Here is a 182,056-nt window from a genome sequence, read left to right on the forward strand (position 1 = left end):
GGCCGCCAACAGCAGCAGCCCCACCGATAGCGGAGGCACCCTTCCGCTCCGGCGAGGCATCACCGGAGCGGAAGGGGGAATCAGGAGCGGAGCGCCCGGCGGAGGGTGCTGCAGCCGGGCGGGCAGGCGGCTTGGGCGGCACAACGGGAGCCGTGCGGTAAGGATCAACCTGGCTCCGGTGCGGATCGCCGTAGTTGATGTAGCCGGCGTCGACGTTGTCTTCCTCGTCGTACGGTTCGGGCTCATAGGACCGGGGCTGGCCAAAGATTTCACTGCCCAGGGTGTCCGTGAAGAACGGCTCCACGTAGGGCGGGTTGGACGCTACTACAAGGTCCAGCAGGTCCGCCGCGGATGTGTGGTTGGTGATCAGGTACGTGGCGGCATCACTCACACCGAGGTCCAGCACCTGGACGGTGCCGGGCCGTTCCCCGGTGGCAACCTCGCGGGCGCTCTGGGCAACCTGTTCGGTGTTTTGCGGTCCGGCCACCAGGATACTGACGGGCCGGTTGAGGACCTGGTCCACGCCGTCCAGCACCAGATCGTGGTCGTGCGAGGCCAATACGGTGGCTGTGACCTTGTAGCGGCCGCCCAGTACTGATCCGACATCGATCGGGTTGGACACGTGCTCCTCCTAGACTGTCCGGGGCCATGGCATTGGATATCCGGCCCCGTTCACGGACCTGCTGCCCAGCTTGCCCGTGAAGATAACTCCCCCTGTACCTTTTCGATCCTAGCTGATTGCGTCCGGTGCACTGCTGACAACGGCCTCGGGAAACGGCGATGCAATCACTTTTTCCGCGGCTTCCGGCGCTTGAAGTAGGGGTTCTCGCCGGCCTTCCCCTGGAAGGTGCGGCGTCCTGGAAGCGGGATCTGTTCGCGGAGCAGGCCTCCCCGTGCCGTACTCGGCTGGTCCTCGCCGGGCAGGTAGCCGCCACCGGACGTTCCATCCCCGCCCGTGGACGAACCGCCGTCGTAATAATACGAACGTTTATGTGACCGCTCCGGCTCGGGGCCGGCGCGGAAGGACACCGCATCAAACTCCCCGGAGATCCGCGGGATGAGGCCGGTGTCCACCGAGGTGGTGGCGCGTTCGGGGCGGCGGTCACTTGCCTCGGCCGTGGCGCCTTCCACGGAAGGCGTCCCCTCAGGGGCGGACGACGGCGGGGTCCCCCCTGCCGCTGCAGGCGCAGCGGGGCCGCCGCGGCCCAGGCGGCCAAGCAGCGGTCCGATCAGGTCACGGAGTTCGGATACCCGGAACAGCTTGAGCAGCAGGAAGTACGCCACCAGCATGACCGGACCCACCACAATCACCGTTACCAGTGCGGTTACCCGGTCACGCCAGGCGAAGCCGTCCGGGCTGTAGCTGCCCATGAGCCACAGGGCACCCGCACCGGCGATGGCGGAGCCGAGCGCGGCGTACCCCATGCGGATGTACGAGCTGGCGATCCGGGGCCCGTCGAGGTGTCCCAGGATGCGGCGCAGGAACCAGGCGCTGATGACCACGGACAGGATATTGCCCACCATATAAAGGACCGCGATGGCGTAAATGATCTGGTTGACCGGCAGGAACTGGATGGCGAAGGCGCCCGCCACGTAGACCACGGCCAGCAGCAACTGGATGTAGAACGGCGTCCGGGCGTCCTCGTTGGCGTAAAACACCCGGGACATCATGAAGTTCGCGCTCATGAACGGTGTGCTGAGGGCAAGGATGGTGAGGGTCTGGGCCAGCATCACGCCGTCGTTCCGCAGGCCGCCCGAGAAGAACATCCCCAGCGGCCCGGCCAGCGCAAACAAGGCCAGGGCACCGAAAACCGTGGCCACCGCCATGGTGCGCAGCCCGTGCGACAGGGCATCCCGCAGCTCTGCCCGGTTGCCTTCCTGGGATGCCCGGGTCATGCGGTTGAACAGCACCGTGGCCAGGGAAAGGGCGATGATGGAGTGCGGCAGGAGGTACAGCTGGCTGGCCACCTCCAGCACCGCGTTGCCGGGCAGCATGTTGGCGGCGGGGTCGCCTGTTTCCTGCAGCCTCAGGCGTTCGGCGCCGGGGATGGTGGCGATGCGCATGACGTACAGGAACGCGAGCTGCCCGACGGCGGCGGTCAGCAGCGTCCACACGCTCAGCTTGGCTGCCTGGCCAAGTCCCACGCCCCGCCAGCCGAACCGTGGACGGAGGCCCAGGCGCAGGCGCATGACGGGAATCAGCAGGATGGCAGTCTGGGAGACGACGCCGATGGTGGAGAACCCTGCGACGAACACTGTTTGCGTATCGCCCCAGTTGTCCAGAGTGTGCGGGTTGAGTTCATTGCTGCCGAAAATCCAGATGAACATCCCCAGGCCGGCGATGGCCACCAGGTTGTTGAGGATGGGCGCCCACATGGCCGGCCCGAAGGCTCCGTTGGCGTTGAGGACCTGCGTGAGCAGGGCGTAGAGGCCGTAAAAGAAGATCTGCGGCAGGCACCAGAAGGCGAACGTCACTGCCAGGGCCTTCTGTTGCGGCGGGTAGCCCTGGGTGGTGGCGTCGATGACCAGCGGGGCCGCAAGCGTCACCAGCGCCGTAAGGCCCAGCAGGAGCAGGACAGCCAGCGTCAGCAGCCGGCTGATGTAGTCCGCTCCCCTGTCCGGGGCTTTGCTGGCTTTGATGATCTGCGGCACCAGTACGGCGTTGAATACCCCGCCCGCCACCAGGAGGAAGATCAGGTTGGGTAGGTTGTTTGCGTTGATGAAGGTGTCATTGACGGTGGAACCGAGCCCCAGGGCCGTGCCGAGCATCCAGGTTTTCCCGAAGCCCAGGAAACGCGACACAAGGGTTCCCGCCGCCATGATGGCACTGGAACGGGTTTCACTCGCACCCGACGTTGCTGGCGGCACTGCCTCTGCCGGTCCGGCAGCCTGGGCCGCGTCCGCCGGCGCCACCTGGGGGCTGCCTGCGTCCGGGCCGCCCGGCTTGGGGCGGTCCGCGTCCGGGGGCAGGCCGTTGGGGCGGGCGTCGCCAGGGCGGCCGGCGTTGTCGGAGGGAGAGTTGGTAGCTGACATCGAGTTCATCGTCTCACCCGCGGGGGCTTATCACCGCAACCCGGGATGCTGTGTGCAGGCCGGGTCCTACAGATGCCCGGGCAGGACCTCGCGCGCAAGATCGGCGATGCGCCGTTCATTGGGGAAGGACAACTTGCGTGCCAGTTCCTGGATGGGCACCCACGCCACGTCCACGGCTTCCTGGTCGGGATCATTATCGATGGTCAGTTCCCCGCCGGTTGCCCGCAGGAGGTAATGGTGGACCGTTTTGTGGACCCGGTGGCCGCTCACCGTGAACCAGTAATCGATACTTCCCAACGGGGCCAGGATGCTCCCTTCGATTCCCGTTTCCTCGGCAATCTCCCGGACCGCGGCCTCTTCGTTGTTTTCCTTGCCCTCCGGGTGGCCTTTCGGCAGGCACCACTCCAGGCGTCCGCCCCTGTTAAGGCGGGCAATAATCGCAACCCTCAGTTCGGCGTCGGAGGTATCCACCACCACGCCGCCGGCCGATACTTCCTCGACTGTGGGCAGTGAGGCCGGTGCCGAATGCTGGGCAGGGGCAACGTGCGCACCGATCGCCGACGGCAATGGTGCGTTTGTCCTCCTGCCTGGAGCGCTCGGTACTGGATGGGCCATGGAGTCCACTCTAACGACTGTTGCCCGTTCCTGATGACCGGAACATGACACCAAGATGGACGGCATATGACACGGTTTCCCGGCAGCCGGACGATTACCGGGGATCTTGACTCTTTTTTGGCCTGCCGTGCCTCCGCTTTCTGCCAAGCTTAAGTAACTATGGCGCACGCACATCACAAGACTGATTCCCACACCGTCGACTTCCAGGTGGACCCGGTGGTCCTGGAGCTTGGCCAGCGTTTTGTGGACGCCGGCCATGAACTGTCGCTGGTGGGCGGACCCGTGCGCGACCTGTTCCTGGGGCGGAACTCCCCCGACCTGGACTTCACCACGGACGCCACGCCGGACCAGACGGTGGCCCTCATTAGGAAGTGGGCGGACAACTTCTGGGAAATCGGCCGTGCCTTCGGAACGATCGGCATGCGCAAGGACGGGTTCCAGATCGAAATCACCACGTACCGGGCTGAGGCGTACGATCCCGAGTCCCGCAAGCCGGTGGTGGCGTTCGGGTCCTCGCTGACCGATGATCTGCTGCGCCGGGATTTCACCATCAACGCGATGGCCCTGAAACTGCCGTCCATGGAGCTTGTGGACCCCTTCGGCGGTGTCCGCGACCTCCACTCCTACGTGCTGGCCACCCCTGGCGCTCCGGAGGCTTCCTTCTCCGATGATCCTTTGAGGATGATGCGGGCCGCCAGGTTCGCCGCGCAGCTGGGCGTGTCCGTCCGTGACGACGTCCGGGACTCCATGACCCGGATGGCTGAACGGATCAGCATCATCTCCGCGGAGCGGGTGCGGGATGAGCTGGTCAAGCTCATTTGCGGTGCGCACCCCCGCACTGGCGTGGACTTGCTCGTGGACACCGGCCTTGCAGACTTTGTGCTGCCCGAAGTTTCAGCGCTCCGCCTCGAGTCTGACGAGCATCACCGGCACAAGGACGTCTACCAGCATTCCCTGCAGGTGCTGGAACAGGCAGCGGAGCTGGAAACGGACGCGGACGGCCCGGTGCCCGGGCCCGACTTCGTGCTGCGCTTCGCAGCGTTGATGCACGACATCGGCAAGCCGGCTACGCGGCGCTTCGAACCGGGCGGTGCGGTGAGCTTTCGCCACCATGACATGGTGGGTGCCAAACTCACCACGAAGCGCATGAAGGCCCTGCGCTTCGATAATGACACCACCAAGGCCGTTGCCCGCCTGGTGGAGCTGCACATGCGTTTCTATGGCTACGGCGACGCCGGCTGGACCGACTCCGCCGTCCGCCGGTATGTCACCGACGCCGGACCCTTGCTGGAACGCCTGCACCGCCTGACCCGCTCCGACGTGACCACCCGGAACCAGCGCAAGGCGGAACGGCTGGCCTTTGCCTATGACGACCTGGAAGCGCGCATCACCGCACTCAAGGAACAGGAATCCCTGGAGGCCGTTCGGCCGGACCTGGACGGAGCGCAAATCATGGCGCTGCTCGGCCTTAAGCCAGGCCCCGTCGTGGGCAGGGCGTACAAGTTCCTCCTCAATGAGCGGATGGAGAACGGGCCGCTGCCACGGGAAGAGGCAGAGGCGCGGCTGCTCGACTGGTGGGCCGGACAACCTGAATCCGCACCTGCCGCGGTGGAGCCTGAAGAGTCTCCCGACGCCGTCGAACCTTCCCCTGCCAAGGAGTCCAAGTGACCTACCCTGCACTCGCCCCCCGCCCCCAGCTCTGGATCCTGCGCCACGGTGAAACGGAATGGTCCAAGAGCGGTCAGTACACGGGCCTGACGGACCTGCCGCTGACAGTGGAGGGTGAGCAGCAGGCAGTGGAAGCGCGGAAGGTGCTCGACGGCGTCGACTTCGACCTGGTGCTTACCTCGCCGCTGCGGCGTGCCCGGCGGACGGCGGAACTGGCCGGCTTCCCGGACGCGCAGCACGAGCCCCTGGCGGTGGAGTGGAACTACGGTGACTACGAAGGCATCAGCTCGGACCTGATCCGCAAGGACAACCCGGACTACCTCATCTGGACGCACGGCGTTCCTAACGGGGAGACGCTGGACGAGGTGGCGGCCAGGGCCGACAAGATCATTGGCAGGGTCCTGGAGTCCGGGATGGACAATGTCCTGATCGTGGCGCATGGCCACTTTTCCCGCATCCTGACCGCCCGTTGGCTGGAAATGCCGCCTACCGAAGGTCGGCATTTCATCCTCGGGACAGCCAAGGTCTGCACCTTGGGCTGGGACAAAAGGACTCCCGCTATTGTCCGCTGGGGACTGTAAGAATTTTTTATTTTTGTTTCTTTTTGGTTTTTCTCCAGGATTAACTGGCCAGCCGGTAATTGTTGGTGCACCCGGCCTCGGCGCACAACGCGCCCCTGTCCTGGTGCCAGCTGGGCTGGCCGCTTTCCGCACATAAACTTGCAGCCCGCTGTGGGGAACTGTATCGCCCGGCCGTGCCGGATGTTCCTAAGCCCAGGCGTGCACGCATCCCGTTGATGGTCCGGAACCTGCTGGAGCAGCAGCGCGATGACGTCTACGTCCTGCTGCACCAGCAGCCGGGCGGCCTGCGGTGACCCGGACATGCGCTGCGGGACCACGGGCATCATCCATAAGGCACACCGGTAAGCTCGTCTGCATGGAGGAGACCCAGCCCCCGGGGCGCCGAGGCCGGTCCCGACTGGTGGTGCCGAGCCGCAGCGACGTGCTGCTGCGGAATTTCACGGAGGTCATCGGCGGACCCCTCGGCCGCCGGTCCGAGCCCGGCGTCGTCTCCCCGGGACTCTTCACCGTGGAACGGGTCCTGGTCCTCCTCACCGTCATCGCGGCATTCGTCGGGATCCTGGTAAAGGGCTATTGCCGTGTAAACGGCTGGGAGTCCCCCACGCAGTTCTACGCCACCTGCTATTCGGACTTTCCCGATCTCTTCCGCAACCGCGGGCTGGCGGAGGGCGTTTTTCCCGTCCTGGGCAGCCAGTTCGAATATCCGGTCGTCACAGCGCTGGTGGCCGGACTGACCGCCTGGCTGGTCCCGGGAAGCGGCGTGACGGAGGGTCGGGTGCTGGCGTACTTCGACGTCAACGCGGCACTGTTGGCCTGCGCCGTGATCGTGACCGTGCTCGCTACGGCCAGAACGTCGGCCCGCCGTCCCTGGGACGCCGCGATGGTGGCACTTGCACCGGGAATCATCTTTGCCGGGACCATCAACTGGGACCTCTGGACGGTCTGCCTTGTCGCCGTCGGCATGTACTTTTTCGCCCGGCAGCGGCTGGTGCCCGCCGGCGCCCTGATCGGCGTGGCCGCCGCAACGAATGTGTATCCACTGCTGGTGCTGGCGGGTATTGCGCTGCTGAGCGTGCGCACCGGCAGGATTCGCCCCCTGATGGTAACGGGAGGGTCAGCCGCTGCGGCCTGGATCGGAGTCAACCTGCCTTTTGCAGCCGCGAACTTCAGCGGATGGGCCTACTATTTCCAGTTCGCAGCCGGCCGGGATGCCGGCTACGGTTCGCCGTGGTTTGCCTACAACCTGGTGGCCGGAAGGCTTCGCCGGCCCGGGCTCAGTCCGGAAGCGGTGGACGTGCTGTCGCCGGCCCTTTTTGCGGTGCTGTGCGCGGCGATCGCTGTTATGGCGCTCAGTGCACCGCGGCGGCCGCGCCTGGCCCAGCTGGCTTTCCTTCTGGTGGCCGCATTCATCCTGACCGGCAAGGCGTATTCGCCCCAGTTCGTGGTGTGGCTGGTTCCTCTGCTGGCCCTGGCCCGGCCGCGGTGGCGGGACTTCCTCATCTGGCAGGGCGTGGAAAGCCTCCACTGGGCCGCAGTGTGGATGTACCTTGGTCAGGTGACGAGTTCCGGCTCATCCCAGCACAACCTTGACATGCCGTACTACGTCCTGGCCGTGGTTGCCCACATGTTCGCTGTGGCCTATCTGATGGCGCGAATCACCTGGGACATCTACGACCCCCGCTACGATCCCATCCGGCGCCACCACCTTGATGACCCCCACGGCGGGCCCTTCGACGGCGCCCCTGACAGGCTCGCGTGGAAACTTGGCAGCCCCGCATTTTTGAACCGACGACGGAAGGACCTTTTCCATGCCTGACGTAGCCGTGGTGGGGGCCGGTCCCAACGGGCTGGCCGCGGCAGCGGTCATGGCCCGTGCCGGCCTGTCCGTTGAGGTCTTCGAAGCGTCTCCCTCGATTGGTGGCGGGACACGGACCACCGAGCTGATGCAGCCCGGGCATTTCCACGACGTGTGCTCGGCGGTCCACCCCATGGCCCTGGCCTCGCCCTTCTTCCGGGCATTCGAGCTGGCCCGAAGGGTACAGCTGGTCAGCCCCGACATCTCGTACGCCTCGCCCCTGGATGGCGGACGGGCCGCCATCGCATACCGGTCGCTGGACCGCACTGCTTTCGAGCTCGGCCGGGACGGGGCAGCGTACCGGAAGCTTTTCGCGCCTCTCGTCAGACATATCGACGGCGTCATGGACTTCACGCAGAACCAGCTGTTCCGGATTCCCCGCAGCACGCTCGCCGCCGGAATCTTCGGACTGCGGACGGTGGAGCAGGGAACACCGGTGTGGAACGCAAGGTTCCGGGAGGATCTGGCCCCTGCCCTGCTGAGCGGGGTTACCTCCCACGCCATCTCCCACCAGCCCTCCCTCGCCGCTTCAGGTGCGGGATTGATGTTGGGCGCACTGGGCCATGCCCAGGGATGGCCCATCCCGATAGGCGGTTCGATTGCCATCTCCACAGCACTAGCGGAGGACATTCGCGCGCACGGAGGCGTCATCCACACCGACGCTCCCATAAACCGGCTCGAGGAACTTCCCCCGGTCCGCGCCACGCTGCTCAATGTGTCGCCCCGGGGCCTGGGCGCCATGGCGGGTGACTCGTTGCCTGCCCGCTACCGCTCGTCGCTGGAGTCGTTCCGCTACGGGAACGGTTCCTGCAAGGTGGACTTCATCCTGTCGGGTCCCGTTCCCTGGGCCGCTCCCGGATTGGCCGACGCCGGCACGGTCCACCTGGGCGGCACCCGGGAGGAGTTGGCGCATGCCGAAAATGAAGTACACGCCGGGCGGCACCCGGACAGGCCCTACGTCCTGGTGGCCCAGCCCTCACGCTTCGATCCCGGCCGGGCGCCGGCGGGACGGCATACCCTGTGGACCTACTGCCATGTCCCCGCCGGTTCGACGAGGGACATGACCGAGGCCATCACCGCCCAGTTGGAGCGCTTCGCGCCGGGCTTCCGCGACCTTATTGTCCAGTCGAATGTGGTCACCGCCGCCGGGCTGGCGGAGTACAACCGGAACTACATCGGCGGCGATTTCAGTGTGGGCACCATGGACCTGCGGGGCCTGGTGCAAAGGCCGGTGGTTTCCACCGTGCCGTGGCGGACTCCGCTGCCCGGGGTGTACCTGTGTTCGTCTGCCACACCTCCCGGGCCCGGCGTCACAGGGATGCCAGGGCTGCATGCGGCGACATATGCGCTAAAGGACATATTCAGGCTTCCGGTGCCTCCACTGGGAGCAACGGCCACCGGCGGAAGCTGACGTGCAGCAGGGGCCGCAACATGGCAAAAGGGCCAACAAAAGCGGGGCATAATGGCGCGATGGGGAAAATTACAAAAATTTCGGCTGCCCTAGCTGCACTCTCGCTCGGAACATCGCTTGCAGCCTGCGATGACGGCCGCAGCGGCGCAGAGGCCGCAGCCACGCAGCTCGCCGGCGCTGTCTCGGCCCTGGACATCGCGTCCGTGCCTTTTGACGGCAAGGACGCCGGTGCCGCGAACGAGCAGCTGAAGAACGTATTTGCCGCGCTTGAGCCCCAAAAGCCCGTTGTGGAAGCCGGTGATGTCAGCCTCGACGGCGACAGGGCCTCCGCACCCCTGAACTACACCTGGAAGTTCGGGGAGGCAGAGTGGAAGTACACCGTTTCAGCCAAGTTCAAGAAGTCCGGTGACAAATGGCTGACCGTCTGGGATCCCGCCACGCTGGCGCCGGGTCTGGCAGACTCCGAAATCCTGAGCATGGGATCCCAGTCACCGCCGCGTGCCGACATCCTCGGCGCCGGCGACGCTCCGCTGGTGACCTACCGGCCCGTGGTGAATGTCGGTATCGACAAGCCGCAGCTCGGTGGTGCCGATCCCGCTGATTCCGCCGGCAAGCTCGCAGCCCTGGTAGGAATTGATCCTGCCGCCTACACGGAACAGGTCAAGGCCTCGGGCGCACAGGCCTTCGTCCAGGCAATCACGCTGCGTGAGGAGGGCCGCACCATCACGGACGAGCAGATCTCGGCAATTCCGGGCGCGCGCGCCATCAAGGCAACCATGCCGCTGGCGCCCAGCCGCACCTTTGCCCGTGCTGTGCTCGGTTCGGTAGGCGAGGCCAGTGCGGAACAGATTAAAGCATCGGAAGGGGCCCTGTCCCCCGGTGACGTCACGGGCATCGGCGGGCTGCAGCAGCAGTACGATGAACAGCTCCGCGGCACGGACGCCGTCGTCATCCGTGCCCAGCGCGCAGACCTGACCCGCGAGCAGATCCAGTCCTCTGCCACTGATCCGCGCCGGGTGCTGTTCGAGGTGGCGCCCACTCCGGGCACCCCGCTCAAGACCACGCTGGACCCCAGATTGCAGACGTTGGCGGAGGCGACCCTCGCCGAGGTTGACCCCGCTTCTGCCATTGTCGCCCTGCGTCCCTCGACGGGAGCCGTCCTGGCTGTGGCATCCGGGCCCGGCAGCAACGGCTACAACACAGCAATGCTGGGCCAGTACGCGCCGGGGTCGATCTTCAAGATGGTCGACTCCCTGGCAATGTTCCGCAATGGCCTCACGCCGGACTCGAAGGTGGAATGCACACCGACGCTCACGGTGGACGGCAGGACCTTCAAGAACGCCGAAGGATATCCGGAAGGTTCCCTGGGATCGGTGACCCTCCGGGATGCCTTCGCACACTCCTGCAACACGGCCTTTATTGCTGCCCGGGATGACGTTTCACAGCAACAGCTTGAGTCTGCCGCCATGGCCATGGGCCTGGCTGTGGAGGCGCCAACGCTGGGAGCTGAAGCGTTCCTGGGTTCCGTTCCCGGCGAAGCCGCCGGCACGGAACACGCTGCCTCCATGATCGGCCAGGGCAAGGTCCTGCTTTCCCCGCTGGCGGCGGCCATGATGGCGGGTTCTGTTGCCAAGGGCGCACCCGTGTCTCCGCAGCTGGTCTTGAACCCCGACGGCGGTGCTGCCGCCGGGACCACCAGCGGTTCCACGGCGCCGGCCGCCCAGCCCTCCGCGACAGCCACCGCTGAAGCTCCCGCAGCTGCCTCGGACCAACCCATCACAGCGGAAGAAGCCGCCTCGCTCCGGGACATGATGCGCGCCGTCGTCACCTCAGGGCACGCCGGCTTCCTCTCGTCCGTACCGGGCGAACCCGTAGGTGCCAAGACCGGAACAGCAGAGTTCGGCAACGAGAATCCGCCCAAGACCCACGCCTGGATCGTTGCCGTGCACGGCGACCTTGCCGTGGCCGTGTTCGTCGAGGACGGCGGACTGGGAGCCACCACCTCCGGGCCGCTGCTAAAGGAGTTCCTCACCGCCGCCGGCTAGGGTTTTTGGGCAGATATGCGGACTTCCGGGCTATTTTGGACTGCATATCTGCCCAAAAACTCCAGGGGCGGGGCGTGGGAAGATGGAGCCCGTGGCCCATATTGATGTTTCCGGAATCGACTATTTCCTCTCTGACGGCACCCAGCTGCTGAACGGGGTGACCTTCAAGGTTCCGGACGGCACCAAAACCGCGCTGATCGGGCCCAACGGGACCGGCAAGACCACCCTCTTCCGAATCATCGCCGGCGATATCACCGCCGACGACGGCGTCATCGGCCGGTCAGGGAACATGGGAATCATGCGCCAGTTCGTGGGGCAGGTCCGGGATGAATCGACCGTGCGCGACCTGCTGGTGTCCGCGGCTCCGCCCGCCCTGGCTGCCGCTGCCCGCGAAGTGGACCAGGCGGAAATGGCCATGATGGAGCACGACGACGAGCCCACCCAGATGAGGTACGCCCAGTCCATCGTTGACTGGGGTGATGCCGGGGGATACGACGTCGAAACCGTCTGGGACGAAGTGTGCATGGCTGCGCTGGGACTCCCCTATGACCGCGCGCAGCACCGGGCGGCGTCAAGCCTTTCGGGCGGTGAGCAGAAGCGGCTGGTCCTTGAGGCACTCTTCGCCGGCCCGGACGACCTGCTGCTGCTCGATGAGCCGGACAACTATTTGGACGTGCCGGGCAAGCGCTGGCTCGAGGAGAAGCTCAACGGGTCCAGCAAGACCGTCTTCTTCATCAGCCACGACCGCGAATTATTGAACAACGCCGCCGGACGCATCGTGACGCTGGAACCGGGAATCAACGGTGCCTCCGCATGGATCCACGGCGGCGGCTTCGGTTCCTATGTGGAGGCCCGCGCCGACCGCAACGCCCGCTTCGAGGAACTCCGCAAGCGCTGGGACGAGGAGCACATCAAGCTCAAGGAACTCGTCAACATGTACAAGAACAAGGCCGCGTTCCGCTCCGACATGGCCAACCGCTACCATGCAGCCCAGACCAGGCTGGCGAAGTTCCTGGAAGCCGGGCCGCCAGAGGCACTGCCCATCGAACAGAACGTCCACATGAGGCTCAGGGGCGGCAGGACGGCAAAACGCGCCATTGTTGCCGAGCGGCTGGAACTGACCGGGCTCATGAAGCCGTTCTCCACCGAGGTGTGGTTCGGCGACAGGGTGGGAGTCCTCGGATCCAACGGTTCGGGAAAGTCACACTTCCTGCGGCTGCTGGCTACCGGCGGCACAGACCCTGAACGCGGGCACCTGCCGGTTTCCGATGTGCAGATCGCCGAGGTTCCGCACGAAGGGACGGTAAAGCTGGGTGCCCGCATCCGCCCGGGATTCTTCGCACAGACCCACGTACGGCCCGACCTCATGGGCAAGACGCTGCTGGAGATCCTGCACCGCGGTGACGAACACCGATCAGGGCTCGGCCGGGAAGCGGCTGCCGGGGCACTGGACGGCTACGGGCTGGCGGGGCAGTCGGAGCAAAAATACGAGTCCCTGTCTGGCGGCCAGCAGGCACGGTTCCAGATCCTGCTGCTCCAGCTCAGCGGAGCCACGCTGCTGTTGCTGGATGAGCCAACAGACAACCTGGACCTGCATTCAGCAGAGGCACTTGAGCGCGCCATCGACCACTTCGAGGGAACAGTCCTCGCGGTGACCCATGACCGCTGGTTTGCCCGCACGTTCGACCGTTTTTTCGTGTTCGGTTCCGACGGCCGGGTCTACGAGTCCCCCGAGCCGGTCTGGGATGAAAAGCGGGTGGAAAGGGCCCGGTGACCGTCAGAAGCAACTTTGATCAAATAATCAGGAGTCCGTTTCATTTGATCATTTGCTGTTAGTCTTGCCGTGTGAAAACGGAGGAACGGCACCGCGCCATCGCGAAAATCCTGCGGGAGCGCCCGGAGGTCAGCGTCGAGGAGTTGACGCTCGCCTGTGACGCCTCCGGAGCCACGATCCGCCGCGACCTGGAGGTGCTGGCGGCGAACGGTGTCCTCCGGCGTGTGCACGGCGGCGCCCGGAGCCTGATCGCACGCGGTGAAAATCCCGGCTACGGCCAGCGCGAACTGGAGGACCGGGACGTCAAGCGGCGGATCGCGGCCGCCGTTTCCGCTTTGCTCCGGGACCAGGAACACGTCTGGCTGGACAGCGGGAGCACGGCCACGGAAGTGGCGCGTACGCTGGCGGGCAGGGACCTGACGGTCATGCCCATGTCCTTGCGCTCCTTGAACGCGGCGGCCGGTCCTGAAGGTTTGGCAGGCATCCGACCCGGACTCCTGCTGCCCGGCGGAAGCCTCATCCCCGGGGAACTGTGCTTTCGTGGGCCCCTTGCCGAAGCGAACATCCGCTCCCTCCGCTTTGATACCGCCGTCGTCACGCCCTGTGCCGTCAGCACCCGTGACGGACTGCTGGCCCACGACCTTGAGGACGCCGCCGTGAAGCGCGCCGGCATTGAATCCGGGGCGCGGGTGGTGCTTGCGGCTGCGGCAGCAAAATGGCACGCACAGGCGCGGGTGCTGGTGGCCTCGCTGGAGCGGGTGGATGTGATGGTGACGGACAAGGAATTCAGCGCCGAAGAACGTGCGCAACTCGATGAATACTCAGTGGAAGTAGTAAACGTATGAGCACAAACACCGGCACAGCCCAGCACACAGGATTGACCGCTGCCGCTGCGGCCACATTCGTGGTCTTCGGCATTAATGGCCTGGTTTTCGCCAGCTGGGCTGCCCGGATCCCGGCAGTGACAGAGACCCTCAACATTACCTCTGGCCAGATGGGCACCCTGCTGCTGTGCACAGCCATCGGTTCGCTCCTGGCGCTGCCTACGGCAGGGCTGGTGGTCGGCAGGATCGGGACAGCCAACGCCGTCCGCTTCGGCGGCGTGCTCGCAGCCATGGCAGGCGTGGGCATCGCACTGTCCCTCTCGGCAGAATCGATACCGGGCACCGCCGTTTCCCTGTTCTTCTTCGGCATCGCCATCGGCTTGTGGGACGTGAGCCAGAATATTGAAGGAGCCGACGTCGAGCACAAGCTCCGGCGGACCATCATGCCGCAGTTCCACGCGGCCTTCAGTGGCGGAGCCTTTGTTGGTGCGCTCATCGGCGCCGTACTCTCGAACCTCGGCGTGGACCTGCCGCTGCACCTGGTGGTCATCGCCGGCATCGTGGTCCTGGTGACGTTGATCGCCCCCCGCTACTTCCTCCCCCATGTGTCCACAGCCACCGCCAAGGGCGAAGCGGCGGCCGAGAGGGGACCGTCTGCCTGGCGGGACAGCCGAACTGTCCTCATCGGCATTGTGGTGCTTGGCGCAACGCTCACCGAGGGCGCAGGCAATGACTGGATCGCCAAGGCCTCAGTGGACGGAATCGGCACCACGGAATCCACCGGTGCCCTGATGTTCGCCCTCTTTGTCCTCGCCATGACAGCCATGCGGTTCCTTGGCGGCCGCGTGATCGACAAGTATGGCCGCGTCGCCGTACTCCGTGCCAGCATGGCCGCCGCCGCCGCAGGTCTTGGGCTCTTTGTCCTTGCGGGAAACGTCTGGCTTGCGGCAGTGGGCGCGGCCCTTTGGGGAATCGGCGCTGCACTTGCGTTTCCCATGGGGATGTCCGCTGCCGCAGATGACCCGGAGCACGCACCCGCCAGGGTGTCTGTTGTATCAACGCTGGGCTACATATCGTTCCTCGCCGGTCCGCCGCTGCTGGGCTACCTGGGCGACCTCACCGGCATCCATCTGGCCCTGCTGGCCATCATGGCACCGATTGTGCTGGCACTGCTGCTGGCGGGCGCGGCGAAACCCCTTAACCGGCAGACGGACAACGCATAACACCCCGCCGAGGTAGGGTATGCACATGGGGAGCACTTGGGGCAAAAGCCATCGGTGGATTGGCCAGCTGGATAAATATCTGGTGAAGCATATTTCGGATCTTCCCGGCGGCAACCACGATGACTTCTTCCGCCGTCTTTCGGCATCTGCCAACCACGGGAAGCTTTGGATGGGAGTGGCAGCCGTCATGGTGGCCTTTCCCGGAAAGACGCGGCGGGCGGCCCTGCACGGCCTGATAGCCCAGGCAGTGGCCTCAGCTGTCACCAATGGCGTTTTCAAGACGCTCCTGCCCAGGAGCCGTCCGCTTCCTGAGCATCTACCTGTGTTCCGGTTCGTAAACCCGCAGCCCACCAGCTCGTCCATGCCCTCCGGGCACTCCGCATCGGCCCTCGCTTTTGCCACTGGAGTGGGTTTGGTCCGGCCCACGCTGGGCGCCGCCCTGGCACCGGCTGCTTTGGGAGTGGCGTACTCGCGCGTTCACACGGGTGCGCACTGGCCCTCGGATGTTGTCTTCGGTTCCGCTCTCGGTGCCGGGGCAGCGCTGGTCACGCGCAAGTGGTGGCCCGTCCGGCCGCCTTACCCAAAACCCGCCAGGACGTGGACATCGGCGCCTGAACTTCCGGAAGGCGAAGGACTCAGCGTCGTGGTGAACACACTGGGCGGGTCGTTCAGGGACAAGACAGCGGACGCCCTCCGAGAAGTATTCCCAAAAGCGTACATAACTACTGTCCTGCCGGAGGACGACTTGGTCGCGGACATCCAAGCCGCCGCTGACAGGCCGGGGACGGTCGCCCTCGGTGTATGGGGCGGTGACGGGACAGTCAATGCAGCGGCCGCCGCCGCCGTCGAACGGTCAATCCCGCTCCTCGTGCTGCCCGGAGGGACGCTGAACCACTTTGCCCGCGACGCGGGAACCGGAAGCCTTAAGGAAGCCCTGGCGGCGGCTTCGCGCGGCGAGGCGGCCCTGGCGGACGTTGGGCTGGTGACCGTGGAACGCGGCCTTGCCGGGAGCCCGGAAACCGCCGTATTGACCATGCTGAACACATCCAGCGTCGGCCTCTACCCGGACCTGGTGCGACGGCGGGAGCACCTCCAGCCGGCCCTCGGGAAGCCGCTGGCCGGTGTGGTGGCCATGTTCCGGACCTTCGCTGCCGGTACGCCGCTGACGCTCCACGTGGACGGTGTGCTGCACAAGGTATGGATCGCCTATGTGGGGCGCGGGCGGTACTACCCCCGGGACCATGCTCCGCTGCTGCGTCCGGTGATGGACGACGGCGTGCTGGACCTGCGGCTGATCACGGCCGATGAATCGTTCGCCAGGTTGCGGCTCCTGTGGTCCGTGCTCACCGGAACGGTGGCAAGCTCGACCATCACCCACCTTAGGGAGGCCACGGAGGTGCGCATCGACGCAGGCGGTGCTCCGATGGCGCTGGCCGTCGACGGCGAGGCGCTGGCGGGAGTGCGCAGTGTGAAGTACCAGGTACTCCCCCGGGCTTTAACCTACTACTCGCCCCGGCCCTAGGACCGCAGCACCTGCCCGGTCATCCAAGGGGACTACCCTCATTGCTCCCTGAATCATCCCTGACAGGCGAAAAGCGGCTGCGGCGTCGGTAGCGTAAGGGATACACCAGCCAGCTGAACCCATCTGCAGCCCTGCGCTGCCAGCCAGAAGGAACATTCCATGATTGAGGCACGCGACCTGGCCAAGGTCTATGGCGGCAAGACCGCCGTGGCAGGGGTCAGTTTCACCGTCAGGGCAGGCCAGGTCACCGGTTTCCTGGGGCCGAACGGTGCCGGCAAGTCCACCACCATGCGCATGATCATGGGACTCGACCGTCCGACGTCGGGCTCGGTCACCGTGAACGGCCGCCCTTACGCCGACCATAAAGCGCCTCTGCACGAGGTAGGCGCCCTGCTGGACGCCAAGGCCGTGCACACGAGCCGCAGCGCGTACAACCACCTCCTCGCGATGGCCGCCACGCACGGCATCCCGAAAGCACGCGTGCACGAGGTCATCGAAATGACCGGACTCGAAGCCGTGGCACGGAAGAAGGCGGGCGGCTTCTCCCTGGGCATGGGCCAGCGGCTGGGGATAGCCGCCGCGCTGCTGGGTGACCCGCAGACACTCATCCTGGACGAGCCGGTCAACGGCTTGGACCCCGAGGGCGTCCTGTGGGTCCGCAACCTGGTCCGGTACCTGGCAAACCAGGGCAAAACAATCTTCCTGTCCTCCCACCTCATGAGTGAAATGGCGCAGACCGCGGACCACCTGATCGTCATTGGCCGGGGCCGCATCATCGCCGATGCCCCGGTGAAGGGGATCATCGCCGGCACCCGCCAGGCCAGGACGCTGGTCCGCACCGACGCAGCGGCGCACCTGTCCCGCCTGCTCGCCAGGGATGGCGTCACCGTTGACCAGAGCGAACCGGAAGCACTCACGGTGACCGGCCTGGACCCGCGCGGGATAGCCCAGGTTGCGCTGGCCAACGGCGTCCTGGTCTACGAGCTCACCCCCCAAATGTCGTCCCTTGAGGACGCATACTTTGATCTCACCAAGGACGAAGTGGAATACCACTCGCACCTCACCGGCGGACCCGCTGCGGCTGCCCGGGAAACCGCTCCGGCAACGGCAGGAAAGTACGGACGATGAGCACCCGGACAACAACCCCTGCCGCACGCATTTCCTCCTCCGCCGGATCCCGTGGCGTCACCTTCGCCGGTGTCCTGCGGTCCGAATGGATCAAGCTCTGGTCCCTGATGTCGACCCGCATCCTGTTGCTGTTGACCCTCGCGGCCATCGTGGGCGTGGGCGCCCTGGCCGTCCTCATCAGGTACACCTACCTGGATGAGATCGCACGCAACGCCCGGGAACAGGGGCAAACCATGACTCCGGAGATGATGGAACAGTCCTTCCCGCCCGGATCCGGCTTCGAGCTCTACAATTTGCCCAACGCCGGGCTGCAGATTGGCATCCTGGTCCTGGGCTCCCTGGCGGTCCTGTTCATATCCTCCGAATACGCCACGGGCATGATCCGTTCCACCATGAACGCCGTTCCGCGCCGCACACCGGCGTTTGCGGCCAAGGCCATCATCCTGGTGGTGATCTCCTACGTCATCACCACCCTTGCGGGGGCAGCCACCTTCCTGATCGCCATGCCGGTGTTCCAGGGCATCGGCTTCGACCTGGACTGGTCCACGGACGGCGTGCTGTACAGCATCTCCACAGGCGGCCTCTACGTGGCAGGCGTGGCGCTGATCGGGCTCTCACTCGGAACCCTGCTGCGCAACTCCGCCGGCGGCATCACCGTCCTGGTGGGCATTTTCTTCGTCCTGTCCATCGCGGCAAGCTTCCTCACGCTCATCCCTGGCGAGTTCTGGAAGTACGTTCCGCAGTACATCCCCAGCGAGGCCGGCGGCCGGTTCCTGTCCATCGGACATACGGACGGCGTAATCGATCCGTGGCAGGGCGGCCTGCTCTTCCTAGGCTACGTGCTGCTGTTCCTGGTTCCGGCCATGATCCTGCTCAAGAAGCGGGACGTCTGACCAGCATCGCCACCGGCGCCACGATTACGCTGTCCAACATCATCGCCACCGGCATCGGCAATGGCGTCAAGCAGCGGCGGCAGCATGAACAGGAGGTGGCGGCCTGGACGGCCCGGACCAGCCGCCGGGCCCTAGCGAAGTTCCTTGCCGCGGGGCGTGGCCGTGATGCGCCGGAACACCCTGCAGTCGGACAGTGTGTTCCGGAACGACGGCGGCATTACCAGCTGGCCATGATGAGCGGATCTGCAGCGGAGGGTTACACGGCCAGGCTGAACGTCACCCTCTAGACTCGGGAGCATGCCTATCGAATCCTCCGCCGCAGACCACATCCGGGACCTCGGCGCGTACGTGACCGCGTCGCCGTCGAGCTTCCACGCGGTGCACGAAGCGGGCAGGCGGCTGGCGGAAGCGGGCTTTGTCCGCCTGGACGAGCAGGAGCCCTGGGAGGGCGGCGCAGGATCCTTTTTCATCATCCGGGACGGCGCGCTGATCGCCTGGGTGGTTCCGGAAGGCGCCGGGCCTGGGACCGGCTTCAACATTTTGGGCGCCCACACGGATTCGCCGTCCTTCAAGCTCAAGCCCAAGCCCACCACCGGCGCGCACGGCTGGCTGCAGGCCGGGGTGGAGGTGTACGGCGGCCCGCTGATCAACTCCTGGCTGGACCGGGAACTGCAGCTGGCGGGCCGGCTGGTGATGCTTGACGGGACGGAGCACCTGACGGCGACCGGCCCCCTGCTCCGGTTCCCCCAGCTGGCGATCCACCTGGACCGGTCCGTCAATGAGGGGCTCACCCTGGACAAGCAGCGGCACATGAATCCGGTGTGGGGGCTGGGGAATCCGGCTGACTTCGACCTGCTGGAGGTCCTGGCGGAGTCCGTCGCCGGCGCGTCCGTCGATCCTGCGCAGGTCGGCGGGTACGACGTCGTCGTTGCGGACACGCAGGCGCCCGCGGTTTTCGGGGGCAAGGGTGAGTTCTTCGCATCCGGGCGGCTGGACAACCTTTCGTCCACCCATGCGGGCCTGGTTGCACTGATAGCCCACGCTTCTTCCGGTGCCCCCGCCGGCCCCGTCGCAGTACTCGCGGCCTTCGACCACGAGGAGATCGGCTCCAACTCGCGCTCGGGTGCCTGCGGGCCCATCCTCGAGGACGTCCTGGTGCGCATCTCCGACGGGCTTGGGGCTTCGGAAAGCCAGCGACGGCAGGCGGTATCGGCGTCGTTCTGTGTTTCTGCCGACGCCGGCCACGCCGTCCACCCGAACTACCCCGAGCGGCACGATCCTGCCAACCACCCTGTGCTCAACGGCGGTCCGCTGCTTAAGATAAATGCGAACCAGCGCTACGCAACGGACGCCCATGGGGCCGCCCTGTGGGCGCGGCTGTGCGGTGAGGCCGGGGTGCCTTACCAGGAGTTCGTGTCCAACAATGCGATCCCCTGCGGGTCCACGATCGGTCCCCTCACCGCCACCCGCCTGGGAATCCGGACGGTGGACGTCGGCGTGCCGCTGCTGTCCATGCATTCGGCACGCGAACTGTGCGGCATGGAGGACCCGCGGCGGCTGGCTGCCGTGACCGAGGTGTTCTTCCGCACGCACGTGTAGGATCAGCGCCCTTGGCCGTTGGAACCCCCTACCTACCCGGGGTTCCCCCTGAGTTAATCCCCTATCCCTAACGATTTCACCCTCCGTTAACCCCGTTACTTACGCAACGACGCTATTGGTGCCGACGAAAAATCGAGTACCAACTACTGGTGATACCTGTCAGGAGCCCACATAGGCTCTTCGTCACGGACAAGTCGTTGGCTGTGTGTGGCTGGGGCCTAAGACCAGACCTTGACCGGAAAGAGCGCCTGGCGCAATCACCACAAGTGGACGCGCCACCGTCCCAATTCCGTCGATGTCAAGAAGTGGTGAAGTCTTTGTCTATCTCGACCCAGTTTTCGAGCATGTTTTCCGAGCCCTCGGTAGCAATCACGCAAGCCTCGGTGAGCGTTGTTATTCCGACCCTCAACGAAGAGAAGAACCTTCCATGGGTTCTGCGCCGGATGCCTTCCTACGTGGACGAGGTCATCATCGTGGATGGCCGCTCCCAGGACAACACAGTTGGTGTAGCGCGGGCGCTCCGTGACGATGTTGTGATCGTGGAGGAGAAACGCAAGGGCAAGGGCGTCGCCTTGCGCGCAGGTTTCGCCGCTGCTTCCGGCGACATCATCGTCATGCTGGATGCGGACGGCAGCATGGACCCCCAGGAAATTGGATGGTTCGTTTCCCCCCTCCAACACGATTATGACTTCGTCAAAGGGTCCCGTTACGTCACGGGAGGCGGTTCCGAGGACCTGACCTGGCTGCGGCGGACGGGCAACCGGGCGCTCACGGGACTGGCCAACACCATCCTGCGCAGTAACTACTCCGACCTTTGCTACGGCTACATCGCTTTCCGGCGCGAATGCCTCGAAGTCCTGGAGCTGGAATCCGACGGTTTCGAGATTGAGACGGAGCTGATTGTGCGCGCCGCCCGCGCCGGTCTCCGGATTGCGGAAGTGCCCAGTATCGAACTGGACCGGATTTCCGGGGCATCCAACCTGCAGACCTTCCGTGACGGCTGGCGGGTCCTCCGGACGATGGCGCGGGAGTGCGCACTGTGGGAGGCACCCACGGCCGGCGCCCGCCCCGAAGCGCTGCGCCGGGTCAAGTACGCCTACGCGAACGTCCGGTTCCCCAGGATCCCGGTTGATCCGCAAAGCCTCCTTTCCCTCCGGGAAGCGGCGTGACATGAAACATTTTCCAACCTGCACGGTCACTGTGGTGATCTGCGCCTACACCACCGACCGCTGGGCAAATCTGCTCGACGTCATTGAATCAGTGCGTGCACAAACCGTGAGTCCTGAGGAAATCGTGGTTGTTATCGACCACAACACCGAGCTGTACGAGCGGCTCGTTGCAGTGGTGGACGACGTGAGAGTCGTCGAAAACATGGGACCGAAGGGCCTCTCAGGCGCACGCAACACCGGCGTCAGCCTCTCAGACACGGACATTGTCGCCTTCCTGGATGACGATGCCGAGGCCGCTCCGGACTGGCTGCAGCACCTGGTGGCACTGTACGACGACCCCGACGTCCTGGGCGTCGGCGGCCGGGTGGTACCGGTCTGGGAAACGGGCCGGCCGAGCTACTTCGGTGAAGAACTCGACTGGATTGTGGGATGCAGCCATCGCGGCATGCCGCGGGTAGCCTCCGAGGTCAGGAACGTCATTGGTGCAAACATGTCGTTCCGACTGGAGGTCCTGCGCCAGGTGGGGGGGTTTAACCACTCCCTTGGACGCCGGGGGAGCATCCCGCTGGGTTGCGAGGAAACGGAAATCTGCATCCGCTCCAGGATGGGGTCGCCCGGCTCCCGTATCGTCTATGAGCCTGCGGCAGTGGTGCGGCACCACGTACCGGCCAGCAGGGCAACGCTCCGTTACATGCTCTCAAGGTCCTGGTCCGAGGGGCTTTCCAAGGCCCAGGTCAGCCAGATCGTCGGGCACAAGAGAGCACTGGGACCCGAACGGCGGTACGTGCGCAGTGTGCTGCCCCGTGCTGTGATGACCGGACTGTATGACTTCGGCCGGGCAGGCAATCCCGGCGGCCTCGGCCGCGCCGGCGCGGTGATGGCCGTCCTTACCTGTACCGCCGCCGGATATTTCCGCGGCCGCCGGCTGAACTTCCCGACGGCGGCGAAGACACCCAAGACCTCCCTGCAGCCAGCCTTGCCCTGGAGGAAAGTCCAGTGACAAAGGAGCCGGGGAGGGGACACCGTTGACCAGGCCAGCAGCATCAAGATCCGCAGCACCATCCGATCCACACAACAGCTCGACAAGGGGACAAAACATGCGTACCAGGCAGACCAAAGCGTTGAACTTCGACATCCACGGCCGCGTCACGATCAGCGTCGACGCAGAAGCACCGGCGGCTCATCAGCTCAAGACCATGTTGGCGTGCTTCGCCACCGACGCCGAACGGCCCGCCCAGATCGTGGTGGATGACCGGCCGGAGCCGATGCCGGATGCAGGCCTGCTGGAGCACGATCTTGCGTACACGGAGGCCAGCGTGCGCTTCAACGCCGACCGGGTCCAGGTGGTGAGGGACGCGGACCAGTGGCGTATTCATGGCCCAGGCGAGCTGTTGACCTCCGTGGTACCTGTCCTCGACGCGGCCATGGTGGAACGGGGCGCCGCAATGATTCATGCCGCAACCATGGCCTACAAGGGCCACGCCGTGGCACTGCCTGCTGCAGGCGGGACCGGCAAGACGAGCACCGCCGCCAAGCTGATGCGCCGCGAGGGGTGGTCATTCATGGGCGACGACTGGGCTTTCCTCGCCGAGGACGCCACCCTGCTGGGCTACGCAAAGCCGATGTTCATTAAGCCGCACCACCGCGCCATCTATCCCCACCTGTTCGAAGGTGTCCGCAAGCCCCTCGTCCCGTCCCGGCTCTCGCACAGCGTCGGCCGGCTCACCACGGTGGTGCACCCGTACGTCATCCGCTATCCCCGGCTGGCCGATTTCTCCCGCAAATGGTCGCCGGAGCACCGCATGGTTGACGCATCCGCCGCCTTCCCGGGACGGGCAGTGACCACCTCGGCTCCGCTCGCCGCCGCCGTCTACGTCGAACGCTACGAGGGCTCACGCACCCGGATCGTCGAAAAGACGAACGACTGGATGGTCGACCGCATGATCGGCAACTTCCATATCGAGATGGCGGGCTTCTCTCAGCGCGTTGTGACGGGCCTGGCGGCGACGTCCGTTGTGCCATGGCGCGAGCACTTCGCAGCCAAGGGGCTTGTGCTGGACAAAGCGCTGGACGGCCGTCCGTGCCACCTGCTCCAGGTTCCCTCCGCATACTCTGCGGACGAGGCGTCGGACGACATTGTCCGGCATCTTGAGGAACTGTTGCCGTCGATCCTTGACGACCAGGCCTGAGGGGTGAGGCACAGTGGGTTACAGCCCTGCCAACGTCACCGCCGTCGTTCCGGCCCGTAACGCCGAACACCTGCTCCCGGAGTGCCTGGATGCCCTGCGCCGGACCGGTGTTGCGGAAATCATCGTGGTGGACGGCTTGTCCACCGACCGTACAGTCGAGATCGCCCGATCCGCCGGTGCGCGGGTCCTGAGCGATGAGGGACGCGGCCTCCCGTGGGCCAGGACCCTGGGAGTGAAAAACAGCAACACCCCGTGGGTCCTGCTCGTCGACGCCGACGTCGTGTTCAGCCCCACCGGTGTGGCGGAACTGCTCGCTGAACTGGAGGAAGACGGCTACGACGCCCTCCAGGCCGGTCTCGAGAGCGTCGCCGGGCCGGGTTACTGGGGACAGGCACTTGCCCATCACCACCGCACCGGCCGGAGCCGCAACTGGTTCGGGCTGGTGGCCACAATCGTGGACCGCGAACTCATGCTGAGCCTGGGCTTCGACGACTCGTTCAAGTCGGGCGAGGACATCGAGCTGCGCTGGCGGATGCGGAACTCGGGGCTGCGGACAGGTGTGTCGCGGCGGGTGGCCGTCGAACACCGCTTCGCCGCAGATGACTTCGACTTTGCCCTCGACCAGTTCATGATGGACGGCACGGGACTGGGCAAAATGATCCGCAAGCACGGCTGGCGTGGCGCAAGACTTGCCTTGCTTCCGGCCGCTGCGGCAGTCCGGGGAAGTGCCCTGAGCCTGGTCAAGGGCCAACCCCGCTGGTTGCGTTACTACGCTGCCTTCTGCTGGTACAACTACGCGGGCGTGGTCAAGGGCATCTCCTCGTGAGCATCGTCAGAGGAAAACCCGATGTGGATGGCATGCCCGTCCGCCACTCTCCACTGCGGAGCTCCTTTGGCCTCATCCTGGCGAAAGGAGCGCAGACGGGCTCGGGTTTCGCCTTCTGGGTAGTGGCCGCACACGCGGCGTCGGACCGAGAGGTCGGGCTCACCACGGCCGCGGTTTCGGCGGTGTTGATCTGTGCCCAGCTTGCGGTGCTGGGCGCCGGGTCGGCAGTGATCGTTTCGGTGGGGCGGGGGGAACCTCCGGCGCGGGTGCTGGATGCTGCGATCGCCATCGTGGCGGTAGCCAGTACTGTTCTTGCCCTCGGCTATCTCCTGCTGGAGTTGGTCGTGGCTCCGGTCACGGCATCGGTCTCGGTGCTCTTCTGGCTGATGTTTGTCTTTGCCGCCGTCACCGGGACGCTGGGCACCGTACTGGACCAGGCGCTGGTGGCCCTGGGCCGCGGTGCCACTGCCACCCTGAGGTACACGCTGGGCGGTTTGGTGTCACTCGCGGCTGTGTCATTTGTGGCCTGGCAGTGGCACGGCGCCTCGGCCGACGTGCTGCTGGCCTGCTGGACCATCGGCAACGCCCTCACGTGCATCGTTGGTCTGGTCCAGTTGAGGAGGCTCGTGGGCTACCGGCCCCGGCCGTCACTGCACCCGGCGCGCGGACGTCCGCTGCTGGCAGTGGGCATTCCAAACCAGCTCCTCACCCTGACCGAGCGCGCCCCGGGCCTGCTGTTACCGCCCCTGCTTGCGCACATGGTGGCGCCCGAGGCCGCGGCCTACTGGTATCCGGCATGGATGATGGCATGGGCGGCTTACACCGCCCCAATGCTTATGGGCATAGTCCAGTTCTCGGAGGGTGTCCGCGAGCCTGGCCGCCTCGTGGCCACCACGTGGTCGACCCTTCGGTGGTCGCTCGCCATCGGAGGCCTCGCCGCCGTCGTCCTCATTGTCTTCGCCCGCCCGCTGCTCCACCTGTTGGGCCACCGTTACGCCGAAGCCTCCACCGGCGCCCTGCGGTGGTTGGCGGCCGGTGTGATTGCTTATGCCGTACTGCAGGCCTACAACGCCGTGTGCCGCGCGCGCCGCCGCTATGCGGAAGCCATCACGGTGGGCGTGGTCCTCGCAGTCGCCCTCTGCACCGCAGCGCTCTCGGCCGCCGAAAGGGGTGCCAGTGATATGGCGCTGACGTGGCTGGTTGTGCTCTCAACAGGAGCCCTGGCTGTGGGCATTCGGTTGCTCGCCATCCTCCGGCGCGTCAAAAAGGAGATGACATGACCAGTACGCTCGTTCCAACCACCCGCACTGATAAACGGCTGAAGCTACGCGATGTATGGTGCGCCCTTGCCGGCCTTGCGTCGCTGGTCCTCGCCGTCGGGGCCGCTGCCAGCGTGGTTCTGCCCGTTAACAGCGACCTGGGGCTCGTGGCAGTACTTCCCTACCCGTACTGGGTCGGGCTACTTCTTCTGAACGTCACCTTCGTTGTGGCGCTGCGGGGCGACGCCACGGGACCCGCGAGCCGGCCGGTGATGATGTGGCTCCTCGCGGTGCAGGTGCTCGTGCTCTTTGGAGCCGCAGCGTTCGTAACGGATGTTCCGCGCGGTGAGGTCGCATTCCGGCACCTTGGCATCGCAGACGCCCTCGGGGGCACGGGGGCAGTGGATCCGAACATCGACGCCTACTTCAACTGGCCCGGCTTCTTTGCCCTCCTGGCGACGGTGCTCCAGGCAACCGGCCTCGATCCCCTGACCGTTGCCCTTTGGGCACCTGTGTTCAACGTGGGTCTGTGGCTCGTAGCTGTGGCAGTGCTGATGCGCTACCTGACGCAGGACCCGCGACGACGCTGGCTCGTGTTGTGGATATTCTGCCTCGGAAACTGGCAGGACCAGGACTACCTGTCCCCCCAGGCCTTCGGCTTCTTCCTGTACCTCGTTGTGGCCGTGCTGTTGATCGGTCCGTTGGCTGCGCGGCCTTCGAGGTTCCGGGGATTCCGGCCATCGGATCTTGCGGCGTGGTGGCGGGAGCGCTCGCCTTCGGAACACCGGCCAGGGTTCCGCGTGGGCGCCCTCGCGGCAGTAATCCTGCTCGTCACGGTGATCTGCGCCAGCCACCAGCTGACGCCATTCATGTTGCTCATCACCATTACCGTGCTCACCCTCAGCGGACGGGTGTGGCCCGGCCGGCTGCCCCTGATCACCGCTATTTTGCTGGTACTTTGGCTGGTCTATCCCGCGAGCACGTACCTTATCGGGCACCCGCCGATGGAGGACGCAGGACTGTCGGCCGCAGTCGAGTCGAACGTCGCTGAGCGCGTGAGCGGAACCCCCGGGCACGTCTTTGTGGTACAGGTCCGGGTAGTGCTCACAGTCCTGCTGTGGCTCCTCGCCCTTGCGGGTGCCGTGCGGGACTGGCGCAGGAGGCGGCTCGACATCCGGGTAGTCCTCTTCGCCGTCAGCCCGATGCTGCTCTTCCCGTCGCAAATGTACGGAGGGGAGATGCTCATCCGCGTGTCGCTGTTCGCACTGCCTTTCATCGCGCTGCTCGCGTCTTCAGCCTTGCTTCCCAAACAGTGCAGCACCCGCCCCTCCTTCAAGACCGCAGGGGCCCTGGTGCTTATCTTTTGCCTGCTGGCTGCGATGACGGTGACGGGCCGGTTCGGGAACGCGCGGTATGACGTCTTCACGGACAATGAGATGGCAGCTATTGCCGCCGCGGAAAGCATGGCGCCACCTGGAGCGGCAATCCTCTCGGCTGCCCACCCGACGCCCTGGCGCACTGGGACTTACCTTGAGCACCAGCACCGGGCGATCGAAGACCTGTGCCGGCAGGACCTCACCGCGGCAACCTGCGGCCCGACCTTCTACAACTACGCACGAAATAACCCTGCGGGCGGGTTTGTAGTGCTCATGCGTTCAACAGAGGCAAGCCTGGTGCTCCAGGGTGACAGCACCACCAACAACATGCAGGAGATGGAACAGTGGTTCAAAGCCCAGGACGGCGTGGAACTGGTCTTGAGCAACGCCGACGCACGCGTATACCGGGTAGTGCCATGAGCGGCGCTCTCAAAAGCCAGACCCTGGCGATCGGGCTCGCTGCCGTTGCACTGTCGCTGGTGACAATTGCCGGGCTGCCCGCGCCGCTGCAGGCCGTTGCCGCACTGGGGGTCCTCATCCTGCTCCCGGGCGTGGCGCTGGCCCGGCTCCTGCCGGTGACCGACCCCGCACCCGCAGCGCTGCTGGCCTTGGCGCTCGGCCTCGCAACACTCACGGCGGTGTCGCTGGGAATGTTCTACCTGGCGGTGTGGTCCTGGCAGGCATGTGTCCTGGCCATGGGCCTGATCACAGTCCTCGCCTGTGTGGCGCGTGCCTGGCAGGATACGGCACGGACACGAAAGGAGGTTGCACAATGATCGAGTTGGCAGGACTGATCGCAGCTGGCATCCTGTTCTTCACCCTTGTTGCCCTCGAGGTCCAGTTTGTGGGACAGGACAGCACGCAGCCCGCACGCCCACGGCTCCTGGGTCTCACAATCAACCGCAAAGTTGTCGTCGTCCTGTGGGCAGTGTTCCTGCTCCTCTTCGTTCCACGCCTGCTGGATCTGCTCCTGTGAGCCCCGCAGTGCAGTGGTGGCTTGTCAGCGACCTCCACCTGGACAACTCAGACGAGGACCCCAGGTCCCCGGGCAAAGTCCTTCCCGGTTTCCTGCAGCGGAACGTGCCCGCCGCTTCCGGTCCCGGGCAGCACGTCGTCTTTGTCGGAGACTCTTTCGAACTCGCCGGGCTGGGCGAGGATGAGAGCCTGGCCCGGCTGGAGTCCATTCTCAATTTCCATCAGGAGGCGCTCCGGGCACTGAGGGAGTGTACGGCACGCGGCGTCCAGCTCCACTTCATGTGCGGCAACCACGACGTGGAGCTGGCACGCCCCTCCGTGGCGGACCGCCTGTCGGTGTCGCTGTCACCGGCCGACCCCGGCCGGGTCAGGGTGCACCCCTGGTTCCTGCACGTCCCCGGTGTGCTCGTGGCCGAACACGGGCATCAGCACCACGCGCTGCACCGGATACCCGAGGTGCTCCGCACCGCCGTCAACGGCACTGACGAGCTGGGCCTCGCGCCGCTTGCCGCCTGGCATGCCCACGCAACCAAGCCGGCCCTGAGCCGTGCCGGAGCCCTTGCCCGGGCGTGCCTTCTATCCGAGCAGGCCGAGCGCCGTATCCGGGGACTCGCGTACGACGAGTTGCTGCAACTGGAGTCCGAGCGGCTCGGGCTTGACGGGGAGGCAGTCCGGGACCTCGCGCGCCTGTCCCGGTTCCGGACCGTCTCGGCGCTCCCTGTTGCCGCGACCCGTATGGCGCTGGCGGCGGCAGGCCGCAGCATCGCCAGGGAACATGCGCCGGCTGCAGCTGGCCGGGTCGCAAGGACACTGCAGTCGCATGGTGTGGCAGTGCCCTGGTATATCTCGGCCCACACCCACCGCGCCCTCGAATCGCCCCTTGAGGACTGCCCCACCCGGTACATCAACACCGGTACGTGGAGCTCGGACGTGCGCGGCCACGGGCCCGACCAGGCGGACCAGCGGGCGTTCCCGTATGCCCTGGTGGAGGTCGCGGAGGACGGCAGCATCAGTGGCGGTCTGCGGTACTGGCGGCCGGACGCGTGGTGAACCTATAGCCTCCCGCGGTGCCACCGGAGCTGCCGCCGGGAGGTTTTCCACATAGCCGCGCGTGGGCACATGCCCGTCCCGAATAGCCGCTAGGCTCAAAGTCAAGCACAAATCGCCTAACCGGCCCAAATGCACTAAGATATTGAAGTCTGTGCTGCGTCCTGCCTCCATTCCGGCGGCGGGGCTTTGCACAGCATCGCAAATGAACCTCCTGTTACGGAAAGACCGTAACCGCTTAGCCCAAAGGAGGTGGGTTCACATATGCGTCCTTACGAATTGATGGTAATCATCGACCCCGAGGTCGAAGAGCGTACCGTTGAGCCGTCGCTTCAGAAGTTCCTGAACGTCATCACCAACGATGGTGGAACCATCGAAAAGGTTGACATCTGGGGCCGTCGCCGTCTGGCTTACGACATCAAGAAGAAGTCCGAAGGTATCTACGCCGTGGTTAACTTCACCGCCACGCCGGACACCGCCAAGGAACTTGACCGCCAGCTGTCTCTGAACGAGACCATCATGCGCACCAAGATCATCCGCCCCGAAGAGCAGAAGGTTGTTGCTGAGTAATCTCGGCGCCGAACTTCAATCTTTACCCCGCAGGAAACGCACTCTTCACCCATAAGGCTCGAACAAGGAGGCAGTAGATGGCAGGCGAAACCACCATTACGGTCATCGGTAACCTCACCAATGACCCGGAATTGCGGTTCACACCGTCCGGTTCGGCAGTAGCGAACTTCACCATCGCTTCCACTCCGCGCACCTTTGACCGACAGTCCAACGAGTGGAAGGACGGGGAAACCCTGTTCCTCCGCGCTGCAGTCTGGCGTGAAGCTGCCGAGAACGTCGCGGAATCCCTGACCAAGGGCACACGCGTCATCGTGACCGGCCGGTTGAAGAGCCGTTCCTACGAAACCAAAGAAGGCGAAAAGCGCACTGTCATTGAGCTTGAGGTCGAAGAAATCGGCCCCAGCCTGCGCTACGCCAATGCCAAGGTAAACCGCACCCAGCGCTCAGGCGGACAGGGCGGTTTTGGCGGCGGCAACAGCGGCGGTGGCTTCGGAGGCGGCAACCCTGGCGGAAACCAGGGCGGCAACTCCGGTGGGGGCTGGGGCGGCGGCAACCAGCAGGCTGCACAGGACGATCCCTGGGCTACGCCCGGCGTCTCCAGCGCAGGCGGCTGGGGCAACGGCCCCGATTCCGAACCTCCCTTCTAACAACCAATAACGGCCCGACGCCGGGACCGCAGCAGGCGCCTTACGGCACCTGGGCGGCTGCCGCCGTCGGACCACCACCATCCCGTGGATCACAATCCACGGGCTCCAAAGAATAGGAGCTCCACGATGGCTAAGGCTGAACTCCGTAAGCCCAAACCAAAGTCCAACCCCTTGAAGGCCGCTGACATCACTGTCATCGACTACAAGGACGTAGCATTGCTGCGCAAGTTCATCTCCGACCGCGGCAAGATCCGCGCCCGTCGCGTCACCGGCGTCACGGTCCAGGAACAGCGCAAGATCGCCCAGGCAATCAAGAACGCCCGCGAAGTTGCTCTGCTGCCTTACTCCGGCGCTGGCCGCGGCTAAGGAAGGGATTAACTAACATGGCAAAGCTCATTCTGACCCACGAAGTAACCGGTCTCGGTGCTGCTGGCGATGTTGTCGAGGTCAAGGACGGTTACGCACGTAACTACCTGCTGCCCCGCAACTTCGCCCTGACCTGGTCGAAGGGCGGCGAGAAGCAGGTTGAGTCCATCAAGGCTGCCCGCGCTGCCCGCGAGCACGCTTCCCTGGAAGACGCTCAGAAGCAGGCCGCCGCACTGCAGTCCAAGCCTGTCCAGCTGGTCGTCAAGGCCGGCGAGACCGGACGCCTCTTCGGCACCGTCAAGCAGGGCGACGTCGCTGACGCTGTTGAGGCCGCAGGCCTTGGCAAGATCGACAAGCGCAAGGTCGAGCTGCCTGCCCACATCAAGTCGGTTGGTACCTACCAGGCCAACGTCCGTCTGCACGAGGACGTCGCCGCGGTAATCGAGCTCGACGTGGTGGCTGGCAAGTAGTTTTTACTGCTGCTGCATAAGGAGACCCCCGCTGCCGGATTCCGGCGGCGGGGGTCTTTTGTGTCCGTGCCGTTGCCTTCGCGGCCGGTGGTAGCCTGCAGCGGTCCGAAAACACGTTCCTGCTGCCGCCTGCCGATTCCCGCGCCGACTACCGCGTACGCATCTTCACCGGGAGCGAGGAGTTCCCCTTCGCCGGACATCCTACGCTGGGTTCTGCGCATGCCTGGCTTGATTCCGGCGGTAATCCGAGGGAGGAGGGCTACGTGGTGCAGGAATGCGGCGCAGGTCTGGTGCGGATAAAGCACGACGGCGGTCGGCTGGCTTTCGCAGCACCCCCGCTCACGCGGTACGAACCGGTGGACGCTGTGCTGAAACGGCAGTTGGCTTAGGCGCTGTGCCTGTCCGAGGCGGATATCCTCGCTGCTTCATGGCTGGTGAACGGCCCCGAATGGATCGGTGTGCTGCTGCGGTCCGCAGGCCAGGTCCTCGCCCTTGATCCGGACTTGGCGGCGATGGGCAAACTGAAGGTGGGGGTCATTGGCGCACATGGGGCCGGGGGCGGACGCCGACTTTGAAGTGCGTGCGTTCATTCCCGGCGATGCAATGCTGGAGGACCCAGTGACCGGCAGCTTCAACGCCGGCAGGGCCCCGCGATTACGTGGCAGCGCAGGGATCTTTGCTTGGCCGGCCGGCCGGATCCACATCAAGGCCGACTCCGGCGGACTCAGGGTGGGCGGGAATTCCACCACCTGCATCAGGGGAACGTTGAGGCTCTAGGGCTGCCGCGGCTCCGCCCCTGGTGTGCCAGATCGGGGGCGGGAATACTTCCGCTGCACCCGCAGTTCAGAAGGTAGATGCAAATGCATGTACGATGATAAGCGAGCAATAGGAGAATGCCATGGAAACCCGCCGCGTCACAGTCCTGTCCGCCGGTCTCGGCGTCCCCTCGTCAAGCCGCCTGTTGGCTGATCAGCTCGCGGCCTCCGCGCGGCGGCAGCTGGCGGCAGCGGGGTATGACGTGACGGTCGACGTCGTCGAACTCCGTGACGTGGCCGTGGATATCGCCAACAACTTCGTAACCGGCTATGCCGCCCCCGGCCTCGCCGAGGTCATCGCCGGGGTGGAGGCCTCCGACGGCATCATCGCCGTCACGCCTGTCTTCAGCGCTTCCTACAGCGGCCTGTTCAAATCGTTCTTCGATGTCCTCGATCCCAAGTCCCTGGACGGCAAGGCAGTCCTGCTCGGCGCCACCGGCGGGACCGACCGCCACCAGATGGTCCTGGACTACGCCCTGAGGCCGCTCTTCAGCTACCTGCGCACACGCATCACAGCCACGGGTGTTTTCGCCGGTCCCCAGGATTGGGGCACGGCGGACGACGGCGGGTCCTTCCTTGCGGACCGCATCGAACGCGCGGCCGGCGAGTTCGCCGGGCTGCTCGACGGGCCGCAGCCCGGCCGCAAGCCCGCCCCCATGGAGTCCCTGCCCTTCGAACAGCTGCTGGCCGGGATTTCGGGCAACCGCTGACGGTCGGCCTTTGAACGAACCATCCGGACGCCCCGGTCGTTAGGCGGAACATGAAGTGTCCCGTGGATTCCGTGGACCTGCTCATGACCGAGCGCAGCGGGGTGGAAATCGACTACTGTCCGCAGTGCCGGGGTGTATGGCTGGACCGTGGCGAGCTGGACAAGATCCTGGACCGCGCCCAGGACATGATGCCTGGCCCCGCGCCCGCCCGGCCGGCAACGCCGGCCCCGGGCTCCACCCCGCCGCCGCTCTACCCCAACTTCGATCCCGGGCGGAGCCAGCCGCGCTATGACGACCGCAAGTACGGCAAGCAGGGGTACGACCGGGACCATGACCGCCGCCGGCGCAAAAAGAATGAAGGCTGGCTGGGCGAGCTGTTCGACTTCTAGGTGCGGCAGGCCGCCGGCGCACCTAGTCGTCCAGCAGCTCGATGAACTCCCGTGCCTGCTTCATTGAGATGTCCGAGTGCCTTGTCAGCGCCGTGGCTGCGGCTTCCCGGTCCCCGTTCCGGGCCAGGGTGCGGATCCTGCCGTAGATCTCGTCGTTGAGCATGTTGCTGCTGACCTCACGGGTCACGTCGCCCTTGCTGGCGATGGCCCGGTAGCGGTACGGGAACCGCTGGGGCTCGTCGTCGTCATCCTCCTCCGGCGCCGCAGGGGTCTCAGGGCTCCGGTAGGGCTGGGGATGGGCCGCCAGCGCCCCGATGGCGTCGCGGGAGGCGCGCAGGCCGTCGCCAGTGATCTCGTAGTACAGCTTGATTGCGGCCATCGCCTGTCCCTGCGCGATGAGCGCGTAGAGCCGCCGGTGCTCGTTTTCGGACAACTTGGCGGCTGCCGCCCGGGCCAGTTCCGCTGAGGTTGCCGCCGGCTGTACGGGTACGGCATCCCGCGTGGCCTTCCTTTTGCCCAGCACACGGACAGCCAGGGCGACGCCTGCAACCACGGCGAGGAGGATAAGGACAGGGACCACAAGCGATTCCATCGTTCTCAAACCGTTCTATCTATGTTCCGGCCGGGGCCAGACCTGGCTGCCCGTGTCATGTTGCGGGGCGTTGGGAGACCGGTGGGTCCTGGCCTCGATGCGGGCCCGTGCAGCCGTGGCGGCTTCGACCTGTGCTGCATAGTGCCTGGCCGACCGCTCGGCCAGGTCCCGCTGATACTTTTCCGCGTCGGACATGCCGGCGTCCCGCGGGCTCAAGGCCGTCATCAGACCCCAGATGAGCGCCACCAGGATAATTGCAGGCAACAGCACCAGCAGTAGTTCGCCCATACTTAGAGCTTATGCCACATCGACTTTATCCACAGCAATATTCGCCTGCCTGCATGCAGGTTTAGTGAAGGCGTGGGATGGAGTCAGCACGTGGAATATGAGAATCGCCACTTCACCTCTTCGCGAGGCCTTGAATGAGTGCGTCATGGTGTCCCCGCTCCTCACCGGATCACAAGCCTGTGGATGAAATTCCACAGAAGAAATATTTACTCCACAGGGTGGAGGCAACGTTTTCGCAGGTCAGTGGGGGGTAACAAGGGAAAGATTTTTTATATCCACAGGGTTCCGCACAGACTGTGCACAAGCTATGCCCTTTACTGCACAGGTTATCCACAAGCGCGCAGGTTTCCCGGCTTTGCGGCCGGGGCGTAGACAGTTAGCGTAGCGGGGTACCTGTTTTTGAGGCGGAAAAGGGAGCCCCGCCGGACGCGAAAACGCAACCGACGGCTGCCGGATAACTCCCAAAAAGGGCTCCTGTGGAAAACCTGTGGACATTGGGGATAACTTCCACAAAGGCCTTGCGGGAACCGTTGCGGCAATGTCGGACCCGGCAGGTAGACCTGATGGGAAGGCGGAGCACGGACTACCGGGCGAGCCCCCGACAGGACGAATAGTTTCCGGGCAACCCAGCCCGGTACAAGTGGAGGACGGCAGCATTGTCAATTGCGCATCTGGACCCGGTGGAGACTACCCGCGGATCAGACACAAGCCGGAAGCCACCCCAGGACATCGCTGCAGAGCAGTCAGTCCTCGGCGGCATGATGCTCTCTAAGGATGCCATTGCAGACGTAGTGGAAATTCTGCGCGGCCAGGACTTTTACCGGCCGGCGCACGAAACCATCTACGAAGCCGTCATTGACCTGTACGGCCGGGGTGAGCCCGCAGATGCCGTCACTGTCTCCGATGAACTGACCAAGCGCGGGGAAATCAACAGGATCGGCGGGCCCGCTTACCTCCACGAACTGATCCAGACAGTTCCCACCGCTGCCAACGCCGGGTACTACGCCGAAATCGTGGCCGAGCGCGCCGTCCTTCGGCGCCTTGTGAACGCCGGCACCAAAATCGTACAGCTGGGCTACGGCTCAGACGGCGAGGTGGAGGACCTGGTCAACCAGGCCCAGGCCGAGGTCTACGCGGTGGCGGAACGGCGCACAGCCGAGGATTACGTTGTCCTCAAGGACGTCATGGAATCCACCGTGGACGAGATCGAGGCTTCCGGCCACCGCGGTGAAGGCATGGTGGGCGTCCCTACCGGGTTCTACGAGCTCGATGAACTGACCCACGGCCTGCATCCCGGCCAGATGATCGTCATCGCGGCGCGCCCCGCCGTCGGCAAGTCCACGTTCGCCCTGGACTTTGCCCGTTCCGCTGCCATCAAGAACAACTTGGCCACTGTCATGTTTTCCCTCGAAATGGGCCGGAACGAGATTGCGATGCGCCTGCTGTCCGCGGAGGCCACCATCAGCCTCCAGGACCTCCGGAAGGGGACCATCAAGGACGAGCAATGGTCCAAGATCGCCACCACCATGGGGCGCATGAACGACGCTCCACTGTTCATTGACGACAGCCCCAACATGTCTCTCATGGAAATCCGGGCCAAATGCCGCCGCCTCAAGCAGCAGCATGACCTCAAGCTCGTGGTACTGGACTACCTGCAGCTGATGAGCTCCGGCAAGAAGGTAGAGTCCCGCCAGCAGGAAGTCTCCGAGTTTTCCCGTGCACTGAAGCTGCTGGCCAAGGAACTCCAGGTCCCGGTCATCGCCCTGTCCCAGCTGAACCGTGGCTCGGAGCAGCGCCAGGACAAGCGGCCCATGGTTTCGGACCTCCGCGAGTCCGGCTCCATCGAGCAGGACGCGGACATGGTGATCCTCCTCCACCGCGAGGACGTCTACGACAAGGAATCACCCCGCGCCGGGGAAGCCGACATCCTTGTGGCCAAGCACCGTAATGGCCCCACCAAGGACATTGTTGTCGCATTCCAGGGCCACTATTCGCGCTTTGCCAACATGGCCGGCGACACCGGCGGCGGCTTCTAGGAAACCTCGCCGGCCGCCGCCTGCTGAAGCAGATGGTTCGGTAGCCGGTTACCCGGCGCGGCCGCGCGGATTTCCAGCAGTTCGCGTGCATGCGCGTGCAGGCGCTTATCCTCGTCGCTGACCGGCACCCACGCGGGGATCGCCACCGACGTGCCCTCGTCGTCGCGCGCCACCATAACCGTGAGGCAGTACGTGGTGAGGTTCAGTTCGCGGCCCTTGGGGTCTCCTGAGCGGACGTGGACGGCGATGTGCATGCCCTTGGTGCCGGTATACACAAGCCTGGCCTCCACCTCCACCACGTGCCCGATCAGTAGCGGACGGTAGAAGCGGACGCCGCCGGAGAAGACTGCCACGGTGTCCCTGCCGCAATAGCGGGATGCGCAGACGTAGGCGGCCTCATCGATCCATTTCATGACGATCCCGCCGTGTACCTTGCCACCCCAGTTCACGTCCGTGGGCGCTGCCATGAACCGCAGCGTCACTCTTTCCGCCGTTCCCGCATCGGTATATTCCTGGCGGTTCATGGCTTCCACGATCTGTTCGCGAACCTTGATCCGGGCAAGGGCGTGGTCCCGCTGTTCAATCTCCGCCGGCGTGACGGGCTCGAACTGCGGCACGGGAATCGGCTTTCCGTCCTGCCCGACGGCCACGAAGATCACCATGCACTGGCTTCGCATAGTGGCTGGACCGCCCTTGGGATCTCCTGAGGACACCACCGTGTGGATATGCATGGAGGAACGGCCCGTGTACACGATGGTGGCCTCCACCTCCACCATGTCGCCGCTGTTGACGGGATCCGCGAAGTGGATGTTTCCCACGTAGGCGGTGACGCAGTAGGACTTGGCCCATCCCACGGCCGCGGCATAGGCGGCCTTGTCCACCCACTCCAGCACGGTGCCGGCGTCAACGGACCCGCTGTGGCCCACGTCGGTGGGGGCGGCCAGGAATCGGAGGGTCACAGAGTTCGGGGTGCCGGTCCGGGTCATGCTGCGATCATACTGGCGCTTTCGGTTACCGGCCGGTCGGGTTAAGCAGGCTGCCCTGCCCACCTGCAGGTGGACGGGAGCTCGGCCGGTGCGAATTAGCGGGTGTAGACGATATCCGGCTGGGACGGGATCTCCATGCCTTCCCCGATGAAGAAGCCCGGGTGCGGCGGCTGGTTGTAGGAGATGTCTCCCTTGCCAGGGACAGCCGGTACACCGGATCGTGCATGAGCGTGCGTAGCCGCACGTCGGTACCTGCGGCGGTGGTGTAGATCCACAGTTCCGTGCTGTCGGACGAGGGCCACGCGATTTCTTTGCGCCAGTCACCCAGGAGGGCGGCCAAAATCCGCCGAAAACGCCGGAAAGCTGCGGGATAGCTGTACCGGAACAGCGTCCCGGCACCGTTCCGGCGATTCGGGCGGTTGAAGCACGACGCGAAGACTCCCGCGGATGCGTGCACCAGGAACAGGGCGCCCAACATGTCGAGGGCGAGGAGTGCGGCCACCACGCGGGCCGCGACAGGCCGGCAGGACGGCGGACCGTTAAGCTGGCACGGTGCCCCAGCCTTCCACGTCCCTTCCCGTTGCGGGCGGCAAGAGCCACGCCCGGGAGATCCTCCGCCTCGCCGTCCCCGCTTTTGGTGCGCTCGTTGCCGAACCGCTGTTCCTGCTCGCGGATTCCGCCATCGTGGGGCACCTTGGGGTGGCGCAGCTCGCCGGCGTGGGGTTGGCATCGGCGGTGCTGCATACCGCCGTCGGGTTGATGGTTTTCCTGGCTTATTCCACCACCCCTGCCGTTGCACGGGCCATCGGGGACGGGCAGCTGGGCAAGGCCCTCGCGGCAGGGCGCGACGGCGTCTGGCTGGCGCTGCTGCTGGGTTTGGTTCTTGCAGTGGCCGGGTTCGCCGCCGCCGAGCCGCTGATCGGGCTGATGGGGGCGGAAGGCGAGGTGCGGGCCTTCGCCGTCGACTATTTGCGCTGGTCCATGCCCGGGCTGGTGGCCATGCTGCTCATCTTTGCCGGCACCGGTGTCCTCCGTGGCCTGCAGGACACCCGGACGCCGCTGGTGGTGGCAACCGCCGGTTTCGGACTCAACGTCGTCCTGAATTTCTGGCTGGTGTATGGCCTGGGCTGGTCCGTCACCGGTTCGGCCGTGGGAACCAGCGTGGCGCAGTGGGCCATGGCGGCTGTTTACCTGGTGATGGTCCGCCGCAACGCGGCCGCCCACGGAGTGAGCCTCCTGCCCAGCTGGCGGGGCATCCGCAGCATGACCAGGGTGGGTTCCTGGCTGATGCTGCGCACGCTGAGCCTGCGCGCCGCCATCCTGGTAACGGTGCTGGTGGTCACGGCGCAGGGCGCAGTCAACCTCGCGGCACACCAGCTGGCGATGACCATCTTTTCGTTCCTGGCCTTCGCCCTGGACGCCCTCGCGATTGCCGCGCAGGCCCTGATCGGCAAGGAACTGGGCGCGTCCAACGCTGCCAAAGCACGGGCATTGACCGGCACCATGATCCGCTGGGGGACCGGATTCGGCGTGATCACCGGAGTGCTCCTGGCCGTCGCCGCCCCCTGGGTGGGCGCGCTTTTCACCCCGGACCCCCAGGTGCAGGCTGTCCTGGCAGTGGCCCTGTGGGTCCTTGCCGCCGGGCAGCCGGTTGCCGGATATGTTTTTGTGCTCGACGGCGTCCTGATCGGCGCGGGGGATGCGAGGTACCTGGCCCTGGCAGGGCTGGTCAACCTGGCGGTCTACTTGCCGCTGCTGGCCGCGGTGGCCTGGTCGGGCGCCGCAGGTGCTGCCGGCCTGGGCTGGCTCTGGGCCGCTTTTGCCGTGGGCTACATGGCTGCTCGGGCGCTGACGCTGGGCATCCGTGCGCGGTCGGACAAATGGATGGTCCTCGGTTCCGCCTAGCCGCTGGAACAGCCGGGACTGTCCGGCACTAAACTGGACCGGTGACCCAACCGCTTAAGCCCGCAGGAGCCATGCCAGCAACCGCACCCCGCCCGGACCTTTGGAAGCCGGTTCTGCTTCGCTCGGCGGCTGCGCTTGTCTTTGGGGCGGTGACCATCTTCTGGCCGTCGCCCTCTATCCAGGTGATGGGCTGGGCGGGCGGACTGTACCTGCTCGCCACGGGCGTGGTGTTCCTTCGGGGTGTCCCCGCCACGGGTTTCCAGCGGGACTCGGCGCAGGGCAAGCTGCTTTCCGCGGCCGGTTCCGTTCTGGCCGGTGCCGGCTTCGCCCTGGTACTGCTGCACAGTGACCTGCTGTTCGCCGTCATCGCAGCGCTGGCTCTGGGCGCCGCCGGAGCCCTGGAACTGTGGTGCGGCCTGCGGAACCGCAGCCGCCACGTACTTGCCCGGGACTGGATCGCCTCGGGCATTATCGGCCTGGGAACCGCCGCGGTCCTGCCGTTCTTCGTCAGCCTGGGCGCCCACGCCCTTCTGGGCGTGGCAGGAGGCGGGGCGATCATTTCCGGTGTGCTGTGGATCCTCTCCGGCCTCACGCTAAGGCACGATGCCCGGAGCGGCGCCGAAAAGCCGTAAACTAGGAAGGCGCGGTTCTACCCAGTGTAGAAAATTTGGCCGGGCGTACCACCACCAACGCACACCAGGACGGCCGGCATGCCGCCCTGCAGGGAGGATCTACCGTGGCAGACCAGCATCCAGGAAAACCGCGCAAGCTGCGGACCTCGGTGAAGGGGCCGCTGATGTTCTCCGCGTTCTGGGCCGCGGTCACGTTCGTCGCCGTGCTCATCTTCGCATCCGGCGGCAGCGCCAAGGTGCCGCGCTTCGACCTTGCCTTCACCGGCGCCGGGATCGCGTTCATTGTCACCCTGGTGATCGCCGCCATGCTGTCCATGAGCTACAAGGAGAACGCCGAGCACCTGGGCAAGGGATCGGGCGTCAACCTGAGCTCGGCGAAGAGGCCGTCGCACGGCTTTGGTGCCCCCGGTTCCCAGAACCCGCCAGCGTCCGACGCCGGCCCTGAGGGTTCCGCGGACCGCTGACCCCGGGTGCCGTCCCCGTCCTAGTTCGCCGCCGCCTGCCGGGCTCGGTAGGCAGCCACGTGCGCCCGGTTGGCGCAGTTTCCGGTATCGCAGTAGCGCTTGGATCTGTTCCGCGTCAGGTCCAGGACCGCCGCATTGCAGTCCTCCGCCTCGCACGTCCGCAGCCGGTCCATCTCCTTGCTGCGGATCACGTCCGCCAGGGCCATTGCCGCCTCGGTGCTCATCCTGTCCGCAAGCGGGGCCTCGGGCGCGGTGGCGTGCAGGTGCCAGTCCCAGTTGTCGTGCTTAACCAGCTGGGGGAGGGCGTTCGCCTCCCGCAGCAGCCGGTTCACCGTGTCCACCGCCGCGTCCTCATTGGCCGTCCAAAGCTCGGCGAGCCGGCTCCGCAGGGCACGCACGCTGTCCAGCTCAGCCGCATTCCGGGTCCGTGAACCGGAGAAACCTTCGGCCGCGAGGAACGCGTCAAGATCAGCCTGCGTGGCCAGTTCCTCCCTGCCGTTCGCTGCGGAATTGATGAGATCCACCACGGACCGCAGCGCCACCTCAGTGTCAGGGGCAAAAACCATCTTGACTCCTTACAGCTCCCGGCGGTACTGTCATGACCATTACCCCACTTTACCCCTGACAGGAGGCGACGGTGCCTGCCGCCAAGAACAAGACACAGAGCCGTTCCGCACCGGCGTCCCCGCGGGGATTCATGGCGTCCGGCCTGGGCGTCGCGCTTCTTTCCACCGCGGTATTCGGGCTTTCCGGCTCGTTCGCCAAAGCACTGCTGGAAACCGGCTGGTCCACCGGAGCGGCCGTGACCATGCGGCTCACGGGCGCCGCCCTGATCCTCGCCATCCCCGCCCTGTTGGCATTGCGGGGGCGCTGGCACCAGCTCCGGGATAACTGGCTGACCATCGTACTTTTCGGCCTGATCGGCGTGGCCGCCTGCCAGCTGTTCTACTTCAACGCGGTGGCCCGCCTGTCCGTCGGCGTGGCACTCCTGCTCGAGTACCTGGCGCCTGTGCTCATCGTGCTGTGGCTTTGGGCCGCCAGCCGGAAGCGGCCGCGTGTGCTGACGCTCGGCGGAACCCTGCTCTCCCTGGCCGGGCTGGTGCTGGTCCTCGACCTCACCGGTGCGGTCAAGGTGGACCCTGTGGGAGTGCTCTGGGGCATCGCGGCGGCAGTCTGCCTTGCCATGTACTTCTTCATCACGGCCAGGGAGAACGACACCCTGCCGCCCATCGTGCTGGCCTCGGGAGGCCTGATGGTGGGCGCAGCGGTGATGTGGCTCGCCGCAGCCACCGGCCTGCTGCCCATGGCCTTCAGTACCGCGGACACCAGGCTGGGGCCCTGGGTCACCCCGTGGTGGGTTCCCCTCGCCGGACTCGTCATCCTGGCCACAGTCCTCGCTTACGTTTCGGGCATCATGGCCGCCCGCGCCCTCGGTTCCAAGGTGGCGTCCTTTGTGTCGCTGACCGAGGTCCTCTTCGCCGTCGTCTGGGCCTGGTTGCTGCTGGGCGAGCTGCCCGGCGCCATCCAACTGCTGGGCGGGGTGCTCATTGTGGGCGGTGTCATCCTGGTCCGGCTTGATGAACTCCGGGCCCCGGCCAGCCGGGCCGGTGCGTACGCCGGCGGCAGCGGGCAAGCCGCGGCGGCTCCCAGGGCGCCGTCACCGCTGGAGCACGCGAACGACGTCGAACCCGTCCCCTAAGTGCCCCGGCAGTTCCGGAAGTTCCTGAATCCGGCTGTGCGAGCCTGGTAGAACGTGGCAGGGCCCGGGCACCGCGTGGTGTCCGGGCCCTGCGGGCTTCATTAACCGGTGGTTAGCGGGAAGCCTGGGTCTGCTCTTCGGCGTTCCGCTTGGCCTGGTTGCCGGCTTCCTTCAGCGCTTCAGCAACCTTGGTCAGCATGGTGGAGTGGGTACCGGACCATTCCTGGCGGAACTTGTCCGCGTCCGGGCCCTTCCAGTCGGTGCTGCTCAAAACCTTGGTGAGAGTGGATTTCTGCGTCTCGATCTCGGACGCACCTGCCTGAAGCTTGCTGCCGAGCTGGCGAAGCTGCTCAACGTCTGCACCCCAAATAGCCATCAGTTTCTCCTTGTGTGGATCGTGGATCCGAACCTGGTCGGCTCCCCAGCGGCCCCCCGGCTCATCCGGAAGATCCATTGCCTAAAACCTACCCCGCCCTTAAAACAGCGTCGATGGGCACCCCTGCCCATGCCGGACTCCCCATCGACTAGTGTCCGCTAAGCTGCGCAGGAGGGGTCGATCCCAGGCGCTCCAGAGCCTAGCATGGCCATATGTGCCGGAATATCCGAACCCTCCACAACTTCGAGCCGCACGCCACCTCCGAGGAAGTGCACGCCGCCGCCCTGCAGTACGTGCGCAAGATCAGCGGCAGCACCAAGCCTTCGAAGGCCAACCAGGAAGCGTTCGATGAGGCGGTCCACGAGATCGCCCACATCACCCAGCACCTCCTGGACTCCCTGGTTAGCTCGGCGCCGCCCAAGGACCGGGAGGTCGAAGCGGCCAAGGCCAAGGCCCGCGCGGCTGTCCGGTACGGCGCGGCCTGACCGCCGCCTTCCCGGAGCAGGCTGCTACTTGCCGAAGGTCCGCAGCCGCAGCGAGTTCGCCACCACCAGGACAGAGCTGGCCGCCATCGCGGCGCCGGCAATCATGGGATTCAGCAGCCCCAGCGAGGCAACCGGAATGCCCACCGCATTGTAGAAGAAGGCCCAGAACAGATTGGTCTTGATGGTCGAGAGGGTCTTCCGGGACAGCTCGATGGCCTGTGCCACCTGGCCGAGGTCGTTGCCCATTACCGTCAGGTCGGCGGCTTCGATAGCCACGTCCGTGCCGGAGCCCATCGCGATGCCAAGATCCGCCTGCGCCAGGGCGGCGGCGTCATTGACGCCGTCGCCGGCCATGGCGACGGTGGCGCCGCCGGCCTGCAGCTTCCGCACCGCCTCGACTTTTCCTTCCGGCAGGACTCCGGCGTAGACATCCTGCGGATCAATCCCGACGGCGGCAGCCACCTGGGCGGCCACGGCTGCGTTGTCTCCGGTCAGCAGGATGGGACGGAGTCCCAGGTGCTTGAGCCGCGCCACGGCCGCGGCGGAGCCTTCCTTGATGGTGTCGCGCAGGCTGATGACACCGGCGGGAGTGCCGTCCACGGCAACCCAGACAGCGGTGGCGCCGGCCGCTTCCGCGGCCTCGAGCACAGCATGCTGCCCGCTGCCAGGCTGGATGCCGTTCTGCTGCAGCCAGCCGATGCGGCCCGCCACCACCAGCCGCCCCTCGACGGTGCCCCGGACTCCGCCGCCCGGAGCGGAACGGAAGCCTGTGACGGAAGGAAGGGCGCCGCCGTCGTACCGTGCTTCGGCTTCCCTTGCCGACGCCGCAATGGCGTGCGCCACCGGATGCTCGGAGGCCGCTTCCACCGCCCCGGCCAGCCGCAGGACATCACGGTCCGTGAAGCCGTCGAACGCGGTGGTGCCGTCCACGGCCAGGACGCCGGTGGTCACAGTGCCGGTCTTGTCCAGCAGGATGGTGTCCACGGTGCGGGTGTCCTCGAGGACCTGTGGCCCCTTGATGAGGATGCCCAGTTGGGCGCCCCGGCCGGTGCCGGTCAGCAGGCCCACCGGAGTGGCCAGGCCCAGTGCGCAGGGGCAGGCAATGACCAGGACGGCGACGGCGGCGGTAAAGGCCGCACGTAGCTCCCCGCTTGTTATGGACGGGCCCGCGAACAGGAGCCACAGGATGAACGTAGCCGCCGCAATGGCCAGGACCACCGGAACGAACACGGCGCTGATGCGGTCCGCCAGCCGGGCGATGGGGGCCTTGCCGGTCTGGGCCTGGGACACCAGGCGGGCCATCTGGGCCAGCGTGGTCCCGGACCCCACCCGGGTTGCTTTGACCAGGAGCCGGCCGGACGTATTGATGGTGGCACCCGTGACGGCCGTGCCGGGCCCGGCTTCCACCGGGACGGATTCGCCGGTGACCAGGGACGTGTCCACCGCGGAGTTTCCGTCCACAACCACGCCGTCGGTGGCGATTTTTTCACCAGGCCGGACGACAATGAGGTCACCCACCTGCAGCCGGTCCGCGGGGACGCGGTGCTCCACGCCGTCGCGCACCACCGTGGCGTCCTTGGCGCCGAGGTTGAGGAGGGCCTGCAGGGCGCTGCCGGCGCGCTGTTTGGCGCGGGCTTCGAGGTACCGGCCGAGGAGCAGGAACGTGGTGACAACGGCGGCCACCTCGAAGTAGAGGCCGCCGGTTCCCATGCCCTCCATGCCGGGGTGCTCCGTCATCCGGGGATCGGCCGCGAGCTGCCAGGCCGAGAACAGGTATGCCGCGGCCACCCCGAGGGACACCAGGGTGTCCATTGTGGAAGCAAGGTGGCGGGCGTTGACGGCTGCGGCGCGGTGGAACGGCCAGGCGGCCCACGTCACGACGGGCAGGGACAGGGCGGCCGCAACCCAGCCCCAGTTGGGAAACTGGAACCCGGGGAGCATGGAGATCAGGAACACGGGCACGGTGAGGACTGCGGCGACCATCAAGCGCGGACGGAGGCGCGCTGCGGCGTGGGCGTCCGCTTCTTCCAGGGATCCGGCCTCCGCCGGTGGCTGCGGTGCACGGACGGTTGCCTTGTAGCCCGCGGCGTTGACGGTGTCCACCAGTTGGTCATCGGTGATGCCGTCGGGGACCGTTACGTAGGCGGACTCGAGTGGCAGGTTGACCGAGGCGGCCACGCCTGCGAGCTTGCCGAGCTTCTTTTCCACCCGGTTCACGCAGGAGGCGCAGGTCATGCCCTCAATGTCCAGCTCCACCACCCGGGTGCCCGCAGGGTGGAGCAGTTCCTGATGACTCATGTCCTTGTCCCGGTTGCCTTTCTAGGCTTCGTTGGCGACGACCAGGTATCCGGCTTCTGCCACGGCTTCCCCGATTTCGGCAGGTGCGAGTTCCTTGGTGGAGGTGATGGTGACCGTGGAGATGCCGCCGGCGTTCAGTTCAACGTCAACGGCCTCCACTCCTGCGAGGGCCTCGAGTTCCTCGCTGACGGCGGAGACGCAGTGCCCGCAGGTCATGCCGGAGACGTTGACGGTAGTGGTGGTGGGGGAGGTGGTGCTCATGGCTGGCTCCTCGTGTTGTGCCGGCGGTAACCGGCGTGGATGGGTATTGTTCTAGCGCAGCAGCCGGCCGATGGCATCAGCGGCTTCCTTGACCTTGGCATCGATGGCTTCAGCGCGGGCGGCGGGGTCCGGCTCGGAGGCGGCTCCCACCACGCAGTGGCCGATATGCTCTTCCACCAGCCCCAGGCTCACCGCATGCAGCGCCTTGGTGACGGCGGAAACCTGGGTAAGGATGTCGATGCAGTACTTGTCCTCGTCCACCATCCGCGCGATGCCCCGCACCTGGCCTTCAATCCGCTTCAGACGGCGCAGGTAGGCGTCCTTGTTGCCGGTGTAGCCGTGGTCCGCAGCCTCTTCCCCTGCAGGCAGGGAGACCGCTTCTTCCATGGGGTTCATGGTTCTAAAGGTATACCCCCAAGGGGTATAGGCGCAACTACCCCCAGGGGGTATGGCAGTGCGCTGCGAAAGGGCACAAAAAAGCTCCGGAGTGCGTTATTGGGGGATACGCACTCCGGAGCGGCCTTTGGGCAGTCCAGCCTCCACGCGGCGTGGTGCCTGGCTTGCGTAAATCAGCTTACTGGCTGGTACTTGCCACCGCCAGCACCGCGAATAACTACTTTCACTTTATTTTCCGGGCTTCTTTCCGGCGTCCCGAAAAACGTGAGGACGGCGTCAGGGCCGGTCTTCGTGGGCCGGCATCCGGTAGGGGACCACCAGTACCGGCCTGCTCTGATGGTGGCTGAGCCAGGCCCCCACCGAGCCGTTGAGCGCTTCCGCAAGCCGGTGGGAAAAACCCCGTTCAGAGGTACCCACAATGATCATGGGTGCGTTGGCCTCGGCCGCCAAGCGGCCCAGTGCGCGTGCGGGGTCCCCGGAGAGGGTGCGCAGCGTCCACTCCACCCGTCCGCTTCCGGAAGGAAGCTCATCCACGGCAGCCTGCACGGCCGTTTTGAGTTCCGTGGTCAGGGTCCGGATTTCCGTGTCATCAGCATCCGGATGGAGTGACAGGCGGTGCGCCGAGCGGGCCGGGTCCCACTCCACCAGGTAGCTGGCTTCATCCACATACGCGCAGAGCAGGGGAGTGCCGAGCCGGGCAGCAAGGGACGTGGCAGTCTGCAGAACCTCGGGATGCTGCCTGGGCATGATCCCGACCAGCAGCGGGGCAGTCCCGCTGAAGCGTTCCGATGTCATAGCTCATTGTCCGCCCATGCAGGGGGCGATGAACAGGTAACCGGCGGTTGCCGGACTAAGAAACCGCAGGTGAGGCCGTGATAACCACGTTCTTGCCCCAGGGGTCCTCCGTGTAGCAGCTGATGAGGACCAGTCGGTTGGGCACGATGTCCCAGACGGGGCTGTCCTTTAAACCTGATTTCACATAGGTGGTCACGTTGTCCACCTGGTAGGCGATGGTCCCGGCCGTGGTATCCACTTCCAAGCGGTCTCCCACGCGCGACGACGAACTGAGGTGGTTGAACGGCGCCTCTGCCCCGTCCCAGCTGTGGCCGATGACGTAGGTGGTGTTGGCGGAGCCCCCGCCGGGTATCCCGAACGGGGTCAGCCAGTAACCGTCCCTGGTTTCCGGCGGCACGATGGTCTGGCTGGCCCGGGCTGCGCCGTCCAGCTCCAGCGGGTACACCGGCACATCGAAGCCGGCCGAGGGGTAGCGGATACGCACAGGTGCTGCGGCCGGCGGAAGCACAGCGGCTGGTGCCTGCCGGACAGCCGGGGTGGCTGGCGCCGTCGTCGTGTCCGGGGCCTTCCTCGAGCCGGTAACCGCGATGGGTTCCGGCACCACCAGGGAGGCAGCGGAGGGAACGGAGCCGGCGCTGCTTCCGACGGCGGCCGGCTGGGGCTGGGTGAGCAGGGGCACACCGAACGTGATGGCCAGGAAGGCCGCAACGCCGGCAAGCAGAATGGCAAGGTCTCCGCGGTTCCAGCGCCGCCGCGCGCGCTGTGGCTGCGCCGCGTGCCGGCTCCGTTCCTGGGACATGCTGCTCCTCGGCGGTTGCGGGTTGAAGTTAGGGAGGAAGGCGCCCTGCCGGGCACTGGCAGGACGCCTTCCTTGTCACGCGGCCGCTGGCTGCGGCGCAGGTTTCCGGGATCAGCCGGCCATGGAACCGGCGGACCGGCGGCGTACTGCAACGGCTGCTCCAGCCGCCACCAGCGCACCAAGGCCGCCAAGCCAGGCGGAGGAACCCTCGGCTCCACTGACGGCGGTCTGTGCGTTATATCCCTGGTTGGTACCTAGGCTGGCGGTGGCGGAAGCGGCGGTGCCGGTGCGGACCGGGGCCTGCGGTGCGGGTGCGGCGGTTTGTGCCTGCGGCGCCACGGCGCCTGCCGCCGGTGCCACCAACGGCTGCTGGACCACGGGCGCGGCTGGCGGTTCGACGACGGCGGCTGGCGGTTCGACGACGGGTGCTACCACCGGCGTTTCGACCGCCGGAGATTCACCCCCGGGCGGGTTGACGACGGGCGGGTTGACGACCGGCGGGTTCACCACCGGCTCTTCCGCTACCGGATCGTCCACGTCCACACATCCGGCGGCGTGGATAGCCGCGCCGCTGCCCCAGTTCTGCCCGTTGCTCAGGAACTCGTTGGGCGGAATGATGTCCTCCGGGTGGTGGTCGTGGCCGTGCAGCCCGTTGACATCAATCATGATCGGACTGTACGTTCCGGCATTCTTGCCGGAACCCGCGTGGCAGATCATGATTGCGTTGTCGTTGCCGCGGTCGGCTGATGCAGGAGCCGCTACCACCAAAGCGGCGAGTCCCACCACCCCCAACGTGGCGAAAGTACGTTTCATTTGTTGTCTCCCCAGTTCGTGTGAAACGGACCATGTGCAGGGAGGGCCAGCGTCTTGCCGTATGCCCCAGCAGCACGGTCAGCTTGCTTGAGGTTTCAGGCTAGGAGCGGTGGCAGGGGCAGGTCCTGAGTAGGAGGTACTCGACTTTTGAGGGCGGCCCGCCGACGGGTTACTTGTGGGTACGCGCCCGGCTGCCCCGGCTACTGGACCTGGCAATCCACCCTTGTCCGGCCAAGACGCCGCGCCTAACGTTGGAGCTGAACGAAAGGTGGGCGTCATGGAAATCTACATGTGGTGGCTGGACCTGGACCTCGACTCCAAGGAGTGGCTGCGCGAGAACCTCCGCGCGGAGGAGCTGCCGCTTCACGTTATCCAGGGCATCGCCGAAGCCGGCGGACCCCACCCTGAAAATCCGGCCGCCGTGCTCACCGACGCCGACTGGGACTTTATCGAAACCCAGTCCGAGTTCGTGGACTGACCCGGCGGTTCAGGGCCCCAAACCGTTGCGGGCTCCGGACCGCAGTGGTTGCATGGTGCGCATGGCATCCGCAGAGAGTTTTGTCTTGGCGATCGGGACCAAAAAAGGCCTTTGGCTGGCCACCAGCCAGGACAGGCGCGAATGGTCCTTCACCGGCCCCCACTTCCTGATGAGTGAGATCCCCAGCATCGGGATCGACACCAGGGACGGCCGCACCCGCATCATGGTCGGCGTGCGGAGCGAGCATTGGGGGCCCACTGTTGCGCACTCCGATGATCTCGGGGCCACCTGGTCGGAGCCCGAGCAGGGGGCAATCAAGTTCCCGGAAGATACCGGCGCGGCGGTTGAACGCGTCTGGCAGATCTACCCGGACGTGGCCTCCAGGCCGGGCGTCGTCTGGGCAGGAGCGGAACCCATTTCCCTGTGGAAGTCCACGGACGGCGGTGAGCACTTCGAGCTGAACCGCGGGCTTTGGGACCACCCGCACCGCAGCGAGTGGGGTGCGGGCTACGGTGGTGCAGCGGCGCACTCGATCGTGGTCCACCCGGCGGGGGAGACTGTCCATGTCGCCATGAGCACGGGCGGCGTTTACCGTTCGCTCGACGGCGGCAGCTCCTGGGAGCCGCGCAACAAGGGGATTTCGGCGTACTTCATGCCGGACCCCAACCCGGAATTCGGGCAGTGCGTGCACAAGATCGCCGCCGATCCCGCCGTCGAGGGACGCCTCTATGCGCAGAACCACCACGGTGTCTACCGCACAGATGACAACGCGGACACGTGGAAGTCCATCGCGGAGGGCCTGCCGGCAGATTTCGGCTTCGTGATGCTTACGCACCCCCGGCGGGAGGGGACTGCGTGGGTCATCCCGTTGAAGGCGGACGGGGAGCGTATTCCACCCAACGGCGAGCTGGCGGTCCACCGCACGGACGACGCCGGCTCCACCTGGAAACGGATGGCCTTCGGGCTGCCAAGGGGCGAGTACAACAGCGTCCTGCGCGATGCTGCCTCGGTGGATACGGCGGAACCGGCCGGGGTGTACTTCGGTACCCGGGGCGGCACGGTTTACGCCAGTGCCGACGAGGGTGAGACGTTCAGGGAAGTGGCAGCACACCTGCCGGACGTCCTGTGCGTGCGGGCGGCCGTGGTGGCCGGTGCCTGACATCGCCGTGGTGCTCCCCAGCGTGCTGCAGCCGCTGGCCGGCGGGCAGTCCGTGCTGACTGCGCCCGCCGACGGGCCGGTGACGGTGGGAAAGCTGCTGGACGCCGTCACGTCCGACTTTGCGGTGCTCGCCAGGCGGCTGCGGGATGAAACGGGCGCCCTGCGGCGGTTCGTGAACATTTACGTGGACGGCGACGAGGTGCGCCGGCTGCAGGGGCTGGAGACCGTGGTGGCACCCGGGCAGGAGGTTTTGGTCATCCAGTCGGTGGCCGGAGGCTGAACCCGCCGGTACCGCGGCCGCGGGCAGTCCTTACTGACTACGCCCGCCGCCGCGGCTGGTGATGCTGCAGGCCCCAGCCGAGGAGGATGCTCAGGCGACCCGCCAGACGCTGCATTCGTCCGTATTGATTGCTTTCCGGAGGCCCGTGATCCGGTCCATGATCCAGACGACGCCGATGCCCGGCGCTGTTTCCTGGACGCTGCCGCGGCGGATCACCACATCATCGTAGGAGGGCCCGACGGAGAGGCGGGCTTCAATTTCGTCACCCCGGTGGAGCTGGTCCAGGGCGCGGACTCTGGTTACATGCGGGGTCGCTTTCTTCATCACGGCGGGGCCTCCTGGCTGGAGCTGGTGCCGGCTCTTTGCCGGCAGTAACCAGTGTGGAGGGGCAATGTTGCAGGACGGTTTCCCGGCGGTTAGGTGCCGGTTAGTTGTTTGATCCCGCGCTGTTTCCGCCGGGCGTTGACGCTGCCGGGAACTGTGGGAGGCGGCACCTAAGGTAGGGGCATGGAGATCGTGCAGGGGATCTGGGCCGCGGTGGCCGGGGCGGCGGCCCTTGCGCCGCTGGCGACGTTCGGCGTCGTGCTTGTTGCTTACCTGGCGTACCGGCAGAAGGACCGCGCGGACCGCCGGGACCAGTGGTGGAAGCGCGCCGAATGGGCAATCGACTCGGCGCTCAACGACGCCGATCCGCAGCGCCGGCTGGCCGGACTGAAGGTGCTCGTGCAGCTGATCGGCAGCGACCTGGCCACGGCGGAGGACGCCGACCTGATGAGCGCCCTCGCGGTGGGCATCCTGCAGAAGGAAGGCGCAGCGGATGCCAGGCGCAGCGCAGCAGCCGCCGCCTCCAACGCTGACTGGATTGTGCGCGAGGCCCAGCGGCTGCTGGAGGCGGCTGCCGCCAGGAGCCGGTCCGCCTAGGCCGCGCCGCGGCTGCGGTAGCCGGCCAGGAACGTGGCGATCCGCTCTACTGCCTCCTCGATGTCCAGGACGGACGGGAGGATCACAAACCGGAAGTGGTCCGGTGTGGGCCAGTTGAACGCTGTGCCGTGGGAGACGAGGATCTTTTGCTCCTGCAGGAGGTCCAGCACGAACTTTTCATCGTTCGTGATGGGGTACAGGTCCGGGTCCAGGCGCGGGAACAGGTACATGGCGCCCGCCGCCGGCACGCAGGTGACTCCGGGAATGGCGGTGAGGAGCTTGTGGGCGAGGTCGCGCTGCTCGCGCAACCGTCCGCCTGGCTTCACCAGTGCCTCGATGCTCTGGTAGCCGCCCAGGCAGGTCTGGATGGCGTGCTGGGCGGGGACGTTGGCGCAGAGACGGAGCGAGGCGAGCAGCTCCAGGGCTTCGCGGTAGCCGGCAGTGGCGGCGAGGGGGCCGGTGACGGCCACCCAGCCGGCGCGGTAGCCGGGCATGCGGTAGGCCTTGGACAGGCCGCTGAAGGTGAGGCAGCAAATGTCCTCGGCCACGGATGCGGTATGGATGTGTTTGGCGTCCTCGTAAAGGACCTTTTCGTAGATCTCGTCGGAGAACAGGACCAGGTTGTGCTTGCGGGCCAGGGCGGCGAACTGCTCCAGGATGTGCCGGGGGTACACCGCGCCGGTGGGGTTGTTCGGGTTGATGATCACGATGCCTTTGGTGCGGCTGGTGATCTTGGCTTCAACGTCGGCCATGTCCGGCCACCAGTTCTCCGCCTCGTCGCAGAGGTAGTGGACTGGTTGGCCGCCGGTCAGGGTCACGGCGGCGGTCCAGAGCGGATAGTCCGGTGCGGGGACCAGGATCTCGTCACCGTTCTCCATGAATGCCTGCAGGCACATGGAGATCAGTTCGCTGACGCCGTTCCCGATGACGATGTCCTCGACGCCGATGTTCATCAGTCCGCGGGTCTGGTAGTACTGCGAGATGGCCGTGCGGGCGGTGAAGATGCCCTTGGAGTCGCTGTAGCCCTGGGCGCCGCGCAGGTGGTGGATCATGTCCACCACCACCGACTCCGGCGCCTCCAGCCCGAACGGTGCGGTGTCCCCGAGGTTCATCTTCAGGATTCGGTGCCCTTCGGCCTCCATGTTCTTGGCCGCCTGGAGGATGGGTCCCCGGAGTTCGTACCGGACGTTCTGGAGTTTGCTGGAAAATTGCATGGCGCGCATGGTTGATCTTTTCACAAAGCACGACGGCGGGAGGCCGGGTTGCGGGAGCCCCCCGTTGTCCACACTCCCAGGGGGAATGCGGTTCCGACGCCGAACCATGACGGCAGACCCACGCCCTTCCTGTTGCGGTTCTTCAGCCTGCGGACGCCAGCTGTGCATGGGATGACTCTGCTACAAACCAGACTGACTGGTCGGTTTTATCGGAACTTCGGGCAGGACCCTCTGCCGCCCTTGAATTCGAGTTCCGGTTCAATGGCCTTATAAGGGGATCATCCATTTCGCATTAGGTATAGGTGTTTTCACCAGTCCCAAAAATTTGGGTATAGGGGATCGATTGCCCGCGATTTTGCCCGGGTCTACGCTTTGAAGTAGCTCGCATTCAGCCGTCGTTGTTTCTGGGTCGGCGCTGGCTCAGGCAGCCGGACACATTACTTTCCCAGTAGGAACAGCGATAGACATGGAATCTACGAGCGTTCAGCCGTTGCCCACCCAGCGGAACCGACGCGGCATGATGTTCAGGCGCAGATACTTGGCCGTTGCGTCGACAATTCTGTTTCTGTGCGCAGTTATCACTCCGACAACCGCAGGTTCCGCCGCGACTACCTCTTTACTTATGGACACGTACGTGCAGGCGGACAGGGCGACTACGAATTTTGGATCCAGCGTCCGTTTGTCCACAGAAGGCCGTGCGTACATCTGGCGGAATTCGCTCCTGCGGTTCTCCGTGCAGGTTCCCCCGGGTGAACATGTTGTTTCAGCCAAACTTCGGGCGTATTCCGAGGCGTCTGCAACGTCCACTGAGTTTGTGGATGTCTTTACTACGTCTGGGGGCTGGACCGAGCGGGGCGTGACCTGGAATAACGCGCCGGCACGCGGGACATGGCTCGGTAAGGCTGGCGGGTTCGCCGCCGGCTCGTGGGTTGAATGGGATGTGACCAAGGGCGTCAACGCGAAGGGCGGCGAGCAAAACTTCAAGCTGGAAAGCAACGCGCAGAAGTGGATCGGGTTCAAGGCAAAGGAATCGTCGAACTCAGCCCTGCGCCCAAGGCTGGTGGTGACCACCGCGCCAGACACGGTTATTTCCACTGAGGCCGCCGTGGTTCATGGGTGGGGCACGCGGGTAGCTGGGGATGAGTTCAATTATGCTGGCGCGCCCGATGCCATGAAGTGGAATGTCTATAACAGTGCCGGCCACGCGGGCAACGGTATCCGGAGTCCCGGGCAAGTTACCGTAGACGGTTCCAAGATGGTCATCAATGGAACGCCGGATGGCACGACCGCCGGTATGGGCGCGAAGTTTGCAAACCAGAAGTATGGCCGGTGGGAAGTTCGGGCGGCCGGGTCTGGTGATGACGAATACCATATGGTGTCCATCTTGTGGCCCGATAGTGAAAATTGGCCGTGTGACGGTGAGATCGACTACGCGGAGACGACTGGCGACTGGAGCGTCATCAAGTTCTTCCACCACTATGGATGTTCGAACCTGCAGACGTCCGCGTACAAGCCCGTGGACGTGACCCAGTTCCACAACTATGCGCTTGACTGGTCCCCGCGCGGGATCGTGGGCTATGTCGATGGGGTGAAATGGTTTGAAGACACCGATCCCGCGCATCAGCCTCCCGGTCCGATGCACCAGACGTTACAACTGGACTGGTTCCCTGACAGCACTGCCAACGGCGCCGGCGAAATGCGGGTGGATTGGGTGCGGGTGTACGCGGCGGGTTGAACCCCATAAGAACCCGGACGGTTTCCTGACCTGCATCTGAATGGTGTAAACACCGCGTTGGTCGTCGAAGTTCTCGAATAGTTTTGCCGTCCCGGTGAGGAAAGCGGGAAACCACCGTTCCTGACGGGGGCGTAACACCCCGCCGACAAGATGCCTCAATCGGCGGACCCTGGACCTCTCGCCATGCCGGGCCTTCCTGTCACCGCTAGACGGCATAAAAGGTCGAAAAGAATAGGAATCCGGCGATGGTAATCAGAAGTTCCCGTAGGGGAGGCGAAGCCAGCGAAAGCAGGAGCCTTGATCCCGGCAAGGTCAGCATCACCACCGTGAATGCGACCTGAACGCCTAAGACGGTTATCAGCAAGTGGCTGCCCACAAAGGACAGAAACCTCTTCCAGTACGATTCCGGTATTTGTTTTCCCCCTAAACAAAGCTAAACGTTCCATAACCAACATTTTTAAGAAAGGGGATTTGGCATCCCTCAGTGATTCGCTCCAGCCATTGCACGCAGACATGCAGTCCCCGGCCAGGGATGCTGCACCCCTGCCCGCGACATGAAAGCTCAGCGGAACCTGTTGCTGTTCCTAGCACATCTCTTTCAGGCTTCCGGCATCACCGATGCTCCTATAGCGGTCAAATTGCTCTTGGCTTCCCCGCACCAGTCGAATAGGAGCTCAACCTCTCGGGCTCCTACGCAGTACTTGCTTTTGCCCTGACGCAGCACGGCTTGGAGGTCATCAACCAGGCGGGAACGCAATCACAATATTCCCGCTGTCGTCGAGAGACGCGTGGTAGGTCCGCAGCGGCCCGGCCCCTGTGCTCGAGCAGCCGCTGTCCAGCGAGAAGGCATGCTGATGGAGCGGACAGATGACCTCCTGTCGGTCGAGAGTGCCGTCGGCGATCGGCCCGCCCCGATGGGAGCAGACCGCGGACAGGGCCCGCAGGGAACCGTCACGGAGGCGGAACACCGCAACCTGGTCACCGTCCACCACGAACGCGCGCCCTTCGCCGACCGGAACCTGGTCCACCGGACCAAGCAGGTGGCCGCCCGTGGCCGCATGCGTGCTCATCGGGTGACCCTGAGGTCGCCGGCTTCCCTGCCTGCCTCAGTCTGAGGCATGGGCTGGCCGTCGGCCCTTACCGGTACTTGGGGGAGAACCTCGAGCGGCAGAGCCGTACGGAACTGTCCTGGAGTGAACGGATCCGCCCGCTCCCTCCAGGGATCCACGTAGTCCTCGATGGACGCCTGCATTGCCGCATCCAGCTGTTCGCCCAAGCCCTCTGCGTCGTCGACAATCACCGAGCGGAGGTGTTCTATGCCCACGCGCGGAACGAACGCATAGGTGCGCTCGAGCCAATTGGCGTTCTCACGGTAATACTGCATGAAGCGGCCCGTCAGCAGCTTGACGGTCTCCGGATCATCCACAGTGGCAAGCAGGTCCCCCTTGCGGATATGTGCTCCCGCCGCGCCGCCCACATAAATCTCCCAGCGGCCACCGTCGATCGCGACGACGCCGACGTCCTTGACCAGCGACTCGGCACAGTTACGCGGGCAACCGGAAACGGCAAGCTTCATCTTCGCGGGCGACTCGATGCCCTGAAACGTGGACTCGATTTCCACACCGAGCTTCGTCGAATCACCGGTGCCGAAACGGCAGAATTCCTGTCCCACGCAGGTCTTCACCGTGCGGAAGCTTTTGCCGTAGGCGTAGCCGGATGGCATATCGAGGTCCGCCCATACTTTGGGCAGGTCCTCCTTTGGAACACCCAACAGGTCGATGCGTTGCCCACCCGTCAGCTTCACCATTGGGATCCGGTATTTCTCCGCCACGTCGGCAATGCGCCGCAACTGCTGGGGAGAGGTAACCCCTCCCTTCATCTGCGGCACCACGGAGAACGTGCCGTCCCGCTGGATGTTGGCGTGCACCCGGTCGTTGACGAACCGTGCGTCACGCTCGTCGATGTACTCGCCGGCAAGCATCATCTTCATCAGGGAGGCAAGTCCCATCTTCGATCGTGCGTCCTCACGCCCTCCGGGTGCCAGCGCCGCGAATACCTGCGACACTGACCGCAAACCCTGATCCCGGATGGCCTTCATCAACGCGGGCTTGTCCAGGGGAATGCCGGGAACGTAGTAGGTTGCCGATGGTTCCTCTTCGACGGTACCGTCGGCAGCCCACTCCACGATCTGCTTCACCATGAGTTTGCAGGAGCCGCAGCCTTTGCCTGCACGGGTGGCGTCCATAACGCCGGAGACCGTCTTGAAGCCGCCTCTGACGGCGTCGACCAGTTTCCCTTTGCTCACTCCGTTGCAGTTGCAGACCTGCGCATCGTTGGCCAGTTCCGCAGCACCCGCCTCCTCAGAGGGCCCTCCGACGTCGAACATCAGCGAGATCCGCTCCTCCGGGAGCGGCAATCCCCGGTCGAATGCCTGCGTCAGGTAGGCCACCTTTCGGCTATCCCCGAGCAGCGTCGCACCTACCACCTTCTCGTTCCGGATCACGATCGACTTGAAGACGCCCCGACTCGGTTCCGAGAACACAATGTGCTCGTCCGTGTCCCGCTCCGGGCCCTGCAGGCCCATGGAGGCGACCTCCACCCCGGCCACCTTCAGTTTGGTGGCTGTGCGCGACCCGAGATACATGGAAGTGGGGTTGGCGCCGGTCACCTGATCCGCCAGCACGGCGGCCTGCTCCCACAGTGGTGCCACCAAGCCGTACACCTCGCCGCGATGCTGCACACACTCGCCGACCGCATAGATGTCCTCCTCGTCCTGGACGCGCATGTAGTCGTCCACCACTATCGCGCGTTCGACGGCCAGCCCGCTGGACACGGCGACGTCCACATTGGGTCTGATACCCGCGGCGACCACGACCATGTGGCACGCCAGATCAGGTTTGTCCCGCAGCCGTACGCCACGGACCTTATCCCGTCCCAGAATCGCCGTGGTACGGCTGCCGGTATGCACGCCGATACCCAGCGCTTCCACGCTGCGGCGCAGGACCGCACCGCCCTCCGGCCCCATCTGCGCATTCATCAGGTGTCCACCGGAATGAACGACGTCGACTCCCACTCCATGAGACTGCAGCCCGCGGGCCGCTTCCAGACCGAGCAGGCCCCCGCCGATCACGACGGCGTGGCGTGGTGCTCGTGCTGGGCATAGGTAACCATGTTGCGGGTGTCGTCGATGGTGCGGAAGGCGAATACACCGGGCAGCAGTGAACCGTCCTCCATATACAGCCCGTCCATCGTGGGCATGAACGAGCGGCTGCCGGTGGCAATGATGAGCACGTCGTACGGCGTCTGCCGGCCGTCGTCCGAGAACACCGCCTTGGCATACGGATCGATCTTCTCTACACGCACGCCGGCATGGAGGGTTATTCCGTTCTCCTCATACCAGGGCAGGGAATTGAGGAAGATGTCCGCATCGCTCTCCTCCCCGGAAAGCACATGGCTGAGCATGATCCGGTTGTAGTTGCCGTACGGTTCGTCGCCGAACATGATGACCTGAAACTGCTCGCCTCCGCCCCGGGCCAGAATCTCCTCGACGGCACGGGCCCCCGCCATCCCGTTGCCGATCACCACCAGGCGGCGCCGGCTGTCATTACCCGTGGCGGCACCGGAGCGGCTCACTTCGGGGGAACGTTCCAGTACGGAAGTCATCAGTGTTCCACCATCCCGAGATCGACCACGACGGACCCGTTGACACCGGCCTCCGCGAACAGCCGCAACTCGATCATCGAACCTCCTTCAATGTCCTCCACCACCCGCAGCGGCACATTCACATCGCCTTTGGCGCCCATGGGGAAATACCGCATCGGCACGCCGTCGCGTACCAGCACGACGGTGACCAGTTCCGCCGAGGTGTTGCCGCCGCGGAAGTACAGCGGCTGATTGATCGCCCCATCAGGAACCACCCGGGCGAGATCGGAGTGGATGGTCACCGGTGTGCTGAGGCCCGCCCCCTCGAACGGGAAGACGCCTTGCAGAAAGATATTCTTCGAGATCATGTGGGGATCCTTTCGCCGGGTGGTTGACGGAGCACACGCCTATCCTCCACGACGCGTGTTACGGGGGTGGGAAGTCAATGGTTACGTCGGGATAACCGGCTCCTCACCGTTGCCCACCGGAACCGTGAGCCGGTTCTAATGTGCGGCAGGCGCAAATTAGTTACACGACCGCAATGACCGGGAGACGATGCTGAAACCCCGCGACGTCAGGCTGAATCGACCAGGTTCTAATCCCAGTTCGAACACAAGGTGCCGCGCACATGCATTCCACCCAATCAGGCGGTTGCGGATTCCGCGCTGCTGAGCAATTCCCTTCCGCCGCGCCTCCTTCGGGCATTCGTGCCGTCGGATGCCGCCGGTGAGGGTGTCTCGCCGCTTCTCCTGACGGAACTGAAGATGTTGGCACGCACCCCAAGTCTGCTGGTTGCCTGCAACTACGGAGGAACTCTCTGCGCGGCGGAGGGAATTTCGACTGAAACCTTGCCCCTCGGCAGCGCCGCAGTGGCGCTCCGGGCTCTGGCTGCGCTGCCGAATACCCATGCGGCCGTGAATTCGGGGCGTTCCCTGCGGGGCCTTGCCGCCGTGTCACGGTTGCCGGCAGAGGTTCATCTGGTCGGTTCGCACGCGCCCGGCGGCACCTGACGTCGTCGCTTCTGTCACGAAGCGGGCGGAGAAAATCGCGCGCATGTACGGTCGAACCGGTCAAACAATCCCAGGTGTTGGGGCAACGGTAGGTGGAGAACACCATGATCGTTGAGACCTGATGGGCGGACGTCACGGTAACTGATTACCTGGAACCTTCCCCCGCCGGAATCACCAGCCTGGTTCGGGTCCTCACGGGCGCTGGCGCCGCGCGGATCACATTTGCACCCAGGCCGGATTACGCCAACGCGCCGTTCAGAATGGAGGTGCGCGGTCATGAAGTGCACGTTGTCGGCACCTCCGATCCCATCATTCTGACGGCTACCAATGTGACCTTCTCCGTCAGCACCGACGGCCGCCGCGCCACGGCCACAGCCGATGTGAATCTGCACAATGGTCCGGTAGTCCTGAATCTACGGTGCGGCGACACCGACCACAGGCCCGCGGACCCCCCATGGCGAGAGCGCCCGGCGTGCCGCGGTTGCCTCCAGTTCCCGCGAGTGGGTGCGAACGCTCGACATTCCGGGGGTGAAACCGTCATTGGTGCAGCGGTCTGCGTTGGTGCTGCGGTCGCTCGTTTACGAACCGACAGGCGCGGTATTGGCCGCGCCCACGACTTCCCTGCCTGGGGGAGGGGGTACCCGCAACTGGGACTACCGGTACTGCTGGTTGCGTGACGGCGCCATGACAGTTAGGTCACTGCTCGACCTTGGTTCCCGGATGAGGCCGAGGGATTTCTTTGCTGGCTGGCCAGGATCCTCGAGAGCACGCCGGGTCCGGAGTGGCTGCACCCGTTGTACTCAGTGTCCGGCGCACCCATGGCGACTGAAGCCACCATCGAAAATCTGCCAGGGTACGCCGGCTCCCGTCCAGTCCGCATCGGAAACGCGGCCGACCATCAGGTTCAGCTTGATGTGTTCGGACCGATAGCAGACCTGATCTACGGGTTGGGGGAACACCATGGGCTGCTGACCGACCTCCAATGGGATCTGCTCAGCAAGATGGCGTCCGCGGTAATTGCCCGCTGGCAGGAGCCCGACCACGGGATCTGGGAGGCCAGGCTGCCGCCGCGGCACCACGCCTACACCAAGGTCATGTGCTGGGTGACCCTCGACCGTGCCCTCCGTACAGCGCAACGGCATGGTCGCGCGCCGGAACCGGAATGGGAGCCGATCGCCACAGCAATCCGGGAGGAGGTGCTTGACCAGGGTTGGGATCATGGTGCATCCTCCTACACCGTCGCCTACGGCAGCCCGGACCTGGATGCTGCCCTGCTGCACATCGGCCTCTCGGGCCTGCTGGATGTTGCGGACCAGCGGTTCCTAAACACCGTCGACGCCGTCGAATGGGAACTGCGGGCGGGACCCGCGGTGTTCCGGTACCGGTACGACGACGGCCTCCCCGGTTTGGAGGGCGGGTTCCACATCTGCACCACATGGCTGATCGAGGCCTATATCGCGGTCGGCAGGTTCGATGACGCACGCACCCTGTTCGCGCAGCTCGTCACCCTCATCGGACCCACGGGCCTGCTGCCCGAGGAGTACGACCCAATGACCGAAACGCACCTGGGCAACCACCCGCAGGCTTACTCACATCTCGGGTTCATCCGGTGCGCCCAGCTGCTCGACCGCCATCGTGCGGTGCAGGAAGCGTAACGGCAGTGGGTGGCGGACCCTGGCCCCCAGTGCCGGCTGAGTGCGATAAACAGGATCCCGACGACAGGGTGGGTAGAAATTAACGCGGTGGTGCCCTAAGGAAACTTGGCCGAAATGTCTCACAGATACTGTGTTTCCCATGCTGGCCAGCCCAGACCGTATGAAAGCCGACCTGGAGTCTATCCCTATGTCCTATGTGAAGCCCAGTGATCTGATCACGACGATGATCGACGCTGGTGAGTCGAAGGTATTCATGTCCACCCGGGATACGGTGATACGCGCGGCGATGGCCGGTGCACTGCTCTCCCTGGCGGCCGCGTTCGCCGTCACGGTGAGCGTGACCACCGGGATCCCGCTGGCGGGGGCAATCCTTTTCCCGGTCGGGTTCATCCTGCTGTACCTGCTCGGCTACGACCTGCTGACCGGGGTGTTCGTCCTGACACCCCTGGCGCTGCTGGATAAGCGACCCGGCGTGACCGTCCGCGGCGTCCTGCGCAACTGGGGGCTGGTGTTCGTCGGAAACTTCATCGGAGCGTTCACGGTGGCCCTGCTGATGGCGGTCGTCGTGACCTACGGTTTCGCCCTCCCGCCGAATGAGGTTGGTGTCGCCATCGGTCACATCGGCGAGGGACGCACCCTCGGTTATGCCGAGCACGGCGCAGCCGGGATGCTGACGCTGTTCGTCCGCGGAATGTTGTGTAACTGGATGGTGTCGATCGGCGTGGCCGGCGCCATGATCGCCAAGGACGTCCCCGGGAAAGTGATCGTGATGTGGATGCCGATCATGCTGTTTTTCTTCATGGGCTTCGAGCACTCGATCGTTAACATGTTCCTGTTCCCGTCGGGCCTGCTGCTCGGCGGGCAGTTCACCATTCTGGACTACCTGGTCTGGAACGAAATCCCGACGGTGCTAGGTAACCTCGTCGGTGGCCTGCTGTTCACCGCGCTTCCCCTCTACGTCACCCACGCCCGGACTAAGGCGCCCTCCAACGCCCTCGGAAATTTCGAGCTCCCGGCGGGAGAAGACGTCGCACGCACCGAACCTGGAATCCGCCACTAGGGTTGTTGCTAAAGCTGGCTCCTAGCCAAGCGAGCGACGCTGCGAGCTGAGCAGCGGCCAGGAAATTACGGGCAGTCAACGATTGCCCACCACATCAGACAACCGCATCCGGACCTCAAAGGGGTTTAGCAACCACACCCTGGCACCAAAGTCACCTGCTGTGGGCGAGTCTTTCCACGGCGGCGGTCAGGGCAGCCATGGATTCGGGGCCGCCATGGCCTTCGTTTTCCATGATCACAAGCTGGCTCGTTTCCCAGCGCTGGTGGAGCTTCCAGGGGGTGATGACAGGGCCGCTGATATCCCTGCGGCCATGGATCAGGTATCCAGGAATGCCGTTCAGCTCGTGGATCCGGGCCAGGATTTCATGTCCGTCAGTGAGGAAACCATGATTCGACCAATAGTGGGTTACCAGGGTCGCGAACGTGATCCGCTCCCGTTCATCCGGAACCCTTGATCCGGGCTGCCACATCGGATCAAGGGATACATGGGTGGACTCCCACCGGTCCCATGCCAGTGCCGCAGCGCGGGCGTCTTCCCGGTCCGGACCCGCCAGTCTGCGGGCATACGCATCTACTACCCGCTCTCCCGGCCCGCAGCGGGCTGATACCGCGAAGTCAGCCCAGGCTTCCGGGAATATGCATCGGACACCTTCGGTGATCCACTCGACTTCCTCGCGGCTCGTGGTGGTTACCGCGACCAGCGCTATGCCCATGACCCGGTGGGGATGCTGCAACGCATAGGCGAGGGCAAGCGTGCTGCCCCAGGATCCGCCGGTCACAATCCACTTGTCGATCCCCAGGTGCCGGCGCAACTCTTCAATGTCCTGAATCAGGGTCGTCGTGTTGTTGAGCGCCAGCCGGGACAGATCATCCTGGACCAGGGGAGTGCTTTTGCCGCAGCCCCGCTGGTCGAGACCAATTGTCCAGAACTTGTCCGGATCATGCCGCTTCCGGTAGCCCCCGGAGCCGAGTGATCCTCCAGGTCCGCCGTGGAGGAACAGGACGGGCATCCCAGACGGATTGCCTGAAGCCTCCCAGTAGATCCGGGCGTGCGGAACATCCAGCCAACCGTGCGTCGTTCCGGCGTTATTTCCCATCCGTACAACACTAGTTGTCCCGAAAAAATCCAGTACCGGCATGATGCACGGCGGCATGGCAGATTCAGCCGGAGCAGTCCTGCGGAACCCGGGACTTTTCAGGTGCCAGGCCCATTCCGGAGAGCTGCGCCGGAATCCGCCACATCCCTCCGCCCACTGAATCCAGCCACCCCCGGGCCCGGCCCGGGTCATCGGCTGTTCCCCAGTCGGCGGCGAGATCCAGAGCCAGGCACACGTCGTCGAAGCAGGCAAGGGGCCAGACGTGCACGTCGATCCCGGCCCGGTGCAGCCGGTCCACCTGCAGGGCTGTCAGGTTGCGGAAGCCGCAGTAGAGCGTGGTGGCTCCGGTGGCCGCGAGGGTGGCCGTCACACCCTCCTGTCCCGTCGGAGTGGCCGGGAACTCGGCAAGGATCAGGCCCCGGGGGACATGGGGCAGGCTCCGCTGCAACTGGGTCAGCGCCTCGGGCAGGAAACTGCTGAACCGGATACACGGCAGCGGGCCCGGGTGGCTGTTGACCAAGGTTGCAACTGCAGGGACGGCAGCCGGGTCCTTAATCTCCGCCTGCACCGGAACTCCTATGGCGTCCAGTGCCTCGGCCAGCGTCAGGACCGGCTGACCGGAGGCAAGCGGCACGGCCTGCAGTTCCGCCAGGGGAAGTTCCCGGGCCGGCTTGTCCGCCAGCGGATGCGGTCCTGCCGCCAGACGCTCCAGCGTCGGGTCATGCAGGACAATGGGGACGCCGTCGGCGGTCACCCGCACGTCCAGCTCAACCTCATCGGCCGTGCGTGCCGCCAGATCGAAGGACAAGGCACTGTTCTCCGGTGCCAAGGCCATCGCACCACGGTGGCCGGTGATGGTGAAGACCCACGGCTTCGGGTCCCGGAAAGGACCTGCCGCCACCTGCTCCTGCGGGAAGGAAAGAACCTGGTTGCTGGTCACGCCATGACGCTAGGCCGCCAAAACCAACAGGAGGACCACGCTGCCTTAACCCGGGACGAACAGCCTCCTAAGTGCCGGCACGGCTCACGGCGCCAGCCGGTCACCCTTGCGCTGCAGCCGGAACCACCGGTGCCCGTACCGCCCCAGCTCAAGGGAGAAACCACCGTCGGGGTCCAAAGCTACGTTGTCGCCGTCGAACAGGTCCAGCAGCATCGCATCCTTGTAGGCCTGGGCCGGCCCGTCCCCGCCGCCCAGCCTGGCACCGACCTTCACCGGATCCTCGCCGAAGTTATGCAGCAAAACCATCGTGCCGCCGTCGGAACTGCAGGTGTGGGCCAGGACTGCGGGCTCGGGCTGGTCGAGGACCTCAAACCCGCCCCAGCCCAGCTCGGGCGCCTCCCGGTACCGTGCGATCAGTGCGGACATAAAGGCGAACAGGGACCCGGGGTCACGTTTCGCGGCCGCTGCATTAACGTGCTCCGGCCCGTATTCGCCGCGCACCAGGGGCGCCACCAGGTCCGCAGTGTTGGCCGTGGAGAACCCGCCGTTCTTCCCGCTGGCCCACTGCATGGGCGTGCGCACGGCGGCGCGGCTTTTCTGCCGGAGGTCCTCGCCCATGCCGATCTCCTCGCCGTAGAACAGCACCGGCGTGCCCGGCAGCGAGAACATCAGCGAGTAGACCATGCGCAGGCGCTCCTGATCCCCGCCCAGCATGGGCGGCAGCCGCCTGCGAAGGCCCCGGCCGTAGATCTGCATGTTCTTTTCCGGACCGAACGCGGCGAACACCTCCTGGCGCTCGCCGTCGGTGAGCTTGTCCAGCGTAAGCTCGTCGTGGTTCCGCACGAACATGGCCCACTGGTTGTCCGGATGGATCGGCGGCCGGTTCTTCAGCGTCTCCACCAGCGGCCGGGCATCCTGCCGCGCCAGCGAAAGATAGATGTGCTGCATCGACATAAAGTCGAACTGCATGTGCAGCTCATTGCCCTCCGGCCCGCCGAAATACTCCAGCTGCTCCTTGTACGGCAGGTTCACTTCACCCAGCAGCACCGCGCTGCCGTTGCGGCGGCTCACGAAGCTGCGCAGCGCGGCCAGGTAGCCGTGCGGGTCCAGGTTGGCTGCCTGGTCCTTGGGCTGGCCCCGCGTCTCCAGGAAAAACGGCACCGCGTCCAGCCGGAAACCGTCCAGTCCCAGCTCCAGCCACAGCCCCATCGCCTTGGCGATCTGGTCCCGGACCCTCGGGTTGGTAACGTTCAGGTCCGGCTGGTGCCCGGCGAACATGTGCAGGTACCACTCGCCGGTGGCTTCGTCCCGGGTCCACAGCGAGTCCTCCTCGCCGGGGAACACCACCTCCGAGGAGGTGTCCGGCGGAGTGTCCTGCCGCCACACGTAGAAGTCCCGGTACGGGTTGTCCTTGGACTTCCGCGCCTCCACAAACCAGGGGTGCTGGTCCGAAGTGTGGTTGACCACGAAGTCCGCGATCACCCGCATGCCCCGGTCACGGGCGGCCCGGATGAATTCCACCAGGTCCCCGAGCGTTCCCAGCCGTGAGCCCACGGTGAAAAAGTCGGTCACGTCGTAGCCGTCGTCCCGGTCCGGCGACGGGTAGAAAGGCATCAGCCAGATACAGGTCACGCCCAGCGAGGCGAGGTAGTCCACGCGCTGGGTGAGGCCGGTGAAATCACCGGTCCCGTCGCCGTCGTCGTCAAAAAACGTTTCTACGTCCAGGCAGTAGATGACGGCGTTTTTCCACCACAGGTCCGACGTCTCCGCGAGCCTCATGCTGACGCGTCCGACGCCGGCACGGCAGTTGCGCGGACAAGCTGCGGTTCAGCGGCGGTACCGGCAGCGGTGCCTCCAGGGGTGCGCAGCCGCGGCAGGACTTCCTCGGCGAACGTGTCGATGAAGGAGGACTGCCGCTGCCCCACGAAGTGCAGGTAGAGCTCGTCGAAGCCCAACTCAGCGTATTCGGACAGCCACTCGATGTGCTGCTGCAGGCTGGCCGAGATGTTGACCGTTGTGCGGACCTGCTCTTCGGTCACGTGCTCGCCCACGAGATCGAAGTGTTTGGCGGTGGGCAGGTCCCACGGGATGGGAGGCTGGTAGGTGTTGGTCCGCCACTGGTCCAGGGCGATTGCAACAGCCTCCTGCTCCGTTCCGGCCCAGGACAAGTGGACCTGCAGGACCGCCTTGCCGCGGCCGCCGGCGTCCCGGTAGGCGGCCAGCATCTCGCGCAGTTTTTCCGGCGGCTGGTTGACGGTGGCCAGGCCGTCAGCCCACGCACCGGCCCGCCGGGCGGTGTCCACGCTGACCGCCGGGGCGATCAGCGGCGGAGGGGTTTCCGGAGCGTCCCAAATTCGCGCCTGCTCCACGGTCACCAGGCCGCGGTGCGTGACTTCCTCGCCGCGGTGCAGGCGCCGGATGACATCCACGCACTCCTCCAGCCGGCGCTGGCGGATGTCCTTCGCCGGCCAGCCGTCCCCGGTAATGTGTTCATTCATGTTTTCCCCGCTGCCCGGGGCGAACCAGAACCTGCCCGGGAACATGGAGGCAAGCGTGGCGGAGGCATGCGCGATGATGGCCGGGTGGTAGCGCTGGCCGGGAGCTGTCACCACCCCGAACCGGAGCTTTGTGGTGGCCAGGGCGGCGCCCAGCCAGGACCAGGCAAACCCCGAATGCCCTTGGCGTGCGGACCAGGGTTCGATGTGGTCCGAGCACATGGCCGCGTCAAAGCCTGCACGTTCCGCGTGCTGGACGTCCTTGAGCAGCTGGCCGGGACTGATTTGTTCATGCGATGCGTGAAAGCCGACGGTAACCATCGTTAACCTCTATCGCCCCGGGCGGTGCCGTGTCGAGGGTTCGCGATCATCCGGTGCCGGCGCATGGTCACTTGTCAGATAAGTTAGGGACTTGTAATACCGCGTGCCGCCGAAGACGGTGGGGACGGGCGGGACGGGAAGGAAGTACCTCAATGGGTGGCGTGCTGATCGGGCTGGCGGTGATCGGCGTCGTTATTGCCGTGGGATATCTGGCCGCCCGTTGCGGGCTGGGCGGAGAGCCCACCGTTTCGGCGCTGACCCGCACCGCGTTCTTCATCACCAACCCTGTCCTGCTGTTCACCGTGGTGCTGGAATCGGACCTCACGGTGGTGTTCTCCGCCTACGTGCCGCTGGCCCTGATCACCGCTGCAGCCACAGCGCTGCTGTATGTCGCCATCAGCCGTCTATGGTTCCGCCGGCCGCTTGCGGAAACGGCTGTAGGCGCCATGGCCAGCTCCTACGTCAACGCCAACAACATCGGCATCCCCATCACGCTTTACGCGCTGGGGGATGCCACCCCCGTGGCGCCCGTGCTGCTGGTCCAGCTGCTCCTCCTGGCACCGCTGGTCCTTACCCTGCTGGACCTCTCGGCCGCGGGCAGGTTCGCGCCGAAGCTGCTGCTCACCCAGCCCTTCCGCAACCCGATGATCATTGCGTCCCTCCTGGGTGTGCTCCTCGCCGCGTTCCGCGTGCAGCTGCCGGAACCGGTGATGGCCCCGCTGACGCTGCTCGGCGGCGCAGCTGTGCCGGTGGTGCTGTTGGCCTTCGGCATGTCGCTGCGCGGCACCCGGATGCTCAGAAGCGGTGGGCACACGGCGGAAATCCTCACTGCCACGGCACTCAAGTCCGCGGTGATGCCTGCAGTGGCGTTCGTCGTCGGGCGTTTCCTCTTCAACCTGGACCAGCACATGCTCCTGGGCGTGGTGCTGATGGCGGCGCTGCCGTCCGCCCAAAACGTCTTCCTGTTTGCCGGCAAGTACGGGCGGGGAGTTGCCGTAGCCCGGGAAACCATCCTGCTCTCGACGGCGGCGGCGGCGCCGGTGCTGATCCTGATTGTCTGGCTGCTGGCCGGCTGAGCAGGCGCGCCGCTCTACCCCCGGAGCCGCCCGCCGGGCAAGAATGGGCACATGGAACTTCCCGTGATGCCGCCCGTCCCGCCCATGCTCGCCAAATCCGTCAGCGGCATTGACGGCATCCCGGCAGGAGGCGGCCTCAGCTACGAGCCCAAATGGGACGGCTTCCGCTCCATCATCTTCCGCGACGGTGATGACGTGGAGATCGGCAGCCGCAACGAAAAACCCATGACGCGCTACTTCCCCGAACTCGTGGCGGCGTTCAAGGAGAACCTGCCGCCGCGGTGCGTGATCGACGGCGAGATCGTCCTGGTGGGTGCCTCCGGCGACCGGCTGGACTTCGACGCCCTGCAGCAGCGCATCCACCCCGCCGCGAGCCGGGTCAAGCTCCTGGCCCAGCAGACCCCGGCGTCCTTCGTGGCGTTCGATCTCCTGGCGCTGGACGATGACGACTACACCGGCCGGCCCTTCTCGGAACGCCGGGCGGCGCTGGAAAAGGCGCTCGCAGCTTCCAAAGCCCCGATTCATTTGACGGCCGCCACCACGGATAAGGACACCGCCGGGCAGTGGTTCAACCAGTTCGAGGGCGCGGGGCTGGACGGCATCGTAGCCAAGCGCGTGGACGGCCGGTATGAGCCGGACAGGCGGGTGATGTTCAAGGTCAAGCATGAGCGCACCGCGGACTGCGTGGTGGCTGGTTACCGGCTGCACAAGAGCGGGCCGGACAGCATCGGTTCGCTGCTCCTGGGTTTGTACAAGGACGACGGCGGCCTGGCCAGCGTGGGAGTGATCGGCGCCTTCCCGATGAAGAAGCGCAAGGAATTGTTCGAGCAGCTGCAGCCGCTGGTGACCGACTTTGAGGGGCACCCGTGGGCGTGGGGCAAGCAGGAGGAGGGCGAACGGACGCCGCGGAACGCCGAAGGCAGCCGCTGGAGCGCCGGAAAGGATCTGTCCTTCGTGCCGCTGCGGCCGGAGCTGGTGGTGGAGGTCCGGTACGACCACATGGAGGGCGACCGGTTCCGGCATACCGCCCAGTTCAACCGCTGGCGGCCGGACCGGGAACCCGAATCCTGCACCTACGCCCAGCTCGAGGAGCCGGTCAACTTCGACCTGGCCGAGGTGCTGGAGACCGGGCGCCGCTAGCTGTTCCCGCGCGTCAGTTTCCCCGCAGGGCCGGGTTCCTGGCGTCCAGCAGGGTCCACAGCCCGTCCGCCCGGCAGGGAATGGACGCATCCACGAGGGCCCGGCTGTGCGGGTGTTGGGGCGCCGCGAAGAAGTCGCGGGTTTCGGCGACTTCCACCACCTTGCCGTGCAGCAGGACCGCCACCCTGTCGCACATGTACCGCACCACGTCCATGTCGTGGGAAATAACGATCAGGGACAGGTTGTGCTCGCGCTGCAGGCGCAGCAGCAGGTTCAGGATGGTCCGCTGCGTCAGGGCATCCAGGGCCGAGGTGGCTTCGTCGCAAATCAGGACCTGCGGTTCCAGCAGCAGGGCGCGGGCGATGGTGGCACGCTGGAGCTGGCCGCCCGAGCACTGGCCCGGCCGCTTGTCCAGCAATAACGGGTCCAGTTCCACCTCCTGCAGGGCGGCCGCGATGCGTTCGTCCCGCTGGTCTGGGCTGAGGTCCCGGCGCGGGCGGAGGGGTGCTTGCAGGCTGGCGCGCAGCGTCATCCTCGGGTCGAAGGCGTTGTGCGGCTCCTGGAACACGAGCTGCACGGCGGTGGGCTGCCGTGTCCCGCCGTCGAACTGCCGGTTGATGGTCCCGCTGCTGGCCGCATCCAGGCCCACGATGGCCTTGGCCAGGGTGCTTTTCCCGGAGCCGGACTGGCCCAGGACACCCAGGATTTCGCCGCGGCGGAGGGACAGCGAGACGTCCTCGAGCACGGTGCCGGTCCGCTTCCGGCCGAAGCGCTTGCCCACCCTGTCCAGGACAAGGACCTCACGTTCGGCGGGGGACGGACGACGCCGGGTCTCGGGGGCCAGCTGCGCAGCGGCGAGGAGGTCGCGGGCATAGCCGGTTTTGGGCCGGGTGAGCAGCTCACCGGCGGGTCCTTCTTCCACGATGCGGCCGGCGTTCATGACCAGGACCCGGTCCGCATACGCGGCCACGGACGCCAGGTTGTGCGTGATGTAGAGGATGCCCAGTCCGCGCTGCCGGCGTTCGCGGTCCAGCAGCTGCAGCACCTGGCGCTCCAGGACCTTGTCCAGGGCGGAGGTGGGCTCATCAGCGAGGAGCATCTCCGGCTGGCCGGCCAGGGCGAGGGCCGTCATGGCCCGCTGCGCCATGCCGCCGGACAGCTGGTGCGGGTAGGCGCGGATGCCTTTGGCCGGGTCGGCGAAGCCCACCTCCGCCAGCAGCTCCACGGCCTTGTCCCTGGCCTTCCGTCCGCGCAGGCCGGCGTGCAGGCGCAGCGGCTCCTTCAGGTGGCTGCCGATGGTCCGGTTCGGGTTGAACATCCGCTTGGGCTGCTGGAACAGCATGGCCAGCCGGCCCCCGCGGACTGTGTTCAATTCGGGTTCCGCGGCGCGCGTGAGATCCAGGTCGCCGAGCCGGATGGAGCCGCCGGTGATCTGCAGTTGCGGTGGCAGCAGGCGCAGGCAGGACCTGGAGGTCAGGGTCTTTCCGGATCCCGAAGAGCCCACCAGCGCAACAAACTCGCCCGGATCAACGGCGAGGGAAACTCCGGCGAGGAGCGGCTTTCCGCCGGGACCGCCGTCGTCGTCCTTCCGCCGTACCTCCAGGTCCTCCAAAACCAGCCGCGCACTCATGCGTCCGCAGCCTTTGGCAGGAGCAACGGTGCCGCTGCCATGCGTGCTGCGCGCTGGCCGAGCAGCGTGACGCACAGGGCGACGGTGAAGATGACCAGCCCAGGGGCCAGGATGCCCAGCGGTGCGCGGTCGGCGAAGGGCTGGGCGGCGGCGAGCATGGAACCCCAGTCGGACTGCGGCGGCTGGACGCCCAGGCCAAGGTAGGAGAGGGCGCCCACGCTGATCAGCAGGTGCCCGAACCGCAGGGTGGCCTGGCCCAGGATCGGCGCGGCCAGGTGGGGGAGGACATGCCGGAAGATGATGAAGCGCGGGGTACAGCCCAGTACGCGGGCAGCGTCCACAAAGCCGCGGGCCGAGACGTCGTACGCCAGCGTGCGTGCCAGCCGGGCGAAGGGCGTCCAGCCGGTGACGGTGAGTGCCAGCAGGAGCGGGCCGAACCCCGTCCCGAGTGCTGCCACGATGAACAGCGCCACCACCATTTCCGGCAGGGCGAGCAGGACGTCGTTGGTGCGGGTGAGGAACTCGTCCACCCAGCCGCGCCGGCGGGCGCTCAGGATGCCGATGCCGACGCCCAGCAGGCAGGTGAGCACGGTGGCCAGCGCTGCCACGGACATGGAGAACGCGCCGCCCTCGAGGATCCGGCTCAGGGTGTCGCGGCCCAGGTTGTCCGTGCCCAGCCAGTGTTCGGCCGACGGCGGCGCGAGGCGCTGCGCCAGGTTCTGTTCCGCGGGCGGATAGGGCGAGATCCAGGGCGCCAGCAGCACCGCCAGGATGATCAGTGCAAGTACTGCTCCGGCGACGGTGGTGACGGTGATCCGGCTACGCAAGGGAACCTCCCACGGTGGGGCTCAGGAAGCGGTGCACGAAGTCGGCCAGCGTGGTGACGCCGACGGCAAGCGCCACGACCAGCACTACGCCGCCCTGGGCGAGCGGAATGTCGCTGTTGACCAGCGAATCGAAGAGCAGCCTGCCCATGCCCGGAACGGCGAAGATCACCTCTACGATCACCGAGCCGCCCAGCAGTCCCGCGAACCAGACCGCGAAGAGCGTGGACAGCGGAACCAGTCCGTTGGGGATGACGTGCCGCAGGACGGACTGGGCGGAGCTCAGGCCGCGGGCCCGCGCCGCCGGGACGTGCTCCGCCGCAGCAGCGTCGATGATGCCCGCGCGGACCGCCGACGTAAAGAAGCTGATGGGGCGCAGGGCAAGGGTCAGGGCCGGCAGCACCGCGGACGAAAGATCGTTCCACCCTGCTGTGGGCAGCACGGACAGCTTGAGTGCGAACACCAGGACCAGCACCGGCGCCACCCAGTATTCCGGCATGGCGATGAAAGCCTGGGTGACCGCCGTGATGGCCTTGTCCGGGAGGCTGCCGGGCCGGAGTCCGGAGATAATCCCCAGCGGAAGCGCGACGGCGGCTGCCAGTCCCAGCGACATGGCCACCAGGCTGAGGGTGACGGCAAGCGCGGGCAGGACCTGCTCCGCAACCGGGGTGCGGCTGCTGTAGGACAGCCCCATGTCCCCGGTGAAGAAGTTGCCCAGCCAGCGGAAGTACTGGACGGCAAGGGGGTCGTCCAGGCCCAGGCTTTGCGCCACGGCGTGGACGGAGGACTCGTCGATGGCGTCCCCGGCCACCCGGGACCGGATGATTTTCCGGACCGGGTCGCCGGGGGTGACGTAGGGGATAAGGAACACCGCAAAGGAGGACACGGCGACGGCGGCCAGCAGCGTGGCCGTCCGCTTGGTGATGAACTGCAGCATGCGGTGTTGTTCCAGTGGCTGGGGCTAGGAGGCGGCCTTGGCCGTCTTCGCCGTCAGGACGTAGCGGGACAGCGGATCCTGGACGTAGTTCAGGACGTTGGTGCGGATGGCGTCGGTGGCCTGCTCATTGACCAGCCAGGCGTTGACCGCCTTGTCCTGGAGGATCCTGCCTGCCTCGGCGTACAGCTTGTAGCGTTCCTGGGTGTCCACTGTCCTGGCGGCGTCGGCGACGATCCGGTCATACTCGGGATCGCAGAAGTGGCTCAGGTTGTAGGTGCCCTTGCAGGTGTAGTCCGCGGTGAGGAAGCCGATGGGATCGGCGATGTCGATCAGGCGGTTCCGCTGGCTGAGCAGCATGTCGTAGTTGCCGGCCAGGACGTCAGGCTCGGCGGATGCGTATTCCTTGGCCTGGATTGACAGCGGGATGCCGATGTTTTTCAGGTTCTCCTGGATGACCGCGGCCACGTCGGCGAATTCCGCGCGTTCCACGATGGCGATGATTTCCAGCGGGCGGTCGGCCGTGTAGCCGGCGCTGGCCAGCAGCTTCTTGGCTTCCTCGACGTCCTGCTTCTGCTCCTCCGGGGTGTCACCGGCCCAGGGTTCGGACGGGGCAAACGGGCCCGTGGCGGGAAGGGCGGCGCCTTCGTAGACGCTGGCTGCGAGGGCATCCAGGTCCAGTGACTCGCGGATCGCCTTCCGGACGTCCACATTGTCCAGGGGAGCGCGGCCGTTGTTCATGTACAGGGTGGCGGTGCGGGGTGAATCGGCGCCGAGGACGGAGACGCCTGCAGCGCCCTTCAGGGTAGCCAGGCTGGCGACGGGGATGGACAGCGATATGTCGGCTTCACCGGTCTGCACCTGGGCTGCACGGGTTGCACCGTTGGTGATGAAGCGGATCTCGGCCCCCGCGAGCTGGACGTCGCCGCCCCAGTAGTTCTCGTTGCGGTCCAGGGTGAGGGACTGCTTGGCCTTTTCGGAGACGGGGGTGAACGGGCCGGTGCAGTGGCCGAACGGGTCCACCTCCGTGTCCTTGTACGCGGCCGGGGCCAGGATGCCGGTGTTGACGCTCGCCAGGCGGTAGGGGACCAGCGGGTTTTCGGCCGGCGTGCTGACCCGGACGGTGTTGGCGTCCACCGCGGTGACGCTGCTGACCATGGTGCGGTTGAAGGCGCGGGCCGGGACCTTGGCGTCGAGGACGTGGTTCAGGGCTGCAACCACGGACTCCGCCGTGAGCTGGTTGCCGTCCTGGAAAACCACGCCCTGCCGGATGGTGAAGTCCCAGTCCAGCGGGGAGGACTGCTTCCACTCGCTGGCCAGCATGGGAACCACCTTGCCCTCGGTATGGTCGTACTTCGTGAGGGTCTCCAGGCACCCGGAGAGGGAAAGGATGTACGCGGCGTCGGATTCCAGGGCCCAGTTGGCCACCGGTGCGCGGAAGTTGTCCACTACGATCCGCTGGCTGGTGTCCGCCGCGGCGGTACTCTGGACGGCCTGGGTCTGCGTGCCGCTGAAGCCGCAGCCGGTCAGGGTGAGGGTGGCCAGTGCTGCCACGAGGACGCGGGGCCGGAGGAACGAGCGCACAAAAAACCGCCTTGCAGGGCTGCCATGGGTAGGGCAAATCAAAATGGGGACTACTTAGGGTAGGCTCACCTTCCGCAAAAAATGGAATCGGTGCCGCAGGCAACTCGCAGATGACGCCCACTACCCTTGGTCCCGGCCGCTGCGCGCCAACTCCCGCCTGTGATGCGCACGGGCAGCCCCTGCACATTCAACCCCGGATTCATTGCGCGGGCCGCTGGAGCCTTGTCCCGGCATGACCTGCCAGGCAGACTGTGGTTCATGGCCACCGAGCACGACGTCCGCAGGATCTCCCTGGAGCTGCCCGGCGTGACCGAGCGGCCAAGCTGGGGGCAGCCGGCGTGGTTCGCGAAGACCCTCATGGCCCGGATATGGGAACCTGGCGTCGTGACGGTCAAGACAGAGGAGCGGGAGGCCCTGGCGGGAACAGATCCGGACACCTTTTACTGGACCCCCCATCATGAGCGCTCTTCCCAGCTCGTCCTGGTCCGGCTGGACCGGATCGACGAGGCACTCCTCGCTGAATTGCTGCTGGACTCCTACCGCATCGCCGGCGGGGCAGGCTTAAGCGGCAGCAGGTAACGTTTGCCCACCCAAGCCGTCCGCCCTACTCCCGCCGCGGCGGTACGGGCCATAGACTCTAGCCAGTTACGTGCAGCAGCGCCGCTCCGCGACCTCCGCCCTGATGAGGGCAAGGCAGAGAGCCGTTGCCGCACCCTTTTGCCAGGAAGGGGAGTCGGCGGGTGAAACTGGGCATACCGCGGGAGCGCCGGGAAGGCGAGCGGCGCGTCGCCGCGACGCCGGAGACGGTGAAGCAGCTCGCCGGCATGGGCCTTGACGTGCTGGTCGAAGCCGGGGCAGGGGAAGCCGCCGGCCACACCGACGAGGATTACCGCAAAGCCGGGGCCGCCGTCGTGGCCCTGCTGGAGCCGCCCCGCCTCGACATCCTGGCCCACGTCCGGCCGCTGGACCCGCACACCGCCCTGTCCCTGAAACCGGGGGCCGTCACAGTGGGTATGGCCTCGCCGTCCTCGGAACTGGATACCGTGCAGGCGCTCGCGGAGGCGGGCGCCACCTGCTTCGCGCTGGAACTGGTGCCCCGCATTTCCCGGGCCCAGTCCATGGACGCGCTGAGCTCGCAGGCCCTGGTGGCTGGCTACCGCTGCGTCCTGGAAGCCGCGATCCGGCTGCCCCGCTTCTTCCCGCTGTACATGACGGCGGCGGGAACGGTGCCGCCGGCGAAGGTCCTGGTGTTGGGCGCCGGCGTAGCGGGCCTGCAGGCGATCGGCACGGCCAAACGGCTCGGTGCCCGCGTCTTCGCCAATGACATCCGTCCCGCCTCGGCCGACGAGGTCGCCTCGATGGGCGGAACATTTATCCGGCTGGACCTGGAAACAGCGGAAGCGGCCGGCGGTTACGCCCGCCAGCTGAGCTCCGACGCCGGCACCCGGCAGCGCCAATTGCTGGCACCGCACGTGGCGCAGTCGGATGTATTGATTACGACGGCGGCTGTTCCCGGCCGGCCCGCACCCCTCCTGGTGACCCGCGAGATGGTGCAGGGCATGCGCCCCGGGTCCGTGGTCGTCGACCTCGCCGCCGAATCCGGCGGCAACGTGGAAGGGGTGGTTCCCGGCGCGGACATCGCCGTACCCACCGCGGACGGCGCGGGGCATGTCACCCTGGTGGGGCTGAAGGACCCCGCTTCGGCGATGGCCTCCGACGCGTCCCGGCTGTACGCCAAGAACGTGGCCAACCTGCTGGCGCTGATGGTCCGGGACGGCACAGTCAATGCCGATTTCGACGACGAGGTACTGGCGGGTGCCTGCCTGACGCATGGCGGCGGGGTGCGGCACCAGCCCACCGCGGAACTGCTGGCCCAAAGGATCCACGCACCGCAGGAAGGGGCGCTCTGATGGACGGAATGAGCCTGCTCACCATCACGGTCCTGGCCGTTTTTGTCGGGTTCGAAGTGGTCTCCAAAGTTTCCAGCACCCTGCACACGCCCCTGATGTCCGGCGCCAACGCCATCCACGGCATCATCCTGGTGGGCGCCATCATCGTGGCAGGGCAGGCGGCGGAAACCTGGGTCCTTGCGGTTGCGCTGCTTGCCGTTGTCCTGGCCACCATAAACCTTGTGGGTGGCTTCGTGGTCACGGACCGGATGCTCCATATGTTCCACGCCAGAAAAGAGGTGGCCCGGGCCGCGGCGCCGAAGGCGGACGGCAAATGAGCGTCCTGGACCCCGCCTGGACCGCGCTCCTCTACCTCGCCGCCGCGGTCTTCTTCATCCTGGCGCTGCGCGGGCTCAGTTCCCCGCGGACCGCACGGCGCGGCAACCTGGTGGGGGCGCTCGGCGCGCTGGTCGCCGTCGTTACCGTTTTCCTGTCCGCCCGGCTGGAAAACATCCCGTGGATCCTGGGCGCGATTGCCGTGGGCAGCGCCATTGCAGCCCCGGTGGCCCGCCGGGTGAAGATGACCCAGATGCCGCAGCTGGTGGCGCTGTTCAACGGGGTGGGCGGCGGCGCTGCAGCCCTGGTGGCCCTCCTCGAGCTCGGCCATACCGGTGATCCCTGGGTGCGCCTGGCCATCGTTTTCACGCTCCTGGTGGGTGCCGTCTCGTTCGCCGGCTCCGGCGTGACCTTTGCCAAACTCCAGGAACTGATGACCACGCGCCCCGTTGTGTTCCCCGGGCTCCCCGTGGTGATGGCAGCGGTGCTGCTCGCAGCGGTGGCCGCCGCCGTCGTCGTCATCCTCACCGGTTCGCCCGTGCCCGCGGTGCTGCTCCTGCTCCTGGGACTGGTAGCGGGCGTCCTGCTGGTGCTGCCGGTGGGCGGCGCGGACGTGCCGATCGTGATCTCGCTCCTGAACGCGTTCACCGGCCTGGCGGTGGCGGCGTCCGGCGTGGTGCTGGGGAACGTGCTCCTCGTTGTGGCCGGCACGCTGGTGGGCGCTTCCGGTACCATACTCACCCGGGCCATGGCCGCGGCGATGGGACGCAGCGTTGCCGGCATCTTGTTTGGCGCCTTCCGGGGAGGTTCGACGGCGGGATCCACCGCCGTGAGCGAACGTCCCGTCCGGTCGTCCAGCCCGGAGGACGTTGCGGTGCTGCTTGGCTACGCCCAGCGGGTAATCATTGTCCCGGGCTATGGCCTGGCCGTGGCGCAGGGGCAGCACACGGCGGCGGAACTCGCTGACGCCCTGGAAGCCCGCGGCATCGACGTGGACTTTGCCATCCATCCGGTGGCCGGCCGAATGCCGGGGCACATGAACGTGCTGCTGGCTGAGGCCAACGTGCCGTACGAATCGCTCAAGGAAATGGGCGAAATCAACCCGGAGTTCAAAACGGCTGATGTGGCCCTGGTGGTGGGCGCCAACGACGTTGTGAATCCCGCCGCGAAGACCTCCTCCGGCTCGCCGATCTACGGCATGCCCATCCTGGAGGTGGCGGAGGCGCGGCAAGTGGTGTTCCTTAAGCGGTCCATGCGCCCGGGCTTCGCGGGAATCGAGAACGACCTGCTGTACCAGCCGCAGACGTCCCTCTTGTTCGGCGACGCCAAGGATTCGCTTGCCCAGGTGCTGGGGGCTGTCAAGGCCCTGTAGCCAGGCCGTGCTTCTGACGAATCCGCAGGCACGCTAGTCTTCTCTCATCAGTAGCCTTTCCATTTGCCACCGAAGGACGCCATGACTGCCAACAGCTCCGCTGCCACCAAGCGCGCGGCTATCATCCTGAATCCTGCCAAGACGGTGGAGATCGACGTACGCGGGCTCGTCGCCAAGCACTGCGTCGAAAACGGCTGGGACCAGCCTCTCTGGTTCGAAACCACACTCGAGGACCCCGGCGTCGGCCAGGCCCAGGAGGCCTTGGCCCAGGGCGCAGACATACTCATCGCCGCGGGCGGCGACGGGACGGTCAGGTGCGTGGCGGAGGTGCTGGCCGGAAGCGACGTCCCGATGGGCCTGCTGCCGCTCGGGACGGGGAATCTGCTGGCGCGGAACCTCGGCATGGACATCACGGACTATGACGGGGCAATGGCCGGAGCCCTGGTGGGAACTGACCGCCGCATTGATGTGGTCCGCGCCCGCCGGATGAATCCGGCCGACGAGCAGCTGTTCCTGGTGATGGCCGGCGTGGGGTACGACGCCACGATCATGGCCGACACCAATCAGGAGCTGAAGCACAAGGTGGGCTGGCTGGCGTACGTGGACGCTGGCATCCGCAACCTGCCTGGTAAGCCGGTCAGGGCGACCATCGTGATCGACGGCAAGCGTGCCGTGCGCCGCGGGGTCCGCAGCGTCATGGTGGGCAACTGCGGCAAGGTGCAGGGCGGGCTGGAGATTTTCCCTGAGGCCAAGATGGACGACGGGTTGCTGGATGTGGCCGTACTGGCACCCCACCACGGGCGGTTGGGCTGGCTCTCGGTAATTGCCGGGATGATCGGCAAGGGCCGCGGAAAGGATACTGCGGTGGAGTATTTCCAGGGCAAGACGGTGGAAATACTTCTGGAGCACGATGACGATTACCAGCTGGACGGCGATCACGAGGGCAAGGGCAAGCACGTTGTGATGACTTTGGTCCCGTCCGCCCTTACCCTCCGGATGTAGCCACCCAGTTGGGCCGGGCCGGGGCGGGGCGGTAAGCCAGGATTTCGGCGAGCTCTGCGAGCCGGTGTGCGCGTGCTGACTCCGCCGGGGTGAACGGCTCCCCGGGCCGGACGAAGGTGATGGGTCCGTGCCAGGCGGTGGGAATCTTGAGCCGGGTGCCGGCGTCGTACTTTTCCAAGGCCCCCTCCGCCGGAGACAGGATCCGCGCCCGCAGCAATTCGGCAACGGCAAGCGGCAGCTCTTCCGGCGCCTGCGCGATCCGTGCCGCCAGGCTCAGCGCCCTGGTCTGGCCGTCGGCCATGGCCAGGCTGGTGGTGGGCCACACATGCGGGCTGGAACCGCCGGCACTCAGGAGCGCCTCCAGCAGTTCGCGCTCGCCGACGTCCCCCGGCGCCGCCAGGACAAACTCGTCCAGCACCCCTCCCGGCACCGGATGCACGTGGATACCGAGGATATTGATTTTCCGCCGAGCCAGCGCCTGGGTGACCCGCTGCAGGGAGCCCGGCTCATCCCGCACAACGGTCCGCGCCCGCCACAGGGCCGGCGCGGCGGCCAGCTTCCGCCGTTGCCGCAGCGCCGGGGCATGCAGCCAGCCACGCAGGATCCGCGCGGCGGAAGGCTCCGCCACCCAGATCACCAGGACCGTCGCGGTGACGGCCAGCACCATGACCTTTGCTACGTACGGAAGCTGCGTGTCCACCACCGCGGCATGGACCAGTAGTTCAATCGGAAGCATCACGGCCACGTTGGCCAGGGTCAGCCGGGTCTTGGTCGGTTCCGGCATCAGGCCGCAGACCTCGCAGCTTAAGTCGGCGGCAGGATGGCGCTGGGGTGGCTTCATGACATAAGCATCAGGCGAAGCTGTTTCACACGCGTTGCCCGCGGGTTCCATTCATGGGAACGCAGGCGGAGGGTTTCCCGGCCTGCATCATAGGATTTAGCTTGAACGTCAGCGTGGCCGCCCGAAACATTCCGCCCAGAGGAAGGCGCAGCCCCACGTGAAGATGCTCGCTGAAATGTTCAGCATGGCCCTAGCCAACAAGGACCACCATCCCGCCCTCCGGTGCGCCGTGGGGGTCTTCGTCCCGCTGCTTACCCTGGTGCTGCTCGGCCGTCTGGACCTGGCGATCTTCGCTTCCTTTGGCGCGTTCACCGGCATCTACGGCCGCGGCGAACAGCACGGAACCCGCTTTGCCCTGCAGTTGCGGGCCGGCCTCCTGATGCTGCTGGTGATCCTGCTGGCATCGCTTGCCGCCAGGATGGAAACTGCGTGGGGACTGGGCAGCGCCGCCGCCACCTGGTTCCAGGTCCTTGCCACTACGCTGGTTGCCGGTGCGTGTTCGGTGGCCATCGCCTGGCTGCGGTTGCGCCCCGCAGGCTCCCTCTTCCACATCTTCGCCTTCGCCGCCATCGCCTCGATCCCCGGACAGCCCCCGCTGTGGCAGGGGATGCTGGTCTCGGTTCTGACCACAGCCTTTTGCCTGCTGATCGGCTTCTCCTCCCGGGTCCTGCCCAGCCACCGCACCCCCTGGACCCGGCCGCCGCGGATCCGCAGGACCCCGGACGAGAAGCGTGCGGCCTGGCTGGAAGGTTTCGGCTACCTGGTGGCCGCCGGGCTGGCCGGGTCCCTGGCAACCTGGGCCGGGGAGCGCCTCGGGTTCGGCCACAACTATTGGGCCATGGTGGCCGCCGTGGTTCCCCTGGTGGGCCACACCACCCGGCACCGCGTGCGCCGCGGCATCCAAAGGATCATCGGCACCGTGCTGGGGCTGGTGCTTATGGCCGGCGTCGTCCTGTTGGAGCTGCAGCCCTGGCAGACCGTGCTGGTGATGGCGCTCTGCCAGTTCGGCGCGGAGCTGTTCATCATCAGGCAGTACCTGGTGGCGCAGGTCTTCGTGACGCCCCTCGCGCTGATATCCACGCTCCTGGTTGTCCCGTCCTCGCCCGAAATACTGCTTCGCGACCGCATCATCGAGACGTTGATCGGAGCCGCCGTCGGAATTGCCGTGGTGCTTGCCCCGGACGCATGGCGCCGGCCAGGGCAACGTACGACGGCGGGAACCTAGGGGGCGAGCAGCCGCCGGACCGCTGCGGCGACGGCAGCAAGGTCCGGCTCGTCGTCCCGCCTGACGGTCGGCAGGTGGAGCAGGAGTCCGTCGCCGTAGTCGGCCACGTCCCGGGCCGTCGCCGTAGTCGGCCACGTCCGGGGCTGTCAGCGCATGTTCCAGGTTGCCGACCAGCAGGTGATGGCCGGCGGTCACAGCTTCCTGACGGTCCAGTGAAAAGGCCAGCCTCGCACGACGGCGGAACGCGCGCGCCGCCGCCGGAAGCGGTTTAGCTGCCTGGCCAGTACGTCCGGGTCACCGCGCAGGCACAGCGGGAACCTTGCTGTCCTCGCCGAAGACGGAGGTTGCCGACGCCGGAGGAACCTCCCCGGCAAGCGTGCCGCCCGTGCCCGGAACCGCCGGCATGCGCTTCCGTCCGCTGCGGCGGCCGGCCCGCCCGTACACGAGGTACATGGTGATCCCGGTGATGAGCATCAGGAGCACGGTGTACACAAAGGTATTCGCGATGCCCTCTGTGCCTTCGGCCCCGTCCGTGTTCGCCTTGATCACCAGGCCCAGCGGCTGGACCAGCGGGTGGGCCAAAAAGATGGCGGTGTCGTAGTCGTCCAGCAGGCTGTTGAAGTTCAAGGCGGTGATGGCGGCCGCCGCGGGCAGCACCAGCGGCAGGAGGATCCGCCGGAACACGTACAGCGTTTTGGCGCCCATGATGGCGGCGGCTTCCTCAAGCGAGGAGTTCACCGATGCGAAGGACGCCTTCAGCATGCGGAGCGTGAACGGGATCTTCACCGTGACGAACGCGATCAACAGGATCACTGTGGTCCCGGTCAGCACCGCCCCGCCCACCAGCGGGTTGGGATGGTCGTAGCTGATGATCAGGCCCAACGCCAGCAGTGCCGACGGCAGGATCCACGGGATGTGCAGCAGGTACTCGAAAGCGGACGCTACCCAGTTCCGGTACTTCTGCAGCAGGCGGGCGACAAACAAAAGACCGCCGACGGCGATGAGCGCGGCGAGGGCGCTGTACACCACGCTGACGAGGAACGGCCGCAGCCCTGACTGTTCGGTCAGAACCCGTACGTAGTTGTCGAAGGTCAGGTTTGCCAGGGACAGCTGGCCGGTCTGGATGGCGGCGCCGTCCGCGAACGAGTACAGCACAATGAGCACCACTGGAAGGGTGTACACCGCGAACAGCAGGTAGGCCACCACATGGACGGCAACGTTCGCCACCGGGTTTTGAATGTCCTGCTTCTGCAGCTCCGAGGAGACTTTGGAGACTGAGAAGTAGGTGCCGCCCTTCTCCAGGCGGGTCATCACGGCGAGCATCAGCACGGTGGCAAGGCCCAGGATCACGGCCAGCAGGGCAGCCAGGTCCCGTGACGTGGGGCTGTTCGTGAAGGTCAGGATCATGGGCGTGATGGTCTGGAAATCCCGGCCGCCCAATACCTGTGGGGCGCTCAGGGCGCCCAGGCCGGTGAGGAAGGACAGGATGGTCACCGCGAACAGTGTGGGCTTGAGCATGGGCAGGACGATGCGGCGCAGGATGGTCCACGTGGAAGCGCCAAGGTTTTTGGCCGCCTCTATGGTCTGGTAGTCAACGCTTTTCAGAGCATTCGCCACGAACAGCATGTGGTTGGTGGTGGTGGCGAAGGTCATGACCACCAGCACCGCGAAAAACCCCGAGAACCATGCCGGGTTCATGCCGGGGAACACCTTGAGGAGCAGGGAGGTGGCAATCCCCTTGTCCCCGTAGATGAACTTGTAGCCGGCGGCCAGCACGATGCCGCCGTAAATGAACGTGGTGGCGTAGCCCAGAAACAGGATCCTGGAGCCGCGGATCCGGAAGTAGTGGGTCACCAGGACAATGAAGATGCCCACCGCGTTCACCGTGATGGACAGCGCCACAGCCAGCAGGAAGCTGTTGCCCAGCGCTTTCATGGCGCGTTGCGACGAGAAGAGCTTCTCCGCCGCCCGCCCCGAAAAGTTGCCGTCCGGGAAGAAGGTGGCAATCAGGACGTTCACATTCGGCCAGACCAGGAATGCCGCAATGAACCAGGTGAGCACCACGCCCACCACCAGCACGAATGGGGAACGGGCCATCGCGCGGACCGGTGTGGAGCTCATGGCAGGGCTACCGCCGGGTCCTGCTCCCGCAGGGCAGCACCTGTGCCAGGGTGGTACTGCAGGACGTGTCCCGGCTGGAGGTAGACGGTGGTTTCCGTGCCGGGCTCGGGGTGGTCCCCGCCGTCCTCCCGCACCAGCAGCCGGATGTCCGCGCCATGGGTGCGGACCACATACCGGCTGTGCAGGCCATGGTACGTGCGGGAAACTACTTTTCCGGAGAGTCCGACGGCGGCGCCTCCGTCGGCAGGCACGTCCAGGGACGCCTTTTCCACCCGCAGGTAGGATTTGGCGTCCGTGCTGAGCCCCGCCCCGGACTGTTTGTTCACCTCGGCGACGAATTCCGGTGTGAGGGTGGAGCTGTCACCGATGAAGTTGCAGACAAACTCCGTGGCGGCGTGGTCGTAGATCTCCTGCGGAGTGCCTACCTGCTCCACCACGCCCTTGTTGAATACGGCCACCCGGTCACTCATGGCCAGGGCCTCGTCCTGGTCATGAGTGACGTAGACGGTGGTGATGCCGAACATGGCCTGCAGGTCCTTGAGCTGTTGCCGAAGCTGGTGGCGGAGCTTGGCGTCCAGGTTGGACAACGGTTCGTCCAGCAGCAGGATCTTGGGCCGCAGCACAAGGGCCCGGGCCACCGCCACCCGCTGCTGCTGCCCGCCGGACAGCTCCGCCACGTTCTTGGCCAGCTGCTCGTCGCTGAGTTCCACCCGGCGGGCAATGTCCCGTACCAGGCGGTCACTCTCCGCCGGGTTTTCCTTCCGGACCCGCAGGCCGAAGGCGATGTTCTCCCACACACTCATGCTGGGGAACAAGGCGTAGTTCTGGAACACCATGCCCACCTGCCGCTTGTCGCTTGGCAGCCGGGTAACGTCCTTGCCGTCCACCCGGACGGTGCCCCTGGCCGGCTGGATGAAGCCGGCCAAGGTGCGCAACGCCGTCGTTTTCCCGCAGCCCGAAGGCCCCAGGAGGGTAAAGAACTCGCCCGGCCGGACATGGAGGTCCAGGTTCGGGATGGCAGTGAAATCGCCGAAGGAAACTTCGATGTTGTCCAAGCGGATCATGGCAAACCTGTCTGGTGGTGCGGAAGCGGCCGGTGGAACGCCGGATTACGTCATGTATTCCAGCTCGATCTTTTCCACCCAGGCACCCATGTTTTCCTGTACGAAGTCCCAGTCGATGTCTTGCTGCTTGAGGTCGGCGAAGAAGTCCACCACCTCGGGATTCGCCTGGGACGCGGCTTCCTTGTTGACCGGCATGGAATTGAACTGCTTGGCGAACTCGCCCTGGACCTCGGCGCTGCCGAACCAGTCGATGAACTTCTGTGCCTGTTCCTTCTTGTCGGTGCCCTTGACCAGCGCGATCTGCTCCACGGCGAGGGGTACGCCCACGGACGGGATGACGGTCTCGACGTTCACGTTGAAGGACTTCTCGCGCTCGGCGATGATTGAGGACGGCATCTGCCCCATGTCCACCTCGCCGGACTGGATGCGGGCGAAGAGGTCGGTCTTGGCGACGGCGGGACTGCCGTTCTGGAAGTACTGCTCCACCTGCTTCCAGCCCTCGTCCGAGATGCCGAGGTCGCCGGAATCGTCGCGGTAGCGGCTGAGGATGCCCGCGAAAACGAGCTGGGCGGTGGCGGTCCCCAGGCCCGTCACGCGCTCGTACCGGTCCTTGAACTCATCTTTGGTCCACAGGTCCGTCCAGTCCTTCGGGGCGGCATCCTTGGAGAACTTGTCCGAGTTGTAGCCCAGCAGGATGGCCTGCTTCACCAGCGGCCAGTAGGTTTCCCCGTCAGCGAGTTCCTTGTCCACCTCGCCGGCCCAGGAGGGCTCGTACGGTTCCAGCACATCCTCGGCCTTGATCTGGGAGAAGTACATGTTGTTGAGGCCGAAAGCCACGTCCGCGATGGGATTGTTTTTCTCGGCAATGAGCTTGTTGGTGGCGTCCGCACCCCCCGCACCAACGATCTCAATCTTGAAGCCAGCCTCCGCGGCCTTCGCGGTAAGCCATTCGCCGCGGCCTTCACCATTGGAGTTGGTGTACACCACCAGGGTTTCGCCGGATCCACCGGCCGGGGCCGAGGAGGCTTCTCCTGAAGCGGCGGGGGATGTGGTTCCCCCGCCACAGCCCGCAAGAAGGGTGGCGGCGACGGTGGCGGCAACCAAACTTTGGAATTTACGCACGATCAGACTCATTTCTGGACTCGAACCGGAGCATGTCCGCACAGCCTAGCGCCGGGCATGCGGAATCAGGGGCTGTTATTGCTATCGATTCGATAAACAGCCCGGCTGATTAAGATGGTCGAGTGGGAAGAACGGGCGGGGACGTCCCGGTGAACGCCCGGTGAAACGTCTGTCTTTGACGGCCTCCGGCGTCCCCGCCTAGGCCATGGCCGTATGGGCGGCGCTGCGGGCGTTGATGGTCTTCGCGTAACAGTAGGAATGCTCCACCCCGATGTAGGGGCCAAAGTTCGGGACCGGCTCGAAGCCGGAGTTCTGGTAGAAGTTGCGCCCGTCCGGCTGGGCGGAGCCTGCTTCGGCCTTGATCCGCGTAAACCCCTGTTTGAAGGCCTCAGCTTCGAGAGCGGCCAGAATTGAGCTCGCCACCCCGGATCCCCGGGTGTAGGGAAGGACGTACAGCCGCTTGATTTCGGCCGTTGTGGCATCGAGGAGCCGCAGGCCTCCACAGCCCACAGGCTGGCCCGACCCCTTGTCGTACGCAACGATGAACACGGCGCAGTCAGCTTCCGACGGCGGCGGGCCGGGTTCATGGTCGACCGTGCCAAAACGCGCGTCCAGTTCCGCCTGCTGGGCGCGGCGCAGGTCTGCCCCGACAGGATTCGACCAGGAAACCTGCCGGATGTTCAGCCGCGGATTGGTCTGCATGTCTGCCTCGATTCGCCGAAGGATCTATGCCAGACAAGGCTAGGAGCAGGCGGTTACGCGATTGTTTCTTCCGCGTAAGCGTCAGGAGAACCGCGAGGTGCGCCTACTTATAAGTAGCTTGGCGGACTAGTAAGCAGTCTGTCTAAAATAGGTGCATGGCTTCTACTGGCAACGAAAGCTCCGGCTACTGGTATGGGCCGGACGGGCAGCTTGACTACGGTGCTGCTGTACTGAAGGCCCTGAGGGACTACCGTACTGCAGAAACGGCTGTCCGCCGGTCCACCCGCGACTCCATGGGCATGGGTGAGACGGACATCCTGGCGTTGCGCTACCTCCTGCGCGTGCAGGCCTCGGGAAAAATGGTGGTTCCAAAGGACCTCAGCCAGTTTCTCGGCATTACCAGCGCTTCCACTACCTCGCTGATAGACCGGCTGGCGGCGAGCGGCCACGTCCGCCGGGAGGCGCACCCCTCGGACCGCCGGTCCGTGGTGGTCATTCCCACGGTTGAGTCAGACCGCGAGGTCCGCGAGACGCTGGGCGCAATGCACCGCCGGATGATGTCCGTCGCCGAATCACTGACGGCAGACCAGGCCCGCGCGGTGGTGGATTTCCTGGAGCGGATGACGGAAGCGCTGGCCCTTACAGGAGAAGTTCATCCGAAAGTTGCTAGCTCGGCTAGCTAGATGGACTAGCAATATGTAGGCTTACGATCAGCCCCCAACGCACTACCAGATGGAGTCGTGAACGAGTTGATCCCCTTGAGTGGCTTTTACCAGCAGGAAACTGGCCCATCGCATTGCGCTGCACCCATGGAACTGGTCACTCCTGCAATTGGAGGGCCCGCCGTCGGCTACAGCTTTGGCACGCAGGCGCACGCGCCGGTCGAGTTGCCCCCGGTGTGGCGTTGCCAGTGCGGTTTCCAGCTTGACGCCTGGTTTCCACTTGCTGCCACTTTCCCGGCCGGCGCCGCATGACCGCCTACGCCATGGCGCCCCCGAAGCGGGGACGCCATGCCACGTTCCATGCCGGGCGCCCCGCCGTCGCAGGCCGTTTCCAGCTTCGGGAGCGCCTGGGCCGGGGGTCGGTAGCTGAAGTCTTCCGGGCGGTGGACCTTACCGGCGGCCCTGACGTTGCCGTCAAGGTGGCAGTGGACTGTTCCGCGAAGCAGCAGGAACGGATCCGCAATGAGGCTGCGGTACTCGCCGCGCTTTCGCACCCGTCAATCATCAGGTTCGTCGCCGAGGGGCCCTTTCATGAAGGCGGACCGCACAGGGGCCGTGCCTTCGTGGCCGAGGAGCTGGCCCTGGGGTACAACCTGTCCGAGGCGTCCCTCCGCAAGAGCCACAGCGCCGGCGACGTGGCCCTTTGGGCAGGCGGGCTGTTCAGCGCGCTGGCGCACATCCATGGCTGCGGACTTGTCCACCGTGACATCAAGCCCGCCAACCTGATGCTGAGCGGCCTCCGGAGAAGCCCGGTCCGCATTATCGACTTCGGCATCGCCGCCGAGGCTGGTTCGGCGCCGGAACCGGGCATGTCCTCCGGCACCGTGCACTACATGAGCCCTGAGCAGGCGTCCGGCGGTGCGGCGCAGCCGTCGTGGGACGTCTACGCCATGGGGCTTGTCCTGCTTGAACTGATGACAGGCACCAGGGCGTTTCCGGGAACCGCCATCGAGTCCCTGGTGGCCAGGACGCTCCGGAGCCCGGATGTGCCTGTGTTCCTCGGGCCCCGCTGGCGGCTTTTCCTCCGCTCCCTTACGGCTATGGATGCGGCCGAACGGCCCACGGCGGCCGAGGCGGCAGAGCTTGCAGCCCGGCTGGTCCCGGCCTAGGCTCCCGCTGTATCCCGCCCCGTAGGGTCTTCTGCGGTAGGGTCTGCGAGGGCGAGCCCGCCCACCGGGCTGCCGTCCCAGTGGATCAGCTTCCAGCCGGAGCCGGGATCCCCCTCCAAGGCCACAATTCCGGTGTTTGCCAGTACGTGCCTGGCAGCGAATTCATGGTCGGCGTCCTCCGCCCGGCGCCCGGTCCAGGTGCGGATGGCGGCGCCGTGGCTTACCACGGCTGCTGTCCCGTGCTGCCGCCGCTCCGCCTGCTCCACTACTCTGGCGATGGCTGCATCGAAGCGGCCAAAGAACTCGTGCCCGTCAGGTCCTGCGGGCATCCGCCGGTCAAGGTCTCCAGCCGCCCACGAAAAGACCGTCCCCATATAGCGTTTATGCGATTCGTGGTCCGTCAGCTTTTCCAGGGCTCCGGCCTCGATCTCGTGCAGGCCCTCCAGCACCTCTACGTCGAGGCTCTGCAGCTTTCCCAAGGGCGCAGCCGTGATCTGGGTCCTGATCAGCGTGGAAGCGTAGATTGCACCGATCGGCTCGTTTGCCAGGGACCTGGCCATGGCTTCAGCCTGCCGCTCACCGAGTTCCGTCAGGCCTGGCCCCGGATGGGCGGTATCCAGCTGGCCAAGGACGTTGCCGGGAGTCTGTCCGTGGCGGATGAGGAGCAGTTTCATGCTCTCCAGTTTCGCACTCTGCAGACGCAGCAGGTCAGGCCGGACCCCGCGCATCAAGCGGCTGAAAGCGCGAAGGCGCCGGGCTTCCCCTGCCCGGCGCCGCCGTCGTACTACCTGCCCGCCCGGGACCTACTTGAGGTGGTCCACCAACTGGTCCGCGATGCCCGTGTACTTGCCCGGCGTCAGCGCCAGCAGGCGTGCCTCGGCCTCCGGCGAGAGCCCCAGGCCCTGCACGAACTCCTGCATACGGGCGGCATCCACCCGGTGCCCGCGGGTGAGTTCCTTCAGCCGCTCGTACGGGTTTTCCATGCCCTCGACGCCGGCAATCGCCTCGGCGCGCATGACCATCTGGATCGCCTCGCCAAGGACTTCCCAGTTGGTGTCCAGGTCTCCCGCGAGGACGTCCTCGGCAACGTCAAGGCGTTCCAGGCCCTTGGCGACGTTCGAGATGGCAAGCAGCGAGTGCCCGAAGGCCACGCCGATGTTGCGCTGGCTGGAGGAGTCGGTGAGGTCGCGCTGCCAGCGGGAGGTGACGAGGGTGGCGCCCAGGGTGTCCAGCAGGCCGTTGGAGATCTCCAGGTTGGCCTCGGCGTTCTCGAAGCGGATGGGATTGACCTTGTGCGGCATGGTGGAGGAACCCGTGGCGCCGGCCACCGGGATCTGAGCGAAGTAGCCGATGGAGATGTAGCTCCAGATGTCCGTGCAGACGTTGTGCAGGATGCGGTTGAACCGGGCGACGTCCGCGTAGAGCTCCGCCTGCCAGTCGTGGCTTTCGATTTGGGTTGTGAGCGGGTTCCAGGTCAGTCCAAGCCCTTCCACGAAGGACCGTGCCACCTGCTGCCAGTCGGCGCCGGGGACGGAGGCCACGTGGGCGGCGTAGGTGCCGGTGGCGCCGTTGATCTTGCCCAGGTACTCGGTCCTGGCGATGCGGTCCAGCTGGCGGTTCAGGCGGTGGGCGATGACAGCCAGTTCCTTGCCAAGCGTGGTGGGGGTTGCGGGCTGCCCGTGCGTCCTGGACAGCATGGGGACGGCGCGGTTGTCCTCGGCCATCCTGCTGATCTGGGCCACCAGGCTGCGGGCGGCCGGCAGCCACACGTCCTCCACAGCGCCCTTGACGCCCAAAGCGTAGGACAGGTTGTTGATGTCCTCTGAGGTGCACCCGAAGTGCACCATGGCGGTCAGGTTCTCGATCCCGATGGCGGGAAGGCGGCGGCCGATGTAGTACTCCACCGCCTTTACGTCGTGGACCGTGACAGCCTCGATCTCGGCCAGTTCGGCCACCGACGCTGCGTCGAATTCGGTGACGATGGCACGAAGCCTGTCCTGCTGTTCCTGGCTGAGTTCACTGGCGCCGGGAAGGACGTTGTTGCTGGTGAGGTGGATGAGCCATTCAACTTCAACAGCCACGCGGTCGCGGTTCAGGGCGGCTTCGGACAGGTAGTCCACCAGCGGCGCGACGGTCGACTGGTAGCGGCCGTCCAGCGGACCGAGGGCGATCTTTTCCGGTGACGCGGCAAGGGCCAGGCGTCCTGAGGGCGTACGTGTAGCAGCTGTGGCGGCGGATTCAGGCATGTGCTGATTGTTTCATGAACTGCAGTTGCCCCTTAAGCGGCCTTGTTCGGGTTACTTGTCCACATAGACGACGGCGGCGCTCAGCTTGGTGGGACGCCTTCCTTAGCCTTGACGCATTAGCAGGCGCGGTACCTGGCAGGATCCGGGGCCGGGGCCGGGGCCGGGTTCGGGCAAGGGAGTGGGCATGGGGATGGTCAGCGGCGCTCTGCCGCCGGGGTCTGGTGAGCACCAGGCTGCCGAAATGTACTCTTTGGTGGCGCGGCTTGAGTCCTGCGGGGCGAGGGTGGAGGAAGTCCTGGCCGGCTCACGCGGCATCCAGCTGCTTGACTGGCAGTCGCCGGCAGGGCAGGCCTACCGGGAAACCGTGGCACGGCAGGGTGTTCAACTGGGGCAGGCATTGGACAGCTTTGAAGAAGCCAGGAGAGCCGTGGCAAGGCACGCGCAGCAGCGGGCACAGGCGGCTCCCACCGATGATAGTTGGCGCTGATGCGGGGGAACCACGGTGGACGGTGACCGCATCCGGCTTTTTGGCCCTTCCCAGGACGGGCACCTGACCATCCGGGGTGGCGCCACCGGCATCAGCGTGCAGCTTGAGGAGCTGACGGCCGGAGCGGAGAAACTGGAGGCGCTGGCTGGCAACCTCGCATTCGTTGAGCAGGAGGCCGGACGAATCCTGGATCAGCTTTGCTGGCTTGACCGGCAGCCGCCCTGGTCCGCCGTGCCATATCTGGCCGCCGTGCGGAACAGCCAATGGCGGGTTCAGGCCGCCCGGGCGGAAATGCAGCGCATCAGCAGCCAGATCAGGGCGTGCATCCGCGATTACCAGGACGCGGAATGGCGGGCGAACGTGGGCAGGTTTCTTGGCCTCGCCACCGCGGAGGAACTCGGCCGCTCCTGGAATATCAGCATTGCTTCCGGAGTGCCGGACGGCCGGACCACTGAAAGGATCATCGCCCTGATGCAGCTTACGGCGCCCGAGGTCCGGGCCCGTATTGGACAGGAGCCGTTCGTGCGGGATGCCTTGATGTTTTTGGTGGCCAATTACATCCCCCGCGACATCACCGTTCGCCGGGAGGAAAGTGTGCAAGTGGAACTCGATTCCTCACCCGCCGGCCTTCTGGAGCGGATCCGGCAGATCGACGCGCGGGGAGCCGGCTACATCGAGGTTGTCGAGGTCGATAACGGCGGGGAGAAGGTTTTTCTGGTTGTTGTGCCCGGCACCCAGGCTGCAGGTACGGGAGCCGGCCACAACAATCCGTTCGACGAGGCCGGCATTATTGAGGGGCTGCTGTACGAATCCGCCGATGTTAATACCGCCGTCCTTGACGCCCTGGCAGCCGCAGGCGCCGAACCCGGCGCGCCCGTGATTGCAGTGGAGTACAGCCAGGGCGGCATCCACGCCATGAACCTGGCAGCGGACCCCCGCGTTTCGGACCGATACGACATGAAGTACGTTCTGACTGCCGGTTCCCCCGTTGCAGGAATCGTGCTGGAGGAAGGCGTGAGCGCACTGCACTTGGAGCATGAGGCCGACTGGGTGCCCGGGAGCGATGGTGCAGCCAACCCGGAGACCCGCAGCCGGGTCACCGTCACCATGGCTAACCCTTGGGAATCCGGTGGGGACAAAGGCCTGGGCCCTGGCCACCGCCTTGACGGTTACCAGGAAGGGGCCCGTCTTGTGGCAAGCAGTGATGACCCCGCCCTGCTGCAGTCGTCCGCGGTGCTGGGCACCGTACTTGGTGCCGGTGGTGCTGCTACCGCAACCCGGTTCTCGCTCGCGCGGACCAGGGCGGCGTCAAGTGTCCTCACGCCCCAGGACCCGCGCACTCACGAACGTGGGCGTGGCGGGCGGTAGGTGAACAGCCGGGCGCCTACCGCTTCCGGCCACCGGGCAGGATTCCGGCTGCCAGCGAGACCAAAGAGATGATGATGGCTGCAAGGACCGCCGTCCAGAAGAAGGAATCGATGGTGAATTCCACCGGCGTGTAACTGCTGATCCAGGAGGTCAGGTAGAGCATTCCGGCATTGATGACGATGGTGAACAGGCCCAGGGTCAGGATGGTGATGGGCAGGGCGAGGAAACTGATGACAGGCCGGACAAGCGCGTTGACAAGGCCAAAAATCGCACCGATGAACAGGTAGGCCAGGACAACGCCTATGGTGTCCGTGCCCTCCGTAACGCCGGTCTTCGCCACCGCCTCTGAGGCTGCGGCCGTGGAGATTTCAAGTCCTGGCAAGACCCAGCTTGCCACCCACAGCGCGGCGGCATTAATGATGACCCGGAGGATAAGGGAGCCCATGGAAACCATGCTTGCATAACGGCCTGTGAATCTGCTGGGCGGGGCGTAGGCGCTTCGTGCGTCGAGGCCTCCTTGCAGTCACGTCCCGTAAATACCCTTGACAGGAGGGAAAGCGGTTTCTCACACTGTAGAAAGCGCTTTCTTGCGGTGGTGCAGTCGTCCGCCGTGTAGGCGCCCGTTCATTCCAATGGAGGAAGAGAGAACATGCGCATCAAACGTTCCTTAGCGTTCGCCGCCGCAGCAGCTGCCCTGCTTGCCATTCCGGCACAAGCAAACGCAACGCCCGGGTCATCCCAGTCATCACCAACAGGGCAGACAGCACAACAACCCGTTGAGCGCCAGGTACTTCCCTCCGGGGACGGCTGGGCGTCTGCCGGCGCGGGCACAACGGGAGGAGCTGCAGCATCGCCGGAAAGGGTCTTCGATGTGCATAACCGGGCAGGGCTCCTGGCCGCCCTCGCAGCTGCCGGCGCCGAGCCCCGGATCATTCGGGTCCACGGTGACATTTCCGCGAATAGCGGCCCGGAGGGCAAAGCACTGACCTGTGCGGATTACGCGGCTGGAACCGGATACTCCCTCCAGCAGTACCTCTACGACTATGACCCTGCCCGCTACGGCACGGACCAGGAGCCCGCAGGGGAGCAGGAATCAGCCCGCCGCCTGGCTGCCGCCAAGCAGGCAGCGACCATCCGCTGGGACATCCCCAGCAACACCACCATCGTTGGCGCCGGACCGGACAGCAGCATCACTGGGGCAGCCTTGCGCATCAACCGTGCGGAAAACGTGATCTTCCGGAACCTCACGGTCCGGGACGCGGCCGACTGCTTTCCCGCTTGGGATCCCACGGACGGTGCCACAGGGAACTGGAACAGCGAATATGATCTCTTGCAGATCATCAACGGCTCGAAGAATGTCTGGGTGGACCACTCCCACTTCACCGACGCGCCCAACCTGGACAACCTCCAGCCCACCTACTTCGGCAGGCCCTACCAGGTCCACGACGGCGCGGTGGATGTCACCAACGGTTCGGACCTCGTCACCATGTCCTACAACCGCTTTTCGGACCACGACAAACTCCTGCTGATCGGCTCCACGGACTCCACCACCAGGGGAGACGTTGGAAAACTGCGCGTCACCATCCACCACAACTCTTTCGAAAACGTGGGCCAGCGTGCACCCAGGGTCCGCTTCGGCCAGGTGGACGTCTACAACAACCACTTCGTTACTACCTCCGGGTCGCCGGTGCCCTACGGCTACACCTTCGGCGCGGGAGTTGACTCGCACATCCATGCTGAAGCCAATGCCTTCACCCTGCCCGGCAATATCCCGGCTTCAGCCATCCTTGGGCACTTCAAGGGCAAGGTGATCACCACGGCCGGGAACACTGTCAACGGTAAACTCGTGGACCTTCGCGCTGCCTATAACACCGCCGCTGCCGCTGACAAGCAACTGGCCGAGGACACATCGTGGACGCCTACGCTGCGGACGCAGGTCCATCCGGCGCAGGCAGTACCGGCGCTGCTCAAGGATCATGTGGGACCGGTCTTCGCGGCGGGAGAAAAACACTGATGCGGGACTTCAGGCCCACCCGCCGGACGGTCCTTACCGCCGTCACCGCAGCAGCTGTCCTTGCCGGACCGGGAGCGCCTGCCCACGCTGTTACCCGGCCGGCTGCGCCGCGTATGCGAACCAACCCGGTGATTCTCGTTGTTGGTGATTCCACGTCCTCCGTCTGCCAGCACTCAGAGCGGCCCCGTGCAGGCTGGGGCCAGGCCCTCCCGCTGCTCCTCGGCCCGCAGGCATCCGTCTTCGACTACGCCTGGTCCGGCGCTTCGTCCAGGAGCTATTCCGACGCCGGTTTGCTGGACGAGGTGGCGTCCGCGCTGCAACCCGGCGACTACCTGCTCATTTCCTTCGGCCACAACGATGAAAAAGTGGAGGACCCCGCCCGGGGCACGGAGCCCCAGACCACGTTCAAGGAGTACCTGCAGAAGTACATTGATGCTGCAGTCTCGGCCGCAGCCAAACCGGTCCTCGTCACGCCGGTTGAACGCCGGAGGTTCAGCCCCCTGGGTGTCGCCCAGGACTCTCATGGCGCCTATCCGCAGGCCGTCCGGGAACTGGCAGCAGCCACCGGAACCCCACTGGTGGACCTCACCACGTCATCCAAGGAACTGTGGCAGCAGCTCGGCCCGGAGGGAACCAAAACCCATTTCCTCTACGCCACGCCCGGCCAGTACCCCCAGTATCCCAATGGCGTTACGGACAATACACATTTTCAGGCCGAGGGAGCGCTGGCTGTAGCAAGGCTTGTCGCTGCCGGGCTGCAGGTGCAACAGATAACGCCGCCGGGTTGGTTCCAGCACGCCGATGCGCCGCTGGACGCGCTTGCAGGCATCTACTGGCCAAGCGAGCGGCCAGTGGACAAACCGCTGGTCCTGGAAGTCGGGGCGGGACGCCAGTTCGGGACAGTGCAGGCCGCCGTCGACTCCGTGCCCGCAAACAGCACGCGCCGTACGGAGATCCGTATTGCGCCCGGTACCTACCGCGGGCTTGTCCGGGTTCCGGCCAACAAGCCACGGATTTCTTTCATTGGGCTTGGGCAGACACCGGAGGAGGTGGTGCTCGTCTACAACAACGCCTCGGGCACCCCCAAACCGGACGGAACCGGAGCCTATGGAACAGGCGGCAGCGCCAGCGTGCGGATCGACGGGCCGGAATTCCTTGCCCGGAACATCACGTTCAGCAACGACTTCGACGAAGCCGCCAACCAGGACATGAAGAACCGCCAGGCGGTGGCACTGTTCCTGGCAGGGGACCGCGCGGTCCTTTCCAATGTCCGGTGCCTGGGCAACCAGGACACACTCCTTGTTGACTCCCCCGCCCGCGGGGTGCAGGCCAGGTCGTACTTTAGTGACTCGTACATCGAGGGAGACGTTGACTTCATCTTTGGCAGGGGCACAGCCGTCTTCTCTTCCTGTGAGATCCGCTCCCTGGACCGGCGGTCGGACAGCAACAACGGTTACGTCTCCGCGGGCAGCGCCAATATTGGAATCAAGCACGGATACCTGTTCACCCAATGCCGCTTTGTGTCGGACGCAGCGGCAGGAACTGTCCATCTGGGCAGGCCCTGGCATCCGGGTGGAGATCCGGACGCCATCGCCCAGGTGCTGGTCCGGGATTCCTGGCTGGGCGCGCACATCTCCGACGCGCCGTGGACAGACATGAGCGGCTTTTCCTGGCGGGAGGCCCGCTTCCACGAGTTCAACAACAACGGGCCCGGATCGCGGATCACTTCCAACAGGCCGCAACTTGAACCGGGCCTGGCCGCAGAGTTCACCGTGCAGGATTATCTTCACGGAGCGGATGCGTGGGCGCCACAGCTGGCGGGCAGTCGGGCCGACAGCACGGCACTTCAGGTGCCGGCGTCTTAGGCCACTCCTGAAGGACAGGAAGCCGGGCGGGGCGTGCCAACGGCAGGTCCCGCCCGCCGTAAACAGTCACGCTCCCTGTGCGCGGCAGGAGAAGTAGGCTGGTCTGCATGACGTCATCAGAGACCGTGGCCGACGGAATTGCGCCGCGCCCGGTCGTGGGCCGGTTGCCGCGCTACGCCGCCGGAAAGCCGCCTACGGCCGTCGAGGGACTGGCAAGCTACAAGCTGTCCTCCAACGAGAATCCGCTCCCGCCAATCCCCGCGGTATTGGAGGCCGTTGCGCGGCAGGCGGATTTCAACCGGTATCCGGACCCACTCAGTACCCGCCTGCGTGCCGCGCTCGCCGACTTCCTGGATGTTCCCGCGGAGGACATTGTCACGGGGGCGGGCAGCTTGGGTGCGCTGAACCAGATCCTGGCCGCGTTCGCGGGCCAGAACGATGACGGCAAGCCGGATGAGGTGGTCTATGCCTGGCGTTCCTTCGAGGCCTATCCCATCAGCGTAGGCCTGGCCGGAGCACAGGGCGTACCCGTCCCCGTGACACCGGACGGCCGGCACGACCTGGAGGCCATGGCCGCCGCGGTTACCGCCCGCACCAGGGTGGTCCTGCTGTGCACACCGAACAATCCCACCGGCCCCGCGCTCACTGCAACGGAGACCGAAGCATTCATCCGCTCCGTCCCATCCAACGTGGTGGTGGTGATTGACGAGGCATACCAGGAGTTCGTCAGGGCGTCCGACGCCGTGGACGGCCTGGCACTTTACCGCAAATACCCAAACGTAGTGGTGCTCCGCACCTTCTCCAAAGCCCATGGCCTGGCCGGGCTTCGGGTGGGTTACAGCGTCTCCAAGCCAGGGCTGACGCAGTACCTCAGGGTGGCGGCCACACCGTTCGCCGTGTCGCAAATAGCCGAAAAAGCAGCCATCGTGTCCTTGCAGAACTTTCCGCAAGTTATAGAAAGGGTACAAAGGCTCGTGGATGAACGGGCACGAGTGGCGGCAGGGCTGAAGGATCTGGGCTGGAACCTGCCGGACGCGCAAGGGAACTTTGTGTGGCTGGCCTTGGGCCATCACAGCTCCCGTTTTGCGGAGCTTGCAGCGGAACATGCATTGTCCGTGAGGGCTTTTCCCGGCGAAGGCGTGCGGGTGACCATCGGCGAGCCCGAGGCGAACACGAGGTTCCTTCACCTGTGTGCGGACTATACAAAGGCTACGAAGCCTTCCTAGCGCTTAACAAGTGGTTCCGTGGCTACCTACTGAAGATAAAGTTAGGATCAGTAAGCCATCATATATGCCGCACAGGGAATGTATTCCGTGAAAGGCATATATTCCAGCGATATTGCAGAGCATCCGGATGCGGGCAAGCAAGGAGACGGTATGGGCACACATCTGCCTTCCACCGAATTTGACGGAACAGCGGTTGACGATCAGCGGGAAGCTGATGCGGAAGCCGTGATGGGCGAGCCGCCGGCCCAGATGGTGCAACTGCTGGGTCCCGACGGTACGTTGGCCGCCGACCCCGTCTACAGCGAATATGCCAACAGGCTGACCCCGGAGGACCTGAGGGGACTCTACGCCGACATGGCGTCCATCCGCCGGTTCGACATTGAGGCTACTGCCCTGCAGCGGCAGGGACAGCTGGCGCTCTGGGTGCCGCTCACCGGCCAGGAGGCCGCGCAGATCGGTTCCGGCAGGGCCAGCCAGCCGCAGGACTACATCTTCCCCACCTACCGGGAACACGGCGTGGCGCTGACCCGCAACGTGGATCTGGCCGAACTCCTCCGCCAGTTCCGTGGCGTGTCCAACGGCGGCTGGAATCCCAAGGACACCAACTTCCACCTCTACACGCTTGTCCTTGCCGCCCAGACACTGCATGCCGTGGGCTACGCGATGGGCATCCAGAGGGACCAGAAGTCCGCCGCCCAGGCGGCCAAGGAGCCGGACGCCGCTGTCATCGCCTATTTCGGGGACGGTGCCAGCTCGGAAGGCGACGTCCACGAATCGATGGTCTTCGCCTCGTCCTACAACGCGCCGGTGGTGTTCTTTTGCCAAAACAACCACTGGGCCATCTCTGTTCCCACCAACGTCCAGACCCGCGTCCCGCTGTCCAACCGCGCCAAAGGGTACGGCTTTCCCGGCATCCGGGTGGACGGGAACGACGTCATCGCCGTGCACGCCGTCACCGAGTGGGCGCTCGAACATGCACGCCAGGGCAAGGGCCCGGTACTGATTGAGGCATTCACCTACCGCGTCGGCGCGCATACCACCGCCGATGACCCCACGAAGTACCGGCACTCTGCGGAAGAGGACGCCTGGCGTGCAAAGGATCCGCTGTTGCGGCTCGAAAAATACCTCCGCGCCGAGGACCTCGCCGATGACGCCTTCTTCGCAAAGGTCAAGGCCGACGGCGATGATCTCGCCGCCTACGTCCGGCGGACCACCCACGACCTCGAAACCCCGGATATCCGTTCCGCCTTCGCCAACACCTACGCCGAGGCCCACCCCCTGGTGGCAGAAGAGCTCGCATGGTTCGAGGAGTACAGCTCAGGGTTCGCCGGCGAAGAGGAGTTGGACGCGGAAAACGCCGGACCGGCAGCAAAGGCAGGCCACTGATGACCACCATGACCATCGCCAAGGCCATCAATGAGGGCCTGCGCGCCACCCTGGCAGGCAACCCGAAGTCGCTGCTGATGGGTGAAGACATCGGTCCGCTCGGCGGTGTGTACCGGGTCACTGACGGGCTGATCGGCGAGTTCGGGCCGGACCGCGTGGTGGACACCCCGCTGGCGGAGTCCGGCATCATCGGCACCGCCATCGGCCTCGCCCTCCGCGGCTACAGCCCGGTCTGCGAGATCCAGTTCGACGGCTTCGTCTTCCCCGGCTTCAACCAGATCACCACCCAGCTGGCCAAGATGCATGCCCGCAGCAACGGCAACCTCACCGTCCCGGTGGTGGTGCGCATCCCGTACGGCGGCGGCATCGGTTCCGTGGAGCACCACTCCGAATCACCGGAAGCGCTCTTCGCGCACACCGCAGGCCTGCGCATTATTACCCCGTCCAACCCGCATGACGCCTACTGGATGATCCAGCAGGCGGTGGAGTGCGCGGATCCGGTCATTATCTTCGAACCCAAGCGCCGCTACTGGCTCAAGGGCGAGGTGGATGTGGAGTCGCCCGGCCCCTCAGCGGATCCGTTCAAGGCCCACGTCCTCCGGGAAGGCACCGACGCCACCATCGTGGCCTACGGGCCCCTGGTCCCCGTGGCCCTGGCGGCGGCAAACGCCGCGGAGGAGGACGGCCGCAGCGTGGAAGTGATCGACCTCCGCAGCATCTCCCCGCTGGACTTCGATACGGTCACAGCCTCGGTGCAAAAGACCGGGCGGCTCATCGTGGCGCATGAGGCCCCCACGTTCGGCGGCATCGGCGGCGAAATCGCGGCGCGGGTCAGCGAACGCGCCTTCCATTCGCTCGAAGCCCCTGTGATCCGCGTGGGCGGCTTCCATATGCCGTACCCCGTTGCCAAGGTTGAAGAAGACTACCTTCCGGACATCGACCGCATCCTGGAGGCGCTGGACCGCGCCCTCTCCTACTGAGGACACCATGACTCTCAATAAGTTCAACCTGCCGGACGTCGGCGAGGGCCTCACCGAGGCGGAAATTGTTTCGTGGAAGGTCAAGCCGGGGGACGCCGTCGCCATCAACGACATCCTCTGCGAGATCGAGACGGCCAAGTCGATCGTGGAACTGCCTTCCCCCTTCGCCGGGACCGTCAGGGAGTTGCTGGTCCCTGAAGGGGTAACCATCGACGTCGGGACCGCCATCATCAGCGTGAGTGACGACGTGTCCGGCGACCCCACGCCGCCGGACACGCGCGCCCCGGAAACTCCCGTGCAGCCGCTCTACGGCAAGCTGCCCGAGGGGGAGGGGGCGGCAGGAACGCCCGACGGCGGCACTCAGGAAAGTGCCCCGGCCGGTGGTCCGCTGGTGGGTTCCGGGCCCAAGGCCGATGCCGTCAAGCGACGGCCCCGCAAAGCGGCTCCCGCTGCTGCCGTGGCGGCCAACGCGCCGGAAGTGGAGCCGGTCCAGCCGCTGACGCCCGCCGCCGTAACCACCCCGGTTGCTCCCGCCGTCGATACCCGCCCCACCCTGGGCGGCACCATCACCGGCCTGGTCAACCGTGTCCTGGCCAAGCCCCCGGTCCGCAAGATTGCCCGTGACCTGGGCATCGACCTCGCCGACGTAGTGGCCACCGGCTCCAGGGGCGAGGTGACCCGCGAGGACCTGGTGAGCTACCAGGCGCAGCGCGACGCCGAACTGGACAAGGCGGACGGGTTCTGGGGCAAGGCCGGCAGGCCGCAGGATCAGCGGATTGAACGGATCCCGGTCAAGGGCGTCCGGAAGGCAACGGCAAAAGCGATGGTGGAATCCGCCTTCTCCGCCCCGCACGTCAGCATCTTCGTGGATGTGGATGCCAGCCGCACCATGGAGTTCGTCAAGCGGCTCAAGGCGTCCCGGGACTTCGAGGGCATCAGAATTTCACCGCTGCTCATCCTGGCCAAGGCGGTGATCTGGGCCGCCGCCCGCAACCCGAGCGTCAATGCGGCGTGGGTGGACAACGGAGACGGCGCCGAAATCCATGTCAAGCACTACATGAACCTGGGCATCGCGGCCGCAACGCCGCGGGGCCTGATGGTACCGAACATCAAGAACGCCCAGGACCTGTCCCTCAAGGAGCTGGCGCTGGCCCTGAACAACCTGGCCACGACAGCCCGGGCCGGCAAGACCCAGCCGGCCGAAATGCAGGGCGGCACGCTCACCATCACCAACATCGGTGCCTTGGGTATCGATACCGGCACTCCCATCATCAACCCCGGCGAGGTGGCCATCGTCGCCTTCGGCACCATCAAGCAGAAGCCCTGGGTCCTTGACGGCGAGGTAATTCCCCGCTGGATCACCACCCTTGGTGGTTCCTTCGACCACCGCGTGGTGGACGGTGACCTGTCCGCCCGCTTTATGGCCGACGTCGCCGCCATCCTGGAAGAGCCCGCGCTGCTGCTGGACTGAGGACGTGGCCGCAGACAGCAGCACCATCCGGGTAAAGAACAGGACCGCCAGGTGGCTGACCGAGGTGTTCCAGCCGCCGGCGGTGGTCACCGTCCAGCTGCTGCTCAGTCCACTGGCACAGGAAGGGTTCCCCGAGACGGTGGTCTACGGGGCGCTGGCGGCCTTGTTCGTTTGCGTGCTGCCGCTACTCCTGCTGTTGCTCCTGGTGCGGCTGGGCAAGGTAACGGACCATCATGTCAGTGACCGGAAGCAGCGGGCACCGGTACTGCTGATGGCGCTGGGTTCCATCCTGGCCGGGCTGCTGGTCCTGCACGCCGTGGGTGCTCCGGCAAGTGTTGTCGCCATGGTCCTGGCCGTAGTGGGCGGTGTGGTGGTCCTGGCGGGCGTCAGTCCGTTTTGGAAGATGAGCGGCCACGCGGCCGCAATTTCCTGTTCCGTGGTTATCGCGGTGCTGATGCTGGGGGCCGCGTGGGCTCCGCTGCTGCTCCTGGTCCCCGCAGTGGGCTGGTCACGGGTGGTACTGCGCGCCCACTCGGTGGCCCAGGTGGTGGCGGGCTCGCTGTTCGGCGGAGTGGTGATGGCCGGAATCTGGTGGGTACTTCAGGGCTTGATGGTGCCGTAGGACAGCGTCGTGAACATCTCGAGCGTGGCCGGGTCCGCCGTGGTTCCCAGGGCAACGGCGGCGGCAGTCATCAGGACGCCCATCGCCGCGGCTATGCCGGCCCAGGCGGACAGCAGTTTCCAGTCCTCACGCAGGACGCTTCCCACGGTTTCAGGCAGTCGCAGGTCCGGGGAAATAAGGTTCGGTGCGCTGTCCACGCTGCCGTCATCCAGGAGCGCCACAACTGTGCCATTGCTGCGGTCGACCCGCATGGAGCAGATGTGGTTTCCGTGCCGGGCCAGGAGGATGTCATGGCCCACAAGGTGGCGGCGCTGAAGAGTAATCAATGGTGGCCCCTCGGTAGTGGTGGTTGCTGGGTGTCCGCACCGTTGGGGCCCTGTTCAATTTTATCTTTGCGCCCGGAACAGAAATGGCGTATAAGGCGTGAGAACGGACACCCTCCGCAGCGATGTCCGCCACGAGGGGGAGTGTCCTAGTCGGCGTCGTAGGTGTTGGCGATATAAACGTCGCAGGGCGCGTTGTGCGCCACGCTGTTGGCCACGCTGCCCAGGACCCGGCCGATTCCCCGCATCCTGCGGTTGCCCACCACGATCATCCGGGCGTCCATGCGGACGGCTTCCTTGATCAGGGCGTCGGCGGGGCGGCCGCGCGCCGCGGAGTAGGTCACCTTGATGGCCCCGCCGAGGGAATCTGCCACGGTGCGGGCCACGTGCTCGGCGGTGTCGGCGTCAGAGACAATCCACTGGTCGCTGCCGCTGCCGAAGACCTCGGTCCGGTCGCTGTCAAAGGCGGACACCACGTGGAGCGATGCCTGCAGGGCGGCAGCGAGGTCCCGCGCGGACTCCGCTGCCTTTTTCGCGGTCCCGCTGCCGTCAACCCCTACAACAATGATTCCACCCATATGCGTGCTCCTTTGCTCCGGTTTGCGGCGTTGGTGAGGCCTACGCTACAACGCCGCGATGGCTTTCCGCAGGACGGGTGCCAGCCGGCGCACGCCTTCGGCAATCGACTCAGGGGGCACCGCGCTGAAGGCAAGGCGCAGTTTGTTGGACGGCTCGTCCGACGGCGTGAAGGCGGCCCCGGGGATGAACACCACGCCGGCGTCAATCGCCTGATGCAGCAACGGGTAGGTGTCCACCCCGTCCGGCAGCGTCACCCATACGAAGAAGCCGCCTTCGGGGGTGGTCCAGGTTGTCCCTTCGGGCATATGCTCCCTCAACGCCGTGAGCATGGCCTGGCAGCGCTCTGCATAGAGGCCGCGGTAGGTTTCGATCTGGCCCTTCCAGTCATAGTCCCGCAGGTACGCTGACACGAGCATCTGGTTGAGGGACGGCGGGCAGAGCGTGACAGATTCAGCGGCGAGGTAGTAGCGGCGCTGCAAGTGCTCGGGCACCAGCGCCCATCCGATCCGCAGGCCGGGGGCGAAAATCTTGGAGAAGGATCCCATGTAGATAACGTCGTCGGGGTTGTCGGCACGCAGGGGAGCCAGGGGCTCTCCGCCGTAGCGCAACAGTCCGTACGGGTTGTCCTCCAGGATCAGAATATTCGCTTTGCGGCATATATCAACGATCTGTTGCCGGCGCTCCTTTGCCAGCGTAATTCCGGAGGGGTTGTTGAAGTTGGGGATTGTGTAGAGGAACTTGATGCTCTTGCCCGAGAGTTGGAGGGCTGCAATTTTCGCTTCCAGCATCGCGGGTACAAGCCCGTGGCTGTCCATTTCCACGGTTTCCACGGTGACTTGGTAGGCCTCGAAGGTGTTGAGTGCTCCGACGTAAGTGGGGTCCTCCACCAGGACAACGTCACCCGGGTTGCAGAAGACTTTGGTGGCAATGTCCTGAGCGGACTGCGAGCCCGCTGTGATGACCACATTCCGAGGATCTGCGTCTAAGATTTCTTCGGCGGCCATGACCTCGCAAATCTGGGTGCGCAGTTCCCCGGTCCCTTGTCCCGGACCGTACTGCAGGGCAGCAAGGCCGTCGCCGGAGATGATGTCTGCGGCTGTGGTGGCGAGGCGGTCCAGGGGCAGGGATTGCAGGTAGGGGCTACCTCCTGCCAGTGACACCAGGCCGGGGCGCATGGATATGTCGAAGACATCGCGTACCGCCGACTGCCTGATATTGGCCGCTCTTTCTGAAAACAGCGCCTCGTGCCGGTGTGCTGAGGTGGCAGCACGTTCGATCGCATCAACGGCTTCTGCTGGCAGCGTTCCTGCTGCATCCAGTGTTTCGTGGCTCACACGGACAGGATACAGCGCATTGTTGCCCTGAAAGCAACATCCGTTGCTCCCAGAATCACATCCTCGCTACTGGTCCCGACGCAGAACCTCGGTCAGAGGTTCTCCGTTGATGTAGATGTCGGCGCGGATGGCACCAACCGCGGCCACTGCAGTCTGGGTGAGTTGCGCCTCAACCCGCGGGACGTCGCAGGTGCCGCCGAGACTAAGTGCCCCGGCGAGGTATACCGTCACCGTGGTTCCGTCGAAGGTCCCCGAGAGGAACTTCAGCCGGGATCCGGCAAGTGCGTTGTAGACCTCGGAACCGGATGCTGCGCCAGCAGGCCCGGTGCCCTCTGATCCCGTCAGCAGGGCGTTGAAGGCGGCGGGAAGCTGTTCATCCGCTGCAACGTTTTCCGCGTCCATGCCAACCAGGCTGTCATTGCAGCCGAACCGCACGCCGTTGCTGCCGCCGTCGTCCAGGAGGACGTAGTAGGCAGTGACGGTGGCCGGGGTTTCGGGAATGCTGGCGGACGGCTGCGGCGAGGGCTCCGGCCGGGATGTTGGCGTTTCGGCTTCAGGCTGGGGCGCCGGCAGCTGTTCCGGAGCTGCTGCTCCTGCAGGCGGGGCGGCCGTGGGGGCGCCCGCGGATGGAAGCGGTCCCGGTTCGGCCTCCGGAAGAATTTGCGGCTGCGGCGTCGGAACGCCGGTCTGTGGTGCGGCCGGCGGAGCGGCGGCGGGACTGGAAGCGGCAGGTTGGACGGCGGGATCCCCGCCCGTGCAGCCTGCAAGCACGAGTGCAAGTGCCAGCCAAGCCGCTGCCCCGCGCCTGCCTCTCCATCGCCTCCCGGCGTGCCACCCTGCTCCCACGACTGCACCGCGATTCCGTCTGCCACGTACCGTGAATTAACGTTACGGCGGGCCTTCCCGGCGGCGTATGTCTGGACGGTACCGGTTGGGACAAGACTTGGTCACAGCTGGTGCCTCGATACAGCAAGCGCCCGGGACGCGCTGTGCGTACCGGGCGCTGCGGGCTGGCGCTTAGGCTGCGGGGGCTGCAGCGGCAAGAGCGTCGAACACGCCCTTGATCTGCTCAACCACCTCAGCGTCATCCTTCGGGTGGATCTCGGCGAAACGGACCATCGAACCGGGGACTGCGAGCTTGACGTCTTCGAGCACTTTGGCTCCGGCGACGCCGGCGGCCTTGCGGGCCTCGTCCTGCGCCCAGACACCGCCATACTGGCCGAAGGCGGTTCCGACGACGGCGGTGGGCTTGCCGGCCAGCGCGCCGGCACCGAAGGGGCGGGAGAGCCAGTCGATCGCGTTCTTCAGGGCCGCGGGGACGGTGCCGTTATGCTCCGGGGTCACCAGCAGGACGGTGTCAGCTTCGCTGGCGGCTTCGCGCAGGGCGGCAGCGGCGGCCGGAACCTTGCCTTCGACGTCAATGTCCTCGTTGTAGAACGGGATATTGCCCAGGCTTTCGTGGATCACAACGTCCACCTGCTCGGGGGCGTTGAGCTTAATGGCCTCGGCAAGCTTCTGATTGGTGGATTCGGCTCGCAGGCTGCCGACGAGGGTGAGGACTGTGCTCTTGGTCATGTGAACTCCTAAAGTATGGGCGCCAAGCCTTGGGGGGCTGGGGCTTGTGGTGCTTCACCAGAGTAAACGGACTGCGGTCCGCTTCTATTCCCGGGCGCTAGAATGACGCTGTGAGGTCCATCCCACCGCGGCCGGGAACGCCGGCATCGGCCGCTGAACGAAGTGATGCTGTCCGCAACCGTGAACGCCTGTTGATCGCCGCCCGGGAGTTGATTCAGGAGTGCGGCGCCGGGGGCCTCACCATGGATCGGCTGGCCGAGCGGGCAGGCGTAGGCAAGGGCACCGTGTTCCGCCGGTTCGGGAGCCGGGCCGGACTCATGCTGACTTTGCTCGATGACGCTGAAGCCGATTTCCAGGCTCGGTTCATGTTTGGGCCCCCGCCCCTTGGGCCTGGAGCGCCCGGGCTCGAGCGGCTGGTCGCTTTCGGATACGCGCGCATCAGGTACGTGGTGGAATTTGCCGACCTTGTCCTGGCTGCGGAAAGCGCACCTCGGGGCCGGTTCGAAGTTCCGGCGGCGGCCCTCTGGCACCGCCATGTCGAGGTGCTGCTGAGGGACGCCGGATTTGAGTCCGACCCTTGGCTGATGGCGGGGTCGCTTAGTGCCACCCTGGATGCCGGCAGGCTGCTGAACCTGATCGGGTCCTACGGGATAAGTATTGAAAGACTCGAGCACTCCTGGCGCGACCTTGTCACACGCGTGGTGGGAGGCGCATGAACTGCGCGTCACGGCGCCAGTGGGTCCAGTCAAATCAACTTCACAAACTATTCATAACAATCTGGTACGGGCAGTGTGTTTCCGCCTCTTAGCCGTCATTTTGCTGGTGACCTTGTGATAGTTTCCTCTGGAATGTGACCCGCGACATAGTCCGAGGACGGCCCGGCAACGGGCCGCGGGGGCCAGCTACCCGCTGGCGACGGACCCGGTGGCGCGGCACAACTCCCGCTGATCCGGGTGGGAACGGAAGGATCTTGCTTGTGAATGTTGATGTGTCCGGCATGACAGACCCGGGGGCGGCACCAAAGCTGCTTGCCAGGTGCGGTTCCCCACTTCCCGCCGCGGCGGCGAAGCGGAAGTAGCGTGCTCAGGTACCTCGCGAGGCGCGGACTCACCTATCTGGTCATGATCTTCCTGACCACGTCCGCCGGATATCTCCTGGCCGTCAGCACCCTCAAACCGGCACTGCTGGAACAGGAACGCATACCCCGCCCCACTCCCGAACAGGTTGCCACGTCCATGCGCCTGAAAGGCCTGGACCCGGACCTTAGCCCGTGGGAACGCTACGTTGAATGGCTGACGGCCATCGTCACCCGCTGGGACTGGGGCAGGAGCCCCAATGGTGCCTACATCAATGCCGAGTTCGGGGACAGGGTGTGGATCTCCACCCGCCTGTTCCTTGCCTCCATCATCCTGACCCTGGTCATCGGCGTGGCTTTGGGCGTATATTCAGCCGCGCGGCAGTACAAGTTCCAGGACCGGGTGATCACGTCCTACAGCTACCTGGCCTACATCGTGCCTGCACCCATCGCCTACTTCCTGGTACAGCTGGGCGCGATCAACATCAACGAATCCGTAGGCGAACGCATCTTTTTCGTCACGGGTATCTCCACACCCGGCATCGGGCCCGGCTGGGCCCAGTTCGTCGATATGCTGGCCCACTATGCAGTGCCCACGGTGGCCATCACGCTGGTGGGGTGGGGCTCCTACCAGATCGCCCAGCGCCAGTACCTGCTGGACAACGTCAACGCCGATTTTGTCCGGACCGCAAGGGCCAAGGGGCTCACCCGCAACCAGGCCATCACCCGGCACGCCCTCCGCGTTTCCTTCATCCCGGTGGCACAAAGCATCGCCTTCACCATCCCGGCCATTTTTGCCGGCGGGTTCTTCGCCGAAAAAATCTTCGCCTGGCCCGGCGTCGGCTCGTGGAGCATCGACGCCATTTCGCTGCAGGATGTCAACGCGGCCACCGCCACGCTGGCCTATGGTTCCGTCATCTTCGCCATAGGTGCCATCCTGGCCGACTTCGCCACCACGCTGGTCGATCCGAGAGTGCGGGTGCAGTAGCAATGACAAACCTGAACGCCGTCGACCCGGCAGCCGTTGCTCAGGACGCTCACCTTGACAACTCCGACGTCGTCATTGGAAAGTCCACCATCATCTTCCGCCGCTTCTTGCGGAACAAGACAGCCGTCGCCGGCCTGGTCATCTTCCTTGGGCTGACAGTCTTCTCCTTTGTGGGCGGGTACTTCACGCCCTGGGACAAGGACACCATCGATCCCTTCAACATCGGGATGCCGCCCTCCGCCGAGCACTACCTGGGGACCTCCCAGGCCGGCATCGACCTCTACGCGATGACCGTGGAAGGCACGCGGATCTCCATCCTGATCGGCCTGGTCGTGGGTCTGGTCTCGGTCCTCATCGCCGCCATCTACGGATGCACCATGGCGTACTTCGGGGGCAAGGTGGACAAGGTCATGCTCTTCTTCCTTGAAGCGCTGATCATGATGCCGGCGCTCCTGGTGGTGGCTGTTGCCACCAGTGGGGGAGGGGCAGGACTGAAGCGGGACCTGCCCTCGTGGCTGCTCCTGATCATCGTGCTGCTGGTCTTCAGCTGGATGGGAACGGCCCGGCTGATCCGCTCGATGTCCATGTCCCTCATGCAACGCGACTTCGTCAAGGCCGCGCAGTACATGGGGGTCCCACCGCGGCGCATCGTCTGGCGGCACCTGGTGCCGAACATCGGGTCCCTGCTGGTCCTGGACATCACCCGCGGCGTCACCGGCGCCATCCTCGCCGAGGTCGCCTTTTCGTTCATCGGCATCGGCATCAAGGTACCGGACGTGAGCCTGGGCGTGCTGATCGGTGGTGCCACCTCACAGGTGCAGACCTTCCCCTGGATGTTCTGGGTGCCCCTGACGGTCATGTTCCTCCTCACCGGTTCCCTGGCGATGATGAATGACGGTCTCCGGGACGCCTTCGATCCCAGCTCCAGTTCCTCGGGCAGGGCCAGAAGGAAGATCGCCAGACTCACCAGCGGACAGAAGAAGGCGTCATGAGCAGTGAAACCACCACTGGACCGGCAGAGCCCACAGGGTCGCCGGTTGAGCGGCTGCACGTGGCCGGACTGCACTCACCCACCGACGCCGTATTGTCCGTCCGGGACCTCCACGTCCGCTTCAACTCCGAGAACGGCGTAGTGCACGCCGTGCGCGGCGTGGACTTCGACCTGATGCCGGGAAAGACCCTCGGCATTGTGGGAGAGTCCGGTTCCGGCAAGTCGGTCACTTCCCTGGCCATCATGGGCCTGCTCCCCGGCACCGCGGACATCTCCGGGTCCGTCCGGCTCAGGGGGCGCGAACTCCTGGGGCTCAGCGACAAGGCCATGTGTGAATACCGCGGCAACGAACTGTCGATGGTCTTCCAGGACCCGCTGTCCTCCCTGACGCCCGTCTATACCGTGGGCACCCAGATCAGCGAGGCGCTCACAATCCACAACCCCACCATGAGCAGGCATGCGAAAGAAGTCCGCGCCGCCGAACTCCTCGCCATGGTGGGCATCCCCAGCCCCAATGACAGGCTGAAAGCCTTCCCGCACGAATTTTCCGGCGGCATGCGCCAGCGCGTCATGATCGCCATCGCCATCGCCAACAATCCCCGTGTCCTCATTGCCGATGAACCGACGACTGCCCTGGACGTCACCATCCAGGCGCAGGTCCTTGAGGTGCTGCACACCGCCCAGGAGGAAACCGGCGCCGCTGTCGTCATGATCACCCACGACCTTGGCGTGGTGGCGGGCATGGCGGACGACATCATGGTCATGTACGGCGGCAAACCCGTGGAAACCGGACCCGTGGACGAGATCTACTACAACCCGCGGATGCCCTACACCATGGGTCTCCTTGGCGCCGTGCCGCGGGTGGACGCGGCGGAGAAGTCCTCGCTTGTGCCCATCGAAGGGATGCCGCCCAACCTCCTCCACGAACCCACCGCCTGCTCCTTCGCGCCCCGCTGCCCGCTCGCCTCCGAGGCGTGCCTGGCAGGGGAACCCGCGCTGGCTCCGGTTCCCGGCGTCCCGCGGCACCACGCCGCCTGCATCAAATCGGAGGCCCTGGGCGGCGACGTGGATGTCCTCGATATCTTCGCCGCTCCGCCCGTTCCAGCCTCCCGTTTCGACGCCATTCCCCGGGACGAGCGGGCAACAGTCCTGCAGCTCAAGGACATCCGCAAGCATTTCCCGCTGACCAAGGGGTCCCTGCTCAAGCGCCGCATTGGCACGGTCAAGGCCGTCGACGGGCTGAGCTTCGACATCCGGGAAGGGGAGTGCTTCTCCATCGTGGGCGAGTCGGGTTCCGGAAAGACCACCACCCTCCTGGAAATCATGGAGTTCCACAAGGACCAGGACGGGGAGGTGGTGATCGGCGGCATCAGCAACAAGCAGGCAGCCGACTCCCGGGCCAGGAACGCGATGCGCCGTGAACTGCAGATGGTGTTCCAGGACCCCACCGGCGCACTGGACCCGCGGTTCACGGTGTATGAGGTCCTGGCCGAACCGCTGCAGAACGCTGGGATGGACAGGCAGGCCATCAGGAAACGCATCATGGAGCTGATGAAGCTCGTGGGCCTGCAGCCGGACCATGTCAACCGCTTCCCCAACCAGTTTTCCGGCGGGCAGCGGCAACGGATCGGCATCGCCAGGGCGCTCGCCGTGAATCCCAAACTGGTGGTCCTCGACGAACCCGTCTCCGCCCTCGACGTCTCCGTACAGGCCGGCGTCATCAACCTCCTGGACAAGCTCCGGGCGGAACTGGGGCTGAGCTACCTGCTGGTGGCCCACGACCTGTCCGTGGTCCGGCACATCTCCAACCGCGTGGCCGTGATGTACCTGGGCAAGATTGTGGAGATCGGCGAGGTGGACCGGGTCTTCGACCAGCCGCGCCACCCTTACACCCGGGCTCTGCTGTCCGCTATCCCCGTTCCGGATCCACAGGTGGAACGCACCCGCGAACGCATCATCCTCAAGGGCGACCTGCCGTCACCGCTGGACGCTCCCAAAGGTTGCAACTTTGCCACCCGGTGCCCGGTTTATGCCGCCCTTCCGCCTGCCAAGCAGGAGAAGTGCCGTACGCTCGAGCCGCCGCTTGAGGCTGTGGCACCGTCCGCCGCCGCCCGGGCCCTGGAAGCCGGTCCCGTCTCCGTCCCGGACCAGCGTTTTGCCTGCTTCTTCCCGGACGGAGAACTGGAGGAAGACATGCTCGTTGTCCAAGACCAGGCGGACCACCATGCACCCTAGGACTATCCGACCCATCACCAGCACCACCCGCATCAACGAAGGGAAAACCATGAGGAATCTGAACAGGATCGGCGGAGCGGCGGCCATTGCCGCAGCTCTGGCGCTGACGGCCTGCGGCGGTGGTGGCGGTGCCACCGGGCCGGAAACGGCCAAGGGGCAGGAGGCAGGCGACGACCTGTCCAAGCTGATCAGCATCAACGAAAAACCCGCAGCCGATCTTGAACAGGGCGGCAAGGTCACCCTCCCGCTGGGCAGCATCGGCCCGGACTTCAACGGTTTCTCCAACGGCGGCAACAGCTCGGACACCTCCGCGCTGATGGCCCCGATCAACCCCGTAGGCGTCAGCGGAGGCGGCATCGGCGGCTGCTGGAAGGTCGACTTCAAGGGCAAGGCGACCCCCAACACCGACTTCTGTGAGTCCGTGGAAAGCGAAATGGTTGACGGCAAGCAGACCATCACCATCAAGGTCAACGACAAGGCGACCTACAATGACGGCACGCCGATCGACATCAAGGCGTTCCAGAACACCTGGAACATCCTCAAGAGCCCGGACAACGGCTACGACATCGTCACGTCAGGGTCCTACGCCTTCGTGGAGTCCGTGGAAGCCGGCAGCAGCGACAAGGAAGTCGTCGTGAAGATGACCCAGCCGGTGTATCCGCTGGAAGACCTGTTCTTCGGCCTGATCCACCCGGCCGTCAACACGCCGGAGATCTTCAATGAAGGCTTCGTGGGCGAGATGCACCCCGAGTGGATGGCGGGCCCGTTCAAGGTGGACCAGTACGATGCCGCGGGCAAGACCCTGTCCCTGGTCCCGAATGAAAAGTGGTGGGGTGCCAAGCCGGTCCTGGAGAACGTGGTCTTCCGCCAGCTTGAAACCAGCGCCCAGATCGCCGCGTTCAAGAACGGCGAAATCGACGCGATGTCCGCGAACACCATCGCGCTGTACAAGCAGCTGGAAGGCACCAAGGACTCTGAGGTCCGCCGCGGCCAGCGCCTGTTTGCAGGCGGCCTGAACATCAACGCCCAGCGGATCACCGACGTCGCCGTCCGCGAGGCCATCTTCGCCGCCGTGGACCGCGAGGCCCTGCGCAAAGTGCGCTTCAACGGTTTGAACTGGGAAGAGCCGAGCTCCGGCTCCATGATGCTCCTGCCGTTTTCCGAGTACTACCAGGACAACTACCCGGTGAAGGAAACCGGTCCTGATGCCGCCAAGAAGGTGCTGACGGACGCCGGCTACACCGAGAACGCCAACGGCATCATGGAGAAGGATGGCAAGCCCGCATCCTTCAAGATCAGCAACTTCGGCGACGATCCTACCACCCTGGCCTTCACCCAGACCCTGCAGAAGCAGCTCCAGGACGGCGGCATGGAGGTCGGAATCGACCAGCGCGCCTCCGCCGACTTCGGCAAAGTTGTGGGCGGCCGCGAGTTCGACCTGAGCGTCTCCGGCTACACGGTTGGCGCCGATGCCACCTCCGCAGTCAAGCAGTACTACGACTCCAAGACCAACGAAAACGGCCTGGGGGACGAGGAACTGGACAAGAAGATTGCAGAACTCGCCTCCATCGAGGACAACGCGGAACGCAACAAGGCGGCCATGGAAGTGGAGAAGGAACACATGGCGAAGTACTTCTCCATGGGCGTGGTCATGAACGGCCCGCAGATCTCCTTTGTCCGCACCGGGCTGGCCAACTACGGCCCGTCCCTGTTCCAGAGCCTGTCCCAGGTTCCGGACTGGACCACCCTGGGCTGGGAAAAGAAGTAACCCCGCGACGCTCTCTCACTTCCTGCACGAAGCGTGCCAGCGCTCTCCCACTTTCCGCCGGCAGCGGTGGAAAGTGGGAGAGCGTTTGGGTTGAAGCCGCAGGCTATGTCAGCGCGTCCGGAGTAGCGTAGGTCCCATGACCGGAACTGATGCTGCACCCGCCATCCGTACTGCTGTCGTCGGGTACGGGCTGTCCGGGAGCGTTTTCCACGCCCCGCTGATCGTCGCGGACGGCAACTACTCCCTGGACGTCATTGCAACGTCCGACGCCGGCCGGCAGGCAGCTGCCAGCGGCAGCTTCCCGGGGGTCAGGACAGTCCCCGACGGCGATGCGGTATTGAACCGCGCCGACGAGCTGGACCTTGTGGTGCTCGGGACGCCGCCGGCCACCCACTACCCCCTGGCCAAAGCGGCGCTTGAGGCCGGGCTGGACGTGGTGGTGGACAAGCCCTTCACCGTCACCAGTGAGCAGGGTGAGGAACTGATTGCGCTGGCCACCGGGCTCGGCCGCGTCCTCACGGTGTTCCACAACCGGAGGTGGGACGGGGACTTCCTGACCCTGCGCAAGCTGCTGGCGGTGGAAGCCGTGGGCAAGGTGACCCGGTTCGAGTCCCGGTTCGAGCGCTGGTCCCCCATCATCGCCAAGGCCTGGAAAGCGCGGGCCACGGCAGCGGACGGCGGGGGCGCCCTCTTTGACCTTGGCAGCCACCTGATCGACCAGGCGCTCCAGCTGTTTGGCCCCGCCACCGTGACACACGCCGAGCTGCGGGCGCGCCGCTCCGATGAACGGGCCGATGACGACGTCTTCCTTGTGCTGCGGCACCACTCCGGGGTGCTGAGCCACCTGAGCATGAACATGCTCTGCGCGCAGCAGGCCCCGCGGTTCCGGGTGCTGGGGTCCGTGGGCGGGTTCACCAAACACGGCGTGGACCCCCAGGAGCCGTACATCGTCGCCGGCGGCAGCCCCCTGGACGAGGAGTACGGCGTCGAGGCACCGGAATGGGCAGGGCTCCTTGGCCGCGACGGCCACCTGGATGCCCTGCCCACGGAGCGGGGTGCTTATCCGGAGTTTTACCGGCTGCTGGCGGAAAAGCTTCTCGACGGCGGCGCCTCGTCGCCTGCGCCGCTCCCGGTAGACCCGGCAGATGCCGTCGAGGGCCTCAGGCTGATCGAAGAGGCCCGGCACGTGGCCCGGAAGACTACGCCGTAACCAGTTCGTGCCAGTCCGCCACCAGGGGCAGGTTGTGCGCCTCTGACACGGAGTGGTGCGCCACGTGGCCGGCGGCGATGTTGAGCCCGGCGGCGAGGGCCGGGTCGCGGTCGAACGCGGCCTTCACGCCGAAGTTGGCCAGTGCCACAGCGTAGCGCAGGGTGACGTTGGTCAGCGCGTAGGTGGAGGTGTTGGGCACCGCACCGGGCATGTTGGCCACGCAGTAGAAGATGGTGTTGTGCACCTTGTAGGTGGGTTCCTGATGCGTGGTGGGGTGGGTGTCCTCGAAGCAGCCGCCCTGGTCCACGGCAATGTCCACCAGGACCGAGCCGGGCTTCATCCGGGCCACGAGGTCGTTGGTGACCAGCTTCGGAGCCTTGGCGCCGGGGATCAGGACTGAGCCGATTACCAGGTCGGCGTCCACCACGGACTTTTCGATCTCGTAGGAGTTCGATGCCACCGTCTTGAGCCGGCCCTGGTACTGGGCGTCCAGTTCGCGCAGGCGGTTGATGTTGATGTCCATGATGGTGACGTCGGCGCCGAGGCCCAGGGCCATGGCCGCTGCATTGGTGCCTGCAACACCCGCGCCGAGGACAACCACCTTGGCCGGGCGGACGCCGGGTACGCCGCCCAGCAGGATGCCCTTGCCGCCGGCGGGAGCCATGAGGGAAGAGGCGCCCACCTGGACGGAAAGCCGGCCGGCCACCTCGGACATCGGGGCGAGGAGCGGCAGTGAGCGGCCCTCCTGGACTGTCTCGTAGGCGATGGCGGTGACGCCGGAGTTGATGAGTTCCCGGGTAAGTTCGGGTTCGGCTGCGAGGTGCAGGTAGGTGAAGAGGATCAGGCCCTTGCGGAAGCGGTGGTATTCGGCCTTGATGGGTTCCTTGACCTTCATCACCATGTCGGCGCGGGCCCAGACGTCGTCCGCCTCGTTGACGATCTCGGCGCCGGCAATCGAGTATTCCTCATCGGTGATGCCGGAACCCAGTCCTGCGCCGCGCTCCACCAGCACAGTGTGGCCGTGGGTGCGGAACTCGTGGACGCCGGCGGCGGTGATGGCCACCCGGAATTCGTTGTTCTTGATTTCTTTGGGGACACCGATGATCATCGTGGGCTCCAGGTTCTCGGCGGTTGTGCACCGGAAAGTCGGGAAGGAATTGCGTGTTTCCACGATAAGTCCGGTTGTGAGCCAGCTGACACGGAGCAGGCGGAGCCGCCGCACAAGAACCGCATGATTCCGCGGATCTTGCTTGGTCTTTTTCGACGTTTGTCGACCCTGTAAGCGTCAAGTGTCGCCTGGTGTCCGTTCGGTCCGGGCCATACACAGGCAGTAATGTTGCCCCATGCAGCAGCAGGGTGTGGAACAGCTCGTCGAGCAGGTGGCGCTGAAGCTTGGCCGCGGGCTTTCGCTGGAGGACCTCGACGGCGTGCTGCTCGCATACAGCTCCAACCAGTCCCACGCGGACCGGGTACGGGTGAACTTCCTGTTGAGCAAGAAGGTGCCGGCGGACGTCAGCGCGTGGCAGCTTTCGCACGGCATTGCCACAGCCGTGCGCCCTGTGGCGGTTCCGGCCAACCCGGATTTGGGCATGCTGGGCCGGGTCTGCGTTCCGCTGATGGTGCGTGGTTTCCGTGTGGGGTACCTGTGGGTCCAGCAGGACTCAGCCGAGGAAAGCCCGACTGCGATCCTCACCCAGCTGCCGGCGGTCAATCACGAGTTGGAGATGCTGTCCGGGCTGCTGCTCGATTCCAACACTGCAGAATCGGAATTCCGGCGGGGCCGGGAGCGGGAGTTCCTGGCAGCGTGCGCCGGGGAACCGAACGCGGTGGCCGCCGTCGCGGGGTGGAAGGAAGTGCAGGGAAAAGGGCCCTGGCAGATGGTTACGGTCCTGGACGCGGACGGCTGGTCCAGCGGCCCGGACCCGATCGCGGCCACCCTGATCCACCGCTCCACCGCGCTGCAGGCCACGGTGGGAATGGACGCGGCGCTGTTCAGCGCAGGCACAGAGACCCACTCAGTGGTGCTGTTCAAGGAATCGACGGGCCGGGCAAACCACGCGCAGGTCCTGGTCCACTACCAGCTGGAGCTCGCCAAGCGCTCGGGCCGCCCCGTGCACCGGATCATCCTCGGAATCAGTGAGGGATTCAGCCGCACCCGCCAGCTCTCCGAGGCGTACCGGCAGTCCCGGATGGCCGCGCAGGCTGCGGCCGTGGACCCACAACTGGGCGAGCTGGTGGACTGCCGGTCCGCGGGCGTCTACCAGCTGCTTGCCTCGGCCGGCGGAGGGGTGGGCGCGTGGGCGGACTCAGGCTCCGTGTACTTCCGCTTGCTTGAGGACCATGACCGCAACGGTGAGCTCATCCCGGTCCTGGAACTCCTCTACGACAATGACGGCTCCGTCCAGGATGTGGCCGCCAAGCTCCACCTGCACCGCAGCAGCATCTACAACCGGCTGGCCCGGATCCGCCAGCTGCTCGGGGTTGACCCCTTGAAGGGCATGCCGAGGCTGGAGCTGCATGCCGCCCTGAAGATGCGGCGGTGGGCGGGAAGACCCCGGATCTAGCCTTCCGGGTCCGGGTCTTCCGCGGAGCCGCCCTTCTTTCGGGCTTCCTTTTTCTGCTGCTCCAGCTTCTGCTGTTCGGCCTTCTGTTTTTCCAGCCAGGCCATGATCGCGGCCAACGGGATGCGCCGGTGCGTGCCGCGGTATTCCACCGGGATCTCGCCCCGGTCCGTCATGTTGCGCAGGTAGGTGTGGGAAATCCCGGCCAGTTCCGCCGCCTTGGAGGTGGTGAGCATTTCCTCCACGCTGCTCACGGTCACAGCCTCGCCGCGGCTGAACCGCGCCAGGAGGTCGACGACGGCGTCCCGGGCCAGGGGAGGCAGCCGGTGGACTGTGCCGTCGACGAAGACGGTGACGTCCTCGCTGCCGGCGAGTGCCCGCTGCAGGCTTGCGGCGTCCTCGGGCGGGAGCGCGCCCGTCATCCGGGGAGCAATCAGTGCCATGGCTTCAGCCTACCGGTGCCTGGCAGCACCGGACGGTATGCTCGCCTGATGGCATTGAATGGCGGACAGGACGTGGAGTACGGCGGTTTGCAGGGGAAACTGTATGCCTCAGCCCTGCCGGCGGAGGGTGCAGCGGGACGGCCGGCCTACGTTCTGCTGCACGGCATCGGCGTCTCCCACCGCTACCTCGCCAGGCTGCATGAGGAGCTTGCCCGGATCGCAGACGTTTACACCCTGGACCTGCCCGGATTCGGGAAATCCTCCCGCCCGGGGCGGCAGTTGCAGGTGGCGGATTACGCCTCCTTCGTCAAGGGCGTCCTCGCAGAGGCCGGGGTCCGGAACGTCATCGCGGTGGGCCATTCCATGGGTACCCAGTTCGCGGTGGAACTGGCGCTGCAGGAGCCGGAACTGGTGGCGGGCACAGTCCTGATGGGTCCCGTAGTGGACGACGGCAGGAAGTCCGTGGCACGGCAGGCCCTGGCGCTCACCCGCGACGCCATGTTCAGCGAATCCCTGCCCTGCAACGCCATCGTATTCAGCGACTATTTCCGGGCCGGGCTCCGCTGGTACCTGACGGAACTGCCTGTGATGATGGAGTACCCCCTGCGGGACAAGGTAGCGGCGGTTCCCCAGCCGGTGCTGGTGCTCCGCGGCACCAAGGACCCCATCGCGCAGCGGCCCTGGTGTGAAGCGCTGGCGGACGCAGCCCAGCACGGCACCATGGCGGAAATCCTTGGACAGGGTCACGTCTTCCAGCACACCGCGCCGGACACCGCCGCGGAAACCATCAGCGGATGGGTCGGTGCGGTCAAAGGCTTCGACATCACCGCCTAAGGCCCGCACCCTAGGGTCAGAGCCCTAATTCTTCCAGGACCGGAAGCTTTTCCCGCACCCACGCGCGCGCCTCGGTGGCGCTTGGGGCGGACAGGGCCAGCTTGGCCAGCTCCTGCGCCTCGGACAGGGTGACCGTCTTCAGGACGGCGGCCACCGCGGCGAGCGAACGGGCGGTCATGGACAGGGTGTTCACGCCCAGCCCGGTAAGGACGACGGCGAGGGCCGGGTCCGCGGCCGCCTCGCCGCAGACGCCCACGGGCTTGTTGTTGCCCTCCGCCCGGGACCCCTCCACCGTGAGCCCCACCAGGCGCAGGACGGCCGGCTGCCAGGGTGTGTTCAGGTTGGCGAGCGGGCCGAGCTGGCGGTCCGCGGCCATGGCGTACTGGGTGAGGTCATTGGTGCCCAGGCTGGCGAAGCCAACTTCCCGCAGGATCGCTTCCGCGGTCAGGGCGGCGGAGGGGACCTCCACCATCACGCCCGGGTTCCTGATGCCGGCGTTGGCGCACATTGAAGCGAAGTGCGCTGCTTCCTCCGCGGTGGAAATCATGGGCGCCATGACCCAGACGTCCGCCTCGGAATCCTTCTCGGCCAGGGCGATGGCCTGCAGCTGGCGTTCCAGCACCCCGGGCGTTGTGAAGTCGGTGCGGTAACCGCGGACGCCGAGGGCGGGGTTGGGTTCGGTGGCGTCGGTAAGGAACGGCAGCGGCTTGTCCGCGCCGGCATCCAGGGTGCGCAGGACCACCTTCTTTCCGGGGAAGGCGTCGAACACGCCCTTGTACGCTGCGGCCTGTTCCTCCACGGTGGGTTCGGTATCCCGCTCAAGGAAGCAGAACTCGGTGCGGAACAGCCCGACGCCCTGGGCGTTCAGGCCCGCGGCCGCGGCGGCGTCCTTGGCGCCGCCCACGTTGGCGAGCAGCGGCACCAGGTGGCCGTCCGCCGTCGTGCCGTTGCCGTCAAATGTGGCCAGCAGCGAGGCGTTGCTGGCCCAGGCCAGGGCAGCGGCGCGCTGGGACTCGTCGGGATCGATGCTGATGATGCCCGCGGCGCCGTCCACATACACTTCGGCGCCGTCCGGCAGCTCGTCCACGCCTGCGGCGGCCACGACGGCGGGCAGGCCAAGGGAGCGGGCGATGATGGCTGTGTGCGACTGGGGTCCGCCGCCCGAGGTGACCAGGGCCAGGACCTTGTCCGGGTCCAGGGTGGCGGTGTCGGCCGGGGCGAGGTCCTCGGCCACCAGGATGAAGGGGGTGCCGGCGGACGGGATGCCGGGGGCGGGAACACCGCGGAGCTCGGCCACGATGCGGGCGCGGACGTCCAGGACGTCGGTGGCGCGCTCGGCCATGTAGCCGCCGAGGTTATGCAGCATTTCAGAAACGGACGCCCCGGCCTCCCAGATGGCACGTTGCGGGGACGTGCCGCGGCCGATCAGTTTGCCGGCGCTTTTGAGGAGCATGGTGTCCTTGGCCATCAGTGCGGTGGCTTCCAGGACGGCCTTGCCGTCGCCGCTTGCCGTCTCGGCACGGGCCTTCAATTCGTCATGGACAGCGGTTGCTGCTGCCTTCAGTGCGGCGGTGGCTTCCTCTGCGGTGGTGTCCGGCGCCAGCTGTTCGCCGGCGGGAGGTTCGCTGATCGGTTTGGGCATCTGGCGGATGGTTCCTATGACGCGGCCTGGACTGACGCCTACTCCTGGGAAGTTCTGCACTGAAGGTCCTCATTCTCTTCCGGTAGCCAGGCCCGCCAGGTTCTCCGGCGCCGTGCCGGGCCGCCGGAGGACTGCTACGTCCAGGGCGGGAAACGTGCCTGAAAAAATTGTATGTGATTCAGTTCATATAGCATTGCTATAGGTGCTAGGGTAGCGGTTATGAGTTTGGATGGCCAGCTTCCCCCCAAAATGCGGCTGCTGCGTGCAGCGGCGGAATTGCTGGCAAACTCAGCGGGAGCTCCCGTCTCCACCCGCCAGATCACGCAGCTGGCCGGGGTTTCGGCTCCCACCCTGTACCACCACTTCGGTGACAAGGAAGGCTTGTTCGACGCCGTTGTGGCCGCGGGATTTGAGGAATATGTCGCGGGCGAAAGGGATTTCGCCCCCTCCGGGCATCCGCTTGAGGACATCCGGAGAATGTGGGACAACCATGTACAGTTCGGGCTCAACCAGCCCGAACTGTACCTGGTGATGTTCGGTAATATCCGTCCGGAAAGCCGCCCGGCCATCGTGGCCGATGCCGAGGCGCTGATGGAGGAGATGCTGAACAAGGCAGCGGCGGCGGGGCAGCTAAACGTCCACCCCCGGGAAGCAGCCAGGTCCATCCTGGCGGCGAACGTGGGTGTGACGCTGATGCTTATTGCGGACCCCGCCTCCGAGCGGAACCTCGAACTGTCCACCATGACCCGGGACGCCATGATCTTTGCGGTGTCAGCCGAGCCCTCCGGCGGCGCGGCCCCGGGCGGCACCGGAAAGTCCTCGGTGGTGGTGGCAGCGATTGCCCTGAATGCCGCACTTCAGGCCTCGCACTCAGACCAGCTCTCCAGCTCGGAACTCAAACTCTTCCTCGAATGGCTGCACCGGATCTCCACCAGCCCGGCCTAGGCCACAACGCAGCACCCGTTCCACCAGCAGTACGTCGCTCGTCATCATCGGACCATCCTGCGGAGCAGCAGGACAGACGGTTAGGAAATCACATGGCAACAGAAACAGTTGCAAAGCCCCGTACCAGCGCTCGGGTACACGTCCAGAAGTTCGGGACGTTCCTGTCCGGAATGATCATGCCCAACATCGGTGCCTTCATCGCCTGGGGTCTGATTACGGCACTCTTCATCGAGAAGGGCTGGCTGCCGGTTCCGCAGCTTGGCGGCTTCGGCGAGACGGATGGTGTGCCGAACACCGGCCTCGTGGGGCCGATGATCACCTACCTGCTGCCACTGCTGATCGGGTACACCGGCGGCAAGATGGTCTATGACGTCCGTGGCGGCGTTGTGGGTGCCATCGGCACCATGGGCGTGATTGTAGGCGCCGGCATCCCGATGTTCATCGGCGCCATGATCATGGGCCCGCTGGGCGGCTGGACCATGAAGAAGATCGACTCCATCTGGGACGGCAAGATCCGCCCCGGCTTCGAGATGCTGGTCAACAACTTCTCCGCCGGCATCTGGGGTGCCCTGCTGGCAATCCTCGGTTTCTACGGGATCGCACCGGCGGTCCAGGCCTTCAGCACGGGCGCGGGGAACGTGGTGCAGTTCCTCGTGGACAACGGCCTGCTGCCGCTGACCAGCATCTTCATTGAGCCGGCAAAGGTCCTGTTCCTGAACAACGCCATCAACCACGGCGTCCTGACCCCGCTGGGCGTCCAGCAGTCCCTGGAGCAAGGCAAGTCCATCCTGTTCCTGCTTGAGGCCAACCCCGGTCCCGGCCTGGGCATCCTGCTGGCCTATATGTTCTTTGGCCGCGGGGTTGCCAAGGCCTCGGCTCCGGGCGCGGCAATTATCCACTTCCTGGGCGGTATCCACGAGATCTACTTCCCGTACGTGCTGATGCGCCCGCTGCTGATCCTGGCTGCCATCGCCGGCGGCATGACCGGTATCGCCACGCTTGCCATCACCAACTCGGGCCTGGTCGCTCCGGCCGCCCCCGGTTCCATCTTCGCCGTGCTGGCCCAGACGTCCCGCGACAGCTACATCGGCGTGATCCTCGCCGTCCTGCTGGCGGCAACGGTGTCCTTCCTGGTGGCCTCCGTAATCATGAAGACCACCAAGCACAGCGATGAGGTGGACCTCAACGACGCCACGTCGCGGATGGAGCAGATGAAGGGCAAGAAGAGCTCCGTTGCCTCCACCCTGACCGGCGCCGGCGCGGGTGCTGCCGCCGGCGGCGGCGTGGGTGTGCTGACAGGACCGGTCAAGAACGTCGTGTTCGCGTGCGACGCCGGCATGGGCTCCAGCGCCATGGGCGCTTCCGTGCTGCGGAACAAGATCAAGGCGGCCGGGTTCCCGGACGTGAAGGTCACCAACGCGTCCATCGCCAACCTCAGCGACACCTACGACGTTGTGGTCACCCACCAGGACCTGACCGAGCGCGCCAAGCCGGTCACCTCCAGCGCCGTCCACTACTCCGTAGACAACTTCATGAACAGCCCGCGCTATGACGAGATCGTGGAGCTGGTCCGCGAAAGCAACACCGGGGGCGGCACCGTTCCCGGCACCGATCCCGGGGAGGGAACCCCGGGCGGGGCTTCCGGAGCAGGCGCAGGGACCGCAGCAGGCGCCGCCGGTGCCGCAGCGGGAACGGCCACAGCCACCCGCGGCGCCCATGCTGCCGACGCTCCGGTGGATGCAGCACCGGAGGTTGGAACCACGGGCACCGCAACCGGCGGCACCGAGGTCCTGGCGCGCGAGAGCGTTATCCTGGACGGCTCGGCCACCACGCGCGACGCCGCCATCGACGAAGCCGGCCGGCTCCTGTTGGCCCGCGGCGCAGTGGATGAGGGCTACATCGCGGCCATGCACGAGCGCGAGGCATCCGTATCCACCTACATGGGCAGCTACCTGGCCATCCCGCACGGCACCAATGCCGCCAAGGACCACATCCGGAAGTCGGCGGTCTCCGTGATCCGCTACCCGCAGGGCATCGACTGGAACGGCAAGCAGGTCAAGTTCGTGGTGGGCGTCGCGGGCGTCAACAACGAGCACCTGCACATCCTGTCCTCCATCGCGAAGGTCTTCACGGACAAGCAGCAGGTGGCCCGCCTGGAGGCCGCAACATCGGTGGACGAAGTCCTGGAGCTCTTCGGAAAGGTCAACGCATAGTGAAGGCAGTACATTTTGGTGCCGGGAACATAGGCCGCGGCTTTGTGGGGCTGCTCCTGCACGACGCCGGCTACGAGGTGGTGTTCGCGGACGTTGCGGATGCGCTGATCGCCCAGCTGGCGGAAGCGGACAGCTACCGGGTCCACGAAGTGGGGGAGGAGGCCACGGTGCGGCCGGTCACCAACTTCCGTGCCCTGAACTCCAACACGCAGGAGGCGGAGCTGGTATCGGAAATCGCGACGGCGGACATTGTCACCACCGCGGTGGGCCCGCATGTCCTGAAGTTCGTGGCTCCGGTCATCGCCCGGGGCATTGCGGCGCGGGAGGACGGGATGGCGCCGCTGCAGGTCATGGCCTGCGAGAACGCCATTAACGCCACGGACATCCTGGCCCGGGAGGTGGCCTCCCGTCCGGAGGGCGCCAACGGAGCCCTGGAGGGGCGGGCGGTTTTCGCGAACACCGCGGTGGACCGGATCGTCCCCAACCAGGAGCCCGGCCAGGGGCTGGACGTCACCGTGGAGACGTTCTACGAGTGGGTCATCGACCGGACCGCCTTTGCAGGCTCCGCCCCCGCCATCCCCGGTGCCACCTTCGTGGATGACCTCTCGCCGTACATCGAGCGGAAGCTCTTCACCGTGAACACCGGACACGCCTCGGCTGCCTACTTCGGGTTCGAAGCGGGCATGGAGAAGATCTCCGAGGCCATGGCGGACCAGGACGTGGCCGAGGATGTACGGGCCGTGCTGGAGGAAACCAAGCAGCTCCTGGTGTCCAAGCACGGGTTCAGCAACGACGAGCAGGAGGCCTACGTCCAGAAGATCCTGGCCCGGTTCTCCAACCCGCACCTGCAGGACACCGTCGCCCGGGTAGGCCGGGCCCCGCTGCGCAAGCTGGGACGGCACGAACGGTTCATCGGGCCGGCCGCTGAACTCGCCGAGCGCGGAGTGGTGCCTGAGGCCCTGCTGGGTGCCATCACCGCGGCCCTGCGCTTCAACGATTCCGCGGACGCCGAAGCGACGGAACTGGCAGGCATCCTCGCTTCCCAGAGCCCTGCGGATGCCACGGCGAGGATCACGGGCCTTGAGCCGGAGCACCCGTTGTTCAACGCCGTCGCCACCCTGGTGGAGGAGCGGCAGGCGGAGGTGGCGCGCACGCCCGCCTGACCCGGACCATCCGCGACGAACACGACGTACTGCACATAACAGGACGGCGCCGGCACTTCCGCAAGTGCCGGCGTCGTCCTGTGTGATCTCTCCCGCTTCGGGCGTCCTGGGCGTACCCACCGCTGCCGACGTCAAGACAGAGGGAAGCCACGGCGAGGCCGTCTCCTTTGAATACATCAAGCAGGTCAACCACGACATCCTGTACGTCATCAACCGCGACGTTGCGACCGGCGGGGACGCCTCGGCAGCCAACCCGCTGCTGGACAACGAGCTGGTGCAGTCCACCAACGCCGCCAAGGACAAACACGTTACGGACGACGTTCCCGAACTGTCCTGCCCCTGAAAAAGGTAATGGGCGTTGCCTCAAAAGGTGCAGGGGGTGAGAGAAGGTCCTAGACCTTGGCGGACCCCTTGGCTACGAACAGTGTCTCGGCCTGCTCCAGGGACATCCCGTTGGTTTCGGGCACCTTGTACATCACAAAGAAGAAGGAGGCCGCGGCGAACAGCGCGTACATGGCGTAAGTCAGCGGCAGGGAACTGGCGGCCATTACAGGGAAGCTCAGGGTGATGGCGAAGTTGGCCACCCACTGCGCCGCCGCGGCAAGGCCAAGGGCCCGGGCGCGGATCCGGGACGGGAAGATCTCACCGAGGAGCACCCACACCAGCGGGCCCCAGGAGGCGCCGAAGCTGACCACGAACACGTTCGCGGCCACCAGTGCCAGCGGGCCCCAAAAACCCGGAAGGGTGATGTCCTCGCCGCTGCCCGTCGCCGACGCAAAGGCCAGCGCCATGGCGCCCAGGGACACGGCCATGCCCACGGACCCGGCCAGCAGGATGGGCCGGCGCCCGATCCTGTCCACCAGCGCGATCGCAACCAGGGTCACCAGGATGTTCGTAACGGACGTTGCCACCGAGATGGTGAGGGAGTCCTTCTCCTGGAAACCCACGGCCTTCCACAGGGTGGTGGAGTAGTAGAAGATCACGTTGATGCCCACGAACTGCTGGAGCACGGACAGGACGATGCCCACCCAGACCACCGCCTGCAGGCCAAGGGTCTTTCCGCGCAACGAGCCCTTCTGGCCGGCCAGCCGGTCCTCCTCGATGGCTTCCCGGATTTCACGGATGTGCCGGTCCGTGTCCTCGGCCGGGGCGATCGAATCAAAGACTTTCCGCGCCTCGTCCTCCTTGCCCAGGAACACCAGGAACCGCGGGGATTCGGGCAGCGTGAAGGCCACCCAGCCGTACACTACTGCGGGCACGGCGGCGGCCAGGAACATCCACCGCCAGGCCTCAATCCCCAGCCAGAAGGCCTGGTCCGCGCCGCCGGCGCTGGTGGCCAGGAGCGCGTCGGACAGGAGCGCAGCGAAGATGCCGGTGGTGATCGCCAGCTGCTGCAACGAAGCCAGGCGGCCACGGACCTTGCGCGGCGAAATTTCCGAAATGTACGCCGGGGCGATGACGGAGGCGAGGCCGATACCCAGCCCACCCACGAGTCGCCAGAAGATCAGGTCCCACACGCTGAAGGCGAAACCGGTGCCGAGGGCGCTGACCAGGAACAGCAGCGCGCCGATTTTCATCGCCGGGATCCGGCCGTAACGGTCGGCCACCTTCCCTGCGAGGTAGGCACCTGCAGCGCAGCCGAGCAGCGCAATGGCCACGGCAAAGCCTGTCACTGCTTCCGACAGCGCGAATTCGTCCTTCATGGCGTCCACGGCGCCGTTCACCACGGACGAGTCGAAGCCGAAGAGGAATCCGCCCACCGCCCCCGCGAGGGCGAGCCAGATCACCCGCTGCGGTATCCGGCTTGTCGTCTGCTCCTGTGCGGTGGGCATGGTTCTCCCTGGGTTTGGGGTTTGGTGGAAGCGGTGCGGACGTCGTCGGCTGCGGTACCGGCCAGAGGGGCCGGCGCACTCGCGCCTAACAGTGTTCCATGCCACGGCGCCGCGATCCACTTGGGCGTGTCCCCGCCAAAGGAAGGACGACGACGGCGGGCCGCGCCGCCGTCGTCGTGGTGCCTACCGCTCCACGAGGATGCCGTCCGGATCGCACCAGACCATCGCCCCGGTACGGAAGGTCACGCCGTCGATCACCACGTCCACGTCCGTTTCGCCGGCGCCGGCCTTGGCGCTCTTCTTCGGGTTGCTGCCGAGGGCCTTCACGCCCAGGTCAAGGAGTGCGAGAGCCTCCCGGTCCCGGATGGCGCCATGGATGACGACGCCGGCCCAGCCGTTCGCCACGGCGCTTTCGGCGATCATGTCCCCCATCAGGGCGGTGCCGAGTGAGCCGCCGCCGTCCACCACCAGGACGCTGCCGTTGCCCGGCGTGGCCAGGACGGACTTCACGAGGGCGTTGTCCTGGAAGCAGTGGATGGTCCGCACCTTCCCGGAGAAGTGGGAGCGGCCGCCCAGGGACTGGAACTGCAACGAAACAGAGGCCAGTTCGTCGCCGCGCTCATCGTAGAGGTCGGCGGTGTTGATGGCGGTCAGGGACTGGTCTTCTGCTGCTGCCAATGGCTTCTCCTGCTCTTTGCGGCCCGGCCTCGGGTGTGAATCCCGGGGTGATGCTGCCCACGATAGTCTGAATTCCGAATCACGACGTCCAGGGGGAACAGCCATGACTTTGCCGAACACGCCTGTCCCGTCGGACCTTCCGCAGTCGTCGGCGGCGCTCGCCGAGCCCACGGAAAAGGTCACCGCACGCTGGGTGACCGGGCTGGTCCTGGTCAACGTCGGCATCAACGCTGCGTTCTTCGGCCCCATCAACGTCTTCATCGGCCAGCAGGCCATCAGCATCGATGCGCCCAGCAAGGAAGCCATCCTTTCGCTCGTCACAGCCTGCGGCGCGGCAGTCTCCCTGGTGGCCAATCCGTTCTTCGGCGCGCTCTCGGACCGGACCACCTCCCGCTTCGGGCGCCGCGCCCCCTGGGTACTCGCAGGGGCGGTCCTGGCAACCGCCGCCCTGCTGGCGATGTCCGTGTCGGGAGCCGTTGCGCTGATGGTGCTCTTCTGGTGCCTGGTCCAACTGGGCGCCAACGCCGCCTATGCGGCCATTACTGCGGCTGTGCCGGACCGTGTCCCGGTTGCCCAGCGCGGCGGAGTAGGCGGACTGGCTGCCATGGGCCAGACCCTGGGGATCCTTACCGGGGCGGTTTTCGGCGCTGTCGTGTCCGGCAACTTCATGGTGGGCTACTGGCTGTGCGCGGCGGCGCTGCTGCTGTCCGTCCTGCCGTACCTGTTCCACCGGAACGATCCTGCCCTGCCAACGTCGGAGCTACCGGCGTTTCGGCTGCGGTCCTTTCTCTCCGGCTTCTACATCAGCCCTGTGAAGTATCCGGACTTCGCGTGGGCGTGGTTGACCCGGTTCCTGGTAAACGTCGGCAACCAGCTGACCATCGTTTATCTGCTGTTTTTCCTGCGCGACATCATCGGCCACGGGGATCCGGCCGCCGGCGTGCTGGTCCTTACCGGCATCTACGCCGTCATGGTGATGGTCACTGCCGTCCTGGCGGGGCCCTGGAGCGACAGGGTGGGCCGGAGAAAGCCCTTTGTCATCGGGTCCTCCGCCACCATAGCCATGGCAGGCCTCATCATGGCGTTCTTCCCTGTCTGGCCGGGAGCGCTGGCCGGGGCCGCCGTCCTGGGCATCGGCTTTGGCGCCTACCTGGCTGTGGACTTCGCCTTGCTGACCCAGGTTCTGCCGTTCGCCGTCAGCCGGGGCAAGGACATGGGTGTGATCAACGTGGCCAACTCCCTCCCGCAGGTGGTGGCACCCGGGTTGGCCCTGCTGGCCGTGACCGAATGGGGAGGCTACGATGTCCTGTTCCTCCTCGCCGCTGTCATCGGGATGCTGGGAGCCGTTTTTGTGGTGATGATCAGGGGCGTGGACTGACCCGCCCTGACAGGAAAAGTAAGGCCGCTGACGAATCTCGTCACACTGCCGTGCCGTATAGTTGAACCGGACTGCAGGCGGAGTCGGGATGGGGGCGCTCCCGGCTGCCGACACACAGGATCACAACCCGGAATGCTGATGCCCGAGACCATTTCAGACCATCCGCCCATGGCCGCCAGGCCGTCCGCTCCACGCCAGCGGCTCCGCTATACCCGCATTTTGGAATCCGCCGCCTCCTTTGCGCGCAACGGGCTGGACTCCGTGGAACTGGCCGAAGTAGCAGCCAAAGCCGATGTCCCGCTGGGCACGCTCTACCGGTACTTTCCATCGCCCACGCACCTGATGCTTGCCCTCTACCGCCACCAGCTCGACGAGCTGCAGGCCGGTGCCCGCAACGCCTCCACCCGGTTCCGCGGCCGTGCCCTTGCCGGGTTGGTTATGGAGATCTTCCACATGCGGGTCATGCAGCCGGCCGTGGAGCAGTGCCTCAGCCGCGGCGTGTACCTGCCAGACCGCGACACCACTGCCCTGCTGCGCGAAATTGACGCCGTCGGCGAGAAGGTGGTGGGGGCAGCCGCCAATGACGAGGTGGCGGCACGGGTTCTGCTGCTGACAGTCACTGGTCTGGTCCAGTCCGTCCGCAACCGGCGGCTGTCCCTCTTCGAGGCTGAGGAAGACCTCAAAAAGGCCTGCGCCAGGCTTTCACCTGGAGCTGAGTCTCGCTTCACACTGCACCAGACTGCGTAATTGGCCTAGACCACTAAGCTAATAAATACGCCTTTATCCAGTGGCGTAAGTCACAAAAGCACGGGCAAAAGCGTTTTAGCGCGAACTTGCCGTGTCAAACCGTGCTTGCGTCCCTTTGCGGGCTGCCTACCATGTCAACCGGAGCAGCAGGGTGGAAACATCCCCGACGCTCCTGCGGACCCGCCACCCCTGGGTTTCCTGTTCGCAGCATTTTTTTATCACCCCGGGTCCGCCGGACCGGGGTCACGGTGCCGTGCGTGCACGGCGAGAACCAGGAGACAACGACGTGTCCATTGACGCAATCACCGCAGTTGACGATTCCGCAGCCACCGCCCTGACCGAGGAAGAGATCTTCGGCGCGCACCAGGGTGGCAAGCTCTCCGTCACCACCACGGCGCCGCTGTCCAACAAGCGGGACCTGTCCATTGCCTACACCCCCGGTGTGGCCGAGGTCAGCCGTGCCATCCACAAGCAGCCCGAACTGGCGCGCACCCTGACCTGGGCCGAGCGCCTGGTGGTCGTGGTCAGCGACGGCACCGCCGTCCTGGGCCTGGGGAACATCGGCGCCAGCGCCTCGCTGCCCGTGATGGAAGGCAAGTCCGCCCTCTTCAAGACCTTCGGCGACCTCGACTCCATTCCCCTGGTCCTCAACACCAGCGACGTTGACGAGATCGTGGAAACCCTCGTCCGGCTGCGCCCCAGCTTCGGCGCCGTCAACCTCGAGGACATCGCCGCGCCGCGCTGCTTCGAACTTGAGGAAAAGCTCATTGAGGCCCTGGACTGCCCGGTGATGCACGATGACCAGCACGGCACCGCCGTCGTGGCCCTCGCCGCCCTCACCAACGCCGCCAAGGTCACTGGACGCGCCTTGGACAGCCTGCGCGTGGTGGTTTCCGGTGCGGGCGCTGCCGGCATCGCCGTCGCCGAAATCCTGCTTGCCGCAGGCACCAGCGACGTGGTCCTGCTCGACTCGAAGGGCGTCATCAACAGCACCCGCGCCGACCTGGCCGGTGACAGCACCAGCAAGAAGGCGGATATCGCCGGACGCAGCAACCCCCGCCGCGTGACCGGCGGACCGGCCGAGGCCCTGGCGGGCGCCGACGTCTTCATCGGTGTTTCATCCTCCAAGCTGGAGGAGGCGCACCTGGCCCTGATGAACCAGGATGCCATCGTGTTCGCCCTCTCCAACCCGGACCCCGAGGTGCTGCCCGAGGTGGCCGTGAAGTACGCTGCCGTTGTTGCCACCGGCCGCAGCGACTTCCCCAACCAGATCAACAACGTGCTGGCCTTCCCCGGCATCTTCCGCGGTGCACTGGATGCCGGTGCCCGCCGCATCACCCCCGCCATGAAGCTCGCCGCGGCGCGGGCCATCGCCGAACTCGCGTCCGAGGACCTGTCCGCGGACTACATCGTCCCCAGCCCGCTGGATCCGCGGGTTGCCCCGGCAGTCACCGCCGCGGTCGCCGCGGCAGCGGAGGCGAAGTAAGTCCCCTTCCGCCCGGGACAACAAGGACGGCGGCGCCTCCTTGCGCAAGGAAAGCGCCGCCGTCGGGGGTTAAGCAGGAAATACACTGGAGTCCATGACTTCCGAGACCGTGGTGACCATCCTGTGCGGCCTGGCGATAGCGGTAGGGGTGGCCGGCACCGTTATCCCCGTCCTGCCCGGCAGCATCCTGATCGGTGCCAGCCTCCTGGCCTGGGCCATCTGGGGCGGTGCCGGGGCGGCGGGCTGGGTGGTTTTTGCGGTGGCCATGCTGTTCGTGGCCGCGGGGATGGCCGCCAGCGCGGTCCTGACCGGCAGGAAGCTGAAGCAGCACGCCATTCCCAGCCGCAGCATTGCGGCCGCCCTCGTGGCCGGCGTGGTGGGCATGTTTCTCATCCCGGTGGTGGGACTCTTCGTCGGGTTCGCGGCCGGCCTGCTGCTCAGCGAGTTCCTCCGGACCCGCACCATCGGCAGGGCCGCCACCTCCAGCTGGGCGGCGCTCAAGGCCACCGGGCTGGGCATGCTCGCCGAATTCGGGCTCGCCTGCCTTGCCGCCAGCACCTGGGTCATCGGCGTGTGGATCGCGGCCATCAGCGGCTGAACCGGTTGCACCACGGCGGAACCCGGGCGTAGAACAAGGGGCATGACTGAGCCTGAGACAGCACGGGAACACATTGCGGCCTGGATGGAGAACTACCAGGCCGCGTGGAGCAGCAACCGGCCGGAGGACATCCGGGCCCTCTTCACGCCCGACGCGCGGTATGAAACACGCCCCGGCGATCCCAACGCCTGGCTGGGCCAGGACGGCATCGTCGAAGGCTGGCTCGCGGCCCGCGACGAACCCGCCGACTGGACCTTCAGCTGGAAGCTGCTGGGGGCCGACGGCGATACCGCCTTTGTGCAGGGCCTCACCACCTATGCCAACGACCAGCCCACCTACGACAATCTGTGGGTGGTGCGCTTCGATTCCTCCGGCCGCGCCAACTCTTTCACCGAATGGTTCATGGAGCGGGAATAACCGCTAAAGGCCAAGACCTCCGAGTTTGTCGCCAAGGCCGCCGGGAAGTTTACCCAGCAAGTCAGAGCTGAACTACTAAGGGTGCTTACCACTTTTGCTGAAAACAGCTGATCGGACAAGGGGTCAGCCAGCCCGGGCGTCCCGGTTAGCATGGAAAGATGACCGCCGGGGACACTGCACCGATCTACTGGGACAGCCGGGACCTCACTCCCTTCGGCCACCCGCTGGTCCGCACGCCGGTTCATGACCTCGCCGGCGGAGTAGGCGGCCTGCTCTACGGCGTCCTGGGCGGACGGAACCCCGCGCTGCTGGCCATCGACGGCGACGTCCCGCGCCTGAAACTCCTCCTGCCCAAGCCTGCCAGGGCCGTCCACGAAGCTGTCTTCAGCAGCCGGGAACCTGACCGGCTGATCACCCTGGCCCGTGCCCACCCCGGCTGGGCGGGGCTCTGCTACCTGATGGCGGGACTGCTCTCATACCAGCATGGCGGCTACCTGCGCGCCTCGGAACTCCTGCAGCGCGGCCTGACCACCCGCAACGGGGACGACGCGAACCGCTACTCGTCCACGTACCTCACCAGAGTTGTCACCCGGATCGAAGTCGCCGAACGGGTTGAGGTGCCGGTCCTCTTCAGCGAGGAATCGGTATTCCTGGCACTGTCCCATGCCCTGCGCGAAACCGGCCGGACAGAAGCTGCGCTGGACGCGCTGACCGGATTGCCGCCGTCGCTTCCCATGGCGCTGGCACGATGCTCGCTTGCCTTGACGCTGGGCCGCAGCCGGACCGTGATCGATTGGACCGACGGCCTCCTGAACGCGGACGATCTGTCCGCGGCGCTGCTGCTGGTCAGGGCGCGTGCCCTTCGGCGTGAAGGGCGGTACGAGGCCGCGCACCAGGCCATCGGCGAGGTGTTGCGCCGCCGCAAGACGCACCTGGCGCTGCGGAACGATGCCTTGACTGACCGGGCGCTGCTGCTGCTTGAATCCAGCCGGCGGTCACTGAACCCGCGTGACTGGGGAAGGCGCCGGCCGGATCCCGAGCCCCAGCGCGAGATCGCCGCGCCCATCCCGATCCGCAAGGACGAGGAGATGCGCCGGATCTGGGAACAGGACTGGAAGAAGCTCAGTGACGACTAGCGGGTTGGTGCCAGCAGCGGCAGCAGCTGTTCGCCGAGCAGCACAACGCCCAGCAGCACCATAACGACGCCGCTCGCCAGCGTGACGGCACGGGCAGCCCCTGGCCGGCGCTGCAGCAGGGTGCGCGAGAGCAGCGCCACCGCCGTATATACCAGGCCCGCCAGGGCCACGAACGTCAACCCGAGCAGTCCCGACTGTACCGGCACGGGCAGGGGCGCATCGGCGCTCACGAACTGAGGGATCAGCGCCACGTAGAACAGGAGTCCCTTGGGGTTGATGCCGCTGGTACCCATGCCTTGCAGGAAGGTGCGCAGCTGGCTGGCGGAAGGATGTCCGACGGCGGCTGCCGCACTAAAGGAAGCGCCGCTCCACGAGCGGAGGGTGCTGATGCCCAGCCACATCAGGTAGCCAGCGCCGGCAAGGGTTATCGGGCCCAGGACCCCGGGCATCCCGGCGAGTACGGCAGCGAGCCCGGCTACCAGCAGGGCGGTGTGCAGTACATAGCCGCCGCATAGCCCGGCCACCGCCGGTACAAAGCTGCGCTGCCGCAGGCCGGCCGTAATGGAATAGGCCCAGTCCACTCCGGGCGTGCAGGCCAGGGCGGCGGCCACCAGTATGAAAGCCAGGAACAGCTCCGGATCCACGAATCCTCCAGTCATTGGATGTAACGTGAGGAAGCCTAGGGATTTTGCGCCCGGAAGTGCTGTCCGATTTTCGCCCGCCACGCAGCAGGAGCAGTAGCATTCTTGCGTGATTGATGCGATTGACAGAAGTATTTTGCGCCTGCTCAAAGAAGACGGCAGAATCACTGCCACGGCGCTCGCCGGGAAGGTGGGATTGACAGTGGCGCCGTGCCACCGCCGCTTGCGTGACCTGGAAAAGTCAGGGGTGATCCGCGGTTACAGGGCGGACGTCGACCCGGCCGCCGTGGGTCTCGGCTTCGAAGCGATCGTCTTCGTCACGCTTCGCCAGGTTGACCGGCCCACTATGGAGATCTTCGAGAACCGGGTGTCGGACCACCCAAACATCGTGGAGGCGCAGCGGCTGTTCGGTTCGCCGGACTACCTGTTGAAGGTCATCGCGGAGGACCTGCCGTCCTACCAGCGGTTTTACGACTCAGAGCTGACGTCCCTGCCCGGCGTGGAACGCCTGACCTCCACGCTGGTGATGAAGAACCTGAAGGCCAATGCCGGACCGCCGGTGTAGTTGGCGGGGATGGCGGCCTTCCGTCAGTCCGCAAGCAGCCCGGTGGTGCGGTAGGGAATGACCTCCCGGAGGAACATGCTGGTTGAGGTGCGGACGATGCCGGGGCACAACCTGATCTCCTCCGAAACCCGGTAGAGATCGTCGGGACTGGTGGCCACCACCCGGATCAGCAGGTCGGTATCGCCCGCCGGCGCATGGCACTCCAGGACCTCAGGGATTTCCCGCAAGGCCGCGATGGCGTCGTTGAGGTGGCTCTGGTCAAGCTCGGCGCTCACAGAAGCCGCTACACCGCGTCCCAGCGCCGCCGGCAGCACGCGGCTGCTGTTGGCGCGGAGGGCGCCGGAGGACGCCATCCGTTCCAGCCGGGACTGGACGGTGCCGCGGGCCAGGCCGAGCCGCTGGGCCAGCACCATGATAGGCACCCGGGGATCTTCGTCCAGTGCCCGGAGGATCCGCTTGTCCGTTGTGTCCAGTTCCAGCAAAGTGATCAGTTCCTCCCTTTCCGCCCGCAACGCATTAGTCATTTTGACCAGTTGAAGCCGCGGCGGTTGCACCAACTGTAGGGCGGCTGCTGAAATGTTGGCAACAGGGCAAAGGCTACCGCCAAAGTCCACCGGCTATTGGCTTACCGGCACACCACCCGGGCGCTGCAGACCGCCTCCCGCAAGGAGGTTGCCGCTGATTGACTCTTGTTCACGCATTGTCATTCCGCATCCTTCACGGCAAGAGCCCCTGAGCCACCGATCACCGGATTTCCGGACCATCGGTAGCTGAGGGGCTCTTGTGCTGTTCCGCTTAGGCTAGAGCCATGACTTCCGCCGGCCGCTTCGCCCCCAGCCCTTCCGGCGAGCTCCATGTCGGCAACCTGCGGACCGCCATCCTGGCGTGGCTGTTTGCCAAGTCCAGCGGGCGCCGGTTCCTGCTCCGGGTGGAGGACCTGGACCGGGCACGGGCGGGTGCGGAAGCCTTGCAGCTGCGGGATCTGGCGGCCATCGGCGTGACTTGGGACGGGGATGCGGTGCGGCAGACTGCCCGCGGCAGGCTCTACGAGGACGCCATCGGGCGCCTGCAGCGGGCAGGCCTGACGTACGAGTGCTACTGCACGCGACGGGAGATCCAGGAGGCGCCGTCCGCACCGCATGCTCCGCAGGGTGCGTATCCAGGGACCTGCCGGAACCTCGATGCTGCCGAGCTGGAATTCAAGCGGTCCACCCGGCCGGCGGCCGTCCGGTTGCGGGCAGGCGTCCAGGAGTACACCGTCCGGGATGTGCTGCACGGAGCATATACGGGCGTGGTTGACGACTTCGTGCTCCGCCGCAACGACGGTGTCACCGCCTACAACCTTGCGGTGGTGGTCGACGATGCGGCCCAGGGGATTGACCAGGTGGTCCGTGGTGATGATCTCCTGCCGTCCACGCCGCGGCAGGCTTACCTTGCGTCGCTTTTGAATATCCCTCTCCCGGAATACGCGCACGTTCCGCTCGTGGTCAATGACGACGGCGCGCGGCTGGCGAAGCGCGACGGCGCCGTCACGCTGGCCGACTTGGCGGAAACGGGGGTGTCCGTGCAGGACGTGCGGAACCGGCTCCTGATGTCACTCGGGCTGGCGCCCGGAACCCTTGAGCAGGCCCTTGCCTCCTTTGATCCTGCCCGGCTGCCGAAGAAACCATGGGTGTGGGCAGCCTGAGGGCGACTAGGTTGGGTGCGGAGCCCCTTCCGCCGCCAGCTTCCGCAAGGCGGTGTGCAGGCGTTCGCTGCCCCTGCCTTTGAAGTACACCCACCACATCCCGAACGCCAGAGCCGTTCCGTCGAAGCCAACCAGGGCCGCGTCGACGCTCCAGCCGTGGTTGGCAACGATTGCCCGGAGGGTCCCGATGGCGCCGATCAGGCACTCACCCCGGGCGATGATGGCCAGCAGTCCGTAGCGCTCGGCGATCCAGCCCAGCTGCACCATTGCCGGTACCTCGCCATACCGCAGGCAGGTGTCCCGCCGGGCGGGGTCCTGCCGTGAGGCCCTGATCCACTGCGTCACCAGGGCCAGCCACATCAGTACGTAGCCGGCCACGATCACCCAGTCGTCCGTGTCATAGGCGCCGGCGAACCAGGTGAAGTTGATTTAGGCCCAGATCGCGGCAAACATAACAAACGCGAAGCCCAGCAGCCCTGGCACCAGGTGGGTATCGGTGATCTCGTGGGCAAACTGGCTGCCGGCCACGCCAAAGGCAATGACGAAGGTCAGGTCGAAAAAGAGTTCCAGCGGCGAGGCAGTCCGGTGCTTCTCCTGCGGATCAGGCCGCCCATGCGCGGCCCTGTTTATACGCGTCCCAGTGCATCGATGTCCTCGAGGAACTCCTGGTGCACTTCGGCGCTGACGGTGGTCCGTGTTTCGGCGATGGCGTCCAGGTAGTCCTGGGTGGACGGGCCCTTCCGGACCGCCTCCCGTACAGAAGGCCGCGCTCCGGAGGCCAGCCCGCCGTCGTCGTACACTGCCTTCTCCAGTGCCCGCTGGGAGGCGCTGCGGGCGGCGTATTCGATATCGGCAGGGGAGAAGCCCTCGGTGCGTTCCACGAGGAGCTCCACGTCAACGTCATCCACCACCGGCGCCGGGATGAAGCGCTGCCACATCGCCTCGCGGGCCTGCCGGTCCGGCAGGCCGATAGGGATGACGTAGTCGAACCGGCCGTGCCGCAGGAATGCCGAGTCCAGGGCGCGGATGAAGTTGGTGGCGCACACGAGCAGCCGGCCGGGCTGTTCGCGGAACGCGGGGATGATCTTGAGGAGTTCGTTGGTGACGCCCTGCAGCGGGGACGGCGGGTCCCCGGCCCGCTGGGAGGCAATCTCCTCCACCTCGTCGATGAACACCACGGCGTGCTCCAGCTCGGAAATTTCCAGGAAGGTTTCGCGCAGCGCGCCGGCCAAACCCTGGGGGTCGGCGGCGAGGCGGGACGGGAAGACTTCCACGAAGGGCCATTCCAGGCGGGAGGCGATGGCTTTGGCGAAGGTGGTTTTGCCGGTGCCGGGCGGGCCGAAGAGGACGACGGCACGCGGCGGCACCACGCCGAACTCGTCGGCGAGGTCGCCCTCGGCGAGGGGGAGCACCAGGCGGCGTTCCAGCAGTTCCTTTTCGCGGCGCATGCCGGCGACGTTTTCCCAAAGATCGCGGGCCAGGACGCGGCCGCCCAGCTGGCCGAGCGCGCCGAGTTCCTGCCGCTGGACGGGGATGGTTCGTTCAAAGTAGCGCAGGTTCTTCTTCAGGGCGAAGCCGCGGCCCAGGAACGCCTCGACGCGGGTTTCCGATTCCGGCATGAGCGCTGAGAGCTTGTTGAGGCCGTGCGGGGCCATCCGGTTTTCGACGGCGGCGAGCAGTGAGGTGCCGATCCCGCGGCCGCGGTATTCGGGGAGGGTGGCCAGGAAGACGATCCAACCCTGGTCATGGGCCGCGCGTCCGACGGCGGCGCCCACCACCTGCTCGCCCTGCACAGCCACCACGGCATGGTCCTTCTCGCATGAGGCGAGCACCTCGGACAGGGCGTAGACCGGTTCCACGTTATTCGCCTTGAGGGTCTCCCACAGGTGCAGGATCCCGTCCAGGTCCGCCGAGTGGAAATCCCTGATCCGCCAGTTGGTCATGCTGTTCCTCCCGAGGTGGTTCGTCCTTGAACTGCACTGCGAGCATAAGCGATGGGCGCTGCGAGGCAGGTTGCGGGGCCGTTGCGTGACCTCCGCTTGGACGGGCCGGTTAGGTAGCAGGAGGCGTTGAGTGTCCCCTCCCCGAGGAGTAGCGTGACATCCACCTCACCCGCACCCCATTCAGGAGCAACCATGCCACACCTGGGACGCCGGCTAGGAGCCATGACGGCTGCGCTGGCGATGAGCGTGACCACCGGGGCACTCATGAGCCCGGCCTCCGCCCACCAGAAACACTGGGCGGACAACCTCGAGAAGACCCCGACGGCAACGGGTTACGGCGGTGCCGTCAGCACTGTGGACCTGGACGCCTCCGCCGCCGCCATCGAAATCCTCCGCAGGGGCGGCAACGCTGTTGATGCCGCTGTGGCGGCTGCAGCCACCCTTGGCGTCACCGAACCGTACAGTGCCGGCATTGGCGGCGGCGGGTACTTCGTGTACTACGACGCGAAGCGGGAAAAGGTCTACACGCTTGACGGCCGCGAGACCGCACCTGCTGCGATGCCAAGGGACGCCTTCATCAAGCCCGGTACCAACGAAGCCTATGAATTCAAGAAGCAGGCAACCAGCGGCATGTCGGTAGGTGTGCCCGGCACTCCCGCCACATGGGAAAGAGCCTTGGAACGCTGGGGCAAGAAGGACCTGGCGAAAGTGCTGGAGCCGGCGATCGAGGTAGCCGAAAAAGGCTTCGTGGTGGATGAGACGTTCCGTTTGCAGACGCTCGAGAACAGGGAGCGGTTCCTGCCCTTCGAGGCAACCCGGCAGCTCTTCCTGCCCGGTCCGGGCAACGATGCACCTGCCGTGGGCTCGGTCTTCAAGAATAAGGACCTGGCTGAAACGTACCGGCTCCTGGCCCGGGAGGGCATGGACGAGTTTTACGACGAAGGGCTGGCAAAAGAGATCGCAACCACGGTGCGGAAGGCGCCGTCTTCTACAGATCCGAACGTCCCGGTTCCGGGACCGGCGGGGGTCATGACGGAGGAGGACCTGGATGACTATGAGGTCCTGGACCAGGACCCGACCCACGTGAACTACCGCGGCTACGACGTTTACGGCATGGCACCCTCGAGCAGCGGCGGCACGACTGTGGGCGAGGCGCTGAACATCCTTGAGACGTTCGATCTGCCCGCGCTCAAAGCCGACAAGTCCAAGGTGCTGCACCACTACCTCGAGGCCACGGCCCTCGCTTTCGCCGACCGCGGCAAATATGTGGGCGACCCCGCTTTCGTGAGGGTCCCCACCAAGGCACTCCTCGACCCGGTCTTCGGCAAGGAGCGGGCCTGCGAAATCAATCCACTGCAGGCGGCAACCAAGCCAGTGCCGGCAGGGGACGTCACGAATTACGACGGCGTCTGCCCGGTGAAGCCTGCAGCGCTCAGTGATGCTTCGGACACCGAGAACATCAACACCACCAACCTCACCGTGTCCGATAAGTGGGGCAACGTGGTGGAGTACACCCTCACCATTGAGCAGACGGGCGGCTCCGGCATCACCGTTCCGGGGCGCGGATTTATCCTGAACAACGAGCTGACAGACTTCTCGCCCGTGTACAACCCAACGGACCCCAACCGGATTGAGCCCGGCAAGCGGCCGCGTTCGTCGATGTCGCCCACCATCGTGCTCAAGGACGGCGAGCCGTTCCTGGCACTGGGTTCCCCGGGTGGTTCAACCATCATCACCACCGTCCTGCAGACGCTGATCAACCGGATTGACCTGGGAATGAATATCCAGGACGCGCTGGCTGCCCCGCGCGCCACCCAGCGGAACACCGCCAACGTCACCGCAGAACAGGCCTTCATTGATGCGCCCTACGGGCAGGCCCTAAAGTCGCAATACGGCCACACCTACGCCGCCGCCGGGCAGCCCGGTACATCCGCGGCCGAGATCGGTGCCGCCACCGCTATCGAGTTCCTACCGGATGGCCGGACGGTTGCCGCGGCCGAGCCCGTCCGGCGCGGCGGCGGTTCGGCCCTGGTGGTCAAACCGTCACGGTAGCCCCTAAAGCCGGGAACCTAAACCCCGACGGCGGCACCCGGGTTCCGGGAACCCGGGTGCCGCCGTCGGACGTTTGGAACCGCTACTTCTTGAAGGTTTCAGCCGGCGGGTTGGCGATCACGGGAGCCGTGCCGGTGAAGCCCTTGCGGGTCTCGGCGATCTCGTGGATGCGCTTGCGGCAGGCGTACCAGCCGAACACCATCAGGATGGACGCGACGGCCGTCACCAGCATGGTCAGCGGCGAATCGATGAAGACCATCACCAGGACGCCGATGAGGAACAGCAGCGAGAGGTACCCGGTGTAGGGGGCGCCGAACATCCTGAACGAGGGGCGCTTGACCCAGCCCTTGTCCGCCCAGCGCTTGAGCTGCAGCTGGCACAGGACGATGGTGGCCCAGGTCATGACGATGCCCACGGACGCGACGTTGAGGACGATCTCGAAGGCCTCGGCCGGGACCAGGTAGTTCAGCGGGACGCCCAGCAGGGAAACGCCGGCGGTGATGGCGATGCCGCCGTAGGGCACACCGGCCTTGTTCATCCGGGAGGCGAACTGCGGGGCGGAGCCGTTCACAGCCATCGAGCGCAGGATGCGGCCGGTGGAGTAGAGGCCGGCGTTCAGCGAGGACAGGGCGGCGGTGAGGACCACGAGGTTCATGATGACGTCCACGCCCTGGATACCGATGGAACCGAAGAAGGTCACGAACGGGCTGACGCCTGCCTGGTAGGAGGTGTAGGGCAGGAGCAGTGCCAGCAGGATGACGGAACCGACGTAGAACACGGCGATCCGGAAGACCACGGAGTTGATGGCCTTGGGCATGATCTTTTCCGGGTTCTCGGTTTCACCGGCCGCGGTGCCCACCAGTTCGATGGACGCGTAGGCGAACAGGACGCCCTGCATGAGGATGATCATGGGCAGCAGGCCGTTGGGGAAGATGCCGCCGTTGTCCGTGATGAGGCTGAAGCCCACTTCCTGGCCGGCAACGGGGGTGCCGAAGATGACGAAGTAGGTGCCGACGATGAGGAAGGCGACCAGGGCTGCGACCTTGATGAGCGCGAACCAGAATTCCATCTCGCCGAAGACCTTCACCGAGACGAGGTTCAGGGCGAGGACCACCACGAGGGCGATCAGTGCCCATGCCCATTGCGGAATTGCGCCGATCCAGGGGACGTAGTTGCCGAAGAAGTTCATGTAGAGGGCCGCCGCGGTGATGTCCACGATGGTGGTGGTGGCCCAGTTGATCCAGTAGAACCAGCCGGAAACGAACGCGGCCTTCTCACCGAAGAATTCGCGGGCGTAGGACACGAACGAGCCGGACGACGGGCGGTGCAGCACCAGTTCGCCCAGCGCCCGCAGGATCAGGAACGCGAAGAAACCGCACACAGCATAGGCGAGGACCAGCGACGGGCCCGCGGCGTTCAGGCGTCCGCCGGCGCCGAGGAACAGGCCGGTGCCGATGGCGCCGCCGATGGCGATCATCTGGATTTGCCGGGGCTTCAGGTTCTTGTGGTAACCCTTGTCCTCCGCGTGCAGGGCCTGCTCGGTGGCGTGCGCCTGCGGGGGAACAGTGTGGTCTGTGATGGGGGGATTCGACATGGGGGTCCTTTTGGCTACTTGCTGAGGTTCGCGAGGCGTTCCGGGCTGAGGAGTTCCTGGAGCTGGGCGGCGGTGAGGAGCCCGTGCTCGAGGACGAGTTCGGCCACGCCCTTGCCGGTGGCCAGGGCTTCCTGGGCGATGGCGGTTGCGGTGGCGTAGCCCAGGTGGGGATTCAGGGCTGTGACCAGGCCGATGGACTGCTCCACGGTGAGGCGGAGGTGTTCAGTGTTGGCGGTGATGCCGCGGATGCAGCGGGCCGTAAGGGTACGGCAGGCTGCTTCCAGGTGGGAGATGCTCTTGTGGAGGCTGTGGACAATGACGGGTTCGAAGGCGTTGAGCTGGAGCTGGCCGGCTTCCGCGGCCATGGTGATGGTGACGTCATTGCCGATGACTTCGTAGGCCACCTGGGAGACCACTTCCGGGATCACCGGGTTGATCTTGCCGGGCATGATGGACGAGCCGGACTGGACGGCCGGCAGGTTGATCTCGCCCAGGCCGGCGCGGGGGCCGGATGAAAGCAGGCGGAGGTCGTTGCAGATCTTGGACAGCTTGACGGCCACGCGCTTGAGCACTCCGGAGAGGTGCACGAACGCGCCCACGTCCTGGGTTGCCTCGATGAGGTCGACGGCGGTGACCAGCGGCAGGCCGGTGATCCCGGCCAGGTGCCGGCAGGCTGCCTCGGCGTAGCCGGCGGGTGCGTTCAGGCCGGTGCCGATGGCGGTGGCGCCAAGGTTGATCTCGTGGATCAGCAGTTCGGCTTCGGCCAGGCGCAGCCGGTCCTCGCCGATGGTCACCGCGTAGGTGCCGAATTCCTGGCCCAGGGTCATGGGTACGGCGTCCTGGAGCTGCGTACGGCCCATCTTCACCACGGTGCGGAACTCAAGTGCCTTTTCCGCGCAGGCTTCTTCGAGTTCGGCCAGGGCGTCCAGCAGTTCCCGGGCGGCGAAGATGGTGCCCAGCTTCACGGCGGTGGGGTAGACGTCGTTGGTGGACTGGCTGAGGTTGACGTGGTCGTTGGGGTGCAGCCGGGCGTAGTCGCCCTTGGGGTGGCCCAGGATTTCCAGGGCACGGTTGGCGATGACCTCGTTGGCGTTCATGTTCGACGATGTTCCGGCGCCGCCCTGGATGACGTCCACCACGAACTGGTCTGCAAGCCGGCCGTCCAGGATGTCCTGGCAGGCCTGCCCGATGGCATCCGCCCGCTCGGCGTCGAGGAGCCCGAGCTCGCGGTTGGTCCTCGCTGCAGCGAGCTTCACCGCGGCAAGGCCGCGGACCAGGTGCATGTTGGAGGAGAGCTTCTGGCCGGTGATGGGGAAGTTTTCCACGGCGCGCAGGGTGTGCACGCCCCAGTAGGCGTCGGCGGGGACGTCGCGGTCGCCGAGCAGGTCGTGCTCGGACCGGACGTCTGCCGCGGTTTCGGTGATTGTCATGGGGTCCTTACGGGGCTTCGTTGACGGGTCTGGACAGTTCTATGTCAGGAAGTCGGTGGCCTGGAGCAGGCCCACCTGGTGGCCGCCGCCCAGCACGGGAGCGGTGGCGATGGGGGCGAGTTCGGCCGCGTCCACGCCGAGCGATTCCAGCAGGCGTACCGTGGCGGGCATCCGGGCGCGGTCGCCGCCGTCGGAAATCTTCACGGCCACGGCACTGCCGTCGGCGAGGCCCACCAGCTGGACGCCTTCGAAGCCGTCTTTGGCCACTGCACCCGGGAGCAGGCGCATGAGCGCGGTGACGTCGCGCCCTTCCCCGGCCACCATGTCCGGGTGCTGCTGCATGGCGAGCCCGACGGTGGCTTCCGCACTGCTTATATTCAGGGCAGCGCCGTCGTCATCCTTTCCAAGGGCGGCGGCCCGGGCGATGCGGGCGAAGGCGCGGGCCATGCCGTGCAGGGTCAGGGCGAAGAGCGGGGTGCCGCAGCCGTCGGTGCTGACGGCGGCCACTTCCTCGCCTGTCAGTTCGGTGACGGTGCGCCGCACAAGCTGCTGCAGCGGGTGGTCCGGGTGGAGGTAGCCCTCCACGGGCCAGCCGTTGATAACGCAGGTGGCGGCCATGGCGGCGTGCTTGCCGGAGCAGTTCTGGGTGAGCTGGGTGGCGCTGCCGCCGCCGCGGAGCCATTCTTCGCGCTCGCCGGCCCCGTAGGGGAGGTCGGTGCTGTTTTCGAAGGCGCTGACGCTGAGGCCGTGCAGCTCGAGGATCCGCAGGGCGCCGTCGCGGTGTTGTGCCGCTCCTGAATGGCTGGCGGCGGCCAGGGCGAGGAGGTCTGCCGGAATGTCCAGCCCGGCGCGGACCATGGCCACAGCCTGGAGTGGCTTGAGCGAGGACCGCGGGTAGAAGGGGGTGTCCGGGTCACCCGCCGCAGCTTGCGTTGTCCCGTCCGCAGCGAGGGCGACGGCCGAGCCGTAGTGGACGCTCTCCACCAGTCCGTCGCGGACGGCGGCAACCAGGGGAGCGTGCTGCGGGAGGCTTTGGAGCGCCGGGGCAGCGCTCCGGGCAGCGGAAAACACAGGGGAGGGCATGGGGTCCTAGGGGTGGGTTGCGTGCTTAGTTGTTGAGGATGGAGTCGAGTGCCTGGCCCACGGCGTCCAGGTGGGAGGCCATGGCGGCGCGGGCGTCCTCTGCGGAGCCCGCTTCGATGGCGGTGAGGATCCGCTGGTGTTCGATATCCGAGGCATGCTGGCGGTCAGCCACCATGTTCAGGGTTTCCGACTGGTGGGCGAGGGCGCCGCGGATATCCGCTACTACGCTGGCGAACACCTTGTTGCCGCTGGCGCGGGCAATTGCCGCATGAAAGCTGGAGTCCAGTGAGACCCAGGACTCCGGATCAGTCTCAGTGGCCATGGCGGCCACGAGGTCGCGGAGATTCTCGAGTTCCTCGTCCGTCCTGCGTTCGGCAGCCAGGCCTGCCGCCGGAATCTCGATGTGCGGGCGGGCCTCGGTAAGGTCCCGTGCCGAGTACTGGCCGAGGGTGAGATCGTTGGCCACCTTGTTGGCGACCACGAAAGTGCCTTTGCCGGTCTTGGTTTGTGTCAGTCCCAACGCCGTGCAGGAGCGCAGCGCTTCACGGATGACGGAACGGCTCACCCCGTACTGCTGCGCCAGGGTGGCCTCGGAGCTGAGCTTGGTGCCCACTGGAACCTGGCCGGATTCGATGTCGCCGCGGATGGCGTTGAATACCGCCTCCGCAGCGCTGAGCCGCGCGAGGGGGACTACAGGCTGTCCTGCTGTCCGGCTGTCTGACAGGTTCACGCTTTAAATATGGCACCGGTCACAGGGTATGTCAACGCGGGAGTCAGCTTACGCGTGCACGGTCCTCGATGGAGCGGAGGATGCCGAAGAGCTTCACCACCTGCTCATCACCGAAAAGGAGGTCTGGCCCGGAAGGAGCGAGCTCGCTGTAGGGGGAATCGAAGAGGGCGGCGGGGGCGACCTTTCCGTTTTCCACCAGGTGGTTCGTGAGCAGTTGCAGGAAGTCGAGCTGCTGGGCTGTCAGCGTGGTTCCGGCGACAAACTCGGCCAGGGCTTCCTCAACCGCTTCGCGGTCCAGGCCCACCAATGAGCGGACATACAGCCCCAGGCCTTCGGCCGCTGCCCGGTCCAGGTCTTCCCGCGAACCAAGGCCGCTTTCCAACAGGATCCGTTCCAGCTCGGAGAGGTCCATGGGGGTGAGCTGCCTGTTCCGCCGCAGGCGCTGGATGGCGGCGTGATCCTGGTGATCGGCGAGATACAGGCGGATTTTCTCGCGGTAACGGGCAAGGTCGATGTAGCCGTTGGCCGCCCCGGAAAGTTCGATCTCTTCAAGCTCGCCGAGTTCGTCCAGGAAGTTTGTGTACACAACGTTCCGCTTGCGCTTCTCAATCAGGTGCACAAGTTCGCGCAGCCGCAGCCTGATGTCTTCCAGCCATTCGGCTGAAACTGACTCCCACTCGGCGTCGTCCAGGATGGCCTCGACCAGCTGCAGCTGTGCCGCGATGGCGGGAACGTTCGGCTGGTCCTGAAGGGCGGCAGCTACAGCCTGCACTTTCTTGCGGAACGGATCCAGGGGCTTACCCTGCAGGGCGGCAAGCTCGGTTTGCAGGAGAAGGTAGTCAAAGCGCTTGGCCTCCTCCGTGTCGGGCAGCGCGCCGATAGGGGCCAGCCGGGCAACTTCAGTCTCCAGTGCATCAAAGTCCTCGGCGCCCAAAGACTCCCAGGCGGTTGGTTCGGCGAACCTGTCCACCCACCTGCGGGCGGGCTTGACCAGGAAGTTCTCCACCGGCAGCCTGCCCACAATGTGCTTCAACGACTCCCTCAGCTCAACAACGAAGGGGGTGCTGGAATCCCAGGCGAGGTCCGCCGTCGTTCGCAGCAGGCGGACTCGCGTGGCGAAGGTGCTCTCCGCGAGGGACTTGCCCAGGGACCCTTCATTGCCGGGCATGCCGGCGTTGAAGTACTCGGCATTGCGGCAGAGATCGAAAATGAAGAAGTCCTTCTTGTCCTCACCCGGGCCGAAGAGGTCGGGGCAGAGGCGCGTGCCGCGGCCCACCATCTGCCAGAACTTGGTTTTGGACCGGACCATTTTGAAGAAGACCAGATTCACCGCTTCAGGGACGTCTATGCCTGTGTCCAGCATGTCCACTGAGATGGCGATGTGCGGGTTGCTGTCCGGGCGCGAGAATTCGTCAATGAGGGCCTGTGCATAGTTGACCTGGTACGTCACCACGCGGGCAAAATGCCCTTTGAAGTGCGGATAGTTCTTGTCGAAGCGCTCAGCGATGAAGTCTGCGTGCCGGTTGTTCTTGGCGAAGATGATGGTCTTGCCCAGCCGGTCGCCGCCCGCCACCTTGTGGCCGTGCGTCATCAGCACCTCGAGTGCCTTATCCACGGTGTCGGTGTTGAAGAGCCAGGAATTGACGACGGCAGGATCGACCGATTCGGGGATCTCGCCATCTTCGTTCCAGTCGAGCTCGTCCCATTGCTCCTTCTCGTGCTCGGGCAGGTCGTCATACGCGATGCCCTCGTACGGGAATTTCAGCGGCACCGGCACCACGCGTGGCGGGACCAGGTAGCCGGCCTCGATGGCTTCGTTGAGCTCGTAGGCGAACGTGGGGACGTTGTCCTCGATGCCGAACAGGTTGTAGGTGTTGCGGTCAACCTCCGACTGGGGCGTGGCGGTGAGGCCAATCAGCAGCGAGTCGAAGTAGTCGAAGATCGCCTTGTACTTCTGGTAGATGGAGCGGTGGGCTTCATCGACGATGATGAGGTCGTAGTGGCCGATCCCGAACCGGCGCTGGCCCAGCTTCCCCTCGGTCTGGTTGATGAGGTTCATCATGGTGGGGTATGTGGCCACGTGGATGCGGCTGTCCGCGTCCTCACCGGAGCCCAGAATGACGGGGCCGGAACCGGGCAGGTGGGTTTTGAAGGCGTTGGCAGCCTGCTTCACCAGGGCCACACGGTCGGCCAGGAACAGCACGCGCTTGGCCCAGTTGGCTTCCTGGAGCAGTTTGGTGAGCGCGACGACGGTGCGCGTCTTGCCCGTGCCGGTCGCCATGACCACGAGGGCCTTGCGTTCGTGGTCGTTCTCATAGGCCTGGGTGACGGCTCGGATGGCGTTGTGCTGGTATGGCCGCTCAACGATGCCGTCATCGATCTGCTGCTGTGCCAGCGGTTTGCGGGTCTGGCGGCGGTTGATAAGGAGTTGCAGCTGGTCACGGGTGTGGAAGCCCTGGACGGCCCGCTCGGGGTACATTGTGTCGTCCCATATCCAGGTCTCGTAGCCGGAGGTGTAGTAAATGATGGGCCGCCTGTTGCACCGACGTTCCAGGCAGTCGGCGTACAGCTTTGCCTGCTGCTTGCCCACGTGCGGGTCCTTGGTGGTCCTTTTCGCTTCGACGACGGCGAGCGGCAGTCCGTCGGCGCCCCAGAGGACATAATCCACGTATCCGACGCCGCTCAAGGTGCCGTTCGCAGGCATGGTGTCCACCCTGAATTCGCGGTCTTCTGGATTTTCGAGCGGCCACCCGGCCTCTTTGAGATCCCAGTCAATGAGATGCTGGCGAGTTAGCGCCTCATCGTAGTCATGGCGGTCCGGGACTGACTGGTTCTGCTGCTTTGTGGCGGCGATCTCGGCCTGCAGCTGCTTCAGCTGCGCTTCGAGGTCTGCCGACTTGGCGGCCTCCTTGGCCAAGGCGTCGTTTTTCGCCTTCAGCTCTTCTTCCAGTTTCTGGAGCTGCTCGGGGGACTGCTGCTGCGAAGGTGCCGCGCTGACCGGGGCGAGGTGGCCGGCGTCGAACGCCAGCGACGGCGACAGCTGCGTGCCGTTCTTCGCGTAGTTCCGCGCAAGCCAGTAGCAGACGTGGTGCAGCTCGCGGAGGACGAGTTCCGCACCCTGCGCGGTGGGGTTGACCGGGTTGTGGACGGCGTTGTTGCCGGCCTTGCGGATGATGGTGAGCTTGCTGCCGATTGTGCCGCCTACTAAGCCCTTGAAGGCAGGTTCATTAAGCAGGGCGTTGAGGTCGTCTTTGTACGGGAGGACCAGTGCCGCCTCGACCTTGTAGAGCCATTCGACCAGCCGCTCAATCGTGTACCGGGAGTAGAACATGGAGGCGCGCGGGTCGATGCGCGCAAACTTCTCGGCACGGCGGGCGTTCTGGGCCAGGTCCGGCCAGTCGGCCAGCAGAAAGCCGAAGTTGCTGTTGCCTGCCCCCACTATTGACCCCCGTCACTGCCACACCGCGTATGGGCACTAGTCAATCATGCCTAAGGAGCGACAGCTTGCTCCATACACCTCGTTTGATCCTGCTAAATGTTGTTTGAGGGCGTTTGAATGAGTTTCTGTACTTGTGCATGCGAATCTGTCTATAGTGTGGGTACAGCCCCAGATGCTTCGGCTACTGGTTAGAAGGCTCCGAGTGATCGGGGCCTTCGGAATTTAAGCGCCACTTCACTGGACGGTGGATTTTGCCTTTGCCATCGAGGATGACATCGGGAAATTGGCATGCAGCCAGTGCTTCAAGTGTGATCTGCCGGTGAATTATGGGATTGGTCTGTTTGAGTTCGTTGCTGGATCGTTTGGGTTCCATGGGCGATAACAGGCCGGTAGATCTGTGAAGGTCCTCCGAGACCATGCGCATGGGCATCACCAGGTCGGAGTCGTTAGTACATACTACGTAAACATCCGCCTCATTGTTGAAGGCGTCGAGCAGCAAGTAGCTGGCCAAAGCAACATCGGAACCCTTTTCCTCCGTTTTCTTGACTTTCGCCGTTACTGGCTTGCCCTCGGAATCAAGCTCTGTCGGATGGACGGGCATGATCCTCGGGTCGATTCGAAATTTTCCAAGATGGACCGAAGTCCGCGGCAGTGTGCCCAAAGCGCGCAGATAGGCCTGCTGACGCTGAGGTGATTGGGGATCCGCGGCGGGCAGCGGCTTGATGATTGCGGTGAAGTACCGGATCCGGTTCACTTCGTAGTCGGGCAGGACGTACTCGCCCAGAGCTTCGAGATCCAGCCACTTGTCTTGGGGGTGGTGCTGAAGCAGCCTTCGGTACAGATTGAATCCGTCAATGTAGAGGTTTGCGGTCGGTTTACTCAAAAAAGTCCTCGTCCAGCTCCACCACGTCGTAGCTCTGTTTCACCTGGACGCCCACGCGGTACTTGATCATGAGGCTGACCAGGCGGGCGGAATCGATCAGGATGATGCGTGAGGGAACGTTCTCGGCATACTGGCGGGCGCCGGACGTGAAGGTGCTGGTGGTGATGAAGACGCCGCGGGATGCTCCGACACCATGGAGTGCGCCTACGAATGCCTGGATGGTTTCGCGCCCCACCGTGTTGCCGTCAGCGTACCGCTTGGCCTGTACGTAAATGCGGTCCAACCCGAGGGCGTCCTGGTCGATGACACCATCAACGCCGCCGTCCCCCGAGCCGCCGATGCGCCGTCCCCGCTGCTCAGCGCCGCCGTAACCCATCTTGAGGAGCAGGTCTACGACCGCCTGCTCAAAGAACCCGGGATCACTTTCCCGGAGCCGGTGGATCAGCTCGGCACCAACTTCCGTCTTGATGCGGTTGATACCGTCTTCGATCTGTTCAGACGGAGAAAGTACTGCTTCTGTGACTTCTAGAGCTTGGTCTGGCGTGGTTGTCTCTGCAGCCCGACGATTCGGCTGGTGATTCCGGTAGGCCTCAAGCGTCTCGAGATCGCGCCTGTTAAGTCCTTCAGGGAACCGGGTAAGAAGCTCCCGGCCCACATCGGTAATTTGGAAAGTCGCCCGAACTGGCCGCTGGATGGCGCCAGCTGTTGTCAGGTCCGACATTGCCCAGCCCACCCGGTTCTCAATCTTTGGTTGCCCGGAGTTCAGGAGGATGCCGCGCCGCTCATCATTCATGCCGACCTCATCCAGCACGGCGTTGATAAGTTCATGCCGCTTCCGCAAGTTGCCGTCCGAGAGTACTTTGAGGACCGGAATCATGAAGTCCTGCCACGGAGGAATGCCGTCCGATTGCGATGGAGGGGTTGTCATAGCTCTCCTCTGAAGGCGCGGTGCTGAAGTGACACGAAAAGGACATCGAGTTCAGTTAGGTGCTTGCGGTGCAGTTCTTTCAGACGTTCGACGGCGGCAACACGGTTTGCGAAAGTATGCTGAAGTTCCAGTGGCGGAAGCAGTACGGGCATTTTCTTTATGATGCCCATGTTGAGTCCGCCCATGATGGCACCTTTCGTGGTCTGCCTTAAGTATTGGCTGGCAGCGTCGGAGCGTAAAAAGTAGGAGTGCAGCCATTCAGGGACTGCCATCTTCCTATTCAGGGTGATGCAGCAAAGGTGCTTTGTGTTTATTGCAGGTGGGATATCGGAGGGCACTACGGCGCAGCGTCCCAGCGTTCCCATGATTGTCACGAGAAGATCTCCGGGTCTTACCGTGTACCTTCGAAGCGTTTGGTATTTTTCTGGTGAGATGTAGCGGCGTTCCTTCCATGCAAATTGGTTCGACACCGCATTATCGATCCCAATAACAGCAATACCTTCATCCGTGAATTCGCTTGTGAGGAGTTGACTTCCGAATGGGCCCGTCCGAATGGCACCCTTGTGGCGATCAGCTAGGTCCTCAATTGTTAGTTCAGGCCAGGAAGATTCCGGATCACCAAACATGGAGTGGAAGATCGACTGGGTGAGGGTGTCGAGATGGGCGAGGGCTTCGCGGCGCTTGGTGCGGAGATCGTCGGCCTTGTCCAGGATCGCCGCAATCCGCCGCTGCTCGTCGAGGGGAGGGAGTTCTAGCCTCAAATTGAGGAAGACCTCTTCTTTGACTCTCTGACGGTTTGTCGCTCCGAAGCTAAGTGTTCTGATTCCGTCCACAAACGATTTGTTGCCTACGCACATCAGGAGGAATCTAGGATCGACCTTGGACCTGTCGATATCGAACACGGGAAAGTCCTTGGACACCACAGCGCCATCAAGGCTCTTCGGAATGATCGCAAACGCACCGTTGCGTGCATCGATCCGGGAGTAGATGAACTGTCCAGACGTTACACGGTATCCAGTGAATGGCTGCGGAGTTTTGCCCTCACCCACGTTCCGCTTTATGGCCCCTTTAGCGTTGAGCCGTAGGGTGACGAAGGTTTCGCTAGCGGTGTTGGTGATTCGTTCGGTCCTCGTGTGCTGCCGGAGCACGTCGCCGAAGACTACCTTCACTGCAGCAGCTCCCGCAGTTCTGCCATGCCCTCGGTGATCTCAGCCTCAAGCCCGTCCAGCGCCGCCAGAATCTCCTCCGGGTCGACGTGCTCGACGTCCTCGTGCTCGATTTCCTTGTACCGGTTCAGTGACAGGTCGTAGTCATTAGCGGCGATTTCGGAAAGCGGCACACAGAACGACTGGTCCGTGCGCACCCGCTCAAGTTCCGCCGTCGTGCGTTCATTCCAGCGGGCCAGGACGTCAGGGAGGTCGGAGGAGCCAAGGGGTGTGCGCTTGTCGTCGAGGCTGAAGCCATCGGACCTCACGTCGTAGAACCAAACGTTGTCTGTACCGCCGGAGTTCGTCTTGGTGAAGAACAGGATGGCGGTGGACACTCCGGCGTAGGGCTTGAAGACGCCGGAGGGGAGCTTCACCACAGCGTCGAGCTTGTGGCCTTCGACGAGCGTCTTCCGCAGGGACTTGTGGGCTCCGGTGGAGCCGAACAGCACGCCGTCGGGAACGATGACGGCAGCCCGGCCGCCAGGCTTGAGCAACTTGATGAAAAGAGCCAGGAAGAGGAGCTCGGTCTTTTTCGTTTTGACGACCGACAGGAGGTCCTTGGCGACGTTGTCGTAGTCCAGGCTGCCGGCAAACGGCGGGTTGGCCAGGATGACGTGGTACTTCTCTTCCTCATCAGCGTGCAGGTCGGCCAGGGAATCCCGGTAGGAGACGTCCGGATTCTCCACGCCGTGCAGCAGCATGTTCATGGAGCCGATGCGGAGCATGGTGTTGTCGAAGTCGAAGCCGTGGAACTGCTGGTGGTGGAAGAACTTGCCTGTTTCGGCGTTGGTGAGCAAGTTCGGATTGTTTTTTCGCAGATATTCGCCGGCCTGAACCAGGAAGCCGCACGTGCCGGAGGCCGGATCACAAATGGCTTCCAGCGGCTGGGGAACCGTCATGGCCACCATGAGATCGATGATGTGCCGCGGCGTCCTGAACTGCCCGTTGGTGCCGGCGGAGGCGAGCTTGGAGAGCATGTACTCATACAAGTCGCCTTTAGTGTCCCTGCCGTCCATGTTGATGGTGTCAAGGATGTCCACCACCTGCTTGAGGACGCCGGCGTTAGGAATCTTGAACTGCGCATCCTTCATGTGGTGGCTGTAGGTGGAATCCTCGCCGTTGGACTGCTTGGGCAGCTCGTTGCGCAGGAACGGAAAGATGCTCTGGGAAAAAACCGTGAACATCTCCGACTGGGAGAAGTCTCTAAACCGTGACCAGCGCAGGTCGGCGTAGGGCCGCCCCTGCGGGTCCAGGCCGTTTGGGAACACAGCGTTCTGCAGGGGCTGGCCCAGGAGGTTGGCGCGCTTTTCCTCACGGGTGTGGTTCTCGTCGAGGCGCTTTAAAAACAGCAGATAGGTGATCTGTTCGATGACTTCCAGGGGGTTGGAGATGCCGCCGCTCCAGAACGTATTCCAGACCTTATCTACTTGGGACTTGATTTCACCTGTGATCACTCATGCGAGTTTAGTGGCTGGAGGGGTAGTGATTAGCTTTCATGCGTCACGCGCCCCTCTGCTGGTTTGGGCGCAGAACGTGGCATCAATCATCTGTCTGCACTGTATGTGAAGATGTCCCATATGAATGATGTGAAGCCGGACCTTGCCCTCTACGTTGAGGGCGAGTCCGCCCTGGTAGCAGGGTCACCTGACGCCATCGCGGAACTTTTCCGCAAACTGGACGTGCCGCCGGAGTCAACGGCAAAGGTGGGGACAGCTGTCACTGACATTCTCGCCGCTGCTGGGGGACTGCTTAGCATGCTGGGGCAGGAGGCAGTCAGCGGTAACTCTTTCCAGATGACACCTGCGTCCTACGCCAAGTACCTCGAGTTGGCTGGTTCCACCAAAGAAGCGTTCGGCATCGTCAGCGGTGTCCTCCGTAAGCCGGACGGAACTATCGACACATTGGTGGAACTGGTGAAATCCTCACCGGTGAGCCCAGCAGCCGGACCCAACATGGCGATGTTGGCAGCCGCGGTCGCTATTCGCTCTGCTATCCATAACCTGGAAGTTCAGCTTGAGTCCATTGACGCCAAGCTGGATACCGTGCTGAGGGACACCCGCAATGAAGCGTTGGGCAACATCCAAGGAACTACCTACATCCTGGACAAGGCCTTTGGGTACTTTGAAGAGACCGGAGAACTCACTCCCACGCTGTGGGACCAGGTGGCAGGACAGGCCGCAGCTTTGTCCCAGATGCTTTCAGTCGCCCTCAACCACATAGATGGGCTTGCCGATGGACTTAGTGCCAAAAGCTTCGGTAAGCGGCTGGAGGGGGCAAGAACCGCCGCTTCCGGTGAACTCCAGCACTGGCTGATCATCACAGCAGTTGCACTGACAAACATGGTCCGGATGGATTCACTTGAAATTATCCATGGGGCCAAAGCGGACCCGGCCGGCGCACACACCCGTCACGTAGAGCAGGCCAGGGAACGCCGTCTTGAGCTCACGCGGTCTAAAGTTCAGAAGTTGGCAGATGCTGCTGCGAAAGCGTCCAAAGTGGACACCTTAACTCGCGTAGCAAACCCCTTCGAGCTGCCCAAACTTTATGATGCGGTAGCTGAAATCCAGCGGCTTCTCATGGTGTTCTCAGAGGCCTACGGCATGCCGGCGACGGAGGCGTTCGAGCGCAAGGAATGGCACACGTCCCTTCTCGATCTGGGGCACGCAGCTGGAAGCGCCGTGGCCGGAGCTGTTGGAGCCGCCGCCGGCACTGTTGCGGCAGCACCGAAGGCCATCGCCGGCGGCGTCGAAGATACGATCCTGAATGTAGCCCAGAGCATCGAGGAACGCCGCAAGAGCGCCCACTCGGACGATCAAATTACATCCTGAACTGACATATACGGCAGCGGGCCCGAAGAGCATCTAGCTCTCGGCCCCGCTGCCGTTGAGTATTTAGCACGGAGTCCAGGTCTTCCCGCCCGGTGCATAACACCGGGGTCCGGTGTACTTGGATGGTGCCGGTGGTACGTATGGGGCCGGCGCAGGCGGAACATACGGCTGAGGTGCGGGCGCGACGTAGGGAGTTGGTGCCTGCAGCCTCCGGAGCCGCTCAGCTTCTGCTGCCTGGCGGGCAGCTTCCTCTGCCGCTGCCTTGGCCGCGGCTGCCTCCTCGGCTGCTTTCTTCTCCGCTGCGGCGCGTTCTTCCGCCGCTTTCCTTTCCGCTGCCGCCCGTGCCTCCGCAGCAAGCCGCTCTTCTTCGGCCTTCTTCTCGGCTGCGGCAAGATCAGCCTTGCGTTTGATCAGCTGGTCCTTCTTCTTTTCGGCCGACGATATCTTGCTGTCGAGTGCTTTGAGGGCCGCGGCCGTAGCGGCTGCCGATAGTCCTGCCCAGTAGACAGCACGCTGCGCGTCTTTGTTAGCGGCCAAGACGGCGCGTACTGCTTTTGCGGCGGCAACCTTTGTTCCGAGCGCGCCTGCCGCAGCGCCCATGGCGATTGACGTCTCGGCCGGTGGAGCTTCGGTTGCCGCCTCCAGTGCTTGTGATGCCTGCGCCAGTTGGGCGGGAAGGGTGCAGTCCTCTGCTTCGGAGAAGAGCCCTGCCTTTGCGTTTCGTGCCTCTTCGTATGCAGTTTCGACAGGAGGCAGGAACTTTGCATTCCTGCCGACCTGGACAGGTATCCCCAGGCCTGCGCGGGTTATCTCGGCATTTACGAGGGCACCGTCGGGCGCGAACACTCCCGCAAGAGTCCTGCCATATTTATCGTGCCGCTCGACGTCGAACTCGAGCCTGACCTTCGTGCCCCTGGGGAGTTTTTCCTCAAGATACTTGGTAGCTTCCGGTCCGAGGCACTCCACCGGTTGATTTGGGTCCTTCGTTTCCGGAGTATCCACGTTGAGCAGTCGTATCGTGTGCTCCCCGTTGTTGATTGACACGATCAAGGTATCGCCGTCGACCACCCTTACTACGGTCCCCGAATCTGCGTTTGCGGCGGCGCTTACGGCAACTGACCCTGCCACCAAGGCAGTTGTGGCGGCAGCGGCGATGATTAGCTTTTTCATAACTTGGCTCTCTTAGAACTTCCCCCAGGCGGGGCAGCGTGAGCCCCCCCAAGCTCAAGGAATCTTGAACATCCTCCTGTAATGCTGACGGCCGTGCTGCAAGAAAGGATTAAGAAAACCTCAAGAAGGTCGCAGTTTTCATTCCCGGGATCACCAGAAATTCTTAGCGCGGGCCCAGCGCCTCGGCCGCAGTCATAACAGGGCATTCCCGGTAGGCACGTTCGTGCCGGTTGGCTCTGTCGCCTTCACTCGTACAGGCGTAGGCTTTTATCTAACCAGCAAAACGGCACGAACGTACCGATGGAGTGATATGACGGGCGGGATGGCAGCGATTTCAAAAGAGGTGCGGGTGCGCCGGACTGCTCTCGGCCTGACGCAGCGCGACTTGGCGGACATGGCTGGGGTGTCGGAGCGCTTCGTCCGGTTCGTCGAGCAGGGAAAGCCGAGCGTGCAGCTGGATTCGCTTTTCGCTGTTCTGGAGACGCTCGGACTGGAGCTGCACGTGAAGACACGACGGCGCGCCGGTATTCAACAGGAGAGCCGCCAGTGAGGCACCGCATCGCGGACATTTACAAGGCGGGTGTCCTGGCCGCCCGGCTCGAGAGGTACGACGGCGGTACCCGCTTCAGCTACGTGCCCGCCTACCTCGCAAGCGGGGGACCTGCCGTCGCGACGTCCCTGCCCCTCACTAATGAGCCCGTCCTGTCTGCCGCCGGAGCCGCGCCGCCCTATTTCACGGGACTGTTGCCCGAAGGCCGGCGCCTCAACGCTCTCCGCCGATCCATCAAGACCAGCGCCGACGACGACCTCTCGCTCCTGATCGCTGCCGGCGGTAACCCTGTGGGGGACGTGCAGATAGTCGGCCACGGGGAGCCGCTGGACCCGGACGAACACGCCGTTGAACTGGACCCCAAACAGCATGTGGACTTCGACCAGTTACTGGGCGACCGCGATCTCATCGACCCTGTGGCGCTCGCCGGCGTACAGGACAAACTGTCCGCCGGGATGATTTCTCTTCCGGTCGCCAGTGCCGGCAAGAGGTTCATCCTCAAACTCAACGCACCTGAATTCCCGCACGTGGTGGAGAACGAGCTTGTGATGTTCCGCTATGCAGCCAAACTCCGCATTCCGCTCAGCCGCGTCCAGCTGATCCGGGATGTGGCGGGACGGCCCGGCCTGCTCGTGGAACGCTTCGACCGGGTTCCCCTGGCAGGCGCCGGGCCGGATGACGTGGTGCGCCTCGCGGTTGAGGACGGGGCGCAGGTGCTCAAGCTGTATCCGGCGGACAAGTACAACGTCGGCTACAGCCAGGTCTGCCGTGCGCTGGCCGACCACTGCGCCGCGCCGCTGCCGGCACTGAGGAACCTGGCCATCCAGGCTGCTTTCGCCTGGCTGACCGGCAATGGCGACTTGCACGCCAAGAACGTCTCCATGGTCCAGCAGCCGCATGGGGAGTGGGTGATCGCCCCGGTCTACGACATCCCCTCCACAGTGGTTTACGGTGACAAAACGCTCGCCCTGACCATCGATGGCAAGCGGACCGGCATCTCCCGCCGCCACTTCCGGGGCTGGGCTTCCGGGCTTGGGCTTCCTGAACGGGCAGCAACCCAGGTGATTGAGCTTGCGCTTAGAGCGTCCGGACCACTGGTTGCCGACCTTGAGGCAGGGACGGCCTTCGCCATCGTCCACAACAACAAGGGAAACGACGACGGCGGCTCGCCCTTCCCGGACATGGTCACCAGGGCGTGGGTCAAGGAGCTCAAGCACCGCCGCCGCCTGCTCGAAGGATAGGCCTGATGCTTCAGCTGCCGTCGTACCAGTGAAGCACCCGCAGGGCCCGCATCGTATTCCACCGGCTTGGCTTACCGTCGCCGTACTCGAGGGCAAAATGCACCTTGCCCGGATGCGTGTTCTCCAGGAGCCAGGTGCCGTCGGACTGTTGCTTCGACCGGACCACCTCCACGGCTTCAGCACTCCTCGGGTCAGGTTCGCCGCCGGTAGACCGGAAGTAGTCCATTGCACGGAGGACGTCGTAGAACCAGCGCGTGGGGTAGGAGAAGCGGAGCCACTCTTCACTCAGCAGTTCTCCCGTGGATTGCCGGCGCATGAGCCGGCGCTCCAGCAGGTACTCTTCCCCGCGCTGCCGGGCAGCCCGGGACTCCCGTGTTCCGGCGCCGTACCGCTCAAGCTCCAGCAGCCCTTCCAGGACGCAAATGGTGGTGTGGAACGAGGACCGGGTGGAGCCGCGGTCGGCCTCGCAGTTCCAGCCGCCGTCGTCCAGTTGATCCCCCAGCAGCCGCGCCGACACCTTGTCCACGTTCTGGCCGAAGTAGGCACCAAGTGCCGTGACCATGCCGTTGATGCAGGGCTCCGTTTCCCCCTCAAAGAATGGTTGGTTGCCTTCCTCCCAGCGGCTGTTGTCACGGACCAGGGCCACGGCCTGTTGGGCCTCGGGGCTATCTGGGAGCAGCCCGAAGTCCCGGAGCAACAACAGGCTGTAGGTGGTGGCTGTCCAAGGCTGGTTGACGGGATCGTCATCGACTGCCGGCCAGTAGGTGCCGCCGTCCCATAGCCCGTCTGCTCCTTGCAGGGCAAGCAGGCGGGCGCCCCAACCGGTGGTGGCTACCCGTTTCCGCTCCGTCAGAATCCTGTCAGCGGAGGCATCCGCGAGGTCGCGCAGGACCTGCCAGCGGATGGCGGGGTCTCCGTCGAGGAGCCAGCGGAGGACGTCCTGCATGTGGAGGGTCAGAGGTGCTGGATGCCGGCGCGCTGCATCGCGTCCTTGTACGTCTCCACGTTCTTGGCCAGGAGTTCCTCCTGCTTGGCCTCGGAAACGGCGAATGCCCGGCCGCCGAGGGCTGTGGCCTTGTAAATCTTGATGCCGTCGTTTTTCAGGGCCGAGTGGTAGGTCTTTTCGTAAAGGGTGAGGAAGGTGGAGGCATCCGTGCCGTGGGCGATGATCGCTGAGACGCGCGAGTTGATTTTCATGAACTGCCGGAATGGCCGCAGGCCGTCGGTCTTTTCCTGCACGCTCAGTGCCGAGGGGCTACCAGGCTCGCGGACCCACGGGTACGCGTTCCACGGCATCACGTAGCGGGGATCGAGTTCGGCCAGTTCGTAGATCTGGGTGGCGCGCCGGGCAGCTTCATCGTCGTTGTAGTGGGAGCCGAAGCCGGACTCGGTGCCCTTGCCGGGGCTGCCCTGCAGGCTGATGATGCGGCACTCGTCCTCATCGTGCACGGGATCGATGTAAGGGACGATTGATCCTGGCTTCCTTTCCATCAGTTCGTCGCAAAGTTGGGTTACCTTCGCGATGTTCGGTTCCTGTAGCAGGGCCTTTTTTTCGTCCCAATCAATCGTCACGATGTCTCCCTTAGCGGCAAAGTCGTCCAGAATCAGGCGTCTTAAGCCACTCTACGCTTTCGGCCATGAGGGTGGGCAGGGAAAAGTTTCCCGCCCACGCCAGATTCACCCGGTCTGGGAGTCTCGCAGCGAGGCTGCGCCGAAAGACGCTGCTATACCGGAACGAGCGGCCTGAAGTGCGCCCGCTTCAGCACCCTGGCGCGCTCCCGGTGAGCCCCGCGACGGCGGGCACGGGTATCCCGTGCAACTGCCGGCTCATCCGGCGGCAGAGTCGTACCAGGAAGCGGTGGTGCGGTGGATGTGTAGGTGTGGCCGGTTGGGGTCTTCAGCTGGACGGTGTGCCGGGTTTCGGGGATCGGGAGTGGTTTGGCTGACCAGCCTGGTGTTTCTTTGGTGTGGTTGCACGCTTCGCAAAGGCCCTGGCCGTTACCGGCACTGGTGAGCCCGTCTTTGCGCCAGGGGATGATGTGGTCGTTATGGCGGATGGGGGCGTCACAGTACGGGGTCCGGCAGACGTCGTCCCGGACCTGGACGAAGCGGCGGAGCCCGGGCGGAAAGAGCCGAACCTTCGAATCCATCGCGACAAGCTCACCGGTGCTCGGTGCGGTGTAAAGCCTTCGGACCCAAACAGCCTGCTCAGGTTTGACAGAGCCTTCGGCTGGAGCTTCCACTGCCGCTCCGCTGGCTGACGGCTGCTCTCTTGCTCCTGTGCGGTCTGATGCCCAGCCCTGGAGCGCTTTTCTTGCCCATTCGGCGGGGACGGTGCCGTAGCCGGTCAGGCGGGCCGGTTCGCTGTCGCCCTGCAGGAGGGTGCGGTCGGTCACGACGAGCTGGATGTCGATGCTGCTGACCCCGCCCTCAATGCCGGTGGCTCTTTCGACGAGGGTGTCGGCCATGATTTGGCCCTTGCCGCGCCCATCTCCCGCAGCCCGGAGCGTGTCGGCTTCCTTGGTCAGCGCCGCATAGACGGCCACGCCCTGGACGACGGGCAGCAGCGCGGTCACGCGCGCCATGGTGTCCGGCGCCGGTCGCAACGACACCGTCCGTTCGTTCACCGCGTGGCTGGCGCGCTTCGCCACCGACCGCGGATCCCTCCGGTACGCGGCTGCCTTGACGGCGGAGGTAATGGCCCGGTCACCGGCGCCGTCGAAGGTCCCGGTGTCGGCGGCGAGTTCCTCATCCACCGCGGCCCGGTCCTCCACCGACAAACACGCGGTTTCCTTCACTATCAGCGTGGTCCGCCACTCGTTCAGCTGCCCGGATCGGAAGGCGGCGTACGTGCGGGGCATCCCGGTGAGGGCCTTGGCCAGGCCCAGCAGCCTGCCGCCACGGGCCGGGGACTCCCGCCGCGCGAACGCAACCTGCGCCGCCACCCCGGCACCCTGCTCCCCGGCAGGGACACCCGCAGCAACCTGCTCCCGCCGCTGCTGCAGGTCAAAAGCCACAGCGACCTCGGCCTGCCGCGCGGACGCCAGCGTCTTCACATCCTCAAACTGCCGCAACTGATCAACCATCCCCGGACCATCAGACGCGACAGGAACAGCAGCCAGAATCCTCAGCGCATCAGCAACAGTCGGGGCGGCAGCAGGCGGCGCATCGCGGTGCCCCGTATCCACTGCCGCTGCCCCTAACACCTTCATACACAGAGTCTTCCAGCAGGGTGTGACAAAACTGACCAGCCAAGAGCGCTACGTGGAAAACTCCCGGACACGGTATTGACTCAGCCCTGCCCGCGCAGGCGCTCCATCTCGCGGCGGTCCTTCTTGGTGGGCCGGCCGGCGCCCCTGTCCCGCTGGGGCAGCCCGAGAGCCGGCGCGAGCGGCCGCGGCGGCGTGTGGTCCGTGAAACAGTGCGACGCGGCTTCCGCACCGACGCGCTTGGCGATAAGCCGCCTCACCTCGAGGATCCGCTCGTAGCCCGGCATCCGAACCGTCACGGTATCTCCCGCCACCAACGTGGCAGAGGCCTTGGACGGGCTGCCGTTCAGCCGAACATGGCCGGCACGGCAAGCGGCGGTCGCGGCGGAGCGCGTTTTGTAGGCACGGATAGCCCACAACCAGGCGTCGATGCGGACGCTCGCTGGGGCGGAAGGAAGACTGGTCATGGCTGGCACCGAGTATAGTCCCGGCCACGCCGGAGTCAGGCGCCGGTTCCCTCCACCGTGACGTTGATCCGCTGCACCATGTTGTTGCCCATTCCCTGGTAGTTCCAGTTCTGCTCCAGGGGCTGGGTGGCGCCGGTCGCGTCCGTGGCGCGGCAGGACAGGACGTGCTCGCCAGGCTCGGCGATCCACGGCAACGTCCATTTCCGCCAGGCGAATCCGCCGGCCGGCTTCTCCAGTTGTGCAGGTACCCAGGTGTCGTCGATGCCCACCTCCACGCCCGTCACCGCGCCCTTGCCGGACCAGGCCCGGCCCTGCAGCAGCACCGGACCCGGGTTGAGGATCCTCCTGCGGGTGAAAAAGTCGGGGACGCCCGGCGGGACCATCAGCGAACGTACCCTGATCCGCGACACCGGGGTGCCGGCGTCGTCAGCGGACTCCTGGTAGCGGTAGGCGACCTTCTGCTGATACCCGGCAAACGGGGCGGTAACCACCTCGATCGACTCGAGCCACTTCACGCTCGCCATGCCGTACCAGCCGGGGACCACCAGGCGCAGGGGATAACCGTGCTGGGGCGGCAGTTCGGTGCCGTCCATTTTGTAGGCGAGTACGACGTCGGCGCGCAGGGCTTCGCGGATCGGCAGGCTCCGCGCGTAACGGTGGGGGACGCCGCCCTGGACTCCGGCGTCGGCACCGGTGAACACCACCTCCACGGCGTTCTGCAGCACACCCGCTTTCCCCAGGAGGTAGGCCAGGGGGACGCCGGTCCAGTGCGCGGTGCCTACCCCTTCCTGGACCCACGGCTGGCTCATCGGCCGGGGCGAGAGGAGGGACCGGCCGTTCCCGGCGCACTCAAGGGTAACCGGAACCGTGATGGCGGGATCCCTGCGCAGGGCCGCCATGCTCAATTCCAGGGCCCGTTCCACAGCGCCGTTGATCCTGAGGTGCCAGGAGGAGACCTCGATATCCGGGATGTCGAAGTGCGTCAGGACATAGTGCAGGCCCGGGGGAGTGATGTCCCGGCGCAGCGCCTCCAGCGGCATGGAGTGGTTGCGGGCGGAAAGCTGCAGTTCCTCCCTGGTGAGGGGACCGGTGGTGGGGCCTGCTGTGGGCGGTGCCTGTTCCGGCGCCTGCGGTTGTGCTGCCTCGGGACGGGCATGTGGGTTGCTGAAGATCTCCGTCATGGTGCTGTCATCCTGGGTGGGCTGGAGGAGCTTGTGCTCTCTGGTTTACGCCCGCAGCGTCGGCCCGTCAACGCCCCGCAGCCCGGAAGTTTCTATCCGGATACGCAGGCCCGGAGGCACCGGAACCCTGCATATCCGGACACAAACTTGAAGAAGGCTAGAGGACCGGGCCGGCCAGGAATTCCGCCACGGTTAAGCTTCCCGCTTGGCCGGAGATTTGGTCTGGGCCGGGTCGCGCTCCGCAAGGGCACCGATGGCGTCGTCGATCTTCTTCATGACCTCCGGCTCCAGTTTCACCCCGGCAGCGGCCGCGCTGTCCGCGAGCTGCTCCGGACGCGACGCACCCACGATGGCGGAGGCCACGTTCGGGTTCTGCAACACCCAGGCCACGGCCAGCTGCGGCATGGTCAGGCCGGCTTCGTCGGCGATCGGCTTCAGCTCCTGCACGCCGGCCAGGACGTCGTCGCGCATCCAGCGTTCGATCATTTTGGCGCCGCCCTTGTCGTCCGTGGCCCGGCTGCCCTCCGGGGCAGGCTGGCCGGGAAGGTACTTGCCGCTGAGGACGCCTTGGGCCATGGGGGACCAAACGATCTGGGACAGACCCAGCTCCTCCGACGCCGGCACCACCTCGGCCTCGATCACCCGCCACAGCATGGAGTACTGGGGCTGGTTGGAGATGAGCTGGAAGCCAAGTTCCTTGGACAGTGCATGGCCTGCGCGGATCTGCTCAGCAGTCCACTCGCTCACGCCGATGTACAGCGCCTTGCCCTGCCGGACAATGTCCGCGAACGCCTGCATGGTTTCTTCGAGCGGCGTTTCGTAGTCGTAGCGGTGCGCCTGGTAAAGGTCGATGTAGTCGGTCTGCAGCCGGCGCAGCGAACCGTTGACGGAATCCATGATGTGCTTGCGGGACAGGCCGAGGTCGTTCTTACCCTTGAACCCGGTGGGTCCGTAGACCTTGGTGAAGATTTCCAGGGATTCGCGGCGCTCGCCCTTCAGGGCTTCGCCCAGGACCGTTTCCGCTGCTGTGTTCGCGTAGACGTCCGCCGTGTCAAAGGTGCTGATGCCTGCATCGAGTGCGGCCCGCACGCACTGGGTGGCGACGTCGTTTTCCACTTGGGAGCCGTGCGTGAGCCAGTTGCCGAAGGTGATTTCCGAGACTTTGAAACCGCTGTTTCCGAGGTATCTGAATTCCATGCGTTTCACGCTAGCCCAGATGGTTGCTCAGGGTAAGGGGTTTTTCCCGTCCCCTGTGACACCGTTGGTCCCGGCTTCCTTGAGTACCTGCTGCGGACCGGTCAGGGAAACGAGTGATCCCGTATCCAGCGGCACCAGTGTTGGCGGATGCGGCGGCGGTTGCTTGAAGGACCGCGGCACCTCATGCAGCGGGCGGTGGTTATGCAGGCTGGACTCCACCAGGGGCGCCACCTCTGCCACTTTCTCGGCGGGAACCTTCGGATCCGGCAGGTCCCGGACGGACAGCTTGATCTCGGGTGCCGCCGCCCGTGCCCTGGCCATGGCCCGGGCATCCGCCTCGGCCACCGCCGCGGCCCAGTCTTCCGCCAGCACCGGCGGCTCACGGCGTGCGGCCGTGAGCGCGGGGTGATGTTCGACGGCGGTGCGAAGCGATGACTTCAGGTGGTTAGGCTTCAGGGCAGCACGCCAGTCACGCGGCTGGCGCCCGATGTTGTCCCCGGCCGCGGTTTTGCCAGAGAGCCGCGCGAGCAGGCCGGGACGGGGGGTGCCCGAAGCCGCGGCAGCGCCGCCGTCGGACGCGTCCCTGTCCTGCAGGCGTGTCCCGTACAGCTTGACCAGGGGAAGGGACTCCTTCCCGGAGCGCCCGCCGAACAGGCCCATGATGACGACGGCGGCCAGCCGGCCGACGCCCGCCAGCACCAGGGTGATGACCCCCAGCAGGAAGAGGACGAAGAACATCAGGAACGCTATGCCCACGGTGCCGAGGAAGGTCAGGTTGAGGATGAGCGTATCTGGGTTTTCCACGTCATCTCTCCTCTCTGCCGTCAGCGCGGCCCGCGCCTTCGCCCGTCTGCCCGGCCACAACTCCTTCTCCACCATACGGATTTTTGATGTGCCTTGCCGCCGGCTGCGGCGGTGGGTCGGGGGTTGTAGCAAAGCTGTTACCGGATATGGCAGCATCCGGGTATGACAAAACTCGCGGGGCAGGACAACTGCCCCTGCCTTTCGGGAGATCAGTACGGGGAGTGCTGCGGAAGGTTCCATGCCGGGACGGCGGAGGCCGCCACGGCGGAACAACTGATGCGGTCCCGCTACAGTGCATTCGCGCAGTCGGACGCCGGCTACCTGCTGCGCACCTGGCATCCGGACAGGGCACCGGCAACGCTGGAATCCGATCCCGGGATGGTGTGGCACCGCCTCGACATCCTGTCCACCAGCGGTGGCGGCCCCTTCGATAACGCCGGAACGGTGGAGTTCAAGGCGTACTACCGGCATGGCGGAAAGCGGGGAATCCTGCACGAGGTGAGCAGGTTCGTGCGGGAAAACGGCCGCTGGTACTACGTGGACGGTGATGTCCTGGCCTGAGGGCAGGACCGGTAGCGAAGAAGCACTGCTCCGCCACCGGCTTACTCGTCGTCGTAGTCGCTGTCCGGCGTGAATCCGGCGCGGTCCACTTTCCGGTGGAACCTCATGCCGGCCAGGCCGCCCAGCACCGCACCCGCAAGGGCAACCGCGGCAACAACAATGGCGGCGACGATGCTGGTGGTGGTGAGCTGGCCCTCGTTAATAGGGATCCGCGGGAAGCTGTTCAGGTTGGCGAGCACGTTGAACTGCTGTCCGAACAACAGGCCCAGGATGGAGACGAGGATCGCCACGATCAGCGCCCAGGCCCACACCATCAGGCCCTGTTTGGCGCCGTTGAAACGTGCCATGCGCCCGGCCACGTAGCCGCCGCAGTAATAGGACACGAAGAGGATTACCAGCAGGAGAATGATGCCCACCAGTCCAACCGTGCCCTGGTTCTGCGCCGCCTGGTTCATGGCTTCGTTGACGTCCGTGTTGCTGGCAAGGCCAACAGCGGTTCCGGCGGCGGCCACCAGGGCCGTCAGCAGCACTGCCATGCCGGTGGCGGTAAGCCAGCCAAAGAAGGCCGAGCCAACCTTGATGCCGCCGAACTGTTCCTTTTCACGCGCGACGGCGGTTGGCCGGTCCGTGAGGTTGGGATCGACGGCGGGTGTAGCGGTTGTGGGGGTGTAGTCCCGTTCCGCGTAGGTTGCAGGCTGCTCCGAATAGGTGGAGTCCGGCCCGGCGTCCCTTGCCGGCACCTGGTCGAAGGAGCGTGTGCTCTGGCTGTCCCCGTCGGCAGCGCGGGAGCTTCCACTCGTGTTGTCGTCCCCCCGGGCATGCCGCGGAGGCAGGTTCTCTGGTTCCGTTGAGCTGCTCATGGCTCCACTCAACCATTCACCTCCAGTTGATAGCAAGCGTGCTTACTATTTTGTGACCTGCGCATTTACCTGTATTTGCGGTGCAGGCTGTCCTTCTTCGAGGGGCCGGGGGAGGCGTCGGCAATCCATGGGCCGGTCCCCTCTGACTGGTCCAGGATGCCTTCCTCCAGCCAGGTGTATTCTCCGGCGAGGACCTTCCGCGTGAGGCCGTGGTCGCCGTCGTCCGTGTTCCGCCACAACTGGTCAAAGTACTCGTCCACGCGGACGCGGGCCTGCTCACAATACGCCTCAGCCAGCTCGTAGGCGCTCGCCGCCCGCTCCGGTGCGGTATGCAGGAGCATCTCTGCGCGGGTGCAGCAGGCCGTCATGGCGAACAGCTCGGCGCCGATGTCCACGATGCGGCCCAGGAACGCCTGCTTTCGCTCCAGCTTCGCCTGCCAGCGGCCCATGCCGTAAAAGGTCTGCCGGGCCAGGCGCCTTGATGAGCGCTCCACAAAGCGCAGATGCTTGGCCAGCCGGCCGAATTCGCCGTAGGAGCGCGGGTCCATGCCGGCACCGGCCACGAGCTTGGGCAGCCACTTTGCGTAAAAGCCGGAAGCGCCGACGGCGGCCCTCGCCTTGTCCTGCAGGCTTGCGTCCATGGACGCAAGGTCCCCCGCGGCGGCAAGGTGCGCGTCCACGGCTTCACGGGCGATAAGGAGGCGCATGATCTCAGAGGAGCCTTCGAAAATTCTGTTGATGCGCAGGTCCCGCAGTTGCTGCTCGGCCGGAACGGCCCTTTCGCCCCGTGCCGCCAGCGATTCGGCTGTCTCGAAGCCGCGCCCGCCCCGGATCTGAACCAGTTCGTCAGCGATGCGGCAGCTGATTTCGGTTGCCCACAGCTTGGCCAGCGCCGCCTCGATCCGGACGTCCTTCTGGCCGGAGTCTGCCAGCTCGGCGGACAACTCGAAAACCGCGTCCAGGGCAAAGGCGGAAGCGGCAATGTAGGCGATTTTCTTTCCCACGGCCTCATGTTCACCCACCGGCCTGCCCCATTGAGTGCGGGCGTTGGACCATTCCCGGGCGATTTTCAAGCTCCAGCGGCCCGAGGCGACGCACAGCGCGGGAATGGACAGCCGCCCTGTGTTAAGGGTGGTGAGCGCGATCTTCAGGCCCTGGCCTTCGCGGCCCAGCCGGTTGGCTGCGGGCACCCGCACCTGGTGGAACCGGGTGACGCCGTTTTCGATGCCGCGCAGGCCCATAAAGGCGTTGCGGTTCTCCACCGTGATGCCCGGCGAGTCCATGTCCACCACGAAGGCGCTGATGCCGCCCTTGTGTTTGGTGCCGTCCGGGCCGGTGTAGGCGGGCACCACCGCCATCACCACTACAAGTTCGGCGATCACACCGTTGGTGGTCCAAAGCTTTACGCCGTCCAGAAGGTACGCCTCGCCGTCGTCCGTTGGCGTTGCGGTGCTGCCCATCCGGGCGGGATCGCTGCCCACGTCCGGTTCTGTAAGGAGGAACGCGGTGATGGCACCGGCGGCGCAACGGGGCAGGTACTCGCGTTTCTGTTCCGCGGTGCCGAACACCTTCACGGGCTCCGGGACGCCGATGGACTGGTGTGCTGACAGTAGTGCTCCCAGGCTGGGGTGCACGCTGCCCAGCAGGGCAAGGGCGCGCCCGTAGTAGACAAGGGAGAGGCCCAGGCCGCCGTACTCCTCCGGGATTTTCATGCCGAAGACTCCCAGTTCGGCAAGGCTCCGGATGTATTCGTCCGGGATCTTTGCCTCGCGCTCGATGACGCGGCCGTCCATGGTCCGGGCGAAGGTGGTGAGTCGCGCCATAAAAGCCTCACCGCGCTCAACGTCTGCCGGGTCCGGGGTGGGCCACGGGTGCACCAGTCCCAGGTCGAAGCTGCCAAGGTACAGGCCCTTGGCGAAGCTGGGGCGGTCCCATCCTGACTCGCGCGCGGCCTCGGCGACGGCGCGGGCATCGGCGGCGGTGGCCCCGGCACCGATCTTGCCGGCAGGGACGGTGGCTTCCTCTGGAGCGTCGGTGGACGGAGTGTCAGTTGCGGAGGTCATGGGTTATCTCCTTGGCCGGATTGGCCGCTGTAGCCATGGATCCGCCGGGTTGGAGAACCCTTTAGCTGTCCCTCAATATTACCCGCGGGTAGGTTCCGGTACTAGGGGCGGGCTGGGGCTGGAAGTCGCCAGAAACGTCCACTGTTGACGCGTGGTGCACCAGCCGGTCCCAAGCGGAGTTGATGCCGTGGACAACTGCCAGGAGCGTGTTCGCAACCACCATCCACGTCAGCTTCCCTGCTCCCGCCAGCACCAGGGCAATCAGTCCGGCGGCGAGGACGAAGGCTGCCAGGATGAACGCGAACACGAGCGTTCCGATAAAGACCAGAGTGCCGGTTTCGAGCGAGCTGATGTCGAACTGCATGAATCCCCCTGTTGCGACGTTGCGAAGGCCCAAAGTTGCTGTGGCGAAGACCAGTAGCAGAAGAGTAGGGGGACTGCTTTGCGCGGAGCCAGAGCCGCGGCACTCCAAAACGGCGGTTGATATGGGATCGAAATCCTACGCAGAAGTAGGTCACGGAGCGGTCGCGGGCACTGGGCTAACCTTGTAGCTGGCAGTTTTCCGTCCCTGCCGCCGCCCCCCGCCCTGTAAACAGCCCAAGGAGAGTGTGTGCCCCGCTCCGCCAGGTCATCCGCTGACGCCATCAGCGCCCGGCTCCGGGACCTCGAACTCCTGACGAAAGGGCCTGCCTGGGCGTTGACCCGGTCGGCGCCCTGGGTGATCGCCGTGCTCCAGGCGTCCTTTACCCGCACCCGGCCGCAGCTGCCCCTCGAGGAGTTCCATGCCGACGTCGACTCCTTCCTTGAGGAGCTCCGCCGCCAGGATCCGGGGCTGGGCGGAGGAGCCAACGGGAAGACTTTCGGCGATGAGTGGACGCGCCGGCAGTTCCTGACCCGCCGCAACCACTCCGGCCAGATCGTCTATGAGGTGACCGAGCCTGCCGCCCGCGTCCTCGCCTTCCTGGACAGCCTGTCCAGCGAGCGGTCCACCTTGAACGGGTCCCGTTTGGGCACGTTGCTCGGCGACGTTGAAAAGCTCGCCAACGAGACCAACCCGGACCAGAGCGCCCGCCTTGAGGCGCTGGAAGAGGAAATTGAGGAGCGCCAGCAGCTGATCCAGGACATCAGCAGCGGCGAGTTCGACGGACTGCTGGATGATGACGAAGCGGTGGAGGCCGCCGGGAACATCCTCGACCTCGCTGCCAGCCTTCCCGCTGACTACAAGAAGATGCGTGACCGCATCGAGGAACTGGTGGGCGAACTGCGCAACCAGATCATCGAGGAGTCGTTGACCAAGGGTGCCACCATGGCCCAGGTGCTGGAGGCGGACAAGCGGCTCCGGCAGAGCCCGGAGGGCAGGACCTTCCGTTCCTTCACCGCTTTCCTGGAGGACCCGCAGCAGCAGCTGAGGTTCCGCTCCGCCATTGGCGAGGTGCTGAGCCGGCAGTTCGCGGACGATCTGTCCCCAGAGGACCGCGAGACCCTGAAGAACCTCGTCGCTGAACTGCGGCACCAGCACAGCCAGATCCAGCGAATCTACGGCAAGCTCAGCGAGAGCCTCAACACATACGTCCAGAGCGACGACTTCCGCCAGTCGGTGCGGCTTCGCCAGGTGCTGCGCGAGGCAGAGCAGGCTATCCGGGCCATGCCGTATGAGCGTGACCGGCCCGGGCTGGTGCCGGGGCCCGTGCTGTACAACGCGGGCTTCGAGTCGCTCTCCATGGTGAAGCTCTTCGATCCCGACGAGTTCGCCGCGCCGCCCAAGCTTGCCGACCCTATCGCGTTCACCGCTTCGGACCGGGTGCGCTCGCCGAGGACCGGCAAAGCCAAAGCCCAGGTCATCCGGGCCGCTTTGGCCGGGGCCTCAACTCTGAGCGAGGCCTGGCAGCAGCTGCCGCCGGAGGAGCAGCACATCAACTCCATCCGGGCACTCCTCGCGGAGGCCCTGCACGCCGGGGCCGACTTCAACCGTGGGGCCGTGGAAGACCTGGACTTTGAACAGATAGACGGCACCACACGCAGGGCCTACCTGCCGCTGGTCACGCTCGCAAAGGATTCCGATGACTGAGGTTACAAACGCTACGAGCACAACGGACACTGAGCGACCCTTTGCGGCTGCCGTCTCACCCCGCGATACCTTCGTGGACGGTGCCGCCCTGTTCCCCGGAGACACCGGGGTGCTCCCGATGAAGGTGCGGCAGGCGCTGGTCAAGCTTTTGAAGGGTCCGTACATCGACGGCGGCCGCGACGAGAAGCTGTGGACCGTGCTGCTGGACAACCAGGTGATCCTGCGGAGCCGGCTGTCCGAGCTCTTCCTGACGATGCAGCTGGACCACGAGCGGAAGATCGCCGTCCTCCGTCCGGTGGATCCGGACACAATCGGGGCCAGTGCCCGCTCAAGCATCCTCCGGCAGCAGCGTGCGCTGAGCCGGGTGGAAACCATCGTGCTGCTCCGGCTGCGGCTCCTGCTCGACCGGCACGTGACTGCCCAGACCGACCCCACCATTACCCGTGAGGAGATCGCAGACCTGCTGGCCCACTACCAGCCGGCCGGCCAGCAGGACGCGCTCCGCGACTCGGACGTCGTCACCCGCGCCATCACAAAGCTCCTGGCCCGCCAGCTTCTCCTCCCCACCGGCCTGGACGACGTCTACACCATCTCTAACGCCCTGCCCCTGGCGCTCCCGTTCGAAAACATCGGCGACATCCCGGCCCACATCGAAGCCCTGGTCGCAGCATCAACAGACCAGTCAGGAACAGAACCCCTCCTCGACCTCGACGCCGACCCGGTCCCGGAGGACGACGACGCCGATGCCGCCCCCGCCCCTTCGCCGGTGGCTGCGCAGGTTTCCGGTGGTGCCGCGGCAGGCGAGGGCGCGTCGGAAGCTGAAGGAGAATCCAAGTGAGTATCGCCAGCATGCTTCCGATGGGTGAACTCACGAATCCCGGCCAGATGCGGCTTGCCCTGGTGCAGGTGGTCAACTGGGGAACATTCCACGGGGCGCATACGATGCACGTGGACCGCGACGGGACGCTGTTGACCGGCAACTCGGGCGTAGGCAAATCGACGCTGTTCGATGCGATGCTGCGGGTGTTCGATGCCCGGCCGCGGTCCAATGAGGCGGCGGCGCAGCGTTCCGGCGGGGCCGTGGAGGACAAGCGCACCACATTCACGTACATGCGGGGCAAGGTGGGCGACAAGGCGGTGGGCGAGGGCTCGGCGAGTGCGTTCCAGCGGCCGGGCGCCACGTGGTCGGCTGTTGCGCTGACGTTCGATAACGGCGCCGGAACCAAGGTGACCATCTCGGCCCTGTTCGACCTGCCGAAGAACGGCACGGAATCCAGCGTGGGCCGCTTCTACCTGATCGACAGCACGCCGCTGGACCTGGAAGCCGTGGAGGGGATCGCGGACAAGCGGTTTACACGCGCCGCGCTGGAGGCGATCTTCCCGCACGCCCAGGTCTTCGACGTCCACAAGGCATTCGCGGAACGGTTCCGCCGGCTGCTGGGCATCAACTCGGACCAGGCGCTTCCGCTTCTGCGGGTGATCCAGGCGGGCAAGGGCCTGGGCGGCAGCGTCAACACGTTCTTCCGGGACCAGGTGCTTGACGCGCCGGCCACCCTTGCGGCGGCCGACGACGTGGTGGAGGAATTCAGCAACCTGATGTCCATCCGGCAGCGGCTGGAGGACGTCCGGCAGCAGCGGGACCAGCTCGCGCCGGTCCCCGCGCTGAACAAGGAGTACGCACAGTCGCTCCTGGACGCGAACCGGCTGCGGGAGCTGGCGGGCGAAGAGTTCGAGGCGTACCGGCAAAAGCTTGCGGTCACCGTGCATCAAAAGACGCTGGCCCGGTTCAAGGAGCTCGCCCAGGCGAAGGCCAAGGAGTTGGGCGCTGAGCGCACGGTCCGCGACGGCCTGGCCAAGGAACTCCGCCAGCTGGAGGCCGACTATAACAACCAGGGCGGCAACGCGATCTCGGCCATCGAGCAGTCGCTGGAGAACGCGCGCGTGGGCCTGAAGCTCCAGCGCCAGGTTGAGGCGGCGGCGCAACAGGCCCTGTCCGACGCCGGGTTGCAGCTTGAGTGGTCGGCTGAGGGCTGGGAGCAGGCGCACGAGCAGGCGGCCGCCAGGTCCGCAGAGCTGAAGGACGATTCGCAGGCCCTCCAGGAGCTGCGGTTCGAGGCCTTTGATGCCCACGCGACCAAAAAACGCGAGCTCGCCGCGGCTGAGCAGGAGCTCGTCTCCCTGAAGACGCGCAAATCCCTGCTGCCGCCGTCGAGCATTGAAAACCGCGCCGCCATTGCCGCCGCCACCGGCATCCCGGAGGACCGGATGCCGTTCGCGGGCGAGCTGATGGACCTGGCCGAGGGCGAGGAGCGCTGGCGGCCTGCCGCCGAGCGGGCCCTCCGCAGCCTTGCCACCACGCTGCTGGTGCCCGGCGAGCATTTCGGCGCCGTCACCCGCTACCTGAACGACAACAATGTCCGCGGCGCATTGCGCGCCGTGGACGTGTCCAAGCCGCTCGCCGGGGGCGCCCTGGCGGCGGAGGACGCACGCGACGGCGACCTGCTCACCAAACTGGACATCCTCACCGCTGGCGCGGCTGCTGAAGCCGGGACCTGGGTCCGCGAGCGGATTGCCCTGGACTTCGCCTACCCGTGCGTGGTGGACCCGGACGAGCTTGCTGTGCTGGACAAGGGCCTGAGCCTGGGCGGCGTGGTGAAGCGTAACCGCCACACCGTTGAGAAGGATGACCGGTTCACCAGCCGGCAGGATTACGTCCTGGGCTTCGACAACGCTGCCAAGCTGGAGCTGGTGGCCGGCCAGGTGGAGGACCTGCGGCAGGAGGTTGCCAAGGCCGCGGAGCTCGCGCAGAGCCGCGAGGACTCGCACCAGGGCATGAGCCGGCAGCTGGATGCGCTGCGCCGGATTGCCGAGGACGACCGTTCGTGGGAGCAGGTGTCCGCTGCGGTGGCAGCGGAGGAGCTGGCGCGCATCGAACAGCGGCTGAAGGACGCGCTGGCGGCGCAGGCGGACCTGGAGCCTCTTCGTGCCACCATCGAGGAGGTCCGGCAGAAGCACCAGTCCAGTACCGAGGCCGCTGCTGTGCTGCAGAGCGAGTACAAGGCCCTGGACCGGCAGCTGACCGCTGCCGATGCGGTGCTGGAAAGTGCCCGTGAACGCCTGGCCCAGGCGCCGCCGTCGGACGCTGCCGTGGCGGCGCTGGAGCCGTACTTCGCCGATTTCGGCGATGTGACGGAGATGCACGAGCTGGACAACCTGGCCAACCGGGTCCGGACTGCCTTGATGGCCGAACTTCATGCAGCCGAGTCCCGAGGGCAAGCAACTGCCGAACGGCTCACGCGGATCTTCGAGGGCTTTGTGCGGGAGTGGGGCAGCGCCATCTCGGCGGACCACGGCACAAGCATCGGCGCCGCCGGCGAATTCGAGAGCCGCTACCACGCCATCGTGAGCGACGGGCTGCCCGCGCAGGAGGCTGAGTTCCGGCAGTTCTTCAACCAGCGGACGCATGAATCCTTCAGTACCCTGCTGCACCTGCTGGACGAGGAGCGGCGCTCCATCACCAGCCGGATCCTGCCGCTGAACGGCATCCTGTCCCAGGTGAACTTCCACGAGGGCAGCTACCTGGAACTCGATATCAAGCAGACCCTGCCGCCCACCGCCAAGCAGTTCAAGGACGCCATCCAAAACGCGCTCAAGGCCCGTCACACCCGGCCGGCCCGCACTGAAGCGGGACGGACGGAAGCGCTGGACGACGACGCGGAGCTCACCGCCCGCTACAAGTCGCTGGAGACCCTGGTGAAGCGGCTGGGCTCGCAGGCCCCGGAGGACCGACGCTGGCGTGCCGAGGTGCTGGACGTCCGCGGGCACCTGTTCATTCAGTGCAAGGAGCACCGCGAGGTCACCGGACCCCGCGGCGGCAAGAAGACCGAGGTCTTTATGCACGCGGACACCGGCTCGATGTCCGGCGGCGAGCGGCAGCGCTTCACCGCGTTCATCATGGCTGCCGCGCTGAGCTACCAGCTGGGGATCGCCGAGCAGGGCTTCACCACCTACGGCACCGTGATGATGGATGAGGCATTTGTGCTGGCCTCGGAGGAATTTGCCGGTGCCGGCATTAAGGCGCTGCACGAGTTCGGTTTCCAGCTGCTGCTGGCCGCACCGGAGAACGTGATCGACCTGTCCAGGCACCTTGGGTCGGTCACCGAGATCCTTCGGGACCGGCGCACCAACCGCTCCGGAGTCCTCACCGCTCCGGTCATCAAGCCGCTGCCGGGCGAGGAAGGGGCATGGCGCTCGGAGGCGAATCCGGTGGACATCGTCCTGCGCTGAAGTAACGGCAGCCGGAGCGACATAACAAGTTGATGGATTTAATGCCCGGCTCTGGTGACCGGTCTTTCTGCTGTGCCACTCTGGGCTTCACCAGCTCACCTCGCCAGAGTAATTCCCATAGGTACTGCGGACTGCTGGGTCCCGCACTGTTCCCCAAGAGAACGACGGCGTCCTCTTCAAAGGCACTGCCATGCGCCTACAACGCGCGTCATTCTTCCTCGCTGCAACCGCGATTCTTCCTCGCTGCAACCGCGGCCGCAGCGCTGTCCCTGGCCGGCTGCGCCGAGACCTCTCCAGGGGTATCGGGCCCGGCCACAGAGCCGGCGGTGGAGGCAACCACAACCAGCCCGCCGCCAACCGTCGTTCCCGCGGCCACATCTTCGCCCGTTCCCAAAGGGCCGGTGGCCTTCACGTTCGCAGACGGCCGGCTGTCCTTTGCATACCCGGAGGGCTGGAGTGTCAAGCATGAGCAGGTGTCGGCGTCGCCCGCCGTGGAGACGGCCACCGTCTACAATGCCAGCGGCAAGGAGCAGATCAATATCTACTACAGCCAGGTTGGTGACGCCACGGCGGGGCCCGGCACCAGGAACGTGGTCGAGACGGATCCGGTACCGGGGCTGACCGGTGCTTCCGTTCCCACACCCCATTCGTCGTTCTTTGTTGATCGAACCGAAAGCGGTGCGCAGTACCGCATGGGACTTACTCCCGGCTTGCCAGTCTCCCCGGAGGGGCAGGTGCAGTACGGGCTCGTGAAGCTTGGTGACCGCATCTTGAGTGCGGACGTGCTGTTCACCGAACCGCGGTTCGAAGGGGATGAGGCGGCCCAAATTTGGTACTGGAGTGATGAGGGCCGGGCGCTGAAGTCCGTCCTTATGAGCTTCTCCTACCGCTGACCGGCAGCTGAGAAAGCCCTCCTTCACAGGGATGAGGGAGGGCTTCCTCCTGTCCGCCGGGTAGTCAGGCAGCCGCTACTTGGCCTGCACCCGGCCCAGGAACTGGGCGGTCCGGTCCTTCAGTCCTTCGATCTGGCGAAGAACGACGTCGGCCGGGTCCGGGTTGATCTCATTAGCCGGCTGTTCCTTGCGGACGTTCCCGCAGCACAGGAAATCGGCGCAGATAAGCGTGCCCACGGTGTTGCCGTCGCGCCCGGACTGGCCGGCGCGCCTGGCCACCCACAAAAGCACGTCCTCCTTCGAGAAAACATCGCGGCAAAGCTCACAGAGCACTGAGCGGTTCTTGCGGGCGCCGCCTTCGGGGGCCCGGAGCATGACACCGGTAAGGCCCCGGGGCCCGGGCACCACGAGGTAGCCGCGGAGCGGCATCTTGTCGTCCCGCCAGCCCAGGAAGTCCAGGCTTTCCCAGTCCAGGGAGTCGAAGTCCTTGGGCAGGTTGAGCTTGGCGGCCTCGGACCGGCTGGCGTTGACGAATGATGATCGGATTTGTTGGGGCGTGACTGATTGCATGGGTGAGCCTTCATAAGAGATGTGAGGTAGCCCGGATGCGGGCAAGGAAAGGTGGGTCAGTCTGTCCCCGCGCAGCAGGCCAAAGCGGCCGCCCCGCTTTCCATGGCAGCGGGGGCCTTGCCGGCCGTACGCGTGCTCATAACCTCTGGATTCCCATCTCTTGCGCGGGCGGCAGGATGGCCTGCCCGGCAGTCACATCCTGCCAAAGGCGGCGCACTCTGTCCAAGCCGCCACACCTGCCGCCAGGCAACGACACGCAGGGCTGCTTGTGCCCTTCGTCACGTTCGCCAATAAGATACAGAAAGCTTGCGTAATAGGAGCGAGGATAGGCTAGCCTTACTTGGGTTCGCATCGTTCCACCTAAGGAATTCAATGGCTTCCCCCCTCTTCCCCGGCGCAGGCACCACGCGCCGCACGCTGTTCAAGTCAGCCGGCAAGGCAACGGCAGTCCTGGCCGCAGCAGCCCTCTCTCTCTCGGCCTGCTCCACCGGCCCCGCGTCCTCGACCTCGGACGCCAGCGCCACCAGCTCCAGCAGCTCGCAGTTCCCGGTCACCATCAAGCATGTCTTTGGTGAGACCACCATCGAAAAGCAGCCCACCCGCGTGGCTACCGTCTCCTGGGTCAATGACGACGTTGCCGTTGCCCTGGGTGTTGTGCCTGTAGGTGTCCCCAAGGTCGAATGGGGCGGCAACGAGCAGGGCTCCACCCCCTGGAAGGACGCAGCCCTCGAGGATCTCGGTGCCGGCTTCGGCACGGACAAGGCTCCCGCCCAGTACTCCGAAGCTGACGGCATCAACTTCACCGAGATCGCCAAGCTCACCCCGGACGTCATCCTCGCGGCCTACTCGGGCCTTACTGAAGAGGACTACAAAAAGCTGACCGAGATTGCCCCCGTGGTGGCCCACCCCGAATTGGCCTACGGCACTTCCTGGCAGGACTCCACCTCCATCATCGGCAAGGCCCTCGGCAAGGAAGCCGAAGCAGCCAAGCTGATCTCGGACACCGAGGCCACCATCAAGGAAAAGGTCGGAGAATACCCGCAGATTGAAGGCAAGAGCTTCATCTACGGCAACCTCGAGCCGGCCAAGGGCGAAGGCGTCAACGTCTACACCGCCATCGACAACCGCCCCCGGTTCCTGACCGATATCGGAATGAAGCTGGCCCCCGTGGTGGAGGAGAACACGAAGAGCAGCTCGGAGTTCTTCATCCCGTGGTCGGCCGAGAAGGCCAACGAACTCGAGTCCGACGTCTTCGTCACCTGGGTGCCGGATGCCTCCACTGCCGACGCCATCAAGGCAGACCCGCTGCTCAGCCAGATCCCGGCGATCAAAAACGGGGCCCTCGTTGCCGATTCGGACAACACCCTCACGCTGTCCATCTCCGCAGCCTCCCCGCTGAGCCTGCCGTGGTCGCTGGACACCTTCCTGCCGCAGCTGGCCACCGCAGCGGACGCTGTGAAGTAAGCACAGTCCCATGACGTGCAGTACGACGACGGCGGCCTCCGGGCAGGGCAGCACCGGCACCGAAGTGCCGGGAGCGGGAGCCCGTACCCCGGTCCGCGGACTCGCTTCCGGGGGAAAGCGTGCCGCCTGGCTGTTGGCCGCCGTCGTTGTGCTTGCGCTTTTGGCCGGGGCCTCCCTTGCCATTGGCGCAAGGGCCATTTCCCTCGCCACGGTCTTGGAGGCCCTGACCCAGTTCCATTCCGCCAACGGCGACCACGCAGTGGTCCACGCCCGCATCCCGCGCACCGTCCTTGGCCTGCTGGCCGGCGGTGCTCTGGGGCTGGCGGGTGCAGCCATGCAGGGCGTGGCCCGCAACCCGCTGGCCGATCCCGGCATCATGGGCGTCAATGCCGGCGCCGCCCTCGCCGTCGTTACCGGCATCTATGTTTTCGGCGTGGCAACCTTCTCCGGCTACATCTGGTTCGCTTTCGTCGGCGCGGCGATTGCCGCCGTCGTGGTTTACCTCATCGCGTCCCTGGGCCGGGAAGGCGCCACGCCCGTAAAGCTGGCCCTCGCCGGCGCCGCCCTGAGCGCGGGCCTGGTCTCCCTCATGAATGTCATCCTGGTCTCGAGCCAGGACACCCTGGACCGCTTCCGGTTCTGGCAGGTGGGCGGCGTGGCCGGCCGCGACTGGTCCGTTGTCCTGCCCGGCGTGCCCTTCCTCGTGGCCGGCGCGGTGATCGTGCTCCTGACCGGCAGGATCCTCAACAGCCTGGCCCTCGGCGACGACATCGCCCGCGGCCTGGGCCAGCGGGTGGGCCTGGTCCGCGGCGTGACCGCCCTGGGCATCGTGCTCCTGTGCGGCACCGCCACCGCCCTTGCCGGTCCCATCGGCTTCGTTGGCCTGGTCATCCCGCACGCCGTCCGGTTCCTCACCGGCCCCGACTACCGCTGGATCCTGCCGTTCTGCCTGGTAACGGCGCCGGTGCTGCTCCTCGGCGCGGACATCATCGGCCGCGTGGTGCTGCTTCCCGGCGAAGTTCCCGCAGGCATCATGACCGCCCTCGTCGGCGCACCGGTTTTCGTCTGGCTTATCCGGCGCGGCAAGGGGGCCGGGCTGTGAGCCTCAAAACTCCCGTTGCGCTATCAGGTATGGCTGCCAAAACCGCCCCTAAAGGACTAAAAGTGATAGGGCAACGCCGGGAACGGCTGGGCCTGAGCCGGACCGCCGTGCTGGCGGCCGCCGTCCTTCTCCTCTTTTCCGTGTCCGTCCTGCTGGGCAGCTACACGGTGACCATCCCCGACTTCTTCACAATTGTTTACAACCACCTGACCGGTGGCCAGAAGATCCCGGGTGCCAGCTTCATCGTGATGGAAAACAAGCTGCCGCGGGCGGTCATCGGGACCATGATCGGGCTCGCGTTCGGATTGGCCGGCGCGCTGTTCCAAACCATGCTGCGGAACCCGCTGGCCAGCCCGGATGTGATCGGCATCAGCTACGGCGCCAGCGCTGCCGCCGTCACCGCCATCATCGTCTTCGGGGCATCCGGCGCCGTGGTTTCCGGTGCGGCGCTGGTGGGGGCACTGGCCGTCGCCGCCCTCATTTACGCCATCTCCGCCGGGGGCGCACTCGGGGGAACCAGCCGCGGTAACGCCGCCGGAAACCGGCTGGTCCTGGCCGGCGTCGGGATCGCCGCGGCCCTCCACGCGGTGGTCAACTTCCTGATGACCCGTGCGGACATCCGCACCGCCGCCGACGCCCTCGTCTGGCTCAACGGCTCCCTCAACTCCGCCAACTGGGACCGCGCCGGCGTCCTTTTCCTCGCCCTGCTGGTCCTGCTTCCGGCGGTGGCTGGCATCGCCGGGCCGCTCCGGATGCTGGAGCTGGGTGACGACGCCGCAGCAGGCCTGGGCGTCAAGGTCAACGCGTCCCGGCTCGCCCTGGTGATCATCGCGGTTACCCTTGCCGCAGTGGCGACGGCGGCAGCAGGCCCGGTTTCCTTTGTCGCCTTCCTTGCCGGGCCCATTGCCCGCCGCTATACCGGCAAAGCCAGCCTGCCGGCGTCGGCCCTGGTCGGTGCCCTGATCGTCCTCGCAGCCGACTACTTCGCCGCCAACGTCGCCCCCGAACTGCTGGACGGCACCGTCCTGCCGGTGGGCGTCATCACCGGCGCGCTCGGCGCCCCCTTCCTGCTGTGGCTCCTGGTCACGGCCAACCGAAAGGATGCCTGACGTGGCTGTTCTCCAGGCCAAAAACCTGACGCTGAAATACGACCAGCGCTGCGTGGTGGAAGGGCTCAGCGCCGAGATCCCCGAGGGCAAGGTGACCATGATCGTGGGCGCCAACGCCTGCGGCAAGTCCACCCTGCTCCGCGGCTTGTCCCGGCTCCTCAAACCTGCAGCGGGCACGGTCACGCTTGACGGCAAGGACATCCACTCCCGCCCTGCGCGTGAACTGGCCCGCACCCTCGGGCTCCTGCCGCAGCACCCCACCGCCCCGGACGGCATTACCGTCCGCGACCTGGTTGGCCGCGGGCGCTACCCCCACCAGGGCTTCTTCCGAAGCTGGAGCGAAAAGGACGACGCCGCCGTGCAGCGTGCGCTGGAAGCCACCGAAACGCTGGCCCTCGCCGGGCGCGACGTGGACGAACTGTCCGGCGGGCAGCGGCAGCGGGTGTGGATTGCCATGGCCCTCGCCCAGGAAACCGACGTCCTGCTGCTGGATGAACCCACCACCTACCTGGACCTCGCGCACCAGGTGGAGGTCCTGGACCTTGTGACGGACCTGAACCGCCGGCGCGGCACCACGGTGGCAATCGTGCTGCACGACCTCAACCTCGCCGGCCGCTACGCGGACAATGTCATCGCCATGAAGGGCGGCGCGGTGGTGGCCGTCGGCGATCCGCGCGAGGTGGTCACCGAAAGCCTGGTCCGGAACGTCTTCAACCTTGAAGCCCGCGTCATCCCGGACCCCGTGTCCGGAACACCCCTGATCATTCCCATCGGCCGCCACCACGTCCCTACCGAACTGGAGCTTGTTTCATGAAGACCCGCGCTGCTGCCGCCACCGAGGCCATGAACCCTGCGCCTATCAACACCGAGCCGATGACCCTGGCCTTCGAGGTCACTGTTTCCTCGGTCCAGAAACTCAGCCCCAACTTCCGCAGGATCACGTTCGGCGGCTACTCCCTGCGCGACTTCGGCGTCCACGGCGACACCCTGGACCTCCGGATCAAGCTCATGATCCCGTCCCTCGCCGCGGACGGCACGCAGATCCCGCTGCCCGTCTTCGAAATGAGCTCGTCCGGTTGGTACCGGGAATGGCTGGCAATGGACCCGGCCGTGCGCGGTTCCATGCGGACCTACACGGTGCGGCGGGCCCGGCTGGACGCGGTGTACCCCGAGATTGACGTCGACTTCGTCATGCACTTCGACGACCACGGCAACGGCGGCCCCGCTGCCAACTGGGCACTGAACGCCAAGCCGGGGGACGCCATCACCATCATCGGCCCCAACAATCGGGCCGCGCACTGCGTCACCGCCGAAATCTACTCCGGCATCGAATGGCGGCCGGGCCTGGCGCAGCGTATCCTGCTCGCCGGCGACGAGACCGCCATCCCGGCCATCTCCGCCATCCTCGAAAGCCTGCCGGAGTACATGACCGGCCACGCTTTCCTGGAAGTCCCCGAAGCCGGCGACTTCCTGGAACTCAGCTCGTCCGCCAACGTGGACATCACCTGGCTGGCGCGCGGCGCCCAAATCGGCCGGTCCCGGCCGCACGGTGAACTGCTCCAGCAGGCTGTCCGCAAGGCCGTGCCCGTGCCCGGCTGGGTCGGGTTCAAAGAGGCCGACGGCGCCGGGCCGGAGCCCGAAGACGTCAACGTGGATGAGGACATCCTGTGGGAAACGCCGTCCCGGATGGAAACAGCCGAGATCATCGCCACCAAGAACCCGGACATGCCCGCCGGTGCCATGCCGTTCTACGCCTGGATGGCCGGTGAAGCCGCCGTCATCAAGGAGATGCGCCGATACCTGGTCCGTGACGTCGGAATCGACCGGAAGCAGGTTGCGTTCATGGGGTACTGGCGGCAGGGCAAAGCCGAGGGCTAGTGCCCCGGCCGTTGCTGGCTACGCCGGTAACGTTATTTCGCCGTCGCTTAGCGGTTGGACCCTTCCCAAACTTCGCAAGCTCAGTTCGGGGCCCTCGGGTCCGCCCTTCCTCCTTCCGCTTCGTTCGGCCGCGGGCTCTCTCAGGTTCTGTGGCTTTTTCTGCGACGCTCTCTCACTATTGGGGCTTCAAACGCAGACGCTCTCTCGCTTTTGACGTGCTCTACCCCGACGCTCTCGCACCTACTGTTCATCCCGGCGTCGTGCTTGCTTTTCTTTGGCTGGCTAGGTTGGCGCTGTGGCTCCCGAACCTTTGCTTCCCAATTCCGGGCGGCGGGTGTTTGTTGCACTCGGTGACTCGTTCACCGAGGGGGTGGGGGACCGGGACGAGCGGCTGCCCAACGGGGTGCGGGGCTGGGCGGACCGGGTGGCGGAAAAACTGGCCAAGGCACACCCGGGATGGAAGTACGCAAACCTGGCCATCCGCAGCAAACGGCTCCGGCAAATCATCGACGAGCAGCTCGAACCCGCCCTGCGGATGCGGCCCACGCTGGTCACGCTTTACGCCGGCGGCAACGACATTCTGGATCTGAAGACGGACATGGCCGCCCTCATGGACGAGTACGAACAACTCGTGGCCCGGCTCGCCGAAACCGGGGCCACGCTGGTCCTCTTCACCGGCTTCGACGTTAAGGTTTCAGCGCTGCTCGAGCCCCTGAAGAGGCGCAACACCTTCTACAACCAGCGCGTCCGGGACATCGCCGAAAAATACGGTGCCGTGCTGGTGGACTACTGGTGCCTCGACGCTTTCCATGACCGGCGGATGTGGGACTCGGACCGGCTGCACATGTCCAAGGCCGGCCACAAGTACCTGGCCGGCCAGGTACTGGACCAGCTCGGGGTGCCGCACAAGATCAGGCCCAAGGACTGGGAACCGCCCAGCCGGCTCACCCTGCGCGAATGGGAACGCCGGCAGCGGCGTTGGATTCACGAATGGGTCCTGCCGCTTTTCGGACGCAAACTGCGGGGTGTCACCCTGGGGGACCAGCTTGCCCCGCGCTGGCCCGAACCGGTCAAGGTGCCAAAGAAGGGCGGGCTGAAAAAACTGGTGGCAGAGCCGGAGGCAGCGGAGAACGCCTAGCCGTCCAGCAGGTTCTCGAAGCCCGGCGCCACGCGGCCGGCGTGAAACTCCACCACGTCAAAGTCCGCCACACCGTTTGTGTAAAAAGGGTCCTGGGCCAAACTGGCGTCCAGAGTGGCGCGGTCCACCCGGGACAGCAGCATCCCGCCGGTGCGGGGAACCTTGCGGCCGGCGGCAACGAAGACGCCGTCGTCGAATGCCTTCTGCAGCCAGCTGATGTGGGCGTCATTATGGAAGTCGACGATGTCCTGCGGAACCCGGTAAGTCAGGGAGACAACATACATGCGTCCCAGCCTACCGGGGGCTGCGGCGGTCAGTTGAAGGATCAATCGTAGAATAGGGGGATGACCGAACCGCGGTGGCTCAACGCCGATGAACGACGCGCCTGGCTGGCCCTGGTGAGCATCAACACCCTGCTGCCCGCTGCCCTGGACACCAAGCTTCACGCCGCAGGCAAGCTGTCCCTCTTCGACTACACGGTTCTGGCCATGCTGTCCGAGGCGGACGACCGGTTCCTGCCGATGAGCGAGCTGGCCGCCCGCAGCAGCGCATCCCTGTCCCGGCTGTCGCACGTGGTCACCAAACTGCAGAAGCGCGGCTGGGTGGAGCGCCGACCGCATCCGCATGACGCCCGCGTCACCATTGCCCACCTCACCGAGGAAGGCATGGCAACCATCGTTGGCCTCGCGCCCAACCACGTTGAGGATGTCCGCAACCTCTTCCTGGATGCCCTCACCGAGCAGGACGTCCTGGACCTGGCACGGATCGGAGAGAAAGTGGTGGGCCGCCTCGACGCCGATCACTGGATCCTGCGCGAAAGCTAGCAGCACCCGCGATTGGTTGCTTCCAGCAACCGGTGGCACACTAACCGATATGGAATTTACCACCCGCTTCGTGGCCCTTGGCGACTCGTTTACCGAAGGCGTAGGGGATGACGATCCCATCCGCCCTAACGGCGTCCGGGGTTGGGCGGACCGGGTGGCTGAGCAGCTCGGCGCCGCGGATCCGGGGTTCGGATACGCCAACCTCGCCATCCGCGGCAGGAAGCTAAGGCAGATCCTGGCAGAGCAGGTGAACGCCGCCGTCGAACTTAGGCCCACCCTGGTGAGCATCTACGCGGGAGCCAACGACATCCTGCGCCCCAAGATCGACATTGACGACCTTTTGGCCGAGTACGACGACGGCATCCGCACGTTGAGTGCCACCGGCGCCACCGTGGTGATGTTCACCGGGTTCGACGCGCGCGGCTCAAAGGTGTTCGGCAGCATGCGCGGCCGTACCGCGATCTACAACGAGCTGGTCCGCGGCATCGCCGGCGACCACGGCGCCCTGCTGGTGGACTACTGGCGCTTCAGTGAGTACTACGACTGGGGTATGTGGGCGAAGGACCGGATGCACATGTCCGCCGCCGGGCACGCCAACATGGCAAAGCGCGTCCTAGAGGTCCTCAAATACGACCACTCCATCGACATCCCGCCCATGACACCGGTTCCGGAACTCCGCGGCGCGGAGGCTTTGCGCGCCAACGCCCTGTGGTTCCGTGAGTACGCTGCCCCCTGGGTGGTCCGCAGGGTCACGGGCAAATCTTCCGGTGACAACCTGTCGCCCAAGTACCCCCAGCTGACGCGGCTCTAGGCAGGGTGGCCGGCACCGCCGTCGTCCGCTGCTTATACACCTAAAAGGCGTGAATTGGTCTTTAATTGCGCGGACTCGTAGACTTGGTAGGCGCTAAGTGCGCGGAGCGTGCGCAATTGCTCCGGTTGCCCGGTAAATCCGGGAGGCCGGTAGTTAGGGGCTCAAGTTGCGTGACTAACCGTTAGCCCTTCCGGGCCGCCCTTAGCAGCATGGTCCTGCAGCAGATTTGCGGATCATTTCATTCAATCCTTGAGGAGAAGTCATGGCAGCACACTGCCAAGTGACCGGGGCCGAGCCGGGCTTTGGGCACAGCATTTCGCACTCGCACCGCCGCAACAAGCGCCGGTTCGATCCGAACATCCAGAAGAAGCGCTACTGGGTTCCGTCCCTGCGCCGTAACGTCACGCTGCAGGTCTCTGCACGTGGCATCAAGACCATTGACGTGCGCGGCATCGATGCAGTCGTCGCCGAGATCCTGGCTCGTGGGGTGAAGCTCTAATGGCAAAGGACAAGGACGTACGTCCGATCATCAAGCTGAAGTCGACCGCCGGCACGGGCTACACCTACGTGACCCGCAAGAACCGTCGTAACGACCCGGACCGCCTGGTCCTGAAGAAGTACGACCCCAAGATCCGCCAGCACGTCGAATTCCGAGAGGAGCGCTAAACAATGGCTAAGAAGTCCAAGATTGCTCGCAACGAGCAGCGCAAGGTCATCGTTGAGCGTTACGCTGCAAAGCGCCTCGAGCTGAAGAAGACCCTGGTTGACGAGAACGCAACCGACGAAGCACGCGAAGCAGCCCGCCTGGGCCTGCAGAAGCTGCCCCGCAACGCGTCCCCGATCCGTCTGCGCAACCGCGACGCCATCGACGGCCGCCCCCGCGGCACCATACAGAAGTTCGGCATCTCCCGTGTCCGTTTCCGCGACATGGCGCACAAGGGCGAACTTCCGGGCATCACCAAGTCTTCCTGGTAATCCCGCACTGCTGATTCCAGCTGCCTGGGAAGGGCCGGCAACCTCCGTGGTTGCCGGCCCTTTTTGCGTTTAAGCCACGGCTCGTTGGTTGAGTTGTCGAAACCCCTGAGCCGGTCGACACGGGTGTGTGGGGGGACACAAAGCAGAAGTACGACGGCGTGACCTGGCTTGGGTGCCCTTATGTCCTGTTTTTCCGCGGGTTTTGGGGGTTTTTAGGCGGTTGGGTGGGTGACTTGCGGTGGGGTTGGCGGGCGTGTATTGTTTTCTGAGTCGCCGCGAGGGGAACAGCGAAGAGCTGGTCACT

171 protein-coding genes and 4 pseudogenes (1 of these 175 only partly in view) are annotated in these 182,056 nt (G+C 65.5%); 102 read left to right on the plus strand and 73 right to left on the minus strand.

Translation table 11 applies throughout. The features are described 5' to 3' along the window. The 3 genes from FDW83_RS07855 to FDW83_RS07865 form a co-directional block, all read right to left on the minus strand. Window positions 1-622: the beginning of an ABC transporter substrate-binding protein gene (locus FDW83_RS07855; RefSeq protein WP_138137214.1), read on the minus strand. The gene continues 998 nt to the left of window position 1, outside the view; 622 of the gene's 1,620 nt are visible here — the first part of the coding sequence; the start codon lies at window positions 620-622; the stop codon falls past the left edge of the window. Window positions 623-786: 164 nt separating this feature from the next. After that, window positions 787-3,033, minus strand: a complete 2,247-nt coding sequence (gene murJ, locus FDW83_RS07860; protein ID WP_138137216.1) for a murein biosynthesis integral membrane protein MurJ — start codon at window positions 3,031-3,033, stop codon at window positions 787-789. A 66-nt stretch (window positions 3,034-3,099) separates the two neighbouring features. Further along, window positions 3,100-3,600 (minus strand): NUDIX hydrolase, encoded by a 501-nt coding sequence (locus tag FDW83_RS07865; protein ID WP_138137504.1) that lies wholly within the window; start codon window positions 3,598-3,600, stop codon window positions 3,100-3,102. Window positions 3,601-3,807: 207 nt separating this feature from the next. Between FDW83_RS07865 and FDW83_RS07870 the strand changes: the two genes are divergently transcribed. From FDW83_RS07870 to FDW83_RS08010, 29 genes and pseudogenes are all read left to right on the plus strand, one after another. Next, a complete protein-coding gene (locus FDW83_RS07870) occupies window positions 3,808-5,316 on the plus strand; it encodes a CCA tRNA nucleotidyltransferase (RefSeq protein WP_138137219.1) in 1,509 nt (502 codons plus the stop codon). Next, window positions 5,313-5,897, plus strand: a complete 585-nt coding sequence (locus FDW83_RS07875) for a histidine phosphatase family protein (protein ID WP_138137221.1) — start codon at window positions 5,313-5,315, stop codon at window positions 5,895-5,897. Before FDW83_RS07870 ends, FDW83_RS07875 begins: the two co-directional genes overlap by 4 nt. Window positions 5,898-6,252: 355 nt before the next feature. Beyond that, on the plus strand, window positions 6,253-7,713 hold the full coding sequence (locus FDW83_RS07880; RefSeq protein WP_138137223.1) for a glycosyltransferase family 87 protein: 1,461 nt from the start codon (window positions 6,253-6,255) through the stop codon (window positions 7,711-7,713). Further along, a complete protein-coding gene (locus FDW83_RS07885) occupies window positions 7,706-9,163 on the plus strand; it encodes an NAD(P)/FAD-dependent oxidoreductase (RefSeq protein WP_138137224.1) in 1,458 nt (485 codons plus the stop codon). The genes FDW83_RS07880 and FDW83_RS07885 overlap by 8 nt, the downstream gene beginning before the upstream one ends. Before the next feature lie 59 nt (window positions 9,164-9,222). After that, window positions 9,223-11,208: a penicillin-binding transpeptidase domain-containing protein gene (locus FDW83_RS07890; protein ID WP_138137226.1), complete on the plus strand. Its 1,986-nt coding sequence runs from the start codon at window positions 9,223-9,225 to the stop codon at window positions 11,206-11,208. 91 nt (window positions 11,209-11,299) lie between these two features. Beyond that, window positions 11,300-12,982, plus strand: coding sequence for an ATP-binding cassette domain-containing protein (locus FDW83_RS07895; protein ID WP_138137228.1), 1,683 nt, complete (start codon window positions 11,300-11,302; stop codon window positions 12,980-12,982). 71 nt (window positions 12,983-13,053) lie between these two features. Then, the gene (locus tag FDW83_RS07900) at window positions 13,054-13,827 is read left to right on the plus strand and encodes a DeoR/GlpR family DNA-binding transcription regulator (protein WP_138137230.1); all 774 of its coding nucleotides are present in this window, start codon (window positions 13,054-13,056) and stop codon (window positions 13,825-13,827) included. Further along, window positions 13,824-15,029 (plus strand): MFS transporter, encoded by a 1,206-nt coding sequence (locus FDW83_RS07905; protein WP_138137232.1) that lies wholly within the window; start codon window positions 13,824-13,826, stop codon window positions 15,027-15,029. The genes FDW83_RS07900 and FDW83_RS07905 overlap by 4 nt, the downstream gene beginning before the upstream one ends. 25 nt (window positions 15,030-15,054) lie before the next feature. After that, the gene (locus FDW83_RS07910) at window positions 15,055-16,551 is read left to right on the plus strand and encodes a bifunctional phosphatase PAP2/diacylglycerol kinase family protein (RefSeq protein ID WP_138137234.1); all 1,497 of its coding nucleotides are present in this window, start codon (window positions 15,055-15,057) and stop codon (window positions 16,549-16,551) included. A 159-nt stretch (window positions 16,552-16,710) separates the two neighbouring features. Then, the gene (locus FDW83_RS07915) at window positions 16,711-17,679 is read left to right on the plus strand and encodes an ABC transporter ATP-binding protein (RefSeq protein WP_138137236.1); all 969 of its coding nucleotides are present in this window, start codon (window positions 16,711-16,713) and stop codon (window positions 17,677-17,679) included. Next, entirely contained in the window at window positions 17,676-18,572 is an 897-nt protein-coding gene (locus tag FDW83_RS07920; RefSeq protein WP_138137238.1) for an ABC transporter permease, read from the plus strand. The genes FDW83_RS07915 and FDW83_RS07920 overlap by 4 nt, the downstream gene beginning before the upstream one ends. After that, window positions 18,569-18,703 (plus strand): annotated as a pseudogene (locus tag FDW83_RS19410) (sensor histidine kinase); the annotation flags it as partial. The gene FDW83_RS07920 and the pseudogene FDW83_RS19410, both read left to right, overlap by 4 nt. A gap of 166 nt (window positions 18,704-18,869) precedes the next feature. Beyond that, a complete protein-coding gene (locus FDW83_RS07930) occupies window positions 18,870-20,171 on the plus strand; it encodes a M18 family aminopeptidase (RefSeq protein WP_138137240.1) in 1,302 nt (433 codons plus the stop codon). A gap of 383 nt (window positions 20,172-20,554) precedes the next feature. Continuing rightward, window positions 20,555-21,340 carry a glycosyltransferase family 2 protein gene (locus tag FDW83_RS07935; RefSeq protein ID WP_240720896.1) on the plus strand — a complete coding sequence of 262 codons (786 nt, stop codon included), beginning with the start codon at window positions 20,555-20,557 and terminating at the stop codon, window positions 21,338-21,340. A gap of 1 nt (window position 21,341) precedes the next feature. Next, the gene (locus tag FDW83_RS07940; RefSeq protein WP_138137244.1) at window positions 21,342-22,340 is read left to right on the plus strand and encodes a glycosyltransferase family 2 protein; all 999 of its coding nucleotides are present in this window, start codon (window positions 21,342-21,344) and stop codon (window positions 22,338-22,340) included. Between the two features lie 97 nt (window positions 22,341-22,437). Then, window positions 22,438-23,529: a hypothetical protein gene (locus FDW83_RS07945; RefSeq protein WP_138137245.1), complete on the plus strand. Its 1,092-nt coding sequence runs from the start codon at window positions 22,438-22,440 to the stop codon at window positions 23,527-23,529. A 13-nt stretch (window positions 23,530-23,542) separates the two neighbouring features. Beyond that, window positions 23,543-24,355: a glycosyltransferase gene (locus FDW83_RS07950; protein WP_138137247.1), complete on the plus strand. Its 813-nt coding sequence runs from the start codon at window positions 23,543-23,545 to the stop codon at window positions 24,353-24,355. Further along, entirely contained in the window at window positions 24,352-25,635 is a 1,284-nt protein-coding gene (locus FDW83_RS07955) for a polysaccharide biosynthesis protein (protein WP_240720897.1), read from the plus strand. The genes FDW83_RS07950 and FDW83_RS07955 overlap by 4 nt, the downstream gene beginning before the upstream one ends. After that, complete coding sequence (locus tag FDW83_RS07960) at window positions 25,632-27,410, plus strand: glycosyltransferase (RefSeq protein WP_138137249.1); 1,779 nt, start codon at window positions 25,632-25,634, stop codon at window positions 27,408-27,410. Before FDW83_RS07955 ends, FDW83_RS07960 begins: the two co-directional genes overlap by 4 nt. After that, window positions 27,407-27,766 (plus strand): hypothetical protein, encoded by a 360-nt coding sequence (locus tag FDW83_RS07965; RefSeq protein WP_138137251.1) that lies wholly within the window; start codon window positions 27,407-27,409, stop codon window positions 27,764-27,766. The genes FDW83_RS07960 and FDW83_RS07965 overlap by 4 nt, the downstream gene beginning before the upstream one ends. Beyond that, window positions 27,763-27,966 (plus strand): hypothetical protein, encoded by a 204-nt coding sequence (locus FDW83_RS07970; RefSeq protein WP_138137253.1) that lies wholly within the window; start codon window positions 27,763-27,765, stop codon window positions 27,964-27,966. The genes FDW83_RS07965 and FDW83_RS07970 overlap by 4 nt, the downstream gene beginning before the upstream one ends. Continuing rightward, on the plus strand, window positions 27,963-29,015 hold the full coding sequence (locus FDW83_RS07975; RefSeq protein WP_138137255.1) for a hypothetical protein: 1,053 nt from the start codon (window positions 27,963-27,965) through the stop codon (window positions 29,013-29,015). Before FDW83_RS07970 ends, FDW83_RS07975 begins: the two co-directional genes overlap by 4 nt. Before the next feature lie 261 nt (window positions 29,016-29,276). Continuing rightward, window positions 29,277-29,582, plus strand: a complete 306-nt coding sequence (gene rpsF, locus FDW83_RS07980) for a 30S ribosomal protein S6 (RefSeq protein ID WP_138137257.1) — start codon at window positions 29,277-29,279, stop codon at window positions 29,580-29,582. Window positions 29,583-29,659: 77 nt separating this feature from the next. Further along, on the plus strand, window positions 29,660-30,229 hold the full coding sequence (locus FDW83_RS07985; RefSeq protein WP_138137259.1) for a single-stranded DNA-binding protein: 570 nt from the start codon (window positions 29,660-29,662) through the stop codon (window positions 30,227-30,229). Window positions 30,230-30,355: 126 nt separating this feature from the next. After that, on the plus strand, window positions 30,356-30,595 hold the full coding sequence (gene rpsR, locus FDW83_RS07990) for a 30S ribosomal protein S18 (RefSeq protein WP_003800144.1): 240 nt from the start codon (window positions 30,356-30,358) through the stop codon (window positions 30,593-30,595). Between the two features lie 17 nt (window positions 30,596-30,612). Next, complete coding sequence (rplI, locus tag FDW83_RS07995) at window positions 30,613-31,065, plus strand: 50S ribosomal protein L9 (protein WP_138137261.1); 453 nt, start codon at window positions 30,613-30,615, stop codon at window positions 31,063-31,065. A 122-nt stretch (window positions 31,066-31,187) separates the two neighbouring features. Next, a complete protein-coding gene (locus FDW83_RS19415; RefSeq protein WP_240720910.1) occupies window positions 31,188-31,454 on the plus strand; it encodes a PhzF family phenazine biosynthesis protein in 267 nt (88 codons plus the stop codon). A gap of 509 nt (window positions 31,455-31,963) precedes the next feature. Beyond that, window positions 31,964-32,590 (plus strand): FMN reductase, encoded by a 627-nt coding sequence (locus FDW83_RS08005; RefSeq protein ID WP_138137263.1) that lies wholly within the window; start codon window positions 31,964-31,966, stop codon window positions 32,588-32,590. Window positions 32,591-32,640: 50 nt separating this feature from the next. Next, on the plus strand, window positions 32,641-32,979 hold the full coding sequence (locus tag FDW83_RS08010) for a zf-TFIIB domain-containing protein (RefSeq protein WP_171027491.1): 339 nt from the start codon (window positions 32,641-32,643) through the stop codon (window positions 32,977-32,979). A gap of 22 nt (window positions 32,980-33,001) precedes the next feature. On the opposite strand, the gene FDW83_RS08015 is transcribed toward FDW83_RS08010, so the two are convergent. Continuing rightward, window positions 33,002-33,571, minus strand: coding sequence for a hypothetical protein (locus FDW83_RS08015; RefSeq protein ID WP_138137509.1), 570 nt, complete (start codon window positions 33,569-33,571; stop codon window positions 33,002-33,004). Between the two features lie 15 nt (window positions 33,572-33,586). Then, entirely contained in the window at window positions 33,587-33,859 is a 273-nt protein-coding gene (locus FDW83_RS08020) for a hypothetical protein (RefSeq protein WP_138137265.1), read from the minus strand. A 656-nt stretch (window positions 33,860-34,515) separates the two neighbouring features. Here FDW83_RS08020 and dnaB point away from each other — a divergent pair. Further along, window positions 34,516-35,895, plus strand: a complete 1,380-nt coding sequence (gene dnaB / locus FDW83_RS08025; protein WP_138137267.1) for a replicative DNA helicase — start codon at window positions 34,516-34,518, stop codon at window positions 35,893-35,895. Here the strand turns inward: dnaB and FDW83_RS08030 are convergent. Together FDW83_RS08030 and FDW83_RS19420 are read right to left on the minus strand one after the other, a co-directional pair. Next, on the minus strand, window positions 35,892-36,881 hold the full coding sequence (locus FDW83_RS08030) for an acyl-CoA thioesterase (protein ID WP_138137269.1): 990 nt from the start codon (window positions 36,879-36,881) through the stop codon (window positions 35,892-35,894). The genes dnaB and FDW83_RS08030 overlap by 4 nt on opposite strands. A 95-nt stretch (window positions 36,882-36,976) precedes the next feature. Then, window positions 36,977-37,224: pseudogene (locus FDW83_RS19420) on the minus strand (hypothetical protein); the annotation flags it as partial. Window positions 37,225-37,433: 209 nt separating this feature from the next. Here FDW83_RS19420 and FDW83_RS08040 point away from each other — a divergent pair. From FDW83_RS08040 to FDW83_RS08050, 3 genes are all read left to right on the plus strand, one after another. After that, a complete protein-coding gene (locus FDW83_RS08040; protein WP_138137271.1) occupies window positions 37,434-38,786 on the plus strand; it encodes an MATE family efflux transporter in 1,353 nt (450 codons plus the stop codon). A 41-nt stretch (window positions 38,787-38,827) separates the two neighbouring features. Continuing rightward, window positions 38,828-39,418, plus strand: coding sequence for a DUF308 domain-containing protein (locus FDW83_RS08045; RefSeq protein ID WP_240720898.1), 591 nt, complete (start codon window positions 38,828-38,830; stop codon window positions 39,416-39,418). A 104-nt stretch (window positions 39,419-39,522) separates the two neighbouring features. Then, window positions 39,523-39,882: a hypothetical protein gene (locus FDW83_RS08050; RefSeq protein WP_138137513.1), complete on the plus strand. Its 360-nt coding sequence runs from the start codon at window positions 39,523-39,525 to the stop codon at window positions 39,880-39,882. A 20-nt stretch (window positions 39,883-39,902) separates the two neighbouring features. On the opposite strand, the gene FDW83_RS08055 is transcribed toward FDW83_RS08050, so the two are convergent. Beyond that, complete coding sequence (locus FDW83_RS08055) at window positions 39,903-40,448, minus strand: ABATE domain-containing protein (RefSeq protein ID WP_138137273.1); 546 nt, start codon at window positions 40,446-40,448, stop codon at window positions 39,903-39,905. 131 nt (window positions 40,449-40,579) lie between these two features. Here FDW83_RS08055 and FDW83_RS08060 point away from each other — a divergent pair, with 131 nt between their 5' ends. Further along, window positions 40,580-41,581, plus strand: coding sequence for a DMT family transporter (locus tag FDW83_RS08060; RefSeq protein ID WP_138137515.1), 1,002 nt, complete (start codon window positions 40,580-40,582; stop codon window positions 41,579-41,581). Window positions 41,582-41,693: 112 nt separating this feature from the next. On the opposite strand, the gene FDW83_RS08065 is transcribed toward FDW83_RS08060, so the two are convergent. Beyond that, complete coding sequence (locus FDW83_RS08065) at window positions 41,694-41,957, minus strand: WXG100 family type VII secretion target (RefSeq protein ID WP_138137275.1); 264 nt, start codon at window positions 41,955-41,957, stop codon at window positions 41,694-41,696. A gap of 212 nt (window positions 41,958-42,169) precedes the next feature. On the opposite strand from FDW83_RS08065, the gene FDW83_RS08070 reads away from it, so the two are divergent. Further along, on the plus strand, window positions 42,170-42,442 hold the full coding sequence (locus tag FDW83_RS08070) for a DUF2277 domain-containing protein (protein WP_138137277.1): 273 nt from the start codon (window positions 42,170-42,172) through the stop codon (window positions 42,440-42,442). 24 nt (window positions 42,443-42,466) lie between these two features. Here the strand turns inward: FDW83_RS08070 and FDW83_RS08075 are convergent, their stop codons facing one another. The 6 genes from FDW83_RS08075 to FDW83_RS08100 all read right to left on the minus strand — a co-directional run bounded on the left by FDW83_RS08075 (window position 42,467) and on the right by FDW83_RS08100 (window position 47,804). Continuing rightward, complete coding sequence (locus FDW83_RS08075; RefSeq protein ID WP_138137278.1) at window positions 42,467-44,740, minus strand: cation-translocating P-type ATPase; 2,274 nt, start codon at window positions 44,738-44,740, stop codon at window positions 42,467-42,469. Window positions 44,741-44,761: 21 nt separating this feature from the next. After that, window positions 44,762-45,001, minus strand: a complete 240-nt coding sequence (locus tag FDW83_RS08080) for a heavy-metal-associated domain-containing protein (protein WP_138137280.1) — start codon at window positions 44,999-45,001, stop codon at window positions 44,762-44,764. Window positions 45,002-45,052: 51 nt separating this feature from the next. Next, window positions 45,053-45,397 (minus strand): metal-sensitive transcriptional regulator, encoded by a 345-nt coding sequence (locus FDW83_RS08085; protein WP_138137282.1) that lies wholly within the window; start codon window positions 45,395-45,397, stop codon window positions 45,053-45,055. Window positions 45,398-45,673: 276 nt separating this feature from the next. Next, the gene (locus FDW83_RS08090) at window positions 45,674-46,192 is read right to left on the minus strand and encodes a universal stress protein (RefSeq protein ID WP_138137284.1); all 519 of its coding nucleotides are present in this window, start codon (window positions 46,190-46,192) and stop codon (window positions 45,674-45,676) included. 55 nt (window positions 46,193-46,247) lie between these two features. Further along, a complete protein-coding gene (locus tag FDW83_RS08095) occupies window positions 46,248-46,991 on the minus strand; it encodes a class F sortase (RefSeq protein WP_138137286.1) in 744 nt (247 codons plus the stop codon). Between the two features lie 111 nt (window positions 46,992-47,102). Next, window positions 47,103-47,804, minus strand: a complete 702-nt coding sequence (locus FDW83_RS08100; protein WP_138137288.1) for a hypothetical protein — start codon at window positions 47,802-47,804, stop codon at window positions 47,103-47,105. Between the two features lie 277 nt (window positions 47,805-48,081). Between FDW83_RS08100 and FDW83_RS08105 the strand changes: the two genes are divergently transcribed. The 3 genes from FDW83_RS08105 to FDW83_RS08115 are packed head-to-tail and all read left to right on the plus strand — an operon-like array spanning window position 48,082 to window position 49,721. After that, on the plus strand, window positions 48,082-48,282 hold the full coding sequence (locus tag FDW83_RS08105; RefSeq protein ID WP_138137290.1) for a hypothetical protein: 201 nt from the start codon (window positions 48,082-48,084) through the stop codon (window positions 48,280-48,282). A 52-nt stretch (window positions 48,283-48,334) separates the two neighbouring features. Then, the gene (locus tag FDW83_RS08110) at window positions 48,335-49,441 is read left to right on the plus strand and encodes an exo-alpha-sialidase (protein ID WP_138137291.1); all 1,107 of its coding nucleotides are present in this window, start codon (window positions 48,335-48,337) and stop codon (window positions 49,439-49,441) included. Continuing rightward, window positions 49,434-49,721, plus strand: coding sequence for a MoaD/ThiS family protein (locus FDW83_RS08115; RefSeq protein WP_138137293.1), 288 nt, complete (start codon window positions 49,434-49,436; stop codon window positions 49,719-49,721). Before FDW83_RS08110 ends, FDW83_RS08115 begins: the two co-directional genes overlap by 8 nt. Before the next feature lie 90 nt (window positions 49,722-49,811). On the opposite strand, the gene FDW83_RS08120 is transcribed toward FDW83_RS08115, so the two are convergent. Then, window positions 49,812-50,048, minus strand: coding sequence for a hypothetical protein (locus tag FDW83_RS08120; protein WP_138137295.1), 237 nt, complete (start codon window positions 50,046-50,048; stop codon window positions 49,812-49,814). A 180-nt stretch (window positions 50,049-50,228) separates the two neighbouring features. Here FDW83_RS08120 and FDW83_RS08125 point away from each other — a divergent pair, with 180 nt between their 5' ends. Next, window positions 50,229-50,642 (plus strand): hypothetical protein, encoded by a 414-nt coding sequence (locus FDW83_RS08125; RefSeq protein ID WP_138137297.1) that lies wholly within the window; start codon window positions 50,229-50,231, stop codon window positions 50,640-50,642. Here FDW83_RS08125 and FDW83_RS08130 read toward each other — a convergent pair. Next, the gene (locus FDW83_RS08130; RefSeq protein WP_138137299.1) at window positions 50,639-51,865 is read right to left on the minus strand and encodes a pyridoxal phosphate-dependent aminotransferase; all 1,227 of its coding nucleotides are present in this window, start codon (window positions 51,863-51,865) and stop codon (window positions 50,639-50,641) included. The genes FDW83_RS08125 and FDW83_RS08130 overlap by 4 nt on opposite strands. Before the next feature lie 613 nt (window positions 51,866-52,478). Between FDW83_RS08130 and FDW83_RS08135 the strand changes: the two genes are divergently transcribed. After that, entirely contained in the window at window positions 52,479-53,591 is a 1,113-nt protein-coding gene (locus FDW83_RS08135; RefSeq protein WP_138137301.1) for a DNRLRE domain-containing protein, read from the plus strand. A gap of 737 nt (window positions 53,592-54,328) precedes the next feature. Here the strand turns inward: FDW83_RS08135 and FDW83_RS08140 are convergent. From FDW83_RS08140 to FDW83_RS08150, 3 genes and pseudogenes are all read right to left on the minus strand, one after another. Further along, window positions 54,329-54,661: a Rieske (2Fe-2S) protein gene (locus FDW83_RS08140; RefSeq protein ID WP_138137303.1), complete on the minus strand. Its 333-nt coding sequence runs from the start codon at window positions 54,659-54,661 to the stop codon at window positions 54,329-54,331. A 65-nt stretch (window positions 54,662-54,726) separates the two neighbouring features. Further along, window positions 54,727-57,158, minus strand: a pseudogene (gene nirB, locus FDW83_RS08145) (nitrite reductase large subunit NirB); the annotation flags it as partial. Window positions 57,159-57,253: 95 nt separating this feature from the next. Then, complete coding sequence (locus FDW83_RS08150) at window positions 57,254-57,601, minus strand: molybdopterin oxidoreductase (protein WP_138137305.1); 348 nt, start codon at window positions 57,599-57,601, stop codon at window positions 57,254-57,256. An 821-nt stretch (window positions 57,602-58,422) separates the two neighbouring features. Between FDW83_RS08150 and FDW83_RS19425 the strand changes: the two genes are divergently transcribed. From FDW83_RS19425 to FDW83_RS08160, 3 genes and pseudogenes are all read left to right on the plus strand, one after another. Then, entirely contained in the window at window positions 58,423-58,920 is a 498-nt protein-coding gene (locus tag FDW83_RS19425; protein ID WP_240720911.1) for a trehalase-like domain-containing protein, read from the plus strand. Next, window positions 58,805-59,898 (plus strand): annotated as a pseudogene (locus FDW83_RS19430) (glycoside hydrolase family 15 protein). The gene FDW83_RS19425 and the pseudogene FDW83_RS19430 overlap by 116 nt, the downstream one beginning before the upstream one ends. 187 nt (window positions 59,899-60,085) lie before the next feature. Further along, window positions 60,086-60,958, plus strand: coding sequence for a formate/nitrite transporter family protein (locus FDW83_RS08160; RefSeq protein WP_138137306.1), 873 nt, complete (start codon window positions 60,086-60,088; stop codon window positions 60,956-60,958). A gap of 151 nt (window positions 60,959-61,109) precedes the next feature. Here FDW83_RS08160 and pip read toward each other — a convergent pair whose 3' ends face one another. The 4 genes from pip to FDW83_RS08180 all read right to left on the minus strand — a co-directional run bounded on the left by pip (window position 61,110) and on the right by FDW83_RS08180 (window position 65,810). Continuing rightward, window positions 61,110-62,054: a prolyl aminopeptidase gene (pip, locus tag FDW83_RS08165; RefSeq protein WP_138137308.1), complete on the minus strand. Its 945-nt coding sequence runs from the start codon at window positions 62,052-62,054 to the stop codon at window positions 61,110-61,112. 64 nt (window positions 62,055-62,118) lie between these two features. After that, the gene (locus FDW83_RS08170; protein ID WP_205754658.1) at window positions 62,119-62,994 is read right to left on the minus strand and encodes a glycerophosphodiester phosphodiesterase; all 876 of its coding nucleotides are present in this window, start codon (window positions 62,992-62,994) and stop codon (window positions 62,119-62,121) included. Between the two features lie 84 nt (window positions 62,995-63,078). Continuing rightward, the gene (locus FDW83_RS08175; protein WP_138137310.1) at window positions 63,079-64,773 is read right to left on the minus strand and encodes an alpha-amylase family protein; all 1,695 of its coding nucleotides are present in this window, start codon (window positions 64,771-64,773) and stop codon (window positions 63,079-63,081) included. Then, on the minus strand, window positions 64,770-65,810 hold the full coding sequence (locus FDW83_RS08180; protein WP_138137312.1) for a TIGR03885 family FMN-dependent LLM class oxidoreductase: 1,041 nt from the start codon (window positions 65,808-65,810) through the stop codon (window positions 64,770-64,772). Before FDW83_RS08180 ends, FDW83_RS08175 begins: the two co-directional genes overlap by 4 nt. Before the next feature lie 152 nt (window positions 65,811-65,962). On the opposite strand from FDW83_RS08180, the gene FDW83_RS08185 reads away from it, so the two are divergent. Beyond that, window positions 65,963-66,886 (plus strand): AEC family transporter, encoded by a 924-nt coding sequence (locus FDW83_RS08185; RefSeq protein WP_138137314.1) that lies wholly within the window; start codon window positions 65,963-65,965, stop codon window positions 66,884-66,886. A 51-nt stretch (window positions 66,887-66,937) separates the two neighbouring features. After that, window positions 66,938-68,026: an ATP-dependent DNA ligase gene (locus FDW83_RS08190; protein WP_138137316.1), complete on the plus strand. Its 1,089-nt coding sequence runs from the start codon at window positions 66,938-66,940 to the stop codon at window positions 68,024-68,026. A 13-nt stretch (window positions 68,027-68,039) separates the two neighbouring features. Here the strand turns inward: FDW83_RS08190 and FDW83_RS08195 are convergent, their stop codons facing one another. Genes FDW83_RS08195 through FDW83_RS08210 form a run of 4 tightly spaced genes read right to left on the minus strand, consistent with a single transcriptional unit; the run spans window position 68,040 to window position 72,998 of the window. Next, a complete protein-coding gene (locus tag FDW83_RS08195) occupies window positions 68,040-69,656 on the minus strand; it encodes an ABC transporter ATP-binding protein (protein ID WP_138137317.1) in 1,617 nt (538 codons plus the stop codon). After that, window positions 69,653-70,483 carry an ABC transporter permease gene (locus tag FDW83_RS08200; RefSeq protein ID WP_138137319.1) on the minus strand — a complete coding sequence of 277 codons (831 nt, stop codon included), beginning with the start codon at window positions 70,481-70,483 and terminating at the stop codon, window positions 69,653-69,655. Before FDW83_RS08200 ends, FDW83_RS08195 begins: the two co-directional genes overlap by 4 nt. Beyond that, the gene (locus FDW83_RS08205; protein WP_138137321.1) at window positions 70,476-71,417 is read right to left on the minus strand and encodes an ABC transporter permease; all 942 of its coding nucleotides are present in this window, start codon (window positions 71,415-71,417) and stop codon (window positions 70,476-70,478) included. The genes FDW83_RS08200 and FDW83_RS08205 overlap by 8 nt, the downstream gene beginning before the upstream one ends. Window positions 71,418-71,441: 24 nt before the next feature. Continuing rightward, entirely contained in the window at window positions 71,442-72,998 is a 1,557-nt protein-coding gene (locus tag FDW83_RS08210) for an ABC transporter substrate-binding protein (RefSeq protein WP_138137323.1), read from the minus strand. A gap of 258 nt (window positions 72,999-73,256) precedes the next feature. Between FDW83_RS08210 and FDW83_RS08215 the strand changes: the two genes are divergently transcribed. From FDW83_RS08215 to FDW83_RS08235, 5 genes are all read left to right on the plus strand, one after another. Beyond that, window positions 73,257-73,577 carry an MmcQ/YjbR family DNA-binding protein gene (locus FDW83_RS08215; protein ID WP_138137325.1) on the plus strand — a complete coding sequence of 107 codons (321 nt, stop codon included), beginning with the start codon at window positions 73,257-73,259 and terminating at the stop codon, window positions 73,575-73,577. Between the two features lie 161 nt (window positions 73,578-73,738). Continuing rightward, complete coding sequence (locus tag FDW83_RS08220; protein WP_138137327.1) at window positions 73,739-74,908, plus strand: Re/Si-specific NAD(P)(+) transhydrogenase subunit alpha; 1,170 nt, start codon at window positions 73,739-73,741, stop codon at window positions 74,906-74,908. Then, window positions 74,908-75,225: an NAD(P) transhydrogenase subunit alpha gene (locus FDW83_RS08225; RefSeq protein ID WP_138137329.1), complete on the plus strand. Its 318-nt coding sequence runs from the start codon at window positions 74,908-74,910 to the stop codon at window positions 75,223-75,225. Before FDW83_RS08220 ends, FDW83_RS08225 begins: the two co-directional genes overlap by 1 nt. After that, the gene (locus tag FDW83_RS08230; RefSeq protein ID WP_138137331.1) at window positions 75,222-76,595 is read left to right on the plus strand and encodes an NAD(P)(+) transhydrogenase (Re/Si-specific) subunit beta; all 1,374 of its coding nucleotides are present in this window, start codon (window positions 75,222-75,224) and stop codon (window positions 76,593-76,595) included. The genes FDW83_RS08225 and FDW83_RS08230 overlap by 4 nt, the downstream gene beginning before the upstream one ends. 81 nt (window positions 76,596-76,676) lie before the next feature. Further along, entirely contained in the window at window positions 76,677-77,597 is a 921-nt protein-coding gene (locus FDW83_RS08235; RefSeq protein ID WP_138137333.1) for a diacylglycerol kinase family protein, read from the plus strand. Here the strand turns inward: FDW83_RS08235 and FDW83_RS08240 are convergent. Continuing rightward, entirely contained in the window at window positions 77,581-78,438 is an 858-nt protein-coding gene (locus FDW83_RS08240) for an ACT domain-containing protein (RefSeq protein WP_138137335.1), read from the minus strand. The two genes, FDW83_RS08235 and FDW83_RS08240, sit on opposite strands and share 17 nt — an antisense overlap. A gap of 157 nt (window positions 78,439-78,595) precedes the next feature. Between FDW83_RS08240 and FDW83_RS08245 the strand changes: the two genes are divergently transcribed. Continuing rightward, window positions 78,596-79,663 (plus strand): FUSC family protein, encoded by a 1,068-nt coding sequence (locus FDW83_RS08245; protein WP_138137336.1) that lies wholly within the window; start codon window positions 78,596-78,598, stop codon window positions 79,661-79,663. Window positions 79,664-79,957: 294 nt separating this feature from the next. Here the strand turns inward: FDW83_RS08245 and FDW83_RS08255 are convergent, their stop codons facing one another. The 4 genes from FDW83_RS08255 to FDW83_RS08270 all read right to left on the minus strand — a co-directional run bounded on the left by FDW83_RS08255 (window position 79,958) and on the right by FDW83_RS08270 (window position 84,672). Continuing rightward, window positions 79,958-81,784: an iron ABC transporter permease gene (locus FDW83_RS08255; protein ID WP_138137338.1), complete on the minus strand. Its 1,827-nt coding sequence runs from the start codon at window positions 81,782-81,784 to the stop codon at window positions 79,958-79,960. Beyond that, entirely contained in the window at window positions 81,781-82,848 is a 1,068-nt protein-coding gene (locus FDW83_RS08260; RefSeq protein WP_138137340.1) for an ABC transporter ATP-binding protein, read from the minus strand. Before FDW83_RS08260 ends, FDW83_RS08255 begins: the two co-directional genes overlap by 4 nt. Window positions 82,849-82,893: 45 nt before the next feature. Continuing rightward, complete coding sequence (locus FDW83_RS08265; RefSeq protein ID WP_138137342.1) at window positions 82,894-83,970, minus strand: extracellular solute-binding protein; 1,077 nt, start codon at window positions 83,968-83,970, stop codon at window positions 82,894-82,896. Between the two features lie 198 nt (window positions 83,971-84,168). Next, window positions 84,169-84,672 carry a GNAT family N-acetyltransferase gene (locus FDW83_RS08270; RefSeq protein ID WP_138137344.1) on the minus strand — a complete coding sequence of 168 codons (504 nt, stop codon included), beginning with the start codon at window positions 84,670-84,672 and terminating at the stop codon, window positions 84,169-84,171. 155 nt (window positions 84,673-84,827) lie between these two features. On the opposite strand from FDW83_RS08270, the gene FDW83_RS08275 reads away from it, so the two are divergent. Then, entirely contained in the window at window positions 84,828-85,355 is a 528-nt protein-coding gene (locus FDW83_RS08275) for a MarR family winged helix-turn-helix transcriptional regulator (protein ID WP_138137345.1), read from the plus strand. Window positions 85,356-85,642: 287 nt separating this feature from the next. Then, the gene (locus FDW83_RS08285; RefSeq protein ID WP_138137349.1) at window positions 85,643-86,503 is read left to right on the plus strand and encodes a serine/threonine-protein kinase; all 861 of its coding nucleotides are present in this window, start codon (window positions 85,643-85,645) and stop codon (window positions 86,501-86,503) included. Here FDW83_RS08285 and FDW83_RS08290 read toward each other — a convergent pair. Continuing rightward, window positions 86,500-87,177, minus strand: coding sequence for a histidine phosphatase family protein (locus FDW83_RS08290; protein ID WP_138137351.1), 678 nt, complete (start codon window positions 87,175-87,177; stop codon window positions 86,500-86,502). The two genes, FDW83_RS08285 and FDW83_RS08290, sit on opposite strands and share 4 nt — an antisense overlap. Window positions 87,178-87,306: 129 nt before the next feature. Then, the gene (purB, locus tag FDW83_RS08295; protein WP_138137353.1) at window positions 87,307-88,749 is read right to left on the minus strand and encodes an adenylosuccinate lyase; all 1,443 of its coding nucleotides are present in this window, start codon (window positions 88,747-88,749) and stop codon (window positions 87,307-87,309) included. A gap of 184 nt (window positions 88,750-88,933) precedes the next feature. Here purB and FDW83_RS08300 point away from each other — a divergent pair, with 184 nt between their 5' ends. Continuing rightward, on the plus strand, window positions 88,934-89,236 hold the full coding sequence (locus FDW83_RS08300; RefSeq protein WP_138137355.1) for a hypothetical protein: 303 nt from the start codon (window positions 88,934-88,936) through the stop codon (window positions 89,234-89,236). Window positions 89,237-89,251: 15 nt separating this feature from the next. Beyond that, on the plus strand, window positions 89,252-90,604 hold the full coding sequence (locus tag FDW83_RS08305) for a hypothetical protein (protein WP_138137357.1): 1,353 nt from the start codon (window positions 89,252-89,254) through the stop codon (window positions 90,602-90,604). Window positions 90,605-90,620: 16 nt separating this feature from the next. Here the strand turns inward: FDW83_RS08305 and FDW83_RS08310 are convergent, their stop codons facing one another. Continuing rightward, a complete protein-coding gene (locus FDW83_RS08310) occupies window positions 90,621-91,049 on the minus strand; it encodes a phage holin family protein (RefSeq protein ID WP_138137359.1) in 429 nt (142 codons plus the stop codon). 204 nt (window positions 91,050-91,253) lie between these two features. Between FDW83_RS08310 and FDW83_RS08315 the strand changes: the two genes are divergently transcribed. The 7 genes from FDW83_RS08315 to FDW83_RS08345 all read left to right on the plus strand — a co-directional run bounded on the left by FDW83_RS08315 (window position 91,254) and on the right by FDW83_RS08345 (window position 100,168). Then, a complete protein-coding gene (locus tag FDW83_RS08315) occupies window positions 91,254-92,618 on the plus strand; it encodes a polysaccharide lyase family 1 protein (protein ID WP_138137361.1) in 1,365 nt (454 codons plus the stop codon). Further along, entirely contained in the window at window positions 92,618-94,483 is a 1,866-nt protein-coding gene (locus FDW83_RS08320; protein WP_138137363.1) for a pectinesterase family protein, read from the plus strand. Before FDW83_RS08315 ends, FDW83_RS08320 begins: the two co-directional genes overlap by 1 nt. A gap of 107 nt (window positions 94,484-94,590) precedes the next feature. Next, window positions 94,591-95,709 (plus strand): histidinol-phosphate transaminase, encoded by a 1,119-nt coding sequence (locus FDW83_RS08325; RefSeq protein WP_138137365.1) that lies wholly within the window; start codon window positions 94,591-94,593, stop codon window positions 95,707-95,709. Window positions 95,710-95,859: 150 nt separating this feature from the next. Beyond that, window positions 95,860-97,095, plus strand: coding sequence for a pyruvate dehydrogenase (acetyl-transferring) E1 component subunit alpha (pdhA, locus tag FDW83_RS08330; RefSeq protein WP_138137367.1), 1,236 nt, complete (start codon window positions 95,860-95,862; stop codon window positions 97,093-97,095). Further along, window positions 97,095-98,075 (plus strand): alpha-ketoacid dehydrogenase subunit beta, encoded by a 981-nt coding sequence (locus FDW83_RS08335; RefSeq protein WP_138137369.1) that lies wholly within the window; start codon window positions 97,095-97,097, stop codon window positions 98,073-98,075. Before pdhA ends, FDW83_RS08335 begins: the two co-directional genes overlap by 1 nt. Before the next feature lie 7 nt (window positions 98,076-98,082). Continuing rightward, a complete protein-coding gene (locus FDW83_RS08340) occupies window positions 98,083-99,546 on the plus strand; it encodes a dihydrolipoamide acetyltransferase family protein (RefSeq protein ID WP_138137371.1) in 1,464 nt (487 codons plus the stop codon). 4 nt (window positions 99,547-99,550) lie between these two features. Next, window positions 99,551-100,168: a phosphatase PAP2 family protein gene (locus tag FDW83_RS08345; RefSeq protein ID WP_138137373.1), complete on the plus strand. Its 618-nt coding sequence runs from the start codon at window positions 99,551-99,553 to the stop codon at window positions 100,166-100,168. On the opposite strand, the gene FDW83_RS08350 is transcribed toward FDW83_RS08345, so the two are convergent. The 5 genes from FDW83_RS08350 to FDW83_RS08370 all read right to left on the minus strand — a co-directional run bounded on the left by FDW83_RS08350 (window position 100,147) and on the right by FDW83_RS08370 (window position 103,979). Further along, entirely contained in the window at window positions 100,147-100,494 is a 348-nt protein-coding gene (locus tag FDW83_RS08350) for a hypothetical protein (protein WP_171027492.1), read from the minus strand. The genes FDW83_RS08345 and FDW83_RS08350 overlap by 22 nt on opposite strands. Before the next feature lie 146 nt (window positions 100,495-100,640). After that, window positions 100,641-101,069, minus strand: a complete 429-nt coding sequence (locus FDW83_RS08355) for a universal stress protein (protein WP_138137375.1) — start codon at window positions 101,067-101,069, stop codon at window positions 100,641-100,643. A gap of 45 nt (window positions 101,070-101,114) precedes the next feature. Then, entirely contained in the window at window positions 101,115-102,404 is a 1,290-nt protein-coding gene (locus FDW83_RS08360) for a PLP-dependent aminotransferase family protein (RefSeq protein WP_138137377.1), read from the minus strand. A 66-nt stretch (window positions 102,405-102,470) separates the two neighbouring features. Then, window positions 102,471-103,175 carry a hypothetical protein gene (locus tag FDW83_RS19435; RefSeq protein WP_240720900.1) on the minus strand — a complete coding sequence of 235 codons (705 nt, stop codon included), beginning with the start codon at window positions 103,173-103,175 and terminating at the stop codon, window positions 102,471-102,473. A 246-nt stretch (window positions 103,176-103,421) separates the two neighbouring features. Beyond that, window positions 103,422-103,979, minus strand: a complete 558-nt coding sequence (locus FDW83_RS08370; RefSeq protein WP_138137379.1) for an NAD(P)H-dependent oxidoreductase — start codon at window positions 103,977-103,979, stop codon at window positions 103,422-103,424. 110 nt (window positions 103,980-104,089) lie between these two features. Between FDW83_RS08370 and FDW83_RS08375 the strand changes: the two genes are divergently transcribed. The 6 genes from FDW83_RS08375 to FDW83_RS08400 all read left to right on the plus strand — a co-directional run bounded on the left by FDW83_RS08375 (window position 104,090) and on the right by FDW83_RS08400 (window position 112,246). Continuing rightward, a complete protein-coding gene (locus FDW83_RS08375) occupies window positions 104,090-104,695 on the plus strand; it encodes a TetR/AcrR family transcriptional regulator (RefSeq protein ID WP_138137381.1) in 606 nt (201 codons plus the stop codon). A 363-nt stretch (window positions 104,696-105,058) separates the two neighbouring features. Then, entirely contained in the window at window positions 105,059-106,042 is a 984-nt protein-coding gene (locus tag FDW83_RS08380) for an ABC transporter permease (RefSeq protein ID WP_138137383.1), read from the plus strand. Between the two features lie 2 nt (window positions 106,043-106,044). Beyond that, window positions 106,045-107,034 carry an ABC transporter permease gene (locus FDW83_RS08385; protein WP_138137385.1) on the plus strand — a complete coding sequence of 330 codons (990 nt, stop codon included), beginning with the start codon at window positions 106,045-106,047 and terminating at the stop codon, window positions 107,032-107,034. Next, window positions 107,031-109,268 carry an ABC transporter ATP-binding protein gene (locus tag FDW83_RS08390; RefSeq protein WP_138137387.1) on the plus strand — a complete coding sequence of 746 codons (2,238 nt, stop codon included), beginning with the start codon at window positions 107,031-107,033 and terminating at the stop codon, window positions 109,266-109,268. Before FDW83_RS08385 ends, FDW83_RS08390 begins: the two co-directional genes overlap by 4 nt. 49 nt (window positions 109,269-109,317) lie before the next feature. After that, window positions 109,318-111,036 carry an ABC transporter family substrate-binding protein gene (locus FDW83_RS08395; RefSeq protein ID WP_138137389.1) on the plus strand — a complete coding sequence of 573 codons (1,719 nt, stop codon included), beginning with the start codon at window positions 109,318-109,320 and terminating at the stop codon, window positions 111,034-111,036. Window positions 111,037-111,172: 136 nt separating this feature from the next. Continuing rightward, on the plus strand, window positions 111,173-112,246 hold the full coding sequence (locus tag FDW83_RS08400) for a Gfo/Idh/MocA family oxidoreductase (RefSeq protein WP_138137390.1): 1,074 nt from the start codon (window positions 111,173-111,175) through the stop codon (window positions 112,244-112,246). On the opposite strand, the gene ald is transcribed toward FDW83_RS08400, so the two are convergent. Continuing rightward, window positions 112,236-113,354 carry an alanine dehydrogenase gene (ald, locus tag FDW83_RS08405; protein ID WP_138137522.1) on the minus strand — a complete coding sequence of 373 codons (1,119 nt, stop codon included), beginning with the start codon at window positions 113,352-113,354 and terminating at the stop codon, window positions 112,236-112,238. The genes FDW83_RS08400 and ald overlap by 11 nt on opposite strands. Before the next feature lie 235 nt (window positions 113,355-113,589). On the opposite strand from ald, the gene FDW83_RS08410 reads away from it, so the two are divergent. Then, complete coding sequence (locus FDW83_RS08410; RefSeq protein WP_138137392.1) at window positions 113,590-114,810, plus strand: CdaR family transcriptional regulator; 1,221 nt, start codon at window positions 113,590-113,592, stop codon at window positions 114,808-114,810. Here FDW83_RS08410 and FDW83_RS08415 read toward each other — a convergent pair. After that, entirely contained in the window at window positions 114,807-115,250 is a 444-nt protein-coding gene (locus tag FDW83_RS08415) for a helix-turn-helix domain-containing protein (RefSeq protein WP_138137394.1), read from the minus strand. The two genes, FDW83_RS08410 and FDW83_RS08415, sit on opposite strands and share 4 nt — an antisense overlap. Window positions 115,251-115,298: 48 nt before the next feature. Between FDW83_RS08415 and FDW83_RS08420 the strand changes: the two genes are divergently transcribed. Further along, a complete protein-coding gene (locus FDW83_RS08420; protein WP_138137396.1) occupies window positions 115,299-116,084 on the plus strand; it encodes an alpha/beta fold hydrolase in 786 nt (261 codons plus the stop codon). A gap of 16 nt (window positions 116,085-116,100) precedes the next feature. On the opposite strand, the gene ptsP is transcribed toward FDW83_RS08420, so the two are convergent. Next, on the minus strand, window positions 116,101-117,786 hold the full coding sequence (gene ptsP, locus FDW83_RS08425) for a phosphoenolpyruvate--protein phosphotransferase (RefSeq protein WP_138137398.1): 1,686 nt from the start codon (window positions 117,784-117,786) through the stop codon (window positions 116,101-116,103). Window positions 117,787-117,945: 159 nt separating this feature from the next. On the opposite strand from ptsP, the gene FDW83_RS08430 reads away from it, so the two are divergent. From FDW83_RS08430 to FDW83_RS08445, 4 genes are all read left to right on the plus strand, one after another. Next, entirely contained in the window at window positions 117,946-118,671 is a 726-nt protein-coding gene (locus tag FDW83_RS08430) for a TetR/AcrR family transcriptional regulator (protein ID WP_138137400.1), read from the plus strand. 92 nt (window positions 118,672-118,763) lie between these two features. Further along, complete coding sequence (locus FDW83_RS08435) at window positions 118,764-120,884, plus strand: PTS mannitol transporter subunit IICBA (protein WP_138137402.1); 2,121 nt, start codon at window positions 118,764-118,766, stop codon at window positions 120,882-120,884. Further along, on the plus strand, window positions 120,884-122,047 hold the full coding sequence (locus FDW83_RS08440) for a mannitol-1-phosphate 5-dehydrogenase (RefSeq protein ID WP_138137404.1): 1,164 nt from the start codon (window positions 120,884-120,886) through the stop codon (window positions 122,045-122,047). Before FDW83_RS08435 ends, FDW83_RS08440 begins: the two co-directional genes overlap by 1 nt. 82 nt (window positions 122,048-122,129) lie before the next feature. Next, a complete protein-coding gene (locus FDW83_RS08445; protein ID WP_240720901.1) occupies window positions 122,130-122,390 on the plus strand; it encodes a hypothetical protein in 261 nt (86 codons plus the stop codon). A 49-nt stretch (window positions 122,391-122,439) separates the two neighbouring features. Here the strand turns inward: FDW83_RS08445 and FDW83_RS08450 are convergent, their stop codons facing one another. Together FDW83_RS08450 and rraA are read right to left on the minus strand one after the other, a co-directional pair. Continuing rightward, entirely contained in the window at window positions 122,440-123,879 is a 1,440-nt protein-coding gene (locus tag FDW83_RS08450; RefSeq protein WP_138137405.1) for a sugar porter family MFS transporter, read from the minus strand. Window positions 123,880-124,062: 183 nt separating this feature from the next. Continuing rightward, window positions 124,063-124,557, minus strand: coding sequence for a ribonuclease E activity regulator RraA (rraA, locus tag FDW83_RS08455; RefSeq protein WP_138137407.1), 495 nt, complete (start codon window positions 124,555-124,557; stop codon window positions 124,063-124,065). Window positions 124,558-124,660: 103 nt separating this feature from the next. Between rraA and FDW83_RS08460 the strand changes: the two genes are divergently transcribed. From FDW83_RS08460 to FDW83_RS08485, 6 genes are all read left to right on the plus strand, one after another. Continuing rightward, the gene (locus tag FDW83_RS08460; protein WP_138137409.1) at window positions 124,661-125,935 is read left to right on the plus strand and encodes an MFS transporter; all 1,275 of its coding nucleotides are present in this window, start codon (window positions 124,661-124,663) and stop codon (window positions 125,933-125,935) included. Between the two features lie 138 nt (window positions 125,936-126,073). Further along, on the plus strand, window positions 126,074-126,682 hold the full coding sequence (locus tag FDW83_RS08465) for a TetR/AcrR family transcriptional regulator (protein ID WP_138137411.1): 609 nt from the start codon (window positions 126,074-126,076) through the stop codon (window positions 126,680-126,682). Between the two features lie 286 nt (window positions 126,683-126,968). Next, complete coding sequence (locus tag FDW83_RS08470; protein ID WP_138137413.1) at window positions 126,969-128,168, plus strand: NADP-dependent malic enzyme; 1,200 nt, start codon at window positions 126,969-126,971, stop codon at window positions 128,166-128,168. 94 nt (window positions 128,169-128,262) lie between these two features. Next, window positions 128,263-128,766: a DUF456 domain-containing protein gene (locus tag FDW83_RS08475; protein WP_138137415.1), complete on the plus strand. Its 504-nt coding sequence runs from the start codon at window positions 128,263-128,265 to the stop codon at window positions 128,764-128,766. Between the two features lie 42 nt (window positions 128,767-128,808). Continuing rightward, window positions 128,809-129,183: a nuclear transport factor 2 family protein gene (locus FDW83_RS08480; RefSeq protein WP_138137417.1), complete on the plus strand. Its 375-nt coding sequence runs from the start codon at window positions 128,809-128,811 to the stop codon at window positions 129,181-129,183. Between the two features lie 158 nt (window positions 129,184-129,341). Beyond that, window positions 129,342-130,319, plus strand: a complete 978-nt coding sequence (locus FDW83_RS08485; protein ID WP_138137419.1) for a hypothetical protein — start codon at window positions 129,342-129,344, stop codon at window positions 130,317-130,319. Here the strand turns inward: FDW83_RS08485 and FDW83_RS08490 are convergent. Beyond that, window positions 130,316-130,963 carry a LysE family translocator gene (locus FDW83_RS08490; protein WP_138137524.1) on the minus strand — a complete coding sequence of 216 codons (648 nt, stop codon included), beginning with the start codon at window positions 130,961-130,963 and terminating at the stop codon, window positions 130,316-130,318. The two genes, FDW83_RS08485 and FDW83_RS08490, sit on opposite strands and share 4 nt — an antisense overlap. A 106-nt stretch (window positions 130,964-131,069) precedes the next feature. Here FDW83_RS08490 and FDW83_RS08495 point away from each other — a divergent pair, with 106 nt between their 5' ends. Further along, complete coding sequence (locus tag FDW83_RS08495; protein ID WP_138137421.1) at window positions 131,070-131,525, plus strand: Lrp/AsnC family transcriptional regulator; 456 nt, start codon at window positions 131,070-131,072, stop codon at window positions 131,523-131,525. 23 nt (window positions 131,526-131,548) lie between these two features. Here FDW83_RS08495 and FDW83_RS08500 read toward each other — a convergent pair whose 3' ends face one another. Continuing rightward, window positions 131,549-132,049 (minus strand): Lrp/AsnC family transcriptional regulator, encoded by a 501-nt coding sequence (locus FDW83_RS08500; RefSeq protein ID WP_171027493.1) that lies wholly within the window; start codon window positions 132,047-132,049, stop codon window positions 131,549-131,551. Between the two features lie 284 nt (window positions 132,050-132,333). Between FDW83_RS08500 and gluQRS the strand changes: the two genes are divergently transcribed. Next, window positions 132,334-133,212, plus strand: a complete 879-nt coding sequence (gene gluQRS / locus FDW83_RS08505) for a tRNA glutamyl-Q(34) synthetase GluQRS (RefSeq protein WP_138137423.1) — start codon at window positions 132,334-132,336, stop codon at window positions 133,210-133,212. 6 nt (window positions 133,213-133,218) lie between these two features. Here the strand turns inward: gluQRS and FDW83_RS19440 are convergent, their stop codons facing one another. The 3 genes from FDW83_RS19440 to FDW83_RS08515 are packed head-to-tail and all read right to left on the minus strand — an operon-like array spanning window position 133,219 to window position 135,155. Next, the gene (locus FDW83_RS19440; protein WP_240720902.1) at window positions 133,219-133,590 is read right to left on the minus strand and encodes a low temperature requirement protein A; all 372 of its coding nucleotides are present in this window, start codon (window positions 133,588-133,590) and stop codon (window positions 133,219-133,221) included. Between the two features lie 51 nt (window positions 133,591-133,641). Further along, a complete protein-coding gene (locus FDW83_RS19445) occupies window positions 133,642-133,842 on the minus strand; it encodes a low temperature requirement protein A (protein WP_370281177.1) in 201 nt (66 codons plus the stop codon). Further along, window positions 133,839-135,155, minus strand: a complete 1,317-nt coding sequence (locus tag FDW83_RS08515; RefSeq protein WP_138137425.1) for an ATP-binding protein — start codon at window positions 135,153-135,155, stop codon at window positions 133,839-133,841. Before FDW83_RS08515 ends, FDW83_RS19445 begins: the two co-directional genes overlap by 4 nt. 192 nt (window positions 135,156-135,347) lie before the next feature. On the opposite strand from FDW83_RS08515, the gene ggt reads away from it, so the two are divergent. Further along, window positions 135,348-137,207, plus strand: coding sequence for a gamma-glutamyltransferase (gene ggt / locus FDW83_RS08520; protein ID WP_138137427.1), 1,860 nt, complete (start codon window positions 135,348-135,350; stop codon window positions 137,205-137,207). Between the two features lie 82 nt (window positions 137,208-137,289). Here ggt and FDW83_RS08525 read toward each other — a convergent pair whose 3' ends face one another. The 9 genes from FDW83_RS08525 to FDW83_RS08565 form a co-directional block, all read right to left on the minus strand. Continuing rightward, the gene (locus FDW83_RS08525; protein WP_138137429.1) at window positions 137,290-138,801 is read right to left on the minus strand and encodes an amino acid permease; all 1,512 of its coding nucleotides are present in this window, start codon (window positions 138,799-138,801) and stop codon (window positions 137,290-137,292) included. 14 nt (window positions 138,802-138,815) lie between these two features. Beyond that, on the minus strand, window positions 138,816-140,231 hold the full coding sequence (locus FDW83_RS08530; protein WP_138137431.1) for an aspartate ammonia-lyase: 1,416 nt from the start codon (window positions 140,229-140,231) through the stop codon (window positions 138,816-138,818). A gap of 39 nt (window positions 140,232-140,270) precedes the next feature. Beyond that, entirely contained in the window at window positions 140,271-141,314 is a 1,044-nt protein-coding gene (locus FDW83_RS08535; RefSeq protein WP_138137433.1) for an asparaginase, read from the minus strand. 25 nt (window positions 141,315-141,339) lie between these two features. Further along, a complete protein-coding gene (locus FDW83_RS08540; protein WP_138137435.1) occupies window positions 141,340-142,044 on the minus strand; it encodes a FadR/GntR family transcriptional regulator in 705 nt (234 codons plus the stop codon). 43 nt (window positions 142,045-142,087) lie between these two features. After that, complete coding sequence (locus FDW83_RS08545) at window positions 142,088-145,483, minus strand: DEAD/DEAH box helicase family protein (RefSeq protein ID WP_138137437.1); 3,396 nt, start codon at window positions 145,481-145,483, stop codon at window positions 142,088-142,090. Window positions 145,484-145,664: 181 nt separating this feature from the next. Beyond that, entirely contained in the window at window positions 145,665-146,366 is a 702-nt protein-coding gene (locus FDW83_RS08550) for an NYN domain-containing protein (protein WP_138137439.1), read from the minus strand. Further along, window positions 146,359-147,294, minus strand: a complete 936-nt coding sequence (locus tag FDW83_RS08555; RefSeq protein WP_138137441.1) for a restriction endonuclease — start codon at window positions 147,292-147,294, stop codon at window positions 146,359-146,361. Before FDW83_RS08555 ends, FDW83_RS08550 begins: the two co-directional genes overlap by 8 nt. Further along, window positions 147,291-148,463: a restriction endonuclease subunit S gene (locus FDW83_RS08560; RefSeq protein ID WP_138137443.1), complete on the minus strand. Its 1,173-nt coding sequence runs from the start codon at window positions 148,461-148,463 to the stop codon at window positions 147,291-147,293. Before FDW83_RS08560 ends, FDW83_RS08555 begins: the two co-directional genes overlap by 4 nt. Beyond that, window positions 148,460-149,956, minus strand: coding sequence for a class I SAM-dependent DNA methyltransferase (locus FDW83_RS08565; RefSeq protein WP_138137445.1), 1,497 nt, complete (start codon window positions 149,954-149,956; stop codon window positions 148,460-148,462). The genes FDW83_RS08560 and FDW83_RS08565 overlap by 4 nt, the downstream gene beginning before the upstream one ends. Before the next feature lie 300 nt (window positions 149,957-150,256). On the opposite strand from FDW83_RS08565, the gene FDW83_RS08570 reads away from it, so the two are divergent. Continuing rightward, window positions 150,257-151,330, plus strand: coding sequence for a hypothetical protein (locus tag FDW83_RS08570; protein ID WP_138137447.1), 1,074 nt, complete (start codon window positions 150,257-150,259; stop codon window positions 151,328-151,330). A gap of 63 nt (window positions 151,331-151,393) precedes the next feature. Here FDW83_RS08570 and FDW83_RS08575 read toward each other — a convergent pair whose 3' ends face one another. Next, entirely contained in the window at window positions 151,394-152,500 is a 1,107-nt protein-coding gene (locus FDW83_RS08575; protein WP_138137450.1) for a thermonuclease family protein, read from the minus strand. Between the two features lie 310 nt (window positions 152,501-152,810). Here FDW83_RS08575 and FDW83_RS08580 point away from each other — a divergent pair, with 310 nt between their 5' ends. Beyond that, window positions 152,811-153,050 carry a helix-turn-helix transcriptional regulator gene (locus FDW83_RS08580; RefSeq protein WP_138137452.1) on the plus strand — a complete coding sequence of 80 codons (240 nt, stop codon included), beginning with the start codon at window positions 152,811-152,813 and terminating at the stop codon, window positions 153,048-153,050. Continuing rightward, window positions 153,047-154,291: a type II toxin-antitoxin system HipA family toxin gene (locus tag FDW83_RS08585; protein WP_138137454.1), complete on the plus strand. Its 1,245-nt coding sequence runs from the start codon at window positions 153,047-153,049 to the stop codon at window positions 154,289-154,291. The genes FDW83_RS08580 and FDW83_RS08585 overlap by 4 nt, the downstream gene beginning before the upstream one ends. A gap of 10 nt (window positions 154,292-154,301) precedes the next feature. On the opposite strand, the gene FDW83_RS08590 is transcribed toward FDW83_RS08585, so the two are convergent. The 7 genes from FDW83_RS08590 to FDW83_RS08620 all read right to left on the minus strand — a co-directional run bounded on the left by FDW83_RS08590 (window position 154,302) and on the right by FDW83_RS08620 (window position 161,149). After that, a complete protein-coding gene (locus FDW83_RS08590) occupies window positions 154,302-155,237 on the minus strand; it encodes a hypothetical protein (protein WP_138137456.1) in 936 nt (311 codons plus the stop codon). An 8-nt stretch (window positions 155,238-155,245) separates the two neighbouring features. Continuing rightward, window positions 155,246-155,863, minus strand: coding sequence for a uracil-DNA glycosylase (locus tag FDW83_RS08595; protein ID WP_138137458.1), 618 nt, complete (start codon window positions 155,861-155,863; stop codon window positions 155,246-155,248). A 152-nt stretch (window positions 155,864-156,015) separates the two neighbouring features. After that, window positions 156,016-157,503: an HNH endonuclease signature motif containing protein gene (locus tag FDW83_RS08600; protein ID WP_240720904.1), complete on the minus strand. Its 1,488-nt coding sequence runs from the start codon at window positions 157,501-157,503 to the stop codon at window positions 156,016-156,018. A gap of 80 nt (window positions 157,504-157,583) precedes the next feature. Further along, on the minus strand, window positions 157,584-157,967 hold the full coding sequence (locus tag FDW83_RS08605) for an RNA-binding S4 domain-containing protein (RefSeq protein ID WP_138137462.1): 384 nt from the start codon (window positions 157,965-157,967) through the stop codon (window positions 157,584-157,586). A 35-nt stretch (window positions 157,968-158,002) separates the two neighbouring features. Then, entirely contained in the window at window positions 158,003-159,148 is a 1,146-nt protein-coding gene (locus FDW83_RS08610; RefSeq protein ID WP_240720905.1) for a sulfite oxidase, read from the minus strand. A gap of 192 nt (window positions 159,149-159,340) precedes the next feature. Beyond that, window positions 159,341-160,345: an aldo/keto reductase family protein gene (locus FDW83_RS08615; RefSeq protein WP_138137464.1), complete on the minus strand. Its 1,005-nt coding sequence runs from the start codon at window positions 160,343-160,345 to the stop codon at window positions 159,341-159,343. 27 nt (window positions 160,346-160,372) lie between these two features. After that, a complete protein-coding gene (locus FDW83_RS08620; protein ID WP_138137466.1) occupies window positions 160,373-161,149 on the minus strand; it encodes a hypothetical protein in 777 nt (258 codons plus the stop codon). Between the two features lie 162 nt (window positions 161,150-161,311). Here FDW83_RS08620 and FDW83_RS08625 point away from each other — a divergent pair, with 162 nt between their 5' ends. Beyond that, window positions 161,312-161,710, plus strand: coding sequence for a YchJ family protein (locus tag FDW83_RS08625; RefSeq protein WP_138137468.1), 399 nt, complete (start codon window positions 161,312-161,314; stop codon window positions 161,708-161,710). A 41-nt stretch (window positions 161,711-161,751) separates the two neighbouring features. Here FDW83_RS08625 and FDW83_RS08630 read toward each other — a convergent pair whose 3' ends face one another. The 3 genes from FDW83_RS08630 to FDW83_RS08640 form a co-directional block, all read right to left on the minus strand. After that, entirely contained in the window at window positions 161,752-162,570 is an 819-nt protein-coding gene (locus tag FDW83_RS08630) for a TIGR04086 family membrane protein (protein ID WP_138137470.1), read from the minus strand. A 65-nt stretch (window positions 162,571-162,635) separates the two neighbouring features. Next, on the minus strand, window positions 162,636-164,633 hold the full coding sequence (locus FDW83_RS08635) for an acyl-CoA dehydrogenase family protein (RefSeq protein WP_138137472.1): 1,998 nt from the start codon (window positions 164,631-164,633) through the stop codon (window positions 162,636-162,638). Window positions 164,634-164,694: 61 nt separating this feature from the next. Continuing rightward, window positions 164,695-164,997, minus strand: a complete 303-nt coding sequence (locus tag FDW83_RS08640; RefSeq protein ID WP_138137474.1) for a hypothetical protein — start codon at window positions 164,995-164,997, stop codon at window positions 164,695-164,697. 246 nt (window positions 164,998-165,243) lie between these two features. On the opposite strand from FDW83_RS08640, the gene FDW83_RS08645 reads away from it, so the two are divergent. From FDW83_RS08645 to FDW83_RS08660, 4 genes are all read left to right on the plus strand, one after another. Next, a complete protein-coding gene (locus tag FDW83_RS08645) occupies window positions 165,244-166,701 on the plus strand; it encodes a DUF3375 family protein (protein ID WP_138137476.1) in 1,458 nt (485 codons plus the stop codon). Next, window positions 166,694-167,539 carry a DUF4194 domain-containing protein gene (locus tag FDW83_RS08650; protein WP_240720906.1) on the plus strand — a complete coding sequence of 282 codons (846 nt, stop codon included), beginning with the start codon at window positions 166,694-166,696 and terminating at the stop codon, window positions 167,537-167,539. The genes FDW83_RS08645 and FDW83_RS08650 overlap by 8 nt, the downstream gene beginning before the upstream one ends. After that, window positions 167,536-170,988, plus strand: coding sequence for an ATP-binding protein (locus FDW83_RS08655; RefSeq protein WP_138137478.1), 3,453 nt, complete (start codon window positions 167,536-167,538; stop codon window positions 170,986-170,988). The genes FDW83_RS08650 and FDW83_RS08655 overlap by 4 nt, the downstream gene beginning before the upstream one ends. A gap of 326 nt (window positions 170,989-171,314) precedes the next feature. Further along, window positions 171,315-171,881: a hypothetical protein gene (locus FDW83_RS08660; protein ID WP_240720907.1), complete on the plus strand. Its 567-nt coding sequence runs from the start codon at window positions 171,315-171,317 to the stop codon at window positions 171,879-171,881. 75 nt (window positions 171,882-171,956) lie between these two features. Here FDW83_RS08660 and FDW83_RS08665 read toward each other — a convergent pair whose 3' ends face one another. Continuing rightward, the gene (locus FDW83_RS08665; protein WP_138137480.1) at window positions 171,957-172,451 is read right to left on the minus strand and encodes an FBP domain-containing protein; all 495 of its coding nucleotides are present in this window, start codon (window positions 172,449-172,451) and stop codon (window positions 171,957-171,959) included. Window positions 172,452-172,823: 372 nt separating this feature from the next. On the opposite strand from FDW83_RS08665, the gene FDW83_RS08670 reads away from it, so the two are divergent. The 6 genes from FDW83_RS08670 to FDW83_RS08695 all read left to right on the plus strand — a co-directional run bounded on the left by FDW83_RS08670 (window position 172,824) and on the right by FDW83_RS08695 (window position 179,142). Further along, window positions 172,824-173,915: an ABC transporter substrate-binding protein gene (locus tag FDW83_RS08670; RefSeq protein ID WP_138137482.1), complete on the plus strand. Its 1,092-nt coding sequence runs from the start codon at window positions 172,824-172,826 to the stop codon at window positions 173,913-173,915. A gap of 10 nt (window positions 173,916-173,925) precedes the next feature. Next, window positions 173,926-175,017, plus strand: a complete 1,092-nt coding sequence (locus FDW83_RS08675; RefSeq protein ID WP_138137484.1) for an iron ABC transporter permease — start codon at window positions 173,926-173,928, stop codon at window positions 175,015-175,017. Between the two features lie 29 nt (window positions 175,018-175,046). Then, window positions 175,047-176,126, plus strand: coding sequence for an iron chelate uptake ABC transporter family permease subunit (locus FDW83_RS08680; protein WP_240720908.1), 1,080 nt, complete (start codon window positions 175,047-175,049; stop codon window positions 176,124-176,126). Window position 176,127: 1 nt separating this feature from the next. Continuing rightward, window positions 176,128-176,940 (plus strand): ABC transporter ATP-binding protein, encoded by an 813-nt coding sequence (locus FDW83_RS08685; protein ID WP_171027494.1) that lies wholly within the window; start codon window positions 176,128-176,130, stop codon window positions 176,938-176,940. Further along, window positions 176,937-178,004, plus strand: coding sequence for a siderophore-interacting protein (locus FDW83_RS08690; protein ID WP_171027495.1), 1,068 nt, complete (start codon window positions 176,937-176,939; stop codon window positions 178,002-178,004). Before FDW83_RS08685 ends, FDW83_RS08690 begins: the two co-directional genes overlap by 4 nt. Before the next feature lie 295 nt (window positions 178,005-178,299). Further along, entirely contained in the window at window positions 178,300-179,142 is an 843-nt protein-coding gene (locus FDW83_RS08695) for an SGNH/GDSL hydrolase family protein (protein ID WP_138137488.1), read from the plus strand. Here FDW83_RS08695 and FDW83_RS08700 read toward each other — a convergent pair. Next, window positions 179,139-179,426, minus strand: a complete 288-nt coding sequence (locus FDW83_RS08700; RefSeq protein WP_138137490.1) for a YciI family protein — start codon at window positions 179,424-179,426, stop codon at window positions 179,139-179,141. The genes FDW83_RS08695 and FDW83_RS08700 overlap by 4 nt on opposite strands. A gap of 60 nt (window positions 179,427-179,486) precedes the next feature. On the opposite strand from FDW83_RS08700, the gene FDW83_RS08705 reads away from it, so the two are divergent. The 5 genes from FDW83_RS08705 (at window position 179,487) to rpsN (ending at window position 181,752) form a co-directional block, all read left to right on the plus strand. Then, complete coding sequence (locus tag FDW83_RS08705; protein ID WP_138137492.1) at window positions 179,487-179,966, plus strand: MarR family winged helix-turn-helix transcriptional regulator; 480 nt, start codon at window positions 179,487-179,489, stop codon at window positions 179,964-179,966. A 49-nt stretch (window positions 179,967-180,015) separates the two neighbouring features. Beyond that, the gene (locus FDW83_RS08710; protein ID WP_138137494.1) at window positions 180,016-180,777 is read left to right on the plus strand and encodes an SGNH/GDSL hydrolase family protein; all 762 of its coding nucleotides are present in this window, start codon (window positions 180,016-180,018) and stop codon (window positions 180,775-180,777) included. Between the two features lie 262 nt (window positions 180,778-181,039). Then, entirely contained in the window at window positions 181,040-181,276 is a 237-nt protein-coding gene (gene rpmB, locus FDW83_RS08715) for a 50S ribosomal protein L28 (protein WP_009358852.1), read from the plus strand. Continuing rightward, entirely contained in the window at window positions 181,276-181,443 is a 168-nt protein-coding gene (gene rpmG, locus FDW83_RS08720) for a 50S ribosomal protein L33 (protein WP_003798558.1), read from the plus strand. The genes rpmB and rpmG overlap by 1 nt, the downstream gene beginning before the upstream one ends. Window positions 181,444-181,446: 3 nt before the next feature. Next, window positions 181,447-181,752 carry a 30S ribosomal protein S14 gene (gene rpsN / locus FDW83_RS08725; RefSeq protein ID WP_138137496.1) on the plus strand — a complete coding sequence of 102 codons (306 nt, stop codon included), beginning with the start codon at window positions 181,447-181,449 and terminating at the stop codon, window positions 181,750-181,752. Window positions 181,753-182,056 lie beyond the last annotated feature (304 nt).

Source organism: Pseudarthrobacter sp. NamE2, assembly GCF_005796205.1.
Classification (GTDB): Bacteria; Actinomycetota; Actinomycetes; order Actinomycetales; family Micrococcaceae; genus Arthrobacter.

Excerpts from the sequence above, each read along its gene's own strand:
- FDW83_RS08185 (WP_138137314.1), top strand. The coding sequence starts at position 65,963 with ATGGGTGGCGTGCTGATCGGGCTGGCGGTGATCGGCGTCGTTATTGCC.
- FDW83_RS08285 (WP_138137349.1), top strand. The coding sequence starts at position 85,643 with ATGACCGCCTACGCCATGGCGCCCCCGAAGCGGGGACGCCATGCCACG.
- FDW83_RS08310 (WP_138137359.1), bottom strand. The coding sequence starts at position 91,049 with ATGGGCTCCCTTATCCTCCGGGTCATCATTAATGCCGCCGCGCTGTGG.
- rpsF (WP_138137257.1), top strand. The coding sequence starts at position 29,277 with ATGCGTCCTTACGAATTGATGGTAATCATCGACCCCGAGGTCGAAGAG.
- FDW83_RS08175 (WP_138137310.1), bottom strand. The coding sequence starts at position 64,773 with ATGAGGCTCGCGGAGACGTCGGACCTGTGGTGGAAAAACGCCGTCATC.
- FDW83_RS08190 (WP_138137316.1), top strand. The coding sequence starts at position 66,938 with ATGGAACTTCCCGTGATGCCGCCCGTCCCGCCCATGCTCGCCAAATCC.
- FDW83_RS08450 (WP_138137405.1), bottom strand. The coding sequence starts at position 123,879 with ATGCCCACCGCACAGGAGCAGACGACAAGCCGGATACCGCAGCGGGTG.
- gluQRS (WP_138137423.1), top strand. The coding sequence starts at position 132,334 with ATGACTTCCGCCGGCCGCTTCGCCCCCAGCCCTTCCGGCGAGCTCCAT.
- FDW83_RS08570 (WP_138137447.1), top strand. The coding sequence starts at position 150,257 with ATGCTGGGGCAGGAGGCAGTCAGCGGTAACTCTTTCCAGATGACACCT.
- FDW83_RS08600 (WP_240720904.1), bottom strand. The coding sequence starts at position 157,503 with ATGAAGGTGTTAGGGGCAGCGGCAGTGGATACGGGGCACCGCGATGCG.
- FDW83_RS07940 (WP_138137244.1), top strand. The coding sequence starts at position 21,342 with ATGAAACATTTTCCAACCTGCACGGTCACTGTGGTGATCTGCGCCTAC.
- FDW83_RS08410 (WP_138137392.1), top strand. The coding sequence starts at position 113,590 with ATGCAGCAGCAGGGTGTGGAACAGCTCGTCGAGCAGGTGGCGCTGAAG.
- FDW83_RS08475 (WP_138137415.1), top strand. The coding sequence starts at position 128,263 with ATGACTTCCGAGACCGTGGTGACCATCCTGTGCGGCCTGGCGATAGCG.
- rpsN (WP_138137496.1), top strand. The coding sequence starts at position 181,447 with ATGGCTAAGAAGTCCAAGATTGCTCGCAACGAGCAGCGCAAGGTCATC.
- FDW83_RS08010 (WP_171027491.1), top strand. The coding sequence starts at position 32,641 with ATGAAGTGTCCCGTGGATTCCGTGGACCTGCTCATGACCGAGCGCAGC.
- FDW83_RS08275 (WP_138137345.1), top strand. The coding sequence starts at position 84,828 with ATGGCTTCTACTGGCAACGAAAGCTCCGGCTACTGGTATGGGCCGGAC.
- FDW83_RS08240 (WP_138137335.1), bottom strand. The coding sequence starts at position 78,438 with ATGAAGCCACCCCAGCGCCATCCTGCCGCCGACTTAAGCTGCGAGGTC.
- FDW83_RS08225 (WP_138137329.1), top strand. The coding sequence starts at position 74,908 with ATGGACGGAATGAGCCTGCTCACCATCACGGTCCTGGCCGTTTTTGTC.
- FDW83_RS07945 (WP_138137245.1), top strand. The coding sequence starts at position 22,438 with ATGCGTACCAGGCAGACCAAAGCGTTGAACTTCGACATCCACGGCCGC.
- FDW83_RS08680 (WP_240720908.1), top strand. The coding sequence starts at position 175,047 with ATGGCTGCCAAAACCGCCCCTAAAGGACTAAAAGTGATAGGGCAACGC.
- ald (WP_138137522.1), bottom strand. The coding sequence starts at position 113,354 with ATGATCATCGGTGTCCCCAAAGAAATCAAGAACAACGAATTCCGGGTG.
- FDW83_RS08710 (WP_138137494.1), top strand. The coding sequence starts at position 180,016 with ATGGAATTTACCACCCGCTTCGTGGCCCTTGGCGACTCGTTTACCGAA.
- FDW83_RS08430 (WP_138137400.1), top strand. The coding sequence starts at position 117,946 with ATGAGTTTGGATGGCCAGCTTCCCCCCAAAATGCGGCTGCTGCGTGCA.
- FDW83_RS08230 (WP_138137331.1), top strand. The coding sequence starts at position 75,222 with ATGAGCGTCCTGGACCCCGCCTGGACCGCGCTCCTCTACCTCGCCGCC.
- FDW83_RS08390 (WP_138137387.1), top strand. The coding sequence starts at position 107,031 with ATGAGCAGTGAAACCACCACTGGACCGGCAGAGCCCACAGGGTCGCCG.
- FDW83_RS08650 (WP_240720906.1), top strand. The coding sequence starts at position 166,694 with ATGACTGAGGTTACAAACGCTACGAGCACAACGGACACTGAGCGACCC.
- FDW83_RS07920 (WP_138137238.1), top strand. The coding sequence starts at position 17,676 with ATGAGCACCCGGACAACAACCCCTGCCGCACGCATTTCCTCCTCCGCC.
- FDW83_RS08435 (WP_138137402.1), top strand. The coding sequence starts at position 118,764 with ATGGCAACAGAAACAGTTGCAAAGCCCCGTACCAGCGCTCGGGTACAC.
- FDW83_RS07910 (WP_138137234.1), top strand. The coding sequence starts at position 15,055 with ATGGGGAGCACTTGGGGCAAAAGCCATCGGTGGATTGGCCAGCTGGAT.
- FDW83_RS08060 (WP_138137515.1), top strand. The coding sequence starts at position 40,580 with ATGGCGTCCGGCCTGGGCGTCGCGCTTCTTTCCACCGCGGTATTCGGG.
- FDW83_RS08235 (WP_138137333.1), top strand. The coding sequence starts at position 76,677 with ATGACTGCCAACAGCTCCGCTGCCACCAAGCGCGCGGCTATCATCCTG.
- FDW83_RS08160 (WP_138137306.1), top strand. The coding sequence starts at position 60,086 with ATGTCCTATGTGAAGCCCAGTGATCTGATCACGACGATGATCGACGCT.
- rpmG (WP_003798558.1), top strand. The coding sequence starts at position 181,276 with ATGGCAAAGGACAAGGACGTACGTCCGATCATCAAGCTGAAGTCGACC.
- FDW83_RS08615 (WP_138137464.1), bottom strand. The coding sequence starts at position 160,345 with ATGGAATTCAGATACCTCGGAAACAGCGGTTTCAAAGTCTCGGAAATC.
- FDW83_RS08130 (WP_138137299.1), bottom strand. The coding sequence starts at position 51,865 with ATGCGCGCCATGCAATTTTCCAGCAAACTCCAGAACGTCCGGTACGAA.
- FDW83_RS07870 (WP_138137219.1), top strand. The coding sequence starts at position 3,808 with ATGGCGCACGCACATCACAAGACTGATTCCCACACCGTCGACTTCCAG.
- FDW83_RS07915 (WP_138137236.1), top strand. The coding sequence starts at position 16,711 with ATGATTGAGGCACGCGACCTGGCCAAGGTCTATGGCGGCAAGACCGCC.
- FDW83_RS08180 (WP_138137312.1), bottom strand. The coding sequence starts at position 65,810 with ATGGTTACCGTCGGCTTTCACGCATCGCATGAACAAATCAGTCCCGGC.
- FDW83_RS08460 (WP_138137409.1), top strand. The coding sequence starts at position 124,661 with ATGACTTTGCCGAACACGCCTGTCCCGTCGGACCTTCCGCAGTCGTCG.
- FDW83_RS08125 (WP_138137297.1), top strand. The coding sequence starts at position 50,229 with ATGGAGATCGTGCAGGGGATCTGGGCCGCGGTGGCCGGGGCGGCGGCC.
- FDW83_RS08065 (WP_138137275.1), bottom strand. The coding sequence starts at position 41,957 with ATGGCTATTTGGGGTGCAGACGTTGAGCAGCTTCGCCAGCTCGGCAGC.
- FDW83_RS08530 (WP_138137431.1), bottom strand. The coding sequence starts at position 140,231 with ATGACAATCACCGAAACCGCGGCAGACGTCCGGTCCGAGCACGACCTG.
- FDW83_RS08020 (WP_138137265.1), bottom strand. The coding sequence starts at position 33,859 with ATGGGCGAACTACTGCTGGTGCTGTTGCCTGCAATTATCCTGGTGGCG.
- FDW83_RS07965 (WP_138137251.1), top strand. The coding sequence starts at position 27,407 with ATGAGCGGCGCTCTCAAAAGCCAGACCCTGGCGATCGGGCTCGCTGCC.
- FDW83_RS08335 (WP_138137369.1), top strand. The coding sequence starts at position 97,095 with ATGACCACCATGACCATCGCCAAGGCCATCAATGAGGGCCTGCGCGCC.
- FDW83_RS08395 (WP_138137389.1), top strand. The coding sequence starts at position 109,318 with ATGAGGAATCTGAACAGGATCGGCGGAGCGGCGGCCATTGCCGCAGCT.
- rplI (WP_138137261.1), top strand. The coding sequence starts at position 30,613 with ATGGCAAAGCTCATTCTGACCCACGAAGTAACCGGTCTCGGTGCTGCT.
- FDW83_RS08640 (WP_138137474.1), bottom strand. The coding sequence starts at position 164,997 with ATGCAGTTCGACATCAGCTCGCTCGAAACCGGCACTCTGGTCTTTATC.
- FDW83_RS08610 (WP_240720905.1), bottom strand. The coding sequence starts at position 159,148 with ATGACGGAGATCTTCAGCAACCCACATGCCCGTCCCGAGGCAGCACAA.
- FDW83_RS08535 (WP_138137433.1), bottom strand. The coding sequence starts at position 141,314 with ATGCCCTCCCCTGTGTTTTCCGCTGCCCGGAGCGCTGCCCCGGCGCTC.
- FDW83_RS08705 (WP_138137492.1), top strand. The coding sequence starts at position 179,487 with ATGACCGAACCGCGGTGGCTCAACGCCGATGAACGACGCGCCTGGCTG.
- FDW83_RS08700 (WP_138137490.1), bottom strand. The coding sequence starts at position 179,426 with ATGTATGTTGTCTCCCTGACTTACCGGGTTCCGCAGGACATCGTCGAC.
- FDW83_RS08690 (WP_171027495.1), top strand. The coding sequence starts at position 176,937 with ATGAAGACCCGCGCTGCTGCCGCCACCGAGGCCATGAACCCTGCGCCT.
- FDW83_RS08625 (WP_138137468.1), top strand. The coding sequence starts at position 161,312 with ATGACAAAACTCGCGGGGCAGGACAACTGCCCCTGCCTTTCGGGAGAT.
- FDW83_RS08105 (WP_138137290.1), top strand. The coding sequence starts at position 48,082 with ATGGAAATCTACATGTGGTGGCTGGACCTGGACCTCGACTCCAAGGAG.
- FDW83_RS08100 (WP_138137288.1), bottom strand. The coding sequence starts at position 47,804 with ATGAAACGTACTTTCGCCACGTTGGGGGTGGTGGGACTCGCCGCTTTG.
- FDW83_RS08015 (WP_138137509.1), bottom strand. The coding sequence starts at position 33,571 with ATGGAATCGCTTGTGGTCCCTGTCCTTATCCTCCTCGCCGTGGTTGCA.
- FDW83_RS08055 (WP_138137273.1), bottom strand. The coding sequence starts at position 40,448 with ATGGTTTTTGCCCCTGACACTGAGGTGGCGCTGCGGTCCGTGGTGGAT.
- FDW83_RS08110 (WP_138137291.1), top strand. The coding sequence starts at position 48,335 with ATGGTGCGCATGGCATCCGCAGAGAGTTTTGTCTTGGCGATCGGGACC.
- FDW83_RS08290 (WP_138137351.1), bottom strand. The coding sequence starts at position 87,177 with ATGAAACTGCTCCTCATCCGCCACGGACAGACTCCCGGCAACGTCCTT.
- FDW83_RS08605 (WP_138137462.1), bottom strand. The coding sequence starts at position 157,967 with ATGACCAGTCTTCCTTCCGCCCCAGCGAGCGTCCGCATCGACGCCTGG.
- FDW83_RS08525 (WP_138137429.1), bottom strand. The coding sequence starts at position 138,801 with ATGTCGAATCCCCCCATCACAGACCACACTGTTCCCCCGCAGGCGCAC.
- FDW83_RS08075 (WP_138137278.1), bottom strand. The coding sequence starts at position 44,740 with ATGAGTCATCAGGAACTGCTCCACCCTGCGGGCACCCGGGTGGTGGAG.
- FDW83_RS08665 (WP_138137480.1), bottom strand. The coding sequence starts at position 172,451 with ATGCAATCAGTCACGCCCCAACAAATCCGATCATCATTCGTCAACGCC.
- FDW83_RS08070 (WP_138137277.1), top strand. The coding sequence starts at position 42,170 with ATGTGCCGGAATATCCGAACCCTCCACAACTTCGAGCCGCACGCCACC.
- FDW83_RS08135 (WP_138137301.1), top strand. The coding sequence starts at position 52,479 with ATGGACACGTACGTGCAGGCGGACAGGGCGACTACGAATTTTGGATCC.
- FDW83_RS08315 (WP_138137361.1), top strand. The coding sequence starts at position 91,254 with ATGCGCATCAAACGTTCCTTAGCGTTCGCCGCCGCAGCAGCTGCCCTG.
- FDW83_RS07960 (WP_138137249.1), top strand. The coding sequence starts at position 25,632 with ATGACCAGTACGCTCGTTCCAACCACCCGCACTGATAAACGGCTGAAG.
- pdhA (WP_138137367.1), top strand. The coding sequence starts at position 95,860 with ATGGGCACACATCTGCCTTCCACCGAATTTGACGGAACAGCGGTTGAC.
- FDW83_RS08205 (WP_138137321.1), bottom strand. The coding sequence starts at position 71,417 with ATGCTGCAGTTCATCACCAAGCGGACGGCCACGCTGCTGGCCGCCGTC.
- FDW83_RS08515 (WP_138137425.1), bottom strand. The coding sequence starts at position 135,155 with ATGACCAACTGGCGGATCAGGGATTTCCACTCGGCGGACCTGGACGGG.
- FDW83_RS08555 (WP_138137441.1), bottom strand. The coding sequence starts at position 147,294 with ATGACAACCCCTCCATCGCAATCGGACGGCATTCCTCCGTGGCAGGAC.
- pip (WP_138137308.1), bottom strand. The coding sequence starts at position 62,054 with ATGGGAAATAACGCCGGAACGACGCACGGTTGGCTGGATGTTCCGCAC.
- FDW83_RS08630 (WP_138137470.1), bottom strand. The coding sequence starts at position 162,570 with ATGAGCAGCTCAACGGAACCAGAGAACCTGCCTCCGCGGCATGCCCGG.
- FDW83_RS08300 (WP_138137355.1), top strand. The coding sequence starts at position 88,934 with ATGGGGATGGTCAGCGGCGCTCTGCCGCCGGGGTCTGGTGAGCACCAG.
- FDW83_RS08150 (WP_138137305.1), bottom strand. The coding sequence starts at position 57,601 with ATGATCTCGAAGAATATCTTTCTGCAAGGCGTCTTCCCGTTCGAGGGG.
- murJ (WP_138137216.1), bottom strand. The coding sequence starts at position 3,033 with ATGTCAGCTACCAACTCTCCCTCCGACAACGCCGGCCGCCCTGGCGAC.
- rpmB (WP_009358852.1), top strand. The coding sequence starts at position 181,040 with ATGGCAGCACACTGCCAAGTGACCGGGGCCGAGCCGGGCTTTGGGCAC.
- rpsR (WP_003800144.1), top strand. The coding sequence starts at position 30,356 with ATGGCTAAGGCTGAACTCCGTAAGCCCAAACCAAAGTCCAACCCCTTG.
- FDW83_RS07885 (WP_138137224.1), top strand. The coding sequence starts at position 7,706 with ATGCCTGACGTAGCCGTGGTGGGGGCCGGTCCCAACGGGCTGGCCGCG.
- FDW83_RS08670 (WP_138137482.1), top strand. The coding sequence starts at position 172,824 with ATGGCTTCCCCCCTCTTCCCCGGCGCAGGCACCACGCGCCGCACGCTG.
- FDW83_RS08415 (WP_138137394.1), bottom strand. The coding sequence starts at position 115,250 with ATGGCACTGATTGCTCCCCGGATGACGGGCGCGCTCCCGCCCGAGGAC.
- FDW83_RS08215 (WP_138137325.1), top strand. The coding sequence starts at position 73,257 with ATGGCCACCGAGCACGACGTCCGCAGGATCTCCCTGGAGCTGCCCGGC.
- FDW83_RS08385 (WP_138137385.1), top strand. The coding sequence starts at position 106,045 with ATGACAAACCTGAACGCCGTCGACCCGGCAGCCGTTGCTCAGGACGCT.
- FDW83_RS08575 (WP_138137450.1), bottom strand. The coding sequence starts at position 152,500 with ATGAAAAAGCTAATCATCGCCGCTGCCGCCACAACTGCCTTGGTGGCA.
- FDW83_RS08080 (WP_138137280.1), bottom strand. The coding sequence starts at position 45,001 with ATGAGCACCACCTCCCCCACCACCACTACCGTCAACGTCTCCGGCATG.
- FDW83_RS08635 (WP_138137472.1), bottom strand. The coding sequence starts at position 164,633 with ATGACCTCCGCAACTGACACTCCGTCCACCGACGCTCCAGAGGAAGCC.
- FDW83_RS08480 (WP_138137417.1), top strand. The coding sequence starts at position 128,809 with ATGACTGAGCCTGAGACAGCACGGGAACACATTGCGGCCTGGATGGAG.
- FDW83_RS08400 (WP_138137390.1), top strand. The coding sequence starts at position 111,173 with ATGACCGGAACTGATGCTGCACCCGCCATCCGTACTGCTGTCGTCGGG.
- FDW83_RS08260 (WP_138137340.1), bottom strand. The coding sequence starts at position 82,848 with ATGATCCGCTTGGACAACATCGAAGTTTCCTTCGGCGATTTCACTGCC.
- FDW83_RS08320 (WP_138137363.1), top strand. The coding sequence starts at position 92,618 with ATGCGGGACTTCAGGCCCACCCGCCGGACGGTCCTTACCGCCGTCACC.
- FDW83_RS07880 (WP_138137223.1), top strand. The coding sequence starts at position 6,253 with ATGGAGGAGACCCAGCCCCCGGGGCGCCGAGGCCGGTCCCGACTGGTG.
- FDW83_RS08420 (WP_138137396.1), top strand. The coding sequence starts at position 115,299 with ATGGCATTGAATGGCGGACAGGACGTGGAGTACGGCGGTTTGCAGGGG.
- FDW83_RS08590 (WP_138137456.1), bottom strand. The coding sequence starts at position 155,237 with ATGCAGGACGTCCTCCGCTGGCTCCTCGACGGAGACCCCGCCATCCGC.
- FDW83_RS08005 (WP_138137263.1), top strand. The coding sequence starts at position 31,964 with ATGGAAACCCGCCGCGTCACAGTCCTGTCCGCCGGTCTCGGCGTCCCC.
- FDW83_RS08270 (WP_138137344.1), bottom strand. The coding sequence starts at position 84,672 with ATGCAGACCAATCCGCGGCTGAACATCCGGCAGGTTTCCTGGTCGAAT.
- FDW83_RS07970 (WP_138137253.1), top strand. The coding sequence starts at position 27,763 with ATGATCGAGTTGGCAGGACTGATCGCAGCTGGCATCCTGTTCTTCACC.
- FDW83_RS08090 (WP_138137284.1), bottom strand. The coding sequence starts at position 46,192 with ATGACATCGGAACGCTTCAGCGGGACTGCCCCGCTGCTGGTCGGGATC.
- ggt (WP_138137427.1), top strand. The coding sequence starts at position 135,348 with ATGCCACACCTGGGACGCCGGCTAGGAGCCATGACGGCTGCGCTGGCG.
- purB (WP_138137353.1), bottom strand. The coding sequence starts at position 88,749 with ATGCCTGAATCCGCCGCCACAGCTGCTACACGTACGCCCTCAGGACGC.
- FDW83_RS07890 (WP_138137226.1), top strand. The coding sequence starts at position 9,223 with ATGGGGAAAATTACAAAAATTTCGGCTGCCCTAGCTGCACTCTCGCTC.
- FDW83_RS08485 (WP_138137419.1), top strand. The coding sequence starts at position 129,342 with ATGACCGCCGGGGACACTGCACCGATCTACTGGGACAGCCGGGACCTC.
- FDW83_RS07930 (WP_138137240.1), top strand. The coding sequence starts at position 18,870 with ATGCCTATCGAATCCTCCGCCGCAGACCACATCCGGGACCTCGGCGCG.
- FDW83_RS08675 (WP_138137484.1), top strand. The coding sequence starts at position 173,926 with ATGACGTGCAGTACGACGACGGCGGCCTCCGGGCAGGGCAGCACCGGC.
- FDW83_RS08140 (WP_138137303.1), bottom strand. The coding sequence starts at position 54,661 with ATGAGCACGCATGCGGCCACGGGCGGCCACCTGCTTGGTCCGGTGGAC.
- FDW83_RS08500 (WP_171027493.1), bottom strand. The coding sequence starts at position 132,049 with ATGACTAATGCGTTGCGGGCGGAAAGGGAGGAACTGATCACTTTGCTG.
- FDW83_RS08095 (WP_138137286.1), bottom strand. The coding sequence starts at position 46,991 with ATGTCCCAGGAACGGAGCCGGCACGCGGCGCAGCCACAGCGCGCGCGG.
- FDW83_RS08355 (WP_138137375.1), bottom strand. The coding sequence starts at position 101,069 with ATGGGTGGAATCATTGTTGTAGGGGTTGACGGCAGCGGGACCGCGAAA.
- FDW83_RS08030 (WP_138137269.1), bottom strand. The coding sequence starts at position 36,881 with ATGACCCGGACCGGCACCCCGAACTCTGTGACCCTCCGATTCCTGGCC.
- FDW83_RS08255 (WP_138137338.1), bottom strand. The coding sequence starts at position 81,784 with ATGAGCTCCACACCGGTCCGCGCGATGGCCCGTTCCCCATTCGTGCTG.
- FDW83_RS08580 (WP_138137452.1), top strand. The coding sequence starts at position 152,811 with ATGACGGGCGGGATGGCAGCGATTTCAAAAGAGGTGCGGGTGCGCCGG.
- FDW83_RS08085 (WP_138137282.1), bottom strand. The coding sequence starts at position 45,397 with ATGAACCCCATGGAAGAAGCGGTCTCCCTGCCTGCAGGGGAAGAGGCT.
- FDW83_RS07905 (WP_138137232.1), top strand. The coding sequence starts at position 13,824 with ATGAGCACAAACACCGGCACAGCCCAGCACACAGGATTGACCGCTGCC.
- FDW83_RS08340 (WP_138137371.1), top strand. The coding sequence starts at position 98,083 with ATGACTCTCAATAAGTTCAACCTGCCGGACGTCGGCGAGGGCCTCACC.
- FDW83_RS08195 (WP_138137317.1), bottom strand. The coding sequence starts at position 69,656 with ATGAGTGCGCGGCTGGTTTTGGAGGACCTGGAGGTACGGCGGAAGGAC.
- FDW83_RS08465 (WP_138137411.1), top strand. The coding sequence starts at position 126,074 with ATGCCCGAGACCATTTCAGACCATCCGCCCATGGCCGCCAGGCCGTCC.
- FDW83_RS08325 (WP_138137365.1), top strand. The coding sequence starts at position 94,591 with ATGACGTCATCAGAGACCGTGGCCGACGGAATTGCGCCGCGCCCGGTC.
- FDW83_RS08370 (WP_138137379.1), bottom strand. The coding sequence starts at position 103,979 with ATGACCAAGAGCACAGTCCTCACCCTCGTCGGCAGCCTGCGAGCCGAA.
- FDW83_RS07985 (WP_138137259.1), top strand. The coding sequence starts at position 29,660 with ATGGCAGGCGAAACCACCATTACGGTCATCGGTAACCTCACCAATGAC.